The sequence below is a fragment of the Paenibacillus sp. PAMC 26794 genome (assembly GCF_000316035.1).
Taxonomy (GTDB): domain Bacteria; phylum Bacillota; class Bacilli; order Paenibacillales; family Paenibacillaceae; genus Paenibacillus.
Genome location: NZ_ANHX01000071.1, coordinates 1 through 171,911, shown reverse-complemented (window position 1 = coordinate 171,911; position 171,911 = coordinate 1). Strand labels below are relative to the sequence as shown.

General features: G+C 46.7%; 132 protein-coding genes, 9 tRNA genes, 1 other RNA gene and 1 riboswitch. Of the genes, 118 read left to right on the top strand and 24 right to left on the bottom strand.

Annotated features, from left to right (window positions below; all coding sequences use genetic code 11):
- Window positions 1-57: 57 nt before the first annotated feature.
- The 30 genes from D829_RS0123085 to D829_RS0122935 all read left to right on the top strand — a co-directional run bounded on the left by D829_RS0123085 (window position 58) and on the right by D829_RS0122935 (window position 25,763).
- Window positions 58-149, top strand: a tRNA-Ser gene (locus D829_RS0123085).
- Window positions 150-192: 43 nt separating this feature from the next.
- A tRNA-Met gene (locus D829_RS0123080) sits at window positions 193-269 on the top strand.
- A 9-nt stretch (window positions 270-278) separates the two neighbouring features.
- Window positions 279-354, top strand: a tRNA-Val gene (locus D829_RS0123075).
- Window positions 355-359: 5 nt separating this feature from the next.
- Window positions 360-435 (top strand) — tRNA-Thr (locus D829_RS0123070).
- A gap of 9 nt (window positions 436-444) precedes the next feature.
- Window positions 445-522: transfer RNA gene (locus D829_RS0123065), tRNA-Asp, on the top strand.
- Between the two features lie 20 nt (window positions 523-542).
- A tRNA-Phe gene (locus tag D829_RS0123060) sits at window positions 543-615 on the top strand.
- Window positions 616-630: 15 nt separating this feature from the next.
- Window positions 631-716, top strand: a tRNA-Tyr gene (locus D829_RS0123055).
- A gap of 7 nt (window positions 717-723) precedes the next feature.
- A tRNA-Lys gene (locus tag D829_RS0123050) sits at window positions 724-796 on the top strand.
- A gap of 144 nt (window positions 797-940) precedes the next feature.
- Window positions 941-2,134: a helix-turn-helix domain-containing protein gene (locus D829_RS31740; protein WP_017691280.1), complete on the top strand. Its 1,194-nt coding sequence runs from the start codon at window positions 941-943 to the stop codon at window positions 2,132-2,134.
- Between the two features lie 103 nt (window positions 2,135-2,237).
- Window positions 2,238-3,365: a sn-glycerol-3-phosphate ABC transporter ATP-binding protein UgpC gene (gene ugpC / locus D829_RS0123040; RefSeq protein WP_017691279.1), complete on the top strand. Its 1,128-nt coding sequence runs from the start codon at window positions 2,238-2,240 to the stop codon at window positions 3,363-3,365.
- A gap of 418 nt (window positions 3,366-3,783) precedes the next feature.
- On the top strand, window positions 3,784-4,722 hold the full coding sequence (hprK, locus tag D829_RS0123035) for an HPr(Ser) kinase/phosphatase (protein WP_017691278.1): 939 nt from the start codon (window positions 3,784-3,786) through the stop codon (window positions 4,720-4,722).
- 121 nt (window positions 4,723-4,843) lie between these two features.
- Window positions 4,844-5,869 (top strand): prolipoprotein diacylglyceryl transferase, encoded by a 1,026-nt coding sequence (lgt, locus tag D829_RS0123030; RefSeq protein WP_017691277.1) that lies wholly within the window; start codon window positions 4,844-4,846, stop codon window positions 5,867-5,869.
- A 6-nt stretch (window positions 5,870-5,875) separates the two neighbouring features.
- Window positions 5,876-6,532 (top strand): pyrophosphatase PpaX, encoded by a 657-nt coding sequence (gene ppaX, locus D829_RS0123025; RefSeq protein ID WP_017691276.1) that lies wholly within the window; start codon window positions 5,876-5,878, stop codon window positions 6,530-6,532.
- Window positions 6,529-7,071 carry a DapH/DapD/GlmU-related protein gene (locus D829_RS0123020; protein ID WP_017691275.1) on the top strand — a complete coding sequence of 181 codons (543 nt, stop codon included), beginning with the start codon at window positions 6,529-6,531 and terminating at the stop codon, window positions 7,069-7,071. Before ppaX ends, D829_RS0123020 begins: the two co-directional genes overlap by 4 nt.
- 389 nt (window positions 7,072-7,460) lie before the next feature.
- Window positions 7,461-8,660, top strand: a complete 1,200-nt coding sequence (locus D829_RS0123015) for an ATP phosphoribosyltransferase regulatory subunit (protein WP_017691274.1) — start codon at window positions 7,461-7,463, stop codon at window positions 8,658-8,660.
- Window position 8,661: 1 nt separating this feature from the next.
- Window positions 8,662-9,321: an ATP phosphoribosyltransferase gene (gene hisG, locus D829_RS0123010; protein ID WP_017691273.1), complete on the top strand. Its 660-nt coding sequence runs from the start codon at window positions 8,662-8,664 to the stop codon at window positions 9,319-9,321.
- A 182-nt stretch (window positions 9,322-9,503) separates the two neighbouring features.
- Entirely contained in the window at window positions 9,504-10,808 is a 1,305-nt protein-coding gene (hisD, locus tag D829_RS0123005; protein WP_017691272.1) for a histidinol dehydrogenase, read from the top strand.
- Window positions 10,801-11,430, top strand: a complete 630-nt coding sequence (hisB, locus tag D829_RS0123000; protein ID WP_017691271.1) for an imidazoleglycerol-phosphate dehydratase HisB — start codon at window positions 10,801-10,803, stop codon at window positions 11,428-11,430. The genes hisD and hisB overlap by 8 nt, the downstream gene beginning before the upstream one ends.
- A 3-nt stretch (window positions 11,431-11,433) precedes the next feature.
- A complete protein-coding gene (gene hisH / locus D829_RS0122995) occupies window positions 11,434-12,060 on the top strand; it encodes an imidazole glycerol phosphate synthase subunit HisH (RefSeq protein WP_017691270.1) in 627 nt (208 codons plus the stop codon).
- A 62-nt stretch (window positions 12,061-12,122) separates the two neighbouring features.
- Window positions 12,123-12,857: a 1-(5-phosphoribosyl)-5-[(5-phosphoribosylamino)methylideneamino]imidazole-4-carboxamide isomerase gene (hisA, locus tag D829_RS0122990; protein ID WP_017691269.1), complete on the top strand. Its 735-nt coding sequence runs from the start codon at window positions 12,123-12,125 to the stop codon at window positions 12,855-12,857.
- 30 nt (window positions 12,858-12,887) lie between these two features.
- Window positions 12,888-13,649, top strand: coding sequence for an imidazole glycerol phosphate synthase subunit HisF (gene hisF / locus D829_RS0122985; RefSeq protein WP_017691268.1), 762 nt, complete (start codon window positions 12,888-12,890; stop codon window positions 13,647-13,649).
- A 1-nt stretch (window position 13,650) separates the two neighbouring features.
- Window positions 13,651-14,376, top strand: coding sequence for a bifunctional phosphoribosyl-AMP cyclohydrolase/phosphoribosyl-ATP diphosphatase HisIE (gene hisIE, locus D829_RS0122980; RefSeq protein WP_026081365.1), 726 nt, complete (start codon window positions 13,651-13,653; stop codon window positions 14,374-14,376).
- A 12-nt stretch (window positions 14,377-14,388) separates the two neighbouring features.
- Complete coding sequence (hisJ, locus tag D829_RS0122975) at window positions 14,389-15,213, top strand: histidinol-phosphatase HisJ (protein ID WP_017691266.1); 825 nt, start codon at window positions 14,389-14,391, stop codon at window positions 15,211-15,213.
- A gap of 76 nt (window positions 15,214-15,289) precedes the next feature.
- A complete protein-coding gene (locus D829_RS0122970; protein WP_017691265.1) occupies window positions 15,290-16,237 on the top strand; it encodes a ribose-phosphate pyrophosphokinase in 948 nt (315 codons plus the stop codon).
- A gap of 262 nt (window positions 16,238-16,499) precedes the next feature.
- Window positions 16,500-18,761, top strand: coding sequence for a helix-turn-helix domain-containing protein (locus D829_RS0122965; protein WP_017691264.1), 2,262 nt, complete (start codon window positions 16,500-16,502; stop codon window positions 18,759-18,761).
- Window positions 18,762-19,172: 411 nt separating this feature from the next.
- The gene (locus tag D829_RS0122955) at window positions 19,173-20,777 is read left to right on the top strand and encodes an extracellular solute-binding protein (protein ID WP_017691262.1); all 1,605 of its coding nucleotides are present in this window, start codon (window positions 19,173-19,175) and stop codon (window positions 20,775-20,777) included.
- Between the two features lie 120 nt (window positions 20,778-20,897).
- Window positions 20,898-21,797, top strand: a complete 900-nt coding sequence (locus D829_RS0122950; RefSeq protein WP_017691261.1) for an ABC transporter permease subunit — start codon at window positions 20,898-20,900, stop codon at window positions 21,795-21,797.
- Between the two features lie 72 nt (window positions 21,798-21,869).
- On the top strand, window positions 21,870-22,742 hold the full coding sequence (locus tag D829_RS0122945; protein WP_017691260.1) for a carbohydrate ABC transporter permease: 873 nt from the start codon (window positions 21,870-21,872) through the stop codon (window positions 22,740-22,742).
- A gap of 63 nt (window positions 22,743-22,805) precedes the next feature.
- Window positions 22,806-23,756 carry a TIM barrel protein gene (locus D829_RS0122940; protein ID WP_017691259.1) on the top strand — a complete coding sequence of 317 codons (951 nt, stop codon included), beginning with the start codon at window positions 22,806-22,808 and terminating at the stop codon, window positions 23,754-23,756.
- Between the two features lie 255 nt (window positions 23,757-24,011).
- On the top strand, window positions 24,012-25,763 hold the full coding sequence (locus D829_RS0122935; protein WP_017691258.1) for a hypothetical protein: 1,752 nt from the start codon (window positions 24,012-24,014) through the stop codon (window positions 25,761-25,763).
- Window positions 25,764-25,909: 146 nt separating this feature from the next.
- Here D829_RS0122935 and D829_RS0122930 read toward each other — a convergent pair whose 3' ends face one another.
- Window positions 25,910-26,359, bottom strand: a complete 450-nt coding sequence (locus D829_RS0122930; protein ID WP_017691257.1) for a hypothetical protein — start codon at window positions 26,357-26,359, stop codon at window positions 25,910-25,912.
- A 454-nt stretch (window positions 26,360-26,813) separates the two neighbouring features.
- On the opposite strand from D829_RS0122930, the gene D829_RS0122925 reads away from it, so the two are divergent.
- From D829_RS0122925 to D829_RS0122875, 10 genes are all read left to right on the top strand, one after another.
- Window positions 26,814-28,547, top strand: coding sequence for a tetratricopeptide repeat protein (locus tag D829_RS0122925; protein WP_017691256.1), 1,734 nt, complete (start codon window positions 26,814-26,816; stop codon window positions 28,545-28,547).
- Between the two features lie 171 nt (window positions 28,548-28,718).
- The gene (gene trxB / locus D829_RS0122920; protein ID WP_017691255.1) at window positions 28,719-29,678 is read left to right on the top strand and encodes a thioredoxin-disulfide reductase; all 960 of its coding nucleotides are present in this window, start codon (window positions 28,719-28,721) and stop codon (window positions 29,676-29,678) included.
- A gap of 123 nt (window positions 29,679-29,801) precedes the next feature.
- Window positions 29,802-30,872, top strand: a complete 1,071-nt coding sequence (locus D829_RS0122915; protein ID WP_193748500.1) for an AI-2E family transporter — start codon at window positions 29,802-29,804, stop codon at window positions 30,870-30,872.
- A 444-nt stretch (window positions 30,873-31,316) separates the two neighbouring features.
- Complete coding sequence (locus D829_RS0122905; RefSeq protein WP_017691252.1) at window positions 31,317-32,267, top strand: ROK family glucokinase; 951 nt, start codon at window positions 31,317-31,319, stop codon at window positions 32,265-32,267.
- A gap of 51 nt (window positions 32,268-32,318) precedes the next feature.
- Window positions 32,319-33,218: an RNase adapter RapZ gene (gene rapZ, locus D829_RS0122900; protein ID WP_017691251.1), complete on the top strand. Its 900-nt coding sequence runs from the start codon at window positions 32,319-32,321 to the stop codon at window positions 33,216-33,218.
- Between the two features lie 13 nt (window positions 33,219-33,231).
- Complete coding sequence (locus D829_RS0122895) at window positions 33,232-34,218, top strand: YvcK family protein (RefSeq protein WP_017691250.1); 987 nt, start codon at window positions 33,232-33,234, stop codon at window positions 34,216-34,218.
- A gap of 6 nt (window positions 34,219-34,224) precedes the next feature.
- Window positions 34,225-35,163, top strand: coding sequence for a DNA-binding protein WhiA (whiA, locus tag D829_RS0122890; RefSeq protein WP_017691249.1), 939 nt, complete (start codon window positions 34,225-34,227; stop codon window positions 35,161-35,163).
- Between the two features lie 255 nt (window positions 35,164-35,418).
- A complete protein-coding gene (locus tag D829_RS0122885; RefSeq protein WP_017691248.1) occupies window positions 35,419-35,688 on the top strand; it encodes an HPr family phosphocarrier protein in 270 nt (89 codons plus the stop codon).
- A 156-nt stretch (window positions 35,689-35,844) separates the two neighbouring features.
- Window positions 35,845-36,597, top strand: a complete 753-nt coding sequence (locus tag D829_RS0122880) for an SIMPL domain-containing protein (protein ID WP_017691247.1) — start codon at window positions 35,845-35,847, stop codon at window positions 36,595-36,597.
- A 385-nt stretch (window positions 36,598-36,982) separates the two neighbouring features.
- Entirely contained in the window at window positions 36,983-38,080 is a 1,098-nt protein-coding gene (locus D829_RS0122875; RefSeq protein ID WP_017691246.1) for a DUF4163 domain-containing protein, read from the top strand.
- A 183-nt stretch (window positions 38,081-38,263) separates the two neighbouring features.
- Here D829_RS0122875 and clpP read toward each other — a convergent pair whose 3' ends face one another.
- Together clpP and D829_RS0122865 are read right to left on the bottom strand one after the other, a co-directional pair.
- Complete coding sequence (clpP, locus tag D829_RS0122870; RefSeq protein WP_017691245.1) at window positions 38,264-38,860, bottom strand: ATP-dependent Clp endopeptidase proteolytic subunit ClpP; 597 nt, start codon at window positions 38,858-38,860, stop codon at window positions 38,264-38,266.
- Between the two features lie 176 nt (window positions 38,861-39,036).
- A tRNA-Arg gene (locus D829_RS0122865) sits at window positions 39,037-39,111 on the bottom strand.
- Between the two features lie 426 nt (window positions 39,112-39,537).
- Between D829_RS0122865 and D829_RS0122860 the strand changes: the two genes are divergently transcribed.
- The 26 genes from D829_RS0122860 (at window position 39,538) to D829_RS0122735 (ending at window position 73,203) form a co-directional block, all read left to right on the top strand.
- Window positions 39,538-40,563, top strand: a complete 1,026-nt coding sequence (locus tag D829_RS0122860; protein WP_017691244.1) for a sugar-binding domain-containing protein — start codon at window positions 39,538-39,540, stop codon at window positions 40,561-40,563.
- A gap of 108 nt (window positions 40,564-40,671) precedes the next feature.
- Entirely contained in the window at window positions 40,672-41,679 is a 1,008-nt protein-coding gene (gene gap / locus D829_RS0122855; protein ID WP_017691243.1) for a type I glyceraldehyde-3-phosphate dehydrogenase, read from the top strand.
- 151 nt (window positions 41,680-41,830) lie between these two features.
- Complete coding sequence (locus D829_RS0122850) at window positions 41,831-43,012, top strand: phosphoglycerate kinase (protein WP_017691242.1); 1,182 nt, start codon at window positions 41,831-41,833, stop codon at window positions 43,010-43,012.
- A 33-nt stretch (window positions 43,013-43,045) separates the two neighbouring features.
- Complete coding sequence (tpiA, locus tag D829_RS0122845; RefSeq protein ID WP_017691241.1) at window positions 43,046-43,798, top strand: triose-phosphate isomerase; 753 nt, start codon at window positions 43,046-43,048, stop codon at window positions 43,796-43,798.
- A gap of 1 nt (window position 43,799) precedes the next feature.
- The gene (gene gpmI / locus D829_RS0122840; RefSeq protein ID WP_017691240.1) at window positions 43,800-45,344 is read left to right on the top strand and encodes a 2,3-bisphosphoglycerate-independent phosphoglycerate mutase; all 1,545 of its coding nucleotides are present in this window, start codon (window positions 43,800-43,802) and stop codon (window positions 45,342-45,344) included.
- Window positions 45,345-45,584: 240 nt separating this feature from the next.
- The gene (gene eno / locus D829_RS0122835) at window positions 45,585-46,871 is read left to right on the top strand and encodes a phosphopyruvate hydratase (RefSeq protein ID WP_017691239.1); all 1,287 of its coding nucleotides are present in this window, start codon (window positions 45,585-45,587) and stop codon (window positions 46,869-46,871) included.
- 213 nt (window positions 46,872-47,084) lie between these two features.
- On the top strand, window positions 47,085-47,318 hold the full coding sequence (gene secG, locus D829_RS0122830; RefSeq protein ID WP_017691238.1) for a preprotein translocase subunit SecG: 234 nt from the start codon (window positions 47,085-47,087) through the stop codon (window positions 47,316-47,318).
- A 561-nt stretch (window positions 47,319-47,879) separates the two neighbouring features.
- Entirely contained in the window at window positions 47,880-50,675 is a 2,796-nt protein-coding gene (gene rnr, locus D829_RS0122825; protein ID WP_017691237.1) for a ribonuclease R, read from the top strand.
- A 260-nt stretch (window positions 50,676-50,935) separates the two neighbouring features.
- Window positions 50,936-51,418, top strand: a complete 483-nt coding sequence (gene smpB / locus D829_RS0122820; RefSeq protein ID WP_017691236.1) for an SsrA-binding protein SmpB — start codon at window positions 50,936-50,938, stop codon at window positions 51,416-51,418.
- Window positions 51,419-52,010: 592 nt separating this feature from the next.
- Window positions 52,011-52,375: a transfer-messenger RNA gene (gene ssrA / locus D829_RS33050) on the top strand.
- Between the two features lie 1,125 nt (window positions 52,376-53,500).
- Window positions 53,501-54,571 (top strand): hypothetical protein, encoded by a 1,071-nt coding sequence (locus tag D829_RS0122810; protein ID WP_017691234.1) that lies wholly within the window; start codon window positions 53,501-53,503, stop codon window positions 54,569-54,571.
- A 338-nt stretch (window positions 54,572-54,909) separates the two neighbouring features.
- Complete coding sequence (locus D829_RS0122805) at window positions 54,910-57,558, top strand: AAA family ATPase (RefSeq protein WP_017691233.1); 2,649 nt, start codon at window positions 54,910-54,912, stop codon at window positions 57,556-57,558.
- Window positions 57,559-57,757: 199 nt separating this feature from the next.
- A complete protein-coding gene (locus tag D829_RS0122800; protein ID WP_017691232.1) occupies window positions 57,758-57,955 on the top strand; it encodes a hypothetical protein in 198 nt (65 codons plus the stop codon).
- Window positions 57,948-58,520 carry a zeta toxin family protein gene (locus tag D829_RS0122795; RefSeq protein WP_017691231.1) on the top strand — a complete coding sequence of 191 codons (573 nt, stop codon included), beginning with the start codon at window positions 57,948-57,950 and terminating at the stop codon, window positions 58,518-58,520. The genes D829_RS0122800 and D829_RS0122795 overlap by 8 nt, the downstream gene beginning before the upstream one ends.
- Window positions 58,521-58,722: 202 nt before the next feature.
- The gene (locus D829_RS0122790) at window positions 58,723-59,430 is read left to right on the top strand and encodes a uracil-DNA glycosylase (RefSeq protein WP_017691230.1); all 708 of its coding nucleotides are present in this window, start codon (window positions 58,723-58,725) and stop codon (window positions 59,428-59,430) included.
- Window positions 59,431-59,537: 107 nt separating this feature from the next.
- Window positions 59,538-59,900: a hypothetical protein gene (locus tag D829_RS0122785; protein ID WP_017691229.1), complete on the top strand. Its 363-nt coding sequence runs from the start codon at window positions 59,538-59,540 to the stop codon at window positions 59,898-59,900.
- 633 nt (window positions 59,901-60,533) lie between these two features.
- Complete coding sequence (locus tag D829_RS0122780) at window positions 60,534-62,546, top strand: sensor histidine kinase (protein ID WP_017691228.1); 2,013 nt, start codon at window positions 60,534-60,536, stop codon at window positions 62,544-62,546.
- Entirely contained in the window at window positions 62,537-64,300 is a 1,764-nt protein-coding gene (locus tag D829_RS0122775) for a response regulator (RefSeq protein ID WP_017691227.1), read from the top strand. Before D829_RS0122780 ends, D829_RS0122775 begins: the two co-directional genes overlap by 10 nt.
- A 180-nt stretch (window positions 64,301-64,480) precedes the next feature.
- Window positions 64,481-65,794, top strand: coding sequence for an extracellular solute-binding protein (locus D829_RS0122770; protein WP_017691226.1), 1,314 nt, complete (start codon window positions 64,481-64,483; stop codon window positions 65,792-65,794).
- A gap of 141 nt (window positions 65,795-65,935) precedes the next feature.
- Entirely contained in the window at window positions 65,936-66,805 is an 870-nt protein-coding gene (locus tag D829_RS0122765; RefSeq protein WP_017691225.1) for a sugar ABC transporter permease, read from the top strand.
- Between the two features lie 15 nt (window positions 66,806-66,820).
- The gene (locus tag D829_RS0122760; protein ID WP_017691224.1) at window positions 66,821-67,696 is read left to right on the top strand and encodes a carbohydrate ABC transporter permease; all 876 of its coding nucleotides are present in this window, start codon (window positions 66,821-66,823) and stop codon (window positions 67,694-67,696) included.
- Window positions 67,697-67,884: 188 nt separating this feature from the next.
- Window positions 67,885-68,526, top strand: a complete 642-nt coding sequence (locus D829_RS0122755) for a polysaccharide deacetylase family protein (protein WP_017691223.1) — start codon at window positions 67,885-67,887, stop codon at window positions 68,524-68,526.
- 148 nt (window positions 68,527-68,674) lie between these two features.
- A complete protein-coding gene (locus D829_RS0122750) occupies window positions 68,675-69,928 on the top strand; it encodes a mechanosensitive ion channel domain-containing protein (protein WP_017691222.1) in 1,254 nt (417 codons plus the stop codon).
- 377 nt (window positions 69,929-70,305) lie between these two features.
- The gene (locus D829_RS0122745) at window positions 70,306-70,755 is read left to right on the top strand and encodes a hypothetical protein (protein ID WP_017691221.1); all 450 of its coding nucleotides are present in this window, start codon (window positions 70,306-70,308) and stop codon (window positions 70,753-70,755) included.
- 182 nt (window positions 70,756-70,937) lie between these two features.
- The gene (locus D829_RS0122740; RefSeq protein ID WP_017691220.1) at window positions 70,938-72,182 is read left to right on the top strand and encodes a macrolide family glycosyltransferase; all 1,245 of its coding nucleotides are present in this window, start codon (window positions 70,938-70,940) and stop codon (window positions 72,180-72,182) included.
- A 166-nt stretch (window positions 72,183-72,348) separates the two neighbouring features.
- Window positions 72,349-73,203 (top strand): aldo/keto reductase, encoded by an 855-nt coding sequence (locus D829_RS0122735; RefSeq protein ID WP_017691219.1) that lies wholly within the window; start codon window positions 72,349-72,351, stop codon window positions 73,201-73,203.
- 109 nt (window positions 73,204-73,312) lie between these two features.
- On the opposite strand, the gene D829_RS0122730 is transcribed toward D829_RS0122735, so the two are convergent.
- The gene (locus D829_RS0122730) at window positions 73,313-76,486 is read right to left on the bottom strand and encodes an alpha-mannosidase (protein ID WP_017691218.1); all 3,174 of its coding nucleotides are present in this window, start codon (window positions 76,484-76,486) and stop codon (window positions 73,313-73,315) included.
- A 199-nt stretch (window positions 76,487-76,685) separates the two neighbouring features.
- Here D829_RS0122730 and D829_RS0122725 point away from each other — a divergent pair, with 199 nt between their 5' ends.
- Window positions 76,686-77,627: an AraC family transcriptional regulator gene (locus D829_RS0122725; RefSeq protein ID WP_017691217.1), complete on the top strand. Its 942-nt coding sequence runs from the start codon at window positions 76,686-76,688 to the stop codon at window positions 77,625-77,627.
- 122 nt (window positions 77,628-77,749) lie between these two features.
- On the opposite strand, the gene D829_RS0122720 is transcribed toward D829_RS0122725, so the two are convergent.
- From D829_RS0122720 to D829_RS0122690, 7 genes are all read right to left on the bottom strand, one after another.
- Window positions 77,750-78,433, bottom strand: a complete 684-nt coding sequence (locus D829_RS0122720) for an ABC transporter ATP-binding protein (RefSeq protein WP_017691216.1) — start codon at window positions 78,431-78,433, stop codon at window positions 77,750-77,752.
- On the bottom strand, window positions 78,433-79,554 hold the full coding sequence (locus D829_RS0122715) for an ABC transporter permease (protein WP_017691215.1): 1,122 nt from the start codon (window positions 79,552-79,554) through the stop codon (window positions 78,433-78,435). Before D829_RS0122715 ends, D829_RS0122720 begins: the two co-directional genes overlap by 1 nt.
- A 120-nt stretch (window positions 79,555-79,674) precedes the next feature.
- Complete coding sequence (locus tag D829_RS0122710; protein WP_017691214.1) at window positions 79,675-80,241, bottom strand: TetR/AcrR family transcriptional regulator; 567 nt, start codon at window positions 80,239-80,241, stop codon at window positions 79,675-79,677.
- A gap of 306 nt (window positions 80,242-80,547) precedes the next feature.
- Window positions 80,548-81,549: a 4-hydroxythreonine-4-phosphate dehydrogenase PdxA gene (gene pdxA / locus D829_RS0122705; RefSeq protein ID WP_017691213.1), complete on the bottom strand. Its 1,002-nt coding sequence runs from the start codon at window positions 81,547-81,549 to the stop codon at window positions 80,548-80,550.
- Entirely contained in the window at window positions 81,546-82,841 is a 1,296-nt protein-coding gene (locus D829_RS0122700) for a four-carbon acid sugar kinase family protein (RefSeq protein WP_017691212.1), read from the bottom strand. The genes pdxA and D829_RS0122700 overlap by 4 nt, the downstream gene beginning before the upstream one ends.
- A gap of 95 nt (window positions 82,842-82,936) precedes the next feature.
- Window positions 82,937-83,923, bottom strand: a complete 987-nt coding sequence (locus D829_RS0122695) for a 2-keto-3-deoxygluconate permease (RefSeq protein WP_017691211.1) — start codon at window positions 83,921-83,923, stop codon at window positions 82,937-82,939.
- A 166-nt stretch (window positions 83,924-84,089) separates the two neighbouring features.
- Window positions 84,090-85,772 carry a sigma-54-dependent transcriptional regulator gene (locus D829_RS0122690; RefSeq protein ID WP_017691210.1) on the bottom strand — a complete coding sequence of 561 codons (1,683 nt, stop codon included), beginning with the start codon at window positions 85,770-85,772 and terminating at the stop codon, window positions 84,090-84,092.
- A 228-nt stretch (window positions 85,773-86,000) separates the two neighbouring features.
- On the opposite strand from D829_RS0122690, the gene D829_RS0122685 reads away from it, so the two are divergent.
- The 8 genes from D829_RS0122685 to D829_RS0122650 all read left to right on the top strand — a co-directional run bounded on the left by D829_RS0122685 (window position 86,001) and on the right by D829_RS0122650 (window position 92,844).
- The gene (locus D829_RS0122685; protein ID WP_017691209.1) at window positions 86,001-86,222 is read left to right on the top strand and encodes a hypothetical protein; all 222 of its coding nucleotides are present in this window, start codon (window positions 86,001-86,003) and stop codon (window positions 86,220-86,222) included.
- A 229-nt stretch (window positions 86,223-86,451) separates the two neighbouring features.
- Window positions 86,452-87,156 carry a PspA/IM30 family protein gene (locus tag D829_RS0122680; RefSeq protein ID WP_017691208.1) on the top strand — a complete coding sequence of 235 codons (705 nt, stop codon included), beginning with the start codon at window positions 86,452-86,454 and terminating at the stop codon, window positions 87,154-87,156.
- A gap of 36 nt (window positions 87,157-87,192) precedes the next feature.
- Window positions 87,193-88,224, top strand: a complete 1,032-nt coding sequence (locus D829_RS0122675; RefSeq protein ID WP_017691207.1) for a hypothetical protein — start codon at window positions 87,193-87,195, stop codon at window positions 88,222-88,224.
- Entirely contained in the window at window positions 88,221-89,021 is an 801-nt protein-coding gene (locus D829_RS0122670; RefSeq protein WP_017691206.1) for a TPM domain-containing protein, read from the top strand. The genes D829_RS0122675 and D829_RS0122670 overlap by 4 nt, the downstream gene beginning before the upstream one ends.
- Window positions 89,022-89,067: 46 nt before the next feature.
- Window positions 89,068-90,117 carry an SPFH domain-containing protein gene (locus D829_RS0122665; protein ID WP_017691205.1) on the top strand — a complete coding sequence of 350 codons (1,050 nt, stop codon included), beginning with the start codon at window positions 89,068-89,070 and terminating at the stop codon, window positions 90,115-90,117.
- Between the two features lie 251 nt (window positions 90,118-90,368).
- Entirely contained in the window at window positions 90,369-90,596 is a 228-nt protein-coding gene (locus D829_RS0122660) for a DUF896 domain-containing protein (protein WP_026081360.1), read from the top strand.
- 85 nt (window positions 90,597-90,681) lie between these two features.
- Window positions 90,682-91,635 (top strand): ring-cleaving dioxygenase, encoded by a 954-nt coding sequence (locus D829_RS0122655; RefSeq protein ID WP_017691203.1) that lies wholly within the window; start codon window positions 90,682-90,684, stop codon window positions 91,633-91,635.
- 120 nt (window positions 91,636-91,755) lie between these two features.
- Window positions 91,756-92,844 carry a low temperature requirement protein A gene (locus tag D829_RS0122650; RefSeq protein WP_017691202.1) on the top strand — a complete coding sequence of 363 codons (1,089 nt, stop codon included), beginning with the start codon at window positions 91,756-91,758 and terminating at the stop codon, window positions 92,842-92,844.
- A gap of 121 nt (window positions 92,845-92,965) precedes the next feature.
- On the opposite strand, the gene D829_RS0122645 is transcribed toward D829_RS0122650, so the two are convergent.
- Complete coding sequence (locus D829_RS0122645; protein ID WP_017691201.1) at window positions 92,966-93,646, bottom strand: PBECR4 domain-containing protein; 681 nt, start codon at window positions 93,644-93,646, stop codon at window positions 92,966-92,968.
- A 673-nt stretch (window positions 93,647-94,319) separates the two neighbouring features.
- Between D829_RS0122645 and D829_RS0122640 the strand changes: the two genes are divergently transcribed.
- The 17 genes from D829_RS0122640 (at window position 94,320) to D829_RS0122555 (ending at window position 120,711) form a co-directional block, all read left to right on the top strand.
- Window positions 94,320-97,103: a glycoside hydrolase family 3 C-terminal domain-containing protein gene (locus D829_RS0122640; protein ID WP_017691200.1), complete on the top strand. Its 2,784-nt coding sequence runs from the start codon at window positions 94,320-94,322 to the stop codon at window positions 97,101-97,103.
- A gap of 192 nt (window positions 97,104-97,295) precedes the next feature.
- Complete coding sequence (locus D829_RS0122635; protein WP_017691199.1) at window positions 97,296-97,487, top strand: hypothetical protein; 192 nt, start codon at window positions 97,296-97,298, stop codon at window positions 97,485-97,487.
- 449 nt (window positions 97,488-97,936) lie between these two features.
- The gene (locus D829_RS31735) at window positions 97,937-98,701 is read left to right on the top strand and encodes a copper homeostasis protein CutC (protein WP_017691197.1); all 765 of its coding nucleotides are present in this window, start codon (window positions 97,937-97,939) and stop codon (window positions 98,699-98,701) included.
- 30 nt (window positions 98,702-98,731) lie between these two features.
- The gene (locus D829_RS0122620) at window positions 98,732-99,964 is read left to right on the top strand and encodes an alpha-L-fucosidase (protein ID WP_017691196.1); all 1,233 of its coding nucleotides are present in this window, start codon (window positions 98,732-98,734) and stop codon (window positions 99,962-99,964) included.
- Window positions 99,913-100,191, top strand: coding sequence for an alpha-L-fucosidase (locus D829_RS34400; RefSeq protein WP_346773285.1), 279 nt, complete (start codon window positions 99,913-99,915; stop codon window positions 100,189-100,191). Before D829_RS0122620 ends, D829_RS34400 begins: the two co-directional genes overlap by 52 nt.
- A 1-nt stretch (window position 100,192) precedes the next feature.
- A complete protein-coding gene (locus D829_RS0122610) occupies window positions 100,193-101,974 on the top strand; it encodes a beta-galactosidase (RefSeq protein ID WP_017691194.1) in 1,782 nt (593 codons plus the stop codon).
- A gap of 266 nt (window positions 101,975-102,240) precedes the next feature.
- Entirely contained in the window at window positions 102,241-103,107 is an 867-nt protein-coding gene (locus tag D829_RS0122605) for a sugar phosphate isomerase/epimerase (protein WP_017691193.1), read from the top strand.
- Window positions 103,108-103,360: 253 nt separating this feature from the next.
- A complete protein-coding gene (locus D829_RS0122600) occupies window positions 103,361-104,419 on the top strand; it encodes a Gfo/Idh/MocA family oxidoreductase (RefSeq protein ID WP_017691192.1) in 1,059 nt (352 codons plus the stop codon).
- Window positions 104,420-105,472: 1,053 nt separating this feature from the next.
- Window positions 105,473-106,885: an alpha-L-fucosidase gene (locus D829_RS0122595; protein WP_017691191.1), complete on the top strand. Its 1,413-nt coding sequence runs from the start codon at window positions 105,473-105,475 to the stop codon at window positions 106,883-106,885.
- A gap of 531 nt (window positions 106,886-107,416) precedes the next feature.
- Window positions 107,417-108,361, top strand: a complete 945-nt coding sequence (locus D829_RS0122590) for an ABC transporter permease subunit (protein ID WP_143781513.1) — start codon at window positions 107,417-107,419, stop codon at window positions 108,359-108,361.
- A gap of 15 nt (window positions 108,362-108,376) precedes the next feature.
- Complete coding sequence (locus tag D829_RS0122585) at window positions 108,377-109,285, top strand: carbohydrate ABC transporter permease (protein WP_017691189.1); 909 nt, start codon at window positions 108,377-108,379, stop codon at window positions 109,283-109,285.
- A gap of 129 nt (window positions 109,286-109,414) precedes the next feature.
- The gene (locus tag D829_RS0122580) at window positions 109,415-111,052 is read left to right on the top strand and encodes an extracellular solute-binding protein (RefSeq protein WP_017691188.1); all 1,638 of its coding nucleotides are present in this window, start codon (window positions 109,415-109,417) and stop codon (window positions 111,050-111,052) included.
- Between the two features lie 175 nt (window positions 111,053-111,227).
- Window positions 111,228-113,447 (top strand): helix-turn-helix domain-containing protein, encoded by a 2,220-nt coding sequence (locus tag D829_RS0122575; RefSeq protein ID WP_017691187.1) that lies wholly within the window; start codon window positions 111,228-111,230, stop codon window positions 113,445-113,447.
- A gap of 45 nt (window positions 113,448-113,492) precedes the next feature.
- Window positions 113,493-115,805 carry a glycoside hydrolase family 3 N-terminal domain-containing protein gene (locus D829_RS0122570; protein ID WP_017691186.1) on the top strand — a complete coding sequence of 771 codons (2,313 nt, stop codon included), beginning with the start codon at window positions 113,493-113,495 and terminating at the stop codon, window positions 115,803-115,805.
- Window positions 115,802-118,933 (top strand): alpha-mannosidase, encoded by a 3,132-nt coding sequence (locus D829_RS0122565; RefSeq protein WP_017691185.1) that lies wholly within the window; start codon window positions 115,802-115,804, stop codon window positions 118,931-118,933. The genes D829_RS0122570 and D829_RS0122565 overlap by 4 nt, the downstream gene beginning before the upstream one ends.
- 17 nt (window positions 118,934-118,950) lie before the next feature.
- Window positions 118,951-119,826 (top strand): sugar phosphate isomerase/epimerase family protein, encoded by an 876-nt coding sequence (locus D829_RS0122560; RefSeq protein WP_017691184.1) that lies wholly within the window; start codon window positions 118,951-118,953, stop codon window positions 119,824-119,826.
- Window positions 119,827-119,838: 12 nt separating this feature from the next.
- Window positions 119,839-120,711 (top strand): sugar phosphate isomerase/epimerase, encoded by an 873-nt coding sequence (locus D829_RS0122555; RefSeq protein WP_017691183.1) that lies wholly within the window; start codon window positions 119,839-119,841, stop codon window positions 120,709-120,711.
- Between the two features lie 48 nt (window positions 120,712-120,759).
- Here D829_RS0122555 and D829_RS0122550 read toward each other — a convergent pair whose 3' ends face one another.
- On the bottom strand, window positions 120,760-121,521 hold the full coding sequence (locus tag D829_RS0122550; protein WP_017691182.1) for a MerR family transcriptional regulator: 762 nt from the start codon (window positions 121,519-121,521) through the stop codon (window positions 120,760-120,762).
- Window positions 121,522-121,537: 16 nt separating this feature from the next.
- Window positions 121,538-122,413, bottom strand: a complete 876-nt coding sequence (locus D829_RS31730; RefSeq protein WP_017691181.1) for a CPBP family glutamic-type intramembrane protease — start codon at window positions 122,411-122,413, stop codon at window positions 121,538-121,540.
- A 177-nt stretch (window positions 122,414-122,590) separates the two neighbouring features.
- Between D829_RS31730 and D829_RS0122540 the strand changes: the two genes are divergently transcribed.
- From D829_RS0122540 to D829_RS0122530, 3 genes are all read left to right on the top strand, one after another.
- Complete coding sequence (locus D829_RS0122540) at window positions 122,591-122,818, top strand: hypothetical protein (protein ID WP_017691180.1); 228 nt, start codon at window positions 122,591-122,593, stop codon at window positions 122,816-122,818.
- 83 nt (window positions 122,819-122,901) lie between these two features.
- Window positions 122,902-123,273 (top strand): hypothetical protein, encoded by a 372-nt coding sequence (locus D829_RS32620; RefSeq protein WP_017691179.1) that lies wholly within the window; start codon window positions 122,902-122,904, stop codon window positions 123,271-123,273.
- Window positions 123,274-123,350: 77 nt separating this feature from the next.
- Window positions 123,351-123,779, top strand: coding sequence for a VOC family protein (locus D829_RS0122530; RefSeq protein WP_017691178.1), 429 nt, complete (start codon window positions 123,351-123,353; stop codon window positions 123,777-123,779).
- 119 nt (window positions 123,780-123,898) lie between these two features.
- Here D829_RS0122530 and D829_RS0122525 read toward each other — a convergent pair whose 3' ends face one another.
- The gene (locus D829_RS0122525; RefSeq protein WP_026081358.1) at window positions 123,899-124,756 is read right to left on the bottom strand and encodes a hypothetical protein; all 858 of its coding nucleotides are present in this window, start codon (window positions 124,754-124,756) and stop codon (window positions 123,899-123,901) included.
- A 225-nt stretch (window positions 124,757-124,981) separates the two neighbouring features.
- On the opposite strand from D829_RS0122525, the gene ytxJ reads away from it, so the two are divergent.
- From ytxJ to D829_RS0122475, 9 genes are all read left to right on the top strand, one after another.
- A complete protein-coding gene (gene ytxJ, locus D829_RS0122520; RefSeq protein WP_017691176.1) occupies window positions 124,982-125,521 on the top strand; it encodes a bacillithiol system redox-active protein YtxJ in 540 nt (179 codons plus the stop codon).
- Between the two features lie 110 nt (window positions 125,522-125,631).
- Window positions 125,632-126,390 (top strand): hypothetical protein, encoded by a 759-nt coding sequence (locus tag D829_RS0122515; RefSeq protein ID WP_017691175.1) that lies wholly within the window; start codon window positions 125,632-125,634, stop codon window positions 126,388-126,390.
- A gap of 32 nt (window positions 126,391-126,422) precedes the next feature.
- Window positions 126,423-127,619 (top strand): XRE family transcriptional regulator, encoded by a 1,197-nt coding sequence (locus D829_RS0122510; RefSeq protein WP_017691174.1) that lies wholly within the window; start codon window positions 126,423-126,425, stop codon window positions 127,617-127,619.
- Window positions 127,620-128,086: 467 nt separating this feature from the next.
- Window positions 128,087-129,760: a potassium-transporting ATPase subunit KdpA gene (gene kdpA, locus D829_RS0122500; RefSeq protein ID WP_026081356.1), complete on the top strand. Its 1,674-nt coding sequence runs from the start codon at window positions 128,087-128,089 to the stop codon at window positions 129,758-129,760.
- Window positions 129,761-129,968: 208 nt separating this feature from the next.
- Entirely contained in the window at window positions 129,969-131,969 is a 2,001-nt protein-coding gene (kdpB, locus tag D829_RS0122495) for a potassium-transporting ATPase subunit KdpB (RefSeq protein ID WP_241230806.1), read from the top strand.
- A 61-nt stretch (window positions 131,970-132,030) separates the two neighbouring features.
- Window positions 132,031-132,591, top strand: coding sequence for a potassium-transporting ATPase subunit KdpC (gene kdpC / locus D829_RS0122490; protein WP_017691171.1), 561 nt, complete (start codon window positions 132,031-132,033; stop codon window positions 132,589-132,591).
- 90 nt (window positions 132,592-132,681) lie between these two features.
- Entirely contained in the window at window positions 132,682-135,021 is a 2,340-nt protein-coding gene (locus tag D829_RS0122485; RefSeq protein WP_017691170.1) for a hypothetical protein, read from the top strand.
- Window positions 135,022-135,025: 4 nt separating this feature from the next.
- Window positions 135,026-136,600 (top strand): ATP-binding protein, encoded by a 1,575-nt coding sequence (locus tag D829_RS0122480; protein ID WP_017691169.1) that lies wholly within the window; start codon window positions 135,026-135,028, stop codon window positions 136,598-136,600.
- A gap of 22 nt (window positions 136,601-136,622) precedes the next feature.
- Window positions 136,623-137,324, top strand: coding sequence for a response regulator (locus D829_RS0122475; RefSeq protein WP_017691168.1), 702 nt, complete (start codon window positions 136,623-136,625; stop codon window positions 137,322-137,324).
- Between the two features lie 114 nt (window positions 137,325-137,438).
- Here the strand turns inward: D829_RS0122475 and D829_RS0122470 are convergent, their stop codons facing one another.
- Window positions 137,439-138,740: an alpha-glucosidase/alpha-galactosidase gene (locus D829_RS0122470; RefSeq protein ID WP_017691167.1), complete on the bottom strand. Its 1,302-nt coding sequence runs from the start codon at window positions 138,738-138,740 to the stop codon at window positions 137,439-137,441.
- 202 nt (window positions 138,741-138,942) lie between these two features.
- Here D829_RS0122470 and D829_RS0122465 point away from each other — a divergent pair, with 202 nt between their 5' ends.
- Window positions 138,943-139,770, top strand: coding sequence for an AraC family transcriptional regulator (locus tag D829_RS0122465; protein ID WP_017691166.1), 828 nt, complete (start codon window positions 138,943-138,945; stop codon window positions 139,768-139,770).
- Window positions 139,771-139,847: 77 nt separating this feature from the next.
- Window positions 139,848-140,041, top strand: a riboswitch (cobalamin riboswitch).
- 692 nt (window positions 140,042-140,733) lie between these two features.
- Here D829_RS0122465 and D829_RS0122460 read toward each other — a convergent pair.
- The 4 genes from D829_RS0122460 to udk form a co-directional block, all read right to left on the bottom strand.
- Window positions 140,734-143,592 (bottom strand): DUF5704 domain-containing protein, encoded by a 2,859-nt coding sequence (locus D829_RS0122460; RefSeq protein WP_017691165.1) that lies wholly within the window; start codon window positions 143,590-143,592, stop codon window positions 140,734-140,736.
- Between the two features lie 535 nt (window positions 143,593-144,127).
- On the bottom strand, window positions 144,128-145,393 hold the full coding sequence (locus D829_RS0122455) for an S-layer homology domain-containing protein (RefSeq protein ID WP_017691164.1): 1,266 nt from the start codon (window positions 145,391-145,393) through the stop codon (window positions 144,128-144,130).
- 345 nt (window positions 145,394-145,738) lie between these two features.
- Window positions 145,739-146,068, bottom strand: a complete 330-nt coding sequence (csaA, locus tag D829_RS0122450; protein WP_017691163.1) for a chaperone CsaA — start codon at window positions 146,066-146,068, stop codon at window positions 145,739-145,741.
- 111 nt (window positions 146,069-146,179) lie between these two features.
- Window positions 146,180-146,812, bottom strand: coding sequence for a uridine kinase (gene udk / locus D829_RS0122445; RefSeq protein WP_017691162.1), 633 nt, complete (start codon window positions 146,810-146,812; stop codon window positions 146,180-146,182).
- A gap of 322 nt (window positions 146,813-147,134) precedes the next feature.
- On the opposite strand from udk, the gene D829_RS0122440 reads away from it, so the two are divergent.
- The 4 genes from D829_RS0122440 to D829_RS0122425 all read left to right on the top strand — a co-directional run bounded on the left by D829_RS0122440 (window position 147,135) and on the right by D829_RS0122425 (window position 152,545).
- Window positions 147,135-147,971, top strand: coding sequence for a PRD domain-containing protein (locus tag D829_RS0122440; protein ID WP_017691161.1), 837 nt, complete (start codon window positions 147,135-147,137; stop codon window positions 147,969-147,971).
- 150 nt (window positions 147,972-148,121) lie between these two features.
- Complete coding sequence (locus tag D829_RS0122435) at window positions 148,122-150,032, top strand: beta-glucoside-specific PTS transporter subunit IIABC (protein ID WP_017691160.1); 1,911 nt, start codon at window positions 148,122-148,124, stop codon at window positions 150,030-150,032.
- 89 nt (window positions 150,033-150,121) lie between these two features.
- A complete protein-coding gene (locus D829_RS0122430; protein WP_017691159.1) occupies window positions 150,122-151,579 on the top strand; it encodes a family 1 glycosylhydrolase in 1,458 nt (485 codons plus the stop codon).
- 6 nt (window positions 151,580-151,585) lie between these two features.
- Window positions 151,586-152,545 (top strand): 2-keto-3-deoxygluconate permease, encoded by a 960-nt coding sequence (locus D829_RS0122425; protein WP_017691158.1) that lies wholly within the window; start codon window positions 151,586-151,588, stop codon window positions 152,543-152,545.
- A gap of 105 nt (window positions 152,546-152,650) precedes the next feature.
- Here the strand turns inward: D829_RS0122425 and D829_RS0122420 are convergent, their stop codons facing one another.
- On the bottom strand, window positions 152,651-153,334 hold the full coding sequence (locus D829_RS0122420) for a type 1 glutamine amidotransferase domain-containing protein (protein ID WP_017691157.1): 684 nt from the start codon (window positions 153,332-153,334) through the stop codon (window positions 152,651-152,653).
- A 383-nt stretch (window positions 153,335-153,717) separates the two neighbouring features.
- Between D829_RS0122420 and D829_RS0122415 the strand changes: the two genes are divergently transcribed.
- On the top strand, window positions 153,718-154,185 hold the full coding sequence (locus tag D829_RS0122415; RefSeq protein ID WP_017691156.1) for a hypothetical protein: 468 nt from the start codon (window positions 153,718-153,720) through the stop codon (window positions 154,183-154,185).
- 94 nt (window positions 154,186-154,279) lie between these two features.
- Here the strand turns inward: D829_RS0122415 and D829_RS0122410 are convergent, their stop codons facing one another.
- Window positions 154,280-157,309, bottom strand: a complete 3,030-nt coding sequence (locus tag D829_RS0122410) for a DEAD/DEAH box helicase (RefSeq protein ID WP_017691155.1) — start codon at window positions 157,307-157,309, stop codon at window positions 154,280-154,282.
- Window positions 157,306-159,084: an SWIM zinc finger family protein gene (locus tag D829_RS0122405; protein WP_036662014.1), complete on the bottom strand. Its 1,779-nt coding sequence runs from the start codon at window positions 159,082-159,084 to the stop codon at window positions 157,306-157,308. Before D829_RS0122405 ends, D829_RS0122410 begins: the two co-directional genes overlap by 4 nt.
- A 284-nt stretch (window positions 159,085-159,368) precedes the next feature.
- Here D829_RS0122405 and D829_RS0122400 point away from each other — a divergent pair, with 284 nt between their 5' ends.
- Complete coding sequence (locus D829_RS0122400; protein ID WP_017691153.1) at window positions 159,369-160,187, top strand: endonuclease/exonuclease/phosphatase family protein; 819 nt, start codon at window positions 159,369-159,371, stop codon at window positions 160,185-160,187.
- 155 nt (window positions 160,188-160,342) lie between these two features.
- On the opposite strand, the gene D829_RS0122395 is transcribed toward D829_RS0122400, so the two are convergent.
- Complete coding sequence (locus tag D829_RS0122395) at window positions 160,343-161,170, bottom strand: methyl-accepting chemotaxis protein (RefSeq protein WP_017691152.1); 828 nt, start codon at window positions 161,168-161,170, stop codon at window positions 160,343-160,345.
- 370 nt (window positions 161,171-161,540) lie between these two features.
- On the opposite strand from D829_RS0122395, the gene D829_RS0122390 reads away from it, so the two are divergent.
- The 7 genes from D829_RS0122390 (at window position 161,541) to D829_RS0122360 (ending at window position 171,326) form a co-directional block, all read left to right on the top strand.
- Window positions 161,541-163,802, top strand: coding sequence for a glycoside hydrolase family 88 protein (locus tag D829_RS0122390; protein WP_017691151.1), 2,262 nt, complete (start codon window positions 161,541-161,543; stop codon window positions 163,800-163,802).
- A 248-nt stretch (window positions 163,803-164,050) separates the two neighbouring features.
- The gene (locus tag D829_RS31715; RefSeq protein WP_017691150.1) at window positions 164,051-165,391 is read left to right on the top strand and encodes an ABC transporter substrate-binding protein; all 1,341 of its coding nucleotides are present in this window, start codon (window positions 164,051-164,053) and stop codon (window positions 165,389-165,391) included.
- 47 nt (window positions 165,392-165,438) lie between these two features.
- Complete coding sequence (locus tag D829_RS0122380; protein ID WP_017691149.1) at window positions 165,439-166,389, top strand: sugar ABC transporter permease; 951 nt, start codon at window positions 165,439-165,441, stop codon at window positions 166,387-166,389.
- Complete coding sequence (locus D829_RS0122375; RefSeq protein WP_017691148.1) at window positions 166,386-167,234, top strand: carbohydrate ABC transporter permease; 849 nt, start codon at window positions 166,386-166,388, stop codon at window positions 167,232-167,234. Before D829_RS0122380 ends, D829_RS0122375 begins: the two co-directional genes overlap by 4 nt.
- Before the next feature lie 28 nt (window positions 167,235-167,262).
- Complete coding sequence (locus D829_RS0122370) at window positions 167,263-169,128, top strand: histidine kinase (protein WP_017691147.1); 1,866 nt, start codon at window positions 167,263-167,265, stop codon at window positions 169,126-169,128.
- On the top strand, window positions 169,125-170,729 hold the full coding sequence (locus tag D829_RS0122365; RefSeq protein WP_017691146.1) for a response regulator: 1,605 nt from the start codon (window positions 169,125-169,127) through the stop codon (window positions 170,727-170,729). The genes D829_RS0122370 and D829_RS0122365 overlap by 4 nt, the downstream gene beginning before the upstream one ends.
- Window positions 170,730-170,780: 51 nt before the next feature.
- Window positions 170,781-171,326 carry a GNAT family N-acetyltransferase gene (locus D829_RS0122360; RefSeq protein WP_017691145.1) on the top strand — a complete coding sequence of 182 codons (546 nt, stop codon included), beginning with the start codon at window positions 170,781-170,783 and terminating at the stop codon, window positions 171,324-171,326.
- Window positions 171,327-171,911 lie beyond the last annotated feature (585 nt).

The window sequence follows — 171,911 nt, the reverse complement described above, 5'->3', positions numbered from 1 at the left end:
CGTTTCGAATCTAGTTTTCAGGGAGCAATCCTTGAATGATGTTGAAGATTGTTATTTGGAGAGATACCCAAGTGGCTATAAGGGGACCCTCTGCTAAGGGGTTAGACTGCGTAAGCGGTGCGAGGGTTCGAATCCCTCTCTCTCCGCCATCTTTACCTAAAGATGGACAAGCAATCAAGACACAATTAATATGGCGGTGTAGCTCAGCTGGCTAGAGCGTACGGTTCATACCCGTAAGGTCGGGGGTTCGATCCCCTCCGCCGCTACCATATTACCCAGGAGGCTTAGCTCAGCTGGGAGAGCATCTGCCTTACAAGCAGAGGGTCGGGGGTTCGATCCCCTCAGCCTCCACCATATACGCCGGTGTAGCTCAACTGGTAGAGCAACTGACTTGTAATCAGTAGGTTGGGGGTTCAAGTCCTCTCGCCGGCACCATTAATGCCTGGAACCGTGGTGTAGTTGGCCTAACATGCCTGCCTGTCACGCAGGAGATCGCGGGTTCGAATCCCGTCGGTTCCGCCATTAATCCTAAAATTAAATAAGGCTCGGTAGCTCAGTCGGTAGAGCAGAGGACTGAAAATCCTCGTGTCGGCGGTTCGATTCCGTCCCGAGCCACTTTTACTTAACCCTGGAGGATTAGCGAAGCGGCCAAACGCATCAGACTGTAAATCTGCTCCCGTACGGGTTCGGTGGTTCGAATCCATCATCCTCCACCAGTTTTATGAGTCATTAGCTCAGTTGGTAGAGCACCTGACTTTTAATCAGGGTGTCGAAGGTTCGAGCCCTTCATGACTCATCTTTAAGAAAAGAGTGATTAATCATTTATTTGATTAGTCGCTCTTTTTTTGTTATGTGATTTTAGCTCAATATGGATATTTATTAATGCTGGGCAAGATATGATAAACTAATAGAAAACATGCAGAGTGGTGACGTTCATTATATGAAGCTCATACCTGATCTAAAACAGCAAATTGAAGTCATTATAGGCACAACTTTGGACGAATATGAAATTACAATAGAAGAATGGATGCAATCCGTTGCCAATCTAGTTGGTCATCATGAAAATTCAGAGACCTTTGGTGATGAAGGTGAGAGTCAGGAACTACCCGTTCAATCTACATCTCCAAGTTCATCCGATGTGATCAGTTTGAATACGGGAAAGCGTATATTTTTTAAGGTCCGGACGAATGAGCAAGAAGAGACCGTCGTGTGTTGGGGATGCCCTGCAAAATCAATTACCGTGGAAACACGACAATTAATTGAGCTTTTAATCCGTACTAACTCGGCTCTACCCGATGAGGTACAACCTGTTGTATATGAGAATGATAGGGAGCAGTATTTGACTGAATTGGGTCTCTGGCTTAAAGGGCAGATCGAACATTCAACCAAGCAGGAATCTGAAGTGGTTCCTGATCGCTTTGTGGTGCCCGCAGGATTGAATGCTGAGAAGATTCTCTTCTTGCTGCAAGGGGATACACCGGATGCACATCGTTTACGGTCCAAGGAACTGAACAAGTTGCTTGAGAGTTACTTTGGTGAGGAGATTGTCTTGATTCCTTTGGGGGAGCAAGAGTGGATTTTCATGGGTGATAAAGAAATTGTTACAGAAGAAGCCGAGGAAGATACAACGGAAGCCAAAAAGGATTCACTGAACGCTTTTTGTCTGGGGTTACATGAATTGGTTGCCAGTGAGTGGGCTGGGGTGTTCCATCTGTCCGCATCTCTGCCATGCATTCCTGCACAACAACTTTTATCGGTCACAGCTCTTCTTAAAGAAAGTGTTCACTTGGGGAGAGCATTCCATGTTACGCAACATATTCATCTCCCATGGGATCTTCACCTGGAGCGGTTGGTAGCGAGCATCCCAGATGATCAACGTATACGTTTTATAAAGGAAACTGGCAAAGATACGGTAATCTTCAATGATAGTGAGACACTTGCTACGCTGGAGGCCTTTTTTAGCCTGGACTGTAATGTCAGCGAGACAGCAAAACGACTTTTCATTCATCGTAATACGTTGGTGTACCGTCTGGACAAGATCAAGCAGGAGATTGGTTACGATGTAAGGCACTTCGAAAGTGCTGTTCTAGTGCAGTTTTTACTGCTTATGTACAAAGTGACGAAAAAGCATTGATATTTTTGTGCAGTTTGCGAATAGTCAAACCTCACGTAGATAGGGTATTATAAGAATACAAATTGTATTCGATTACAAAATGATCTCTGAGGAGGCAACAATCATGGCTGGAGTACGTTTAGAGCATATTTTCAAAAAATACCCGGGTTCTGATAAAGCAACTGTAGTTGACATTAACCTGGACATTAAAGATAAAGAATTTCTGGTACTGGTAGGTCCGTCCGGTTGTGGTAAATCAACAACACTTCGTATGATCGCAGGCCTTGAGGAAATTTCTGAAGGTAAACTCTATATCGGTGACCGTGTCGTTAATGATGTTGCACCTAAAGACCGCGATATCGCGATGGTATTCCAATCCTATGCCTTGTATCCGCATATGAGCGTATATCAAAACATGGCGTTTGGTTTGAAATTGCGTAAGGTTAAAAAAGATGAGATCGACAAACGTGTACGTGAAGCAGCTAAAATCCTGGATATCGAGCATTTGCTTGAGCGTAAACCTAAGGCATTGTCCGGTGGTCAACGTCAACGTGTCGCTTTGGGACGTGCGATTGTCCGTGATCCACAAGTGTTCTTGATGGATGAGCCTCTCTCCAACTTGGATGCCAAACTGCGTGGTCAAATGCGTGCAGAGATCACTAAACTTGCGAAACGTTTGGAAACAACTGTTATCTACGTAACGCATGACCAGATCGAAGCTATGACGATGGGTGATCGGATCGTTGTTATGAAGGATGGTATCATCCAACAAGCAGCTTCTCCGGAAGAGTTGTATAACCTGCCGGCTAACCTGTTCGTAGCTGGTTTCATCGGTTCCCCGACAATGAACTTTATCTCGGGTAAACTCGCTGAGCAAGGTACTAGCATGCATTTCATAGCTCCTGGTGTGGATGTTGAAATCCCGCAAGGTAAAGCACAAGTGTTGAAATCTAGAGGATACATTGGTAAAGAAGTGATTCTGGGTGTTCGTCCAGAAGACATTCACGAAGAGCCAGTATTCCTGGAAGCATCCCCGAACTCTGTATTCTCTACACACGTAGATGTTACAGAGAACCTGGGTCACGAAATGCTCCTCTACTTGAGTGGTGTTGGTAATGATACAACGATCGCACGTGTAGACGGACGTTCTAACACTCGTGATGGTTCCACAGTTAAAATGGCCATCGACATGAACAAAGTTCATATCTTTGACAAAGAGACTGAAGTGAACGTACTTCTTCAAGACAAATAATACTGGGATTCCTCGGTGACGATGGAACCTGACAGTTAATGCAATTATACATTGTAATGAGAGCCCCTTCCGTTATTGCTGGAAGGGGCTTTTTTAAGATTATTGGATTGATAAGTTTCGGCGAAGCCTGAAGGATCAATAATCGCAAGAAAAACAGCCGCTAAACTACGAATGTAGTATCTTAGAAGGTGCTTCAGTCAGAAGACTTTTCTTACTAATAGTTGTGGGCGGCTGCGATTGCATTCATCCCGGAATTCATTTAAGATTATTTGAAGGTCTGTCTTCATATATTTGAGGAATCGATTGTTGGAAGGGTATGCAGTCCGTACCCCATGTTGTGAATGCGCTAATAATGGAAAAAACTGATACACGATCTGATGTACATAGAGGGACAGCTAATGCTGAAAGGAAGAGACAAATGGCGAAAAAAGTGAAAGTATCCGAATTGGTACAGCAGTTTCAGTTAGAGGTTGTTTCTGGATCTCACGGACTGAAAAGAGTCATTACGGTAGATGATCTGAACCGTCCTGGTCTGGAAATGGCCGGTTATTTTGAATACCATCCACAAGAACGGGTACAGCTACTTGGAAGAACGGAGTTGGCTTTCTTTGCAATGTTACCTGAGCAAGAGCGGCGCGATCGTATGCAACGTCTTTGTACGGAAGAGACGCCTTGTATCGTTGTCACGCGTGGACTGGAAGTTCCGCAAGAGCTGATTGATATCAGTGAAGAGCAGAATTTGGCTGTACTTCGCAGCAACATGGCTACCACGATTCTATCCAGCCGGATCACGGGATTCCTGGAAAAGAAATTGGCACCAACAGCAACCATTCACGGTGTACTTTGTGATGTCTATGGCGTAGGTATGCTGATCACAGGTAGTAGCGGTATTGGTAAGAGTGAAACAGCACTTGAACTGGTGAAACGTGGACACCGACTGATTGCCGATGATGCGGTAGAGATCCGCCAAACGTCAGATTTTCAGCTACACGGTACTGCACCTGAATTGATCCGCCATTTACTCGAAATTCGAGGTGTCGGTATAATCAACGTCATGACATTGTTCGGAGCTGGTGCGGTTCGGAATAACAAACGAATTACCTTGGTTGTACGTCTGGAAGCATGGCAGCAGGATAAACAATATGATCGTCTGGGTCTGGATGAAGAGACTACACGTATCATTGATACGGATGTACCTCTCGTTACGATTCCTGTTCGTCCGGGACGGAACTTGGCGGTTATTATTGAAGTGGCCGGTATGAACTATCGCCTGAAACAGATGGGTCTTAATGCTGCGCTGCAATTCACGAACAAGCTGACAGCAACCATCTCGGAAGATATGGAAGACATGGATTAAGAAACATTTTATACAAGGAAATGAACACAAATGGTTGACATGTACTGCTTCTCTTAAGGCGCAGGTCATGCCAACCATTCGTCATGCGTGCGATTGATTGAATAAATAGGAGTGTGAATGAATGGATACATTATTACTGTTGAACCCGATTGCGTTCTCTATTGGAGCGTTAAAGGTTCACTGGTACGGGCTTATTCTTGGTGCTGCGGCACTTATAGGATTACTGCTCGTGATCCGGGAGGGCAAACGATACAATATTCCACAGGAAGTGTTCATGGACATGGTCTTGCTGGGCGTGCCTTCTGCCATCATTGGTGCCCGCATCTACTACGTAGCATTTAAATGGGAAGATTATAAAGATAATTTCTGGGATGTCTTTAAAATATGGAATGGCGGGATCGCCATCTACGGTGCACTTATTGGTGCAATCATCTGTGCAGTTATTTTCTTCCGTCGTAAAGGGTATAACTTCTGGCGTATGGCCGATATCTGCGCGCCTGGACTGCTCGTTGGACAGTTGATCGGACGCTGGGGGAACTTTGTGAATCAGGAAGCCTACGGCGGTCCTGTGGAAGAATCATTTTTGAGAGACAAGCTTCATCTGCCGGACTTTATTGTGAATCAAATGAATGTAGAAGGCGTATTCCACCATCCTGCATTTTTGTATGAATCGATGTGGAGTCTCGTTGGTCTGGTCTTGCTGCTGGTTCTTCGTCGTCAGAAGTTTCTGCGTTCAGGTGAACTGTTCATGTCTTATTTCATCTGGTACTCTATCGGTCGTTTCTTCATTGAAGCTCTACGTACGGACAGTCTTGGCTTCCAGGCTCCGCAATGGGTTGCTTCATTAGTGAACGGGCTGTGGTCTCCAATGACTGCAATGGGCTTCGAACAAGGGTATCTTGATCCCGCATATGGTAACGTAAGAATTTCGCAACTGCTCGCGATTGGCATCATTATTGTTGCTGTTGTATTCATTGTGGTGAGAAGAGTGACAGGCAAAGCGGATGTTCGCTATAGTGATCCGATTGTATCGTCCAAAGTTACCTCAGATGATATGGAGCATACGGGAACAGTTGCTGGCAAAGAGAGTAAGTTAACACCTCCAGCCAAAGATGATCCGAAGCAAGTTGATGATAAAAAGGAGTAATGCAACATGATTGACACGGTATTGTTTGATCTGGACGGAACGATTATTGATACCAATGAGTTGATTATCAGCTCATTCCAGCATGTCATGGGGGGATGGGAGCATTCAGCTCCATGGACTCGGGAACAGATCATTCCACATATGGGTGGCACACTGGAGCAGCAAATGCGTACCTTCTCTGGCCAGGAGGAAGTCTCCGAGTACGTGAAAGGTTACCGTGCTTATAATGATATCCATCATGAAGCGATGGTTAGGCCTTTTCCACATGTCATTGAGGTAGTAGAGGCGCTGCATCAGGCGGGCATTGTTATGGGTGTGGTCACAACCAAGATTCGTCCATCTACATTAAAGGTGCTAGAACGTTTTGACCTACTGAAATATATGAAGACAATTGTAACAGTGACCGATGTGACGAATCCGAAGCCGCACGCTGAACCTGTACTGAAAGCTATGACGGAACTGGGTGCAGATCCTGCCAAAACGTTAATGGTGGGTGACAGTCCAGTGGATATTCAATCGGCTCAAAATGCGGGCGCACTCTCGGCGGGGGTTGCATGGTCTCTTAAAGGAGAAACAATCCTGAACGGATATGGACCCGATCATATGTTACATGACATGAGAGACTTGTTGAAACTCATCCGTATTGAAACGGGACGTTCATGAGAAAAGTAACCCGCTATCCGGTAGAGGACCAGAATGCACTTTGGCATATCTACAAGACAGTGAGTCCGTGGAAGGGCGTTCGTAATTTTATCTGGATCCAGTTGTCACGTTACTGTCCAATCCTATCGGTGAAGAACTGGATTTACCGCCGAATGCTCGGTATGAAGGTGGGAAAACACACAGCCTTTGGCCTGATGGTGATGGTGGATGTATTTTTTCCGGAGAAAATAACGGTCGGCGAAAACTCGGTCATCGGTTACAACACAACGATTCTCGCTCATGAGTATCTCATTAAGGAGTACAGGCTCGGTGAGGTGATTATCGGGGAAAATGTACTAATTGGTGCTAACACAACGATTCTGCCCGGGGTAACTATAGGAGACGGAGCCGTTGTAGCTGCTGGAGCTGTCGTACATAAGGATGTTGCACCAGGAGCTTTTGTTGGAGGCAATCCACTGCGTGATTTATCCCGCGCGGCAGCTTCTACGGAAGGAACTGTCTTTAACACGGATGATTCTTCTCAGGGTAGTGTGCATTGATCAATAAAGTAATGAATGAAGATGGGTTGAAGTAAAAAGCTGCTTATGGCAGCTTTTTTCGTATATAAATACCGATTGGCGAGCGTAACGGTGTGTATATAAAACGATATGTCGATCCAAGGGCAATCAAGCTTGGGTATTGTTGACGGTAGTGCGGATTTCATGTTATCATATCCCATATCCTTTAGTTTGTTAGCACTTTACCATGTGAAAGTATTCTCGGAGAAATTAAACGTGATAAAGGTTGAACTAGAACAATAGTTGAAGGCTTTTGCAGCAATACGGTGATTCAGGGTTACAAGATAGAATGGGGATTTACACTACATAAATCCTGTTGAAATAGAACGAGTGCGACTCTCTAAATTACTGACTCGGGGTGAATATTACCAATGTCCAAACCAAAAGGTTTTGAAAAACCGACCGGATTCCGCGACTATACACCACATGTAGTATCCAAGCTGCGTACGATTGAACGCAATGTACTGGAATGTATGGAACGCTGGGGTTACCGTCAGATCATCACACCAACGATTGAATATTACGATACGGTAGGTGTGGCAAGCTCTACATCAGATCGCAAATTGTTTAAATTGCTGAACAGCCGGGGAACCACGCTGGTGTTGAGATCGGATCTAACGGCTCCGATTGCACGCGTCGTTTCGTCCATGCTCAAAGATGAGCAGTTACCGCTGCGTCTGTCCTATCATGCGAACGTCTTCCGTTCCATTGAAGAGGAAGCTGGACGTGAAGCTGAATTTTTCCAGACAGGTGTAGAGCTAGTTGGAGACGATTCACCTGAAGCGGATGCAGAAGTTGTTGCGCTTGCGATTGCCTCTTTGCAGGCAGCGGGCGTGTCTTCTTTTAAAATAGCCATGGGCCATATGGGATTCCTGAACGGATTACTGGAGGAAGTGATTCCAGGCCAGACCGCTGAGCAGGAGCAATTGAAGGAAGGGCTGCTCGGACGTGATTATGTCGGCTATCGCCAGTCGATTGAAGCATTGAATCTGGAGCCGAAGTTGAAGGAACAGCTTGAAGCGATCCTTCGTCTGCGAGGTGGCAAGGAAGTATGCACACATGCGGTAGAGCTAAGTTCAAGTGCTGAAGCAGCACAGTCGATTGCACATCTGTGTGCCGTATTCGAAGTGTTGGAAGCGTACGGTGTATCCGAGCATGTGCTGATTGATCTGACGATGATCGGTGATTTCTCCTATTATACGGGCATGACGTTTGAAGGGTATGCAGCCGAACTGGGATCTCCGGTATGTAGCGGTGGACGGTATGATAATCTCTTACAACAGTTTGGGCGCTCGTTGCCAGCTACAGGGTTTGCACTGAAAACGAACCGTATTATTGATGGCGTTCACGGCATCATCATTGAAGAGAAAAAAACAATACTTATCCAATATAGCCCGAAACGTCGGGCCGAGGCACTAACAGAAGCGGCAAGATTACGTAGTATGGGACAAAATGTAGTCACGCTCCTCCTTTCTGAAGCCGGGGCTGAGGCAAATGCTGTATCAAATGGAGCAACAACCGTTCAAGCGGAGCAGGTTATTACTTACGGATCTGAAGAAGGAGGACGCTGAGATGTCGGATATTCTGAAGGTGGCCATGCCGAAGGGCCGAATCTATAAAAAAGCCTCCAAATTGTTCCGTGAAGCAGGGCTGGATATTCCAGAAGACGTGGACGATACACGCAGATTGGTCATCGAAGTACCGGAAGCGGGAATGGAATTCATTATGGCGAAGCCAGTAGATGTTCCAACATATGTGGAGTACGGTGTTGCCGATATCGGAATTGTTGGTAAAGACGTACTGCTGGAGGAAGATCGGGATGTGTACGAACTGTTGAATCTGGGAATCGCCCAATGCCGTATGTCTGTGATCGGACTTCCAGACTGGAAGCCAGGCATCCAGCAACGTGTTGCAACGAAGTATCCAAGGATTGCTTCACAGTATTTTCGGGAGCAGGGGCAGCAGGTTGAGGTTATCAAGCTGAATGGTTCCATTGAGCTTGCGCCTTTGATTGGTCTGGCAGACCGAATTGTCGATCTGGTGGAGACAGGTCAGACACTGCGCGAGAACGGATTGGTGGAGATGACAGGTATTCTGGATATCACGAGCCGTCTTATCGCTAATCGGGTAAGTTATCGTATGAAGAATGCGCGAATTCAGGCGTTGTGTGATGCACTTCAGCAGGTCATTCCGGCATCAAATGGGATTTCTGCGGGGAGCTTTCGGGGATAAACGAATGCGTCGGAAACATAGATGAGAAACAACGAAATAGTTAAAGAGAATATAAATGAGAAACATACAAAGCAAAGGTAAGTGACACAACAAATTAGCCCTGATTGAAGCCGCAAAAGGTATTATGAAATTGATTCGAATGACAGGCATTACGCATTACAGTGGATAAGGAGGTTGTACGTATGAAAATTGTACCTGCACGGGAGTTTGATCTGAAGCGGGAAGTGGAGTATGGCACGCCGGAGCAAAATGAAACGGTACGGCGTATTGTCAGCGACATTCGCCGTGAGGGTGATGCGGCACTGCTGCGTTACACGGAGCAGCTGGACCGCACGATGCTGACGGCCGCGGAATTGCGCGTGCCGCAGGAAGAGCTGCAGGCGGCTTATGCAGCCGTGGAGCCATCCTTTGTGACGGCGATTCGGCAAGCCGCCGCCAACATTCGTGCGTTTCACGAGAAACAGAAACGCAACTCGTGGATGGATTGGCAGCCGGACGGCAGCCTGCTGGGCCAGGTCATCCGACCGCTGAAGCGGGTCGGCGTCTATGTACCTGGCGGCAAAGCAGCGTATCCATCGTCTGTGCTGATGAATGTGATTCCGGCACAAGTAGCAGGCGTGCCGGAGATTGTTCTCGTGACGCCGCCGTCAACGAACGGTGGCGAAGGTGTTAACCCGTACATTCTCGTTGCTGCTGCGGAAGCAGGCGTGAGCGAGATGTACCGGGTTGGCGGCGCTCAAGCCATCGCCGCCCTCGCTTACGGCACGGAGAGTATTGCCCCGGTCGACAAGATCTGTGGACCGGGCAATATTTACGTGGCGCTCGCGAAGCGCGAAGTGTTCGGTGCGGTCGATATCGACAGTATCGCCGGGCCGAGTGAGATTGTGGTGCTCGCCGATGATACGGCGAATCCGGTGTATGTCGCCGCGGACCTGTTGTCGCAGGCGGAACATGACGAGATGGCATCGGCCATTCTCGTCACGAATTCGGCCGCGCTGGCGGAAGCCGTGCAGGGCGAAGTGCAGCGGCAGCTTGATGTGCTGCCGCGGCGCGATATCGCTGCTGCTTCCGTGGAGCAGTATGGCGCGATTATTGTAGTCGATACCATCGATGAGGGAATCGATGTGGTGAACCGGCTTGCACCGGAGCATCTGGAGATCATGGTGCAGGAGCCGATGGCTTACGCTGGCCGGATCGAAAATGCCGGTGCGATCTTCCTCGGCCCTTACAGCTCGGAGCCGGTAGGGGATTATTTTGCAGGACCCAATCACATTATTCCGACCAATGGAACTGCGCGATTCAGTTCACCAGTGGACGTGGATGATTTTATCAAGAAATCGAGTCTGATCTATTATAGTAAAGAAGCGCTGCTGCAGAACGGAGCGGCTATTATAGAGTTGGCCCGTCATGAGGGTCTTGAAGGGCATGCCCGTGCAATTGCTGTACGGTTAGAACAGGAAGGAAAGGCGGAATCGGACAATGGATAAGCAAAATAATGGTGTGGAACTTGAAAACAAAGGTGCAGTGCGCCAAGCAGAGGTTGACCGCAAAACAAACGAGACCAATATCCAGTTGGCTTTTACTGTAGATGGAACTGGACAATCCACGATTGAAACGGATGTACCCTTCCTGAACCATATGCTGGATCTGTTCACGAAGCACGGACAATTCGACCTGAACGTGCAGGCTCGCGGAGATATCGACATCGACGATCATCATACGGTTGAAGACATCGGAATCTGTCTGGGACAGACGTTGCGAGAAGCGTTGGGTGATAAACGTGGCATTAAGCGTTACGCCAGTGTTTTTGTACCGATGGACGAGGCGCTCGCCCAGGTCATTATTGATGTGAGTAACCGACCTCACTTTGAATACCGTGCAGAATACCCATCCCAACAGGTAGGCAGTTTCTCCTCGGAGCTGGTACATGAATTCCTGTGGAAATTGGCGCTGGAAGCTCGGATTACGTTACATGTCATTGTGCACTATGGTCAGAACACCCACCACATGATTGAAGCGATCTTTAAGGCGCTGGGACGTGCACTGGATGAAGCAACGATGATTGATCCACGTGTAACGGGTGTGCCTTCTACGAAGGGAGTACTGTAGACGATGGCGATTGCAATTGTCGATTACGGTATGGGTAACCTGCACAGCGTCGGCAAAGCGGTCGAACGTCTTGGCTACGAAGCGCTGGTCACGGGTGACCGGGAAGAGATTCTTGGCGCAGATGGTGTCATTCTGCCAGGCGTAGGTGCTTTTGGTGATGCGATGGTTCATCTGCGGGAGAGTGGACTGGATACGGTGGTGAAGGAAGCCGCTGCCGGGTCCAAGCCACTGCTCGGTATCTGTCTGGGCATGCAATTGTTGTTCAGCTCAAGTGAAGAGCATGGCGAGCATGAGGGAATAGATATTTTGCCAGGTAAAGTGGTGCGTTTCGCACCAGGAGAACTGAAGGTTCCTCATATGGGATGGAACCGTTTGGAATTCCTGCACGCGGAAAATCCTCTATTTACGGGGCTTGAGGCAGGTCACGTCTATTTTGTCCATTCCTATCATGCGCTTACTGAAAACAGGGACGATCTGCTGGCGGTAACGGATTACGGACATCCGGTGACAGCCATTGTAGGCAGAGGGTCCAACTTCGGCATGCAATTCCACCCGGAGAAAAGTGGAGAGCTTGGTATGAAGCTGCTCGGCAACTTTTTGGCTCTGACAGGAGCACCTGTACAAAGGTAAAACATCATCTCTTTTTAACTATAGAAAGCGTACAAATCTAATTCATATTCAGGAGGCCTTGTATGTCATCTTTTATCCTATATCCGGCGATTGATATCCGGGACGGCAAATGTGTAAGACTGGTGCAGGGAGATTATAATCAGGAGACCGTGTATAACGATGACCCGGTTCAAGTAGCTCTATCCTGGGAGAAGCAAGGCGGTACATACGTTCATCTGGTGGATCTGGATGGTGCGAAAGCAGGGCATCCTGTTAACGATGAGCTGATTGGGCGGATTGCCTCGGCTGTGAACGTACCTGTTCAGGTAGGTGGCGGACTTCGTACGGTAGCCGATGTAGAACGTTTGCTGGGTCTGGGTGTTAGCCGGCTGATCATTGGAACAGCAGCGATTGAGGATCGTGCTTTTACAGAGGAAGTACTGGGACGTTACGGCGACAAAGTGGCAATTGGTATCGATGCACGTAACGGTTACGTGGCAACCCGCGGATGGCTTGAAACATCGGAAGTACAAGCAGAGGTACTCGCGAAGGAATTGGCGGCATATGGGGCAGAAACGTTTATCTTTACGGATATTTCCCGTGATGGCATGATGCAGGGTCCTAATGTGGAAGCGATTGTGTCTCTAGCCAAGGCAAGCGGACGGACGGTTATTGCTTCCGGCGGTGTAAGTGTAATGGATGATCTGCTTCGTCTGAGTCTTCACGCGGATGATGGTGTTGGTGGAGCAATTGTGGGTAAAGCACTGTATACGGGAAGTATCGATCTGTCTGAAGCAGTACGTGCGGTAAATAAGTAAGTGATATTCGGATAGAGAGGAAGAGGTAGCATGCTGGCAAAAAGAATCATCCCCTGTCTGGACGTGAAGGACGGCCGGGTCGTCAAAGGCGTCAACTTCGTTAATCTCCGCGATGCGGGTGATCCGGTAGAGCTGGCGGCACTATATGACCGCGAGGGCGCGGACGAATTGGTATTTCTCGATATTTCCGCTTCAGTGGAAGGTCGCGAAACGATGGAAGAAGTCGTGCGGCAGACGGCCGGCGAGATTGCTATTCCCTTTACGGTAGGTGGTGGCATCTCCAAGGTAGAGGACATGAAGCGGATTCTCCGTGCAGGTGCGGATAAAATTGCAGTGAATACAGCCGCGGTACTTAATCCGCAGTTGATTGCAGATGGCGCACGTCGCTTTGGCTCGCAGTGTATCGTGGTAGCGATCGATGCCAAGTATAACGAAGCTTGGGGCGAGTGGGAAGTCTATACCCATGGTGGACGGAAACCCTCCGGGATCAAGGCGCTGGAATGGGTTAAACAGGCTGAGAGCTTGGGCGCGGGGGAGATTCTTCTCACAAGTATGGACGCGGACGGAACAAAAGACGGCTTTGATCTGAAGCTGACGGCAGCGGTATCCGAATCTGTGCGTATTCCAGTCATCGCATCGGGCGGTGCGGGCAAGGAATCTCATTTCTATGATGTATTTACCACAGGCAAAGCGGACGCAGGGCTGGCCGCAACGATTTTCCATTACAAAGAAATCGCCGTACCGGCGTTAAAACAACATTTGAGAGAACAAGGGGTGGAGATCCGTGACTAAAGTGAGCGATGAAATCAAGGAACAGTTGTCCTTGGAACAGGTTGTGGAACACATTCGTTGGAGTGAAGGATTGGTTCCTGCCATTGTGCAGGATGTGGATACTCGGGAAGTCTTAATGATGGCTTATATGAATCGCGAATCTCTGAAGTTGTCGCTTGAATCCGGTGAGACGTGGTTCTGGTCACGCTCGCGTCAGGAGTTGTGGCATAAAGGAGCAACATCTGGCAACGTGCAGACGATTACTTCCCTAAAATATGATTGTGACGGCGATACCTTGTTGGTTGAGGTGAAACCGAACGGTCCGGCTTGCCATACAGGGGCGATAACTTGTTTCCATAATGAAATCATTGGTTTGCCAGAGAAATCGGCAGACAAGGCTTCGGATGAAGCGGGTGCGGCATCTGCTTCTGCAAATTCCGGTTCCGAAAGTCGCTTTGAGGTATTGGCTGAACTGGAATCCGTTATTGCAGAGCGTGAACGTGAGCGTCCTGAGGGTGCATATACAACGTATCTGTTTGATAAAGGTGTAGACAAAATACTGAAAAAAATCGGTGAAGAAGCGTCCGAGACAATCATCGCCGCCAAAAATAAAGATAATGACGAGCTTCGTCTGGAAGTCAGTGACCTGATGTATCACCTGCTCGTCCTGTTACAAGAGCGCAAGCTGCCGCTGGACGACATTATGTCAGAGCTGAGCCGCCGTCATGAACGGCCTCGCCGCGATTAGGAGGCGAGCTACGTGCGTATAGATTATCATACACACCATGAGCGGTGTGGACATGCCGTTGGCAAACTGGAAGAGTACGTGCAGCGTGGTGTGGAGATCGGACTATCTCAGATTGGATTGTCCGATCACATGCCCTTGTTGCATGTCGATCCGGCTCAATATTATCCTGAAATGGCGATGCCTATGGATGAACTGCCGCGTTACGTAGAGGAGTGTTTTTCCCTGAAAGAACGATACCGTGGGCAGATTGACGTACGTGTTGGTCTGGAAGGTGACTATATTGAAGGCTGGGAAAAAGAGATCCGTGCGATTATTGAGTGTTATCCATGGGATTATGTGATTGGCTCTGTTCATTTTCTCAGGGAATGGGACATTACGGATTTCCGCCAGACCCATCACTGGGAGGGCAAAGACATCCTTGAGGTATATCGTCAGTACTACGATGCCGTAAGCAAGGCAGCAGCCACGGGCATGTACGATATTATGGGCCATACGGATGTCATTAAACGGTTTGGCTATGTTCCTTCAACGGAGCAGACAGAAGAACGTATCTCACTGGAGAACGCAGCGCTGCAGGCTATTGCCAAAAGTGGCTGCGCCATGGAACTGAATGCTTCCGGGTTATCGAAGCCTTGTGCCGAGATGTTCCCTAGTCGCAGAATGCTGACGGAAGCCATTCGATTGGGCATTCCATTAACCATGGGCTCTGATGCACATGACCCACTGAAGCTGGGGGATTATTTGCCTGAAGCTGAAGCACTTTTACATGAGTTGGGCTGTACGGAAGTCGCTGTTTTTGAAGGCCGTCATCGCTCGTTCATTCCTTTAAATGTATAAGCTAGTGGAGTATAATGAGGGAAATAACCTTTTAGATAAGGGATTATATAGGGACTTCAACCCTCGGGAGGGCATTATGCAGCATTCGTTACGTATTTTTTCCGGTTCATCGAACCCTAAGCTGGCAGAACAGGTATGTGACAAGCTGGGTGTACAACTGGGCAAGATCAAGCTGTCCAGGTTCAAGAGCGGAGAAATATACGTTCATTATGAAGAAACGATCCGTAATTGTGATGTGTTTCTGGTACAGTCGTTGTCTCATCCGATCAATGAGCTGTTTGTCGAGCTGTTGGTGATGATTGATGCTGCAAAGAGGGCTTCAGCGCGCACTGTGAACATCATTGTTCCGTATTACGGCTATGCTCGGCAAGAGCGTAAATCCGCTCCACGGGAGCCGATCTCGGCCAAGATGGTAGCAGATGTATTAACTACCGCTGGCGCCAATCGGGTGGTAACGATCGACCTGCACGCAGCGGCCATTCAGGGATTCTTCAACATTCCGGTTGACCATATGACATCACTGGATCTGATTAGTGATTATCTGTTAAGCAAAGGAATTGAGAACCCTGTTGTAGTCTCCCCGGATGCGGGACGAGCATCGATGGCAGAGAAGCTGGCGAACCGCCTGGATTCTCCATTTGCCATTATGATCAAGAAACGTCCAAGCCATAATGAATCGGTGATTACCCATGTCATTGGTGATGTAGAAGGACGGACACCTATTATTATTGAGGATCTGATCGACACTGGAACAACCATTCTGAATGTTGTGGAAGGGTTGAAGGAACGTGGGTCCAAAAATGTATATGTATGTGCAACACACGGATTGTTCTCGGATGGGGCAGTCAGTAAACTGAATCACCCGTTCATTGAAGAGGTGGTCGTTACCGATTCCATTGCGCTACCGGATGACCATCCAGAGTGCTTTAAGGTATTGCCTGTTGCTCCAATGTTGTCACGAGCTATTCGTATTATAGTTGAGGGCGGCTCTATGGCTACTTTGTTTAAAGACTCTGGTATTTAGTTTCGAAATGATGTAAGACGATAGTCCAAATTGTTTTCACATGTCCGTGTCTGAGTTGTTGTTCAAGCTCAGCACGGTATTTTTGTTTAGGCTCCGTAATTTCAATTCCTTACTTTGCCGTTCCAGACTTGTGCTATAATAGCATAAAATCAACAATGATAGCGCTATTATATATGTAACCATCCGTAAGGTGTGGAAAGATAATAAACAGCAGAACCACGGCTGATGGACATTGGCATCGTGGAGTGAGGAGTGGGGTCTATTGTCGCGCACTTGGTATTATCGACTGCTCTTTTCGTATTTCCCTATCTTCTTCTTTACCATGACGATACTCATTTTTATTGCCTTTGTTTTCATTAATGACATCTCCAGGGAGGAAACGAAAAAGGCGGATCGGATCTCTTCCAATTATCTGGCGACTACGTTGGATCGTACGATTCGGGATATTGAGTTATCGATAACTGAAGCGGTACAGAGCGAACAGGCGTACAAGCTTTATTTTAATAATACCCACCAGATCAGTTCCGATAAAGTATATACGATCGCTCAAAGCTTGCGTGAGTTGAGCGGTTCTTCATCATGGATTCAATCGATATATCTATATGACAAGCAAAACAAACATGTGCTAACGGTAAGTGGCTCAAGGGAAGTAGAAAGCTTCTCTGATCAAGCATGGATTGATCAGATTGTGAATGGGGCTGTCACTTCGGGCTGGCAGCCCGTTCGGGAAATTGCAGTGGATGTTGTTCAGCGAACTCCTGTGCGGGTGTTGACGGTAAATAAGGACATGCCTTTACCATTCGGCTCAGAGGGTACACTCGTCATTAATGTCAAGATGAGCAGCATTGAGCAGAGTGTGGACAGTATGATAAATGGACAACTATCCTTCCTGACGATAACCGATCAGAAGGGCAAGGTTGTTTATAATGCCCATTCCGATCAAGAGGGAACTCGGGATGGGCAGGAGTTAAACACAATTCCTTTGGAAAGATTAAATTGGACACTCACCAGTGGCATCAAAGCAGGTAATCTGTTTAGCTGGGTCTCTGTTGTCTCCTATGTGTGGATAATCATTGCCATTGTGACCGTCATCTGCGCGATTGTATATATTGTGTATATTACACGTCGCAACTATAAACCGATTCAGATTATTATGAACCGAATCGAATCGCAACAGATTCGAGCTTTTGAAAACTCAGGCACGGGTATGGATGAGATGAAGATGATTGATGGTGTGCTTGAAAACTTGATTAACCATATGATGGACTATGACAAAAAAAGTAGGGAAAACGTACTGATGCAGCGCAGCAAGTTGTTCAAAGCATTGCTTTACGGGGAGCATATGGACCATGTCGAAGAGCAACTGAAAGAATTATCTCCGCTGGGCGAGGTGAACGACACTTCACACTTTATCGTTGTAGTTGGGGAAATTAACCGCTATGAGAAGGGGTTTCAGGAGAGGTTTACAAGAGGAGAGCAGAACACGCTGAAGTTTGCCTTAATGAATGTTCTTCAGGAGCTCTCTCGTAATACAGAAGTGCAATGCTGGACGGAATGGATTAGTGCGGATCGGATCGCCATTCTCTTTCTTTCAAAGGAACAGGCAGAGAGTAGCGAGCAGATGTCCAAGCAGATTCGCTTAGTAGCGGAGGATTGCAGATCTTGGGTTGAGCAAAATTTGCGTATATCGCTGAGCTTTGGCATTGGTTCCGCGGCTGAGGGTATAACCGCCATTCATCATTCCTATACGGCGGCTGAAGCAGTTGTGCAACGTAAATTGTTAATGAACGGTGATGTGGGCCAGGCAGATTCTGGTGAACTTCAGCATCCGTTGTTGGAAACTTACACTTATCTACAGATGATTGCTGACTTTGTCAAACGTTTCCGAATGTCGAGTGGTCAATGGCGTGAGCAATTGGAGGAAATCTTCGTCGCGTTTGAGCAGAATAAGCTGCCTGATGAAGAGATTCGCTCTTTAATTCAGGCGATGCTACAGATGCTCAGCCGGGAAGTATCTATGATGTCAGAGGGACTGCAGGAAGAGCTGTCTGAAAAAAACATTAGCGCATGGCTGATCGCTGTAGAAGAAGCGGAGAAGCTGGAGGATGTGAAAGGTCTGTTATTGGACGGCCTGACTGACTTGTTCCGAACGTATGTGGCGGTAACTGAAACGAAGAGTTACAAGGCGATGGTTAACGAAATGAAAAATTATATCGAGGAACAGTTTGCGAATCCAGATCTGTCACTCAAGCATTTAAGTGATCGCTTTCAGATTTCGGGCAAACATGCGAGCTATCTGTTCAAGACGGAGTTCAACATGAAATTCGTTGACTTCGTGACAGAGCTACGAATGAAAGAGACCGAGAAATTGCTTTTGGAAACAGACTGTTCTTTACAGGACATTGCACTAAAGGTAGGGTATGCAAATGGAATTACACTTGGGCGTGTATTTAAGCGAATCACAGGTATAACTCCAGGCGATTATCGTCGAATGAAACGTGAGCAACGAGAGTCCAAAGAATAAATTGAAGTGTTCGTTCCGACCCAAGGGGTTGCATACAGCCGAATATAAGCACAGGGTGAATTTCATGCAGTCATTTTCCATTCCGGAGATTAGACATGCTGAGGTTCACCCTTTTTCGGCTAAGGCGAAGGATATACCTGGCTAAATTATGGTTTGCGAATATAGGCAGTATGTGAAAATGGTTTATGTGGCAACTGGGTAACCACTTGAATTTTGGGGAACGATATTGCTGAGAAATCCAGTGGCAGCAAGGGTTTGGGGGAGAAATCGGTATGTGAAAATGCGCGTAGGGGATAAACCAAAACTCGTATGTAAGCGCTACCGAAAGGAGTTTGTTGTCAGTGCTCGCATAGATGTGGAATACTCGTATCAGGCTTCAAACATTCACGCAAAGACAAAGGGGATGACAATATGACAAGAAATGCAACCAAGGGGAGTTTGAAGAAATGGATGGGTTTGGCGCTCACGATGGTAATGGGCGTTTCACTTCTTGCGGGGTGCTCATCTGCATCAGATTCAAAATCAACAGAAGGCGGAGCATCTAGCGATGGTAAACGCGTTACATTAAAGGTTGAAATCTTCGACCGTGGTAACAGTCCTTCACCGCACACGATTACGAACAACTTCATATCTAAAATGATTCAGGAAAAGTTCGGTGATCCTAACAACATCGATGTACAGTTTGTACCTGTTCAGCGTTCCGAGGAAGTAACCAAGCTTAACGTTCTGATGGCTAGTAATACAGATGTCCCTGATATTGTCTTTGTTTATGACTCCAGCGTGTTTTACCGTTATGCTCAGCAAGGTGGATTGGCAGATGTCGGTGAACTGATTAATCAGCATGGACCGAATCTGAAGAAGTTTCTGGGCGAAGATACATTAAAGTTCGGGCAAGTTGATGGAAAACAGTTTGCTATTCCGGGTAAACGTGCCATCACAGGACGTTACAGTTCCTACATTCGTCAAGATTGGCTCGATAAGTTGGGACTGCCTGTGCCTAAGACAACAGATGAATTGTACACAACTTTGAAAGCGTTTAAAGAAAAAGATCCTGGTCAATTGGGAAGTAAAAACATCCCAATGGGTATGGCGCTTGCACCAGCTAACTTCGAAACATTGATCTATTCGTTCATAAAACCAGTTAGTGGTGATCTGACATACGGTCAACGCTATGAATTACCGCTTCATGAGGGCTTTAAGGATTCTATGAAGTTCCTGAACAAGCTCTACAATGAGGGTTTAATCAGCAAAGACTTCAGTTTGGATAAAGATAAAACACAGCTAGGGAAGGACGTTTCCAATGGTAACATCGGTTACTGGTCTGAAGACGTCGATGCCATGTTCTATGGAGAAGGAACAATGGATAACCTGCACAAAAACGTAAAAGACAGCAACGTTCTGCCGGTTGATGTTTATACAAATCCGAATGCAGACAACAAACACATTAAGTCCCGTTATGGAACAAATGGTATGTATATCATGATTCCGAAAAGCAGTGAACGTTCTGTGGAAGCCGTTAAGTATCTGGACTGGATGGCATCCGGCAATAACCTGATTGATATCTACAGCGGTGTGGAAGGCGAGAACTATGAATTGGTAGACGGCATTCCTGTCGTGAAAGAAGATGCAACGCAAGAAGCGATGGATCGCCTGTTTACTTCAGGGGATACAGCAATTATCTCAAACGGTAAAAATATCGGGGATGAAGCAACCAACGAAAAAGCATGGATTCTGGGCTTCCCGACAAACAATCAGGAAATGTTGAAACAATCTCTTACTATTGCAAATACGGATACCGTAGGACCAATTATTTTTGATAAACCAATTGAAGCAGAGATGAAATACAGTACAGCACTCAAAGACAAACTCGATGTCATCATTGTGAAAACAGCTATGGCAAAACCAGCAGATTTCGATGCAGTGTTTGATAAAGAAATGGCTGATTTTATGTCCTTGGGCGGTACAGAATTGAAGAAAGAACTGGAACAAGCCGTACAGGAAATGGGCGCTAAATAAACCGAAGCCTTGCTCCAAGCTAATAAATAGAAACCCATACTATTTTGCTTGAACTTAGAAAGGAACGGGTGCCGTCGTTTGGCGGCACAAACGTTTCTTCGTTGATAGGAGGAAACTGACTTGACCATCACATACTTGAAAAGGTATTGGCAATTATACGCGCTGATTTCCCTGCCTCTGATCTACTTTTTAATCTTCCGTTATGGACCGATGTACGGTGTGCAGATCGCCTTTAAGGATTTCAACCTCTTTCAAGGCATCAGCGGTAGTAAATGGATTGGTTTCGATGCTTTTCGCGAAGTATTCGCGATGGATGAGTTCTACACCACATTACGTAATACCTTTATGCTGAATTTTCTTGATCTGCTCGTTTCGTTCCCTGCTCCAATCATTTTGGCTATTATGCTCTATGAGGTTCGATTTAAATGGTTCAAAAAAATATCGCAGACCATTCTATATGTTCCTCACTTTATCTCTTGGGTTATCATCGGGGGGATTGTATACCAATTGTTCGGTAATCAATCCGGTATGGTCAATGGTGTACTACAGAGCATGGGCTTAAATTCGATACCCTTCTTGACAGAGAAAGGTCCTTGGCTTGTTACGTACCTGTTCACAGGTGTTTGGCAAAGTGCAGGATGGGGAACCATCTTATATTTGGCTGCACTAACCGCAGTTAACAAGGAGTTATTTGAAGCGGCAGAGATTGATGGCGCCTCTCGTCTAAAGAGAATTTGGCATATTACATTGCCAAGTATCAAACCAACCATTGTAACTTTGCTTATTCTTAATCTCGGAAATATGGTCAGCATCGGTTTTGATCGTCCGTACATTATCGGTAACACGGCTGTGCGGGAATACTCCGATGTACTTAGTACCTTTGTATACAGAATCGGTCTCCAATCAGGACAGTATACCCTGGCAACCGTTGTTGGTTTGTTCCAAGCTGTAGTTGGACTCATTTTTGTTCTCGGTTCTAACTATATCTCGAAGAAAACAACCGGCGAAGGAATTCTGTAGCTGATACGAAAAAATGAAAGATACGCCATACGGCTTGTATGTATAGACCATCAGTAAAGGAGCTGTGCGCAGATGAGTGAACGCACCTCGAACCGGATTTTTGATATTGTTAATATCTCCTTTATATCTATGTTTGTTATATTCTGTTTGACTCCGTTTATGCACACAATTGCCATATCGCTTAGCTCGAACCGGGCGATTACATCGGGTGAAGTGACCATATTCCCGAAAGAATTCAATTGGGATGCTTACGGTCAGGTATTCTCTGATCAATCTATGATCTATTCTCTGGGATTTACAACGCTTCTTACGGTAGCAACGACAGTGCTTTGTATGCTATTCACCATCGCTGCTGCGTATCCGTTAACCAAGAAAAAACTGAAGGGTCGAAAGCTCTTCATGTATGTCATCATCATTACGATGTTTTTCAGTGGCGGAATCATTCCTGAATATCTGCTGATTCGTGACTTGAATATGCTGAATTCCGTCTGGGCGCTTATTCTGCCGGGTCTGGTAAGTCCCTTTAACCTGATTATCTTGATTGCCTTCTTTAGAGGTATTCCGAACAGTCTGGAGGAAGCGGCTGAGATTGATGGAAGTTCACATGTTCACACTCTCTTCAAAGTCATTCTGCCGTTATCCATGCCTGTGCTGGCTACCTTGGCTCTCTTCTACGCAGTTGGACGCTGGAATGGCTTTCAGGATTCATTGATGTACATCACTGATCCGAAGCTCTACCCGCTTCAGCTCAAGATGTACCAAATGGTACAGAACAACATGGTGAGTGAGCTGACGTTGATGGAGGGAGCAAGCCGGACACGTTTAACTCCAGAAAGTCTCAAGGCGGCAACCGTTGTTTTCGCAACCGTACCTATTCTGCTTGTATATCCATGGCTTCAAAAATATTTTGTGAGCGGTGCAATGCTGGGTGCAGTAAAAGGTTAATCACTGGATCACCTTGAAAAAAACATTTTGAGTTTATACCCGCAGGAAGGAGAAGCATTATATATGCAGGCAAAAGACAAGGGAGAATATTCATTTTCGACTTGCTGGAATATTAGGAAACATACCGTAGGGAAAGACATGATTCAGGAAATCGCAGAACTTGGCTTTCGACGGGTTGAACTCAACTATAATGTGACGAAGGAAATGCTCGAGACCATTGAGCCGATGATTGAGCGCGGAGAAATAGGTGTTTCGAGTGTTCATAACACTTTTCCACATGATCCAGACCCGGATTATGGTACGGATTCTGTCCTGCTCGGCTTCGAGGATGAAGTTAAACGTCAGCGCGCTATAGAGTTGCTTGTTGAATCGGCAGAGTATGCTCATCGTTATGGTGGAGAAGCGGTAGTCGTACATCCGGGAGAGGTGCCTTTCCCTCATGATATCAGCAAGGATCTGGAGAAGCTTTATAGAGAGGAAGGGACAGATTCTCCGAAATATCGTAGCAAATGGGAAGAGTTAATGGAACGCCGTCAGGCTCTCAGCGCAGGATATGTTCAGAAGATCATTGTCAGTCTGGATGAAGTCTGCAATCGAGCAGTAGCGAAAGGACTGAATGTCCGTTTTGGAATAGAGACCAGGTCCAGACCCCAACAGATTCCTACGCTGGCAGAAGCCAAGACCATTATCACGGCTCTTAAAGGGGCTCCTGTCGGTATCTGGTACGACACAGGTCACGCTATTATGATGGACCGATTGGGTCTATACGATAGTGTGGGAGAAATGCAGGGACTAATGAATGATATCGTAGGTGTTCATATTCACGAGACGCTGGGTCTCTCTGATCACTGGTGCCCGTATGTACACAGTAAGGATATGAACTTCTATGATGCCTATCTGCCGATGATTCGCCGCGCACAGGTGAAGGTGTATGAGTTGAAGTCTGCCTGTAAGGCAGAAGAGATCCATGAGAGTCATGACTTGCTTATGAAGAAGCTTGGAGTGGCAGAGTAGGCGCGGTGATGTGGGAAACAGATTGCATGTTCACAGCATGTGTTTAACGACTGTTTCCTCAGTGACGGAGACCCATGAATATGTAGTAAAACAAGCACAGATTTTCTAGCGACTTTGGTAGAAATATGATATATACTGACGAGAAAAATGAACTCACCTACGGGCGGTATGATTAAGCTTCCGGTCTGAATTGAAGGCGCTGAAGCAACATACTTCGCACATCGGGAGAATGCATTGGTATGGAGGGGACTGCACATGTACAAACAACTGGTGGACAGTAATGATAGAGCGGTAGAAAAAGGCATATCCCGGCAGATGCTTGACCCGGAAAGCCGTTACTATGGAGGGACAATTGATCCCTTCACAGGTGTTGCCTGGGTCAACCATACGACTGGAACGCCCACGGATATGTGTTACTGGGGAGCTGCGCTCTCCAATCCGGACTCTATCTATTACCGGGATGAGTCGTTGTTAAATCGACTGCTGTTAGCTACGGAATTTGTACTCCGCTTCCAGCATGAAGACGGTTCAATATCGCCTGGCTGGACCAATTACCATTCCCCTCCGGATACTGCATTTGTCGTTGTAGGGTATTCACAGTTGTATCAGCTTCTTCAGCAGCAAGAATGGGAGCCGCTTCAACCTGTATTGAACAATATGAGGCTGTTTCTGGAACGGACAATCCCAACCATGCTTACAGGAGGTTGTCATACGCCCAATCATCGCTGGGTGCTATGCGCGGCGCTTGGTTTCCTGCATGAAATATTTGATCTGGAGGAAGCTGTGCAGCGCGCAGAGCAGTGGATGGATGAAGGCATGGATATTACACCCGATGGGGAGTGGACAGAACGGAGCAACGGGATATACAGCGCAGTTAGCGACATCATGTTAATTCATGCTGCGCGCCTGCTCAATCGTCCTGAACTGCTGGAACCAGTGAGGCTCAATCTCCGCATGATGGTGTATCTGGTCCATCCAACGGGTGAAATTGTTACGGATTATTCAGGGCGACAAGATCTGGGCAGTGTTCATGATCTGTCACCTTATTATCTGCCTTATGCCATTTTGGCCCGCCTGGATGGTGATCCACTCTTAGCAGGTATGGCAGCCTGGGCTGGAGATACATTGACCGATCCGGGAGTATGTTCGGTGAATACGCTCATTCGATTAATGCTTGAGCCGGAGCTTCAGCAGACGAATGATACACGTGATGCATTACCGGAACAGTATGAGGTCATGCTGAATGAACATTTTGTACGAGGAGATTATCTGGAGCAGATGGACTCAGTAGGGCATCACGGACGTATCTCTCACAGTCGGATGCATACGGATTTTGGTGCTCCGGTAGCCCGAATTCGGGATGGTGCTACAAGTGTGACTGTGATGACAGAAGTTCCTTCTTTCTTCGCGCTTCGTCATGGCAAGGTGCGCCTGCTGGCTGTGCAACTGGCCTCTTACTTTAATCCAGGGTATGTACCTATGCAGCAAATGACGAGACTGCCCGAAGGGTATCGACTAACTGGTGAGCAGAAAAAAGGTTACTACGGCCCAATCCCTGCGAACATGCTGCCAGAATCGGCTGCATCAGCCATCAGTCCATGGTACTTGTTGCCTCATCAGAGTCGTCAGCTTACTCATGAGCAGACCTTCCGTGTAGGAGTAGAATTACAGCCAACTGAAAACGGATGGAATATGCATCTATCTGGACAGGAACCGGAGGACATTATGATGCAGTTGTCCTTTGTATTCGGAAGCGAAGGTGAACTGACCTGTGAGGACGCAATTGAAACGAGTGAGGGTCACTACTTGTGGAAAGGCGGTACATTACGCTATACCTGCGGAGAAGACTGGCTGGAGATTACCGGGGGCGAGCTGGGGCATCTGGCTGCAACGGTACGTGAGGCAAAACTGCCGGACAAGTGTAAGGTTGTGCTGGTCAATTTCATGACACCGTTTGATAAAACCATTCAAATTTCACTTTCTCCTTCGATGGCGTCGAAGATCTAGGTTTATTAGATATTTAAGCCATAACAGTTAGAAGACCGAGCCCAAATGCTCGGTCTTCTTTTTTTACAAATGACGAATGACTGCAATTAACGTTCTAAAATGATATTCCCACTGTCGAGCTCAGTCCAGTAATGTATGAACTATTATCATTTCAGTTGCTCTAACGCGGTTTCGATTGGTTTAGTGAACAGAGGAGTATCTTTGGTTTTGCTCCAGTAAACGATAAGAACATTTCCTTTTTCATATAGAAAAGGGAATGTTGTAAAATGGGCGCTTTCCATGTGCTTGTTGAAATCTTTTGTCCCGTTAATGCGATCCTTTTCCGATTTGAAAATATAAAAATGTATAAATTCAGGGCTATATGGTTCTTCTTCCACGGGCACTTCAACGGAGTACACCTCAGGTACAACATCATTTAATTTCAAAGGATACCCGGTTATACCAAAGGACACTAAATCCAGTTCTTGAGACTCGAGCGCTCTCAGTACATTATCTAATGTGAACTTATTTTCTATGTTTTCTATATCTTTTGAACATCCATTCAAAGCAAACAAGCAGATTAACATGAAAACAATTGGTTTTATCTTCGAGATCATCAATATAACATCTCCTTAAAATAATAATGATGGGTCTTTATTTTTATAATTACATACGCGAAAAAGAGGCTGACGGACAGAGCTAATATACGTTGTTTGATTTTTAATGGAGATAAATCACTCAAAAGGACAATAAGGATAATAATACCATAAAAGTATACTTATCTTTATCATAACCGGACCGAATCCAGTTAGACGCTGCGTAACCGACAAGAATGGACTAATGCAATACTCCAAAGAGAGCCTGTGCCAAGTGAGTGTAGGAGTCTCTAGGCAGAGGCGGGTTTCCTTTGAATAAACAACGCTCCAAGGTGATAGGTTTCCGCAAAATGGAATATCACCTTCTTTTGCATTTTTTTCATAAACGACATGAAACTACATATTGAGAAGTGGGCCTTAAGATGTGGTATACTGAAGAGTATGAATGAAATGCAAAGAGGAGGTGCCTTGGAAGATGAAGGGCAAGCTAGTGCGGGCTGAGGGACACCTTGCCAATATTATACCGATTCACTTGGATGCTTCTTTCTTCTTTGAAAGAGCTGTCCGCTCGCTGGACCGTAATCATGTCGACAAGGCATTAAAATATTTTCGCAAAGCTGTTGAATACGAACCGGAAAATCCGGTAAATCATTGTAATATGGCGGGTATATTATCGGAGAAGGGGGATTACGAAGCCTCCAATGCCATTCTGGCTAACGTGCTGGAAGTGGTAGATCCGTCGATGACGGAATGTTATTTTTATATGGCGAACAATTATGCAAATATGGATCGGTTTGAGGAAGCCGAGCAAGCACTTGTTACCTATCTGGAGGAGGACACCCAAGGTCAGTTTATGACGGAAGCCGAAGAGATGATGGAGCTTCTGTATTATGAGCTGGATCGTCCGACCAAACTGAATCGAATCAAATCACGCAAAGGTGTAGTGGAGCACGATCAGGCACGGGAACTGCTGGAAGAAGGAAAATTTGCACAGGCTGCTGAATTGCTCGAAGGCATGTCTTCTGATTATCCTGATTACTTGGCTGCCCGTAACAATCTGGCACTCGCCTACTATTATATGGGTCTGTTTCCCAAAGCAAAAGAGACTATTGCCGAAGTGCTTGAACAGGAACCAGGTAATCTGCATGCACTCTGTAATCTGGCCATTTTCCATCAAAATGAGAACCGGGCTGATCAAGTGCTGCTTCTGATCAAAAAATTGCGGGTCATCGTGCCATTCCAGCACGAACAAGTCTACAAACTGGCGACAACGATGGGAATTCTGGGCCAACACGATACGGCTTATGTTCACTTCCGGCGTTTGCTCAAGGACGAAGAGACAGCTGCTGATCCGGCACTTGCTCACTATGCAGCGGTGGCGGCTTATAATACAGAACGTTATGATGCTGCTGAGCGTCTATGGCATCATGTGTCCAAGCTTGATCCGGGTTCCGAAGTATCCCGGTATTATCTGTCAGGTCTTGAGGCTGTAAGACAAGGCGAGCAAGAGCCAGAGAAGCTGAGCTATCACTATCATCTGCCATTTGATGAGCAGTTCAGACAGTGGGAGAACTATGGTAGTGGCATACCTGAAGAAATGAAGAATGATCCACTGATTCGCTCATCTTTCTTTTGGGCATTGCGTCATGGTGATCGGGCAACCAAGCTACAAGTTATTCATGCGCTTGGGATGATCGGTGACTATGAGGTGCAGCAGGCTCTGCAATCTTTTATCGAAGAGCCAGGAGAAGAACAGGATCTGCTTGAGGCAGCACAAACTGTACTGAACGGATTGAAATCGGCTGAACATGAGGATCGGAATTCTCAGGTGGTTCGACCCTTTTCTCCTGTAGCCTTAAAGTCTATTGGGAAGGTTCAATCTTCATCAGAGCAATCGGACACTGGTTCAACCTCCCATTGGCAGGCTGTTGTTGATCGTGCGTTACAGATGTCTGAAGCAAAGGCTGAGTTGCAGCAAGAGATGGAACGGCTCTGGACGGATTATGTATCCCGGGTACATCCGGAGGTTCCGGGTACGAAGCAGATTGAGGGTTGGGCTGCAGGACTTGAATATTTGGCAGCGAAGAATCACAGTCGGCCCGTTACCTATCAAAGCATTGCTGAGCGGTATGGGATATCGGCATCAACGGTTAGCAAGTATGCTAAACAGATTCATTCGGTTTGTAACAGCAAGCCACCACTTGTATAGAAAGTTCGCTTTAACTCGTTTTCAGAAAGACATCATCAGGTGAAGGATACAACAACCGGGAAAACGGGTAAACTTAACGAATGGGCCTCGTAAACGCCTGTAGGATATCATCTTGGCAAGTTCATCGCTAGTACAACACATTCTCACCTTAATTAAGGAGGCTGTATCTATATGTCTAAATACAGAACGATTGTGATCGGAACGGGACCTGCGGGTCTGACAGCAGCGATATATCTGGCTCGTGCTAATCTGAAACCACTGGTTATCGAAGGTCTTCAGCCGGGTGGTCAATTGACGACGACAACGGAAGTTGAGAATTTCCCCGGTTTCCCGCAAGGTATCATGGGTCCGGAACTGATGGACAACATGCGTAAGCAAGCTGAACGTTTTGGAGCGGAATTCAAAAACGGTTGGGTGGAAGAGGTTGATTTCAGCAAACCGCCCTTCAAGGTCAAAGTTGGAGGAATCGGTGAACTGGAAGCTGAATCGATCATTATCTCCACAGGTGCTTCCGCTCGTTATCTCGGTATTCCGGGTGAGCAGGAAAATGTGGGACGTGGTGTAAGTACATGCGCGACATGTGACGGCTTCTTCTTCCGAGGCAAAAAAATCGTGGTCGTGGGCGGTGGAGACTCCGCGATGGAAGAAGCGAGTTTCCTGACTCGTTTTGCAACGGATGTCACACTGGTTCACCGCAGGGATGAATTGCGTGCATCGAAGATTATGCAGGATCGGGTTCGTAGTAATGAGAAGGTGAAGTGGGCACTGAACCGTACTCCACTTGAGGTGGTGCCTGAAGCACTGGGCGTTAAAGGGCTGAAGGTGCGCAACAACGAGACGGGGCAGGAAGAGTTGCTTGAAGCGGATGGCGTATTCATTGCCATTGGTCACACACCGAATACCGGATTCCTGGGGAATGCGATTACGACGGACGAACATGGATATGTTGTGGTTAAACCGGGAACAACGGAGACCAATATTCCAGGTGTATTTGCCTGTGGTGATGTTCAGGATACGAAGTATCGTCAAGCCATCACGGCAGCCGGATCAGGATGTATGGCAGCGATGGATTGCGAGAAGTTCCTTGAAGGAAGCATTGTCCATGACTGGAGCGAAACGTTGGATAAGTAAGCATTACGTGCGTGTGGTTGGGCATATGCTAGGAATAAGAGACAACGGAAAGTCTCATGATGTGAGAGAAGCCGGAAGGCTTCTCTTTTTTTGAAACTACAGTGGGCATGAGTTCGTATACATATGGGGCATATTAGCGGTGAGGTGAAGATTTTGGGGGAAATGATAAAAGATTGGTTACGGAATGCGACAGTGAGACGGTTTTTGATTCTGCTCTTGTTCTGTTTAATTTTGTTCAGTATGGGGAGTATGTTACACATGATTCTGCTGTTGTTCCTGGTGACGTATGTCATGAACAGGTTGCAGCATTTCATTACAGGTGGTTTGAATCGGTTGTTTCCAATCAATTATAAAGTTGTGGTCATCCTGCTCTATATGATTGTAATTGCAGTAATTGTGCTTGGCATTTCCAGATATTCACCACGGATCGTGGATCAGGTCGTTCAGTTGACGAATGAGATTATGAAATTTCTGGATAGTGCAGACGGTGATAATTTTGCATCCAAAATTGCGGGTTATCTTCAATCCTTCGATATCAAAAATTACACTAATGATGCATTGAAATATATTTTCGCTTTGAGCAAATGGCTGGAGTTTATTCTGCTCGTCATCATTCTGAGTCTGTTCTTCTTGTTGCAGAAGCAGGAGATATCCAAGTTCACGTCCAAGTTCAAAACAAGTAAAATTGGATGGTTCTACAATGAAGTTGCTTATCTGGGAGACAAATTCGTGTCTTCTTTTGGTAAAGTCATTGAGGCACAGCTTCTTATTGCGGTGTTTAATACGGTGCTGACGATACTGGGCTTATGGATTCTGGGTTTCCCGTATCTGTTCGCTCTGACCATTCTGGTGTTCATGCTCAGTCTGGTTCCCGTTGCGGGGGTTATCATCTCACTTGTACCGCTCTGTCTGATTGGGTATCAGATGGGTGGACTGAAATTAAGCATTATTGTGATCATTATGATTATTGTTATTCATGCTTTGGAGACGTACTTCCTGAATCCAAAACTGATGGCACACAAGACAAAATTGCCAATGTTCTACACCTTTATCGTACTAATTCTGTCGCAACACTTCCTGGGGATCTGGGGACTGATCATTGGTATTCCGATCTTTGTCTTCCTGCTCGATATTCTGGATGTGAACAAGATGGAGAAGACAGAAGAGCCGGTACGTGTGGAAACGAAGTTATAACGTAAGAAAATCAACTGAGCTTGACCCCATTCTACAACTTCAGATTTTTATAAAAGTAAGGGGGCCTTCCTGTGGATGGAAGGCTCTTTTTTTGTTGGCAATACCGCCATTAGATACTTTCTGCATGAGAATGGCAGGTGGTGGGGTGCATAAGACGAGTCACCTATATGAGGGGACGATGTTGATCTTTTATGAATGGAACGAGTGAAGATGTAATATCATGAGTTGAGGCTTCCTCTGTTATGGAGGAAGGAATTAAGCGTGCGTTTATAAATGAAGGTATTGAGGATGTATACGTATTCAAAAATGCTATGTGATGTGGTTCACAACCCTGCTGAAGCATGATGTATGCAAGGTCCTATCGTCTTGACCCAGGCGTATCCTTCAATTATAGTTGGTACGTAGGACTTAAACTATTTTAGATAGATAAAGGTGGCTTGCAGCATGTCTGAGAAAATCTACGTTGGGGTCGATCTCGGCGGAACAGCAATCAAGGTCGGTATATGCGATGAACAAGGTCAGCTAATGCATACGTATGAAGGACCGACTGAAGTGGATAAGGGCGTAGACACGGTCATCGCCAACATCGAGAAGTATGTCCGACATATCGTAGCCGAATCACCTTACAGTTGGGAACAGCTTGAGGGTGTGGGTGCTGGAGTGGCCGGTTTCACGAATGTACGCGAGGGAATTATCGTTCATGCCCCTAACATTGGATTTCGGAATGTGGCCATTCGTTCGATTCTGGAAGAACGTCTGGGCAAGCCGATCAAAATAGATAACGATGCAAACGTGGCTGCACTGGGTGAAGTATGGGCAGGCGCCGGTAAAGGCGTAGACAATTGCGTATGTTATACACTCGGTACAGGCGTTGGCGGAGGCTTGATCTTGAATGGTAACATTTATCAGGGTTTCTCCGGTATGGCGGGAGAACTGGGTCATATCAGTGTTGTACCTGATCTGGAAGCCATCAAGTGCGGTTGTGGTAAAATGGGATGTGTAGAAACAGTATCGTCTGCAACAGGAATTATCCGTATGGCGAAGGATGCAGTAGAACGTGGTGATCATACGTCACTGGCACTCGTCGACAAGATTGCAGCCAAAGAAGTATTTGATGCTGCCAAGGCAGGCGATGAAGTGGCACAGCGCATTGTGAATCGTGCGGCCTTTTACCTGGGCAAGTCCATGGCTACTGTAGCAGCTGTCATTAACCCGGAGATGTTCATCATCGGTGGCGGCGTATCCAAAGCAGGCAATTTCTTGTTTGATGAAATCCGTACTGTGTTTGCTAAGCTGACGCCAGAACCGTTGCAAGATGGGGTTCAGATTCTGGAAGCTACACTTGGTAATAATGCAGGTATTGTGGGTGCAGCAGGTCTTCTCTTGCGCTCCTAGTACCCTCGTAACAATATATGAAGACAGCAATATGATAAGGAGGGGACATTTATGCTTGAAGGTGAAGGATCACCAGGCACAGGCGCCACGCTCATTATCATTACGGGCATGTCCGGAGCAGGTAAAACCATTGCAGTACAAAGCCTGGAGGATCTGGGTTTCTTCTGTGTGGATAATCTACCGCCGGTATTGATTCCAAAATTTGCGGAACTAATTGAACAGTCAAACGGCAAGATTGGTAAGGTTGCATTGGTTATCGATCTGCGCGGGCGTGAATTCTTTACGGCTCTGTCCGAGTCTTTGAACTATATTAAAGATCATTTTACCATTCATTGCGAGATTTTATTCCTGGATGCTACAGATTCTGTACTTGTTCAGCGTTACAAAGAAAGCAGGCGCAGACATCCTCTGGCTCCTGAGGGCATGCCGCTGGACGGCATCCGACTGGAACGCAAGATGTTGGAGGAACTCAAAAACTCTGCGACTCAGGTACTGAATACAAGCACAATGAAGCCTGCTCAACTGAAAGAACGCATCATATCCCGCTTTTCTCATCTCGAGAGCCAAATGCTGTCGGTGAATATTACGTCGTTTGGATTCAAGTACGGCATTCCGATTGATGCTGATCTGGTGTTTGATGTACGTTTTTTACCGAATCCACATTATATTGATCATTTGCGTCCGAATACGGGACAGAATAGTGATGTGTATGAATATGTTATGAAATGGCCAGAGACACAGGCGTTTCTAACCAAGCTGCTGGATATGCTGCATTTCCTGATTCCGCAATATCGGAAGGAAGGCAAAAGCCAGGTTATTATTGGAATCGGCTGTACCGGAGGCAAGCATCGTTCGGTAGCAATATCGGAATATTTGGGCAAGATGTTGGGAAGCAGCGAGACTGAAGCTGTTACCGTGAGCCATCGCGACGCTGACCGGGACCGTCATTGAAGAGGGTGAAGGGATGAAAGAGGCCGGACCACGAAGAGAACGTCCGAGAATAGTTGTAATGGGCGGCGGAACCGGATTATCCGTGATGCTGCGCGGTTTGAAAGAGAAGCCGCTGGATATCACGGCCATCGTCACAGTTGCAGATGACGGTGGAAGTTCAGGCATCCTGCGCAATGAGCTACAGATGCCGCCTCCGGGCGACATTCGCAACGTGCTTACGGCACTGGCTGATGTAGAACCATTGCTTTCAGATATGTTGAAGTACCGTTTCAATACAGGCGCGGGGCTTGCAGGCCACAGCTTGGGAAATTTGATTTTGGCTGCAATGACGGATATTTCGGGCGACTTTGTGACCGCAGTGCGGGAGCTTAGCCGCGTGTTTGCCGTTCGAGGTGAGGTATTGCCAGCCGCCGGCCAGGCCGTGGTGTTGCATGCGGAGATGGAAGATGGGACAATTATTACAGGTGAGTCCAAAATCCCTGAGGCGGGTGGACGCATCAAACGTGTTTTCCTTGAACCGGATCACGTGGAGCCGTTGCCAGAGGCAGTAGAGGCCATTCGTCAAGCTGACGCCATTCTGATCGGGCCAGGCAGCCTCTATACAAGCATTCTTCCCAATCTGCTCGTACCTAAGCTTGCAGAAGCTGTGGTAGAGGCTGATGCGGTGAAGATGTTTATCTGTAATGTGATGACACAGCCGGGAGAAACAGATAACTATACGGTAAGTGACCACCTTAAGGCGGTACACGAGCATATAGGTCATCAGCTCTTCGACTATGTTATCGTAAATAATGGTGATATTCCGCTACAAGTGCAAAATAAGTATGCGGAAAAAGGAGCAAAACCGGTTGTACTGGATATGAATGTACTCGAAAGCGCTGGTTATCAGGTGGTTGCAGATACCCTTGTTCTGTTCAAAACCTATCTGCGCCATGATGCCGACAAGTTAAGTCATCACATCTACCAACTGGTACAAAATTGGATGTTACGGAAGAGGTGAAGTCCCATGTCGTTTGCAGCACAGACCAAAAAAGAGTTAACTATGATCGAGAGCGAACCGTGCTGCGAAAAGGCGGAACTTTCAGCCCTCATCCGTATGCTTGGTGCAGTGCAGTTATCGAATAAAAAAGTGATCTTGGATATTTCGACGGAGAATGCCGCCATTGCAAGACGGGCATACTCTCTGCTTAAAAAGCAATTTCAAGTGCATACGGAATTACTGGTCCGCAAAAAAATGCGGCTGAAAAAGAACAATGTATATATTGTTCGTATTCCAACCATGGTACAGGAGATTCTCAATAGTCTTCATATTGTATCTGAGGGCTTTCTCTTTACCCCAGGGATCAGTACGGAGTTGTTTCAGCAAAACTGTTGTAAACGGGCCTATCTTCGCGGTGCATTTCTGGCAGGTGGATCGGTTAATAACCCGGAAGGTTCTTCATATCATCTGGAGATTGCGTCCATGTACGAAGAACACTGTCAGGCCCTGGTCGATCTGGCCAATGAATTTCATCTGAATGCCCGATGTATAGAACGGAAAAAAGGATTCATCCTATACATCAAGGAAGGCGAGAAAATCATTGAGCTGCTCAGCATCATTGGTGCTCATCAGGCCTTGTTCAAGTTTGAAGACGTACGTATTATGCGAGATATGCGTAACTCCGTTAACCGGATTGTCAATTGTGAGACCGCCAACCTGAACAAAACGATCGGAGCAGCGGTAAGACAAATCGATAATATCCGGTTGTTGCAAAAGGAAGTTGGTCTGGAATCGCTGCCCGAGAAGCTTCGCGAAGTGGCGGAGGTTCGACTCGCTCATCCCGATATCAACTTGAAGGAAGTGGGCGAACTCCTCAAAGGTACAGTCAGCAAGTCGGGAGTGAACCATCGGCTTCGCAAAATTGATGAGTTGGCTGAGAAAGTACGCACAGAACGTTATGGTTAAGACGGAGTAGGGTAAAGTAACAAGGTCGGCTGTTTCTGCTGAACAGAAAGGTCGGGAAAGTCAACCGTTAAGGATCTAGGGGACTTACTTAGGTCATTGGATGCGCTGTGCAAAAGATGAAATTAGGGCAAGATAACGTCCGTCAAAGCACCTTGAGTTTTTTCTTCTAGTGTCCTGCACGGGTTAATGGTATAATGTTGTTTAAATATAATTGTGTATTTAATGTCCAGATTTCATAATAGGGGGTAAGTTTCCATGACAAAGCACCCGGTAGTTGTCCGTTTGAAAACGGGTCTCCATGCCAGACCTGCTGCACTGTTCGTTCAAGAAGCGAATAAGTACTCGTCTGAAGTGTTCGTCGAGAAGGACGACAAAAAAGTTAATGCAAAAAGTATCATGGGGATCATGAGCCTTGCAATTAGCACAGGTACGGAAATCCAGATTAGTGCAGAAGGCGCGGATGCCGAACAGGCTGTAAACGCTTTAGTTAGTCTGGTAAGCAAGGAAGAGCTCGAAAACCAATAAGATATGATCAATCCAATGAAGAAGTCCCGAAAGGGGCTTTTTTGCGTTTTTTACGTTTATGCTCTCGTCAAGTGCAACATTATGGAATTTGTCCCGTCTGTTAAGGTATCAAATCGTTTAAAGTTTGAGATGTTAACACATAAGGAGGCTATCGTGATGGGTAAACAATGGATGAAACCGTTTGGTGCGGTGCTAGTGGCAAGTACGTTGCTTGTTGGAGGAACAGCATGGGTTGCACCAGGTAACTATGCTTACGCTGCAGAGGTTCAGGGAGTACAACAGAATGTGATTAATGTTGTGGGTAAAGGTGAGATTCAGGTGAAGCCTGATATCGCTTATCTGTCCATTGGTGTGAACAGTACTGCAGAGACAGCTGCATCTGCTCAAAAAGCGAATGCTGCCAAAGTTCAAAAGGTATCCAACTTGCTGAAGAACACGTGGAAGATCAGTGCAGACGACATTCAAACGAGTCAGTTCTCTGTACAACCCAACTATACGTATAGCGAAAAAGACGGACAACAAATTAAAGGATATACAGCGCATCATACGCTGACAGTCACATATCGTCAGATGGACAAGATCGGCGAGTTACTCGATGCTGCTTCGGGGGCGGGTGCCAACAATATTGAAAACGTGCGCTTTACTGTAGAAAATCCGGAAAGTTATGAATCCCAAGTGATTGAGAAAGCTGTTGCCAATGCAGATGTGAAAGCGGGCGCCATTGCAAAAGCAGTTAAACGTCAACTGGGTGCTGTTCTTTCCGTGAGCCAAGGTGATGCCAATGTGCCTGTATTCTATGCAAGTGAGGCTTTGATGTCCAAAGTAGCAGATACAGCAGGTGGCACTGAGATTGAAACAGGCCAGGTTAAAGTAAGTACAATCCTGAATATCACGTATGAAATGAAATAAAAGATCTAACTAAGGACTGTAAGCTCAAGTAACCTTTTCAAGTGTCATTTGAAGGGTACAACGAAATAATGACAAAGACTTTGTCCTGTGGACAGAGTCTTTTTTGTTGGAAAAGCAAACTTTGATGAAGTTAAATAGGAGGGTACCTTTTTGAAGCAACATGAAATGCTGTATATTGGTATCTTTTTTGTATAGTTGTTCGTGACAAAAAGGTCATATCCCGTTATATTTTCGGTCTGATATTCATCAACATTGTAACTCGAGCTGTAAACCTTTCCGAAATCGGGTTAATTATAATAGAGAGGTGAGCGTATGAGATATGCGATCAGGTCAGGATTACATACGCAATGATCCCTAATTGTGAATTCAGAGAGGAGTTTTATATATGACATCATGGAAAAAATGGACAAGTGCTTTGCTTGCAGCAGGAATTATTGTAGGTAGCGGTTCGGTGTGGCAGGACAGTTCGGTTCAGGCAGCATCGGTATCCTCAAAAGTGACAACCCCGGCTGAGGTAACTCTGAAATCGGGTGGAAAAACACTGACTCAAAAAGGACTTCTTCAAGGTGGCTCAACTTGGGTATCTCTTACTGCAGTTAAAGATGTGGCAGGTGGAACGCTGAAATATGATGCGAAAACCAAAGAGTACGCTTTGACAGCAGCCAATAACACGATGACGATCAGCCTATTGGATGGCGAGCCGAGTGTTCGAATTAACAACTATTATCCTCAAGTGGACGCAAAGCTGATCAACGGCAGATTGTATATCCCATTCTCAGCAATGAGAGATTATCTGGGTGTACAGGGGAATTGGGATGGCAAAACCAAGACGTTGACACTCAGCAAGGTGAAACAAAATAACGTTAAAATTAAAGCGGCAACAGTTAATGTCACTGTGAAAAATGCTGAAGTAGATGTTCAATATCCGCAGGTGAGTGGACTTGCCAGCAAAGAAGCTGAAGCGGCGATCAACAAAGTGCTGAAAGACGAAGTGGATGCTTATGTAGCTGACTTCAAGAAACAGACATCTGAATTCGGCGGTGCAACAGCCAATCGTCCATATGCATTTGAGAGCTCTTATGTCGTGACGTATAACGAAAAAGGCGTGCTAGGACTCATTACACAACGATATGAGGATTATGCTGGCGCTCATGGTATGACATACCGTACGGGCCACACCTTTGCACTGGACACAGGTAAGGAGCTTACGTTAGATGATGTGCTGCAAAATAACAAAACCATGCGTGAGACGTTGAGTAAAAAAGTGGGTGAACAACTGAAAGCCCGCGGCGGGTACCTCGACGGTTACAAAGGGTTAGATAAAGATCAAGATTTCTATGTGACACCAACGGGTGTAGTTGTGTTCTTCCAGTTGTATGAGTATACGGCGTACGCAGAAGGATTCCCTGAAATGCCATTTATGTACAAAGAGCTTCTCCCTAAAGGCACAGAACCTTTCAGTAATGTAAATGGAACCAAATAAAGAATCATTATTATGCACTCTTAAGTTATCTTCTTATAAAATATCTTTTCTATAAAATGAAAAAAAGAAGCCCCCATCATGATTATGATGAGGGCTTCTTCCCGTATAGACAACACAATGAGGTGTTGCTGATTACGTTAGGTGTTGATTATGTTAACGCATAGACCGTGGTCTACGTCACACTTAGATGCCTTGTGATCCTACGTTTTCAATAACTTTATCAATGATACCGTAATCGGCGGCTTCAGCAGCACTCATGAAGTAGTCACGATCTGTATCTTTCTCAATCCGCTCCAGCGGTTGACCTGAACGCTCAGAGATGATGCGGTTCAAGGTATCACGCATTTTCAAGATGCGACGAGCACGGATTTCGATGTCAGAAGCCTGACCTTGTGCACCACCAAGTGGTTGGTGAATCATAATTTCACTGTTTGGTAATGCAAAACGTTTACCTTTTGCACCGGCATTCAACAAGAATGCACCCATGGAAGCCGCCATACCTACACAGATGGTAGAAACATCCGGTTTGATGAATTGCATTGTATCGTAAATGGCCATACCGGCTGTAATCGATCCGCCTGGGCTGTTGATGTATAAGTGAATGTCTTTCTCCGGATCTTCCGCAGCCAGGAACAACATCTGTGCCATAATGGCATTAGCCACTACGTCATTAACATCGCTACCAAGGAAAATAATACGATCCTTCAGCAATCTGGAGTAGATGTCGTAGGCGCGCTCACCCCGGTTGCTCTGTTCAACGACCATTGGAATAAAACTCACGTGAAAAACCTCCTTGGAATGTAAATGTTATTGGTGTTTATACTTAAACTGTTACCGTATTACCCACATAATAAACAATTCCAAACAAAAAGTCAAAGAAAGTCAAACTAACTTGCAAAAAAAAGAAACCTTTCCGGTTTCATTGGTTAAATGGGTTATGAGCTGTTAAATAAAAATGGCGCGCCCGCCAAGAATCGAACTTGGATCTCAGGCTTCGGAGGCCTACGTCATATCCATTGGACCACGGGCGCACATTATGTGACAGCAATAATGATTATAGCTCATGAAATATTTAATTGCAAGCAGTTCGTTGTGGTATTGGTTTGGATTAACCTAAAAATGATCATGATGAAGAAGAGTGGATAAAGAGTACATTTAAGTAAATGCTATTAGAGGTTTTGGACATGCCGTATGAAATGTGATTCTGAGCGATATGTAGACCGAGTTCATTTGTTTCCTCTATATATGGTATGCGTGAGCTAGTCCTTGATCATGGAAGTCTAGGATTGTGAAAATAGGCGCGTACAAACGCTGGATGCGTGTCGAAATAACACGTTGAAACACTTGCATGTCACGTCAGTTTTAGGTAGAATAGAAGTGGGACTTAAAAAGTTAACCCGGGACGTTTTAGGGCCACGAAAGAGAGCTTGGAACGAGAACTTGCGGGAGTGGAAAGCATGCGAACGATTTTAGAAGTACAAAAGCAGCTTCTGCCTGATCTCATGGATATCTTGAAAAAGAGGTATACGATTCTGCAACAGATCATGTTATCGGATGTGATCGGACGGAGAACGTTAGCTAATTCCATGCAGATGACCGAGCGGGTTCTGAGGGCTGAGACCGATCTGTTAAAGGCTCAGGGACTTATTGAAATTGACAGTGCAGGAATGAAGATCAGCGAGGCAGGGTATGATTTGCTGCAGCAGTTAGAGCCCGTAGCCAAAGAGCTGTTCGGATTATCCGAGCTGGAAGAGCGCATCAAGCAAGCCTACGGTCTGCAAAAGGTAGTTGTGGTTCCTGGCGATTCGGACGTTTCTCCGTTTGCCAAAAGGGAACTGGGCAGAGCCGGAGCGAAGGCTCTCGGCAATATCATGAGTGACAACGACGTTGTCGCCGTTACTGGCGGTTCAACAACGGCCGAAGTCGCAGAACAACTAAATCCGCCAACATCGCTCAAAGGTGTCTGGTTCGTACCAGCACGCGGTGGGCTTGGAGAAAGCCTCGAAATTCAGGCTAATACGATCGCATCCACAATGGCAAAACGGGTAGGGGCGCAATACAAACTCCTGCATGTACCGGATTTGCTCAGTGATCATGCCTATGAATCATTAATCCAGGACCCTAGTGTTCAGGAGATTCTGCAGCTGATCAGGCAATCACGGATTGTTATTCATGGAATTGGTGATGCCGTAGAGATGGCCAAAAGACGCAAACTTGCGACTGAGATTATTGATGAACTTCAAGAGCAAGGGGCCGTATCTGAATCTTTCGGTTATTACTTTAATGATCAGGGTGAGGTGGTACATACCATGCTTACACTGGGTATGCGACTTCAGGATATTGAACGAACCGATGTTGTGATTGGAATTGCAGGTGGCAAAAGCAAAGCTGCTGCTATACATTCCGTGTTGCGATTTGGTCAGGAAGATATTCTGATTATTGATGAGGCTGCTGCCGAAGTCATCGTTGCTGAAATGGAATAAGGGTTTACTTTGCATCACAACTATTGTTGTCTTGACGGACTTCACCGTCTGTCTTGAATATATAAGTTTCATAAAAAAAATTAATCAAAACTTGGGAGGAACTTACTCATGATTAAAGTAGGTATTAACGGTTTTGGACGTATTGGACGCTTGGCATTCCGCCGTATTCAAAATGTAGCAGGCATCGAGGTAGTAGCAATCAACGACTTGACTGACGCTAAAATGCTCGCTCATTTGCTCAAATATGATACAACTCAAGGTCGCTTCGATGGCGATGTTGAAGTACACGATGGCTTCTTCAAAGTGAACGGCAAAGAAGTTAAAGTATTGGCTAACCGTAACCCGGAAGAACTTCCTTGGGGCGACCTGGGCGTAGATATCGTTCTGGAATGTACTGGTTTCTTCACAACTAAAGAAGCAGCTGAGAAACACTTGAAAGGTGGAGCTAAGAAAGTTGTTATCTCCGCACCAGCTACTGGCGACATGAAAACCATCGTTTACAACGTAAACCATGAAATCCTCGACGGTACTGAAACTGTAATCTCCGGCGCATCTTGCACAACAAACTGCCTGGCACCTATGGCAAAAACACTGCAAGACAAATTCGGAATCGTTCAAGGTTTGATGACTACAATTCACGCTTACACTGGCGACCAAAACACACTGGATGCTCCACACCCTAAAGGTGACTTCCGTCGTGCTCGCGCAGCAGCTGAAAACATCATCCCTAACACAACTGGCGCTGCTAAAGCAATCGGTCTGGTAATCCCAGAACTGCAAGGCATCCTTGACGGTGCAGCTCAACGTGTACCAGTAGCTACTGGTTCCCTGACTGAGCTCGTAACTGTTCTGAACAAAAAAGTAACTGCTGAAGAAGTTAACGCAGCTATGCAAGAAGCTTCCGATCCAGAAACTTTCGGATACACAGAAGACGAAATCGTATCTTCCGATATCCAAGGAATCACTTTCGGTTCCCTGTTTGATGCAACTCAAACTAAAGTTCTGACTGTTGGCGACCAACAATTGGTTAAAACTGTAGCTTGGTATGACAATGAAATGTCCTACACTGCACAATTGGTTCGCACTTTGGAGCACTTTGCAAAAATGATTAAGTAATATCTGCAATAACATAGAGCGGAAACAGATGCTATATTGTTTCCGCTCTTTATATATCTACATTTTGCAAATTTCTCAAAAACACCAGGATTGACAAGTGATTTTAGCTCTTGATTGGTCCACCAAATACATGGGTGCGGAGGAAATACAGATGAACAAAAAAAGTGTACGCGATATCGAATTGACAGGAAAACGGGTTTTTGTCCGTGTAGATTTCAATGTGCCGCTCGAAGATGGTAAAATTACAGATGACAAACGTATTCGTGCAACGCTTCCTACAATCAACTTCTTGATTGAAAAAGGCGCTAAAGTCATTTTGGCAAGTCACATGGGTCGTCCTAACGGCGAATTGGTTGAATCCTTGCGTTTGACTCCAGCAGCTGAGCGTTTGTCTGAATTGCTTGGTAAAACAGTCGTTAAAGCTGACGATTCCGTTGGCGAAGCTGTTAAAGCTCAAATCGCTGAACTGAACAACGGCGACGTATTGTTGCTTGAAAACGTTCGTTTCCACGCAGGCGAAGAGAAAAATGATTCAGAACTCGCAAAACAATTTGCTGAACTGGCTGACATTTTCGTTAACGATGCGTTTGGCGCGGCTCACAGAGCACACGCTTCGACAGAAGGTATCGCTCACCTGTTGCCAGCGGTATCCGGTCTGTTGATGGAGAAAGAACTTGAAGTGTTGGGTAAAGCAATCTCCAACCCTGAGCGTCCTTTCACAGCTATCATTGGTGGATCCAAAGTTAAGGACAAAATCGATGTAATCGACAACCTGCTGAACATTGCAGACAACGTAATCATCGGTGGCGGTCTGACTTACACGTTCTTCAAAGCACAAGGACATGAAATTGGACAATCCTTGCTGGATGATTCCAAACTTGATGTTGCTCTCGGTTTTATCGAAAAAGCGAAAAAATTGGGCAAAAACTTCTACCTGCCGGTAGATATCGTAGTGTCTGACGATTTCAGTGCGAAAGCAAACACACAAATCGTTGACATCGATGGTATCCCAGCAGATTGGGAAGGTATCGACATCGGTCCTAAAACACGTGAGATCTATGCTGACGTAATCAAAAACTCCAAATTGGTTGTATGGAATGGACCAATGGGCGTATTTGAAATCGAGCCATTCTCCCACGGTACTCGTGCAGTAGCGGAAGCTTGCGCTGAGACAGAAGCTTACACTGTAATTGGTGGCGGTGACTCCGCAGCAGCAGCTGAGAAGTTCAAATTGGCTGATAAAATGAACCACATCTCCACAGGTGGCGGTGCATCGCTCGAGTTCATGGAAGGTAAAGTACTTCCAGGCGTAGTTGCATTAAACGACAAGTAAGTTTTAGTCTATAGCATGAAGGAGTTGAAACCCATGAGAACACCGATTATCGCAGGTAACTGGAAAATGTTCAAAACGGTTTCCGAATCCAATGACTTCATTCAGGAAGTTAAAGGAAAAGCGGAAGTTGAAGGCGTGGAAACTGTAATCTGCGCACCGTTTACAAATCTGCCGTCCCTGGTAGAAGCTGTTAAAGGCACAAACATCAAAATTGGTGCACAAAATCTTCATTTTGAAGACAACGGTGCATTCACAGGCGAAATCAGCGGCGTAATGCTGAAAGACCTGGGTGTGGATTATGTCATTATTGGTCACTCGGAGCGCCGTCAATATTTTGCGGAAACTGATGAGACTGTCAATAAAAAGTTGCATGCAGCATTCCGTCACGGATTGACTCCAATCTTTTGCCTTGGTGAGACGCTTGAAGAGCGCGAAGCGAACCAAACAAAAGACGTATGCAAAGTGCAAACAGAAGCTGCTTTGGCAGGTCTGTCTGCAGAGCAAGCGGCACAAGTCGTTATCGCTTATGAGCCAATCTGGGCGATTGGTACAGGCAAATCCTCCACTTCCCAAGATGCGAATGAAGTTATTGCTTACATCCGTACACTGGTGAAGGATCTGTACAACGAGACGGTTGCGAGTGCTGTTCGTATTCAATACGGCGGCAGTGTTAAACCGGAGAACGTAACAGAATACCTCGGACAAAGCGACATCGACGGCGCGCTTGTTGGCGGTGCCAGCTTGCAGCCGGCTTCGTTCATCGCGCTTGTTGAGGGGGCGAAGTAAGATGACAGCTCCAAAACCTGTAGCACTGATCATCATGGATGGCTTTGGTCTGCGTAACACGGTGGAAGGCAACGCGGTAGCGCAAGCCAAGAAACCGAACTACGACCGTTTCATGAGCCAATTCCCACATACAACTCTTACTGCTTGCGGTGAAGCTGTAGGTTTGCCAGAAGGGCAAATGGGGAATTCCGAGGTAGGTCACCTGAACATTGGTGCCGGCCGGATCGTATACCAGGATTTGACCCGTATCTCCAAATCCATTCGTGACGGCGAGTTCTACGACAATGAAACACTTGTCAAAGCTGTTCGCGAAGCGAAACAAAGCGGCAAAAAGCTTCATCTCTACGGCTTGTTGTCCGATGGCGGCGTACATAGTCACATCGACCACCTGTTTGCTATGCTGGATCTGGCCAAAAAAGAAGGATTGAATGATGTATATATTCATGCTTTCATGGATGGCCGTGATGTTATGCCAGACAGTGGTAAAGACTTCATGCAGAAGCTGATCGCCAAGATTGAAGAAGTCGGTGTAGGACAAATCGCAACGGTTCAAGGTCGCTATTACGCGATGGACCGTGATAAACGTTGGGAACGGGTCGAGAAATCATACCGCGCCATCGTTTATGGAGATGGACCGAAATACACTGACCCACTCAAAGCGGTTGAAGAATCGTATGAGAAATCCGTATTTGATGAATTCGTTGAACCAACGGTTATCGTTAAAGCGGATGGTCAGCCGGTAGGTTTGGTAGAGAGCGGTGATTCCGTTATCTTCCTCAACTTCCGTCCTGACCGTGCGATCCAGTTGTCGCAAGTATTCACAAACCAGGATTTCCGCGGCTTCGATCGTGGTCCGAAGTTCCCTGTGGGCTTGCACTTTGTATGCTTGACTTTGTTCAGTGAGACGGTTGAAGGTTATGTGGCTTATTCGCCGAAGAACCTCGACAACACGCTGGGTGAAGTTCTGGTACAGAACAATAAAAAACAACTGCGTATTGCAGAAACTGAGAAATACCCGCACGTTACCTTTTTCTTCAGCGGCGGTCGTGATGTGGAGCTTCCGGGCGAAACTCGCGTACTGATCAACTCACCAAAAGTTGCAACGTATGACCTGCAACCGGAGATGAGCGCGTATGAAGTGGCTGACGCATGTGTTCGCGAGATCGAAGCAGACAAACATGACGCCATCATTCTGAACTTTGCTAACCCTGATATGGTTGGACACTCCGGCATGCTGGAGCCTACCATCAAAGCGGTTGAAGTAACAGATGAGTGCATGGGCCGTGTTGTGGATGCAGTACTTGCCAAAGGCGGCGTTGTACTGATCACTGCGGATCATGGTAACGCGGATATGGTGTTCGATGAGAAGGGACGTCCGTTCACAGCTCATACTACGAACCCAGTTCCATTTATCGTTACCGATGCAAATGTAACCCTGCGTGAAGGTGCAATCTTGGCGGATATCGCGCCAACGATTCTAGACCTGATGCAATTGCCTAAACCGGCTGAGATGACAGGTACATCCGTCATCGCTACCCGTAAATAAGTTACGCAACAACAGATATAAATTGGGCGGTTTGGCGTTTGCACATGGAACGAAGGCAGCAGAAATAGTCTGAAGAAGCGAAGCGCTCGCCTTTATCACATGATTTCAACTTATGAAAATAAGTTCAAAGAAATCAGGGGATAACAGTGATCAGAAGACGATTCTGCTGACGTAGTGAAATAAGGGCAAACACAAGCTGGTCCAAAAAATAAATCCCAACTATAAAGGAGATTATCACAAATGACTATTATTTCTGACGTGTACGCTCGCGAAGTCCTCGACTCCCGCGGTAACCCTACAGTAGAAGTTGAAGTATACCTGGAGTCCGGCGCAATCGGACGCGCAATCGTTCCATCCGGTGCCTCCACTGGTGCCCACGAAGCAGTTGAGCTTCGCGATGGCGACAAATCCCGTTACCTCGGTAAAGGCGTTCTGCAAGCTGTTAAAAACGTAAACGAAACAATCGCTCCAGAAGTTATCGGTATGGATGCATTGGATCAACTGGGTATCGACAAATTGATGATCGCTTTGGATGGTACGCCAAACAAAGCTAAATTGGGTGCTAACGCAATCCTGGCTGTATCCATGGCTGTTGCTCGCGCAGCTGCTGATGCTCTTGATCTGCCATTGTACGTTTACCTGGGCGGATTCAACGCTAAAGTACTTCCAGTACCAATGATGAACATCATCAACGGTGGTGAGCATGCTGACAACAACATCGACGTTCAAGAGTTCATGGTTCTTCCTGTTGGAGCACCAAGCTTCAAAGAAGCTCTTCGCGTAGGCGCAGAAATCTTCCACAACCTGAAATCCGTACTGAGCTCCAAAGGCTTGAACACAGCTGTAGGTGACGAAGGTGGTTTCGCACCGAACCTTGGTTCAAATGAAGAAGCAATCACTACAATTATCGAAGCGATTGAAAAAGCAGGTTACAAGCCAGGCGTTGACGTATTCCTGGGTATGGACGTAGCTTCTACTGAGTTCTACAAAGATGGTAAATACACACTTGCTGGCGAAGGTAAATCTTACACTTCTGCTGAGTATGTTGACCTTCTGGCTTCATGGGTTGAGAAATACCCAATCATCACAATCGAAGACGGTATGTCCGAAGATGACTGGGATGGTTGGAAATTGCTCACAGAAAAACTGGGAGACAAAGTACAACTCGTTGGTGATGACCTGTTCGTAACGAACACTGAGCGTCTGGGTAAAGGTATCGACGAAGGTATCGGTAACTCCATCCTGATCAAAGTTAACCAAATCGGTACATTGACTGAAACATTTGATGCAATCGAAATGGCTAAACGCGCAGGATACACAGCTGTAATCTCTCACCGTTCCGGTGAGTCCGAAGACAGCACAATCGCTGATATCGCTGTTGCAACTAACGCTGGTCAAATCAAAACGGGTGCTCCTTCCCGTACAGACCGTATCGCGAAGTACAACCAATTGCTCCGCATTGAGGATCAACTGGGTGAACTGGCTCAATACAATGGTCTTAAAGGATTCTACAACCTTAAAAAATAAGCTGGATATCCAGCTTTTACGGGCAAGCCGGGTAACCGGCTTGTCTTTTTTCATTGAAACGGAGTAATGATATAACATAAGGATCACGCAGATGGTGAAATTTAGGGCATTGTATGAACTGTACTACTTGTAGTACAACCATAGCTATGTTACAATTAAAGTAACTGTTTTTATGGTGAGATGTTATGCCCACATGGGTAGGAGGTGGAAAGAATGGATATTGCTTTGAAATTGCTGCTCGTTGTCTTCTCGATCGGTCTAATCACTGTAGTATTGCTGCAGCACGGGAAAAGCGCTGGTTTGGCGGGTGCCATCTCCGGTGGTGCGGAACATCTTTTCGGTAAAACGAAAGCGCGCGGATTGGATCTCTTCCTGCAACGTGCAACGGTGGTACTGGGTGCAGGATTTATGATTTTGTCTATTGTTGTTACGGTGGCTTCCAAGTAAGAATTGGAACTGCTGCACAATGAATAGCTTAAGCTAATGGCTTAATTGATGAACCTTCGTTTCGTGAAGAAACGGGGGTTTTTTAATAAATTCTTACGCGTCCAAACTTTTCCAACAATTTAATCTATAGACTCCATGATTTTCGGTCTTCTTCTCACTTCTGTTTGGTTTTCCTTCCTTAACATGCAACACACCCCTATCATGTATGGTATGTCCCTCGCTTATTCGTTACGCGAACTCACTCCCTATAATGAATGTCATCTGTACAGAAAATTTTCGGATGTAGTCCTTTTCCAGATGCGCACAGCACGTGTATCGCATAAAATGTCTGTAGAGATATGTGAAAGCGTGATTTTAGAGGAGCGCCCGGCAACCGCGGTTTTTTTGCGAGGTACGGATGGGCCGGATTGAATTCGTGTATACTAGGGTATGAGATAGTATGGTTGCACTACTACACTCTTCACAACAGTGATATTGTATTGCATGAAAATGGTAAGAATTCCGATACATAAAGAGATGAGACTTGCTTACACTTTTATGTTTCCCGAGGTGAATATATTAATGATAACAGAACAACAATTGCTCGACTTCATGCGGGAAACCGCTTATAAACCGATGACTTATCAGGAGTTGGAACAGCACTTCGCTATTGAAGATGCAGCTGATTTCAAAGCCTTTTTGATTATGCTTAATACGCTGGAGGAATCCGGTAAAGTTTTGCTGACCCGTAACAATCGCTATGGCATGCCAGAGCGCATGGATTTGGTACGTGGACGTTTACAGGCTCACGCCAAAGGCTTTGCTTTCCTTATCCCTGAGGATCGGGAGCACCCGGATGTGTACATTCACGCCAATGATATGAAAAGTGCGATGAATGGTGACACGGTATTGGTTAAAGTCACGTCTCAAGGACCTTCTGGCGGTCGCCTGGAGGGTGAGATCGTCCGTATTGTTACTCGTGGTGTGACCCAAGTCGTTGGTGTGTTCCAGAGCCATGAGGTGTACGGATTTGTCATTCCGGATGATAAACGGATTAATCGTGATATTTTCATCCCACGTACCAACTTTGCTGGGGCGGTTGATGGACAGAAGGTCGTAGCAAAGATCGTCAGCTATCCGGAGGGTCGTGCGGCGGCCGAGGGTGAAGTGATCGAGATTCTCGGTCATAAGGATGAGCCGGGTATTGATATTTTGTCCGTCATTCGCAAGCATCAGTTGCCTGAAGCTTTCCCCGATGAAGTGGTAGAAGAGGCGGAGAAAGCACCCGACTCCATCACGGATGAAGAGATTGTACAACAGGGTCGCCGTGATCTGCGCGGACTTAACATTGTCACGATAGATGGCGAAGATGCCAAGGATCTGGATGATGCTGTTAACGTAGAGAAGCTGCCTAACGGTAACTATCGTCTGGGTGTTCATATTGCCGACGTTGGCTATTATGTACAGGAGAATTCCAAGCTGGATCAGGAAGCCTACAACCGTGGATGCAGTGTGTATCTGGTGGATCGGGTTATTCCGATGCTGCCACAGCGTCTGTCCAACGGGATCTGTAGTTTGAACCCGCAGGTAGACCGCTTGACCCTGTCTTGTGAAATGGAGTTTAACGACCAGATGAAGGTTGTTAAACATGACATTTTCACGAGTGTAATCAAAACCAAAGAGCGGATGACGTATTCCAACGTTCGTAAAATTCTTGAAGGTGAAGAGCCGGAATTGCTCGAGCGTTATAAGGATCTGGTAGATGATTTCCATCTGATGAAAGAGATTGCCCTGAAGCTGCGTGCTATGCGTATGCGCCGTGGTGCGGTCGACTTTGATTTTGAAGAATCCAAAATCATTGTGGACGCAGAATGTAAACCGATAGATATCGTGAAACGGGAGCGTTCGATTGCCGAGCAAATCATTGAGGAATTCATGTTGGCAGCGAACGAAACAGTGGCAGAGCATTTCCACTGGTTGAAGGTTCCGTTCATTTATCGTGTGCACGAAGATCCGGATCAGGAAAAACTGCAAAATTTCCTCGCCTTTGCGGCGAATTTCGGACACCAGGTCAAAGGACGTGGCAATGCGATTCATCCACGGGCGCTTCAATCGTTGCTTGAGGATATCAAAGAAACGAAAGAACAAACTGTTATTAGTACAATGATGCTCCGTTCGATGAAACAGGCGAAGTATGATTCTGAAATGTCAGGTCACTTTGGCCTCGCGGCAGAATTCTATAGTCACTTTACGTCTCCAATTCGTCGTTATCCCGATCTCGTTATTCACCGGGTGATTCGCGAAGTCATTGAAAATAATGGTGCTTTGCCCGAGAAACGTCAGGAGTATTTAGCAGCACGTATGGCCGATATTGCGCAACAGTCTTCGGAACGTGAACGTGTGGCGGTAGAAGCTGAGCGGGATACGGAGAAAATGAAAAAAGCCGAGTACATGCTCGACAAAGTAGGCGAAGAGTTCGAAGGCATGATCAGCAGTGTGACCAGCTTTGGTATGTTCATTGAGTTGGAAAACACGGTTGAAGGCTTGATTCGCCTGAGCGCGCTCACGGACGACTATTACCATTTTGACGATCAACATATGGCTCTGATTGGTGAACGTACCTCGAAAGTCTTCCGCATCGGTGATGAAGTGAAGATCCGTGTGGCACGTGTAAGCATGGAAGAGTATACGATTGATTTTGAAATGGTGGATATGAAACCTCGCGGTGAACGTCCTGGCGGCTTCGGTGGCGGACGCGGTGGTAAAGGTGGACGTCCAACTAGCGGCGGCGGACGCGGCGGTGCCAAGAGTGGACCGGGTGGTTTCAGCGGTTCGCGTGGCGGCAAAGGCGGCTCATCTGCTGCTGGAGGCAACCGTGGTGGCAGATCACCAGAAGATAGCAGCAAAGGTGGACGTGGCGGTCGCAGTGGTGCTGCGAGTGCAGGTGCGGGCGCAAGCTCATCCGGTGGCTACGCAGGTAAAGGCGGCGGCAAACCAAAAGGTGAGCGTCGTGCTGGTGATGCTGGCGGATCAACTGGCCGGGGCAAAGGCGCGGTGAGCTTTGGTTTTGGCTCAGGTAAAGGCGGATATGGCTCTACATCGGGTGGTTCGGATAGTAGTTCAACCGGTGGACAAGGAAGTGGTCTGAACAGCGGCAGCGGTCGCGGTGAAGGAAGCTTTAAGTCCGGCAAGGGCGGCAGTAAAGGTGGCAAAGGCGGAAGTGGACGCAAAAACACTTCGCCGAGCGGCGTATTTATCGGAGAGAATGCAACTCCTGGTGGCGCTCAGGAAGGCGGAGCACCACGACGCAAGCGGAAAAAGAGCAAAGGTGCAGCTGGTAACGGCACGGCAGCTTTTGTACGAAAAAAGAAAAAATAAAGCTAACGTAACTTGAAGAGATGGATTACAATTCGTTCCTCAAGGTTAAGCGTTGGAGAAAATAGTCACTTCAGCCGGTGTGTTGTTTCGCACAGTCTGAAAGTGGTGTAATGAGGAGGGGCGGCAGAGGTCGCCTCTTTCTTGATTTTAACAGCCGTACTTGCTACAATTAAGGTCTGGCACGTGGTACCTTGGTGCAACATTGGGTGCGCTGCTATAGAGCATGGTACCGGCTTATTTTACGGAGAAGGAGTGAGGACATGGGCAAGAATGATGGACAGAGTAAAGTGCTCGCACAGAATAAAAAGGCTTCCCATGACTACTTCATTGAAGATACGTATGAAGCGGGCATGGTGCTTACCGGAACGGAGATCAAATCTCTTCGTAACGGCCGTGCGAATATTGGTGATGCATTTGCCACGATTCGAAACGGTGAGATTCATATTCACAATATGCATATTAGTCCTTTTGAACAAGGGAACCGAAATAATCCGATCGATCCAACGCGTACGCGCAAGTTGTTGATGCATAAAGTGCAGATTCACAAGTTGCTTGGGCTGTCGAAACAGGACGGGTACAGCATTGTGCCGCTGAAAATCTATATCCGCAATGGTTACGCAAAGCTCTTGCTTGGACTGGGTAAAGGTAAGAAGCAATACGACAAACGGGAGACTGCGGCTAAGCGGGATGCACAACGTGATATCCAACGGGTACTGCGCGAGAAGCAGAAGGTTGCACGATAAGTGGAGCGCTGGGCGTAAATGCTTTACTTTTAAGTGTATAAGATAGTTTTTGTGATGAAGCTAGGAAGATTGATGTATGAGTTAAGGAGTCTCAAGGTTTGTTCTGTAATGGGCAAACCTTGAGGCTTTTTTTATTTGTGTTTGGGGAAGGTGATTTGATGTGAATAGCCGAATTGTGCAGTTGGCTGATTTTTGTTGTGTGTGACTAAGAAAATTGCTAGGAGCATGGAGCTAAGTGCTATGATCAATTTAAATTATCAGCTGTTGCGTAGTTTAACAGGGGCGTGGGTAAAATACTAAGGTACAGTTGTTCGTGATCCAATCTGGGTAAACTTTACTTCCGATTGGCGACGCGGTATAATATGTAGACGATTGAGCCTGTTGTATTGGATAACCTTGTACACATGCTCAGCCTGCTGGAATGTCTTCCAGCAATCTGTACTATTTCGGTGATGTGTCCAGTGTTATGATTACTCATGTAGCAGACAGGAATGCCGAGTTTGAAAGAAGCATCTTTTTACCTTGGAGGAAAAAGATGTGCAGCACCTTTGCTCCGTATTCACGGATTAATCCTGGAGCCCTTCTTAATTGAGGGGGCGTTTATGGATTCGACGGGGATAGTTCGAGCATGGGTAGCGGGTAGTGGGGACGCGTCCGCTTTATCAACGCTAAAGCCTATTAAACGGCAAACAACAAACAAACTACGCTTTCGCAGCCTAAGAAACTGTGTGCGTGCTTCTACCCTGCATCGCCCATGTGACAGGGATAGGGGCTAACTAGTAGTGGGATACGCTGTCACATCTCCGCCTGGGGTGTGCTGAAGAAGACAATCAGGCTGACCCAACGTATAGCCGGTTACGGGGCGATACTCGGGTGACATCAAAACTGTGACTACACCCGTAGAAGCTTATGTGCCGTTATCTTCGGACAGGGGTTCGACTCCCCTCGCCTCCATTAGTTGTATCAGTGACAGCCACCATTTGGTGGCTGTTTTTGTATGCTTGAATTCGAAGGTGTAGGATAAAACGGCTCTGGATCTAGGGATTCCGGTTTCTCTGGCGTCGAATAAGACATATCTCTGATGATGTACATGGCGGTCCCTCTGTACGTATCAGTTTGAGTTGTCATACGAGTAATACCCCATAATCGACTTTACATTGGATCAACCAGTTTGCTTCTTCTGTTCGCCACAGGTAGAGATATAACTGTTGAATAACGGTCTTTTATGCTTAATTAAGTTAGTACGAACTAATTAAACTATTAAGAAATTTGGTGGGAATGGAAGCATCATGTTTATTATGAATAATTTTATTGGTATATGGTTTTCATTATCAATACGATTAGCGTAAGCAATTTCTTGCTCTTGAAAATCTTCGAGCAAGCTAAGATTGTGCAGTATCGAGTCCCTTAAAGCTAACCGTTCAGCATTGCTTTCAATGGAGAATGTTAGTAAAATAATGGCTTTATTCTATGATTATTAAAATTAGGGCGTGGAATCTTGGAAACGTCCTTTTTTGTATTGATTAAGCAAAAGTGCCCATCGAGAAGTAACCAAGAATCTGTTATGGGCATGTTTTGTATCGCTTGAGTTAAGTAGTCCTGATTTCTATCGATAGATAGTTTCATCATAATCGTTGGATTTAGTTATCCCCATACGTTTTTTTACATGATGTGGATTTGCCAGAGGAGTTAATTGCATCCGTAAAGTATGATATTTAAACGCTAATTGGTCTACTGGAAGATGAGGTTTAGAATCCGCAGATGTTACATCATTTGATCAGCAAGTGTGTGTTTCAGGTGGAATTGATGAGGGAGACGAAGCAGATGTATATAAAAGTGCAGTTTGATAATGTGGATGAAGTTTTGTATGAAAAGCATATCGCAACTGAACTTTAATTCATATTGGATACGAACAGCCGATAATTCTTTTGACAGCGAGTTAACGATATGGGAATATAGGTTTATCATATTCCAGTATCTTGAATTAGTTGTTGAAGTTGTCGGCGGAGCTTCGTATCAGTATTCAGGGCAAAAATTGCCATCCTGGGAGATTGGAGATCAATAACTTAAAGGAAGTTGCGGATGTTAAAATATGATTTTGAAATACAATTAAAATATTTTAGTTCTTCACTCTTGAACAAGCATGACTTAAGTGGGGATATAGAGATACTATTCAATCACTCAGTATTTGACGAATCTTATACAGGAGTAGGTGATTCTGAAACTCAAGAGCCTTGTATAGTGTCTATATCAGAGAATTACTTACTTAGTATTAAAAGTATCTATGCACATAAAGATGAGTGTGCAGTTAGTAAGGCATATGATATCGTAGACAAGTATAGCAAAGTTCTTTCATATGTAGTTCAATCTCAAAATTCTAATGTGTATCAATTTCACATTAAATTTATTTATGACCGGAAAGATTTGAAGTTTTCAAAAAGAAATCATAAAGTATCACCAAAATTTAATGAGTTTGAAGAAAAGGAAGATCCTAAAGGTAGTAATCAGGTGAAACTTATAGATGCCTTTGACACTCTCAATATGAGAGATAGCTTGCATATTGGAATAAGTCAAACGTTTCAAATAGAAGAAGTTAAAAAGCTATCTGACGACATAGGAGATAATAAAGATTTGTGGTTTTTAATGGAGTGCTATTATCATGCTTTAGGACTTTCTGATTACAAAAGTAAGTATTTCAACTTATTTATTATTATAGAATTCATTGAAAAGAATGTTTTTCACAAAACTGTTGAAGATAAGGTATACCAAAAAGATCAAGTCGAAAATATAATGTCAAATATAAAATTAACATTAGAGGGAAATACAAACAATAAACAACAATTAGTTCAAATTCAGAGTAGACTAAAACAAGTTATTGAAAGTATCACTACAAAGGGGAGAAGTGATAAGTTATATCATATATTGCAAGACACTTTAAAAATATCTAAGACCAAAATTTTGATGCAAGAAATAGAAGTAGACAAAGAACTTGTTACAAAGTTGATTAAAATGAGAAATGGCTTATTTCATGCTAAAGTTTTAACGCCTCAAGAAAAAGAAGATATAGTATTCCTGAGTAACGTATTGCTATTGTTATGTGAAAATATAATTAGGGCTCTTATAGAGAATAAATCATTATTTCGTAAATTATAAAATTAATAAATATAATCTGTTAGCGTGCCCCTACTTTGGATCGACCATGAACTTATGTAGGGGGTCTCTAGGTGAAATTAAAATAAAACTGTAACTACACCTGTAGAAAGCCAAGTTAAAAATCTAGGCTTCATAATGATAAGACAATAATCAAGTGAGATCGTGGATTTTTGCATTTGAATGAATTATTAATATCAGATGATGAATGGGAATGGAGAAAGGAACCGACCGTATAAGGATACTATTTAAAATAGTAGGAGGAATCTGCTGAATTGTGTGGAAATATATAGGTGCGACGTAGTGGTATATCAATGCTTAAAAAGAGGGGGATGCTACTTTTGGCCGACAACAAGAAACTGCTACATAATTTTTTCAACTTTGTAAAAAGTAAGAGAGTTGAGAATTTTTCAAAGGAAGAAGTAAAATTAATAAATATGATCGTTAAAAATATTGATAGTATTTCGGTTGTTGGAACAGCTGCCGGTAAGAGAGGAAAACTGTTGAATGCGTTAATGTTAAAAGAATGGGTTGATCTATCAGAGGAATTATCAGTAGATGTTAATCAAAACGATCAAGAAGATTTTCCAATTGATAGACTATATTCAATTGACATTGATCATTTTAGGGGCTTTTCTTCACCATTTAATTTCAAATTTGAAAAGCCGTATACATTAATTTACGGAACTAACGGTTCGGGTAAAACTAGCTTTTGTGAGGCGTTAGAGTATTCGATGTTAGGTTATATTAATGAGGCTGAATCTAAAAGAATTCCGGTAATCAAGTATGTAACTAATATAGTAACTGGTAAAGCGGCTGTACCAATATTAAGAGCAATAGATAAAGAGGGGAAAGAAGTTGTTGTAAATCCCTCACCTAATAAATTTCATTTTAGTTTTATTGAGAGAAATAGAATTGATGGTTTCGCGAGAATATCAGCTAATACACCTTCAGACCAAGGTAAATTGTTATCAACCCTATTTGGATTGGAAGAATTCAATAGCTTTGTGTCTGAGTTTACTGACAACATTGAAAAGTATGTTGATGTCGAAGGATTACAATCGAAAATACTTAGTTCAAAAAATAGTGAACTAGAAAAATATAAACATGCAATAGATAGTGCCGAGCAAGGTAAAAAAGAGTTAACTGATAGAAAGAAATCTTTAGCAGTGGCGAATAATTTTGAAATGACATTTGATGAAATTGATACATACCTACATGGAAGTGCGGAATCTCCAGGTAGATTAAAGGAGATAGATGTAGATATACAAAATTTATCTACGTCACAGTATGACACTCACAGCTTAGCTTTATTGACTATTAGAACTGATAATATTTTATCTCAAATTGAAAATTACAGGGTTCTCAAAATAGAACTCGATTTGTCAAAAGATAATGTGAATTATCGCAAACTCTACTCTGCAGTAAAAGAACTGAAATATAATTCAAATGATAAGTGCCCTGCCTGCTTGACTCCTCTGGACGCAGTAGTAATTAATCCTTTTGAAAATGCAAAGAAAAGTTTAGTGGAGCTTGAGAAGTTAGCTACCTTAGAGCAGAAAATTGAAAGTATTGTTGAATTAATTGTTGATGACACAAAGGAAATTATCAAAGATGTACGAATTAAGAATAAATTTGCAAAGGAATTAGGAGCTACCTTTGAACTTGTTATATCTCCTGAACTTGGTGAGATTACAAAACATTCTATAAATGAATTTCTTGAAAAGATTGTATTATTTGTTGCAGACATTAAACGAAACACGGAATCCCTAACATTTTTGGATAACATTCTTAATCGTAAAAATGAAGAATTTGAAAAATCAACTGAGTTTAAAAAGAAACTTTCTTTAGAAAGAGAAGAATTCCAGAAAATTTCAACTTTAGTTAAAGATATAAGATCTAAGGAAACTGTGTTTAATGAGACAATTTTAGGGGCCCAGACTAAAATTAGTGAGTTTACCTTGGAAAACCAGTCACTCTTGCAGGAAGTTGATAAAGAGAAGAAGCAAATCACTGTAAATATACAATTTGTTAATGTTTATAAATCACTTATTGGTAAGTTGAAAGCACATGTTAAAGAATTGCCGGGTAAATTAATTTCTGATATGAATGATTTAGTTAGAGATTTTTATAACGAAATAAATAAACACGATTTTGAATATGAACGATTATCCAAAATTGAACTTCCATCAAAATCTCAAGACATAATTAAAGCTTACTTTAAGGACAATCCCTCCAAACCTGTTGATGCACTACACGTTCTAAGTGAAGGTCATGTTCGTTGTTTAGGCCTAGCAATTTTGTTAGCAAAAATCGTTAAAGATAATATCGGTATTATTATATTTGATGATGTAGTTAACGCAATTGATGATGATCATAGAGGAGGAATAAGAGAATTATTGTTAGGCAATAACAAACTTAACAAGAGACAAATAATTCTTACTTCACATGCTGAGGAATTTATCAAAGATTTAGAAAATCAAGTTGAAAAGCGGAAATATGAAGATTACATTAAACGAATAACATTTTTGCCTCCAGAAGAACGGAATATAAATGTTGATCTTCTTACCTCTTCAAACTATTTGAGCCTTGCTCAAAGTGCTCTGGATAAGTCTCAAAAGAGGGAATGTCTAAGGAATTGTAGAAGTGCCCTGGAGAATATTAACTCTACATTTTGGAAGCGACTCGCGAGAACATATAACACTTCAATTACAGTCCAAATCCGCCAACCTAAAGGGATGCCGGATTCAATGACTACAGTTACAGGATTATCTCAATTTCTCAAGAAAACTGTTAAGGATAGTAAATATGATAAAGTTGTAGAGATCTACGATTATTTGAAAGGGCTTGAAGCAACGCATAATAGTGTTTGGAATTATTTAAATAAAGGTACTCATGAAGAAGAAGGGCTCCCAGAATTTGATCTTCTCATTGTCAGGGAACTATATTCAAAACTTGAGTTATTGGATAGTGAGGCTAAGGCTGTTTAGCGAGATCCAGTCGGAGGGCGATACTCGGGTGACATCAAAACTGTGACTACACCCGTAGAAGCTTATGTGCCGTTATCTTCGGACAGGGGTTCGACTCCCCTCGCCTCCATTAGAGTCAAAAACCATCAGCCAGTAAATCTGGTTGGTGGTTTTTTAGTTTATGATATAATAAACAGAAATTTAGATTGGGGGACTCAAGATGTTTGAAAATCGAGAACAGCTCCAAGAGATTTTGAAAAAAGCCAATCAACATGCACGGAAACAAGCTAAAGAATCAGGTGCCTCTATTTATTATATAAAGAACAACAAACGCGTTCGTGAGGATGCTGCGGGTAATAAATTCGAAATTATATTTGATGCTACTGGGAAACGCCAGGAGTTTGAGTATCATGAGTGAAACCAGACCAGTCATGACGGTGTTTGCTGGAACCAATGGAGCAGGGAAAAGTACACTCAGCATGCAAATGAGAGAGTGGCTTGGTGAACTGGTTGATCCTGATCAGATTGCAAGAGAGTTGAAGCCAGAGAATCCGCGTAGTGCTGACCTGTCTGCTGGCAGGGAAGCTGTGAAAAGAATCCGATCTCTCATTAAAAGCGGTGTAAACTTCGCTATTGAAACGACATTGTCCGGATCATTTGTTTTAAAACATATGGAAATAGCAAAACAAAACAGTTACGAAATTGTCGTATACTATATCGGCCTTGAGGATGTGCAAATGCATATAGATCGTGTTGCCTCTCGTGTTGAACAAGGTGGACATTGGATTGCAGAAGAAGACATTCGTTATCGATATGGTCAGTCTTTGAAGAACCTTAAACCGGCTCTAGCGATCGCAGATCGGGTTATCATCATTGATAATACATACGAGCCTTTAATTGTTGCTGAAATCATACAGGGTGATTTGATCTATTGTGCTGAGTCCATACCTGCTTGGGCTAATCCTGTTCTTGTGGGTTACTGATACCTGTGTGACATCTAAACTGTGACTACACCCGTAGAAGCTCATGTGCCGTTATCTTCGGACAGGGGTTCGACTCCATTAGAGTCAAGAAACCATCAACTAGTAATCTGGTTGGTGGTTTTTCTGTTTATGCTATAATCTTTGTAAAATAAGCTGATGCAAGCCCGATATACTCCGTATCTCCCAAAGGAGGCAAAGAAGCATGAGCCAAACGCAGCAACAGATTCGCGAGTTTGTTGCAGGGGTACAAGCATATGTGTCGCCAGTAAATGTGATTAATCCTTGGAGAGATTATGTGACGGGCTATGATATCGGCCCCGAAGCGGTGAAAATTCGTTCTGAACATTTGGTCAGGTATTTGGAACCGAGAATGTCCAAGGCTCGGTACATATTTATTGCGGAAGCCGTGGGATATCAAGGGGCGCGGTTCTCTGGTGTACCCTTGACGTCCGAGCGAATGGTTACCGGGAATCATTCGCTGGTGAATCACCAGATGATTTTTGCAGGCAAGCCGGGTGTCCGAACAAGCTTGCCCAATATCGCCAAACCTAACCGGAGTCAGGCGCTGTATGGTTTTGCAGAACCGACAGCATCCATCATATGGGGTGAAGTGTTATTCAGTTCAAGGTGGAAACCAACGGACTTTATATTTTGGAACATCTATCCCTTTCATCCTTATCAATCTTCTGAAAACCGGATGACGAATCGAACGCCGACTTTGGCAGAGTTGGAGGATGGTTTGCCATTTGCTAGACAGCTTATGCAACTGAATCCTGATGCTCAGATCGTGGCGATTGGCAGAAAGTCGGCAGACACGTTAAGCTCCCATTTCATTAAACATCATCATGTTCCCCATCCTGCAAATGGAAGAGCAGTACAATTCCAAAAAGCAGTGAGGTCAATTATCTAGCCCATTTTGAACTGGAGAAATGTAAGGCTGACATATGAACTCTTATCGTCTAAGTGCCCGCACATAACGTAATGCCCTATCATATAAAGATTGGTTGGTGAAGCTGAATGAGTGAAAAATACTGGCTTGTGGTGCAATATCCACTGAAGAGTGCGCAGGGCAGCAAACGAGATCATTGGTTGAAGGAAAAGGTGATGGAATATCTGGAAACCGCTCTGACCCAGGCGGAGTTGGGAGAGGTGGATGGATGTGATCTGGGTAGCCGTGTGGCTGATCCGAAGGAATATGTAATGAACATTTTCTGTGTGGTAAGGGACGAGGATCGGAGCATAGCGCTAATTAAAAAAGTGCTGAGAGAGAGCCGGCTGGATTACACCCGCATCCAAATCGCTACGATGCCATACGGCATAGAAGGAAGCTACACGCTGAAATATGCCTCCAAAAAAGGCGTTACCGAATTCTCGCTTTGATCACGATTCGCTGTTTCTTACCATAACGAACTCTGTACTTGTCCTGCCCGAGGGCAGTTTGCCCCCAACATTTTCCCCACTTAAATTCATCATACGAGAAGACCATAATTGGACTTCCCAACCTTAATCACTCGATCAGCACTCTGTAAGTAGTAAGAATTATGCCCGTAGATATCGTAATCTTGCTCAAAAGTATGCCATATCAAGGTAGACGTTTACCATCTTCTTTTGTGTACTCAGATCCTCCGTCTCTCTCCCGCTTCTCTCTCCACCCGGCACAAACCACAACTTATTATCTGTACCTCCAACATTTTATAAAGCAGTACTCCTTGCGGCTCCAATTAGGGGCCCCTACCCGCAGCATTCACCACGATCAGATCCCCAAAACCTCATTCTATTTCACTCAGTCAAGCCATCCCCAAGCGATAAAAAGAGTTGAGCCTGCTCCATACACAGTCCTATAATATACAATTGTATAAAATCCGAGAGAGTGGTGGATATCACAACAGGTCATCCGATCCCAACCGATAAACCCATCACACATCGGAACCAAAGGAGGGTCACATTGAATCAAAGAGCAAAAGATGCAACAACAGATGCAGGAGTAGTAACAGAAGGAGATGAAAAATAGAGGTGAAAGCAACAGCCCAATCAGATATTGAGACCGATGCAGAAGTAAACGCAAATGCAAAAGCGAACTCCAGTGCAATGAAGAAGAATTGGACTCCCCGTTTCAAAGAGTTCATTCAACGCAAGCCCAAGACGCTGGCTTTTAAAATCCCGTTTGCCTACTTTGTCATTATTCTGCTAACGGTGGCGTTCAGTGCATTGGTGTTGAATCGAATCTCGGAAAGTGACGCGCAGCGAAAGATCAATGAGGCATCACTTCAGACGATTACATCCATTGAGACCAACGTTAATCTGATGATCGAGAATGTGAACAATTATTCGAAAATGATTTTCTCCGATCCCAACTTGCAAAACCTGCTGCGGCAGGGCAATGTGTACTCCAATTTACAGACACAGTCCAAGGTCAGCGCGTATTTGACCAATCTTATGCAAGCGGTTCCAATTATCGATTCAGTATATATTTACGATAATTCGGGGCACCGATTCTCGGTTGGTACACAGGAATGGCCCACGTTTATGGAAGCAAATGTGAAGGAAGCGCCGTGGTACGAACAGGCACTGAAGCACAACGGACGATACCTGCTCAGGCTGAATGGTGGCAACAACGACAGCGGAGTCTCGGCGACGGGGGAGAATGATGGGCAAGAGGTGGTCTCGTTTATTCGCCTCATTCGGGATTTGGATGATACGTCTCCGCTGGGATTTTTGGTCATGAACATCAAGGGCAAATCCATCGCTCAAGCCTATGCTAACCTATCTGCACCGGATTCTTTTCAGGTAGCCATCCTGGATGAGCATCAGCGGGTGATCGCAACCAACGCCACCGATGGAAAGAAGGCGGTGCCTGCTGTATCCGGCGAATCCATATCTGCGGCTTCTGGACAGGAAGGGATGCAAGAGATGTTAGAGGCCAATCAGGCCAAGTTAAAACAAACATTTCAAGAGCAATCCTCCGGCTTCATCACCTTGCAATCGGGTGGTCAGGAATATGCGGTTAACTATCGTTCGTCTGGTGATGATCAGTGGAAATTCATCAGCATGAGCCCATACCGGGCTACCGATACTCGTAATAAATCCATGGTGCTGCTTGCGCTGATCTTACTGGCGGTGAACGGGACTGTCTTTTTTGTCAGTTCATTCATCATCTCGCGTAGCGTCATTAAGCCGATTCACAAGCTACTTCGTTCCATGCAGAAAGCGCCAAGCGGCAACTTCCGCAAAGTGACGGTTGAGCTGAACAGCTACGAATTTGCACAGCTATATGGAGGATACAACCAGATGATCGAGCAGATTGAGCAGATGTTAAAACGCATCATTCAGGAGCAGCAGACGATCCGCCGAGCAGAGCTGAATACACTTCAGGCGCAGATCAAGCCACATTTTCTATATAACACACTTGATTCCATTACCTCCCTGGCGATGTCCGGCATGAACGATAAGGTATGTGAGTTGTTAGAAGCGCTCGGAAGTTATTATCGGCTGAGTGTCAGCAAAGGGCGCGAACTGATTACGCTGCACGAGGAGGTTGAGATTGTACGCAATTATCTGACGATCCAGCAGGTGCGCTACCCCGATGTGTTTGAGGTGCAGTACGATATTGCTCCAGATTGTGAGCGGGTGATGATTCCCAAGCTTGTGCTCCAGCCGCTGGTGGAAAATTCGCTGTATCATGGCATTCGTCCCAAAGGCAGCCCAGGCACGATACGCATTCAAGCTCGTCGATCCAAAGAAGGGGTACTTCTAACGATCACTGACGACGGAGTCGGCATGTCCGAGGAAGAAGTGAAGCAGATTCAACGAACAGAAATGAACAGGTTTAACCGTTCTAACTCTTCTAATACATCTAATCCTACCTATAACACTAAACACAATCCAAGCTTTGGCTTATGGGGGACGATGGAGCGGCTTCGCATTTTTTATGACAGAGAAGATGGACTTAAGCTGCAAAGCGAGGTTGGAAAAGGAACCACCATTATCATAACGATCCCGAAGGGAGCCGATGAATCATGGAATTAACTATCGAACCATTAAAGGTATTGATTGTGGATGACGAGTACCTCATCCGAAATCTGCTGCGCATGCGTATCGATTGGGAGCAGCAAGGCATGACCATCATTGGCGAGGCCTCCGATGCTGCAGAGGCTTTGAATCAGGTTGAGTTGTTGCGTCCAGACATCGTGTTCACGGATATATACATGCCAAAGATGGACGGCATTGAACTAAGCGGCATCCTCATGGAGCGTTACCCGAACATAAAAATCGTGGTTGTGACGGGACATGATGAATTTGAATATGCTCGTCAGAGTGTGAAGCTGGGCATTTCCGATTTTATTTTGAAACCCATTCGTGCTTCTGAGTTATTACAGGTTACGGCGAAGCTGCGAGCGGCAATCGAGCAGGAGATCGGGCGCGAGTACGAGCTGATGAAGCTGCGGGAGGAAATGAAGCAGAGCTTGCCTTATCTCAGGGAGCGATTTGTGAATCAATGGTTAAGCGATATGATACCTGAGGATGAACTACAAGAGAAGGCGCGTTTCTTCGGCATTCCTATCTCGTCTGGTGAACCAGGATCACGCATCGCAGTCATGGAGGTGGAGGTTGCTGTACCGCAAGCGAAGATAGCTGCACCAGAGGTATATCCACATCTGTCCGAACCATATCACCAAACACCCCAAACATACCAGGTACAACGAGGGCCTCAACAACAACAACAACACGGTCAGCCCCAATTAAGCCAGCATCAGACAGAAGCCCATCGACAACCCGCTGAGGAAATACATATTCTGCTGCGAATGGTAGGCATGAAGCAGGTTCAGGCATTTTATCCGCAGGATTCGCAAACCATTATCGTCATGGACCCGCATAACCGGATAGTTGTGCTCTCGCTTGGTGCGGATACGGAATTTTCCAATCAGGTACAGCAGCTACAGGAAGAACTTCAACATACACTTAAGCTCGAAGGGTGTGAAGTTGATGTGACCGTAGGGATTGGGCAATGGCAATCAGGATGGGGAAGGGCCTGTGTAGGATACCGGGAAGCTTGTCGTGCACTCGATTATCAGGCGTTTGTGGGGAAAAATCAGGTCATTTGCTTCGAGGATCTGGTCATCGAAGGCGGAAAAAGGCCCTACCACTCGGATGCTCAGCTGCTTCAACAACTGCAATTTTACGTCAGTGTTGGTGCGGGGGAAGAAGCCGTATTGTTGCTGGAGCGTATGCTGTCTGTGCCGTTCTCGGACGTTTCACAGTTTCGGATGGCAGCCATGGATGTGGTTACGGAGTGCCAGCGTGCTGCCATAGAGCAGCAGATTGAGGGAGAGTACGCATTGAACAAAGAGGCCATTGCTGCCATTTTTACAGCAGGTCATCTGCCTGAACTAAAAAGCATGCTGGAGCAGCATGTCCGCACGGTATCGGATGTCATACAAGCCAAACGACAGGCCAAGGAAGGCAATCTGATCGACCGGGTGATGGCTTATCTTGAAGAGAACATGGGCAATGCGGAAGTGGGGCTTTCCAGCACCGCGGCTGCTTTTTACGTAAGTTCGGGCCATCTGGGGCGGCTGATGAAAAAAGAAACAGGGCAGACATTTGTGGAATATATGACACAGCTTCGTATGAGAAAGGCTGAAATACTGCTGAAACAGACCGATTTAAAGGGGTATGAGATCGGGCAGCAGGTAGGCATCCCGGACCCACACTATTTCAGCGTCTTGTTCAAAAAACATATCGGTCGGTCCATGAACGAATATCGGAATGTAAAAACCTGAAAAACGAGAATACCAACTCGGGAGTGTAGAGAAGATTTTAGCGTAAACGCACTTCCAGTTCCATATCCACATATGTTCGAATATTACAAATCGATGCCTGTTTTCTAAATGGAGAACAACGCACGGTTCGCCTAAAATATGGGCTAGAACCAACTAAAACACATAGGGAGGTCCATAGAGATGAAAGCGCTATTAAAAAAATCAGCAAGTCTAATTCTGACTCTGGGAATTGTAAGCAGTCTGGCGGCATGTTCATCCGGTTCGTCAGGTGGTACACAGGGGGAAAGTAATGGAAAGATTAAGCTGACGCTGTGGGATCAATCGGTTGGCAATACCGATCCTTCGGCCAAGCTGCTGCCCGAGATTGTTGAGAAATGGAACAGCGAGCATCCGGACATCCAGGTTGAACGTACGGGCACGACAGGAGAACAGTACAAAACCAAAGTCAAAACATCGATTGCAGCTGGTGAAGCGCCAGACCTGTTCTATGGCATGGGTGGCGGCAGCTTCATGCAGCCGTACATCAAATCCGGCAATGTGCTGGAAATCTCAAATTACCTGACGGACGATATCAAAGAACGAATGGGGCCGGGTATGGCTGAGGCCATTAATATGGACGGCAAAATCTACACATTGCCCGTGTACACACATATCGCCAACCTCTATGTGAATACGGAACTGTTCGAGCAGGCGGGTGCCAAGATTCCGACCACCTATAACGAACTGCTGGATGCGGTCTCCAAGCTGAAAGCGGCAGGAATCACCCCGGCTGTGATTGGGGAAAAGGACCGCTGGCCGGGCATGTACTGGTACGACATTATTGCGATGCGTCAGGCAGGCAATGCTGCGGTGATGGAAGCCTTTAAAGATCCGTCAAAGTGGGATTCGCCCGACTTTGTTGCCGCTGCAACTAAAATGCAGCAGCTTGCGCAAGCAGGAGCGTTCAACAGCAGCATGTTCAGCATGAGCTATGACGAGATGCTTGGGGCATTTAATGCAGGCAATGGCGCGATGATGTTCCAGGCCAACTGGGTGAATGCAGGAATTGAGGACCCGTCCTCCGCTGTCAAAGGCAAAGTGAAAGTGATTCCTTTCCCAGTGTTTGAGGATGGCAAAGGCACAAATACCGAAATCTTCGGTGGAGCCGTCGATGGTTTCTACATCAACCAGAATACCAAGCATCCGAAGGAATCCGTGGAATTCCTCATGTATCTAAGCGAGCAGCTTGGTACACAAGGTTTCCTGGCTGGAGCCGGCCTGCCAAGCTGGAAAACAGATGCACTCGACACCTCCAGCCTGTCCTCCCTAGATCTGTCTGCGGCGGATATTATGAAAACGGCGACCTCATTCATCGCCTGGTGGGATAACATTCTGCCTGCGGAGTCTGCCGAAGCGCACAAAAACCTGATTGCCCAGCTGCTTGCCGGCGATGTAACACCGGAGGAGTTCTGCAAACAGATGGCACAGCTTAAACCAACAGAGCTGAGCCTGTAGATCGAGCAGGCTAATATGCGCGTAATCCATACACGTGTAAGCTCGTGAGCTTGCCAAGCTGAAGCCTGCTAACAATGAAGATGAACCCAAACAAGGCGTGGTCCGGTATATCCCGGTCACGCCTTTGAGAGGAGAACAACAATGAACTCTGTATTTTCCAATAAAGGCACGATAGCCGTCTTTGTACTGCCGACACTGCTTCTGTTCTGCGGCATTGTGCTCATTCCGATCTTTGTCTCCAGTTATTACAGTCTGCTGGACTGGAACGGCGTGGGCAGGGGTACATTTATCGGCCTGGACAACTATGTAGAGATGTTTAAGGATACGCGGGTGCTAAATTCGATCAAGAACTCTCTGTTATTCGCGGGAGCTTCGGTGTTCATTCAATTGCCGATCTCGCTGGTGCTCGCACTGATTCTGGCGTCCAACGTCAAGGGGGAAGGCTTCTACCGGACCGTGTATTTCATCCCGGTGTTGATCTCGACGGTGGTTATTGCCCAGTTGTGGTCAAAAATCTACAATGCCGATTATGGCCTGCTGAACGTGCTGCTGCAAAGTATTGGCTTATCCAGCCTGGCACAGGACTGGCTGGGGCAGAAGGACACCGCCCTGGCGGCATCGTTTATTCCGACCTTGTGGCAGTACGTGGGGTATCACATGCTGCTGATGTATGCAGGTGCGAAGTCCGTGTCTCAGGATGTGCTCGAAGCTGCTCGAATGGATGGTGCTTCCCGTATTCGCACGGCATGGTCCATCATGATCCCGCTGATGAAGCCAATTCTGAAAGTAAGCCTTGTTTTTTCCGTCATCGGCGCATTCAAGGTGTTTGACCTGATCTATGTGCTAACGGGCGGCGGGCCGTTCTACACCACTGAAGTGCCGAGCACGCTGATGTACGCTACCATTTTTGATACGTTCCGGTATGGATATGGCAGTGCGATCTCGGTCTTTATCATTGTGGAGTGTCTGGTGTGTACGATCCTCATTAATTCATTGTTCAAAACGGAGTAGAGGGAGGCATAAGGCATGAGTACCGTAGAAGTCATGTTGCAAAAAAAGCCCAAGCCGAGGTCCATCTCCGGACCGATCGGGAAAGTGTTCCTGCAAGCGTTTCTGATCCTCGTCGCGATTGTGCAGATCTACCCGCTCATCTGGCTGGCGCTGTTTTCCCTGAAGGATAACAGTGAAATCTTCAGCGGTGATGTGGCCGGGTTGCCCAAAGCGTTCCTATGGAGCAACTACACCAAAGCAATGTCCGACGGCCATGTGCTGACCTATTTTATGAATAGTGTGCTGGTTACTGCGGCCTCCATTGTCTTGGTACTGATCCTGTCCTCCATGACGGGATACGCAATCACGAGAATGAACTGGAAGCTCAGCGGGTTGACGATGACGATCATTCTGCTGGGCATGATGGTGCCGATTCATGCGGCGCTGCTGCCATTGTTTATTATTTTGAAGAATCTGAGCCTGCTCAACAGCTACTGGTCTCTGATTATTCCCTATGTAGCATTTGGCATTCCGATGGCGGTATTCATTCTGGGCAGTTTTTTCAAAGGTATCCCAAGAGAGATGGAGGAGTCGGCGGTTATCGACGGCTGTGGCATATACCGGACGTTTTTCTCTATTATTCTGCCTCTGGTAACCCCGGCTATATCAACGGTAGCCATCTTCACATTTCTGTCCTGCTGGAATGAGCTGATGTTTGCAGTTACGTTTATCAATAACACGGCTTACCAGACGTTGACGGTGGGTATGATGTCGATGGTGGGAACGTACATTACGCAATGGGGTATCATTGGTGCGGGACTGATGATTACGACAGTGCCAACGGTGGTCATCTATCTGCTGCTGAACAAACAGGTGCAGAAGAGTATGATCGCAGGTGCGATCAAAGGTTAGCTGGAGGCTGGACTGGAGAGCGTGGCGGTAGAAAGGGCTTGCTGCTTGCTCGTTAGACTCTCTTTCGGGTAGATATCGGCTTGATTCGGGATTTCGCAAGGTGTGATCTCTGGACTAGACCGGAGCCTGTGGTCATGGAATAATAAGGGGGTATGTAGCCAGGCAGTTGCAGAGAGGGGTCATTATTTATGGTCAATACCGCGATGGTAGTGCAGGAGTCTGTTCGGGAAAAGGTTGTGGCTTTCACGTTTGATGATGGGCCGCATCCGGTATACACACATCAAGTGCTTGAGATATTCCGCCGTGCAGGTGGGCGGGCAACGTTTTTCATGATTGGCCAAGAGATGGAGACTCATCCGGAGATTGCGGCGGAGGTGCACCGTGAAGGGCATGAGATCGCCAACCATACGTACACGCATCCGGATCTGACCAAGTTGACGCTGGAGGAAGCCGGGGAGGAGCTGCAACGCGCAGAAAATCTTGTTCAAAAAGTTACGGGGCAACCTGCCCGCTGCTTCCGCCCGCCGTATTTTGGCGTAAACGATGATATATTGTCTCTGGCGGCGGAGCGTGGATATCGTACGATTGGTGCGGTGAACGGTGATGCGAAGGATTGGGACAATCCCGGCGTTGAGTACATTCTGGAGCATACCCGGTCTGCGGTGAAACCCGGCAGCGTGCTTATATTCCATGACGGGTACGGGGATCGTTCCCAGACGGTGGAGGCGGTTCGTGTGCTGGTGGAGGAACTGGTCGTGGAAGGGTATCGATTGGTGACGGTGAGTGAGTTGCTGGACATTTCTCGTGATCATGATGAAAAGACGACATAATCAAGTGGACCCATCATTCTTTGAATGACAGGGTCCTTTTTTAATATATATAATGCATAGGAAGAACGGAGCGGAAGCACAAACTTTGCTTGCCCTCTCAAACTACTTTATAATAATAGGCTAAACTAGATTATGTCAGGAGGAAACAATGGACTTTATCAGAAATCAACTAGAAGAACTCGGCATGAGTGGACCTTCCATTGGATACCTTTCGAATGTGATTATGGTTATTTTTATAACAGTGATTTCGGTGCTGGCGAACTTTATAGCCAAAAAATTAGTGCTCAAGGCGATTAATCATATCGTCAATAACAACAGGTATAAGTGGGGCAACGTCATTGTGGAGAAGAAGTTATTCCATAAGCTGTCGCATCTCGTACCGGCCATTATTATCTATTATTCTGCTTATATTTTCCCGCCCTATCAGGCTTTGATTGAAAAAGCAGCAATGACCTACATGATCGTCATCATGATTACGGTTCTGAATGCTCTACTGAATGTCTTCGATGATATCTATCGTACCTATGAGGTGTCGAAGATTCGCCCAATCAAGAGTTACATTCAGGTAGCCAAGATTGTCCTGTTCATTATCGGGGGCATTATCGTCATCTCCAGCCTGATTGGACAGAACCCGCTCATTATCCTCAGTGGACTGGGGGCGTTATCGGCGGTATTAATGCTCGTATTCAAAGACTCGATCCTGGGCCTCGTGGCGGGTGTACAGCTATCGTCGAACGATATGGTGCGCGTTGGTGACTGGATCGAGATGCCAAAGTATAATGCGGACGGCGATGTCATCGACATTACATTGAATACGGTAAAGGTTATGAATTTTGATAAAACGATTACGATGATTCCAAGCTACGCCCTCATTTCGGATTCGTTCCGTAACTGGAGAGGCATGCAGGTGTCCGGCGGCAGAAGGATTAAGCGGAGTATCTATATTGATATCAGCAGTATCCGTTTTTGTACGGAAGAGATGGTGGCTGAATTTGAGAAAATCCACTACCTGACTGATTATGTCACGGAAAAATTAGATGAAATCAACGCATACAACATGGAACACCACATTAATACGGAAAGCACTGTAAATGGCAGACAGCTTACGAATGTCGGTGTATTCAGAGAATACATCCATCAATATCTGAGGAATCATCCGAAAATTCATAAGGATATGACGTTGATTGTGCGACAATTAGCACCGGAAGATCGCGGGCTGCCTCTGGAAATCTATGCTTTCAGCAATGATATCGCCTGGGGAGTGTATGAATCGGTGCAGGCGGATATCTTTGACCATATCTTCGCGGTGGCGTCAACATTTGGCCTCCGAGCTTTCCAAAATCCAACGGGTCATGATATCGCGCAACTTAAAGAAAACAAACAATATGCGCGAGAGTATTAAGAAGATTTATCAAAATAGATGTGACGGCCACCATATTGGTGGTCGTTTTTACGTTTGGATGCCCCTCTAATTCGGCCATGGGTGAGAACACGTCGGTAAGTTGGCTAATTTTTAAAATCATAGGAACACATCCACATGTTTTATTTATGAGACTGAGGGTCAGTTCATGGGATAGGGTTCAGTGCAAGATAACAAAAAAGAATGTTTGCAAAAACAAGTAGACAATATGTATTTGTTTACATTATAATCTAATTAATTCCATATTTTGAAAGGGGTGATTCGGAGCTTTTTCTGAGCAGGCGTGTCTAAGAACGAGGGAAAAAGTAAGGAGTCTCTTTGGCGTGCTAACTTTTCAAAAGAAATGGAGGGAGAATGAAATGAAGAAAACATTGTATTCTGCTATTATGATAACGCTTTTATCAGGATCGATTGTGGGTACGGCCTTGGCGGATAATTACGAGTCGAATGACACGTTGAGCACCGCGTATAAAATCCCAACGCAAACGGTGGCCACTCCCTACGGTCCGGCTTACTGGGGTGGAAGTGCTTGGTCTTATCTATCATCCCCGACAGATGTAGACTACTTTACATTCAGAGGGCATGGCAAATCTGTCGTGCTGGGTTCTCCTTCCGGCTATGATTACGATTTGTACGCCTATGACAGCGCTGGAAATTTGGTTGCTTCTTCTACGAATACGTCAGGAGCGGATACGGTTCTTGTCGACTACAATAATGTATATTTTAAAGTGGTAAGCAAAGATGGACGATACAGCGATACCGATGCTTACAGCGTAACCTTTTATAAAAGGGATGTCTGGGTGCCGTGACCAGATCGTGAGAGTAAAATAACGTTAGGTATCGTAGACTTTAATGCTTCCGTCTCATGAATAGGAACTCTACCGCCTCAATGAGGTAGTAGAGTTTTATTTATTCAAGCCAATGGTCTGGAAGAATGGGTTACCATATCCCCCACTTGAGTTCATTGGAAAATTTAATGGAGGTGAGTGCCGTGGCACGTGTATTAGTTGTGATGATCCCTGCAGAAGGCCATATCAATCCGTCGCTTGGATTAATCAAGGAACTGGTAGAGAACGGTGATGAAGTGGTCTACTGTTGTACCGAAAAATACCGGACGAAGATTGAAGCGTTAGGCGCACAATTTAAAGCCTACTCCTTCAACGAGGCAACCCTGCTCAACAACCCTGGTATGAAGCCATTCGAACTCAAACATCCTTACCAGTTTTTATATATGATATTGGAGAAAGTTATTCAACGGTTTATTCCAGATGTTCTGAATCTGATCGAACATGAAACCTACGATTATATCATTTTTGACTCCATAATAGGCTGGGGAGGACAAATTCTAGGTGAGAAGCTAGGTATACCAACGGTATGTTCAACCAGCACCTTTGTTTTTGTGGAGCCTCTTGGATCAGACAATCAACTGAAGGATGATGCGGAGGAGGTCAAGGAGCTATATAACAGCATCGTGGAAGTGTCCCAGCAAATAGCTTCCCAGTTCGATGTGGCTGTACCTTCCCTAACGGAACTTTCAGGGCATTCAGGACAACTGAAGATTGTGTATACAAGTCGTTATTTTCAACCCATGGGGGAGAAGCTGGATGACAGCTTTGTATTCACTGGCCCATCTATTATATCTCGCAAGGATGCGCCAGGCTTTGCAAACGAGTCTTTGCATGCTCTTTATAAACAGGCAGTTTATATTTCGATGGGAACCATTTTAAATAAGGATCTTGAGTTTTATAAGCTTTGCTTTACGGCCTTTCGTGATTTGCCTGTGCAGTTTATATTGTCTTCTGGGAAGGATACCGATATAGAGCCCATTGCTGATCTCATTCCTGACAATTTCATCATAAAACCTTATGTCCCTCAACTGGAAGTGTTGCAGTGTGTAGATGCTTTTCTGACACATGCAGGCATGAACAGTACCAGCGAAGCTTTGTATTACAATGTACCGTTAATCATGCTTCCGTTAACATCGGATCAGCCGCGTGTAGCAGGCCGGGTACAGGAGTTGGGAGCAGGGGTCATCGTGGACAAAAATAACCTTACACCCGATGTGCTTAAAAACGCAGTATTAGAAGTGCTCGGTAATGCCTCCTACAAGGAGCATGCTGAGGTTATTGGGAAAACGTTACGCGATGCTGGCGGGTATAAGCAGGCTGCTATGGCCATTAAGAACTTTATAGGCAATCAACCGTTATTGGTCACGCCCATCTCTTCGTTTGAATGAAAAGGAGACCGCTCTTCATGAGAGCTAGAAGAGAAAGCCGTCACCCCGACTAGAACGGAGTGGTGACTTCCAATTGATTCAAGCGCGTATGGAGGGGTAGATAAACGGAGAGGGGCATTATTTTTACCATATTGTTCGTATATCTTTTGCAAAGGAGAGTCTTCAGATGAATCATCGAATTCCGGAATATACATTGAACGATGGCTTGAAAGTGCCTGCAATTGGATTTGGTACCTATAGTTTAAAAGGTGAAGAAGGCGTTAAATCGATTGCGTCCGCAATGGATGCGGGTTATCGATTAATTGATACAGCGTATAACTATGAGAATGAGGCAACCGTGGGTAGAGCAATCAAGCAAAGCTCCATCGCCAGAGAAGAACTGCTCATTTCCTCGAAGCTGCCGGGGCGTTATCACGCTCATGATAAAGCACTTGTGGCGATCCAGGAATCCCTGTACAGAGCGGATCTGGATTATTACGACCTGTATCTGATTCACTGGCCCAATCCGAAGAAGGACATGTATGTCGAAGCATGGCAAGCGCTGATCGAAGCCAAAAAACGTGGATATATCCGATCCATTGGAGTCAGTAACTTCCTGCCTGAGCACAATGAACGGCTGATTAAGGAAACGGGGATAGCGCCGAGTCTGAATCAGATTGAGCTGCATCCATTCTTCGACCAAGCCGATCAGCGGGAACAGGATACGAAGCATGGCATCGTGAACGAATCCTGGAGTCCGATTGGACGTGGCAATGATGCCGTACAGGATATTCTGAAGGATGGGAATATTCTTCGGATCGCGGAAACGCATGGCAAAACGCCAACTCAGATCATTCTACGCTGGCATGTTCAGCTGGGCTCCATTCCAATTCCGAAAGCCGGCTCCTTGCAGCATCAGCAGGAAAATATCGATATATTCGATTTCGAGTTGAGCACAGAAGAGATGCAGCTCATCTCTGCATTTAATCGTCCGGATGGACGTTTGTGGGATCAGGACCCAAGCGAGTATGAAGAATTTTAAAGAACGACAAATGAAGGGCTGCTCCCATGTCAGATATGACAGGAAGCAGCCCTTCATTATTGAAGCATATTAAGCATTGTTGCAGTTTTCCATGTTGCGTAATTTCTGTTTAGTGTCCAGCAGGAATCCGGAAGGTCAGAATCTCGTACGGTTTGATATCAAAAGAAATCCGACCATTTTCCACGGCACATTCTGCTTCGTTGTTCTCGAGCAAATCACAAGCGTATGCCGTAGCACCAGCTCCCTCAGGCAATTGCAGGGAAGCCCGACTGCGGCGGCCGTGTGCTTCATAGAGACGGATGATCATATCATCGTTGTTCTCGGCTTTTTTGATAACCTCCAGCACGACATTATCCTGATCGACTGAGGCGAGAGACCATGTTCCCGGCAACGTACCGGTTTGCGGACTTACTTCACGGGCAACCAGCGGACGGTTGAGATCATAAGCGGCTTGGATGACACGTCCTTCACGGAAGTCGCCCTGATGCGGATAGAGCGCGTAGGTGAATACGTGCTGCTCTTTGTCGGCATTTTCATTCGGGTACGTAGCGCTCTTGATCAGTGACAGTCGCATCACCGAGTTATGAATGTCATATCCGTATTTGCAGTCGTTCAGCAGAGCAGCACCGTACCCGTTCTCCGCCAGATCGGCCCACTTCTGCCCGCATACTTCAAACCGGGCTTGATCCCAGCTCGTATTACGGTGGGTAGCACGCTCAACGTTGCCGTACTGGATTTCGTAGACGGCCTTTTCACTCCAGATATCAAGCGGGAAGGCGGCTTTCAGCAGCAAATGCTCTTGCTTCCAATCCACAAACGTACGGAAATCAATCCGGCGTGTATGCGCGTAGAAGATGATTGTCTGCTCAATGATCGAGTCCAGGAACTGTCGCTTCACTTGAAGCACGGAACGCACGGGCCCGCTTTCAACCCACTCCAGCGACTGCAGGTCATTAATCTCCCACATATGCTGTTCATAATAATCGTCAATGTTCCATGCCTCGTATTCCGCAGGTCGATCCTCGAACACTTGCAGCACGTTACCACGTTTGCCAGACTGAAGCAGCTCACGACCCTCCAGCTTGTCCCATACGGATGTGAATTCGGCACTTTCATTCAGGTGAATATCGTACCAAGGTGTATGGATGTGGCACCGATCTGCTTCCCACTGAGCAACCGATACGCCCGCGACAAGCTCGTCTGTGAGATCTGGTGTGATCCGGAAGGATTTATACCCAAATGTAGGCACGTTCTCTGCAAGGAATACAAGTCCGCCTTCGGGAGTCTGCTGGCTTGGTACAGGGCGATCTCCATCATAGATGGTTACTTTTCTCGCAAAAGCAGGCAGTTCAACCACATCCGTCCGTACAAATCCGGTCGTGTTGAATACTACAATGGCTTCGCCATCAGATGTAATTCGGCTTGCAATGCCCTTCAGCGCGCTGTCTTTCAGCTCATCCGTGACACGCAGGACTTCTTCATATTGCTCCTTGGAATCCACATATACCTGCTCAATGGAGCTTCCCGGGAGAATATCATGGAACTGGTTCAGCATCGTCAGCTTCCATGCATGCTCCAGTGCATCGGTTGGATAGGCCGCCTGTGCATTCGCCTGACGATGAATCATGGCATACAGCTCGGCATCAGCCAGCGCAAATTCGCTATGACGGTTGTACCGTTTGTTACGCGCCATGGACGTGTAGGTACCCCGATGATACTCCAGATACAGCTCACCCGACCAGCGAGGAACGGAAGGAACATCCGCCAGATTTTGCTCCAGCTTCTCGAAAAACTCGCGTACAAAGGTACGTTTCACCGCGGGTACACCCGGCAATCCGACATCAAGTCGTCTGCCATGCTCCAGCATCTCTTCGGTTGGTCCACCGCCGCCATCTCCGAATCCGAAACATTGCAGGACATCTGCATTGATGTTTTTGTTCTGGTATCGCTGCCACGTGCCTTTCACTTGCGAAGCATTAAACCGTCCATTATAGGTCGTTTCGAATCGGCGCTGCCTGAAATCAGGATGTTTATCATAGTCTGTTGCTGTGATGAAATGGGTCAGGACCTCTGATCCGTCGATTCCTCTCCAGTACATCGTGTCGTTTGGAATCTGGTTTGTATCATTCCAGGCAATTTTGGTTGTCATAAAATAATCAATACCGCTCTTGCGCATAATTTGCGGCATCGCTGCACTATAACCAAATACATCCGGCAACCAGAGTACACGGTTCTCCACGCCGAATTCTTCCTTGAAGAAACGCTTCCCGTAGATAATCTGACGGATCATGGATTCACCCGAAATCAGGTTACAATCGGCCTCCAGCCACATCGAACCTTCCGCTTCCCAGCGGCCTTCGGCCACCTTTTCCTTAATTTTCTCATATAGGGATGGGTAGTCTGCTTTCAGGTATGCATACAGCTGGGGCTGAGAGGACATGAAGGTATACTCCGGGAACTTGTCCATCAAGTAGAGTACACTCGCAAAGCTGCGAATGACCTTCTCCCGAGTCTGATCCAGCGTCCACAGCCATGCCACATCGATATGTGTGTGTCCGATACAGTGCACGGTAGGGATGTGATCACCGGCAGGGCGGATATTACCATAGACATGGTCTTGCAGATAGTGGCGCGCTTCCAGCACCGAAGCATGGAACTCTGCACTGTTTTCCTGGCGCAAATCCAGCAGATTCACGGCTTTATTCAGATGTTCGACCAACTTCAGCCGCTCCAAATCATCCTCACGCAGCAGATCCGCAGCATCCAGCGCAGCCTTGAGATCGTAATACAAATCGGAGACTTGCTGATGATGCTCGGCGATATATACATTTAGAAAAACATCCGCGGCAGACGTACTGCAATACGCATATAATGCCAGATCGAATTCATCACCTTTTGCCGCAGCGGGTGTCAGGTCAATCTCCGTATGGTTCACGTCTAGACCGCAGACCAATTCCCCATTCAGGAATGCTAAGAATTGCGGATTATCGTAATTCCAGATATCATCAGCACCAGTGACGATGGCACAAACGACCTTTTTTCCTTCCATATGATCCGGGATTTGAATGCGGGTTTTGAAGCAGCTGTGTACGTCTTTGCCGCCCCAGCCATCACCCTTACGGAATACGTTCCAGGAGGAAGGGTCCTCATGCACCAGTTCCCAGGAGTGATAACCACTTTCTTTATGATAAAGCTCCGGTATATATGTCTTTGAGGTTAGTCGTGCACGTTCCAAGTGTTTCACAATGGTATGGATTCGAGTATATAAGGAATTCATTTTCATGTTGGTTTCCCACCTTGGTTTGTAGTAAGTACAGGCTGTAGTCGTTGTTGGAGCGATAATACTGCAAGCGCTAACATATCAACTCTATCATAACAAAAGAGAAATAGGCGAAACTACGTATTGTATGCTGAAAATAACGTCTTTTTATTGCATTTCATGCTAAAATAAACTCATTAGAATCAGGATAGGGGGCATGTCCATGACACCATCGGTTTTGGCATACGAGCAGGGATATGCGATCCATGTGAACCAGCCTGGAGATTCGCTTTTTTATCATCTGGATTATGACGAACGCTCCCATGAACTGAATATGGAGTTTCAGCATTTCCATGATTTCTATGAAATCTGTATTCTTCTGGATCGCACAGCTGCGCACATCATTGAAGGTAGTTTATATGAGATCCAGCCTCTGGATATCGTTCTTCTGCGGCCTTCTTTGCTGCATAAAACGCAATATCCGAAGGGTGCTCCGCCGAAACGATTGATGATCACCTTTGCCATGCCACGTAATACACCTGGTCTTGAGAGCGGTTACACAGAACTGTTCTCGGTCTTTGATAAACCGATCCCGATATTCCGATTTACAGAAGAACGGCGCAAGGAAGTCCTCGCGCCGATCAATGATATTTTTGCTATATCGCAGCAGCCTTCTGCACTTCAATCGGTTATGATTCATAGCAAGTTCGTGGAGTTTCTCTGTGCCCTTCATCGGTACTCGGCAGAGAATGGATATGTGCGTGAAGAGACAGGATCATCAATGTCCCGACGCATGTATGCCATTGCCTCTTATATTCATAGTCATTATCAACAAGATTTATCTTTGGATGAAGTATCCAGGCGCTTTTATGTAAGTGCCCATCACTTGTCTCGCCAATTCAATAAGGTTACCGGCTTCACCTTCACGGAGTATGTGCAGATGACCCGTATTCGCAATGCCCAGCAAATGCTGCTGAATTCGAGTGAAAAAATTACAGATATTGCTGCACAGTGTGGATTCACAAGCTTCTCCCAGTTCAATCGTATCTTCAACAAACAGAACGGAATGTCACCAAGTGCATATCGCCGAAGCAGACATTCACAGAGCGAGCGTGACGTGATGCTTGTGGGTGAGAGACCCGAGCCACTTGGGTGTCTAGAGTGAGAGGGGCGAGGAGAGTGATGGACAGACCTAAAATACTACTTAACTGGTTATTTTTCTGGACAGAAGCCTTGCATAACATGAATAGAGTAGAACATGATGGGTACGTTGTTGTGTCAGTACATTCACGATTCAGCTAGGGACAAACCGCCATCATACATCCGATATACTCTGTCACAATATTCAAGCATACGCTCATCATGGGTAACCATAATGGCCGCTTTTTGGCGTGATTTCACTTCTTGCGCGATTAGACTAACCACTTCATGGGCTCGTTTGGTATCCAAGCTTGCGGTCGGCTCATCCGCCAAAATGATGTTGGGGTTATTCATTAAAGCTCGAGCTATTGCTGTCCGTTGCTTCTCACCACCTGAAAGCTCATCCGGAAAGCTTTTTAATTTCGAGCCCAGACCCAGCTCGTTCAGCAGCTTAGTGGCAAACTCCCTATCCTCCCTTTTAATCTTTCCCGACATCCTCTTTACGATTAGCAATTGATCAAGAACATTTAAATAGGGAACTAAATTCGAGGATTGCATAATAAATCCAATTTCTTGCAGCCTTATATTAGACAGCTCTTTCTCAGTTTGCGTGGAGATATTATTTCCATTCAGCCTAACATCTCCTTCGGAGGCTTTCAGCAGCGCTCCAGCAATGGATAAGAACGTACTTTTACCCGAACCAGACGGTCCAACTACAGCAACAAACTCCCCCGGTTCTACTGATATGGATACATGATCGAGTGCCGTGATGCGATTGCTTCCTTCGGCATAATACATGGTGACTTCCCGCATGTGCAATCCCTTAACCATTATTCAACCCTCCCGAGCGCCTTAAGCGGATCAATCTTAGTAATTTTGCGAACAGATACCAGTGAACTTAACATAGCAATAACCAGCAAGATAATAGAATAATTGAAGACAAGACTGGTTTCCAGCTTAAATGGCATTCCTTTTGGCATAATTGCTGCTGTTCCATAAGTCAGCAAGATTCCAACAACAATACTAGTCAGCGAAAGTACAAACACTTGCGAGATAATGGCTTTTCCCAAGAAACGGTTACTAGCACCTATCGCTTTCATAATGCCGAACTGATTGGTCTTTTGCATCGTAATGACATAGAAGAATACCCCGAGTACAAATGCAGAGATCGCGAGTAGAAATGCAAGCATCATCAGAATAGTTCCGTTCTCCTCTTTGTACCCGGGCATGCCTTGCACAGCTTCCGACCGGGTAACCGTATCCGTATTTGATAGCTTGCTGTTAATTACGGTTGGATCGATATCCTTGCCTTGTAACATGATCGCATTAACGGGACCTGCAACTCCTTTATCTGAACCCGGAGCCGCGAAAGCTATCTTCCGCCATTCAGTCATTGGGGTAAATACGGAGGCAACGTGGTTATACGTCTGATTCTCCACATATCCGATAATCGTCAATGATTCCGTCGTGCCATCTAATTGAAAAGTATCACCAAGGTTATAGCCCTCATCCTTCATGGTCGAATTCACCACGACACCTGTAGGATTCTCGGAAGATAGACTTTCACCTTCTACAATAGGTGGTTCCAAGAAGCTTCCAGGGTTAATTCCTATAATCGCTATGTCCACCTTATCTTCATTCTTCGTACTTTTCTCCTTCAGAGCCGTCGCCATCGTACTTCCCATGGGTGATGCAGCATCCACATTAGGAAGTTGTTCCGCCTTCGCCACCAGTTGATCTGACAGCAGTGACTTGCTCATGGAAGACTGAGCTCCTTCTTCAAAGATGACATAATCAGCCTTCATGGTCTTGAATGTTGATGCGGCTAGCGTAGACAATCCATTTCCCAGACCGGATAAAATAAATACCAACCAAGCCATTAGTACGAAGATAATGATAATCATCAAAAACTTCATTTTACTATGCATTAACTCCTTCATCGCTAAAAACATGATCTATTCAACTCCTTCTCTCTTTTTTGACACATGTGTCAATTTAGATGCGTGGCCACGCGGTCTTCATTATTAAACGATATAAATGACACTTGTGTCAAATTGAATCCAAGAACAAAGTTAGCTCTTGGCTCCTCCGATCCACATTTGGAACAGCAACTTTCCCCAATCAGGCGAAGGGATATTCATCATGTTAGGCGTATTAATTAAGTTAAAAAAAACACCAATAAGTACAGGTAGAGGAATATCTTGTCGCAGAGCTTGATCCTGCTGTGCGCGTTCAAATAAGCGTGATAATTGAATTTTAAGGGTCATATGTGCTTTCTCAATAAATTCAAGATCTCTCGCTGCTGCGGAAGAATTAGTCGTATTAATTTTACTGGCATCTCCCAGAAGTTGATGGAGCGTAGATTCTTCTGCGTAGATGAGGAGCAATTGCTCGAGAGCATCCATTGGATCAGTCTCATCAATGGCTAATGAATTCTCTAATACGGTTGATATGGAGCGCTTCATGCAAGCAGCAACAATCTCTTCTTTATTAGAGTAATATTGATATATCGTGCTCCGTGCTCCAGACAGATGCTGTGAGAGCAGCTTGAGATGAAAACCGTCATAGCCATGCTCAAGTACTAATTTTTTAGTTGTGTCCAGTAGCTCTGTTTCAGTAAAAGATTGTTTTCGTCCCATTAAATCTCTTCCTTTTTATCATTTAAAGTCGGTGTGAACTTCACGTAATCGATGTGTACTGCAGGTCTGCAGGAGTTCTTCACTTTACTTGCTTATTATGATCAGTTTAGCATATGTTTGATGGCCATAATACCAACCAAGACTATTGATCTGAATAAATGGGTGGACGATATACAAAAAGGCAAACCCTTGAACTTACAGAGGGTTTGCCTTTTTCCTTCTATTTATTGAATACCGAATATATACCGATACGAATACAATTGATCTTACGATCAGACTCACGCATGTACCGGATGAATCTTGATGTTATCCCTGATCCTTCGGCGCCAGCTCAATAGCAGAGCGAATGGCAGCCAGCATGCTTTTATCATCGGCGATATTTTTGCCAGCGATATCGAAGGCTGTACCGTGGTCGACGGATGTACGGATGATGCCGCCTTTCAGACCAACGGTGATGTTCACGCCTTCCTCGATGCCCATTACTTTTATCGGCGCATGGCCTTGGTCATGGTAACAGGCAACGACGATATCGAAGTCACCGCGACCAGCGCGGAAGAAGAGTGTGTCCGCCGGGAGTGGACCAACGACGTTAATGCCTTCCTGCTGTGCACGTTCGATACCGGGCTGAAGCTTCTCTTCTTCTTCTCCATTACCGAACAAGCCGTTCTCCCCGGCATGAGGATTGATTCCGCATACGGCAACGCGCGGATTCTCAAAGCCTGCTTTTTTCAACGTATCATGAGCAAGCTTCACAACGGTGTAGGTTCTTTCCGGGTTAATACTTGCAATGGCATCGATCAGACCCATGTGTGTCGTCAGGTGAATAACGCGCAGATTCGGCGTGGTCAGCATCATCGAGAAGTCCTGCGTATCCGTCAGGTCCGCCAGAATCTCGGTGTGCCCCGGATACAGGTGCCCGCCCTGATGCAGAGCTTCTTTGTTCAAAGGCGCGGTGCAGATGGAGTGAATCTGCTGTTTTTTGGCAAGATCAATGGCTTTGGCGAGAAACTGGAATGCTGCATCCCCAGCCACGGCAGATACTTTACCGTATTCCAGATCCGCAGGAACGAGATTCAGATCAATCACATCCACAGTACCGAATTCATACTTGGCTTCAGAAGGCTCTTGAATCGCGTTAACGTTCAGACTTGAGCCGATGACTGGCAACACACGCTCCAGAATCTTCGCATCACCGATAACGAGTGGATTGCACTGATCGTACATTTCTTGATGACCCAGTGCTTTCATAATAATCTCCGGTCCAATACCTGCTGCGTCGCCCATTGTAATTCCAATTGTAGGTTTCATACGAGAATACCCCCTTTTAATTTTTGAATCGCATGGATAAAGACATCCGGTTTACCGAATCCGCCTGCTTTGGTAATCACATGCAGATCATCAATCCCTATAAACTTGGAGATCGGCACACCGATTTCAAGCTCATCCAGCAGCTCGAAGCCGCTAATATTCCATTTCAGACAGATTTGTTTTGCTGTATCACCGCCGGTCATGGAGACCCCTTTGAAAAGTCCCTCTTCCAGCAGTCTGGCACAGATCTCACCCATCGCGAGTACAATTTGGTTGCTGACTTCCGTGTGATTGAGACCGCGAATTTCGCCCGTTGCTCGTGCCAGTTCGATATCCACTTGTTCTGCGGTGGAGTAGAGGACAACATCTTGTCCTTCCAGCGCTTTGTCTCGGACCTCGTTATAGACACGTTCCATCTCTTCCGCGCGGTCTGCGATTGCGGATACCGCTTTGAACGAATGGAAGGAGACTGAAGCTACGCGGGAGTTGCGCATCAATCGATGCAGCTGCTCGCGGGAGTTTTTGTTCACGCTGCCAACCACCGTTAGGATTGGACCGGAATTCTCCGGGATATCAAGTGACACAGCCCTGGATTCCAACTCGTAATGTGCGGGGAGGTAATTGGCAATACCTGCTGAACCTGCCCAAGTAAAGGTATAATCCAACTCGGAAGTCATCTGCAGAATCAGTTCCAGATGTCTTTCTTCGGTGGAGTCCACCATTACATACGGGATGTTATTTGTTTTCAACTGCTCTAGCTTGGTGCGAATATGATTCTGCCCGGCTTCCAGATCGGCGACGGTGATCTCGCCAACTTCATACTTGGTCTGTTGTTTCAACAAGTCCGGAAGGTAGGAAATCGTTACAGGTGTCTTCGGATCATGGGCAATTTCAGTATCTGCCAGCGGAACGCCGTTCAGGTAATGAATTCCTTCCAATATCGTCCGGTTATTTTTTGGATAACCCGGGGCAATCATCATAAAGTCCGGCTTTACGACATCATATACAGCATCAATCTCGATGCCGATATTACCGCGCATGGTGGAGTCCATTTTTTTGAAAATCGTCTCAAATCCATTGTTCGTCAGCAATTCGGCAGCCCGGAATACACGGTCATACGCTTCCTGTGAGGATATGGAACGACTATCTGTATCAAAGACGACGGCATCGTAACGTGTAAGAGGGCCTTCATCCATATTAAAAAGAACACTGGTCTTCAAGCCATGACGGGCAAGCTGCACCCCGCTGTCATTGGCACCGGTCAAATCATCTGCAATAATGGCTAATTTCATGCAGTCATCCCTCCTTGTAAGCACAATTGAATAAAAAGTCCGTTCAGATCATCAGTTAAGCATAGATTGAGCACATTAAATCAGGTGAAAACCATTTATGTGGTTGGTCGTTCATTATATTTGGCGACTCCACCTGATTTCTCCAGTCGTTTGGAGAGGAACCCGATGAAGATCGGCAACAGGATGGCTGTTGTTACAACACTCGCCGCAATCTGCACCGTAGCAATCTCGGCAATCGGGCCAAATGAAGCATTAGCAGCCACGATGGCAGCAGGTGTACCTACCGCATTTCCGGCTGTTGAACCTTCAGAGGCACCAACGATAGGGTTCCAGCCGATGGCTTTAAAGAGCAGGAAACCGATTCCGCCCGTTAATAGCACGGTTAACACACCCAGTAAAATTCCGCTAAGACCACCTTGAATGATGGAGGAGAAGCTAATGTTCATACCCAGAGCAAATGCGAAGAACGGAACAAGTTTGTCACTGCCTTTATGCAGCCATTCCGCCAGATTGCGATCCAGATTACCAATAATGACACCAACGATGAGCGGAAGCAATACCGCAACAAAGGCCATAGGGGAGAACATGCCGTTAGCAAAACCCATCGCCCCAAAGATGGAGAGCGCTACCATGGTCAGGAACGGACCATCACTGAGTGCCAGGAAAGGGTAGGCTGCTTTGTCATCTTCTTTCCCGTATTGGCCGGCCAGAGCAATGTACAAACCGCCATTGGAGTTAGTCATCGCAGCAATAATGGCAAGCGGGGCAAGGCCGAGAAATAACCCGTTTGAATCCGCGAACAAAATAGCGATAAAACCAAGGGCTGCACCAATCACCCATTTGAACGTAAGCAAGGTCAATCCTTTGCCGACAGAGGAACCTGCTGTTTTAAACGTAATCTGTGTACCCGCAATGAACAGGAACAGGGCAATTAACGTACTGGCACTGTTGACAAAAAGTGCTTCCGTGAATCCGCCAATGCGCAGGGCATTCGGGAAGAATGTATTGATAGTTGCACCAAGTAACAGGGGAACGACCATCATACCGCCAGGGATGCGATCTAAAGTTGCTTTAATGTTCATAGTAGTAGCTCCTTATGAAGTAATCGTTTTTATGAAGCGCTTGCAGGGATTATATTATCCCATATCGTTTAATATAGCAACAATAAATTATTGTAAATTTTAAATACTTGGTTAACTGTTTAAAAATGCAACACATAAAAGCAATAAAAAAGACGTAAACTTAAAGTTAATCTTTAAGTTTACGCCATAATGTGGCCCGGTTAATCCCCAGTCGCTCTGCGGCCTTCGATTGATTGTTATTCTCCTCCTGAAGCACAAACTGAATAACTTCCTTCTCAATCTCCTTCAGCGTACCGTTCAACTTCATTGGGCTTGAAGAAGGTTGCTGATCCAGCAAGCGGGACAAGGTAGCCGTGGTGATTACATAATCTTGTTCGTTGAGTGCAGCCTGCTTGATCAGATGTTTCAGCTGGTTGACATTCATATGTGTGATCTGATCTTGGATCAGCTGTAGTGCATCTTCTTTTATCCTCACCGCGGTAGTTCCGTATTTGTGGTAGTAATCAGTCAGGAAATGCTGCATCAGTGGAGCCAGATCCTCTGGTCTATCCGCAAGATTTGGCATCATGATTGTATTAAGCTCCAGATCGAGTGACCACTGCGGGTTTAATATCTGTTCCCCGAGTATAAACACCCCAATCTGGTTTTGAAGGCAGCTCTGGATAAAGGCGAGCAACTCCGGATCTTCCATACGTGTTTCCATGTGGTTAATCTCTACATTTCTAACCTTGGCGAGTGGTATGTTGTGCAAATGACCGGGCGGAACTTGCGAGAGATCCATCTGTAATAAGAGTCCGCCACCGGAGTACATCTGATGAATATGTTTGACCAGAAAAGATTTACCGGAATCCGCTTCACCCCGCAGATAGATCGGTTCATGATTCTCGTAAAGTGCCCGAATGTTCTGTAATACCGCCTGCATGGCAGGGGATTCAGCAACAATAGGCTCCATCGATGCGTCGGTGAACGTTGTTATGCCGAATTGTGCAAAGGCATAGGGTTGCCCTTTTTCCAACATATATACCTTGTAGTTCTTGTTGTCTAAGGTCGTTTCATAGGCGTTAACCGTAAGTTGATAATCGTCCACCATGAACACATTTTGGATCTGGGATTGATGGAACTCCAGGCTGGTGTTGGTCAGATATATGTGATTATCGGTCAGCGGATTTTGTTCAAAATCGGTCAGGTTCTCGAATACAACTTCATTCCGTTCATTTAAAATAAGTAAATTGGGATGTTCCCGTGTAACCAGGTCATTCAGTATGATCGATATCGCATGATTTTTGCTCAAATAACGGTAGACCAGCTGTGCATCCTCCATCGCTCTAAGGATGGATTCCTGGCCAGATTGGATTAACAATCCCTCCAGACCATAGGTCTTCGCGGTGTTGACGGTGATCACATCTCCGACAATCTGTCGGTACCCGGAAGCTTTCAACTCCAGGAGCAATCGTGCCACATCCTCCGAGCTATGTATGGTATAGACCTTGAGGGGCAGATCCATCAGATCAATAATTGATTGTGCACCAGAGGTGATGTTGGAGAAGCCAACAATGGCTGTTTGGCCGTTAAACTGGCTTGCCAGCGTAAGTGAACGAATCATATCATAGCCTGATAACTGCACATCAATGACAGGAATGGTCACTGCTTTTTTAATCAATTGGGCGGTTCCGCCGCGGCTGATGATAATCTCTGCACCGTTTTTCTCAGCTTGAGTTGCTAATTCCACACCGTTCGCCAAGTCGCCCACGTCCGTCTGAATGGTTAACTGGGGAAAGCGAGGAATGCACTCTTGTATGATAGGAATCATCGATTCGTAGGGAGCAATAAAGTGAACTCGTGTACGCATATTTTTCCTGCCTTTATAGAAAACTTTGATCCCCTTATTATAGCCAACTTACGGAGGAATGGCACCCTGGGTGGACAGGTCACTGTTATGTGTGAAAATGTTTGTGTGGTATGTCGCCATAACTCCCTGAGTGGCATGTGATGAAGTGCACTGAACCGAACCGTTATGTATTTCAAAATTAATGCATAATTTGCACACGATAAGTATAGAGAAGTGAGGAGATTTCATATGGGAGACATTCATAAAGTAGCTGAGCCGGATCACATCATTAAGGATGTTGTCGGAAAGTTTTCTTGCAGGGTGCTGTGGAGTGAAGGCCGTCCATGTCTGGAGTATCAGAGGGAAGAGGATGTGGGTTTAATAACCGAATACGTCCGCATTACGTACAAAGTTGAACTATTGGATGTGTTTTTCACAGCGGTGGAGAGCCTTCCGGTTGTTGAGACATAGATCAGGTAGGGATTTGTAGATTTCGGGCAAAGGGTTAGTACTTAAGTTTGTGTGTGTTTATACAAGGTCATAAGGCGACACTATAGGTGTTCGTCTATTCTTTTATTACTCCATCATTAACCGACTTTGGGAAGGAGAGACTCTACTTGCCAACGTGAAATGTGAAACGTATGTGGGCGTATTCATGTATTATAGTATACATATGAACTTTTCGGAGGAGGAACAAGTCATGGGAATCTTATCGAGGTTTAGAGACGTGATGAAGGCCAATGTGAACCACATGTTGTCGCGGGCGGAAGACCCGGAGAAGAGTGTGAATGAATATATGCGCAGCCTGAGCAGTGATCTGGGTCAGGTGAAGGCTGAAACGGCAGCGGTGCTGTCAGATGAGAGCCGGGCGAAGCGAGCATTGGATGAGTGCAGCGCCGAGGTCAAGAAATTACAGCGGTATGCGGAAAAATCGGCGGAGTCGGGATACGAAGACAAGGCACGTGGTTTTCTGGAGAAGAAAGTGAAGCTGGCTGACAAATTGAACGAATTACAAGCTGCCTATGAACGTGCTTCCGCCAAAGCCAAGATGATGAAGCATATGAATGATAAACTGGTTGCAGATCTGGGGCAACTGGAAGCGCGGCATGCAGAACTGAAAAGTCGCATGACAGATGCAAAGGCGCAGCAACAGGCCAATGAACGGAATGCATCTGCGGGCAGGTCTGATGCCGCATTGAAGGCCATGGAAGACAAGGCGAATCAGGCGCTGAACGAAGCAGAGGCTTTGGCAGAACTTCGTGCTGGGACACAGGAAGATGATTTGGACGAATTAATCGCCCAGTTGGAGAGGGACATGAACTCAGATGCGGGTAATAATGAGAATGCGTCGCCAAGTGCGGAGGAAGAACTCGCAGCGATTCAGGAAAAGCTGAAGAATAAGTAATACGTTACACCATTTCGTTAACATTGAGGTGAGCAGATGCCGGTTATTGAATATAAATGTCCAAACTGCGGCAGTGGTATGATCTTTGACAGTGTGTCAGGTGCATTATCCTGTCCCAGCTGCGGCCGCCAGGACAACATAGAGCAGATCCCCGATCCCTTGAAGAGACAAGTGTTCACGGAGAATGAGGTCAAGGAATACCACTGTAACAGCTGCGGAGCTGACATTGTGACGGAGCCGGAGACCAGTGCGACGACATGCAGTTTCTGCGGTGCAGCGGTTGTACTCAGTGATCGGCTGACGGGCAATCTGGCCCCCGCGATGGTGATTCCCTTTTCGATCAACAAGGATCAAGCCAAGCAGGCTTTCAAAAAGTGGTGCAGAAACGGCCTGTTAACGCCAAGTGGCTTCATGTCCGCCGATCGGATTCAGAGCATTACCGGCATGTACGTGCCGTTCTGGTTGTACGAGTTACATAACAAAATCGAAGTGCATGGTCGTGGCACCAAGGTCAGATCCTACACCCAGGGCGACTACCATTACACGGAAACACAGCATTTCGATGTATACCGCCGAATTCGGCTGAATTACGTGAACCTGCCCATCGATGCATCGGAGAAAATGAAGGATGAACTGATGGATAAGCTTGAGCCTTTCCCATATAATCAGCTGAAATTGTTCAAGACCCCGTATCTGGCGGGATATATTGCGGAAAAATACAGTTATACGGACGAGGAACTTTTTCCACGGGCCAAGGATAAAACGAGATCGTACATTGATTCTTATATTGCCTCAACTGTATCCGGATATACCAGCGTGAGCTACACGGACAAACAGATTGATACTACGCTCAAAAATGCAGACTATGTGCTGCTCCCGGTGTGGATGGTCAACTATGACTACAATCGGGCACAGTATACCTTTGCCATGAATGGTCAGACAGGTAAAGTGGTCGGTAAACCACCGATCAGCAAAGCCAAAGTAGCTGGATGGTTCGCAGGAGTCTCTACGGTCTCGTTGTTGTCACTGAAGCTGGTTTCCTGGATGATGGGAGGTGGATTCTTATGAGAAAAAGAACCCCTCTGGCCGTGATGGCTACGCTCATTTTACTTATGATAACCCTTGTCGCTCCGTTGATTCCCATGTCATTGGCATCCGCAGCGGAGAGCAAAAATCTCATCTACGATGAGGCCAACCTGCTGAGTGAGCAGGAGATAAGTGAACTGAATGTACTTGCGAGTCAGTATGGCGCGGAACGGCAGACGGACTTTGTTATTTTGACAACAAATAATGTTGAAAATCAGGATGTTATACTCTTAACTGAAGATTTTTATGATAAGCAGAGGCTAGGATACGATAAAGAACATGGTAATGCTGTCATATTGACGATGGACATGAATAATCGTGAAGTATATTTGGCTGGGTTTTATAAGGCAAAAGAATATCTGAGCGATCAGCGGCTTGATGCTATCCGTACCCGAGTTACCTCTGAATTGTCCAGTGGGGATTATAAACTCGCATTTGAGAAATATATTGAGCTCTCTTACAAATATATGGGGTATGAACCTGGTGTGAATCCAAACAATATTTTGTTCAACGGTTGGTTTCAGTTGGGAGTATCTGTAGTTCTTGGCGGTATTGTTGTTGGTATGATGACCTATCGTTCCGGGGGACGTGTCACAGTCAATCGTGCAACTTATGAGGATTCAAGCAATTCCAGTGTCATTGATCGTCAGGATCGATATATCCGCACAACCGTAACCAAGCGCAAAATTGAGAAGAACAATAACAACGGTGGCGGAGGCGGCGGTGGAGGAACCTCCCGAGGTGGTCACTCACACAGTGGAAGTAGAGGGTCGTTTTAGTAACGGAGTCTGCGAATTATGTTAAATAGAAAGGATGGAAACGAATATGGGATTTTTCAGAAATCAGTTTTCGAATGTGGTGGAATGGGAAGAGTTTAGAGATGACATGATATTTTGGAAGTGGAGCAACCGGGAGATCAAGAAGGGGAGTAAACTCATCATCCGTTCGGGTCAGGACGCCATTTTCCTGAATAACGGTAAGGTGGAAGGGATATTCGAGGACGAAGGATCATTTAATATCGATTCCGAGATCATTCCGTTTCTTTCTACCTTAAAAGGGTTCAAATTCGGATTCAACAGTGGCATGCGGGTCGAAGTCTTGTTTGTAAATACCAAAGAGTTCACCGTGCGCTGGGGCACACAAAGTCCGGTGTTGATTCCAACACCACAACTCCCGGGCGGGATGCCGATTCGGGCCAACGGCACATTTAATTTTAAAGTAAGTGACTATGTGACCCTGATTGATAAGATTGCAGGCATTAAGCAGAGTTATCTGGTGGAGGATGTCAAAATCCGAATCACTTCTGTGCTGGATCAGCTTCTAATGAAGTGGATTAGCCGTGAAGGGAAGGATATGTTCAACCTGCAGGCCAATGCATCGGATATTGCCAAAGGGATTCAGGAAGATCTGGATATGCAGATGATGGACATCGGCATTGGGATTACCGGTTTTCAGGTGATGAGCTTCAATTATCCAAAAGAGATTCAGGATATGATTACAAAGACTGCTTCGCATGAGATGATTGGTAATCTGCAAAAGTATCAGCAGGTCAGCATGACAGACGGCATCTCATCCGGTAAAGTACAGGGCGGCGGCGCAGCTTCGGATATGGCTGGTATGATGATGGGTATGAACATGGCCAATGAAATGATGAAGAACATGAACCAGAATCAAGGCCAAAACCAGAACCAGAACAATAATTCCAATTCGTCTCAGAATCAGAATGCTGACCAGAAGCCAGCGGAAAATAGCAACGGTGATTCAGGTAATTCTTCATCTACAGAAGGCAACAAGAAGCCAAACTTCTGCCCGAACTGTGGAGCCAAAAATGAAGGAGCCAACTTCTGTCCGAATTGTGGTCAGAAGCTGGGCTAATGAAATAAATACATGTAGGGATAGTCTAGCAGTGCACTAAATACTGCGGGGCTATCCCTTTTTTTGTCTGAATTCATAGTTAAAGCAACATGACGTAAGGTGGGGAAGCAAGTTCATTTATTTTAGTTTAGATAAAAGAGTTGACAAGCGATCATAAATGATTTATCTTTAATTTAAGATATTTAATTTGAATATAAATAACAACCAAGAACAAATATCTTTAATCCATTTCACGAGGAGAGATCAAGATGATGATCCCAACATTGACCAGAATAAATGAACTTTCAAGAAAAGCTAAAGAGGGCGGATTGACGGAGTTGGAGAAAGAGGAACAGGTTCGTCTTCGCCAGGAATATCTGCAAACTTTTCGCGGTTCGGTCAACGACATTCTGCTGAATGCAACCATCTATGATCCAAACGGCGATGACGTTACTCCAGACAAATTGAAACAAGAACAGGCTAATCAAAATAACAACTAGAATATAATTCGCCAGATTATATATCTTAATTTAAAGATAATACAAACTTACTATAAATCACTTCCAAACCAAGGAGGAATTAATCATGACGATTCAAACAGCAGGTATTCACCATATTACAGCTTTCGCAGGAGATCCACAGGCCAACGTTGATTTTTATGCAGGAGTTCTGGGACTTCATCTGGTGAAAAAAACAATCAACTTCGATGCACCTGATGTGTATCATCTGTACTTTGGAGACGAACACGGAAGCCCGGGTACCATCATTACCTTCTTCCCATCGGCTGGATCACCACGGGGCAAAATTGGTGGAGGTCAGGTCGGCATCACTTCCTATGTCATTCCTCCTGGGTCGATTGGCTTCTGGCAGAACCGGCTGGAACAGTATAACATTGAGGTAACCAAAACAAGTCGCTTCAATGAAGACCTGCTTCAATTCGAAGATGGCGAAGGCCTGCGGCTTGAGCTTGTTGAACGGGAAGAGGGAGCAACCAGCACTTGGGCGCACGAAGGAATTCCAACAGATAAAGCAATCAAAGGCTTCGGTGGTGCTGTCCTATTCAGTGTTAACCCGCAAAGAACGATGGATGCTCTTGAGAAAATTTTGGGATTTGTCAGAGTGAGTGAAAATGAAGAGTATGCCCGTTTCCGGTCCAGCGGGGATATTGGTAATGTCGTAGATGTTCCAGTGACCCGTATGGCTCTGGGTATGGGCGGCGCAGGAACCGTGCACCATATTGCATGGCGTGCCAAAGATGATGAGGAGCATGCACAGTGGAGTGAAGGTGTACGTGATTACGGGTACCAACCTACTCCAGTTCGGGATCGTCAGTACTTTAACGCAATCTACTTCAGAGAAGCTGGCGGCATTCTGTTCGAGATTGCTACCGATCCTCCGGGCTTTGCCAAAGATGAACCTGCTGATTCGCTTGGACAAAAATTGATGCTGCCTGAGTGGTTTGAGAAATACCGCCCTCAAATTGAGGACAATCTGCAACCGATCGAGGTAAGAACACTCGTACCTGCTACAGTCCAATGAAGTAAGGTAGATGGCGCTCAGAGCTTTTCCTCTGGGCGCGTCACCAGATCTCAGCGATTTAGGTAACTGAGTGAGCAACAGGCTTCGTAGTATGAGAAAAACCTAAAGGAGCATTGAAGGATGATGGAGAAAAAGGTTACCTGGCTGGAGCTGTTCTACGATCTGCTCTTCGTAGCAGCGGTCTCCAAAGCGGGTCATGTCTTGTTACATGCCGAACATGGAGTAATTACGTTTGAATATTTAATGAAGTTTGTGCTTATTTTTATCCCTGTTTGGTGGGCATGGGTCGGTCAGACCTTGTTTATTAACCGCTATGGTCAAGATATCCTGATCCATCGAATCTTCCTCATCCTTCAGCTTCTGTCCGTTATGGTCATGACGGCGAGCCTTTCTACCCATTTTGACCAATACTACCTGTCCTTCTTCGTGGGGTATATCGGTTCACGGGCATTTACGGCGATTCAGTATCTGACGGCTCACAAGTCAAAAGGCGAGCATCAGCAGCAAGCGGCTCGTTACTTGGGTATCTGTTTCCTTATTGGGATATTGATCTCATCAGGTTCATTGTTCTTTGATTCCTGGTTGCGCTACGTGATTTTGTATGCGGGGATTGCTGTGGACATCGTACTTCCGTTGATCGGACGCAAAAATCTGGTGAAGGTACCGGTTCAGACCCATCACTTGTTGGAACGTTTCGCGCTCTTTACACTTATCCTGCTGGGTGAATCTGTAGTGAGTATTATCGCTGTGCTGCAAGCCGATCATTGGGATATGAAATCCATTCTGTTTGCCGCCTTTACGTCCATCTTTGTCATTGCGATATGGTGGCAATACTTCGATAACGTGGAGAAAAAGGTCAGCAAAGAGATCCAGACTGCCGGGCAAGCGATCATATACGGCCATCTGTTCATCTACATCTCCATGAGTATGATTGCTGCTTCAATTCAGCTGTTATATCAGAATCAGTTAAACTATGTGTTCATGATAGGATTTGTATTTGGATCAGCACTACTGTATTTCTTGTCGACCTCACTTGTGTTCCATCGTTACAGACACGCACATCTACGACTCCGGCCACGTCATCTGGCAGTCATGGTGGGGTTACTGGTGGCATTTGTCCTTGTTGATCTGGTCTACCGGGTTCCGGGTTATGTCATCATGGGCGAAGACATGTTATTCTTCCTGGTGTATGCAAAACTTACGACTTAATATATCAAAGGAATTCTATAACCTTCTAGGTAGCAAAACAAACTAAATAACCGTTTTCCAGTAGTATACCGGAGAACGGTTATTTAGTTTGTACCTGAAATCGATTCCAGATGAGCCACTATTAATAGTTATTTGATGATTCAGAGATGTTGATAGCAGTAGAGGATGCTACTTGTGTATCGGGTCTTAACCTTTTTAAGGTCTTAACAATGGGTATCGGCCCTTTTTGACCATCAATGAAAGTAGTGCCTGAATTTTTTTGTGTTATCGGTTCGATAAGAAACGTTCTTGCTACATATGTTCCTTCCACTATTTTATCAATTCCAAGATGGATGTAAGCATTGTGATACACATCAAATATCAATAGGGCACAATTAATACTATTAACAGGTTGAGTGTAGTAAACGACTTGTGTTGAAGACATAAGTAGCTTGGGAATGAGATGGAAATTAACTAATTTACTTTTTACACTATTGAATCCACCCTTGTTTTTCTTTTTTAAATCGTCAAACGTAATTATACCGTTCATAACACCATTGAAACCTGGCATGCCCCTATATTTTGAAGCTGCGCGTTCCTTCAAAGTTTTATTGACAATACTTTGTAAGCCTACAAGATGACAAAAGTTTTCTTTGTTAAAATCTAAGTGAAGTATGAAGCCGTCTTCCAAGTGGTATGTAAATCGATATGGTAATAGATAGCTGATGTAGTAGTCGAGGAGCAATTTTAGGTTAATCTGATCTATTCTTGGTTTTACATTTAGTGAGTGTAAGTCCTGGATATGTGATATCCTTTCGAGCATATAGGTTCCCTCACAGTTTCTATTTACAAACTAAAAAAGACGCTAGGTAGATAGAACCAGCGCCTTCACAATTACAATATGGTGGCGACTAAAAGCTCTGTTCCGCGTCTTATTTAAAGTCCACCGCGGAGTGGAACTAGGGGTCGCCTTCCCCAGTGACCCTAGGGGTCCAAATACAGTATATTCCGTATTACCGTGTGTTATGCAACTAATTACTCTGTTCCGCATCTTATTTAAAGTCCACTGCGGAGTGGAACCAAGGGTTGCAACCCTGGTGAGCACAGTACGCTCCTAATATGTTGATATCACTAGTATACCACAAAAGCCTTGCAGTTCAACGAAATAGGAGACATTATCCATACGTTTATCGGAAATAATTCCCTAATATTATCCTTGAGTCACTGTATTCTTAACGAATAATTGATTGAATGAGCGCGTTCTTACTTCGTGGAACCGCGTAATTGTGTCCGCAACTTTTGACGTTAGGGTAATTTCTTCTCAAAAGCACAAATCTAATTTAATTTCTTCGATAGAATCTGTTAATATGAGACTATGTACAAGTGAATCTACCAGATCATAGAATATCTTTTATATAAAATGAGCGTACGTTGTGTTAGTTCATTTTATATATAGCGATTCGTAGATATGGGGATGACAATCAGGAGGGAAATCATTGAGCACACATCAAATCGGAGTTCCATTGGAAGGGTTTGCAGAGTTTAGTCGTACGGTTGCCGCAGAAGGAGCCGTTTTACTCAGAAATGAAGGCCAAGTGCTTCCACTTCGTGAAAACGAAAACGTTTCAGTTTTTGGTCGAATTCAAGTCAATTATTATCGCAGCGGCACGGGTTCAGGCGGTAGTGTTCATGTGGCTTATACAACGAATCTGCTAGATGGTTTGCGTAGCAAAAAGAATATAACGGTCAATGAAGAGCTGGCAGCTGTCTATGAGAAGTGGATTGAGGAAAATCCATTTGATGATGGCGGAAAAGTATGGGCGGCCGAGCCATGGAATCAGAAAGAAATGCCTTTGACGGATGAACTTGTTGCACAGGCTAGAAGCAAATCCAGCAAAGCCATTATCGTGATTGGACGTACAGCAGGAGAAGACCAGGATAATGCGGATGCGCCAGGAAGTTACCAACTGACAGAAGATGAGAAAGCAATGTTGAAGCAAGTTACTTCGCAGTTTGAACACACAATCGTTGTGTTGAATGTCTCAAATATCATCGATATGAGCTGGTTAAACGAAACGTATCTACATCCGATCCAAGGCGTAATTTACTCCTGGCATGGCGGTATGGAGGGTGGTAACGCGATTGCTGATGTGCTGGCTGGCGACGTTACACCAAGCGGTAAACTGACAGATACGATTGCATATTCCATTGAAGATTACCCTTCGACCAGCAACTACGGCAATGAATTCAAGAACTTGTATCAGGAAGATATCTATGTAGGTTATCGTTATTTCGAAACGTTTCGACCTGAACGCGTTCAGTTTGAATTCGGTTACGGCCTGTCTTATACGACGTTTTTGGCCCAACACGAAGAAGCAAAATCAGTATCCAAAGACGGCGAAACCTACATTGAAGTTCGTGTAAATGTGACCAACTCAGGTACAACATATGCGGGCAAAGAGGTTGTGCAAGTCTATTATGAAGCACCACAAGGCAAACTGGGACAACCGGTGAAGGCTTTGGTGGCTTTTGGCAAAACAGGATTGTTGCAGCCGGGTGAGTCAGAACTTCTGACGATTAGCTTCCCGATCCATGCCATGGCATCTTACGATGATGCGGGTGTTACGGGCCATGCTTCCGCATACGTTCTGGAAGAAGGCACATACCAACTGCACGTAGGAACCAGTGTGAAACAAGTGCAGCATATCAGCATTGATGGCCAGGATGGCTATAGTATTGAATCTCTTCAATTGGTGGAGCAACTGCAAGAAGCGATGGCCCCAACTGAAGATTTTACACGGATGAAACCAGGTTCGCGCAAGGAAGATGGATCTTATGAACTGACTTATGCGGAAGTGCCGAAGCGTAAAGTATCCATGGCAAAACGGATTGAGCAGAATCTCCCGCAAACGCTGGAGCAGACGGGCAACCAGGGCCACAAGCTGAGTGACGTTAAGGCTGACAAAGTGAGTCTGGAAACCTTCATCGCTCAACTGAGTGATCAGGATCTGGCGGCAATTGTCCGTGGCGAAGGCATGAGCAGTCCGCTCGTTACTTCGGGAACAGCATCTGCATTTGGTGGTGTTAGCGACAGCCTGTTTAACTACGGTATTCCGGTAGCATGTACGGCAGATGGCCCGTCCGGTATTCGTATGGATAGTGGCGAGAAGTCAACACAGGTATCCATTGGTACGTTGCTTGCCGCGACATGGAACAAGGATCTTGTTGAAGAGTTGTATGTGATGGAAGGACAGGAATTGCTGAGAAATCAGGTGGATACCCTGCTCGGACCTGGACTTAATATTCGCCGGAGCCCGCTCAATGGCCGGAACTTTGAGTACTTCTCCGAAGATCCACTGATCTCGGGTGTATTTGCGGCAGCATGTACAAAAGGTATTATGAAGGGTGGTTCCAATGCCACACTGAAACACTTTGCCTGCAACAACCAGGAGAAACACCGTAGTAAAGTAGATGCTGTTGTTTCCGAACGTGCACTGCGTGAAATTTACCTGAAAGGGTTCGAGATCGCTGTAAAAGAAGGCGGAGCGAACTCCATCATGACCTCCTACAATCCGGTTAACGGACACTGGGCGGCATCCAACTACGACCTGAACACCACGATTTTGCGTGGCGAATGGAATTTCGAGGGAATCGTCATGACCGACTGGTGGGCGATTATGAATGATGTGACCGAAGGTGGAGAGGCTGATCGTAAATACACCAACTGGATGATTCGTGCGCAAAATGATCTCTACATGGTTGTACCGAACTACGGCGCAGAGATCAATGGCTGGGACGACAACACGATTGAATCCTTGGAAAATGGAACATTGACTCGCGGAGAGCTGCAACGCTCAGCGATTAATATCTGCAAGTTCATCATGAATGCACCGGTGTCCGGTAGAAAACACGAGATCGTGGAGAACGTCGCTTCTTTCCCAGCGAATGCATCTATATCTGCTGCACAAGCTCAGGCGCTGGTTGAAAACGCACAGGTGAAACCTGCGGTAGCTGAACCTGTCTACATGAAAGTGGACGAAGCCGGTCATTATCGGATTATCGTACAGATCATGTCCCCTGAGCCGGAACTTGCTCAAAGTGCATGTAACCTGCTCCTGAATGATCAGTTGGTGACCACCATTCAAACGAATGGTACGGAAGGCAAATGGATCAGACAGAAGCTTGTCAAAGTAGACCTTGAAGCAGGACTGTATGAATTGAAACTGGACTTCACGAAACCAGGCCTCCAGATTGATTGGATCGAATTCAAGCAGGTATAGAAGATAATCGGAAATATCAGGTGATAAGAGCAATCGAAAGGTTGTTCTGTCATCCAAAGCAGAATACGTTGGTATATGACAAAGGACACTGTACGCGGGTGTCCTTTGTTGTAACACAGAATAGCTACTGTTATGATAGTGTTATGAGATGATTCGTAGTTCTGAACAATGGGGTCAGGGGTGTTGCGAAGAATGAGAAATTATAATTTTTTGAGTCCAATCCTGCTGGTTGTGGTGGCGCTGATTGTAAGAGGCCTGGTGACTAACCTGGGAGTTCTTTTCGGATTATCACAAGAAGTGGCGAGTAATATTGCCATGATAGCCATGATTATTGCTGCACTGATTATGTTTAATCGAATGACGAAGGCTCGGCGTAGAAAATAGAAAAAGCTCGGATAACCAGAAGGTTATCCAAGACATGAAGACACCCTCTGGGTGTCTTTTTTTGTATTGACGTTCTGATCCTAACGTTTTAGACTATTGCTAATTGATAATAACATTATAAATAACAAAAATAACAAAACTCATCAAACAAAGTATATGATATCCGTTGCGCTCTCTATTTGCTAGCCCATTCCGGTCCCCAAAGGAGAATCCAATCATGAAGATCATTACCGACAAACCATATATCGTTCAGGACGGCCAGCCTTTGCAGATTGCAATCTGGAAGCTGACCGTCGCCCATAATGATGAAGAAGGACCGCAGGAGCGCTGATGAAGCGTTCAGTCGGTCCTTTATGTCATGGATCAGGCTGTGTGCAGTTCGAGAGATGTGTATCGATACGGGTTAACGGTTCTGGGATAATCTACGATGAAGTGAAGGGAGCGACCTTATGGAAAGACAGCCTGTATTGGAAGTCATTGCTGTGAATGTGGAAGATGCCAAGGCAGCTGAGGAGGGAGGGGCCGATCGGATTGAACTGGTGTCTGCGATGTCCGAAGGAGGGCTTACCCCCAGTTATGGTGTCATCGAGCAAGTGATATCCCAAGTATCTATCCCGGTGTATGTCATGATCCGTCCGCATAGCCGCTCGTTTCGCTATAGCACAGATGACATCCACGCCATGACCCGGGATGTACGCGTGGCGAGGGAACTTGGAGCCACTGGCATTGTGATCGGCGCTCTCACGGGAGATGGTGAAGTGGACCTCCTATCCTTGCAATCATGTATGGCCGAAGCTCAGGGTTTGGGCGTTACGTTTCATCGTGCAATTGATGTAAGCACAAGCCTGACTGAGGCGCTCAAGGCCATTAACACATTGGGGAACGTGGAGCGTGTGCTTACATCGGGAGGGAAACAGACAGCGCCTGAAGCCATACTGGAACTGATACAGCTTCAGCAATTGGGGCAAACCTTGAACATCGCTGTCATGGCAGGATCGGGGATAACCGTAGATGGGATTCAGACCCTCGTCCAACAAACAGGTATCACAGAGATACATATGGGATCAGGTGTGAGATACGAAGGCAGCTTTAATTATCCCATTGATCCACATTTGGTTGAAGAAGCCAAGCAGCAGTTATTGCTTGCATTACGGCCATTCATGGACAGTAGTGCACTGAGTAGCGGTCCAAGCAAGGGTGGTCCAATAATATAGGGATGCGCTAAATAAAAGGAGTGATACGCCATGAATTATGAACTGCAACCAGCCGAATGGATTAAGTCCGCAGCACAGGTCAGCCCATCCGAACGCCAGCTGAGATGGCAGGAGATGGAGTTCTACGCGTTTATTCATTTTACGGTAAATACATTTACGGATCAGGAATGGGGCACTGGGGAGGAAGACCCGGCTATCTTCAATCCTTCTGAACTGAACGCAACGCAATGGGTGCAGGCGTGGAAGGCTGCGGGGATGAAGGGGCTGATTCTGACATGTAAGCATCATGATGGATTTTGTTTGTGGCCCAGTCAGTTTACAGCGCATACGGTCGCGGCTAGTCCGTGGAGGAATGGTGCGGGGGATTTGGTTCAGGAAGTCGCCGATGCCTGCCGTGAGGGTGGATTGAAGTTTGGTGTGTACCTGTCTCCTTGGGATCGGAATGAAGCCACTTATGGGGATTCCGAGAGGTATAACGAGTTTTTCCTCCATCAGTTGCGCGAGCTGCTCACGAATTATGGTGACATCTTCTGTGTATGGTTCGATGGTGCATGTGGTGAGGGACCGAATGGCAAAAGGCAGGTCTATGACTGGGACGCCTATTATGCGCTTATTCGTGAACTTCAGCCCGAAGCTGTCATCTCGGTATGCGGCCCGGATGTTCGCTGGTGCGGCAATGAGGCGGGGCATACGCGCGATTCGGAATGGAGCGTTGTGCCAGCGCATATGCAGGATAATGAGAAGATTCAGGAGCAATCGCAGCAGGTGGATGATGGTGAGTTTGCCACAAGGATCAATACGCAGGACAGTGACTTGGGAAGCCGAGAGGTCATTCGTTCCCAAGGTGACCCACTGATCTGGTACCCTGCCGAGGTGAATACTTCGATTCGCCCAGGATGGTTTTATCATGCCAGTGAGGATGATCAGGTCAAAACATTGGAAGAACTGCTCGCTGTCTATTACGGCACAGTTGGGGGCAACGCCACCTTTTTACTCAATCTTCCACCGGATACGCGTGGTCTCATTCACGAAACGGATGTCAGGCGACTACAGGAATTGGGAGATTCGCTGCGTACCATTTTTCAGGAAAATTTCGCCTTGCAGGCGCTGGTAAAAGCATCGGAGACGATGGATGAACAACATGCTGTATCGGAAGTGCTGACGGAACGCCGGGATACGTATTGGTGTCCTCACGAAGGAACGGAGCAGGCTTGGATCGAGCTGGTTTTCAGGAGGAACGATCGTTTGACCGGGTGGTACTGAAGGAACATATCCAGACAGGCCAACGGATTGAGCGTTTTACACTGGAGTCACAGAGGGCAGATGGTGGTTGGGAAGCGTTCTACACGGGAACGGTGGTGGGTTACAAGCGAATTTGCTGTTTCCCACAGGTCACATCGAGAAAGATGCGATTAACCATTCATGAATCCAGATGGTGCCCTACGTTGTCCGGGTTAGGCATATATCTGAGCGAGCGGGGAGGGGTGTAAAATGGAGGTGCTGACGTATAAAGGTTCACAATTTATGTATGATGGCGAGCCCATTCGGATTTTGTCGGGTGCCATCCATTATTTCAGAGTGGTCCCCGACTATTGGGAGGATCGGTTACTCAAGTTGAAAGCCTGCGGTTTCAATACGGTGGAAACGTATGTGCCGTGGAATGTCCATGAGCCGCAGCCGGGGCAGTATTGTTTTGAAGGCATGGCTGATCTGGAACGTTTTATTCGCATTGCGGGAGATGTGGGTGTGCATGTGATTGTTCGCCCAAGTCCCTATATATGTGCCGAGTGGGAGTTTGGCGGATTACCTGCCTGGCTGCTTGCTGATGATGATATCCGTCTTCGGTGTAATGATGCAAAATTTCTGGCGAATGTGGATCGTTATTATGATGTGCTTTTGCCCAAATTGAAACCCCTTCTGAGCACCCATGGCGGGCCGATCATCGCAATGCAGATTGAAAATGAGTACGGTAGTTTCGGGAATGACGCGAGTTACCTGCGATATTTACGTGATGGCATGGTGGAGCGCGGTATGGATGTGTTGTTATTTACCTCGGACGGACCGACAGACCACATGCTGCAAGCGGGATCAGTGCCGGGGCATCTGGCTACAGTCAATTTTGGATCAGGAACGGAGGGAGCGTTCGCCAAGCTGCGTGAATATCAGGCGGACGAACCTTTAATGTGCATGGAGTATTGGAACGGCTGGTTCGATCACTGGGGTGAGTCGCATCATACCCGAGAAGCCGCAGATGTGGCTAGTGTGTTTGAGGAGATGCTTCGAGCAGGAGCTTCAGTCAACTTTTATATGTTCCACGGTGGAACGAACTTTGGATTTTATAACGGGGCGAACTGTCAGCAGAAGGATCAATACGAACCAACGATTACAAGTTACGACTACGATTCACTGCTTAGTGAATCCGGGGAGCCGACAGCGAAATTTCATGCCGTACGTGATCTTATTGCTCGGTATAGCAACGAAGATCTGGGTGAGCTGGTGTTGCCAGAACCGAAGGGGACCATCGCTTATGGGCGAGTAGAGTTGAACCAGCAGGCGTCATTACTGGCGCAGATGGATCGGATATCAGTCCCGGTGCAACGTACGAATCCGGAACGGATGGAGAAGCTGGGTCAGGATTATGGCTTTATTTGTTATCAAACCCGGATATCCGGGCCCAGGGAGCGACAGGAACTGGTGGTTCAGGAGGTCCGTGACCGTGCGCTTGTGTTTGTGGATGGGCAATTTCAGGGTGTGCTCGAACGGGGAAATACGGCATTATTGGTTTCCTTTGCAGTGCCGCCAGAGGGCGCAGATCTATTGATCCTTGTCGAAAATATGGGGCGAATCAACTATGGCCCGTACCTGAGAGATCCGAAGGGCATTACGGAGGGGGTGCGACATGGCTTTCAATTTTTATATGATTGGACGATTCATTGTCTGCCATTAACTGATCTGTCGAGCTTACAATTTAGTGATGTGATTAGCGAAGCAATTAACGAAACAGTTAATGAAGTACAGGGACCAGCATTTTATCGAGGAGAGTTTAATATCACGGATGTAAGAGATACTTTTCTACGTCTGGATAAATGGACCAAGGGAGTTACATTTGTAAACGGATTCAATCTGGGGCGCTACTGGAATAAAGGACCGCAAAAAACATTGTATGTACCTGCCCCGCTCCTCCATGAAGGTGAGAATGAAATCATCGTATTCGAGCTTCATCAGACGTCTGAACTGGCCGTAACGTTCGTGGATACACCGGATTTGAGCTAGGAAAAGGAAAATAGGTGAGCCAAACGATTATTGAGAATTGTCGTGTCCGCCGGAAAAAGGTATACGTTGGGTATGGACATTGACTAGGGCGTGTCTGAAAACTCGAAGGAAGCAGATTTTGCCGAATTTTCGTTCCAAGCAAGGAGATTTTCCGCAGGCGTGCCGGGGCACGTCAAGGGAAAGTGACGCAGCAGGGGGCGAAAAGGCGGTAAAAGATGCACTTCAGTGAGTTTTGAGACAGGTCCTACAGGAGAGGATGAGGAAAAATGAAAGTTGGACTCAGCACCTACAGTCTGCAACAAGCATTGGATCGTAAAGAATTAACCGTGCCGGATGCCATTCGTTGGATTGCCGATCAGGGTGGGGAACATGTGGAGATTGTGCCGATGGGATTCAGTCTGATCGATAATCCGGAGTTGATTGATGAGATTAAAGCTGTGGCAAAAGAGGTCGGAATCGATATTTCCAATTATGCCATCGGCGCTAACTTTGCTGTGCAGGAGGACGCCGAAGCGTTGGAGCAAGAGATCCAGAATGTGATTCGACATGTGGATGTGGCTGCAGCGCTTGGCGTGAAGCTGATGCGTCATGACGTGGCTTTCCGCCCCGCACCAGAGGGAACCGTAGCACAGTTCGAGATCGACCTGCCGGTAATGGTGAAAGCCTGTCAGCGGATAGCCGATTATGCAGCGGATTTTGGAATCACAACAAGCGTGGAGAACCATGGGTACTATGTGCAGTCGAGTGAGCGAATTCAGCGTGTGCTACACGAAACGGCGCGGAGTAACTTCAAAACCACGCTGGATGTCGGCAATTTCCTCTGTGTGGATGAAGATCCGGTGAGTGCCGTAAAAAATAACATTTCGTACGCGTCGATCGTGCACGCCAAAGACTTCTACTGGAGACCTTCGTACCGAAATCCCGGTGAAGGCTGGTTCCAAACCTCGCATGGCAATTACCTGCGCGGTGCCATTGTGGGCCATGGCGATATCGACATGCCTGAGGTATTCCGTGTGTTGAAACAATCCGGGTATGACGGATATATCTCGATTGAATTTGAAGGCATGGAGGATTGCAAAACCGCCTCACGCATTGCCATGGATAACGTCCGCCGCCTATGGGAAGAGGCATAGGGCCGAGTACTTGTTTTAAATGAATGAAATTGAATCAAATTCTAAAGAAGGCGTGAGTAACAGAGGGGAGGCTTGGAACTGTAGGAGCGCCAGCGACCGCCTTTGTCTGCGAATTTCAACCGCTAGAGCGGTCAATAAAAGAAATTTGCAGACAACAGCGGCCGAAAGTCCAAGCATTCACCGTCGTTACGTTAAGCCGCATATTATAATTTTTTGAGTCAATTCATATGAAAACGATGGAGGAATCAGCACTATGTCCAAATTGAAAGTCGCCGTTATCGGTGCCGGATCTATATCCGATTGCCATTTGCAAGCCTACGCCAGTAACCCGGACGTTGAAATATACGCCATCTGTGACCTGAATGAAGCACGTGCCACAGAAGTGGCAAAGCAATATAATGCAGCTCATGTGTTTACCGATTACAAAGAATTGCTCGCACTGCCCGAGATTCATTCCGTCAGCATCTGTACATGGAACGACTCCCATGCGGAGATTAGCATTGCTGCTCTGGACGCGGGCAAAAACGTGTTATGTGAGAAACCGCTCTGCCAAACGGTGGAGGATGCGCTCGAAGTAGAGAAGGCGGTTCACTGCAGCGGAAAGCTGCTGCAAGTTGGTTTTGTTCGCCGCTATAGCGACAATGCACAGATTCTGAAGAAGTTTATCGACGAGGGTGAACTGGGCGAGATCTATTATGCCAAAGCCTCCAGTCTGCGTCGTCTGGGCAATCCGGGTGGCTGGTTCTCGGATATCAACCGCTCCGGTGGCGGCCCGCTGATCGATATCGGGGTGCATGTAATCGACATTTGCTGGTATCTGATGGGCAGACCGAAGGTGAAATCCGTCTCCGCTAACGTGTCCAACCGATTAGGGAACCGCTCGAACATTAACAATCTATCGTTCTACAAAGCAGCCGATTATGACGCGGAGCAAAATACCGTTGAGGATATGGCGAATGCCCTGATTCGTTTCGAGAATGGTGCGAGCCTGCTTGTGGACGTCAGCTTCACGCTCCATGCCAAAGCGGATGAGACTTCGGTCAAGCTATATGGCGACAAAGGCGGTGCCGAGTTAGAGCCGGAAATTTCGATCATAGGCGAGAAATTCAATACTATTTTGAACATGACCCCACAGGTCGATTTCAAATCATTTGATTTTATGGGCTCGTTCCGCAACGAAATCAATCATTTTATCGACAGCACGCAGGGTCGCAAAGAAACACTTAGTCCCGTCGAGGACGGCGTCGAGGTCATGAAAATGCTCTGCGCCATCTACGAATCAGCACGCCAAGGTCGCGAAATCACACTGTAAAAGGGGCATTGCATTAAGGGGATGCTCTACTTTTATACTTTACTACTCCCGTGGCATTAAAAGTTATGAGCACTTCGCTCCTTTTCAATGCAAAGCTCCGCTTCGGGCGGGCGTGGATTCGTCCTCTCCGCTCACGGTTGGAGCAGAGCATGGAACGAGCGCTAACGAATCTGAGGCGTCCTATTTAAGGATTTGGAGCGCTAGCAGAAATCTAAGGAACCTGACACACGCTATATCAGAATAAACAGCAGTTTACAGCGTTTTTATCAGCTAATTTCGGGAAATAACGTGTCTGATGTTCCTTACAATTTAAAAAGAGGACCAAAAGGCTAAATAAGACGCCCTGTGTTCCTTAGAAAATTCTCTACCCATTCGCCAGGATCAGCCGCTTGGATTTCGAGACGTTATAAACGCGCGGACATCGATCATCGTATATCTTCCCTGAACTGAAGTTGAAGACACACCCTATAGAAGACTTACCGTTTACGCTATAACAGAGAGTGCAGAACCAATCCAAAACAACGAATCGCACTCTCACTACCCTTGGAATTTCCCTATAGAAACGATGGAATATGGGGCTCCATAGTGACTGGGAGAGGGCACCGCACTCGAAATAACAGAATTACTGAGCCCCTTACAGTTAAACTAAGCGTTTACGCCAAAACGGAGAATGCAGAACTAATCCGAAGCAGCGAAGCACTCGTTTTTCTCCCTCGATCTTCTAGAGGAAAGAGGGAAATAAGGGGTCCATAGTGATTGGAGAGGGCACCGCACTCAAAATAACAGAGTTACTAAGCCCCTTAATAGTCACACTAAAAATGACAGGATTTACAATGTCCTTCTTAGTTGAACTAAACGTTTACACGATAACGGAGAGGGCAGAGAAATCTGAAGAAGCGAAGCGCTCGCCTTTATCCCCGGATTTTCCCTCTAGGGAAATAATCATAAAATCTGGGGATAACAGCGATCGGAAGATTAGTCTGACCGCGCAGTGGCCGAGTGTAAATCTATATGTGCAGCGTATGACATCCAATCCAGAGGAGATGAAACAGAATGAGCGAAACCAAAGAAACCGTACTGGAGCAGGAAGAGCAGATTGTCGAAGCCGGCGTGCACAATTTTAGCAAAGAGGAAGAGTGGATCAAACCGGAAGATCCGTTGCTGAATGAGCGGTTGGAGTGGTTCAAGGACCAGAAGCTGGGGCTGATGATGCACTGGGGGCCGTATTCCCAGCTTGGCCTCGTCGAATCCTGGGCGCTGAGCGATGAGGACGGCGATTGGTCACGCGATGACATCGACTGGACGGATGACATGGAAGACTTCAAGCGGGAATATTTCGATCTGAACAAAACCTTCAACCCGATTCGCTTCCAGCCCGAGGAGTGGGCACAGATGGCGGCAGATAACGGGTTCAAATACTTCCTGTTTACCACCAAGCACCATGACGGTTTCTGCATGTGGGATACCAAGACGACGGATTACCGGATCACGGGCAAGGACACGCCTTTTCATACCCATAAGTATGCGGACATCTGTCGAGCGCTATTTGACGCTTTCCGGGCCAAAGGACTCGGCATCTCAGCATATTTCTCCAAAGCGGACTGGCATACCCCGTATTACTGGGCGCCGGGCATGGAGCGTGGACGTCATATGTGGCGCGGCCCTTCGTATGATCCCCATAAGTATCCGTGGCTGTGGGAGAAATTCGTAGAGTTTACACATGAGCAGATCATGGAGCTGCTGACGAATTACGGTCGGATCGAATGTCTGTGGCTGGATGCCGGTTGGGTGCGCGAAGGTCGCCATGGTCAGGATATCAGGCTGGGAGAAGTCGTGGAACGGGCGCGTCAGACTACACAACCCTGGCTCCTGTCTGCAGATCGCACCGTCGGTGGACCGTATGAGAATATCGTTACCCCCGAGCAGATCATACCGGAACATCCGATGAACATTCCATGGGAGAGCTGTATTACCGTGGGTAACTCCTTTGCCTTCGGATTCGATGATCAGTATAAAACGGGAAGACAGCTGGCACATATTCTGCTCGAAGTCGTGTCCAAGGGTGGTAACTTGGCGCTGAATGTAGGACCACAACCCGATGGGCGTCTGCCAAAAGGGGCAATTCGAGGCATCAAGGGCCTCGGTGAATGGTTGTGTACTCATGGAGAAGGCGTCTATGGAACCAGGATCTGCGGGCCATATTTTACGAAAGATTGGGCCTTCACCCAGAAGGAAGAGATCAACACCGTATATGCCTTCCGTTTGTACCGAAACGAAAATGAGACCGTACAACCACAGTTGGTCATTCCTTATCTGGAAAAGGTAGAGCGGATCGAACTCATCGGTAGCGATGACGTACTTTCGTATCAGCAGACAGAAGACGGACTTCTTGTGGATCTGCCACAATCCGCTGCAACCAGTGCAGCGCCCATCACACATACGTTCAGATTGATCACAAGCGCATAGAGGTTGTTCAAAAAGTCCCCAATTGATCACGAAGTAGACCACGAAGCGAACTCGACATCGAATCTTGCGTTCACCTTCGGAGTCCGGTGCTCATGTAGGTTTGCCTACACTCCGCTCCTCCTCCTTCAGGTTTTCGCAACCTTCTCGGTGCTGAATCGTTAACTTTTTGAACTTGCATGTAAAGAACGCCATGTCAATTCCGGGGGAGATATCACAGCCTCCGGGATTTTTTTATTCATACATAAGGAACACAATTCCCAATAGAAACGGCTCGCAACCCCTTGTCACACAAGGATTTGTGGAATAAAGAGAAGTCGGAGAAAATTGCAAATTGATAAAAGTTTACTGTGCGATGTACTATCAAATCAAGAAAGCGCTACCTGATATGAATGTTTACATCGATTGTGTTTAACAAGGAAAAAAGAACAGAAAAAAGGATGTTTAAGGGATATGAATGTAATGTATTATTACACTTGAGGTGTAGAAGGAGTGACGCAAATGAGTCGAGCTACGGAAAGCATACCCGCCAAGATGGAACTCCAACAGAGGAAACATGTGGAGCCCAAGCGGCAGCATCCATTCATCAAAAGCCTCAAGAAACACTGGGAGCTCTACCTGCTCGTGCTGCCCCCGGTGTTGTATCTGTTGATCTTCAAGTACATTCCTATGGTGGGTGTCCAGATCGCCTTCAAGGACTTCAGTGTGGTCAAAGGAATCTGGGGAAGCCCGTGGGTCGGATTCAAACATTTTGAGGCATTCTTCCAATCTCCAAACTTCTGGCTGTTAATCAAAAACACGATAGGCATCAGCTTTTATTCCTTAATTGCCGGTTTCCCCATTCCGATCCTTCTGGCGCTGGCGCTGAATGAGATTCGAACGGGTTACTTCAAGAAGACCGTGCAGATGGTCACTTACGCTCCGCATTTTATCTCCACGGTTGTTATGGTATCCATTATCATTCTGATGCTCTCCCCGCATGTGGGCGTGGTAGACAAGCTGTTCACACTGCTCGGCTTCCCGATGACGAACTTCATGGGCATTCCGGAATACTTCAAATCGATCTATGTCTGGTCAGGTGTGTGGCAGGGCATGGGGTATTCATCAATTATATATATCGCAGCTCTTGCTGGTGTTGATCCATCTCTCTATGAAGCAGCGAAGATGGACGGCGCATCAAGGCTTCGGAAAATATGGCACATCGACCTCCCATCGCTCATTCCAGTCACCGTTATCATGCTGATTCTGAGTCTGGGCAGCATTATGGGCGTGGGCTTCGAGAAAATATACCTGATGCAGAATCCACTCAACACAAGCGCTTCGGAGGTCATCTCCACGTATGTGTACAAGGTGGGTCTGATCGGGGCGAATTTCAGCTTCTCCTCGGCAGTAGGGTTCTTCAACTCCATTATCAACCTGATCCTGCTGGTTATCGTCAACGGCATATCGCGCAAAGTATCCCAGAACAGCTTGTGGTAAAGGAGGAGCTTATCCATGTTCAACCTGATTAATCGTAACCGGATCAAGGACCCGCTTGGTGACCGCATTTTCATGACATTCAACTATATTTTTCTGTTCGCCATACTGCTAACGGTGTTTTACCCGCTCTTGTATATCATCAGTTCTTCGTTTAGCTCTTCACGAGCCGTGACATCCGGCCAGGTGTGGCTGTTCCCGGTAGACTTTAACATCAAGGCGTACATCTCCATTTTCAAAAGCCAACAGCTTATGCTCGGTTTCTATAACACGATCATCTACACCGTGGTGGGCACGTTCATTAACGTGGTGCTGACCGTCATGCTGGCGTATCCTTTGTCACGAAAATCGTTCTATGGACGAGGGGCCATCATTATTTTCATGATGATCACAATGTTCTTTGATGGCGGTCTGATCCCCACCTACCTCCTGATGAAGGATTTGCACCTGCTCGATACACGTTGGGCGATGTGGCTGCCCGGGGCGCTCGCAGTATTCCAGGTCATCGTGGCAAGGACTTTCTTCCAATCTTCCATCCCGGAAGAACTCGGGGAGGCCGCCGAAATGGACGGTTGCCGGGATATCCGGTATCTGATCAGCGTAGTTCTTCCCTTATCAAAGCCCATTCTGGCGGTCATGACACTCATGTATGCCGTAGGTCACTGGAATGCATACTTTGATGCACTGATCTACCTGCGCTCCGAGAAATTGTTCCCTCTACAATACGTGCTTCGCAATCTGCTCATCCTGAACGCGGCTGATCCAGCGATGCTCGCCAATACCAGCCAACAGATGCGGGATCAAGGGTTCGAGCAGGTGTTGAAATATGCACTGATCGTTGTGGCGAGTATTCCAATTCTGATCATGTATCCATTTGTACAGAAGCATTTTGTTAAAGGGGTCATGGTTGGTTCCCTGAAAGGTTAATCCTTGTGAGTTAAGCCTGGTTGCCTCTTGAAAGGAGGTGGAAGGAACACGCCGGCTTCCGGGGTCGATTTTATACACGTGCAGTACAAGTCAATAATTTGCCGTTATGAACAAAAAGGAGGAGTCAGATTGAGAAAATCTTGGATTTCGATGTTGTTTCTGGTCTTTGCTTCGATGGCTTTGTTGTCCGCATGCAGTTCATCCGAGGAGTCGGGTGGAAGTAGCGACGGTAGCGGGGAGAGCGGCGGTCCTGTAACCATGACCCTCTTTGCTCCGCAAGGCAAAGCGTCCATGGAAGAGAATGAATTCACCCAATTTATCGAAGACAAGTTCGACGTTACTCTGAAATGGGATCTGGCCCCAACGGACGCCTTGCAGGATCGCAGACAATTGCTACTGGCCAGTGGTGATTATCCGGAAGTATTTCTTCACGGCAAGTTCACCACCTCAGACCTTCAAACCTATGGAAAACAGGGCGTGTTCCTTCCGCTACAAGATCTGATTCAGAAGTATGGTCCGAATCTGACCAAGATTATGGAAGAGAAGCCATACTTCAAAGAAGCTATTACGGCACCGGATGGCAACATCTATGCGCTGCCGATCTTCAATGAATGTTACCACTGTACGTATGCACAGAAATACTGGATCAACACGGAGTGGCTTGATAATTTGGGCCTGAAAATGCCAACCACAACTGATGAACTGTATACCGTTCTGAAGGCGTTTAAGACACAAGATCCAAACGGTAACGGGAAAGCGGACGAGATTCCACTTACAGGCGCACCGAACAAGTATGTATGGAATGGCAACATTGATGCCTACCTGATGAATAGCTTTATATACAATGACAACGACAAATATCTGATCGTGAACGATGGCAAGGTGAGTTTTGCCGCCAATCAGGAAGGCTGGAAGAAAGGGCTGGAGTACATGAACAAGCTCTATGCAGATGGCCTGATTGATCCGGCTTCCTTTACACAGAATGATCAGGCGATTGGACAGCTGGGGAACAAGGAAGGCGATGAAGTGGTCGGCTCCATTACAACGGCGCTGGTCAGTTATCTCGTGAATACTTATGACAAAGATATCACCCGTCACCAGCACTGGGAGATCGTTCCTCCATTGAAAGGACCAGATGGAGTGCAGACGACAGGCGCCACGCAGAGCGTAGGTGAGTTTGAGTTTGCCATCACGAACAAAGCGACAGAAGCACAGCAGATTGCCGCCATCAAAATCGTAGACTACATGTTCAGTGAAGAAGGTGCTCTGTACGCGGAGTATGGACCAACTGAAGGCAAGGGCTGGAAGAAGGCAGATGCCGATGAGAAAAACATCAATGGCGAGCCAGCCAAATACAGTTACTACAACCTGCCTGAGCGTGATCCAAACGTTGTTGTGAACGAGAGTTGGTCACAGATCGGAGCACATGACTTGTCCAACACGTTCCGTAATCTGTTTGCGGAAGGACAGAATCCTTTAGAAGCAGAGGGTTATGGTACACGTCTGGCTCAAGCTACCAATGTGTATGAACCTTATGCACCCAAAGAAGTATACCCTGCGAACGTATTTATTCGTCCAGAGGATACGGAATCAGCTGCACAACTGACTACGGCCATCAAGGATTATGTGCAGACGAATATGGCACAGTTCATTATTGGCAGCAAGAGCATTGAAAAGGAATGGGATTCGTATGTCAAAGGCTTTGATGGTCTCGGACTGAGTAATTACCTTGAGATCTACCAGCGTGCCATTGAGAAGAATCAATAATTGAAGGATTCAATATAGAGGCTGTCCCGTCTGTCACCCGTGACCGGGACGGTCTTCTCCTATGACAACCCCACGTCATCCGATATAATGTACTGAATATTTATGGAAAATTAGCGATCAGCACAGGTGTTTGTCGTCATTCAGCATGAACAGTAATGGTGGGGGGATCTCGGAGATGAACAACAATTGGTTTAGACGTTTGCTGTTATCGTATCTGCCTGTTTTCTTTATTGTGACGACCATTCTATTCTTTATTTTCTTTCAAGTATTCAATGAACAGAACCGTAGAGAAGCGCTCAAGGCCAATGAATTTCTGGCCTCTCAGGTCACGCAATATCTGGACAACTCCCTGCGTTCCATCGACTTCAAGGTACTGCGTGAGATTTTGACCAACCCTAACTTGAAGAATTATTTCTCGGTATCTGGCAGCGATGATGTGTATGCTGGCATTCAGGCGGTCCAGGTGGTTGATGAATTGAAAATAGAGTATCCGCTGATTGATTCAATTTATCTCGTTCGATACGGGGATGGCACGGTCTTCAGTAACGGGAAGGCTGTTCCGATTGAAGAGTTCCCGGATGCAGACTTTATTGCAGATAGCCGGTCAAGGGATGAACAGAAATGGGCAGGGGCACGAGCGTTCCAAGCTTTTCCTTCACAAGCGACGGAGCAGGTGATTACGATTGTGCGAACTGTAGGAAACGGCAAAGGACTTGTGGTGACAAATGTGGACCTGAGTACCCTGAGGAAATCCATTATGCAGATGTATGATCCGGAATTTACGTTTGTGAACATCTTCAACCGTTCGGGCGGCAATCTGTGGGATAGCAGCATGCCAGGAGGGGTTGCAGCTTCTACTAAAACCACGTCGGGAGAAGTCTTCTCCGAATTCACGTCGAGTTATAGCGGTTGGAAGGTGCAGACAGGTCTCAATAATGGAAAAATCGTCAAATGGACGCTGCAATTTTATAATATCTGGTTTGCCTTTGCTGTAGTGGTTGTGTTGATTGGTGTGGTGTGGGTGATCTATGTGACTCGCAGGAACTACAAGCCAATTCAGCAGATTGTCACGTTAATTCAGACCGTCTCTTCGCAGAAGCAATCGGGGCTGGGCTATGGCAAGGAGAATGAGTTTCGATTCATCCATACAACGCTGGAACGCATGATTGATCAGACGAGGCAATATCAGGAGGAGCACGAAGAGAATCTGATTTTGCAGAAAAAAATGTTCTTTCAGGAGTTGCTGGAGGGCACACGAGACTTTACGAGCACGGAGCTGACAGCGGAGATGAAGAAGTTCAAACTGCCTGAGCTGGAGCATCATTGGGCCGTCATGGTGGTTGAGATGGATAGGTATGATGCATTTGTAACGGAGTATCATGATCAGGACCAATCCCTCTTGAAATTTGTGTTATCCAGTATTCTGCAGGAGAGTGCGCGTCATGAAGGAACGGAAGTATGGGCTGAATGGATCTCCGATCAGCGTCTGTACGCCATCCTCTGGATTCCGGAAATGGAACAGGTCGAGGAGACTGAGCATCGATTGCTTGCTGGTTATCTGGACAGAATCGATCAGTATCTGAACTTCACCGTGACCATCGGTGTTGGTCGGGTTGCTGTCGATATTCGGGGACTGAGAGCTTCATTGAAAGAAGCTGTGCACGCGCTGGAGTACAAGGCTGTACTGGGCATAAATCGCATCATCCCGTGTAGTGATGTGCCGAATTCGACCAATGATGTGTATGAGTTCCTGAAAACCATCTCACTACTGGTGCAGGCGATGCGTTTATCGGACGATGTGTGGGAAAAGCATTTTGAAAGACTGTTTGAACAAATCAGTGAGTCCGTTCTGTCCCGTCAGGAGATTATGAATACAATCCAATTGTTATTTCAACATTACAATCGGGAATTCGCCGAACTTCCACGGGAGTATCAGGATTCGTGGGCAGCTATATTCACCCCACTTCTTCCAAGGCTTGAGGGCTGGGAGACGTTAGATGACCTGCGTGAGCTGTGCTGGGAAGGGTTCAGAGAACTGGCGCTGCAGATGCAGACGCTGCATTGTTCCCGAAAACACAGATCACATATTTTGGAGATTCGCAAATACATCGAAGAGCATTACAACAATCCTGATCTGTCGCTGAACTACCTTAGTGATCTATTCGATATTAATCCGAAGTATCTGAGCAAGCTTTTCAAGGATGAGATTGGGGAGAAGTTTGTGGATCTGCTCATTAGTCATCGCATCGAAAAAGCCAAGCTGCTCATGCAGGATACCGATAAGGCCATTCAGGAGATCAGTGAGGAAGTGGGATACACGAACTATAATTCCTTCAACCGGGCTTTCAAGAACGTGGTGGGTGTGGCACCAAGTGACTACCGCAAAGCCATCTGAGTGCACGCGCCTAACTAATTCCGAACGCATAAGGAGAATGTGCATATGGACTATAAAGATGCTTCGCTTCCCATTCAGGAGCGGGTTCAGGATCTGATCGGACGGATGACAACGGCAGAGAAGATTGGACAACTCATTCAGCCGATGGGATGGAAGACGTATGATAAAGCAGCTGATGGTACAGTACGGGTGACGGAAGAGTTCAAAGCGGACATGGAACAGGGCGGTGTTGGTTCTCTATATGGAGTGCTTCGGGCTGATCCATGGACTGAAGTGACGTTGGAAACGGGGCTTACTCCACGCCAGGGAGCCGTTGCCACGAATGTCATTCAGCAGTATGCCATGGAGCATTCCCGACTGGGCATACCCATTTTGTTCGGAGAAGAGTGTTCTCACGGGCATATGGCGATTGGGGCCACAGTATTTCCGGTACCATTAACGGTGGGCAGCACGTGGAATATGGAGTTATACCGCAAGATGTGTGAAGCCATCGCTGTAGAGACCCGGAGTCAGGGGGGAGCGGCAACGTATTCCCCGGTGCTTGATGTCGTACGTGACCCGAGGTGGGGACGGACGGAGGAATGTTTTGCCGAAGATCCCTACTTAATCGGTGAATTCGCAGTAGAAGCCATGAAGGGACTACAGGGTGACCGCCTTGATTCCAACCAGACGATTGTGGCGACACTCAAGCATTTTGCGGCTTATGGCAGTTCAGAGGGTGGGCGTAATGCAGCACCTGTGCATATGGGATTACGTGAATTGCATGAAATAGATCTGTTGCCGTTCAAAAAAGCAGTGGAAGCCGGGGCTTGCTCCGTGATGACCGCTTATAACGAGATTGATGGTGTACCGTGCACGTCCAGTACGTATCTGCTGAATGACCTTCTGCGTGAGCAGTGGGGTTTTGATGGGTTTGTGATTACTGATTTTGGCGCCATTCAGATGTTGGTCCATGGACATAACACCGCTGAGAGCGGGGAGCAGGCCGTGGCACAGTCCCTTCAGGCAGGGGTAGACATGGAAATGTCCGGGTACATGTACCGCAAACATCTCGGTCAAGCGTTGGAGCAGGGATTGATCGAAGAGAAGGATCTGGACTTGGCTGTGTGGCGGGTGCTGGAGATGAAATTCAGACTTGGGCTATTTGAACAGCCTTTCGTAGATCCTGACTTTGCAGAACAGGTCATCGGATGTGACGACCATATCCAACTGGCGAGGGAAGTTGCGCAAGAGGGAATTGTTTTACTGAAAAATAAAGGGGCTACCCTCCCACTCAGCAAAACAGGTACGAAGCTGGCCGTCATTGGTCCGAACGCGAACCATATCTATAACCAGCTCGGGGACTATACCTCGCCACAGCCGAGAGAACAGATCGTCACGGTAATGGATGGTATAACGCGCAAGCTTGGTGCGGATTCGGGTCAGGTGCTGTACGCACCTGGTTGTCGGATTAAAGGCGATTCCAGAGAGGGCTTTGCACAAGCGCTCGCCTGTGCGGAACAGGCCGATGTCATCGTGATGGTGATGGGTGGTTCCAGCGCCCGCGATTTTGGTGAAGGTACGATCGATTTGCGGACAGGTGCGTCCGTGGTAACCGATGATCCATGGAATGATATGGAGTGTGGTGAGGGCATTGACCGGGCGTCCCTGAATCTCATGGGTGTTCAATTGGAGTTGGTGCAGGAGGTACATAAGCTGGGAAAACCCGTTATCGTGGTGTATATTAACGGTCGCCCCATTGCGGAACCTTGGATTGATGAGCATGTCCATGCCATTGTGGAAGCGTGGTACCCCGGGCAGGAAGGTGGTAACGCGATTGCGGATATTTTGTTTGGCGTTGTGAATCCATCTGGCCGCCTTACCGTCTCCATTCCCAAGCATGTTGGGCAACTTCCGGTCTATTATCATGCCAAACGCACTCGTGGCAAGCGGTATCTGGAGATGGATCTTGCGCCGCAGTATCCGTTTGGATATGGACTGAGCTATACCAAATTCAAATACGAGAATGTAAGAGTGATACCAGACGTAATTGGGCCGGATGATGAAGCACAGGTGATGGTTGAAGTCACGAATACCGGAGCGGTATCGGGAAGTGAGGTTGTGCAGTTGTATATCACGGATCTATCGGCTTCGGTCACTCGGGCTGAAATGTCACTGAAGGGTTTTCGTAAAATCTATCTGGAGCCAGGACAGACCCAGACCGTTACATTCCCTGTGCAAAAAGAACATCTCGCACTGATCGACTCCCGTCTCCAGTCTGTCGTAGAACCGGGTGAATTCAGGCTCATGGTTGGCCGCAATTCTATGGATTGGACCGCCTGCAGTCTGCACATTCAGAAGGTGGGGGTGGAGGTATGATTCGAATTCAGCGATTCATTGAAGATCTGAAGCAGTGGCAATGGCTGGATACGATCGAGCTTCCGGCGTGGGAGATGCAGAGGACCAGATACATTCGGCCAGGGGAATACGAGTACGAACAGGCAGAAGTAAATGAAGATGAGCAGGCAGACAAGGCCATGCAAAGCTTGAATCCGCTGAACAGCGTACATGGCACGACGTATTTTCTGAGCAAATGTGTGGAGATTCCTGCGGAATGGCAAGATCAGGCCGTTGGGCTGATCTTCGAGGCCGGAGGGGAAGGGCTGCTGAAGGTGAATGGCATACCTTATCACGGGCTGGATCGAAATCACGGATTCGTACCCCTTCCGCGAAGTCGGGTAGGCAATACGCCGCAGTTGGAGATTGAACTCTACGATCCGATTCCAGAGCCGCATGATCCACTCAACCGACAAGCTGTTATTCAGCCGCCTATTCAGGGCATTCGGGCAGCGTTGGTTCATGTTAATCAGCCACTGCAGAGCCTGATGTACAGCGTGACGGTACTCGCTGAGTCGCTCCGGGCATATAACGAGAAGGAGCCCAAGCGGATGGCACTTGTTCAGGTCATTCACCAGGTGATGGATGAGATGTACAATGAACCGGACCGCTGGAGTGATGCAGCATGGATACAGAACTTCGAACATGGATTAGTACAGTCGGTACAGCAGGAAGACCCGGAGGAATATCGAAGTGGCTTCATGCATCTGGTTGGACAATCCCACATTGATATTGCCTGGCTGTGGCCTGTACGTGAGACGGTTCGCAAGTCCAGTCGCACGTTCTCGACCATGTGCACCTTGATGGATACGTACCCGGATTTTGTATATTCCCAGAGCCAACCGCAGTTGTATGCCTTCGTGAAGGAGTATTACCCGGAGTTATACGAGCGAGTTAAAGCCCGCATTGCTGAAGGACGCTGGGAATTGGTTGGAGGCATGTGGGTCGAGCCGGATCTGAATATTCCGAGTGGCGAGTCGTTAGTTCGGCAGATTCTGTATGGACAGAACTTCTATCAGTCGGAGTTTGGCAAACGCTCCAACATCGAGTGGCTGCCGGATACCTTTGGCTACTGTGCTTCCTTACCGCAGATGCTGAAGCTCGCGGATATTCCTTATTTTATGACTACCAAGCTGAATTGGAATGACACCAATGCGTTTCCTTATGACCTGTTCGACTGGGTAGGCATAGATGGCACTTCCGTGCTGGCGTATCTGAACCATGGAGTGAATGAGCATACGCGGCCCAAAGATGTGAATGAACATTGGCAATCATTTAAACAAAAGGATGTGCACCCTGAGCAAATGTTGCTTTACGGACATGGCGATGGTGGTGGCGGCGTGACGAATGAGATGGTGGAGTTTGCGGAGCGATCCCATTTGATGGTGGGGCAGCCAATCAGCAAATTCAGCACGGCAGGCGCTTTTTTTGAAGACATATCGTTAAATCATCCGACGTTGCCGAAATGGCACGGGGACTTGTACCTGGAGCTACACCGCGGAACCTATACGACCCATGCGAGGAACAAACGTAGCAACCGAAAGGCAGAGGTATTGTACCGGGAAGCGGAGATCTGGGGGCAATTTGCCGGAGCTTGCGTTGCACACACGAAGAATGATCTGGATGAAGGCTGGAAGCTGATCATGCTCAACCAATTCCATGACATTATTCCGGGAACGTCGATTCCTGAAGTATACGTAACGTCCACCGAGGAGTACACGAAGGTATTTGCACTGGGTACATCCGCACTGCGGGAAACGCTCGATACCCTTGCAGAGAACATTGCAACAGATGAAGTCGATGGTCTGCCCTATATTGTATTTAACAGCCTCGGCTGGGAACGCGGAGAAAATATCGCCATTACAGGGGATGCCCACCTCACCGGGGTGGCTGCATTCGATCGTCAAGGAAACCGTCTGGCTATTGATCTGGAGCAAAAGGAAGACAAGTATACGCTGCTCGTGTATGTTCCATCGATTCCTGCTTTTGGGTATACAACCATATGGCTGCGCGAGGCACCGGATGTTATCCTTCCAGTAAGGGAAGAAGAATCTTTCCCTTCCACATGGGAAACCGAATTTTACACGCTTGAGTTCAATGACTTGGGAGAGATCACTCGATGGTATGACAAAACGGTAGGACGTGACTGGCTGAAGCCCGGTGACCGGGCGAATGAGTGGCAGTTTTTTCATGACAAACCGACATACTGGGACGCCTGGGATATCGATCCACGGTTTGAATCCCAGCGGGCAGGTGCGGTGCAGTTGATCTCCAGAGCGGTTGTACAGCGCGGGGCTACGCGAGATGTACTGCGTTTGGTCTGGAAGCTGAATCAATCGGAGATCAGCCAGGATATCATTTTGCATCGTCACCAGCGGCGTGTTGACTTCCATACGAAAGTGAACTGGAATGAGAGCCATAAGCTGCTCAAGGTGGCATTTCCGGTGGATCTGGTGGCAGCCAAAGCAGCCTATGAAATCCCGTTTGGAGCGTTAGAGCGTCCAACCCATAACAACACCAGTTGGGAGCAGGCGCAGTTCGAGGTCTGCGGGCATCGCTGGGCGGATATCTCGGAGGGCAATAGTGGTGTCAGTTTGCTGAATGATTGCAAGTACGGGTATGACATCAAGGATCGCACAATCCGCCTGTCCCTGCTTCGTGCCCCGAAATGGCCGGATGAACATGCCGATCAGGGCGATCATGAATTCACGTATTCGATCCTGCCCCACCAGGGCGATTGGCGAGAAGCTGCCGTCGTTCGCCGGGCGATGGAGCTTAATCATCCGGTGGAGGTTGTGACAGCGAACCCGTCTTCGGGTCACTTGCCAGCTGAACACGCTTGGGTTCAGTTCCACAGTGAGTATGTCATTCTGGATGCAATCAAGCCTGCAGAAGACGGCTCGGGAACGGTGTTGCGTTTCTACGAATCATCAGGAGGTCGGGAAACGGTGCAGGTTCAGTGGGCTGAAAAGGAAATTAAAGCATCCATCATTAATCTGCTGGAGGATGAGATCCATCCGTTGGTTTGTCCGAACGGAGCATTCGAACTGACATTCAAACCATATGAGATTAAGTCAGTGAAGCTTGTTCCAATGATTCCAAATACGTAATCTTCAGGAGGTATGACATGAAATTAACGAATAAGATCGGTGTCATCGTGGACAGCTTTGGCGTAGGTGTACGGGAAGGGTTGAACAAAGCCAAAGATGTAGGTGCAGAAGGTGTGCAGATCTATGCCGTCAAGGGAGAGATGGACCCGGAGAATTTGTCGCCTGCGGCGCGCAAAGAGTTGAAGAGTTATATCGATTCGCTGGGTCTCGAAATTTCAGCACTGGTTGGCGATCTGGGTGGACATGGGTTTCAGGTCAAGGAAGATAATCCGTGGAAAGTGGAGAAGTCGAAGCGGATCGTGGATCTGGCCCTCGATCTGGGCACCAACATCGTCACAACACATATCGGCATTGTTCCACATGACCCTTCCTCGGAAGTCTACGCTACGCTGCATGCTGCTTGTGAGGAGTTGGGCCAATACGCCAAAAGTGTTGGCGCATACTTTGCCATTGAGACAGGACCGGAAACGGCTGCTGATTTGAAAGGATTCCTGGATACGTTGTCGACTAACGGAGTATCGGTGAATTTTGACCCGGCGAATATGGTGATGGTGACCGGAGATGATCCGGCGCGGGGCGTTCATCTGCTTAAGGATTACATCGTACATACCCATGTGAAGGATGGTGTGCGGCTGAAGGAAGTTGACCCGCGAGACGTATACGGAGCGGTCGGTTATGCCCCTATGGATCACGATAAGATTGCCGAGATGGTCTCTTCCGGAACATTCTTCCGCGAGGTGCCGCTGGGTGAGGGTGGCGTTGATTTTGACGGATACTTTGCAGCGCTTCAAGAGATAGGTTACACAGGTTATCTGACGATTGAACGCGAGGTTGGGCTTCAGCCGGAGCAGGACATTCGCAAGGCGGTTCAATTTATCCAACAATATCGATAGGGAGCTGAGCAGATGAAAGTGGGCCTGAGCACGTATAGTTTGTTGAACGATTTGAATTCGGGTGAGATGACGGTGCTGGATGTGATCGACTGGATTGCGGCGAACGGCGGCGAGCATATGGAGATGGTGCCTTACGGTTATACCGTGGAGGATAATCACGATCTGGCGGATGCGATTCGGGAACGGGCAGCGTCTACGGGTATTGAACTGTCCAACTACTCGATGCCAGCGAATTTCGTGCAGGAGACGGAAGAGGCGTTTGCAGAAGAGATGGCTCGGGTTAAAAGGCATGTGGATGTCGTACACCGAATGGGTGTAAAACATATGCGTCATGACGTCACGGCGTTTACCCTGCCAAAGGAGAAGATGACCATCGCCTGGTTCGAGGAACATCTGCCTCTGATGGTGCGGGGAAGCCAGATCATTGCGGACTATGCTGCGCAGTTTGGCATTACCACAACCATTGAGAATCACGGCTTCAGTGTGCAGGCGAGTGACCGGGTGCAGCGTGTGCTGCATGCTGTGGATCGTCCGAACTTCAGAACAACACTCGATATTGGCAACTTCATGTGCGTGGATGAGAATCCGATCATCGGTGTCATGAAAAATCTGCCGTACGCTTCTCTGGTCCACTTCAAAGATTTTTACTTCCGTCCTTATGATGAGCATCCGGGTGAGGGTGAATGGTTTACAACGGCCTACGGTAACTTCCTGCGTGGGGCCATCGTTGGGCAAGGGGATATTCCGATCCGCAAAATTGTAAAGCTGATCAAAGACTCTGGCTATGATGGCAACATTACGGTGGAGTTCGAAGGCATGGAGGAATGCAAATCCGCATCCAAAATCGCCATGGGCAACCTGCGTCGCTTCTGGGAAGAGGCGTAACGAAGCATAATAAGGGAATGGATCAAGGGCCACTTTTCGAAGTGGCTCTTATTGTTGATCATCAGGATTCTGAACTGCCCATCGATCCAGGATCATTTCAATGTAACGCATGGTTTCGTTTGTCATACCATATACACGAGCTGACTGATCATCCTCTGGGGTGATATAATTCCAATATTTTTCTGCCAATTCTGCATTCCCTTGAAAAGTCCTTTCAGCATAATCAGAGATTCGGATAGCCAGTAACCTTGAGGCTTCGGATTCCGGAGGTTCCATCTTGCATGTATGAATATCTTTAAGAATATCGGCCCATTCCATGGATAATGAATTGTTCTGATTATTCAGGGGTAGCGATTCCATTTCTTCAGGTGTAAAAACATCTTGACGGAACTTGCCCGGAGGTTGATCCAGTTCACGGATGAAACCCAACATCTCATCCAGGCTGATTGTACCGGATGCTCTGATGGCATATATGGTTGAAAAAAGAAGATGCTCGACCTTGCTTAATCTCTCCTGCTGTTCCTTGACGACGACCAGTTGTTGTTCCAACGTATTATTCCATAAAGTGAGGGTACTCTCTGGTTCAGAGCGAGCAGCATCCTGATCGAGGAATTCTCCAATCTCATTCAATTTAAAATGCATTTTCTTCAGAATGGTAATCTGCTGAAGCCGTAAAATATCCTTTTCACCATATAAGCGATACTGATTGTTCTCATTACGGGCCGGTCGCAGTAAACCCAGCTTCTCATAATAATGCAGTGTTCGGATGGATACTCCGGTATGTTTGGATAGTTGTCCAACGGTATACACCAGGCAGATCCCTCCCTCATGATTTATGTATTCTCCACCGGCGCCATGCATTGAGCACCGCCAGAATGATCCCACCGACGAAGATTATCATCATATACAAAATAAATATTTCAGCCAACCCGTTATCTTGCGCGGTATAGTTTAACAATGCCGGTCTATCACCTGGCATAACAACGAATCTGGCTACCTCCAGGTAAGCGATATGAAATCCGATGGAGGCCCATAAAGATCCGGTCAAACTGCGCAGAAGCTGTAACGTAATACCATAGGTCAAGAGTAGGATCATATAATCCAAGGTTATCCGGTTTCCGGCATCCATACCAACGAGCTCTTGCAATAGGCTGACACTCATCGGAACCAGCAGAAAGAGTATGATTTGAGTTACATAAGCGAAAAACACAGGAAGTCGCAGTCTGGAGCGTAATCCATCATAGACCATGCCTCGCATAGATAGTTCCTCTGGCAAAGCTTCGTACAAGAAAGCAATGCAACTATTAAGTGCGACAGCAAGCAAGAACTCGGCTGAAAAGTGCCACTCCGTAATCGTAATCCAGTTGTTCATACTGGCTATCGCCAACCCGATGAAGGCTAGAGAAGTGGCAAATAATGCGCCAGAGAGCAAGTGAATTATGCTTTTTCCTGTCAGAGGAAGAAGAACGGACTTCATATGGAAGTGTCTTCGAATGATGAATAGTACGGGTAAGACGATACTAATAATGACAACAGCTTGGGTGAGATGAACCATCCACTCAGCAGCACCAATAGTGCTGACAAACTCCCCTGCGAGTGTAGCAAAAAACAGACCCAATGTCATCGTCAACCAACTCATTCCAATAATGGCTATTCCACTGCTGCGTCGTTTCTTAGTTACATATTCAGGTGACATACTCATGCTAATCCCCTCCTGAAGCCAGTATAAACCCTCGAGTTAACGTCAGGGTCAAGCAGGAAATATGCCTATCAGAATATGGTTCTGCGCCAGGATTAAGTTACGAGCAGCACAAGTGTGGTATACTGGATATATTCAGCCTGATAATAACTGGCTATGGATAGGAGATGTCACTGATCTATGCAGGTATTCGAGGACTGGAATCAGAAAGTAAAGAGGACGTTTAATGCTACGAACCCAGAGGTAGTGTTGACGGTATCGGAAGCTGGAAGTTTGCTTGGTTTGACCAAAGACCAGATGAAACTGTACGTGGACAAGAACAAACTAACGAAGGTCCCGATCATGAGAAGTGTTCACCGATACCTCTTATTGAAAAGTGAAATAGATAACATCGTTCAAGCTCGATAACTTCATAGGATTGAACACAACCATTTTACCGACAGGATTCGGGAGAGTGGTCTTTTTTTTACACTGCAAATGATCTTTATCAGATGGCTGAGCAGTATGGGGAAGCAGGCCGAAGCGCCTATATTCAGGCACGGTTCACATTTGATCTCATATGGCCGTTGGCCTATCTGTTCCTTTTGGTCGTTCTGTTATCGATACTCTATCGCGTGCTTCCGGTAAAGAGTCGCTGGCGCTGGGTGAATCTGGTTCCGATCTTAGGTTGGGCTATGGATATGCTCGAAAATATAGGTGCGTCCCTGATCATGTATCGTTATCCAGAACGTGCGCCTGTGCTTGCTGAACTCACTCCGATATGTACCCTGTTGAAATGGTGTCTGATCTATGCCAGTTTTGCAGCACTGGTTCCGGGTGTTGTGATCACTGTCCTCTACTATATACGTAGGCGCAAGAAGTAGTGGAGAGAGGGATGGATTAAGAATATGTTGGTAACCCTAATCATATAATTACAAGAGCCCAAGGAGATGAAGAACGCATGCCGATCAGCTTGAATGTGTATCTGGTAACAGACGGTAATGGACGTGAAGCGGTAGAATTTTATCAAAAGGCATTTGGAGCCGAAGTGCTCGCGCTTCAAACATTTGGCGACGGTCCGTCTGACCCTAATCATCCCATCCCGCCAGAAGCGAAAGACCGTATTATGCATGCTTCTTTGCAGATTGGCAGCTCGGTATTAATGTTGTCCGATACATTTCCAGGCATGCCGTACACTGTAGGTAATCATGTTACGGTTACCGTGAATACGGATACAGCGGAAGAAGCCAAAGCGATTTTCAACCAGTTGCAAGACGGTGGCGAAGTGAAAATGCCGATACAAGAAACGTTCTGGAGTCCAGCCTACGGTTCGGTTGTTGACAAGTTCGGCGTACAATTTCAAATTAGCGCTACGCCAGGACAAGCTTAAGAGCGTACTCTTCACTAATATAAACTTCAAATGGCAAAAACCTCCGCAATCTGCTTTGAGCAGTTGTGGAGGTTTTTTTGTGCTATTTTTTGTAATGATTCTTGATTAATCTTCCTTGATTAGCCTTCCTTCTGAATCTTGGAAGGATTGTTGATTTTATAAGGAACCGGGTTACGTGTCAGCTTCTTCTTGATAATTTTTGCTTCAAACGTAATGACATCTCCCACTTCCAGTTCCTGTTTCTTAACGGTGGCACTGTGGCTTGACCAGGCTTCCCCAACATCGATGACGTCTGGCTCCGTAATGGTGACTGCTTCATAGATTATGATTTCATCGTCATTGTCCGAGAAGTGATTCGGTACGGTGGTGAACTCTTTGACAACGGCACTCATCTTCACTTTACCTTCTGGCAGATCAATCTTGACGCTCTTAGCTTTGCTCGCTGTTTTGGCTTTAGGTTTGGCTTCACTGGCTGCCCCAGACTGAGGTCCAACATACTCTTCTACTAACCCATCCGGATCACCCTTCAGCCCCGAGGAGAATTCATCTGTGTCCGTGTCGTCCGAATCATCCAAATCCGGCGGAATTTCATCCAGGTTAACCAAGGCATCTGGAGTTTGCGTAAGTTCAGCAAGGGTAACTGGTATGACTGTTTCCGAAGTTGTCGATTCTGTGCTTCGATCTGACCCGGCATTACTTATGCTTTTGGCGCTGTAACTGGACGCTTGCATTTCCTTCAGATACGACGGGTGAATGCAATGCTTTTGACCATTATCCAGTTGAATAACAGCTGCCATGTGATCCACATATCCAATGATGGTGCACGGCATGTTTAATCCGTTTCCTTTATAATAGAACGTTTTGAGTTTGGTTGCTTTACCTGAAAGCAGGCCCCACTCCTGACATTTCTCAATCAGCTCATCTTCGTTATCCAGCGCAATAAAATCCTGCGGTTCAATCATAAACGCGTATGTCATATGGAATTTCCGCCCTTCCAATCCATTCTTCATGTTCATCGTTTCCAAATTACAACCAGTGTATCACAAATGAGCATTTTGCATAAATCGAAACGCTGAAATCTGTACTCGGAGATGAAGATTATCAACGCCTGCTCACAGAGGCATATGCTATAATTTGATCAGAATATATAGGGTAGAAGTTATATAGCATGGATATACATAGTTTAAGAAGGGATGATCTGTATGGATAAAAAGGTGAATCATCAAGCTGTATGGCTTGCTATAGGTGTTGCCATGGGAGTCAGTATTGGTACGGCTACACAGCAGATCGGACTCGGGATTGCTTTTGGCGTGGCGCTTGGCATTGTGATTGGTTCGGTGGTTAGCAAACGTGCGGGGTCAGACTCGGAACATATGCTCAGCGAACATGTCCGTGAATTGCACAAACCAGATGACTGGGAAGACGCGCTGCATCGCTCGCAGGATCATCTGGTGCTTATCCTGAAACATAGCACGACTTGTCCGACCAGTGCGAGAGCGTACAGAGAGTTTATGGCGTTTGTAGGCACCCATGCATCAGATCCCAAACAACCCATGGACTACCGCATCGTCAAAGTGATTGAAAATCGTTCATTGTCCCGCCATATTGCGGAAGAGACAGAGGTTCATCATGAGTCACCACAGGTACTTCTTCTCGATCAGGGAAAAGTCGTCAATCATACCTCCCATGGCAAAATCACAAAAAAGAGATTATTGCAGTGGGCACAGAATCCATTTGGATGAAGGGTATGAGATAGGTTTACTTTAAAAAAATCAAAAAAAATCATATCTTTGCACACGAACTTCGATTAAAATATAACTTGTCTTCATATTTATGAATCGGAGTGATCTATATGGAACAATATAAGTTCAAGTCGGAACATAGTCAGATGCTTGTTGATGCTATTGTTGAAGGATACCGCGAATATATTGATCACCGTAAAGATCGGAAGAGAAACATGAAGATTAGTTCAGCCTTTGCCTGGACAAAGGGAAATTTTATTGAGAGCAAAATCGCAGATTATTGCGGTGAACAAGGATTCACTCACAAGAAATCCAAAGCAGGTTTAACATGGGATTATCTCCAGTTCACACATGAAGAATCAAAAGTTCTGTTTCTGATAAAGAACGCAGCCTACTTTAATGAGAATAGTTTTTCCAGTGCCAAGCTACCTACGGGCGTTGACAACAAAGGTGCTTTCCGTACCTATTTACACGATCTCTCCAAGATTAATAACGATCTGGAATTTTCTTTGATTCAACCACGCCGTAATGAACATGGTGAGTTGGAGAGGGTTGAGCAACTTTCTTTTCCAATCTCAGAGAGTCAGGTCAGCCGTGTGAAAGAAGAACTTGAACATCTTGCATCTACATATAATGAGTTTCATATACTCACTTATGCTATTGATGATGCATACCAAATTTCGAAGGTTCAGCATTATCTGCCTAATCCGCATGATAATATCGCTTATTTTATAGAAGATTTATCGGACCTCATCTCTGGTGCTGAACTGGATGATAGTGAACGGGAGGCGCTTACGCCTGATGTGGAAGATATCGTTGATCCGGCAGCTTATGATATTGAAATTTTGGAAGGAGAACAGCGGGGGTGATTCCCTGTGTCGTTCAGTAAGGAGGGAGCAGCATGTTCGTTGGTGAAAATTTGACCAATTTGCGGATCATGCATGGGTATTCGAGAAAACAGCTCTCCGAACAATTAGGTGTGACAGAACAAGCAGTCTGGCAATATGAAAATGCGTATACCTCTCCGAAGGTGCCAATTGTGAATGAGTTGAAACGCATTTTCAGTGTGAAAAGCAAGTATTTTTATACGAAAGATATGCTTACACAGCGTAATAACGCAGCCAACATTGATGTTATGAACATTGCCTATCGTTCGAAAGTGATGAATGTGATATCCAAGACACAGACAGAAGCAAAGCATGTAGAATATCTGGACACGTTCATTAATTATATTACCGCTCAGATCAGCCTTCCCACACTGAATATTATCCAATTGCGGGAAGAGGCAATTGAGTATATGAACCATACAGACGATGATCGTACGACTCAGATCCATTATGTTGCCCATCTTGCGAGACAACGGCTGAATATGGAGCCATCCACGAATGAGAACCTGATGTTCCGGATCGAAAAAAGTGGTGTATATGTTTTTGAAAAAGCGATTGGTGAAGAAATTGATGCGTACAGCCTTTGGACACGAAATGATCGTCCGTTTATCATACTGGGCAACATCAAACGTTCTGCGGTTCGTAGGAATTTCGATATTGCACATGAGCTTGGTCATTTGTTGCTTCATTATCGTCTTGAATTTGTCAATCTGGACCGAAAAGAACACAAATTGATTGAAAATGAAGCTAATCTGTTTGCGGGTGCATTTTTATTGCCCGAAGAAGAGTTTTCATCGGACATGAATGAAATCACTTATAAGACGAATCCCGATCAATATCTTGATTTGAAAAATAAATGGAAGACTTCCCTACAAGTGCTGGGATACAGAGCAGCACATCTAGGAATGATGGAAGCTAAGGATCATCGTAATTTCTATGCGGCGATGCACCGAAGAGGATATCTGGAAAAGGAGCCTTTCGACAGAGAGATTCCACTTCAAAAGCCGATGCGAATTAAAACCATTATTGACCTGCTTTCCAATAAAGGTCTTGTGGATATCCGTTATATGATTGAGGAGGATTGGAAAGTGGAAACTTCCTTCTTTCATCATATGACAGGAATAAACACCGACTTTTTTAACAAGTACATGACGAACAAGCCACAAACTAGTATTAAAAATGTTAGGGAAATGCCTACACGTAGCTCTTGAAATGACTGGTAGGTAATAAACTGTTACGTAATGGATTGCTCCGTATAAAAATGATGATAGACCCGTTCTTCTCAGCCCAGAGCTGAGGAGATCGGGTCTTTTTTACGCTTTTTTTACACCTGTGGGGGCATTTCTTTACCCCTTTTTTACAGCGTTTCATATTACGATTTTACATGTAGCAGGTGCAGAGAACGGTAGAGAGAGGGAGGAAGGGCGCATGGTGAATGATGCCACGATGATTGGATTGGTTGTGCTGCTGTTTACGGTATTTTGGGGATTTGTGAAATTCTGCGAAAAGGCTTGAGAGTAGAGAGGGGGAGCGGAATGATTGTCATCGGCATGATTGTGCTCGCACTGGTGATATATCTCGGTTATGTGCTGGTGAAGCCAGAGAAATTCTGATGCTGACGATGTGCGTAATGCAGGAACAAGGGAACGTCGAATAGGGAGGAAATGTGGATATGGGTATCGGTCTAGTGCAAGTAGCGGTGACGCTGCTGATCATCCTGCTGCTGGTGAAACCGGTGGGAAAATATATAGTGAACGTGTTTGATGGACAGCGAACGGGGCTGGATCGGGTTTTTGGCGGGCCGGAGCGACTGCTCTATCGAGTCATGGGGGTACGCGAGAACGAATCCATGGGGTGGAAAAAGTACCTCACGGCCGTTCTCCTCTCCAACTTTGTAATGTTGGTGTTGATGTTTCTAGTGCTGCGGCTTCAAAAATATTTACCGCTCAATCCGGATGGGATCGGCAATATGCCAGCGGCGCAGGCATTTAATACAGCCGTATCCTTCATGACCAACACGAACTGGCAGTCGTATACGGGCGAGAACGCCTTGTCGTACCTGTCACAGATGTTGGCCGTGACGTTCCCGATGTTTACGTCCGCAGCGACGGGATTTGCGGTGGCCATTGCTTTTATTCGCGGGCTGGTAGGCCGCCGGGATGAACTGGGGAACTTTTATGTCGACCTTGTACGGTCGATTACGAGGATTTTTTTGCCGCTGAGCTTCATCGTAGCCTTATTCCTCGTGTTCCAGGGTGTGCCTCAGACACTCGCGGGAGCGGTGAACGCAACCACGCTGGAAGGCGCGCAGCAGACCATCTCACGTGGACTGGTCGCCTCACTGGAATCGATCAAACACATCGGAACGAATGGTGGCGGCTGGTTTGGAACCAATGCTGCACATCCATTCGAGAACCCGACGGCCCTGAGCAATCTGGTGCATATCGTCTGTATGATGCTGTTACCCACTGCACTGGTATACGCCTTCGGCTTGATGGTCAATAACCGGAAGCAGGGTTGGGCATTGTTCGCGGCGATGAGTTTTCTTTTCCTTGTGATGTTGACCACCGTATTTGTCTCCGAATATCGCGGTGTACCCGCGTTGGATGCAGCAGGCCTGCAAGGCAATATGGAGGGGAAAGAGGTCAGGTTTGGCATACCCGAATCGGCTTTATTCACCGCAGTCACAACAGCGGCTACTACAGGTTCGGTCAACAATATGCACGAGTCGCTCACTCCACTTGGAGGTATGGTATCACTGGCTCAGATGATGCTCAATAACGTGTTTGGGGGCAAAGGGGTAGGGCTGATCAACGGACTGTTGTATGTGATTCTGGCTGTGTTTATCTGTGGATTGATGGTGGGACGAACACCTGAGTTCCTGGGCAAAAAAATCGAGGGCAAAGAGGTGAAGCTCGCATCCATTGCCTTGCTCATTCATCCTTTGATTATTCTGGCGCCAACGGCACTCGCGCTTATGCGGCCCGAAGCCATTGCGTCCATCTCGAACGGGGGCATGCATGGCCTGACTGAAGTTCTCTATGCTTTTGCCTCGGGTGCAGCCAATAATGGATCGGCCTTTGCCGGACTAAATGCCAATACAGACTTTTACAACATCGCGATTGGTATCGTTATGCTGCTGGGAAGATATGTTTCGATGATTGCCATGTTGGCTATTGCAGGTTCACTCGCTACGAAACGGGTTGTACCGGTAACTACAGGTACGTTGCGTACGCACACACCTCTCTTTGCTGGCATTTTGGTCATGATGATCGTTGTTGTCGGCGCACTCACATTCTTCCCGTCGCTTGCCCTTGGACCGATTGCAGAGCATCTGGCCATGATTCAATGAGGGAAATGACAGGGGTACTACAGAGGAATTGGTGTAAGGACGTAACGTATGGAGGTGGCAGTGCACGATGAATGCAGTCGAACGAAAGAAGGAGCAGACGATGCAACAGATGGATACAGAAATGGTTAGAACGAAGGGCAATGAGCCAGATAACAACCGAGGTAATATTCAACGTGATCCCGGATCGAAACGGTCGTTAAGCAAGGATATGATACTTCAGGCTTCACTCGATGCGTTCAAAAAGCTGAATCCGGTGGTCATGATCAAAAATCCGGTCATGTTTATTGTTGAGATTGGTACATTCATTACGCTCTTATTATGCATCAATCCAGATCTCTTCACCGCATCCGAGGCTGGGCGCGGGTACAACATTGCCGTGTTTTTCATTTTGCTGTTCACGCTGCTGTTCGCCAACTTCGCCGAAGCACTTGCAGAAGGTAGAGGTAAGGCGCAGGCGGATACGTTACGCAAGACGAAGTCGGACACCATGGCCAATCTGGTGCAGAAGGATGGAACAATCCGGCAAGTATCTTCGACCCAGTTGAAAAAAGGCGATATGGTCCGTGTGGAAGTCGGTGAACTGATCCCGACGGACGGTGAGATTATGGAAGGATTGGCCTCCATTGATGAATCGGCCATTACGGGAGAATCCGCCCCGGTCATCAAGGAAGCAGGGGGAGATTTCTCCTCCGTTACCGGAGGGACCCGCGTCGTGTCCGATTACATCGTCATGCGTGTTCAGACCGATCCTGGGGAGTCATTCCTTGACCGGATGATCTCTCTGGTTGAGGGTGCACAGCGCCAGAAAACACCTAATGAAATCGCGCTGACCACCCTGCTCGCCGTATTAACCCTGATCTTCCTAATCGTCATTCTGACGATGGTTCCTATGGCAAATTACCTGGGTATTCGACTGGATCTGGCGACATTGATCGCACTGCTCGTCTGCCTGATTCCAACAACAATTGGTGGGCTACTGTCCGCCATTGGTATTGCCGGGATGGACCGTGTTACGCAGTTCAATGTGCTCGCCATGTCAGGTAAAGCGGTGGAAGCGGCCGGGGATATCGATACGTTGATTTTGGACAAAACAGGAACGATCACATACGGAAACCGCATGGCATCTGAGTTTATTCCCGTTCAGGGCATTACTGCGTCAGAGATGACGCAAGCTGCTTTACAGGCTTCTGTGCGAGATGAGACCCCGGAAGGGCGTTCTGTGGTGGAACTGGCAGGCAAACAAGGTCAGAGCTGGTCTGAGACGGAGTATGCGAATGCGGAAAATGTGGAATTCACAGCAGAGACTCGGATGTCCGGTCTCAATCTGAGTAGCGGTATGAAGATTCGTAAAGGTGCCGTGGATGCGATCAAACGTTATATTGCTTCCGAAGGAGGCCGTATACCTGGTGATCTGGATGAGATTGCAAATCGAATTGCAAAGGCTGGGGGTACGCCGCTTGCTGTAGCCATCGATGAACGAATCTATGGTGTGATCTATCTGAAAGACACTGTGAAGCCAGGGCTAAAAGAGAAGTTCGCTGAGATGCGCGCCATGGGCATCAAGACCATTATGTGTACAGGTGATAATCCGCTAACCGCAGCGACCATAGCACTGGAAGCGGGCGTGGATGATTTTATTGCCGAAGCGAAGCCCGAAGACAAGATTGCGGCGATCAAAAAAGAGCAGCAGGAGGGTAAGCTCGTCGCTATGACGGGCGACGGTACCAACGATGCTCCTGCTCTGGCGCAGGCCGATGTGGGCCTGGCGATGAATTCGGGCACCATGGCGGCCAAAGAAGCGGCCAACATGATTGACTTGGATTCAGACCCGACCAAGTTATTGTCGGTCGTCTCCATTGGCAAGCAGCTGCTGATTACACGCGGCGCACTCACAACCTTTTCGATATCCAATGATATCGCGAAATATTTTGCCATCATTCCAGCTATGTTCATTCTCGCCATGCCGCAGCTTCAGGCGCTGAATATTATGAATCTGGCTTCACCACAATCTGCGATCCTGTCGGCGCTGATCTTCAACGCCATTATTATTCCGCTGCTTATTCCCATCGCGATGAAAGGAGTCAAGTATCGGGCGATGTCAGCCGAACGGTTACTTGGGCGCAATGTGTTCATCTATGGCGTAGGTGGTGTGATTGTACCTTTTATCGGCATTAAGCTGATTGATATGGTTCTGTCGGGGATTCTTTAACGAGATAACAACGCTTATCAAAATTGTCCTTCTATCCTAATGAATTCAGGAAGTGATCTGTATGAACATGTTCTTGCCCGCTGTACGGTTATCCGTTGTGCTTATGCTGATATGCGGCCTAATCTACCCGCTTGTAACGACTGGTGTAGCCCAACTTCTCTTTCCTGCGCAGGCGAACGGCAGTCTGATTACACAAGATGAGAAAATCATCGGCTCGTCCCTGCTGGCGCAGGAAATCCAATCGCCGGGGCTGTTTCAGCCCCGGGCATCAAATGCCGATTATGATCCAACGGCTTCAGCCGGTTCAAATCGCGCCGTAGCTTCGGAGGAGTATATCAGCGAGATGAAGGAAAAGATGGCTCAGCTCCAGCAGGAAAACCCGGGATTGAAGCAGATCCCTGCTGATCTCGTGACGGGTTCAGGCTCTGGACTTGACCCGGATCTCTCTCCCGAAGCCGCTGAGGCACAGATCCCACGTATTAGCGAAGCTACCGGGCTTAGTGAACAGCAGCTTGTGCAACTTGTAAATGAGCATACGGAAGGCCGTCAGATGGGTATATTCGGGGAACCGCGTGTAAATGTAACGGCTCTGAATCTGGCGCTGACAGCAGAACTGAACTAACGAACGAACATATTAGCCTGCTCACGATATATCGGGAGGGGCTTTCTCCATTTTTTTTATCATATTTTTAAAGGAAGGGGGAGAAGACGGATGGAAGACAGCTTCAAGCGCAAGTCACCGGAAGAGATGCTGAAGATGATTACGAAGCTGCAGCAGGGTACGCTCAAAATCTACATCGGACCAGTCAGCGGATCGGGCAAAACGTATCACATGTTACGAGAAGGGAATACGTTGCGCGAGCAGGGCATTGATGTGGTCATCTGTGCCGTCTCCACAATGCGCAGACCGGAAACGGTGGAGCAGCTTGGCGCACTCGAACGGATTCCAAGCATTCACTGGTTACGCCAGAGTGATGATGTAGAGATGAAGGATCTGAACTTGGATGAACTGTTGGCGCGTAATCCGGAGGTTGTGCTGGTGGATGGTTTGGCACATCGTAACAGAGAAGGCGCCCGGTATGCTACCCGGCTGGAGGATATTCAGTTTTTGCTCCGAAACAACATCAGTGTCATGACAACGGTGAATGTGTATGAGCTGGAAGGGTATACCGAGCTGGCACGACAACTTACAGGGATCGCAGCAGAACATACGGTACCTGCGGATACACTGGAACTAGCGGATGAAGTCAAGCTGATTGACGTCACGCCGGAAACCATACTGAGCCGTCTGGCAGAAGGTCATCTGAAGGGGCATGAGGGAGAAGCTGTATTTCGTCAAGGCAATCTGGGTATTCTGCGCGAACTGGCCCTGAGATTGGTTGCAGAAGGGGTCAATGAATCCCTGCGCGAGCATCGGGAGGAGATGGGAATTACCGTCACAACAGGCATCATGGAACGGATTCTGGTGTCCACACAATATCATTGGAACGGCTCCATCTATATCCGGCGTGGTCAACAGATTGCCAAACGGCTGAATGGTGATCTGTGCGCTGTTGTTTTTCGGAATATGAAGCAGCCATTAACCAAAGAGGCAACCGTATTTCGGCGCAATATGATCAAGTTGGTGGAGAAGTTTGGCGGCCATATGGAGGAGCTGCCTATATTACACCGTCGCAACATCCCGTCTACGCTGGCACGTTACGCCATGGAGCATCAGATCACCCGGATTGTGATGGGACACTCCCGGCGTACGCGCTGGCAGGAATTGTGGCAGGGGTCCGTTGTTAACTCGCTGTTACGCAGATTACGTGGTGTCGATCTGTTTCTGGTTGCTGATCGAGCGGCCAGGGAGGGTGAACGTGTGGTTCCGGCTAAAGTTAACGATGTGGAGTCGCTGACATACCGCAGACTAAGCGAGCAGGAAATGAAGGAACAGATTGGCCAGATTCAGCGCGGCACATTCAAAATATATATCGGAGCTGCACCAGGTGTAGGCAAAACCTACATGATGCTTCGGGAAGGCAATGATTTGCTCCGTAAGGGCATCGATGTACAGATCGGCTTGCTTGAGACACATGGGCGGGCGGATACCGTGGAGCAGATGGGTCATCTATCTGTGATTCCTCGCGCACAGCGAGTGTATCAAGAGGCTCGTCTGGAAGAAATGGACACGGAGGGAATTCTGCGTCTTTGCCCAGAAGTGGTGCTTGTGGATGAACTGGCGCATACGAATGTACCCGGGAGTGTCCGGCAAAAGCGTTATGAAGATGTCCTGCTCCTGCTGAATGCAGGCATCTCGGTGATTACCACAATGAATGTACAGCATCTCGAAAGTCTGAATGATGCCGTTGAACATATTACCGGTGTTCGTGTCCGCGAGACCGTACCCGATCGGATCATTCAGATGGCGGATGAGGTGCAGTTGATTGATGTGGCGCCCCAGGCCTTGCGGCAGCGCATGAGGGAGGGTAAAATCTATGCAACTGCCAAGGTCGAGCAAGCCCTTGCCAATTTCTTCAAAATTGGAAATCTGATTGCCTTGCGAGAACTTGCTCTGCGCGAGCTGGCGGACGATGTGGATGAACGGCTTGAAACACAGCAGGCCAAAATCGCACTTCGAGGACCTTGGCGCAGACAGGAAGCGGTCTTGGTATGTGTAAGCAGTGATCGTCATGCCGAGCGGCTGATCCGGCGCGGATTCCGTATGGCTTATCGTCTAAAAGCCATCTGGCATGTACATCATATCCACATCGGTGAGTCCATGAGTGACGAAGTGAAGTGCCATCTGGAAGCGTTGGAGCAGCTGACAATTCGGCTTGGTGGTCAATTTCATATTCATCACAGTCCAAGACTGCGCGATGTACCTGAGATTTTGGCAAGAAAGGCATCGGAGGCGAGAGCAACCCAGCTGGTGGTCGGGCAGGCAAGACGGGTGTGGTGGCTGAATGGCTACCGCGGCTCAGGTTCGGTGGTCAACCGACTTGTACGCTTGTCGCGGCATCTGGATGTATTGATCGTTGCAGATTATGATTATGAACTGAGCGGGATGTGAATGGATGTTGTCTGAACGAATAAAAAAAGAAACGCAGGCATCCCATGGGAAATGGGTTCCTGCATATGTATGGGTGACCCTCGGGGTGACGCTGCTAACCTTGCTGCTTCATGCCATCGGCCTGAGTGGTGATTTGGTTAATGTAGCGCTTATATACTTGTTTCCCGTACTGGTGAGTGCCGTGTATTGGGGAATGGGGCCATCTATATATGCCGCGAGTTTTAGCGTCATTATGTTTGACTTCTTTTTTGTACCACCATATCTGAGCTTTACGGTTGAAGATTTGAGATATCTCTTCTCCTTTGTTGTATATCTTGCGGTGGCGATCCTGACAGCAAGTCTTGCAGGTCGATTGCGACAACAACTGGAGATGGTAAAAGCACGTGAAGCCACGACTAACTCCCTGTACGCATTGAGCCGTCAGATGACAGTCATTACGGATCTGAATACGTTGCTGGTTAACATTGCAACCCAGGTTTCGCTCACCTTGGGCAAGCCAGCAGCTGTGTATCTTCCGGATGGGCAGGGGGATCTGCTGGTTACAAGCTCTTCTGCACCCGCATCAGTAGGGGAAAAGGATGGCTGGGGAGATGGAGAGTCGGAGATTGCCATTGCCAAATGGGTGTATAATCACGGACAGGTCGCCGGTAAAGGATCATCCACTTTGCGGGAATCTCTCGGACTATATGTGCCGCTACGCACAGAGGAGCAGATTCATGGCGTGCTCGCCGTGAGCATGGACGCTGGTGAGGTTCATGAGCAGCAAGAACAGCTTCGTCTGTTGGAGGCATGCGGTGGATTGGCCGCAGGTGCCATTGCCCGAGTGAAGCTGGCGGAAGAGGCCAGATTGGCGCAGATCACTGCTGAATCGGAGCGCATACGCACAGCACTGCTGGATTCTGTCTCCCATGAATTGCGTACGCCCCTAACCGCCATTATCGGCTCGGCTACGGGATTGTTGGAGAATGATACTCTTTTTACACCCGAGGATCGGAGAGAATTAACAGGCAACATTCGGGATGGAGCCTTGCGTATGAATCGTCTCGTCACGAATTTGTTAGGTATGGTTCGGCTGGAGAGCGGCATGTTGCAACTGAACCGGAAATGGTGTGACGTGGGAGACATAATCAGCGTTGTACTGACACAGGTTCGGGAATTCAGTCCGCATCGCAACATTCAGGTTGAACTGCCTGATGACCCGGCATTTATCTACGGAGATGAAGTATTGCTGGAGCAGGTTCTGGTGAATATCGTCAGCAACGCCATCAAATATTCGCCCGGTGAGAGCCGAATTGTCATTACTGTGGCAAGCGATAAGAGTTCAAGTCAATTGACGATCTGGGTAGCTGATCAAGGCATCGGTATACCGGAAGCGGAAAGAATACGTATATTTGATAAGTTCTATCGCTCAGAGTCGACTCAGCATGTCACAGGAACGGGGCTTGGTCTGGCGATCTGCAAAGGCATTGTGGAAGTCCACGGAGGTACCATTGTGGCAGAGCCAAATCCGGGCGGGGGAACGAGAATGCGCATAGATGTCCCCATGGAGGCTCGCGGACCGCGGTTTCCCTATTCATAACAAGGAGAGGTTGAAGAATAACATGAACGCACCACTAGGGGCTCGCATACTGGTCATCGATGATGAGCCGCAGATTCGCAAATTGCTCAAGGTCACCCTTCAGGCACACCAATTCGAACTCCACGAGTGTGGGGATGGCGAAGAGGGCGTTATTCAGGCCAGTATTGTACATCCGGATCTGATCATCCTTGATCTTGGTTTGCCAGGCATGTCTGGCATGGAGGTCCTTCGCCGGATTCGCGAATGGTCACAAGTGCCGATTATTGTGCTGACAGCGAAGGATCAGGAGGGAGACAAAATTGCCGCGTTGGATGGTGGTGCAGATGATTATGTGACCAAACCATTTGGAATGGGTGAGTTGGTCGCCCGTATTCGGGTGGCGCTTCGTCATGTAGCCAAAACGACGGATGAGCCGATACTGCGCTTCGGATCACTGACGGTTGATCTGGCCCAAAGGCAGGTCGAACTGGAGGGGACTTTGGTCAAATTAACCCCAACGGAATATGAGATGCTGAAGGTGCTTGCCTCCAATGCAGGGAAGATCATCACCCAGCGTCAGCTTTTGCAGCAAGTATGGGGAGGGCATCATCATGAGTCCGACAGCCATTATCTTCGGGTATATGTGGGACATCTGCGTAAAAAATTAAATGAAGATCCGACGAATCCCCGATATATTCAAACGGAGCCTGGCATTGGTTATCGCTTTTTGCTCCCCGCCGAATAGGTTCAAGGGAGCGGAGCGTTTCTGATAAATGATGCGATGCACGCTTCAGCGGGTGAGCGCTATGGACCGAACAAAACACCGTCCCTTTTAGCTGCAAAGGAACGGTGCTGTATATTATGACGTGTATTTTGGCAACCAGTCGCCGTGAGCCTCAATCAACTCATCACACATCGCTACGATATCATCGATAGACAGCTCGGCAGCCGTATGTGGATCAAGCATGGCGGCGTGATAGATATGTTCTTTTTTGCCAGTGATTGCCGCTTCAATTGTCAGCAGTTGCGTGTTAATGTTTGTCCGGTTCAATGCCGCGAGTTGTGGAGGCAGATCCCCAATGTACGTAGGGCTGATTCCTGATCCATCGACCAGACAAGGTACCTCGACACATGCCTCGCGCGGCAGGTTCGTAATCAGTCCGTTGTTCATGACGTTGCCGCCAATCTTGTACGGGTTATTCGTCTCCATCGCTTCGATAATATGTGATGCGTATTCACGGCTGCGGGTATGTTCAATATTTTCGCTGGCAAACAGCTTGGTACGCATTTCTTTCCAGCCTTCAATCTGGTTCACACAGCGACGTGGATACTCATCAAGCGGAATGTTGAAGCGTTCAATCAACTCCGGGTAATTCCGCTTGATGAAGTAAGGGTGGTACTCGGCATTGTGTTCGGAGGATTCCGTTACATAATAGCCAAATCGCTGCATCAGCTCAAAACGAACCATGTCGTCATGCTGTTCTTTCTGTTTTTCCTTCGCCAGACGTTTAATCTCGGGGTACAGATCCTGCCCGTCTTTGGTAACTTCGAGCAGCCACGCCATGTGGTTGATCCCTGCAATCTTAGCCACAACACCTGTCTGATCGATCCCCAATGCATCAAACATATGCGGCACACACACCTGCACACTATGACACAATCCTACAGTTTTGATCCCGCCATGTACGTTCATGACGTTGGTAAGCACGGCCATCGGGTTGGTATAGTTCAGGAACCATGCATCCGGACATACTTCCTGCATATCCCGGGCGAAATCCAACATGACCGGAATCGTCCGCAAATTACGGAAAATTCCGCCGATACCGAGTGTATCTGCAATTGTTTGACGCAGTCCGTATTTCTTCGGAATCTCAAAGTCTGTAATGGTACATGGATCATATCCACCGACCTGGATAGCGTTGATGACATATTTGGCCCCGCGCAGCGCTTCTTTGCGGTCATGATATACGTTCACGACGCAACGACTTCCGAGTGAGCGGGCCAGACTGGTCAGCAAACGCTCTGAATCGCTCAAACGTTCAGCATCGATATCAAACAATGCCAGCTCAAAATCCTGCAGTGCTTCGGTCATCATGACATCACCCAATACGTTTTTGACAAAGACGGTGCTTCCCGCACCGAGAAATGTAATTTTATTCATTTAAGTTCAGCCTCCCTGAAAAATGTTGTACCCCAACTATAGGCCGATTCGGCACATATAACTATGGTTCAACCCCTCTCAAACATGTCATAATCCCATTTTTGTTCCCGCTTTCAACTAATATGGAAGCACTTTAGCTGTTATAATATAAATAGACGAAATGAAGAGGTAAGCGGAACGAAGTCAGGATGGAGGGCGGAAAATGAGTCGTATTGAGATGAATGTGGTTCCCGCAGGCTGGACACAGATGGAGCTGATGTTGTTGTTTTTTGGGTGGGAGGCATGTGACCCTGCGCATTATTGGGGACCGGGTGTACGTGATTCTTACATTGTGCACTACATCCATGAAGGACGGGGCACCGTGTACATGGGGGATCAGGAGTACAAGCTTAGCGAGGGACAGGGTTTTGTCATTCTCCCGGACACACTTATTCATTATGAGGCAGATCCGAAGGAGCCCTGGACGTATTCGTGGTTTGGTTTTAAAGGCATACAAGCCAAAGCATTCATGCAACGTGCTCAATTGAGCCCGGAGCGGCCGGTTTATGATGCCCATGATACAAATACGATGGAACAGTTGTATACGGAGTTGGTCCAGGCTTCTACGCGTCCGGGAGGCGATGTAATGAATCAGAGTCTCTTGTACCGCTTGATGGCAGAATTAATCTCTTCTTCTCCTGTAGAGGAAGAGATAGGGCAGCTCCTTTCGAACAAAGAGACGTACATCCGGCAGGCGGTGCAGTTTATGGAGAACAGGTACAGCCAGCGAACTTCCATTCTGGATATTGCCCAAGCTGTGGGGCTGGATCGCACGTATCTATCAGGATTGTTCAAAGAGCGATATGGCATGTCGCTACAGTCCTTTTTTCTGGAGTACCGTATGAATCGGGCTGCCGAACTTCTTCAGAATCCAGGGCTGTCGGTCAGTGAAGTGGCCCATTCTGTCGGCTATACAGACCCATTACTTTTTTCCAAGATGTTCAAGCGAGTGACGGGTGTGTCTCCAAAGGGTTCGAGAAATCGAGATTAGACATATCTAGTGTTTCAAATTTAAAAGAAAAGTTTTGATCATTATTCGTCGTCCCGCTACACTGATACAGAAGTGTAATTGAATATGTGGAACTTGGTGCTTTGCCCGTCAGGGTGAAAGCTTAATAGGGAAGTCCGGTGTAATACCGGCGCGGTCCCGCCACTGTAACAGAGGAGTCAGGTAGCGATTATCCACTGGTGTAAGCTGTGAAGGAGCTGCAAGTGTCGATGATTCTGGAGCCAGGAGACCTGCCAGGTTTAACAAACACAGTAGTACCCTACGGGAGATAGGAAGGTGTTTAGAGAGCATGATTTTTTCTGGAAATCTGTTTATTTAAGGCGTCCTCATCCAGTAACACGGAGAGGGCCGCTTTTTTTGTTATGGACGAAGAACATCATGACACATACTTAAAGTTGTGGGGAAGGACGTTTGAGCACTTAAGCAGATATATCGTTAAACGATTGGTACAACTGGTAGCCGTATTGTTCGGTATCACGTTCCTGACGTTCTTGCTAAACTACCTCTCTCCTGGAGAAAGTCTGTCAGGATAATACGGATGTGCGGGTTTTCTTTATAGTCTAAGTAAGGTTATAAAAAGAGAATGATGCAAGAAGGGTTACCCCAGAAGTCCATAGATGACTTTCAGGATAACCCTTTTGTTGTATAACAGGCATATTGTGTGTAGCTGGGATGTGACACTGGAATCACTTGTGAATGCTTTATCGTATGTGGTTCAGTGCACCTATGTCATTAAGCACACCATAGTTTTGCGCAGGCGGTATAGTACTCAGTCTGGCACTTCATGGCTATTTCATCATATATTTATTAATTGCTTCATTGGGTGATTATCGGTATACAGATATTCAGTCTTCTTTTGGAGAGGTACTCCGCATATAGACTCTTCTGTCCACATGTAGTTGGCTACATATGCTTAGCCAGTCGTGCTGACATGAGAGATTCAAACTAGTGCGGTACTTGGGATTGGAAGTCATTCCGGCTGGACTGATCAGCATGGTGAAAGACAATGTCGCCATCCTTCAACGGCCAGGTTCTGCCTTGACTGTCTGTTGGCGTTTTGTTGAAACCTTCCATCTGCCATTGATTCATCAGTGGTGCATGAATGTATTGCAGATGGGGCGCCTCTGTATTTCCATTCCGCAGGCTTTCCATGTTGAAGTTGACTACGATATAACCATTCTTTAGAAAAATCTTCGATTTCTCATCTAGCTGATTTTGTCGGGCAAGGGGTTCGAGATCCGTCCCTTTTGGTACAGCATATACATCGGCTGGCAAGCTGTACTCCCCGTACCAACGCTGGATTGCTGCATTGGCCCGGTCCACGTTGACCCCGGAAGGAATGCCCGTTTTGGGTCCGATGAGTGTCCGAATTGGAGCAGACAGGATCATCCAGTCATAACGACCTACCCATGTTTTTTGATGAGATGTCTGATCGACCAGGCGAACCATATGTTCTGCCAACGTACGCTGGCTGCGTTCTTCCGCTGTCAGTTCATAAGTATACTGATAACGCGCTGTATCGCCTAACTCTGTGCCGGGTACATTTCGAAGCCGTGAGTTCAGCACAACAAAGCGTTTCTCCATATCCTGTGCCGATCCGATACGGATCAGGCGTTCCTGGCCTCGATGGTAGTACAGATCCACTTCTTGCCGGGAGGACCCGTCTTTACTCACAAAAGCAAAAGTGGGTGTAATTCGAATACCATCCTGTTTGCCAAACATATTGCCCTTGGTCTTCAGATCGAACTTGAAATGGTACCCTGTCTTCACAGTCGCGTTAGCGAATCCCTGCACCGGATGGCTTCCTGGTCGAATAGGCAATACAAATGGAGCCAGGTTACCTCGCGGATCACCATCAATGCTATTCATCCCGGTCCAGTAGCTATAGCCCGTTGGTTCGGGACTACCCAACCGCTTGCGAAATACACTTTCCCAGTTGTAATCGGAGATATCAGTGACGTGAAAATCATATAACCTTCCGATAACATCTACCGGCACGGTGTCTGCTGCAACATGATGTGCCAGATTGGTATTGGCATCCTGTTGCTCGGTAAAGTTTGCAGGTGCATTCTCTGCAATATTGCGGAATACAATATGGTATTTGCCTTCGTCTACCCATACAGGGAGATAGAATGTGGTGTCCAGTTGATTGACCGGAATATCAACCCATGTCTTGGCGGGGATAAACTGGCTTCGATCTGCGTTGTAGACATCGAACGGGAATTGCACCTGTTTGATTCGGAAATATTTGGCATAGTCCCGATTTCCATAACCGGGATAACTCGCTACGTCCAAGTGCTGTCCCGATGTGGGAATTCGCACAATGAACGGACGTTCCAGAATGAGTGCAGCGCTGGTTGGGTCCGGTACGGTTTTCTGATTATGCGGCTGATCATCCGATACCCAGGCGTAGTTGACGACAGGGGTGTGTACCGTGACCGTGTTGATGCCGTTAATCGGTAATGTTTTATTGGCACCGCCATTTACGTTACCCGGTAGCAAATCATAATAGATCTCACCAGAGCTTGTGGTGTTTGCTTTATTCCGAAGTGTGTTGCTAATCATGTTGCCCGGCTTGTACAGAACGTCTCGTCCAATGGTTGTTGGATTAGGAATGTTGGATGGTGTTGGGCCATCTTTGGTTGCTTCCACATTATTCATAATGGTTGTGCTGTTGAATTTAACTAAATCATTCTTCACTTTACTTTGAGGTGTGTTGGATTCAGCCATCCCTTTTAACCGTGATGTATCATCAGGCACACTGGGAGGTTGGTTCAAACCACCTGTTAATTTGGGTGGAGTATATGAGATTGATGTGGTTTGTCCTGGCCGTACATGGCTTTCTACGGATTCATCATTTGTAGACTCCAGTGTTGGTGGTGTGTATCCTGTTGGATTCATCGTAACGGTCTCACCGGGCAAAGCGTAATTATTCATGGTTGCTTTAGCGATCTTGTATACTTCCAGATTGTTAATTTTCCAGTAGGAGTAGTCTCTTGTGATCTGGAAGTTGTATGGCTTGGGTACCGTGTCGTTCGCGGGTACAGGTGGCCCTGGTGTACAACCATCATCATCACATATTTCTGGTCCAGGTACTGTCCATTCTCTGTCGTACGAGATTGTGACATTACAGTTGTATGTAACTTTACCGCTCATTTTCGCCCAAGCTTGTTTAAACAGGTAATTGTCAGCAAAGGCATTTGTGTAGAGTGACTCGGAAGTAGGGATTCCTTTTAACACATTGAATGTTTCATTATCTCTGTTATCTGACTTAATAACACCATTGGTATTTGGATCAAGATCATTCATGCTCATGATGGTTCCAGCAGAAGGTGGTCCAATCGTTGGCGTGCAACCTCCACCACCGCCTCCGTTACCGTCGCCCTCGCCAGTACCTGGGTTCTCTTCAACACCAATGTTTGTAGTGGTAGTTAACTGAAATCCATCTTTCTTCCACAGTACGGTGATGGTTGTGGTTCCCCTACTGACAGCTTGAACTAATCCGGAGTTACTAACGGTAGCGACACTAGGATTGGATGATTCCCATGTAGTTGTACCACCGCTGCCAGTGTTTACATTGGTCTCCGCTCCAAAGTTTCCATCTCCAGTTTTCGTCTTGACCGTTGCATTCAATTGTTTGGACTGGTTCAAGCTAAGCTGCCCACCAGCTGTGAGGTTGATCTCTTTAGTGATTTCGGCTTGGCCTTCCCAGTATAGATCTGTGTTAAAAAGATAATCTGCAGAATATTTGGGTAACTCATAGGGTCTGTATTCAGTAGGCTCAATAGCTGCACCAATTTGCACAGAAAATTTTGTCTTTTTCTCAGTAAATGATTCTACATTTAACAGGATAGGTAGTCCAGGCCGATAGTATGCTGTGTTATCCATATAGATAGGAGATATGGAAGTAGAAGTAATTTCGGTTCTTGGATGCGGATTACCTTGTTTATCTAAATACTCTGTAGGCTCATAGCTAGGGGCTTCTAAAGATAAATTTACACATATTATCGAAGAATTTGGCTTATTGGTAGCAGGATTATTACCTAACTCTTGTCCGTTACATTCTCCAACTACTTTCCATTTCATATTATCTAGTTGAAAAATATAAATCCCGATATTAGTAGTTCCCTTACCTTGAAGAGGGATTATTTTTTTCTGGGATTTTGAGGGAGTAGAAGGCTCTATTCTGGAAGATTGCAAAATGGGCTTGTCCCCAGGACCACCTCCTGCAAAAACAGCAGGAGGTGAAATGAAGACTAAACTTAATGCGAGAATGGCGAGAAGCGTTTTTTTCAATAGTTTAAGCAAATACACATTACTTCACCCTTATCATTAATTATTAATTAGGTCTTACTCTGAAAACCGTCCCATTTTTTAGAGTGAGTAAAACTTCTGGATTGAGTTCTTTGTCGAAATGTAACAAACCTTCTGCCCAATAAATTGGATTCTTAACATTAAATACTCCTTTTGCACCAAGTAAATTACTGATACGAGGTGCGCTGTAACTAAAAATCGCTTCGCTATTAGGTGATTTAAGAGGGTTAATAGTAGGAGAGTTAATTAGACTTCCACCTTGTAATTGATTCATAGTGTTCTTTATTTCAAGATCGAATTCAACAAATGAATAATATGCTCCTCTTACCAGTCTGTCTTTCTCATCTACAAAGACAGGGTAGTAAATGCTTCTATCGGCATCTGTAACATAAGGGTTAACAACAATCCAATTTCTCACCTTGAGATCAGCGTAATTAGTTTTGGTAACTATTTCTTGATTACGAATTTTGGAAAAGTCCCCAGTCACCTTGCTGTAGTCGTAAGGATAGTTGCTCTCTGAAATCACCTGATACTTAGGCGCAATAATATTCAAATTCGTCCCCGTCAAACCCACTGCTCGCAGCTCATTCAGCCCCTGAAAATTGGCAGGTTTTGTCTTGGAAACTGCTGCATAACGGGCGATCAATACAGCTACTTCAGCTCGTGTTGTAGTACGATCAACGCCAAATGTTTTATCGTTTGCCACACTCATCAGTCCCGTCCCAAGGGCAACGGCTACTGCATTTTTTTGAGCGTTTGCGAGTGTACCTGTGAAATATTCCTTTGCAGGTACAACGGTGTTCGTCACATCAGAGAGTGCTTGTTTGTACTCAGGATCAACCACGGTTAGTCCTTGCGTCAGCCATGTAGCCATTTCGCCTCGTTGAAGAGCGCCTTGTGCATCCAATTTGCCCTTGTAATTAGAAGGGTTGATAAAACCTTTTGCAATAGCAGTAGAGACACCACTTTTTGCCCACTCGGGTATGTCCGTGAAATTGTTTTTTTCTTGTGTCGTTGCATTAGGCTGGTCGGATAGACGTCCCAAGATACTTGCCATTTCAGCTTTGGTGACAGGCGAGCTTGGTTTAAATGTCCCGTCGGCATACCCCTTGAAATAACCTTGTTCCACGGCTGAATTAATTGCTGCGGATGCCCAGTGTGTAGCCGGAACGTCCTTGAATTTAGTTGTGCCTTGTGCGGCTTCTACAGAACTCCCAACGCCTCCAAAACCTACGATACCCCCTGTTAATAAAGCTAATGCCGTTACGCCGGAAATCATCATTTTTTTCATGAAACTTACTCCTCTCAATTGTGAATTTTTCTCCTTGATATGTACTTTTCAGGCTACTAGATACTAAATTTGTAATAATAATCAATATTCTACCATGTATAACTAGGCTGTTGGTATGATTTATCAATATATTCCTCCTCTGCATAGAACTCTTACTACTTCTCCAGACCTATATTTCCTCCAAAAAACACAAAAAAAGGCCACGAATCCGCAGATTCATAGCCTTATGCTTTAAGGTCTCCAACATATGTAGTTCCATCAATAGTCAATTCAATAATCAATACATCAAGAATACTCGATTTCCAAACATTTGAAAAGCCTATATTATTCTTGCTCAAAATAAAATCAGGATATCGGTGTTCCATTAGGTAATGGACTATCCGGTGTGAGCAAGACAACATCGCCTTCACCAGGCACGCCGCCTAGCACAAGTACTTCAGAGACAAAACCGGCAATACGCCGGGGTGGGAAATTAACTACAGCAATGACCTGTTTGCCGATCATCATGTCAGGCGTGTAGCGTTGGGTGATCTGAGCACTGGAACGTTTCAGGCCAAGTGGTCCGAAGTCGATCGTCATTTTAATAGCGGGAATGCGAGCTTTTGGAAATGGTTCGGCTTCCACCACTGTACCAACCCGGATGTCATGTTGCATGAACTCTTCAAAAGTAGCCATAGGGGAAGATCTCCTTTCAACTATTGGGAACTATTATAAATGAAAAATCAACAAAAAATCCAGATTACGCTGTATCGTAATCTGGATTTCTGTTGTGTTGCTTGCAGCAAATTAAGCGCCGTTCCAATTTTCCCCGGTGAGGTATTTCTCGGTGAGGATGGATAACATCTGAATGCCTACTTCATTATGTCCGCCTTCTGGAATAATGATATCCGCATACTTTTTGGATGGCTCGATAAAAGCATCGTGCATTGGTTTTACCGTTTCGAGATATTGTTTGTACACGGATTGGATCGTGCGTCCGCGTTCTTCAATGTCCCGTAGCACTCTACGTAGAATCCGCACATCGGAATCGGTATCAACAAATACTTTGATGTCCATCAGACTGCGAAGATGTTCGTCAATCAGCACATGCAATCCTTCTACAATGACAATATGGTTCGGTGCCAGTTCAACTGTCTCATTGGCAGCACGGTTATCTATGGTGAAGTCATATACGGGAGCATACGCCGCTTGGCCTTTTTTCAACAGGGTGAGATGCTCAATCAACAGATCATTATCGAATGCAAACGGGTGATCGTAATTGGTGAGTCGGCGTTGCTCAGGTGTGAGCTGCGACTGGTCTTTGTAATAATTGTCTTGGGATATAAAAGTAACCTTACCTGATCCCAGACGGTCTATGACGGAGCGAGCTACCGTCGTTTTACCGGAGCCGGTTCCTCCGGCGATACCAATGATGAGCATGGTTGTTCCATAAGCCTCCCTAGAATGGCAGCATAATCATGGATAAAGAGCACTGTTCCACAATCGATTCAGCACCTTTACCCACATGTCTGTCTGTGAATACACAATTCCTTCATTGTACCACAGCGCTTTGCTTTTTTCATCTGCTTTGCAGAGGCATGTTTTCCCTAATATTGGATGATTGACTTTTTTTAAAACAGCACTATAATAAACTTATATTCATAACACGGACTGTTACTGGGGAAACCAGGCATGACCGAATTCGATTGCTTTACTGTAATCGCTTTCGGTCTTTTTTTATTTTTGTTGGGGGGTGAGAACATTGAAGGTTATCAAGAAAGTAAACAATAACGTAGCCATCGCTATTAATGAACATAACGAAGAGGTTTTTGTCGTAGGTAAAGGGGTCGGATTCCTGAAAACGCCTTACGAGCTTACGGAGACGGATTTGGTGGAGAAAATTTTCGTAGCACCGAAGAATATTCGTATGTATGACCTGCTGAACAGCATTCCGATTGAGGATATTTATCTCGCAGAGGAAGTCATCAAGCTGGGCAGTCAGATCCTGAATAAAACATTTAACCCGAATCTGCTTCTCACCCTGTCCGACCATATCAGTTTTGCTTTAACCCGAACCAAAGAAGGCATCCGTATCAAAAATCCGCTGGAATGGGAAGTACGGACACTCTATCCGGACGAGACCCGGGTGGGAGAGGCTGCGCTGAAGCTGATTCAGGAAAAAACGGATATCGCTCTGCCGACAGCCGAAACAACATTGATTGCATTACATTTTGTTAATGCACAGGTTGGATCGGGAGAGATGACGGATACCACCAAGGTAACTACAGTTACGGGCGAGATCCTGTCCGTGATCAAATATGCTCTGAAAATTGACTTTCAGGAGGATTCCATCCATTTCATGCGCTTTGCCACACATATCCGGTATTTCATTCTGAGGCAGATGAGCGGTAAGTCGCTCAAGGATGAGAATGAATCGCTTTTCCTGATGGTTAAAGAGAAGTTTCCGAAGGAACTTGCTTGTGTGGAGAAGATCGCGGATTTTCTGAAACATAATTATGGCTGGACCTGTTCCGATGATGAAAAATTATATCTAATCCTGCATATCCAACGATTAATTTCGAATGAACCAACGGAATGAACTAGTGAAGGAACTAACCGAATAATCCATATTGGACTGTTACTGATTCGATCAGGCATGACCAAGCGTAGGGAATGACGATTCCCCGGCTTGGTCATTTTTTATATAAAAATAAAATCATTTAATCTTTTGGTATAAAGGAGAAAAGTCATGAACAACAAAGACTTGGCTAAAAATATACTTGAGCATGTTGGCGGCGAGCAAAATATTTCGGGTCTTACGCACTGCGCAACCCGTTTAAGATTTGTATTGAAGAATGATAGCCGTGCAGACCTGAAGGCATTGGATCAACTGGAGGGAGTGCTCAAGGCACAGAACTCCGGGGGGCAGGTCCAGGTGGTTATCGGAGCTAAGGTAGATGCGGTATACGATGAAGTGAAGAGCCTGACTTCAGGAGAATTTGGTGGACAGGGCGAATCCGCAGATAACAGCGGGCCGAAGAAAAAACGAAACCCGGTTAACATCGTACTTGAAACGATTGCCGGCATTTTCACCCCGGTACTTCCAGCCCTCATTGGCTGCGGGATGATTAAGTGTGTGGCTACAGTAATGGCCGCACTCGGATGGATGGAAGGTTCCGGCTTCCTGACGATTATAAATATGATTGGGGATTGCATTTTCTATTTCATGCCATTCTTCCTGGCAGTAAGTGCTGCCAATCGATTTAAGACAAATCCCTACCTTGCGGTTGCACTGGCAGCAGGACTGATGCATCCAGTCATCCTTGAAGCAGCATCCAAAATTAAAGAAACAGGCGTGGATAGCATAGACTTTCTGGGGATGCCTATATTATTAATGAAATATTCATCCTCGGTCATTCCCATCATTCTGGCGGTATGGATCATGAGCTACGTGTATCCGGTAGTTAACCGAGTTATTCCCCGGTTTTTGCAAGTACTGATTACACCGATGATTGTGCTATTTATCATGGTCCCACTGGAACTCATCCTGCTTGGACCTATCGGATCTTATATTGGTGATTGGCTTACAGGTGGCATCAATTATTTGTATGGTACGGTTGGCGTTCTGGCAGGCGCAATTCTTGGGTTTTTCAAGCCGATCATGGTTATGTTTGGTATGCACTATGCGATTATGCCTATTCAGATTCAGCAGATTGCGAGTGTGGGTTCTACAATGCTCCTGCCAGCTTCATTGGCTGCCAACTTGGCACAGGCCGGCGCAGCTTTCGGTGTATTTTTCCTCACCAAGAGCAAAACGATGAAATCCGCCGCAGGTTCAAGTGGAGTGACGGCATTGTTTGGCATTACGGAGCCCGCAATCTACGGAATCACGCTTAAATATAAACGTCCGTTCTTCGCGGGATGTGTGGCTGCAGGTCTGGTTGGTGGTTATTTCAGTCTGGTTGATGCAAAGGCTACGGCCATTTCATTACCTGGTCTGCTCTCACTGGGGACCTACACAGCGGATCGTTATGTCTACATTGTTATTGGGTGTGTTGCTGCGATTGTGCTCGGATTTGTGTTTACACTTATAGCAGGAATCAAGGAAGATACGGATGGATCGAAATCGAAGGCACAGGCTACAGACGCAGTGGCTAGCAATCAATCCGCTGTTACAATGGAAACTAACGCAGCATCTTCTTTGGACATGCTGATTGTCAGTCCAATGACTGGAGAGATCAAACCGATCTCTGAGGTAGAAGATCAGGCATTTGCCCAAGAGTTAATGGGTAAAGGCATTGCAATCGTTCCGACAGATGGCAAGGTATATGCTCCATTTGACGGAGTAGTCGAAGCACTTTATCGCACCAAACACGCCATCGGATTGAAAGCTGCGAATGGTGTTGAGATCCTGATTCATATCGGGGTGGATACCGTCAGTCTGAAAGGCAAATATTTTAACGCCCATATCGAACAAGGACAGACAATCAAAGCCGGAGATTTATTGGTGGAGTTTGATCCAGAAGGCATTACGTCAGCAGGCTATAACACCATTACATCGATTGTGGTAACCAACATGCAACAGTATGGAGACGTACTGACCACAGCGACCAGCGGCCCGATCCGGGAGAGTGAACCTTTGATCAAGCTGATTTCGTAATAACTGTCCATCTTTTCACTGGTCACGCTACGAGTTACAAGCTAGATGGTCTTAATAAAAATAACACGTAATAACAGGAGGAAACTAAAATGACAAATTCCAATTTTCCAAAAGATTTTTTATGGGGCGGAGCACTTTCTTCTTGCCAAGCAGAGGGAGCATATAATGTGGATGGCAAGACCCTGACCATTCCCGAAGTGATGAAGTTTAACGAGAAGAATGATCGTAAGGTGACCAAGCAAATCAGGATCAATCGGGAGATGATTGAAGAAGCGAAGAATGACCCCGATACCGTAAAATATCCGAAGCGCCGAGGAATAGATTTCTACCATACTTTCCGTGAGGATATCGCTTTATTTGCCGAGATGGGCTTCAAAGTATTCCGTTATTCCATCTCCTGGGCCAGAGTATTTCCAGGTGGCGACGATGCTGCTCCGAATGAAAAGGCATTAGAGTTCTATGATCAGGTGATTGATGAATGTCTAAAACAGGGTATGGAGCCCCTGATCACCATCAGCCACTTTGATACACCGATTGTACTGATGGACAAGTTCGGAGGATGGTATAACCGCAAGCTAATTGATCTGTATGTGAACTATTGTGATGTGCTGTTAAATCGCTACAAGGGCAAAGTGAAATATTGGGTGACGTTCAATGAGATCAACATGAGCGTGAAAGCATCGGCCAAAACGCTGGGAATCATTGATTATGATGCTCCGAATTATGAGGAAATGCTGTTCCAGGGGTTGCATCACCAATTTGTAGCTGCGTCCAGAGCAACCAAGATGGCCCATGAGATTGATCCAAACAATCAGATCGGAAGTATGGTGGCATATTTTACGACGTATCCTTACACTTGCAAGCCGGAGGACGCACTCCAGATGCAACAGGATGATCAGATGAAAAATCAGTTCTATCTCGATGTGCTCAATAAAGGCGAGTACCCTTACTATAGTAAAACGTATTTCAAAAACAAGGAGATCCAGCTGAATATCGAGGACGGCGATCTGGATAGCATTCGCGCACACACGGCTGATTTCGTGGGGATGTCGTATTACAACTCGATGATTTCCAGCAGTGATACAGAGCAGCTCGAATTAACGGCAGGCAATGTACACAGTGTATATAAAAATCCGCATCTGCCCGCTAACGAGTGGGGTTGGCAGATTGATCCGATTGGCCTGCGATATACGCTTAATCTCGTCTATGATCGGTATCAAAAGCCTGTATTCATTCTGGAGAACAGCTCGGGCTTCTACGATAAGCTGGATGAAGACGGAACGATCAACGATCCATACCGGATTGATTTCCTGAGTAAACATATCGAACAGATGGGACTCGCCATTGCTGATGGGGTCGAAGTGTTGGGATACACGATGTGGGGGCCAATCGACATGATCAGTTCAGGGACTTCCGAGATGAGCAAACGTTACGGATTTATCTATGTGGATCAGGATGACTATGGCAATGGTACGCTGAAAAGATATCGGAAGGATTCCTTCTTCTGGTATCAGAATGTGATCCGTACCAACGGAGCAGAACTGTAACAGACCATGAACATTCTGGGTCGTATCAAAAAAATACCCGGCGGCTTGCTGATTGTTCCTATGCTGGCCGCCGCGGTCATCAACACGGTGTTTCCATCGTTTTTTCAGATCGGAGATCCAACAACAGCGCTGTTCACATCGAAAGGTACCATGGTGCTGATCGGTATGATTTTACTGATATCAGGAACACAGCTTAACTTGTCACAGCTTCTGGTGACTTTGAAGAGAGCAGGGGTGCTCTGTATTTCACGCATCCTCATCAGCTGCTTATTCGGATGGGCGTTTGTACACTTTTTTGGCATGAGTGGGGTCGGGGGAGTTTCTGCGGTAGCCTTCATTGCCGTTCTGACCAGTTGTAATCCGGGATTATATCTGGCCTTGATGAACACGTATGGAGATGATGTTGATCGTGCTGCGTTTGGCATTCTGAATCTGATCGCCGTACCGGTTATTCCGGTCATGATATTGAATTCGGCGAGTGGCGTCGGTATCGATTATCTCAGTGTACTTGCTACGCTAGTGCCTTTCTTGATCGGGATACTGCTTGGTAACCTGGACAGAAATATACAGAAGATGTTCGCTCCAGGAACACTGATTCTGCTACCTTTTCTAGGTACCAGCTTCGGGTCCAATATTGATCTGCGTATTGCATTTCAGTCCAGTCTGTCCGGCTTGCTGGTCACGGTATTATTTTTGCTGATCTGCATGTTGCCGCTGATTGGAATCGATCGCGCGATACTAAGACGGCCCGGTTACGCAGCAGCTGCGACATGTTCGGTTGCTGGATTGTCCATGGTGGTGCCTTCGATGGCTGCCGGGTTTAATCCGGCGTATGCGCCTTATGTGGACACAGCTATCGCTCAGATTGCGTTTGCCGTCATCCTGACATCGGTGACCGTGCCTTATATCGTGAAGCGTTTGGCTGGAGGAACAGCGACGGAAGCTTCTGCTTCGACAAATCACTAGAAAAAAAACAGCATGTGTTCTGTCAGGTCATGACGGATCACATGCTGTTTTGCTTTGTACATCTATATGATCTCCTGGGGGAGGAGGGGGATCGATCGGTTTATTTTACAGACCCAGCAATTGTTTAACACTTTCAGCTACAGCTTTGCTGGATTGCGGATTCTGTCCTGTGACCACGCGGCCATCTGTTGTGACATAGGAGCTGAAGGCAGCAGCCTTATCGTATTGTGCAGCGCGTTCTCTCAAAGCATCTTCCAGCAGGAAAGGAACATACTCGGTTTGTTGAGCCAATGCTTCTTCCTCATTCGTGAAGCCGGAAACCGTTTTGTCGTTGATCAAAAGCAGACCGTTGGACAGCTTCACGTTCAGCAAGGCTGTAACCCCGTGGCACACACCGGATACAACGCCACCTTTTTCATAGATATCACGAGAAAGCTCTTGAAGTTCAGCATTGTCCGGGAAATCCCACATCGTACCGTGACCGCCTGTGAAGTAGATCGCATCGTAGTCACTTGCATTCACTTCACCAGGTTTCAACGTATTTTTCAATTGGTTCATGAACGTTTCATTCTCAAAATAGGCTTTTGTGCTCTCATCGAGGGAGTCGCCCAGACTTTTCGGATCAAGAGGTACATTTCCACCTTGGGGGCTGACCAGATCGATCTGAACCTTGTCATTCTGATCAAATTCTTCAATAAAGTGAGTTGCTTCGCTCAGCCACAAGCCGGTAGGCTCGTCCTTTGTTGCATACTTATCTACATTTGTTAGAACAACCAGTATCTTTTTCATATAAAAACCTCCCGTAAAGTATATAACATTAATTTATATTAAATATCACAAAATTAAATTGTGTAAAATATATTAATAAATATAACATAACCATGTTCTAAAGTAAAATCATGAACGTATCTTCGATCGCCAATGTGACTTTCAAGCTTAGGAGTAAAGAACAATCTAGTCGTAGTAAATATGCCCTTAAGAATACATTTTTACTTATTGTGCCCAACTTAATTTACTCAAACTGTAAGCGGAGGTTGGCATGTGTAAAGGTTATCGAAATTAATTCAAATTTGATGTTAATTTGATTGAACAACTAGTTCTTTTGATTTAGAATGGCGGAAGATGCCAACAAAAAACTGGTACATATTACATATGGACTCGGAGGAACAGTCATGAAACGTTCAGGTAAATTTTTCGCTTCAACCGTAGTTGCAGCTGTTGCTGCAGTATCCATCGTCTCTTCAGCTTCAGCGAGCACAGTTTCAGTCTCCAACATCTCTAGCGTAACACCGATCAACATCAGCAGCAGTATGGATATCGAAACAGCTTTGATGATGGTTCAGAGCGAACGTACCAAATTATTGGATGTCCAACTGCAAATGCAAATTCAGGAAGTTCAGAACCGTAATCAACAGATCGCGGAGTTGAACTCTCAATTGCAGATAGCCCAGCAAAACGGGGATGAAGCAGCTGTTCAAAAGCTGAAAGGCCAAATTGATTCGTTGAGCAATTCCCAACAGATGGACATGCTTCGTCTGCAGTCCATGTCCAACAAGCGCAATGAAGCGTTTGATGTCATGACGAACTTTATCAAAAAAATGCAGGATTCAAGAACATCCATCATCGGTAACATGCGTTAAGAACGGATGATTAACTGCAACAACACAAAAAGAGCGAAGCCGGAATTTACTTTCCGAAACTTCGCTCTTTTTGTATTTCTCATTTCAATTCAACTTAGCCCGACCAGTCGCGACGCCGAGTGAACAGATCCTGCAACTCATCCGTCGACAATTCGGTAATCCAGTTCTCGGAGCTTGTGATGATGTTATCGCTGAGTTGCTGTTTGCTCTCCAACATCTCGTCGATCCGCTCCTCCAGTGTGCCAAGAGAGATGAACTTATGCACCTGAACATCCTTGGTCTGACCCATCCGGTAAGCCCGGTCGGTAGCTTGATTCTCAACAGCGGGGTTCCACCAGCGGTCAAAATGGAAGACGTGATTGGCTGCGGTCAGATTCAATCCCACACCGCCAGCCTTGATGGACAGAATGAAGACGGATGGTTGCTTGTCATCAGGCAGTGTACGGGATTGGAATTCCTCAATCATGCGATCCCGTCCCGTCTTGGACGTACCCCCGTGCAGATACAGCACAGGCTCCTGCAACTCCTGACGCAGTACCTGTTGCAGCATCTGTCCCATACCGATATATTGGGTGAAAATCAGGCATCGCTCGCCTTCGTCCCGCAATTCACGGACAAGTTCCATCAGTCGTTCCAGCTTCGCGGAGCGGCTGATCAGCATCGCCATATCCTGTGGGCTGTACACGTCATAAGCAGATGTCAGTGCACCGTCTTCGGGCAGTTCCTCCGGCAAAGCTTCTTTCGTTAGCAACAGCGGGTGGTCACACAATTGCTTAAGCTGAGTTAGGGCTGAGAGGATCGCACCTTTGCGCTTAATGCCTTCCAGTTCTTTCATTTTATCCATCAGAGCCTGTACGGACTGGTCATACAATGCACTTTGTTCGCCCGTGAGGTGAATGTAGGTCTTCATCTCGTTTTTGTCCGGCAGATCAAGCTGGATATTTGGATCTTTTTTCTTACGGCGTAGCATGAACGGTTTCACTAATTGCTGTAGATCCTGCATACGCTGCTCATCCTTATCTTTTTCTATGGCACTGATAAAGCGAGTCTGGAATGCCCGTGCACTGCCTAGATATCCTGGATTGATAAAATCATAGATCGACCACAGCTCGGACAACCGATTCTCAATCGGCGTACCTGTCATAGCAATGCGGTGTTTCGCCGGGAAGCTGCGGACGGCCAGGGATTGTTTGGTCTGTGCGTTTTTGATATTCTGTGCTTCATCAAGACAGATGCACGCCCACGTGTAAGTCTGCAACATTTCCTGATCCAGTGTAGCCGTAGCAAAGGACGTGATGATAATGTCCACCTGTTCCGTCTGCTCCCGGAATTCTTCCCCGCTTAATCGGCGGGCCCCGTAATGTAGGCTGACATTAATGGAGGGTGCGAAGCGGCTAATCTCCTTTTGCCAGTTGCCCAATACGGAAGTCGGACAGATCAGAAGTGCCGGAGCCTGTCCTGGCTTACGTGGTTCATGATCCTTGATGTGTAACAGATAGGTGATGAATTGAATGGTTTTCCCGAGACCCATATCATCGGCGAGACATGCCCCAAGGCCGAATCTGCGCAGGAAACCAAGCCATGCAAAACCTTCCTTCTGATACGATCGCAGTTCGGCATGAAGCCCTGTCGGAATGGGCAGGGAAGGCGCGCCACCTTGTCCGCCCCCCAGTTGTGCGATAACCCGATTCAGGTGTTCGTTAAGTTCAACCTCCAGCCGAATGTTCTCATTAGCCTGCGGTTGCTCTTCCTCCTCGGCCTGTTGTCCTTCCTTCCATTTCTGGTTGCGATATTCTCGTTGCTCATTGTGCAGCAGATGCAGGTGCAGAATATCCTGGAATGAGAGTCCCTGTTCCCGATCTACACCGCCCATGGCACGGCGTATCTGTTCCAGCAGGTCGGGGTCGAGCGGGACCCATTCTCCGCGGAAGCGAACCAGTCGTTCATTACGGGCAACAAGGTCGGCGAATTCATCTTCGCTGAGATCCGTATCACCAATTGCAATTCGCCAGTCAAAATGAATAATCGAGTCCAGTCCGAAGAACGACTGGCCACGCTCACTGCCTTCCTCCGGTTGTACCTTAGCGCGAAGCTTTGGTTTCTTCTTACGTGCTGCTTCCCACCAACCAGGCAGCAGAACTTGCCAGCCCGCTGCGAGCAACCGTCCGCTATCCTGCGTCAGGAACTGCCAGGCTTCCTGATCTTCCAAAGGGTCACTCAGCACATCACGTCTGCCGCTAATGGAGCTTCCCAGACGCGGCAGATGTGCACGCAGTTGATCCAGCCACCCGGCGGAACGATCCAGAATGAACGGTGTCCATACCTCTGGCCATTCCCCTTCAAGCCTACCCCGTGAATCCAGCATGACGGGTACCAATACAGCGGCATCCAGCTTATTCTGTAATACCAGTCGCAGTCGCCATGATGGCTCATCCTCATCAGGCTCCTGCAATTGCAGCATGGGCCTGAATGGTGCGGCATCCGCTTTCCAGCCAATAGATACGAGCCAGGACTGGGCGTCCATTCCGGCTGTCTTAGGGAGAGTGCCACGCTCTGGGAACAACTGCGGGAATTCACGCCGCAGATCGGTCGCAGCTTCCTCCGAACTGTACCAGCGCTGGAATACGAAGGCGGAATAGGCCGCCCCAAGTCCCTCGGCATAACTCTCGTCGGTCTGTTGAATCGCCTTGGTAAGCGATGCCCGATCCTGCTTTTTCAAGCTATCCGGGTCCCAGGTCCACTGGAGCTGTCCTGCACGATAGGCCTCGAAGCTGGGTACGTATTTGCGTTTTTCGATAGATACTGCGAGCGCGGGAGCCAGTCGAATCAGATGTTCCGCTTGTTCGTCCCACTTCCATTCAATATGAAGCAGGGTATGCATCTCGGCAAAGAAGGGAATCACTTCTTCCGCAGGCAGAACAACCAGCTCAATCTCTTCGATCTGCCGAACTTCCAGTTCGGTACCGTAGAAGGAAGGTGCATGCCAAGCGAACAATCGCTGCTTAAGCGACTGTCCTGGTACAAAGTGGTGTGTGTTGAGTGCTCCGTAAAACAAAGCATCGCCATATCCGGTTAAAGCGACGCGAACCTCAATCGTTTCAGTGTAAGGATGAAATAAGCTCATGAGATCAGTTTACCTTTCCGAAGCTCTTCCTGCAGGGCGCGCAGCCGACTGTTACGAACGGCGAGTGTGGTGATGAATTGCTCCCAGTGCGCTTCTTGCTTCATTTTTTTATAGATTTTGGACAGACGTTTCAGCAGTTTCACCGCGGCTTTGTATCCGTCCCTGTTTTTGTGTCCGATATAACGCTCCACTGCCTGATGATAGAAGGGAAGCAGCAGCTCAGGTGCATCTTTTTCGATTGGTTGCAGCATCGCTACGCGGAATTCGAGAGGTTCCGTTCCCGTACTCAGCTGAAAATCAATCCATCTGCGCCACTGTCCCCGCGAATGCATAGCATCCTCGTAGGCGGGGCGGGAGTGGGGGAGCATACTGACAAGCGTGTCCCACATACGGTTCTCTGCATCGGGCAGATGTTGAATGGCCGTATCCCATAGATGCATGTAATCATTCAAAGGTGTATTACGCCGATTCGCCAGAAGGGGGCCAAGTTGTACCAACCAATCCCCAAGTCGTTTCCATTCAGCCGAATCTGCGAGTACATGGAGAAAATGCAACAGTTGTTCTGGCGGGAAGCCGTAGGCCGAGCTTCCATGGATTAGTCGCTGCCATGCCTGATCATCCTGCCCCAGATGGAAGTGCATCCAGCTCTCCGCGAGTACCAGCGGCAAGGGCAGTGTTACGGCTTTGCTCGGTCTCTCACGACTACGTCCATTACTTTGAGCGCGATCCAAGACACTTTCACCTGACTGGGAAGGTGTCGAAGCGGCGATTATACTGCGCTCTATATCATTTAAGATAGCCTGTTCCGACGCTAACATGTCCCGCGACCCTTGAAGCCTAGGCACGATCCAGTTCAACCATAGTTGCCGATAGATCGGAGTGAAGAACATCATGCTGGCTGTTTCAGGCATCATCTGTTTGCGTAAATAAGCCGAGGTTTCGGCCAGTCTGTTCCAAAGTTGTTCAAGCTTGTTTCCCTTTAGACCCGAAAGGTCTAGTGGATGGTTAAAGATCCGCTCAATGTCTTTCAGAAGTGCATCGACCGCGAGCTGGGCAGGGTAGCTCAAGTACACGGGGGTATGCGTAATTGAGTTACGAGCCGGAGGTACGCAGAATCGGATGAGGTGCAGCTGCACATGTAGTTCAAAAAGTTGGTCCATCGCAGCGTTCAGCCTTGGCTTAATGGCATACAGCTCGTCCGTTGCTTCTTGCACGTAGGATGTGCTTGCTGTGCCGGTACCCAGCCGTCTCAGACAGGAGTGGAATAACTCATGCCATTCCGAGATTTCGAGATCGGCAAGCTCTGTTGCACGCTCCTTGATCTGGCTGTATTGGTTGTCCCGAATGTCCATATCCTGCTGTTCATCGGCATCTGCGTAGCTGGATAGTCCTGCGGACATGGCCCCGACGGATTTGGTCGTTTGTTTGAGTGCAGTACTGGAGTGTGCATTCACAATCGCATGCACAGGTCGCTCCAGTTGCTCGGCATAACTCATCAAGACAGCCGTCATATGTTTGCATACGGAACTCACCGGGCAGGTACAATGACTTGTAGACAGGGATTGCATGCTCAGGGTGACCTCATATTCTTCCGATCCTTGTACAACGGCCGAGATCCCTTGTTGTTCTGAATAGGTTAATGGTCCAACACGTTTCTGTTTATAATATTGGAATCCGCGCATGATCGTCAGGTTATTAAAATGCTCCGCAACCTGCCTGATCAACTGTTGCCACTGCGCATCATCCATTCTCATGTTATTTGGTATATTCATCATTCCATCTCCTGGGGAAAACATAGGTTCAATAGTCACCATGTCTATGACGTAATGTAATGTTGCGAATTTGTTGTATCCATCATATCAGTTATGAGCCCATCCGTGCATGGGTTATAAGAATCTCAAGTCATTTTGTACAAACATGAAGCAAGATGAACACTCAGGTGTTGTGAGCGAGCGGTATGCATGATTGCCCCATATTGTGTATGCTTATCGTATGTATTCCTTTCAGGAACGATGCAGGCCGGGGAAACGGTCATATTACAAACAACAGGAGAGAGCATATGAAAATACTTACGTTAAACACACATGCTTGGGCGGAAGAGGATCAACTGAACAAGATCAGTCAGCTGGCTGATTTTATTAATACACATCAATTCGATGTGATCTCCATGCAGGAGGTCAACCAATCCATGCAGGAAGCGGCGCTTTCTGAAGAAGAACTGGATACTTATTTTGTTACTGAATCCGACGCTGTGATTAAAAAAGACAACTATGCCTACGTCCTGCTTCAGCAGCTGACAGAGCAATATTACTGGACGTGGATTCCCGCGCATGTCGGGTTTCAAAAATACGATGAAGGACTGGCGATCCTTAGCCGGACGCCGATTAAGCAGGCTTTTGGGGATTACGTGTCCCACATGCGGGATTATAACAACTATCGTACACGCAAAATTGTGGGAATCCAGATGGTCGTCCAAGGTGAAGCAACCTGGTTTGTGAATGGACACTACAACTGGTGGGATGATGCGCAGGAACCTTTCAAGGGACAGTGGGAGTTGACGGAGAGCAAGCTTGCCCCCTACATGGACCAGCCGTTATATATAATGGGTGATTTCAATAATGTCGCGGAAGTACGTGGGGAAGGCTATGATTATATGATGAGCAAAGGCTGGAATGACCTGTACACCACAGCATTGCAAAAGGATGAAGGAGCAACCGTAGTGAAGGCCATTGCCGGCTGGGCAGATAACAAACGCGATCTTCGGATCGACTATATTTTCTCCAATCGTCCGATTCAGGCTAAATCTTCCACCGTGGTCTTGAACGGTAAAAACGGGCCGGTCGTGTCCGACCATTTTGGCGTCGTTGTGGAGATATAACCGCCATTCGACCATAAAGGTGATATCACCGCAAATACGAAACAAAGCCTCCGCTGACTTCCTGTAAAGGGAAGTGGCCGGAGGCTTTTCACATTCTAAATCATTTGTTATGTACATTTCATATCGTTTGTTCTTTCTGTTGTGGAACTGTATTGTTATTCGAGCGCCAGCATCTGATGTACAAACTTTTTCAGATTCGCGCTTGTCTCACTAAGCTGTTCGATACTTTCCATGAACTCGGTAACAAGCTTGGCCTGATCCACTGTTGCGGTTGTAATCTGACCGATCTCCTGCTCCATATGTTTCATGGAATCTTGCACGCTGCCTAGGGATGATTCGATATCAGCTGCTGCTTGCTTCGTATGATCTGACAGCTTTCGTACTTCACTGGCAACCACACCGAAGCCGGCTCCCTGATCGCCCACACGGGCTGCCTCTATCATGGCGTTTAGTCCAAGCAGATTGGTTTGTTCCGATACTTCACGAATGACGTTTGTTACTTTACTTACACTGACCGAGTTCTCTGAAGCTTTTTTGGAGTTGCGCAGAATCTCTTCCGATGTCGCGGAGAGTTCTTCGGAATGTGCCGCAATCTGCTGAATGCCGCCGACGAGCGCATTAATGGTTGTTTCATTTTCACGGATCAGCGTCTCCAGTGTCATGTGACTATCCAGTGCGTAGTTCACACCCAATATACCCACGACCTGATCGTTCTCTTTAATAGGGATTAGAATGGCATCAAAAGGTCTGCCCTGCAGATCACCAGGCATGCGTGCCACGGTACGGGAATCTCTGTTAGTCAGCATTTTGAAATGTTTATAATCATCATGCAGCTCATCCCCAACCTTCACGCCAATCTCCAGACTTTTTGCTTCGGAAAAATACAATACTTTCTCATGATCATTAATGGATATGGATATGTCGTCACGGAACATTTGGCTAACAAAAGGCATAGCATTTACCAGAGATTCAAGAGTATTCAATGTGCATCTTTCCTTCCCGATACAAAAAGTGGAATTTTTCAATCTAGTATTTATATCGGTAACGTTTTCTCGTTTTTAAACCATTGTTTAAATTTAAGTTAACCTAGAGAGAAAAGGCGACTAAATCCGATATAATTGTAAGCGTAATCAAAAATCTGTAGCCACCACCGAACATGTCAGTTATACTGGGATTATTATTCGGCTATTCAGAAGATAACCAAGGGACATACCTATTTCCCGGTAAGGGGATTACCCACCTAGGTTAAGCGCTATACTTTATTACTGCATATTAGTTTGGTGCTCTAGTGTGGACGGTATGAATGCTATGATATAAGACTTTATTTCAACAGAAGAAGGATGTGTGCCATCGATGACGACCTATTTCAGTGAACCGCAGAGCATGTATTACCGATTTGGAGAAGATCAGGATCAGGTGTTGAAGGTACTGGCCGAGAGGTATATTGGAGCCAATGCGCAGGCTGATTTTGTATATCGGGTATTCCAGAAGTCTGGTATTTTGCAAAATGAAAAAGGGCTTTATGATCTGAATTTAGGTAAACGCTTTCCTGATGCACCTAAAGACCATATGTCTTACGCAGCTGCGCTGGTCTGGGGGGATGAGGACCGGAATCTGGATGTACTGGTCCGCTGTTATGGGCCTGTTCGTTTCTATTTCAATGAGCAGATGGTCTATCGCTCTACCGTAATGGATGAGATTAGTCCTGATGCAACGGTGAAGCTCAGCATCGACATCAAGCCTGGTTGGAACACCATTTGGCTGGAAATGAAAAACACGCCTGCCGGCTTCGGCTGCCAATTTGGGTCAGATGAAGGTAAAGTGCGCATTTTGAATATATTTGCTCCATTCCAGGAGAGACAGGGGCAAGCGGGGTGGATATTCTCCCAACCGAACCCGGCCGCGAGTAAGCAACCAGACCTGCTTGGAAAAGAATCAGACTACAGCTTGAACTGGCTGCCTGAGACAGGCTGGTCTGATGAAGATAAAACCAAGCCAGCCTTCGAACGAATATTCGGAAATCTTCCTGGAAAGCATGCATATGCTTGGACCCATCTGAACAATAACGATTCAACCGGAAGTCAGGTTCGGTTGTCAGGTCAATCCTCCGGTTCTCTAAGTATATGGATTAGCGGCAAGCCTGTGGCGCAAGTGAAGGATGCGGGGCCGTTCGAGGTGAATGTACCAGCCTCTTTTGGACGGAGTGACCTGCTTGTCCGAAGTGAATGCGACGCTACGGCGGGACCTTGGCATTTTAATCTGAACGCAACCGTTTCGGGTAAGCCACTTTCACTGGAACTTCCTCAGCGTGTGCACGGTGCTACTGGAGAGTCTTGGTTATATGTCGGACCTTTTGAGTCGGAGGTTGAACCGGATTTGCAGGATCTTACCCGAACAGACCGAGTGTACCAAACGGGGCTAGAACAGACGTATTGGCGCTTAGATCGACCAGATGCTTGGATCAGACCTTATTATGAAAATGCCATGTTAAGCAACAAATGGACAGTGGGCAGTGTGACCAATTATGGTCGCTGGGATTATCCATTGGGTGTCACTGTATATGGTCTATTACGGACAGGGCGTTATTTGCAGAGACCGGACATTACACGTTATGCGGCTGAGCATGTGCAGGCTTGTACCCAGATGTATGAGTACTCATTATGGGATCGGGAGCAGTATGGTTTTCCGGCAGTCAATCAACAATTGGTCATGCTGAAAATGCTGGATAACTGCGGTTCTTTTGGTTCAGCCATGCTGGAAGCGTATTCAGAGTGTCATGAACCAACGTTTCTTCCGATTGCTGAACGGATTGCAGATTTCATGCTTTCCCGCCTGGAACGGCAGGAGGATGGGGCATTTTATCGCACATGTGTAGGGGAGTATGCCGAGAATACCATGTGGGCAGATGACCTCTATATGAGCACGCCGTTTCTCGTTCGTTATGCACGGGTGACAGGCAACTCAGCCGCATTGGATGAAGCCGCCAGACAATTTTCACTGTATCGGAAGTATCTGTTTATGCCTGAGTTTAAGATCATGTCCCATGTGTATGATTTCAAATACGGACAGGCAACGCAGATCCCATGGGGACGGGGAAATGGCTGGACACTGTTTTCCTTGACGGAGGTATTGGAAGCTTTGCCAGCAGAGCATCCTGAGCGCCCAGCCTTAATTAATTTCTTCAATGAGCTGTGTGAGGGGTACGCAGCGCTTCAAGGGGAAAGTGGCTTGTGGCATCAGGTGCTGAATGTTCCACAGACGTATGAAGAAGCCTCCTGCACGGCGATGTTTGCCTATGGTTTTGCGAGAGGTGTACGCTTTGGCTGGTTCAAAGACCCTGAAGTTTACGTCACGGCTGCCGAGCGGGCTTGGAAGGGACTCATCTGCAAAGCGATTGATCGTCAAGGGAATGTCCATGGCGTGTGCAGCGGATCACGATATGCGTTTACGGCAGAGTATTATGATCAGGACTTGCGTACCGTCACTAATGACAATCACGGAATAGGCATTATGATGCTGGCAGGGACCGAAGTGGCAAAAATGAAGAAACATCTGGCTGAGCACAGGGTGTCTTCACCTGCAGTCTCACATTCCCGACAGACCACCGAGGTCTGATTTTCGTACTATCGTTCCTATACAACAAGTTGTCTTCTACTCCACGTAATACGGTTGTATACCCGTAATTATATCTGAGACGGGAACATCACCGCCGGGAATGTTATTCCCGGTGGTTTTTGATTCCTTCAACTCCTTACTTTTTTGACAGGAAAGCTTACTTTTGTTTATGTAATGTACAGCAATGGACCGATACAATAGGTTTTGTAAGCGATTCCACAGAAGTGAAAAGGGGAGGAAATTCATTTATGATGATCACCAAAAAGTGGGTAACCCTGTTCTGCCTGTCCCTGTTATTGTTCGCTACAGCCTGTTCTGGAGGGGCCACCGATACACCATCTTCTTCTGGAGAAGCAAGTGGAAGTGAAGGAGATTCATCAGGCAAGATTGAACTGCGCATGACTTGGTGGGGATCACAGACCAGACATGATCTGACGACCAAAGTCATCCAATTGTTTGAAGAGAAACATCCGGGAATCACTATTAAACCTGAATACTCCGGTTGGGACGGTTATTTTGACAAGTTGACTACACAGGTAGCTGGCTCGAATGCACCAGATATCATCCAGATGGATTACGCATTTCTGACTGACTTTGCCCGGCGTGGTGCCTTGCTTGACCTGACCCCGTTTGCAGAGAGCAAAGAGCTGCGGACAGAGGACCATGATCAGAGCATGATTACAGCCGGATCGATTGACGATAAATTATATGCGATTACCCTCGGAGTTAACGCACCGGGTGTCATCTATGATGCCACCGTATTTCAGGAATTAGGTATCGAAGAACCACAAGAGAGCTGGACATGGAAGGATTTTGGGGATATTGCAACCAAGATTGCCGCAGCCAAAGGTGAGGGGTTCTATGGATCTGCAGACATTTCAGGTACAACCAACATGTTTGAAGTGTTTATCCGGCAATCCGGAAAAGGATTGTTCGACGGTGGCACAATGACCGCTACCAGTGAGGAGCTTCAGCAATGGTTCGATATGTGGAGCGCACTGCGCGAGAACGGTGGAGTGACCACAGCAGAGATAACAGCATCCACAACCAATGCGCTGGAGACACGTCCGATCTCACTGGGCACAGCCGCCATGGACTTTGCATGGTCCAATCAATTGCTGACATTCCAGCAGGTGAACAAAAATCAGGATCATAAACTTGGCATCCAAGTGCTTCCGCATGGTGTAGGTGAAAAGCAAATCGGTGAATATCTGAAGCCAGGCCAGTTCCTATCCGGTTATGGCAAAACCAAACATCCGAAGGAAGTTGCCATGTTCATTAATTTTATGGTCAATGATCCAGAAGCAACCGCTATTCTTGGTTCTGAACGTGGGGTGCCGGTCAATTCCAGCATTCGTGAACAGATGCAGCCTACGCTGCCGGAAGCGGAGCAAACCATTTTCCAATTTATCGATATTGTATCGAAGAACTCCAGCGAGATTGACCCGCCATACCCGCAAGGATTTGCTGAAGTGGACACAAGTTTCAAGAGCGCAAGCGAGCAGATCGCCTTCGGTCAAGGCAATACTCCAGATGTCATTGCCCAGTTTATTGAAGGAGCCAAGGCTACGCTTGGATCGAGTCAATAATAATTGAAACTGTCTCAGACTTCTAATTCTGCGGGGAGGTTGTGAAGATGACGACATCACAGGTCAGTCAAGCCCGAATCAAGCGTGTAACTACCCGGCGAGTCAAACGGAGATATGCGCATAATGGAGCCGCACTTCTATTTCTCGCCCCATGGCTTGTCGGATTGTTATTTCTAACCCTGGGTCCCATGTTGGTATCCTTGTACATTTCGTTCACCGATTACAGTATCTTGGCCGCCCCTTCCTGGGTCGGTCTGGATAACTACACCACGATGTTTACATCGGATAAACTGTTCACCCAGTCGCTCAAAGTCACCTTCACGTATGTCGCTGTATCCGTACCGGTCAAATTGATTTTCGCGTTGCTTGTAGCGATGTTGCTCAACAAAGGGATTCGAGGGCTCGGTATTTACCGGACGGTGTATTACATCCCCACATTGCTTGGAGGTAGCGTTGCGATTGCAATGTTGTGGCGTAAAATGCTGGGTGGGGACGGGCTACTCAATAGTGTGCTTGCCATGGTGGGCATTAAGGCGCCCGATTGGGTTGCTAATCCGAAGTATGCCCTGTATTCCATCGTGCTGTTATCCGTATGGCAGTTTGGATCATCCATGATTATTTTCCTGGCAGGTTTGAAGCAGATTCCACCTGAATATGATGAAGCCTCAGCGGTAGATGGTGCGGGGCCTCTGCGGAGATTCTTCTATATAACGTTGCCGATTCTGTCACCCGTCATCTTTTTCAATCTCGTGATGCAGCTGATTACGTCCTTTCAATCGTTCACACAGGCTTTTGTTATCAGTAATGGTAGCGGAGGACCAGTGAACTCAACCTTAATGTACTCTCTGTATCTGTACAAAAAAGGATTCTCATTCTTTCAGATGGGCTATGCTTCCGCGATGGCCTGGGTGCTGGTCATCCTGATTGGCGTATTTACATTGCTCGTATTCCGCAGCAGCAAGCTGTGGGTGCACTATGAGGATGGTGGGAAATCATGATTGGACAACGGAACTCTACAGCATGGGTCGTCGGCAAACATGTGTTGATCTCAGGTATCGCCTTTGTCATGCTCTACCCGATCCTCTGGATGCTGGGCAGCTCATTCAAACCGGGACATATGATCTTTACAGAGACCTGGTTTTGGCCACAAGAATGGAATTGGCAAAATTATATGAATGGCTGGTCGGGTATTCAGGGCAATCCGTTCTCCCGCTTCCTGACTAATTCTGTCATCCTGTCGCTTGGCGCCGTGCTGGGCAATGTCATCTCCTGCTCTATGGCGGCATATGCCTTCGCCCGACTGAATTTTCGTTTCAAAGCCATCTGCTTCGGCCTGATGCTCATGACGATCATGCTGCCCCATCATGTGACGCTGATCCCGCAGTATATTCTCTTCAACCACCTGGAGTGGGTGAATACGTATCTGCCGCTTGTGGTGCCAAAATGGCTGGCAACCGATGCCTTCTTCATTTTCCTCATGGTACAGTTCTTCCGGGGATTGCCCAAAGAGCTGGATGAGGCGGCTACCATCGATGGATGCGGTCCTGTGAAAATATACACCAAAATCATCATACCACTGGCTTTCCCAGCATTGGTCACTACGATGATCTTTACATTCTTGTGGACATGGGACGACTTCTTCAGTCAGTTGATCTACTTGAGTGACGTGAGCAAATATACAGTGCCGTTAGGTCTGCGCTTGTTCCTTGATTCCAGCTCTCAATCCGATTGGGGTCCGATGTTTGCCATGTCGGTGTTGTCGTTGGTGCCATGTTTCATTGTATTTATCGTGTGTCAAAAGTACTTCGTGGAAGGAATCGCGACCTCTGGGCTCAAAGGGTAATTCCAAGACGAAACGAGTTGATTTTTCCATGGGGAAAGGAAGATGGTCTTCATTTATTAATCAAAAGCTGCAACAAAGCAAGCTCTCCACGTTGATGGTGACTTGCTTTATTGCGTTTAATCTGTTGCTCGTCTCGGTTGTCGTCTGGTTGGCATATCAGTCTTTCTCTGCGGTCACGTTTGCCGAGATTAGCAAAGCACGTCTGGCTCTTCTGAACGAAAGTACACGTCGGGGATTTGATTTCATCACAGGAGTAACAGGAACCGCCTATGGTTTGGCAAGCAATCGGGAACTGTCCAATCTGCTCGAAAAGGCCGATACAGGCAGACTTGCACAGATTCACCAGCGGAGAGAGGTCTCTCGAATCCTGGATCATACCATGGTCGTGAGTGAAGGCATCACTTCCATAGAACTGTATACGGATGTCTTTAATGAAGTGACAGTCACTATGGCTGATCGCATATTTCCGTTGGACACCATCGCACACGACTCTTGGTTTGCTACGCTGGAAAAGGCTGATGCGGCTTGGGTTCCGCTGCGTGAGAACGAATCAGGCCAATCCCTGGTCGGATACGCCCAACGGATTTTCGATAGTCGAGGTGGAACGGTTGCCTATGTGCTCATTCGACTGAGCAGAGCGGACATCGTACGCAGGTTTGCCGATGTACCCATGGTGCTTGATGGAAAAGTCCTGTTGGTAGATACGGCTGGTAATGTCGTAATGCAGATGGGGAGAGTTGATCCAGTAGAGGAGAATGTACAGCGCGATAAAAATGAAGCGAGTAAAATTCAAGAAACGGGTGAGGCTGTAAACCCATCTTCTTCTATTGTAGATAGTGCATGGATTCAGGAACATGTCCAACCAGGTGCAGACGGATACGAAGTGGTTTCCGGCCAACCCGGAGGTGCTCAGTTGGTGCTGTACTCCAGGCCAGCAATGCTTCAGTGGCGCCTCGTTCAGACTATTCCGGTATATACACTGTTATCTCCGCTCAGACAAGCGGGCTGGCAGATCCTCGGCATCGCGGTGCTGGGACTATTATGCTCGGCTGTGCTTGCGTACCTGTTTGTAAGGCAGATCATCCGCCCTCTGCGACAATTGATCAAGCGAATGAGACAACTGGAGAAAGGTGACTTTGATACCCGGGTGCAACTTTCGTTTACGGAGGAATATGCCCATTTGGCTTATGGCTTTAATCACATGGCTTCACAGCTCACGACGCTGATGGAACAGGTGAAGGATGAGAGCCGGGCTAAGCGTGAAGCCCAGACGGGCTTGCTTGAGGCCCAGATCAAACCCCATTTTCTATACAACACCCTCGACATGATCCACTGGCGCGCACTTGATTACGAAGCCAAGGATATCAGTCGCATGATTGTACAACTCAGTAAGCTGTTACGGATCGGACTGAGTGGAGGGAGATTGTTTATACGGGTTCGTGATGAGTTGGAACATGCCCGTTGCTACGTCAACATACAGTCAGAGCGGCTACCGTTCTCCATTCAATATCAGGAGCAGATCGATCCACGTATTCGCGGTTGTTACATTCCCAAAATCATTTTGCAGCCCTTTATCGAAAATGCCGTTATGCACGGACACCCTGAAGAAGGTACACTTCGAATTCAGGTGCTTATGCACGAAGAGATTGGCCCGCATGAGAACATCGTCATTCGTATCACGGATAATGGGCGGGGGTTGCCGGAGGGGTGGAAACTCGAAGAGACGTGTGGCATCGGTGTACGGAATGTACATCAGCGCATCCAGCTTTATTGTGGGAAGAGGTATGGCGTTCAACTGAGCGATAGAGAGTCAGGTGGCGTGGAAGTGACCATTACGCTGCCGCGTATTGAGACCGACGAGCAATTAAATCTATGGCTGGACGGTGAAAAATGATGAAGACCATTATGCTTGTTGATGACGATCCTCATATTGTAAAGGCATTAACAGATCATATCGATTGGCCTTCTCTGGGCCTCAGCATTGCAGGCACTGCTTCCAATGGCTTGGATGCGCTGGACCTGTTTCACCGCATGCATCCAGATGTTGTTATGACTGACGTCTATCTACCGGGGATGACCGGGCTTGAGATCACACAGACGTTACGACGTGATCATCCCCACCTGCCGATCATCATTCTTAGTGGATATGACGAATTCGAGAACGCCCGGGCAGCCATGCGCTGGGGTGTGAATCACTTTTTGCTGAAGCCGGCAGAGGTTGAGGAGATTGAGTCTGTGCTGCGGGAGGTGTTACTGGAACAAGATGTGCGAGAGCGGCATGAGCGGCTGGAGCAGACGTACAAGCAGGAGGTTGGACGGGTACTTCCGTATTTGCGCAAACAATTTCTTCACGAACTGCTGACTACGCGATATCGGGCAGACGAGCTGCCTAAAGAACGCATGGACTATATAGGCATTCATATGTCCTCACAGACACGCGCCATTAGTCTGCAACTGAATCGCCCCGTATTTTTGACACGGATGAAAGAACGGGATTGGCAGCTTCTCCGCTATGGGGCGGCCGATATTATTCAGGAGACGGTGAAGGAGCATGCAGCGCGAATGAATGGTCAGGTAGAGATTGTTGATTATTCGGATCAGGTATTTGTGTTGCTTCTATTAGGAGATAAAGATCATCTGGAGGAATGCCTGCCACTTGTGGAGCGAATGATCGATCAGATCTTTACGTATTTGAAAATTGAAGTGAGTGCTGGAATCGGAAGATCCAAAAGTCACCCATGTGAGGTGATAGATTCCTATCTCGAGAGCAGGGAAGCGGTGGAAACAGCAGAGTTTCAAGGTGGAAGTCGTATCTACCACTATGAAGCATCAGAGGATACAGAACCAAGTGTGACCGATTATTCATTATTGCTTCGTCAATGGAATGAGGCTTGGGCGGATATTCGACCTGACCTGGCGGAAGAGGTATGGCATCATATTTGCCTTTTGCTGAAAGAGGGGAAATGTGTTGGGATACAGGATGTACAGGTTGTGGCCGTCAGTCTGTTTGACACATTGATGCATAGCTGGAACCGACTTCACCCTATGTTAGCGCCACCGCTGGCGATGAGTGATTTTCTGCGTGAAATTCAATCGAAATATGCTTTGCATGATCTGGTAAGCTGGATGGATCGTATTATCTGCGACTGGCTGGAACAGATACGTAAGGAGATGGGCGAGAAGAAAAGCAATAAACTTATCGAGCAGGTGAAACAGTATGTAGAGCTTCATTACGCCGAAGAGATTAGTTTTGAAGCTATAGCCAAGGGGCTGTTCGTACATCCGAAGTATCTGAGTCAACTGTTCAAAAGGGTGACCGGTGAGAATTTCGTGAGTTATTTGAACGGGTACCGGATTCAGAGAGCGTTGGAACTGTTGCAGTCGGGACATTACATGGTATATGAGGTGAGCGAGATGACGGGGTTCCGTAATGCGACGTATTTCAGCCAAGTGTTCAAAATGCTTACGGGCAAGAGCCCGTCTGAGGTGGGGTAGAGCGATACAGGTACAGTAATTATACAAAGCGGAAGAGGAGGTATGGTTCTTATGATGATTGATCAGCAGGAATATTACATTAAAGGCTTATCTTACTCCATTAGATCGGCAGAGGAAAAGGATGCTGAGACCTTGTCTTCACTACGTGTACAAATCGATGGGGAAACCGAGAACATGGATCGTGAAGAGGGCGAGGCGTATATCGACGCAGCAGGGTTTAGGCGGATCATCCATTTGGACACTGAGAAGTCACGGAATCTATTCCTTGTTGCTGTAGTGGCGGACGAGATTGTGGGATACTCCCGATGTGAAGGTAAAGAGCTGAAGCGCTTTTGCCATAAAGTTGAGTTCGGCGTGTGTGTAGCCCGAGAGTTCTGGGGATATGGGATTGGCAAGAGCTTGCTGGAGAAGTCGATAGAATGGGCAGACCAGACTGGTGTAGAGAAGATGACGTTGAACGTGCTGGCATCCAATGAAAAGGCAATCGAGTTATACGAAAAGAGTGGCTTTGGGATCGAAGGGATTTTGAAAAAGGATCGTCGACACGCGGATGGACAGTATCACGACACGATAGTGATGGGCAGGTTCAGAGACTAATAGCATAAAAAGTGAGTACAATCGATATAAGCCCACAGCTTATGGAGTTTAATTATTAGATTTGATACCGACATAATAGGTAGCAGTGTTATTGAGTAGATGTATTATGTTTCTTATCTTATAGAACGAATGTAATGATGTTGAATGAGTCTGTTCACAACCTATATTGAGATATTGAGATAGATTAGACCGGTGAGTGTATATAGGATATAGTAAGAGGATATTGCCATTGGAAAAAGAGATTATGAAGAGATTGAATCAAATATATAGTTAGTTTTCTAATGGGATATTTTACAAGTAGTAATTATGTTGTGTATATGATATATTCTATTTCCGGCCAAAAAAACACGAGAAACAAAGTGCCGCAGGAAAAACAAATAAGCTTCGAAAGAAACTTAAAAAAAGAGCTTGCTAAGTTGGTTCGGAAGTGTTATGATATAAAAGTTGCTGAGGAGAATAATGCTTGGTAACGAAACAAGTTTGATCTTTGAAAACTGAACAACGAGTGAGTAAACATTCTGCTTGCAGAATGAACGCGAAAGTTTGAGACAAGCCTTGGTTTGGGTCGACTGGAGCACAAATGAG

Coding starts and splice junctions, on each gene's coding strand:
- gap (WP_017691243.1), top strand. CDS start 40,672: ATGATTAAAGTAGGTATTAACGGTTTTGGACGTATTGGACGCTTGGCA.
- D829_RS0123020 (WP_017691275.1), top strand. CDS start 6,529: ATGAGAAAAGTAACCCGCTATCCGGTAGAGGACCAGAATGCACTTTGG.
- D829_RS0122675 (WP_017691207.1), top strand. CDS start 87,193: ATGCCGGTTATTGAATATAAATGTCCAAACTGCGGCAGTGGTATGATC.
- secG (WP_017691238.1), top strand. CDS start 47,085: ATGGATATTGCTTTGAAATTGCTGCTCGTTGTCTTCTCGATCGGTCTA.
- hisF (WP_017691268.1), top strand. CDS start 12,888: ATGCTGGCAAAAAGAATCATCCCCTGTCTGGACGTGAAGGACGGCCGG.
- D829_RS31735 (WP_017691197.1), top strand. CDS start 97,937: ATGGAAAGACAGCCTGTATTGGAAGTCATTGCTGTGAATGTGGAAGAT.
- trxB (WP_017691255.1), top strand. CDS start 28,719: ATGTCTAAATACAGAACGATTGTGATCGGAACGGGACCTGCGGGTCTG.
- D829_RS0123015 (WP_017691274.1), top strand. CDS start 7,461: ATGTCCAAACCAAAAGGTTTTGAAAAACCGACCGGATTCCGCGACTAT.
- D829_RS0122410 (WP_017691155.1), bottom strand. CDS start 157,309: ATGAGCTTATTTCATCCTTACACTGAAACGATTGAGGTTCGCGTCGCT.
- D829_RS0122425 (WP_017691158.1), top strand. CDS start 151,586: ATGAACATTCTGGGTCGTATCAAAAAAATACCCGGCGGCTTGCTGATT.
- ugpC (WP_017691279.1), top strand. CDS start 2,238: ATGGCTGGAGTACGTTTAGAGCATATTTTCAAAAAATACCCGGGTTCT.
- D829_RS0122605 (WP_017691193.1), top strand. CDS start 102,241: ATGAAAGTTGGACTCAGCACCTACAGTCTGCAACAAGCATTGGATCGT.
- D829_RS0122415 (WP_017691156.1), top strand. CDS start 153,718: ATGAAACGTTCAGGTAAATTTTTCGCTTCAACCGTAGTTGCAGCTGTT.
- D829_RS0122945 (WP_017691260.1), top strand. CDS start 21,870: ATGAGTGAACGCACCTCGAACCGGATTTTTGATATTGTTAATATCTCC.
- D829_RS0122760 (WP_017691224.1), top strand. CDS start 66,821: ATGAGTACCGTAGAAGTCATGTTGCAAAAAAAGCCCAAGCCGAGGTCC.
- D829_RS0122885 (WP_017691248.1), top strand. CDS start 35,419: ATGACAAAGCACCCGGTAGTTGTCCGTTTGAAAACGGGTCTCCATGCC.
- tpiA (WP_017691241.1), top strand. CDS start 43,046: ATGAGAACACCGATTATCGCAGGTAACTGGAAAATGTTCAAAACGGTT.
- hprK (WP_017691278.1), top strand. CDS start 3,784: ATGGCGAAAAAAGTGAAAGTATCCGAATTGGTACAGCAGTTTCAGTTA.
- D829_RS0122770 (WP_017691226.1), top strand. CDS start 64,481: ATGAAAGCGCTATTAAAAAAATCAGCAAGTCTAATTCTGACTCTGGGA.
- D829_RS0122875 (WP_017691246.1), top strand. CDS start 36,983: ATGACATCATGGAAAAAATGGACAAGTGCTTTGCTTGCAGCAGGAATT.
- D829_RS0122715 (WP_017691215.1), bottom strand. CDS start 79,554: ATGTTTTTAGCGATGAAGGAGTTAATGCATAGTAAAATGAAGTTTTTG.
- D829_RS0122680 (WP_017691208.1), top strand. CDS start 86,452: ATGGGAATCTTATCGAGGTTTAGAGACGTGATGAAGGCCAATGTGAAC.
- hisD (WP_017691272.1), top strand. CDS start 9,504: ATGAAAATTGTACCTGCACGGGAGTTTGATCTGAAGCGGGAAGTGGAG.
- D829_RS0122765 (WP_017691225.1), top strand. CDS start 65,936: ATGAACTCTGTATTTTCCAATAAAGGCACGATAGCCGTCTTTGTACTG.
- D829_RS0122665 (WP_017691205.1), top strand. CDS start 89,068: ATGGGATTTTTCAGAAATCAGTTTTCGAATGTGGTGGAATGGGAAGAG.
- smpB (WP_017691236.1), top strand. CDS start 50,936: ATGGGCAAGAATGATGGACAGAGTAAAGTGCTCGCACAGAATAAAAAG.
- D829_RS0122790 (WP_017691230.1), top strand. CDS start 58,723: ATGAGCCAAACGCAGCAACAGATTCGCGAGTTTGTTGCAGGGGTACAA.
- D829_RS0122880 (WP_017691247.1), top strand. CDS start 35,845: ATGGGTAAACAATGGATGAAACCGTTTGGTGCGGTGCTAGTGGCAAGT.
- D829_RS0122970 (WP_017691265.1), top strand. CDS start 15,290: ATGCAGCATTCGTTACGTATTTTTTCCGGTTCATCGAACCCTAAGCTG.
- D829_RS0122365 (WP_017691146.1), top strand. CDS start 169,125: ATGATGAAGACCATTATGCTTGTTGATGACGATCCTCATATTGTAAAG.
- D829_RS0122660 (WP_026081360.1), top strand. CDS start 90,369: ATGATCCCAACATTGACCAGAATAAATGAACTTTCAAGAAAAGCTAAA.
- D829_RS0122650 (WP_017691202.1), top strand. CDS start 91,756: ATGATGGAGAAAAAGGTTACCTGGCTGGAGCTGTTCTACGATCTGCTC.
- D829_RS0122905 (WP_017691252.1), top strand. CDS start 31,317: ATGTCTGAGAAAATCTACGTTGGGGTCGATCTCGGCGGAACAGCAATC.
- D829_RS0122795 (WP_017691231.1), top strand. CDS start 57,948: ATGAGTGAAACCAGACCAGTCATGACGGTGTTTGCTGGAACCAATGGA.
- gpmI (WP_017691240.1), top strand. CDS start 43,800: ATGACAGCTCCAAAACCTGTAGCACTGATCATCATGGATGGCTTTGGT.
- D829_RS0122895 (WP_017691250.1), top strand. CDS start 33,232: ATGAAAGAGGCCGGACCACGAAGAGAACGTCCGAGAATAGTTGTAATG.
- D829_RS0122400 (WP_017691153.1), top strand. CDS start 159,369: ATGAAAATACTTACGTTAAACACACATGCTTGGGCGGAAGAGGATCAA.
- D829_RS0122360 (WP_017691145.1), top strand. CDS start 170,781: ATGATGATTGATCAGCAGGAATATTACATTAAAGGCTTATCTTACTCC.
- D829_RS0122465 (WP_017691166.1), top strand. CDS start 138,943: ATGAGTCGTATTGAGATGAATGTGGTTCCCGCAGGCTGGACACAGATG.
- D829_RS0122810 (WP_017691234.1), top strand. CDS start 53,501: ATGTTAAAATATGATTTTGAAATACAATTAAAATATTTTAGTTCTTCA.
- D829_RS0122375 (WP_017691148.1), top strand. CDS start 166,386: ATGATTGGACAACGGAACTCTACAGCATGGGTCGTCGGCAAACATGTG.
- D829_RS0122785 (WP_017691229.1), top strand. CDS start 59,538: ATGAGTGAAAAATACTGGCTTGTGGTGCAATATCCACTGAAGAGTGCG.
- D829_RS0122600 (WP_017691192.1), top strand. CDS start 103,361: ATGTCCAAATTGAAAGTCGCCGTTATCGGTGCCGGATCTATATCCGAT.
- D829_RS0122735 (WP_017691219.1), top strand. CDS start 72,349: ATGAATCATCGAATTCCGGAATATACATTGAACGATGGCTTGAAAGTG.
- D829_RS0122420 (WP_017691157.1), bottom strand. CDS start 153,334: ATGAAAAAGATACTGGTTGTTCTAACAAATGTAGATAAGTATGCAACA.
- rapZ (WP_017691251.1), top strand. CDS start 32,319: ATGCTTGAAGGTGAAGGATCACCAGGCACAGGCGCCACGCTCATTATC.
- D829_RS0122390 (WP_017691151.1), top strand. CDS start 161,541: ATGACGACCTATTTCAGTGAACCGCAGAGCATGTATTACCGATTTGGA.
- D829_RS0122620 (WP_017691196.1), top strand. CDS start 98,732: ATGAATTATGAACTGCAACCAGCCGAATGGATTAAGTCCGCAGCACAG.
- D829_RS31740 (WP_017691280.1), top strand. CDS start 941: ATGAAGCTCATACCTGATCTAAAACAGCAAATTGAAGTCATTATAGGC.
- D829_RS0122595 (WP_017691191.1), top strand. CDS start 105,473: ATGAGCGAAACCAAAGAAACCGTACTGGAGCAGGAAGAGCAGATTGTC.
- D829_RS0122455 (WP_017691164.1), bottom strand. CDS start 145,393: ATGAAAAAAATGATGATTTCCGGCGTAACGGCATTAGCTTTATTAACA.
- D829_RS0122685 (WP_017691209.1), top strand. CDS start 86,001: ATGGGAGACATTCATAAAGTAGCTGAGCCGGATCACATCATTAAGGAT.
- D829_RS0122655 (WP_017691203.1), top strand. CDS start 90,682: ATGACGATTCAAACAGCAGGTATTCACCATATTACAGCTTTCGCAGGA.
- hisH (WP_017691270.1), top strand. CDS start 11,434: ATGGCGATTGCAATTGTCGATTACGGTATGGGTAACCTGCACAGCGTC.
- D829_RS0122750 (WP_017691222.1), top strand. CDS start 68,675: ATGGACTTTATCAGAAATCAACTAGAAGAACTCGGCATGAGTGGACCT.
- D829_RS0122405 (WP_036662014.1), bottom strand. CDS start 159,084: ATGATGAATATACCAAATAACATGAGAATGGATGATGCGCAGTGGCAA.
- D829_RS0122515 (WP_017691175.1), top strand. CDS start 125,632: ATGGAACAATATAAGTTCAAGTCGGAACATAGTCAGATGCTTGTTGAT.
- ytxJ (WP_017691176.1), top strand. CDS start 124,982: ATGGATAAAAAGGTGAATCATCAAGCTGTATGGCTTGCTATAGGTGTT.
- D829_RS0122695 (WP_017691211.1), bottom strand. CDS start 83,923: ATGAACATTAAAGCAACTTTAGATCGCATCCCTGGCGGTATGATGGTC.
- D829_RS0122380 (WP_017691149.1), top strand. CDS start 165,439: ATGACGACATCACAGGTCAGTCAAGCCCGAATCAAGCGTGTAACTACC.
- D829_RS0122725 (WP_017691217.1), top strand. CDS start 76,686: ATGACACCATCGGTTTTGGCATACGAGCAGGGATATGCGATCCATGTG.
- D829_RS0122755 (WP_017691223.1), top strand. CDS start 67,885: ATGGTCAATACCGCGATGGTAGTGCAGGAGTCTGTTCGGGAAAAGGTT.
- D829_RS0122915 (WP_193748500.1), top strand. CDS start 29,802: ATGGGGCATATTAGCGGTGAGGTGAAGATTTTGGGGGAAATGATAAAA.
- D829_RS0122690 (WP_017691210.1), bottom strand. CDS start 85,772: ATGCGTACACGAGTTCACTTTATTGCTCCCTACGAATCGATGATTCCT.
- D829_RS0122935 (WP_017691258.1), top strand. CDS start 24,012: ATGTACAAACAACTGGTGGACAGTAATGATAGAGCGGTAGAAAAAGGC.
- D829_RS32620 (WP_017691179.1), top strand. CDS start 122,902: ATGGCTGAGCAGTATGGGGAAGCAGGCCGAAGCGCCTATATTCAGGCA.
- pdxA (WP_017691213.1), bottom strand. CDS start 81,549: ATGAAACCTACAATTGGAATTACAATGGGCGACGCAGCAGGTATTGGA.
- D829_RS0122700 (WP_017691212.1), bottom strand. CDS start 82,841: ATGAAATTAGCCATTATTGCAGATGATTTGACCGGTGCCAATGACAGC.
- D829_RS0122370 (WP_017691147.1), top strand. CDS start 167,263: ATGGGGAAAGGAAGATGGTCTTCATTTATTAATCAAAAGCTGCAACAA.
- hisB (WP_017691271.1), top strand. CDS start 10,801: ATGGATAAGCAAAATAATGGTGTGGAACTTGAAAACAAAGGTGCAGTG.
- D829_RS0122955 (WP_017691262.1), top strand. CDS start 19,173: ATGACAAGAAATGCAACCAAGGGGAGTTTGAAGAAATGGATGGGTTTG.
- D829_RS0122575 (WP_017691187.1), top strand. CDS start 111,228: ATGAACAACAATTGGTTTAGACGTTTGCTGTTATCGTATCTGCCTGTT.
- D829_RS0122800 (WP_017691232.1), top strand. CDS start 57,758: ATGTTTGAAAATCGAGAACAGCTCCAAGAGATTTTGAAAAAAGCCAAT.
- ppaX (WP_017691276.1), top strand. CDS start 5,876: ATGATTGACACGGTATTGTTTGATCTGGACGGAACGATTATTGATACC.
- D829_RS0122560 (WP_017691184.1), top strand. CDS start 118,951: ATGAAATTAACGAATAAGATCGGTGTCATCGTGGACAGCTTTGGCGTA.
- D829_RS0122540 (WP_017691180.1), top strand. CDS start 122,591: ATGCAGGTATTCGAGGACTGGAATCAGAAAGTAAAGAGGACGTTTAAT.
- D829_RS0122730 (WP_017691218.1), bottom strand. CDS start 76,486: ATGAAAATGAATTCCTTATATACTCGAATCCATACCATTGTGAAACAC.
- D829_RS0122585 (WP_017691189.1), top strand. CDS start 108,377: ATGTTCAACCTGATTAATCGTAACCGGATCAAGGACCCGCTTGGTGAC.
- D829_RS0122525 (WP_026081358.1), bottom strand. CDS start 124,756: ATGACATACGCGTTTATGATTGAACCGCAGGATTTTATTGCGCTGGAT.
- D829_RS0122635 (WP_017691199.1), top strand. CDS start 97,296: ATGAGAAATTATAATTTTTTGAGTCCAATCCTGCTGGTTGTGGTGGCG.
- lgt (WP_017691277.1), top strand. CDS start 4,844: ATGGATACATTATTACTGTTGAACCCGATTGCGTTCTCTATTGGAGCG.
- csaA (WP_017691163.1), bottom strand. CDS start 146,068: ATGGCTACTTTTGAAGAGTTCATGCAACATGACATCCGGGTTGGTACA.
- D829_RS0122940 (WP_017691259.1), top strand. CDS start 22,806: ATGCAGGCAAAAGACAAGGGAGAATATTCATTTTCGACTTGCTGGAAT.
- D829_RS0122510 (WP_017691174.1), top strand. CDS start 126,423: ATGTTCGTTGGTGAAAATTTGACCAATTTGCGGATCATGCATGGGTAT.
- D829_RS0122850 (WP_017691242.1), top strand. CDS start 41,831: ATGAACAAAAAAAGTGTACGCGATATCGAATTGACAGGAAAACGGGTT.
- D829_RS0122475 (WP_017691168.1), top strand. CDS start 136,623: ATGAACGCACCACTAGGGGCTCGCATACTGGTCATCGATGATGAGCCG.
- D829_RS0122610 (WP_017691194.1), top strand. CDS start 100,193: ATGGAGGTGCTGACGTATAAAGGTTCACAATTTATGTATGATGGCGAG.
- D829_RS0122860 (WP_017691244.1), top strand. CDS start 39,538: ATGCGAACGATTTTAGAAGTACAAAAGCAGCTTCTGCCTGATCTCATG.
- D829_RS0122530 (WP_017691178.1), top strand. CDS start 123,351: ATGCCGATCAGCTTGAATGTGTATCTGGTAACAGACGGTAATGGACGT.
- hisG (WP_017691273.1), top strand. CDS start 8,662: ATGTCGGATATTCTGAAGGTGGCCATGCCGAAGGGCCGAATCTATAAA.
- whiA (WP_017691249.1), top strand. CDS start 34,225: ATGTCGTTTGCAGCACAGACCAAAAAAGAGTTAACTATGATCGAGAGC.
- D829_RS0122430 (WP_017691159.1), top strand. CDS start 150,122: ATGACAAATTCCAATTTTCCAAAAGATTTTTTATGGGGCGGAGCACTT.
- D829_RS0122645 (WP_017691201.1), bottom strand. CDS start 93,646: ATGCTCGAAAGGATATCACATATCCAGGACTTACACTCACTAAATGTA.
- udk (WP_017691162.1), bottom strand. CDS start 146,812: ATGCTCATCATTGGTATCGCCGGAGGAACCGGCTCCGGTAAAACGACG.
- hisA (WP_017691269.1), top strand. CDS start 12,123: ATGTCATCTTTTATCCTATATCCGGCGATTGATATCCGGGACGGCAAA.
- rnr (WP_017691237.1), top strand. CDS start 47,880: ATGATAACAGAACAACAATTGCTCGACTTCATGCGGGAAACCGCTTAT.
- D829_RS0122775 (WP_017691227.1), top strand. CDS start 62,537: ATGGAATTAACTATCGAACCATTAAAGGTATTGATTGTGGATGACGAG.
- D829_RS0122590 (WP_143781513.1), top strand. CDS start 107,417: ATGGAACTCCAACAGAGGAAACATGTGGAGCCCAAGCGGCAGCATCCA.
- D829_RS0122925 (WP_017691256.1), top strand. CDS start 26,814: ATGAAGGGCAAGCTAGTGCGGGCTGAGGGACACCTTGCCAATATTATA.
- D829_RS0122720 (WP_017691216.1), bottom strand. CDS start 78,433: ATGGTTAAGGGATTGCACATGCGGGAAGTCACCATGTATTATGCCGAA.
- D829_RS0122480 (WP_017691169.1), top strand. CDS start 135,026: ATGTTGTCTGAACGAATAAAAAAAGAAACGCAGGCATCCCATGGGAAA.
- D829_RS0122670 (WP_017691206.1), top strand. CDS start 88,221: ATGAGAAAAAGAACCCCTCTGGCCGTGATGGCTACGCTCATTTTACTT.
- D829_RS0122470 (WP_017691167.1), bottom strand. CDS start 138,740: ATGAATAAAATTACATTTCTCGGTGCGGGAAGCACCGTCTTTGTCAAA.
- kdpC (WP_017691171.1), top strand. CDS start 132,031: ATGAACATGTTCTTGCCCGCTGTACGGTTATCCGTTGTGCTTATGCTG.
- kdpB (WP_241230806.1), top strand. CDS start 129,969: ATGATACTTCAGGCTTCACTCGATGCGTTCAAAAAGCTGAATCCGGTG.
- D829_RS31715 (WP_017691150.1), top strand. CDS start 164,051: ATGATGATCACCAAAAAGTGGGTAACCCTGTTCTGCCTGTCCCTGTTA.
- D829_RS0122745 (WP_017691221.1), top strand. CDS start 70,306: ATGAAGAAAACATTGTATTCTGCTATTATGATAACGCTTTTATCAGGA.
- D829_RS0122485 (WP_017691170.1), top strand. CDS start 132,682: ATGGAAGACAGCTTCAAGCGCAAGTCACCGGAAGAGATGCTGAAGATG.
- eno (WP_017691239.1), top strand. CDS start 45,585: ATGACTATTATTTCTGACGTGTACGCTCGCGAAGTCCTCGACTCCCGC.
- D829_RS0122710 (WP_017691214.1), bottom strand. CDS start 80,241: ATGGGACGAAAACAATCTTTTACTGAAACAGAGCTACTGGACACAACT.
- D829_RS0122930 (WP_017691257.1), bottom strand. CDS start 26,359: ATGATCTCGAAGATAAAACCAATTGTTTTCATGTTAATCTGCTTGTTT.
- D829_RS0122555 (WP_017691183.1), top strand. CDS start 119,839: ATGAAAGTGGGCCTGAGCACGTATAGTTTGTTGAACGATTTGAATTCG.
- D829_RS31730 (WP_017691181.1), bottom strand. CDS start 122,413: ATGAGTATGTCACCTGAATATGTAACTAAGAAACGACGCAGCAGTGGA.
- D829_RS0122435 (WP_017691160.1), top strand. CDS start 148,122: ATGAACAACAAAGACTTGGCTAAAAATATACTTGAGCATGTTGGCGGC.
- D829_RS0122570 (WP_017691186.1), top strand. CDS start 113,493: ATGGACTATAAAGATGCTTCGCTTCCCATTCAGGAGCGGGTTCAGGAT.
- D829_RS0122565 (WP_017691185.1), top strand. CDS start 115,802: ATGATTCGAATTCAGCGATTCATTGAAGATCTGAAGCAGTGGCAATGG.